This window comes from Pedobacter quisquiliarum (genome assembly GCF_014642175.1).
GTDB classification, from domain to species: domain Bacteria; phylum Bacteroidota; class Bacteroidia; order Sphingobacteriales; family Sphingobacteriaceae; genus Pedobacter; species Pedobacter quisquiliarum.
Map to the genome: position 1 here is coordinate 173,014 of NZ_BMIL01000004.1, position 181,576 is coordinate 354,589.

General features: G+C 44.7%; 182 protein-coding genes and 2 tRNA genes (1 of these 184 cut by a window edge). 132 read left to right on the forward strand and 52 right to left on the reverse strand.

Annotated elements, in window-relative coordinates; all coding sequences use genetic code 11:
* Positions 1-345 carry the 5' portion of a hypothetical protein gene (locus tag IEW69_RS07315; protein WP_188626188.1) on the reverse strand. Its footprint begins 276 nt before the window's first position, so 345 of the gene's 621 nt are visible here — the first part of the coding sequence; the start codon lies at positions 343-345; its stop codon lies beyond the left edge, outside the window.
* 75 nt (positions 346-420) lie between these two features.
* On the opposite strand from IEW69_RS07315, the gene IEW69_RS07320 reads away from it, so the two are divergent.
* From IEW69_RS07320 to dnaK, 33 genes are all read left to right on the forward strand, one after another.
* Positions 421-1,251: a sulfite exporter TauE/SafE family protein gene (locus IEW69_RS07320; RefSeq protein WP_188626189.1), complete on the forward strand. Its 831-nt coding sequence runs from the start codon at positions 421-423 to the stop codon at positions 1,249-1,251.
* A 2-nt stretch (positions 1,252-1,253) separates the two neighbouring features.
* Positions 1,254-1,649 (forward strand): DUF1634 domain-containing protein, encoded by a 396-nt coding sequence (locus tag IEW69_RS07325; RefSeq protein ID WP_229663550.1) that lies wholly within the window; start codon positions 1,254-1,256, stop codon positions 1,647-1,649.
* A gap of 203 nt (positions 1,650-1,852) precedes the next feature.
* Positions 1,853-2,470, forward strand: coding sequence for a 50S ribosomal protein L3 (rplC, locus tag IEW69_RS07330; protein WP_188626190.1), 618 nt, complete (start codon positions 1,853-1,855; stop codon positions 2,468-2,470).
* 4 nt (positions 2,471-2,474) lie between these two features.
* Positions 2,475-3,104, forward strand: coding sequence for a 50S ribosomal protein L4 (rplD, locus tag IEW69_RS07335; protein WP_188626191.1), 630 nt, complete (start codon positions 2,475-2,477; stop codon positions 3,102-3,104).
* 1 nt (position 3,105) lies between these two features.
* The gene (gene rplW, locus IEW69_RS07340; RefSeq protein ID WP_188626192.1) at positions 3,106-3,396 is read left to right on the forward strand and encodes a 50S ribosomal protein L23; all 291 of its coding nucleotides are present in this window, start codon (positions 3,106-3,108) and stop codon (positions 3,394-3,396) included.
* 23 nt (positions 3,397-3,419) lie between these two features.
* Entirely contained in the window at positions 3,420-4,244 is an 825-nt protein-coding gene (gene rplB, locus IEW69_RS07345; protein ID WP_188626193.1) for a 50S ribosomal protein L2, read from the forward strand.
* Entirely contained in the window at positions 4,244-4,510 is a 267-nt protein-coding gene (rpsS, locus tag IEW69_RS07350; protein ID WP_188626194.1) for a 30S ribosomal protein S19, read from the forward strand. Before rplB ends, rpsS begins: the two co-directional genes overlap by 1 nt.
* Positions 4,511-4,517: 7 nt before the next feature.
* Positions 4,518-4,880, forward strand: coding sequence for a 50S ribosomal protein L22 (rplV, locus tag IEW69_RS07355; protein WP_188626195.1), 363 nt, complete (start codon positions 4,518-4,520; stop codon positions 4,878-4,880).
* 5 nt (positions 4,881-4,885) lie between these two features.
* Positions 4,886-5,746 (forward strand): 30S ribosomal protein S3, encoded by an 861-nt coding sequence (gene rpsC / locus IEW69_RS07360; protein WP_188626196.1) that lies wholly within the window; start codon positions 4,886-4,888, stop codon positions 5,744-5,746.
* 38 nt (positions 5,747-5,784) lie between these two features.
* Positions 5,785-6,207: a 50S ribosomal protein L16 gene (gene rplP, locus IEW69_RS07365; protein ID WP_048907441.1), complete on the forward strand. Its 423-nt coding sequence runs from the start codon at positions 5,785-5,787 to the stop codon at positions 6,205-6,207.
* Between the two features lie 73 nt (positions 6,208-6,280).
* Positions 6,281-6,490 (forward strand): 50S ribosomal protein L29, encoded by a 210-nt coding sequence (rpmC, locus tag IEW69_RS07370; RefSeq protein ID WP_188626197.1) that lies wholly within the window; start codon positions 6,281-6,283, stop codon positions 6,488-6,490.
* 13 nt (positions 6,491-6,503) lie between these two features.
* Positions 6,504-6,758, forward strand: coding sequence for a 30S ribosomal protein S17 (gene rpsQ / locus IEW69_RS07375; RefSeq protein WP_037442595.1), 255 nt, complete (start codon positions 6,504-6,506; stop codon positions 6,756-6,758).
* A 1-nt stretch (position 6,759) separates the two neighbouring features.
* A complete protein-coding gene (gene rplN / locus IEW69_RS07380; RefSeq protein WP_008244575.1) occupies positions 6,760-7,128 on the forward strand; it encodes a 50S ribosomal protein L14 in 369 nt (122 codons plus the stop codon).
* A 1-nt stretch (position 7,129) separates the two neighbouring features.
* The gene (gene rplX, locus IEW69_RS07385; protein WP_229663551.1) at positions 7,130-7,468 is read left to right on the forward strand and encodes a 50S ribosomal protein L24; all 339 of its coding nucleotides are present in this window, start codon (positions 7,130-7,132) and stop codon (positions 7,466-7,468) included.
* Positions 7,468-8,037 carry a 50S ribosomal protein L5 gene (gene rplE, locus IEW69_RS07390; RefSeq protein ID WP_188626198.1) on the forward strand — a complete coding sequence of 190 codons (570 nt, stop codon included), beginning with the start codon at positions 7,468-7,470 and terminating at the stop codon, positions 8,035-8,037. Before rplX ends, rplE begins: the two co-directional genes overlap by 1 nt.
* Complete coding sequence (gene rpsN / locus IEW69_RS07395; RefSeq protein ID WP_188626199.1) at positions 8,037-8,306, forward strand: 30S ribosomal protein S14; 270 nt, start codon at positions 8,037-8,039, stop codon at positions 8,304-8,306. Before rplE ends, rpsN begins: the two co-directional genes overlap by 1 nt.
* Positions 8,307-8,439: 133 nt before the next feature.
* Positions 8,440-8,838 (forward strand): 30S ribosomal protein S8, encoded by a 399-nt coding sequence (gene rpsH / locus IEW69_RS07400; protein ID WP_188626200.1) that lies wholly within the window; start codon positions 8,440-8,442, stop codon positions 8,836-8,838.
* An 18-nt stretch (positions 8,839-8,856) separates the two neighbouring features.
* Complete coding sequence (gene rplF, locus IEW69_RS07405) at positions 8,857-9,414, forward strand: 50S ribosomal protein L6 (RefSeq protein ID WP_188626201.1); 558 nt, start codon at positions 8,857-8,859, stop codon at positions 9,412-9,414.
* Between the two features lie 5 nt (positions 9,415-9,419).
* Positions 9,420-9,773, forward strand: a complete 354-nt coding sequence (gene rplR, locus IEW69_RS07410) for a 50S ribosomal protein L18 (RefSeq protein WP_188626202.1) — start codon at positions 9,420-9,422, stop codon at positions 9,771-9,773.
* 18 nt (positions 9,774-9,791) lie between these two features.
* Entirely contained in the window at positions 9,792-10,310 is a 519-nt protein-coding gene (gene rpsE, locus IEW69_RS07415; RefSeq protein WP_008244566.1) for a 30S ribosomal protein S5, read from the forward strand.
* A 4-nt stretch (positions 10,311-10,314) separates the two neighbouring features.
* The gene (gene rpmD / locus IEW69_RS07420) at positions 10,315-10,494 is read left to right on the forward strand and encodes a 50S ribosomal protein L30 (protein WP_188626203.1); all 180 of its coding nucleotides are present in this window, start codon (positions 10,315-10,317) and stop codon (positions 10,492-10,494) included.
* A gap of 113 nt (positions 10,495-10,607) precedes the next feature.
* Positions 10,608-11,054, forward strand: a complete 447-nt coding sequence (gene rplO / locus IEW69_RS07425) for a 50S ribosomal protein L15 (RefSeq protein ID WP_188626204.1) — start codon at positions 10,608-10,610, stop codon at positions 11,052-11,054.
* A 3-nt stretch (positions 11,055-11,057) separates the two neighbouring features.
* Positions 11,058-12,392 (forward strand): preprotein translocase subunit SecY, encoded by a 1,335-nt coding sequence (gene secY, locus IEW69_RS07430; RefSeq protein ID WP_188626205.1) that lies wholly within the window; start codon positions 11,058-11,060, stop codon positions 12,390-12,392.
* A 3-nt stretch (positions 12,393-12,395) separates the two neighbouring features.
* Positions 12,396-13,184, forward strand: coding sequence for a type I methionyl aminopeptidase (map, locus tag IEW69_RS07435; protein WP_188626206.1), 789 nt, complete (start codon positions 12,396-12,398; stop codon positions 13,182-13,184).
* 67 nt (positions 13,185-13,251) lie between these two features.
* Entirely contained in the window at positions 13,252-13,470 is a 219-nt protein-coding gene (gene infA / locus IEW69_RS07440; RefSeq protein ID WP_008244555.1) for a translation initiation factor IF-1, read from the forward strand.
* A gap of 1 nt (position 13,471) precedes the next feature.
* Positions 13,472-13,588: a type B 50S ribosomal protein L36 gene (gene ykgO / locus IEW69_RS07445; RefSeq protein WP_082434884.1), complete on the forward strand. Its 117-nt coding sequence runs from the start codon at positions 13,472-13,474 to the stop codon at positions 13,586-13,588.
* Between the two features lie 83 nt (positions 13,589-13,671).
* Entirely contained in the window at positions 13,672-14,049 is a 378-nt protein-coding gene (rpsM, locus tag IEW69_RS07450) for a 30S ribosomal protein S13 (RefSeq protein ID WP_068403475.1), read from the forward strand.
* Positions 14,050-14,070: 21 nt separating this feature from the next.
* On the forward strand, positions 14,071-14,460 hold the full coding sequence (rpsK, locus tag IEW69_RS07455) for a 30S ribosomal protein S11 (protein ID WP_188626207.1): 390 nt from the start codon (positions 14,071-14,073) through the stop codon (positions 14,458-14,460).
* Between the two features lie 64 nt (positions 14,461-14,524).
* Entirely contained in the window at positions 14,525-15,133 is a 609-nt protein-coding gene (gene rpsD / locus IEW69_RS07460; RefSeq protein WP_188626208.1) for a 30S ribosomal protein S4, read from the forward strand.
* A gap of 87 nt (positions 15,134-15,220) precedes the next feature.
* Complete coding sequence (locus IEW69_RS07465; protein ID WP_188626209.1) at positions 15,221-16,213, forward strand: DNA-directed RNA polymerase subunit alpha; 993 nt, start codon at positions 15,221-15,223, stop codon at positions 16,211-16,213.
* 73 nt (positions 16,214-16,286) lie between these two features.
* Positions 16,287-16,826: a 50S ribosomal protein L17 gene (gene rplQ, locus IEW69_RS07470; RefSeq protein ID WP_188626210.1), complete on the forward strand. Its 540-nt coding sequence runs from the start codon at positions 16,287-16,289 to the stop codon at positions 16,824-16,826.
* 79 nt (positions 16,827-16,905) lie between these two features.
* Entirely contained in the window at positions 16,906-18,093 is a 1,188-nt protein-coding gene (locus tag IEW69_RS07475; RefSeq protein ID WP_188626211.1) for a class I SAM-dependent methyltransferase, read from the forward strand.
* A 151-nt stretch (positions 18,094-18,244) separates the two neighbouring features.
* Positions 18,245-20,152, forward strand: coding sequence for a molecular chaperone DnaK (gene dnaK, locus IEW69_RS07480; RefSeq protein ID WP_188626212.1), 1,908 nt, complete (start codon positions 18,245-18,247; stop codon positions 20,150-20,152).
* A gap of 206 nt (positions 20,153-20,358) precedes the next feature.
* Here dnaK and IEW69_RS07485 read toward each other — a convergent pair whose 3' ends face one another.
* The 4 genes from IEW69_RS07485 to IEW69_RS07500 form a co-directional block, all read right to left on the reverse strand.
* Positions 20,359-21,258 (reverse strand): sugar phosphate nucleotidyltransferase, encoded by a 900-nt coding sequence (locus IEW69_RS07485; protein ID WP_188626213.1) that lies wholly within the window; start codon positions 21,256-21,258, stop codon positions 20,359-20,361.
* Between the two features lie 83 nt (positions 21,259-21,341).
* Positions 21,342-22,463 carry a M42 family metallopeptidase gene (locus IEW69_RS07490; RefSeq protein WP_188626214.1) on the reverse strand — a complete coding sequence of 374 codons (1,122 nt, stop codon included), beginning with the start codon at positions 22,461-22,463 and terminating at the stop codon, positions 21,342-21,344.
* Between the two features lie 243 nt (positions 22,464-22,706).
* Positions 22,707-23,879: an MFS transporter gene (locus IEW69_RS07495; RefSeq protein ID WP_229663552.1), complete on the reverse strand. Its 1,173-nt coding sequence runs from the start codon at positions 23,877-23,879 to the stop codon at positions 22,707-22,709.
* Positions 23,880-25,421 carry an acyl-CoA carboxylase subunit beta gene (locus IEW69_RS07500; RefSeq protein ID WP_188626215.1) on the reverse strand — a complete coding sequence of 514 codons (1,542 nt, stop codon included), beginning with the start codon at positions 25,419-25,421 and terminating at the stop codon, positions 23,880-23,882.
* Positions 25,422-25,612: 191 nt separating this feature from the next.
* Between IEW69_RS07500 and IEW69_RS07505 the strand changes: the two genes are divergently transcribed.
* From IEW69_RS07505 to IEW69_RS07515, 3 genes are all read left to right on the forward strand, one after another.
* Complete coding sequence (locus IEW69_RS07505) at positions 25,613-25,948, forward strand: hypothetical protein (RefSeq protein WP_188626216.1); 336 nt, start codon at positions 25,613-25,615, stop codon at positions 25,946-25,948.
* A gap of 111 nt (positions 25,949-26,059) precedes the next feature.
* Positions 26,060-27,664, forward strand: coding sequence for a SulP family inorganic anion transporter (locus IEW69_RS07510; protein WP_188626217.1), 1,605 nt, complete (start codon positions 26,060-26,062; stop codon positions 27,662-27,664).
* Between the two features lie 26 nt (positions 27,665-27,690).
* Positions 27,691-28,362 (forward strand): carbonic anhydrase, encoded by a 672-nt coding sequence (locus IEW69_RS07515; protein WP_188626218.1) that lies wholly within the window; start codon positions 27,691-27,693, stop codon positions 28,360-28,362.
* A 119-nt stretch (positions 28,363-28,481) separates the two neighbouring features.
* On the opposite strand, the gene pruA is transcribed toward IEW69_RS07515, so the two are convergent.
* Entirely contained in the window at positions 28,482-30,119 is a 1,638-nt protein-coding gene (gene pruA / locus IEW69_RS07520) for an L-glutamate gamma-semialdehyde dehydrogenase (RefSeq protein ID WP_188626219.1), read from the reverse strand.
* Positions 30,120-30,237: 118 nt separating this feature from the next.
* Between pruA and lpxK the strand changes: the two genes are divergently transcribed.
* The 5 genes from lpxK to IEW69_RS07545 all read left to right on the forward strand — a co-directional run bounded on the left by lpxK (position 30,238) and on the right by IEW69_RS07545 (position 35,216).
* Positions 30,238-31,311 (forward strand): tetraacyldisaccharide 4'-kinase, encoded by a 1,074-nt coding sequence (lpxK, locus tag IEW69_RS07525; protein WP_188626220.1) that lies wholly within the window; start codon positions 30,238-30,240, stop codon positions 31,309-31,311.
* The gene (locus IEW69_RS07530) at positions 31,274-32,089 is read left to right on the forward strand and encodes a purine-nucleoside phosphorylase (RefSeq protein ID WP_188626221.1); all 816 of its coding nucleotides are present in this window, start codon (positions 31,274-31,276) and stop codon (positions 32,087-32,089) included. The genes lpxK and IEW69_RS07530 overlap by 38 nt, the downstream gene beginning before the upstream one ends.
* Complete coding sequence (locus IEW69_RS07535; RefSeq protein ID WP_188626222.1) at positions 32,089-34,092, forward strand: putative porin; 2,004 nt, start codon at positions 32,089-32,091, stop codon at positions 34,090-34,092. Before IEW69_RS07530 ends, IEW69_RS07535 begins: the two co-directional genes overlap by 1 nt.
* Before the next feature lie 94 nt (positions 34,093-34,186).
* Positions 34,187-34,648 carry a peptidylprolyl isomerase gene (locus IEW69_RS07540; protein WP_188626223.1) on the forward strand — a complete coding sequence of 154 codons (462 nt, stop codon included), beginning with the start codon at positions 34,187-34,189 and terminating at the stop codon, positions 34,646-34,648.
* Positions 34,649-34,673: 25 nt separating this feature from the next.
* On the forward strand, positions 34,674-35,216 hold the full coding sequence (locus IEW69_RS07545) for a DUF5606 family protein (protein WP_188626224.1): 543 nt from the start codon (positions 34,674-34,676) through the stop codon (positions 35,214-35,216).
* 237 nt (positions 35,217-35,453) lie between these two features.
* On the opposite strand, the gene rlmH is transcribed toward IEW69_RS07545, so the two are convergent.
* On the reverse strand, positions 35,454-35,927 hold the full coding sequence (gene rlmH / locus IEW69_RS07550) for a 23S rRNA (pseudouridine(1915)-N(3))-methyltransferase RlmH (RefSeq protein WP_188626225.1): 474 nt from the start codon (positions 35,925-35,927) through the stop codon (positions 35,454-35,456).
* A gap of 83 nt (positions 35,928-36,010) precedes the next feature.
* Here rlmH and IEW69_RS07555 point away from each other — a divergent pair, with 83 nt between their 5' ends.
* Positions 36,011-37,822: a MutS-related protein gene (locus IEW69_RS07555; RefSeq protein ID WP_188626226.1), complete on the forward strand. Its 1,812-nt coding sequence runs from the start codon at positions 36,011-36,013 to the stop codon at positions 37,820-37,822.
* A gap of 136 nt (positions 37,823-37,958) precedes the next feature.
* Here the strand turns inward: IEW69_RS07555 and IEW69_RS07560 are convergent, their stop codons facing one another.
* Both IEW69_RS07560 and IEW69_RS07565 read right to left on the reverse strand, forming a co-directional pair.
* Positions 37,959-40,226, reverse strand: a complete 2,268-nt coding sequence (locus IEW69_RS07560; RefSeq protein ID WP_188626227.1) for an aconitate hydratase — start codon at positions 40,224-40,226, stop codon at positions 37,959-37,961.
* A gap of 294 nt (positions 40,227-40,520) precedes the next feature.
* Complete coding sequence (locus IEW69_RS07565; protein WP_188626228.1) at positions 40,521-41,138, reverse strand: polysaccharide deacetylase family protein; 618 nt, start codon at positions 41,136-41,138, stop codon at positions 40,521-40,523.
* A gap of 82 nt (positions 41,139-41,220) precedes the next feature.
* Here IEW69_RS07565 and IEW69_RS07570 point away from each other — a divergent pair, with 82 nt between their 5' ends.
* The 4 genes from IEW69_RS07570 to IEW69_RS07585 all read left to right on the forward strand — a co-directional run bounded on the left by IEW69_RS07570 (position 41,221) and on the right by IEW69_RS07585 (position 48,014).
* Positions 41,221-42,603, forward strand: a complete 1,383-nt coding sequence (locus tag IEW69_RS07570) for a TolC family protein (protein ID WP_188626229.1) — start codon at positions 41,221-41,223, stop codon at positions 42,601-42,603.
* 51 nt (positions 42,604-42,654) lie between these two features.
* Positions 42,655-44,022 carry an efflux RND transporter periplasmic adaptor subunit gene (locus tag IEW69_RS07575; RefSeq protein ID WP_188626230.1) on the forward strand — a complete coding sequence of 456 codons (1,368 nt, stop codon included), beginning with the start codon at positions 42,655-42,657 and terminating at the stop codon, positions 44,020-44,022.
* A gap of 72 nt (positions 44,023-44,094) precedes the next feature.
* Positions 44,095-45,093 carry an NAD(P)H-dependent glycerol-3-phosphate dehydrogenase gene (locus tag IEW69_RS07580; protein ID WP_188626231.1) on the forward strand — a complete coding sequence of 333 codons (999 nt, stop codon included), beginning with the start codon at positions 44,095-44,097 and terminating at the stop codon, positions 45,091-45,093.
* A gap of 143 nt (positions 45,094-45,236) precedes the next feature.
* Positions 45,237-48,014 carry a TonB-dependent receptor gene (locus tag IEW69_RS07585; RefSeq protein WP_188626232.1) on the forward strand — a complete coding sequence of 926 codons (2,778 nt, stop codon included), beginning with the start codon at positions 45,237-45,239 and terminating at the stop codon, positions 48,012-48,014.
* Between the two features lie 89 nt (positions 48,015-48,103).
* Here the strand turns inward: IEW69_RS07585 and IEW69_RS07590 are convergent, their stop codons facing one another.
* Positions 48,104-49,966, reverse strand: a complete 1,863-nt coding sequence (locus IEW69_RS07590; protein ID WP_188626233.1) for a DEAD/DEAH box helicase — start codon at positions 49,964-49,966, stop codon at positions 48,104-48,106.
* Positions 49,967-50,103: 137 nt separating this feature from the next.
* Positions 50,104-50,562: a DUF4293 domain-containing protein gene (locus tag IEW69_RS07595; RefSeq protein WP_188626234.1), complete on the reverse strand. Its 459-nt coding sequence runs from the start codon at positions 50,560-50,562 to the stop codon at positions 50,104-50,106.
* A 248-nt stretch (positions 50,563-50,810) separates the two neighbouring features.
* Between IEW69_RS07595 and truA the strand changes: the two genes are divergently transcribed.
* The 13 genes from truA (at position 50,811) to IEW69_RS07660 (ending at position 66,430) form a co-directional block, all read left to right on the forward strand.
* Entirely contained in the window at positions 50,811-51,563 is a 753-nt protein-coding gene (gene truA / locus IEW69_RS07600; RefSeq protein WP_188626235.1) for a tRNA pseudouridine(38-40) synthase TruA, read from the forward strand.
* Position 51,564: 1 nt separating this feature from the next.
* On the forward strand, positions 51,565-53,334 hold the full coding sequence (locus IEW69_RS07605; protein WP_188626236.1) for an ABC transporter ATP-binding protein: 1,770 nt from the start codon (positions 51,565-51,567) through the stop codon (positions 53,332-53,334).
* 29 nt (positions 53,335-53,363) lie between these two features.
* Positions 53,364-54,638, forward strand: coding sequence for a dicarboxylate/amino acid:cation symporter (locus IEW69_RS07610; protein ID WP_188626237.1), 1,275 nt, complete (start codon positions 53,364-53,366; stop codon positions 54,636-54,638).
* A 9-nt stretch (positions 54,639-54,647) separates the two neighbouring features.
* Positions 54,648-56,585 (forward strand): alpha-L-fucosidase, encoded by a 1,938-nt coding sequence (locus IEW69_RS07615; RefSeq protein WP_229663553.1) that lies wholly within the window; start codon positions 54,648-54,650, stop codon positions 56,583-56,585.
* Between the two features lie 53 nt (positions 56,586-56,638).
* Positions 56,639-59,134: a glycoside hydrolase family 3 N-terminal domain-containing protein gene (locus IEW69_RS07620; RefSeq protein WP_188626238.1), complete on the forward strand. Its 2,496-nt coding sequence runs from the start codon at positions 56,639-56,641 to the stop codon at positions 59,132-59,134.
* 49 nt (positions 59,135-59,183) lie between these two features.
* Positions 59,184-59,537: a hypothetical protein gene (locus IEW69_RS07625; protein WP_188626239.1), complete on the forward strand. Its 354-nt coding sequence runs from the start codon at positions 59,184-59,186 to the stop codon at positions 59,535-59,537.
* An 84-nt stretch (positions 59,538-59,621) separates the two neighbouring features.
* Entirely contained in the window at positions 59,622-60,845 is a 1,224-nt protein-coding gene (gene fucP, locus IEW69_RS07630) for an L-fucose:H+ symporter permease (RefSeq protein ID WP_188626240.1), read from the forward strand.
* A 17-nt stretch (positions 60,846-60,862) separates the two neighbouring features.
* The gene (locus IEW69_RS07635; RefSeq protein WP_188626241.1) at positions 60,863-61,201 is read left to right on the forward strand and encodes an L-rhamnose mutarotase; all 339 of its coding nucleotides are present in this window, start codon (positions 60,863-60,865) and stop codon (positions 61,199-61,201) included.
* 2 nt (positions 61,202-61,203) lie between these two features.
* Positions 61,204-62,862, forward strand: coding sequence for a UxaA family hydrolase (locus tag IEW69_RS07640; RefSeq protein ID WP_188626242.1), 1,659 nt, complete (start codon positions 61,204-61,206; stop codon positions 62,860-62,862).
* A 61-nt stretch (positions 62,863-62,923) separates the two neighbouring features.
* Positions 62,924-63,694 carry an SDR family NAD(P)-dependent oxidoreductase gene (locus IEW69_RS07645; RefSeq protein ID WP_188626243.1) on the forward strand — a complete coding sequence of 257 codons (771 nt, stop codon included), beginning with the start codon at positions 62,924-62,926 and terminating at the stop codon, positions 63,692-63,694.
* 97 nt (positions 63,695-63,791) lie between these two features.
* Positions 63,792-64,649, forward strand: coding sequence for a fumarylacetoacetate hydrolase family protein (locus IEW69_RS07650; protein ID WP_188626244.1), 858 nt, complete (start codon positions 63,792-63,794; stop codon positions 64,647-64,649).
* 6 nt (positions 64,650-64,655) lie between these two features.
* Positions 64,656-65,495 (forward strand): amidohydrolase family protein, encoded by an 840-nt coding sequence (locus tag IEW69_RS07655; RefSeq protein WP_188626245.1) that lies wholly within the window; start codon positions 64,656-64,658, stop codon positions 65,493-65,495.
* A 146-nt stretch (positions 65,496-65,641) separates the two neighbouring features.
* A complete protein-coding gene (locus tag IEW69_RS07660; RefSeq protein WP_188626246.1) occupies positions 65,642-66,430 on the forward strand; it encodes an L-fucose dehydrogenase in 789 nt (262 codons plus the stop codon).
* 9 nt (positions 66,431-66,439) lie between these two features.
* Here IEW69_RS07660 and IEW69_RS07665 read toward each other — a convergent pair whose 3' ends face one another.
* Complete coding sequence (locus IEW69_RS07665) at positions 66,440-66,817, reverse strand: hypothetical protein (RefSeq protein WP_188626247.1); 378 nt, start codon at positions 66,815-66,817, stop codon at positions 66,440-66,442.
* A 124-nt stretch (positions 66,818-66,941) separates the two neighbouring features.
* On the opposite strand from IEW69_RS07665, the gene IEW69_RS07670 reads away from it, so the two are divergent.
* Entirely contained in the window at positions 66,942-67,805 is an 864-nt protein-coding gene (locus IEW69_RS07670; RefSeq protein WP_188626248.1) for an alpha/beta hydrolase, read from the forward strand.
* A gap of 73 nt (positions 67,806-67,878) precedes the next feature.
* Here IEW69_RS07670 and IEW69_RS07675 read toward each other — a convergent pair whose 3' ends face one another.
* Positions 67,879-68,901 (reverse strand): serine hydrolase domain-containing protein, encoded by a 1,023-nt coding sequence (locus tag IEW69_RS07675; protein ID WP_188626249.1) that lies wholly within the window; start codon positions 68,899-68,901, stop codon positions 67,879-67,881.
* Positions 68,902-68,986: 85 nt separating this feature from the next.
* Positions 68,987-69,508, reverse strand: coding sequence for a GNAT family N-acetyltransferase (locus IEW69_RS07680; protein ID WP_188626250.1), 522 nt, complete (start codon positions 69,506-69,508; stop codon positions 68,987-68,989).
* Positions 69,509-69,871: 363 nt separating this feature from the next.
* On the opposite strand from IEW69_RS07680, the gene IEW69_RS07685 reads away from it, so the two are divergent.
* The 5 genes from IEW69_RS07685 (at position 69,872) to IEW69_RS07705 (ending at position 73,345) form a co-directional block, all read left to right on the forward strand.
* Positions 69,872-70,708, forward strand: a complete 837-nt coding sequence (locus tag IEW69_RS07685; protein WP_188626251.1) for a hypothetical protein — start codon at positions 69,872-69,874, stop codon at positions 70,706-70,708.
* 188 nt (positions 70,709-70,896) lie between these two features.
* Complete coding sequence (locus tag IEW69_RS07690) at positions 70,897-71,301, forward strand: hypothetical protein (protein WP_188626252.1); 405 nt, start codon at positions 70,897-70,899, stop codon at positions 71,299-71,301.
* A gap of 269 nt (positions 71,302-71,570) precedes the next feature.
* Positions 71,571-72,443 (forward strand): succinate--CoA ligase subunit alpha, encoded by an 873-nt coding sequence (gene sucD / locus IEW69_RS07695; protein WP_188626253.1) that lies wholly within the window; start codon positions 71,571-71,573, stop codon positions 72,441-72,443.
* 131 nt (positions 72,444-72,574) lie between these two features.
* Positions 72,575-73,072 (forward strand): methionine-R-sulfoxide reductase, encoded by a 498-nt coding sequence (locus tag IEW69_RS07700; protein ID WP_188626254.1) that lies wholly within the window; start codon positions 72,575-72,577, stop codon positions 73,070-73,072.
* A gap of 188 nt (positions 73,073-73,260) precedes the next feature.
* Positions 73,261-73,345 (forward strand) — tRNA-Ser (locus IEW69_RS07705).
* Positions 73,346-73,436: 91 nt separating this feature from the next.
* On the opposite strand, the gene IEW69_RS07710 is transcribed toward IEW69_RS07705, so the two are convergent.
* Positions 73,437-74,084 (reverse strand): DUF1349 domain-containing protein, encoded by a 648-nt coding sequence (locus IEW69_RS07710; RefSeq protein WP_188626255.1) that lies wholly within the window; start codon positions 74,082-74,084, stop codon positions 73,437-73,439.
* A gap of 104 nt (positions 74,085-74,188) precedes the next feature.
* On the opposite strand from IEW69_RS07710, the gene IEW69_RS07715 reads away from it, so the two are divergent.
* Positions 74,189-74,950 carry a response regulator transcription factor gene (locus IEW69_RS07715; RefSeq protein WP_188626256.1) on the forward strand — a complete coding sequence of 254 codons (762 nt, stop codon included), beginning with the start codon at positions 74,189-74,191 and terminating at the stop codon, positions 74,948-74,950.
* A 58-nt stretch (positions 74,951-75,008) separates the two neighbouring features.
* On the opposite strand, the gene IEW69_RS07720 is transcribed toward IEW69_RS07715, so the two are convergent.
* Complete coding sequence (locus IEW69_RS07720) at positions 75,009-75,791, reverse strand: helix-turn-helix domain-containing protein (protein ID WP_229663554.1); 783 nt, start codon at positions 75,789-75,791, stop codon at positions 75,009-75,011.
* 282 nt (positions 75,792-76,073) lie between these two features.
* Here IEW69_RS07720 and IEW69_RS07725 point away from each other — a divergent pair, with 282 nt between their 5' ends.
* Complete coding sequence (locus tag IEW69_RS07725) at positions 76,074-76,913, forward strand: MBL fold metallo-hydrolase (protein WP_188626257.1); 840 nt, start codon at positions 76,074-76,076, stop codon at positions 76,911-76,913.
* Positions 76,914-76,979: 66 nt separating this feature from the next.
* Here IEW69_RS07725 and IEW69_RS07730 read toward each other — a convergent pair whose 3' ends face one another.
* The 3 genes from IEW69_RS07730 to IEW69_RS16910 all read right to left on the reverse strand — a co-directional run bounded on the left by IEW69_RS07730 (position 76,980) and on the right by IEW69_RS16910 (position 79,731).
* A complete protein-coding gene (locus IEW69_RS07730; protein ID WP_188626258.1) occupies positions 76,980-77,474 on the reverse strand; it encodes an SRPBCC family protein in 495 nt (164 codons plus the stop codon).
* Positions 77,475-77,555: 81 nt separating this feature from the next.
* The gene (locus IEW69_RS07735) at positions 77,556-78,992 is read right to left on the reverse strand and encodes a S41 family peptidase (protein ID WP_188626259.1); all 1,437 of its coding nucleotides are present in this window, start codon (positions 78,990-78,992) and stop codon (positions 77,556-77,558) included.
* Between the two features lie 250 nt (positions 78,993-79,242).
* Positions 79,243-79,731, reverse strand: a complete 489-nt coding sequence (locus tag IEW69_RS16910) for a helix-turn-helix domain-containing protein (RefSeq protein WP_229663555.1) — start codon at positions 79,729-79,731, stop codon at positions 79,243-79,245.
* A gap of 87 nt (positions 79,732-79,818) precedes the next feature.
* Here IEW69_RS16910 and IEW69_RS16915 point away from each other — a divergent pair, with 87 nt between their 5' ends.
* Positions 79,819-80,064, forward strand: a complete 246-nt coding sequence (locus tag IEW69_RS16915) for a hypothetical protein (RefSeq protein ID WP_229663556.1) — start codon at positions 79,819-79,821, stop codon at positions 80,062-80,064.
* A gap of 17 nt (positions 80,065-80,081) precedes the next feature.
* On the opposite strand, the gene IEW69_RS07745 is transcribed toward IEW69_RS16915, so the two are convergent.
* From IEW69_RS07745 to IEW69_RS07770, 6 genes are all read right to left on the reverse strand, one after another.
* The gene (locus IEW69_RS07745; protein WP_188626260.1) at positions 80,082-80,861 is read right to left on the reverse strand and encodes an SDR family NAD(P)-dependent oxidoreductase; all 780 of its coding nucleotides are present in this window, start codon (positions 80,859-80,861) and stop codon (positions 80,082-80,084) included.
* Positions 80,862-80,985: 124 nt separating this feature from the next.
* Positions 80,986-81,375: a RidA family protein gene (locus IEW69_RS07750; protein ID WP_188626261.1), complete on the reverse strand. Its 390-nt coding sequence runs from the start codon at positions 81,373-81,375 to the stop codon at positions 80,986-80,988.
* Positions 81,376-81,490: 115 nt separating this feature from the next.
* Positions 81,491-82,054 carry a Crp/Fnr family transcriptional regulator gene (locus IEW69_RS07755; protein WP_188626262.1) on the reverse strand — a complete coding sequence of 188 codons (564 nt, stop codon included), beginning with the start codon at positions 82,052-82,054 and terminating at the stop codon, positions 81,491-81,493.
* 129 nt (positions 82,055-82,183) lie between these two features.
* Entirely contained in the window at positions 82,184-82,351 is a 168-nt protein-coding gene (locus tag IEW69_RS07760; protein WP_188626263.1) for a hypothetical protein, read from the reverse strand.
* A 104-nt stretch (positions 82,352-82,455) separates the two neighbouring features.
* Positions 82,456-82,908, reverse strand: a complete 453-nt coding sequence (locus tag IEW69_RS07765; RefSeq protein WP_188626264.1) for an SRPBCC family protein — start codon at positions 82,906-82,908, stop codon at positions 82,456-82,458.
* Between the two features lie 90 nt (positions 82,909-82,998).
* On the reverse strand, positions 82,999-83,388 hold the full coding sequence (locus tag IEW69_RS07770; protein ID WP_188626265.1) for a DoxX family protein: 390 nt from the start codon (positions 83,386-83,388) through the stop codon (positions 82,999-83,001).
* A gap of 146 nt (positions 83,389-83,534) precedes the next feature.
* Here IEW69_RS07770 and IEW69_RS07775 point away from each other — a divergent pair, with 146 nt between their 5' ends.
* A complete protein-coding gene (locus IEW69_RS07775) occupies positions 83,535-84,509 on the forward strand; it encodes a GlxA family transcriptional regulator (RefSeq protein WP_188626266.1) in 975 nt (324 codons plus the stop codon).
* Between the two features lie 48 nt (positions 84,510-84,557).
* On the opposite strand, the gene IEW69_RS07780 is transcribed toward IEW69_RS07775, so the two are convergent.
* Complete coding sequence (locus IEW69_RS07780) at positions 84,558-85,457, reverse strand: EamA family transporter (protein WP_188626267.1); 900 nt, start codon at positions 85,455-85,457, stop codon at positions 84,558-84,560.
* A 131-nt stretch (positions 85,458-85,588) separates the two neighbouring features.
* Here IEW69_RS07780 and IEW69_RS07785 point away from each other — a divergent pair, with 131 nt between their 5' ends.
* The 4 genes from IEW69_RS07785 to IEW69_RS17035 all read left to right on the forward strand — a co-directional run bounded on the left by IEW69_RS07785 (position 85,589) and on the right by IEW69_RS17035 (position 92,150).
* Entirely contained in the window at positions 85,589-86,656 is a 1,068-nt protein-coding gene (locus IEW69_RS07785) for an AI-2E family transporter (RefSeq protein ID WP_188626268.1), read from the forward strand.
* Positions 86,657-86,809: 153 nt separating this feature from the next.
* Positions 86,810-88,009 (forward strand): sodium/glutamate symporter, encoded by a 1,200-nt coding sequence (gltS, locus tag IEW69_RS07790; protein ID WP_188626269.1) that lies wholly within the window; start codon positions 86,810-86,812, stop codon positions 88,007-88,009.
* 466 nt (positions 88,010-88,475) lie between these two features.
* Positions 88,476-90,137 carry an ice-binding family protein gene (locus IEW69_RS07795; RefSeq protein WP_188626270.1) on the forward strand — a complete coding sequence of 554 codons (1,662 nt, stop codon included), beginning with the start codon at positions 88,476-88,478 and terminating at the stop codon, positions 90,135-90,137.
* Between the two features lie 78 nt (positions 90,138-90,215).
* Positions 90,216-92,150 carry an OmpA family protein gene (locus tag IEW69_RS17035; RefSeq protein WP_308420571.1) on the forward strand — a complete coding sequence of 645 codons (1,935 nt, stop codon included), beginning with the start codon at positions 90,216-90,218 and terminating at the stop codon, positions 92,148-92,150.
* A 72-nt stretch (positions 92,151-92,222) separates the two neighbouring features.
* Here the strand turns inward: IEW69_RS17035 and IEW69_RS07805 are convergent, their stop codons facing one another.
* From IEW69_RS07805 to IEW69_RS07820, 4 genes are all read right to left on the reverse strand, one after another.
* On the reverse strand, positions 92,223-92,573 hold the full coding sequence (locus tag IEW69_RS07805; protein WP_188626271.1) for a nuclear transport factor 2 family protein: 351 nt from the start codon (positions 92,571-92,573) through the stop codon (positions 92,223-92,225).
* Positions 92,574-92,650: 77 nt separating this feature from the next.
* On the reverse strand, positions 92,651-93,208 hold the full coding sequence (locus IEW69_RS07810) for a pyridoxamine 5'-phosphate oxidase family protein (protein WP_188626272.1): 558 nt from the start codon (positions 93,206-93,208) through the stop codon (positions 92,651-92,653).
* 68 nt (positions 93,209-93,276) lie between these two features.
* Positions 93,277-94,452 (reverse strand): PepSY-associated TM helix domain-containing protein, encoded by a 1,176-nt coding sequence (locus IEW69_RS07815; RefSeq protein WP_188626273.1) that lies wholly within the window; start codon positions 94,450-94,452, stop codon positions 93,277-93,279.
* Positions 94,453-96,870 (reverse strand): TonB-dependent siderophore receptor, encoded by a 2,418-nt coding sequence (locus tag IEW69_RS07820; RefSeq protein ID WP_188626274.1) that lies wholly within the window; start codon positions 96,868-96,870, stop codon positions 94,453-94,455. It lies immediately after the preceding gene.
* Positions 96,871-97,037: 167 nt separating this feature from the next.
* Between IEW69_RS07820 and IEW69_RS07825 the strand changes: the two genes are divergently transcribed.
* From IEW69_RS07825 to IEW69_RS07840, 4 genes are all read left to right on the forward strand, one after another.
* A complete protein-coding gene (locus tag IEW69_RS07825; RefSeq protein WP_188626275.1) occupies positions 97,038-97,415 on the forward strand; it encodes a hypothetical protein in 378 nt (125 codons plus the stop codon).
* 101 nt (positions 97,416-97,516) lie between these two features.
* The gene (locus IEW69_RS07830; protein WP_188626276.1) at positions 97,517-101,875 is read left to right on the forward strand and encodes a CusA/CzcA family heavy metal efflux RND transporter; all 4,359 of its coding nucleotides are present in this window, start codon (positions 97,517-97,519) and stop codon (positions 101,873-101,875) included.
* A gap of 9 nt (positions 101,876-101,884) precedes the next feature.
* Positions 101,885-103,027, forward strand: coding sequence for an efflux RND transporter periplasmic adaptor subunit (locus IEW69_RS07835; protein WP_188626277.1), 1,143 nt, complete (start codon positions 101,885-101,887; stop codon positions 103,025-103,027).
* A gap of 197 nt (positions 103,028-103,224) precedes the next feature.
* Entirely contained in the window at positions 103,225-103,860 is a 636-nt protein-coding gene (locus IEW69_RS07840) for a TetR/AcrR family transcriptional regulator (RefSeq protein WP_188626278.1), read from the forward strand.
* A 70-nt stretch (positions 103,861-103,930) separates the two neighbouring features.
* On the opposite strand, the gene hmpA is transcribed toward IEW69_RS07840, so the two are convergent.
* A complete protein-coding gene (hmpA, locus tag IEW69_RS07845) occupies positions 103,931-105,136 on the reverse strand; it encodes an NO-inducible flavohemoprotein (protein ID WP_188626279.1) in 1,206 nt (401 codons plus the stop codon).
* 109 nt (positions 105,137-105,245) lie between these two features.
* Here hmpA and IEW69_RS07850 point away from each other — a divergent pair, with 109 nt between their 5' ends.
* Both IEW69_RS07850 and IEW69_RS07855 read left to right on the forward strand, forming a co-directional pair.
* The gene (locus IEW69_RS07850; protein ID WP_188626280.1) at positions 105,246-105,683 is read left to right on the forward strand and encodes an RrF2 family transcriptional regulator; all 438 of its coding nucleotides are present in this window, start codon (positions 105,246-105,248) and stop codon (positions 105,681-105,683) included.
* A 136-nt stretch (positions 105,684-105,819) separates the two neighbouring features.
* A complete protein-coding gene (locus IEW69_RS07855) occupies positions 105,820-106,896 on the forward strand; it encodes a fatty acid desaturase family protein (protein ID WP_188626281.1) in 1,077 nt (358 codons plus the stop codon).
* On the opposite strand, the gene IEW69_RS07860 is transcribed toward IEW69_RS07855, so the two are convergent.
* Together IEW69_RS07860 and IEW69_RS07865 are read right to left on the reverse strand one after the other, a co-directional pair.
* Positions 106,893-107,411 carry a GNAT family N-acetyltransferase gene (locus IEW69_RS07860; RefSeq protein WP_188626282.1) on the reverse strand — a complete coding sequence of 173 codons (519 nt, stop codon included), beginning with the start codon at positions 107,409-107,411 and terminating at the stop codon, positions 106,893-106,895. The two genes, IEW69_RS07855 and IEW69_RS07860, sit on opposite strands and share 4 nt — an antisense overlap.
* A 24-nt stretch (positions 107,412-107,435) precedes the next feature.
* The gene (locus IEW69_RS07865) at positions 107,436-107,951 is read right to left on the reverse strand and encodes a GNAT family N-acetyltransferase (protein ID WP_188626283.1); all 516 of its coding nucleotides are present in this window, start codon (positions 107,949-107,951) and stop codon (positions 107,436-107,438) included.
* Between the two features lie 171 nt (positions 107,952-108,122).
* On the opposite strand from IEW69_RS07865, the gene IEW69_RS07870 reads away from it, so the two are divergent.
* Positions 108,123-108,749, forward strand: a complete 627-nt coding sequence (locus IEW69_RS07870; protein WP_188626284.1) for a cupin domain-containing protein — start codon at positions 108,123-108,125, stop codon at positions 108,747-108,749.
* A gap of 31 nt (positions 108,750-108,780) precedes the next feature.
* Here IEW69_RS07870 and IEW69_RS07875 read toward each other — a convergent pair whose 3' ends face one another.
* From IEW69_RS07875 to IEW69_RS07885, 3 genes are all read right to left on the reverse strand, one after another.
* Positions 108,781-109,686, reverse strand: a complete 906-nt coding sequence (locus tag IEW69_RS07875; protein ID WP_188626285.1) for a helix-turn-helix domain-containing protein — start codon at positions 109,684-109,686, stop codon at positions 108,781-108,783.
* 17 nt (positions 109,687-109,703) lie between these two features.
* Positions 109,704-110,708 carry an aldo/keto reductase gene (locus IEW69_RS07880; protein ID WP_188626286.1) on the reverse strand — a complete coding sequence of 335 codons (1,005 nt, stop codon included), beginning with the start codon at positions 110,706-110,708 and terminating at the stop codon, positions 109,704-109,706.
* A gap of 114 nt (positions 110,709-110,822) precedes the next feature.
* Positions 110,823-112,964 carry an outer membrane beta-barrel family protein gene (locus IEW69_RS07885; RefSeq protein ID WP_188626287.1) on the reverse strand — a complete coding sequence of 714 codons (2,142 nt, stop codon included), beginning with the start codon at positions 112,962-112,964 and terminating at the stop codon, positions 110,823-110,825.
* Between the two features lie 212 nt (positions 112,965-113,176).
* Between IEW69_RS07885 and IEW69_RS07890 the strand changes: the two genes are divergently transcribed.
* The 11 genes from IEW69_RS07890 to IEW69_RS07940 all read left to right on the forward strand — a co-directional run bounded on the left by IEW69_RS07890 (position 113,177) and on the right by IEW69_RS07940 (position 125,247).
* A complete protein-coding gene (locus IEW69_RS07890; protein WP_188626288.1) occupies positions 113,177-114,181 on the forward strand; it encodes a sensor histidine kinase in 1,005 nt (334 codons plus the stop codon).
* Positions 114,178-114,888: a LytR/AlgR family response regulator transcription factor gene (locus tag IEW69_RS07895; protein WP_188626289.1), complete on the forward strand. Its 711-nt coding sequence runs from the start codon at positions 114,178-114,180 to the stop codon at positions 114,886-114,888. Before IEW69_RS07890 ends, IEW69_RS07895 begins: the two co-directional genes overlap by 4 nt.
* 169 nt (positions 114,889-115,057) lie before the next feature.
* Positions 115,058-116,902 (forward strand): glycoside hydrolase family 2 protein, encoded by a 1,845-nt coding sequence (locus IEW69_RS07900; protein WP_188626290.1) that lies wholly within the window; start codon positions 115,058-115,060, stop codon positions 116,900-116,902.
* A 246-nt stretch (positions 116,903-117,148) separates the two neighbouring features.
* Positions 117,149-117,502, forward strand: coding sequence for a septal ring lytic transglycosylase RlpA family protein (locus IEW69_RS07905; protein ID WP_229663557.1), 354 nt, complete (start codon positions 117,149-117,151; stop codon positions 117,500-117,502).
* Between the two features lie 507 nt (positions 117,503-118,009).
* Entirely contained in the window at positions 118,010-118,984 is a 975-nt protein-coding gene (locus IEW69_RS07910; protein ID WP_188626292.1) for a ribonucleoside-diphosphate reductase small subunit, read from the forward strand.
* Between the two features lie 29 nt (positions 118,985-119,013).
* Complete coding sequence (locus IEW69_RS07915) at positions 119,014-121,392, forward strand: ribonucleoside-diphosphate reductase subunit alpha (protein ID WP_188626293.1); 2,379 nt, start codon at positions 119,014-119,016, stop codon at positions 121,390-121,392.
* Between the two features lie 127 nt (positions 121,393-121,519).
* Positions 121,520-121,732, forward strand: a complete 213-nt coding sequence (locus IEW69_RS07920; protein WP_188626294.1) for a cysteine-rich CWC family protein — start codon at positions 121,520-121,522, stop codon at positions 121,730-121,732.
* Between the two features lie 73 nt (positions 121,733-121,805).
* On the forward strand, positions 121,806-122,681 hold the full coding sequence (locus IEW69_RS07925) for a carbon-nitrogen hydrolase (RefSeq protein WP_188626295.1): 876 nt from the start codon (positions 121,806-121,808) through the stop codon (positions 122,679-122,681).
* On the forward strand, positions 122,665-123,738 hold the full coding sequence (locus tag IEW69_RS07930) for an agmatine deiminase family protein (RefSeq protein ID WP_188626296.1): 1,074 nt from the start codon (positions 122,665-122,667) through the stop codon (positions 123,736-123,738). Before IEW69_RS07925 ends, IEW69_RS07930 begins: the two co-directional genes overlap by 17 nt.
* Before the next feature lie 26 nt (positions 123,739-123,764).
* Complete coding sequence (gene fabG, locus IEW69_RS07935) at positions 123,765-124,508, forward strand: 3-oxoacyl-[acyl-carrier-protein] reductase (RefSeq protein WP_188626297.1); 744 nt, start codon at positions 123,765-123,767, stop codon at positions 124,506-124,508.
* Positions 124,509-124,635: 127 nt separating this feature from the next.
* The gene (locus IEW69_RS07940) at positions 124,636-125,247 is read left to right on the forward strand and encodes a trimeric intracellular cation channel family protein (RefSeq protein WP_188626298.1); all 612 of its coding nucleotides are present in this window, start codon (positions 124,636-124,638) and stop codon (positions 125,245-125,247) included.
* On the opposite strand, the gene IEW69_RS07945 is transcribed toward IEW69_RS07940, so the two are convergent.
* The 5 genes from IEW69_RS07945 to carA all read right to left on the reverse strand — a co-directional run bounded on the left by IEW69_RS07945 (position 125,244) and on the right by carA (position 130,116).
* Positions 125,244-125,543, reverse strand: a complete 300-nt coding sequence (locus IEW69_RS07945) for an FtsB family cell division protein (RefSeq protein WP_188626299.1) — start codon at positions 125,541-125,543, stop codon at positions 125,244-125,246. The genes IEW69_RS07940 and IEW69_RS07945 overlap by 4 nt on opposite strands.
* 196 nt (positions 125,544-125,739) lie before the next feature.
* Positions 125,740-127,032, reverse strand: a complete 1,293-nt coding sequence (gene eno, locus IEW69_RS07950; protein ID WP_188626300.1) for a phosphopyruvate hydratase — start codon at positions 127,030-127,032, stop codon at positions 125,740-125,742.
* A gap of 107 nt (positions 127,033-127,139) precedes the next feature.
* A complete protein-coding gene (locus IEW69_RS07955) occupies positions 127,140-128,231 on the reverse strand; it encodes an ABC transporter permease (protein WP_188626301.1) in 1,092 nt (363 codons plus the stop codon).
* A 2-nt stretch (positions 128,232-128,233) separates the two neighbouring features.
* Positions 128,234-129,001 carry an ABC transporter ATP-binding protein gene (locus IEW69_RS07960; protein ID WP_188626302.1) on the reverse strand — a complete coding sequence of 256 codons (768 nt, stop codon included), beginning with the start codon at positions 128,999-129,001 and terminating at the stop codon, positions 128,234-128,236.
* A 2-nt stretch (positions 129,002-129,003) separates the two neighbouring features.
* Entirely contained in the window at positions 129,004-130,116 is a 1,113-nt protein-coding gene (gene carA, locus IEW69_RS07965; RefSeq protein ID WP_188626303.1) for a glutamine-hydrolyzing carbamoyl-phosphate synthase small subunit, read from the reverse strand.
* Positions 130,117-130,283: 167 nt separating this feature from the next.
* On the opposite strand from carA, the gene panB reads away from it, so the two are divergent.
* Positions 130,284-131,099, forward strand: coding sequence for a 3-methyl-2-oxobutanoate hydroxymethyltransferase (gene panB / locus IEW69_RS07970; protein WP_188626304.1), 816 nt, complete (start codon positions 130,284-130,286; stop codon positions 131,097-131,099).
* A 9-nt stretch (positions 131,100-131,108) separates the two neighbouring features.
* On the forward strand, positions 131,109-131,795 hold the full coding sequence (locus tag IEW69_RS07975; protein WP_188626305.1) for an RluA family pseudouridine synthase: 687 nt from the start codon (positions 131,109-131,111) through the stop codon (positions 131,793-131,795).
* 84 nt (positions 131,796-131,879) lie between these two features.
* On the opposite strand, the gene IEW69_RS07980 is transcribed toward IEW69_RS07975, so the two are convergent.
* The gene (locus tag IEW69_RS07980) at positions 131,880-132,353 is read right to left on the reverse strand and encodes a hypothetical protein (protein WP_188626306.1); all 474 of its coding nucleotides are present in this window, start codon (positions 132,351-132,353) and stop codon (positions 131,880-131,882) included.
* Positions 132,354-132,476: 123 nt separating this feature from the next.
* Here IEW69_RS07980 and IEW69_RS16985 point away from each other — a divergent pair, with 123 nt between their 5' ends.
* The 8 genes from IEW69_RS16985 (at position 132,477) to IEW69_RS08010 (ending at position 139,088) form a co-directional block, all read left to right on the forward strand.
* Entirely contained in the window at positions 132,477-132,605 is a 129-nt protein-coding gene (locus IEW69_RS16985) for a hypothetical protein (protein ID WP_262890748.1), read from the forward strand.
* Positions 132,606-132,727: 122 nt separating this feature from the next.
* Complete coding sequence (locus IEW69_RS07985; protein WP_188626307.1) at positions 132,728-133,141, forward strand: c-type cytochrome; 414 nt, start codon at positions 132,728-132,730, stop codon at positions 133,139-133,141.
* 113 nt (positions 133,142-133,254) lie between these two features.
* Positions 133,255-133,578, forward strand: coding sequence for a YtxH domain-containing protein (locus IEW69_RS07990; protein ID WP_188626308.1), 324 nt, complete (start codon positions 133,255-133,257; stop codon positions 133,576-133,578).
* Positions 133,579-133,595: 17 nt separating this feature from the next.
* On the forward strand, positions 133,596-133,718 hold the full coding sequence (locus IEW69_RS16990) for a hypothetical protein (RefSeq protein WP_262890749.1): 123 nt from the start codon (positions 133,596-133,598) through the stop codon (positions 133,716-133,718).
* 110 nt (positions 133,719-133,828) lie between these two features.
* The gene (locus tag IEW69_RS07995; RefSeq protein ID WP_188626309.1) at positions 133,829-136,216 is read left to right on the forward strand and encodes a glutaminase family protein; all 2,388 of its coding nucleotides are present in this window, start codon (positions 133,829-133,831) and stop codon (positions 136,214-136,216) included.
* A gap of 47 nt (positions 136,217-136,263) precedes the next feature.
* Complete coding sequence (locus tag IEW69_RS08000; protein WP_188626310.1) at positions 136,264-136,599, forward strand: hypothetical protein; 336 nt, start codon at positions 136,264-136,266, stop codon at positions 136,597-136,599.
* A gap of 132 nt (positions 136,600-136,731) precedes the next feature.
* Positions 136,732-138,615 carry a TonB-dependent receptor plug domain-containing protein gene (locus tag IEW69_RS08005; RefSeq protein WP_188626311.1) on the forward strand — a complete coding sequence of 628 codons (1,884 nt, stop codon included), beginning with the start codon at positions 136,732-136,734 and terminating at the stop codon, positions 138,613-138,615.
* A 143-nt stretch (positions 138,616-138,758) separates the two neighbouring features.
* Positions 138,759-139,088 (forward strand): single-stranded DNA-binding protein, encoded by a 330-nt coding sequence (locus tag IEW69_RS08010; protein ID WP_188626312.1) that lies wholly within the window; start codon positions 138,759-138,761, stop codon positions 139,086-139,088.
* A 69-nt stretch (positions 139,089-139,157) separates the two neighbouring features.
* Here IEW69_RS08010 and IEW69_RS08015 read toward each other — a convergent pair whose 3' ends face one another.
* The 3 genes from IEW69_RS08015 to IEW69_RS08025 all read right to left on the reverse strand — a co-directional run bounded on the left by IEW69_RS08015 (position 139,158) and on the right by IEW69_RS08025 (position 143,903).
* Positions 139,158-141,218 (reverse strand): TonB-dependent receptor, encoded by a 2,061-nt coding sequence (locus IEW69_RS08015; protein ID WP_188626313.1) that lies wholly within the window; start codon positions 141,216-141,218, stop codon positions 139,158-139,160.
* Positions 141,218-142,531, reverse strand: coding sequence for a PQQ-dependent sugar dehydrogenase (locus IEW69_RS08020; protein WP_188626314.1), 1,314 nt, complete (start codon positions 142,529-142,531; stop codon positions 141,218-141,220). The genes IEW69_RS08015 and IEW69_RS08020 overlap by 1 nt, the downstream gene beginning before the upstream one ends.
* 136 nt (positions 142,532-142,667) lie before the next feature.
* Complete coding sequence (locus IEW69_RS08025; RefSeq protein WP_188626315.1) at positions 142,668-143,903, reverse strand: NADP-dependent isocitrate dehydrogenase; 1,236 nt, start codon at positions 143,901-143,903, stop codon at positions 142,668-142,670.
* A gap of 96 nt (positions 143,904-143,999) precedes the next feature.
* On the opposite strand from IEW69_RS08025, the gene IEW69_RS08030 reads away from it, so the two are divergent.
* Positions 144,000-144,428: a hypothetical protein gene (locus IEW69_RS08030; RefSeq protein ID WP_188626316.1), complete on the forward strand. Its 429-nt coding sequence runs from the start codon at positions 144,000-144,002 to the stop codon at positions 144,426-144,428.
* A gap of 3 nt (positions 144,429-144,431) precedes the next feature.
* On the opposite strand, the gene IEW69_RS08035 is transcribed toward IEW69_RS08030, so the two are convergent.
* Positions 144,432-146,372: a DNA polymerase III subunit gamma/tau gene (locus IEW69_RS08035; protein ID WP_188626317.1), complete on the reverse strand. Its 1,941-nt coding sequence runs from the start codon at positions 146,370-146,372 to the stop codon at positions 144,432-144,434.
* 287 nt (positions 146,373-146,659) lie between these two features.
* On the opposite strand from IEW69_RS08035, the gene IEW69_RS08040 reads away from it, so the two are divergent.
* The 7 genes from IEW69_RS08040 to IEW69_RS08070 all read left to right on the forward strand — a co-directional run bounded on the left by IEW69_RS08040 (position 146,660) and on the right by IEW69_RS08070 (position 151,501).
* The gene (locus tag IEW69_RS08040) at positions 146,660-147,259 is read left to right on the forward strand and encodes an HPP family protein (RefSeq protein ID WP_188626318.1); all 600 of its coding nucleotides are present in this window, start codon (positions 146,660-146,662) and stop codon (positions 147,257-147,259) included.
* A 43-nt stretch (positions 147,260-147,302) separates the two neighbouring features.
* Positions 147,303-147,722: a hypothetical protein gene (locus tag IEW69_RS08045; protein ID WP_188626319.1), complete on the forward strand. Its 420-nt coding sequence runs from the start codon at positions 147,303-147,305 to the stop codon at positions 147,720-147,722.
* Between the two features lie 319 nt (positions 147,723-148,041).
* Positions 148,042-148,728 carry a DUF4397 domain-containing protein gene (locus tag IEW69_RS08050; protein ID WP_188626320.1) on the forward strand — a complete coding sequence of 229 codons (687 nt, stop codon included), beginning with the start codon at positions 148,042-148,044 and terminating at the stop codon, positions 148,726-148,728.
* A gap of 90 nt (positions 148,729-148,818) precedes the next feature.
* On the forward strand, positions 148,819-149,469 hold the full coding sequence (locus tag IEW69_RS08055) for a hypothetical protein (protein WP_188626321.1): 651 nt from the start codon (positions 148,819-148,821) through the stop codon (positions 149,467-149,469).
* Between the two features lie 83 nt (positions 149,470-149,552).
* Complete coding sequence (locus tag IEW69_RS08060; protein ID WP_188626322.1) at positions 149,553-149,936, forward strand: hypothetical protein; 384 nt, start codon at positions 149,553-149,555, stop codon at positions 149,934-149,936.
* Positions 149,920-150,174, forward strand: a complete 255-nt coding sequence (locus tag IEW69_RS08065; protein ID WP_188626323.1) for a hypothetical protein — start codon at positions 149,920-149,922, stop codon at positions 150,172-150,174. The genes IEW69_RS08060 and IEW69_RS08065 overlap by 17 nt, the downstream gene beginning before the upstream one ends.
* Positions 150,175-150,301: 127 nt before the next feature.
* Entirely contained in the window at positions 150,302-151,501 is a 1,200-nt protein-coding gene (locus IEW69_RS08070; RefSeq protein WP_188626324.1) for an acyltransferase family protein, read from the forward strand.
* A 26-nt stretch (positions 151,502-151,527) separates the two neighbouring features.
* Here IEW69_RS08070 and IEW69_RS08075 read toward each other — a convergent pair whose 3' ends face one another.
* Positions 151,528-152,823, reverse strand: coding sequence for a chloride channel protein (locus tag IEW69_RS08075; protein ID WP_188626325.1), 1,296 nt, complete (start codon positions 152,821-152,823; stop codon positions 151,528-151,530).
* 172 nt (positions 152,824-152,995) lie between these two features.
* Between IEW69_RS08075 and rpsF the strand changes: the two genes are divergently transcribed.
* From rpsF to IEW69_RS08120, 9 genes are all read left to right on the forward strand, one after another.
* Positions 152,996-153,355: a 30S ribosomal protein S6 gene (gene rpsF, locus IEW69_RS08080; protein WP_188626326.1), complete on the forward strand. Its 360-nt coding sequence runs from the start codon at positions 152,996-152,998 to the stop codon at positions 153,353-153,355.
* Positions 153,355-153,621: a 30S ribosomal protein S18 gene (rpsR, locus tag IEW69_RS08085; protein WP_188626327.1), complete on the forward strand. Its 267-nt coding sequence runs from the start codon at positions 153,355-153,357 to the stop codon at positions 153,619-153,621. The genes rpsF and rpsR overlap by 1 nt, the downstream gene beginning before the upstream one ends.
* Before the next feature lie 9 nt (positions 153,622-153,630).
* Complete coding sequence (gene rplI / locus IEW69_RS08090) at positions 153,631-154,074, forward strand: 50S ribosomal protein L9 (protein ID WP_188626328.1); 444 nt, start codon at positions 153,631-153,633, stop codon at positions 154,072-154,074.
* A gap of 156 nt (positions 154,075-154,230) precedes the next feature.
* Entirely contained in the window at positions 154,231-154,935 is a 705-nt protein-coding gene (locus IEW69_RS08095; protein ID WP_188626329.1) for an NUDIX hydrolase, read from the forward strand.
* Between the two features lie 71 nt (positions 154,936-155,006).
* Complete coding sequence (locus IEW69_RS08100; RefSeq protein ID WP_188626330.1) at positions 155,007-156,689, forward strand: ribulokinase; 1,683 nt, start codon at positions 155,007-155,009, stop codon at positions 156,687-156,689.
* Positions 156,682-157,380, forward strand: a complete 699-nt coding sequence (locus tag IEW69_RS08105) for an L-ribulose-5-phosphate 4-epimerase (protein WP_188626331.1) — start codon at positions 156,682-156,684, stop codon at positions 157,378-157,380. The genes IEW69_RS08100 and IEW69_RS08105 overlap by 8 nt, the downstream gene beginning before the upstream one ends.
* Before the next feature lie 2 nt (positions 157,381-157,382).
* Positions 157,383-158,897, forward strand: a complete 1,515-nt coding sequence (gene araA, locus IEW69_RS08110; protein WP_308420572.1) for an L-arabinose isomerase — start codon at positions 157,383-157,385, stop codon at positions 158,895-158,897.
* A 25-nt stretch (positions 158,898-158,922) separates the two neighbouring features.
* A complete protein-coding gene (locus IEW69_RS08115) occupies positions 158,923-160,473 on the forward strand; it encodes an alpha-N-arabinofuranosidase (protein WP_188626332.1) in 1,551 nt (516 codons plus the stop codon).
* A 14-nt stretch (positions 160,474-160,487) separates the two neighbouring features.
* A complete protein-coding gene (locus IEW69_RS08120) occupies positions 160,488-162,458 on the forward strand; it encodes an alpha-L-arabinofuranosidase family protein (RefSeq protein WP_188626333.1) in 1,971 nt (656 codons plus the stop codon).
* Positions 162,459-162,464: 6 nt separating this feature from the next.
* Here the strand turns inward: IEW69_RS08120 and IEW69_RS08125 are convergent, their stop codons facing one another.
* Positions 162,465-162,755: a PH domain-containing protein gene (locus tag IEW69_RS08125; protein ID WP_188626334.1), complete on the reverse strand. Its 291-nt coding sequence runs from the start codon at positions 162,753-162,755 to the stop codon at positions 162,465-162,467.
* Between the two features lie 81 nt (positions 162,756-162,836).
* Here IEW69_RS08125 and mtgA point away from each other — a divergent pair, with 81 nt between their 5' ends.
* Both mtgA and IEW69_RS08135 read left to right on the forward strand, forming a co-directional pair.
* On the forward strand, positions 162,837-163,568 hold the full coding sequence (mtgA, locus tag IEW69_RS08130) for a monofunctional biosynthetic peptidoglycan transglycosylase (RefSeq protein ID WP_188626335.1): 732 nt from the start codon (positions 162,837-162,839) through the stop codon (positions 163,566-163,568).
* 19 nt (positions 163,569-163,587) lie between these two features.
* Positions 163,588-164,613, forward strand: a complete 1,026-nt coding sequence (locus IEW69_RS08135; protein ID WP_188626336.1) for an isoaspartyl peptidase/L-asparaginase family protein — start codon at positions 163,588-163,590, stop codon at positions 164,611-164,613.
* A gap of 4 nt (positions 164,614-164,617) precedes the next feature.
* On the opposite strand, the gene IEW69_RS08140 is transcribed toward IEW69_RS08135, so the two are convergent.
* The 4 genes from IEW69_RS08140 to IEW69_RS08155 all read right to left on the reverse strand — a co-directional run bounded on the left by IEW69_RS08140 (position 164,618) and on the right by IEW69_RS08155 (position 168,509).
* Positions 164,618-165,097 (reverse strand): ABC transporter ATPase, encoded by a 480-nt coding sequence (locus tag IEW69_RS08140; RefSeq protein ID WP_188626337.1) that lies wholly within the window; start codon positions 165,095-165,097, stop codon positions 164,618-164,620.
* 447 nt (positions 165,098-165,544) lie between these two features.
* The gene (locus IEW69_RS08145; RefSeq protein ID WP_188626338.1) at positions 165,545-166,393 is read right to left on the reverse strand and encodes an MBL fold metallo-hydrolase; all 849 of its coding nucleotides are present in this window, start codon (positions 166,391-166,393) and stop codon (positions 165,545-165,547) included.
* Complete coding sequence (locus IEW69_RS08150) at positions 166,383-167,183, reverse strand: (Fe-S)-binding protein (RefSeq protein WP_188626339.1); 801 nt, start codon at positions 167,181-167,183, stop codon at positions 166,383-166,385. The genes IEW69_RS08145 and IEW69_RS08150 overlap by 11 nt, the downstream gene beginning before the upstream one ends.
* A 30-nt stretch (positions 167,184-167,213) precedes the next feature.
* Entirely contained in the window at positions 167,214-168,509 is a 1,296-nt protein-coding gene (locus IEW69_RS08155; RefSeq protein ID WP_188626340.1) for a 4Fe-4S dicluster domain-containing protein, read from the reverse strand.
* Between the two features lie 253 nt (positions 168,510-168,762).
* On the opposite strand from IEW69_RS08155, the gene IEW69_RS08160 reads away from it, so the two are divergent.
* The 12 genes from IEW69_RS08160 to IEW69_RS08215 all read left to right on the forward strand — a co-directional run bounded on the left by IEW69_RS08160 (position 168,763) and on the right by IEW69_RS08215 (position 181,544).
* Positions 168,763-168,835: transfer RNA gene (locus IEW69_RS08160), tRNA-Phe, on the forward strand.
* A gap of 416 nt (positions 168,836-169,251) precedes the next feature.
* Positions 169,252-170,046: a hypothetical protein gene (locus IEW69_RS08165; RefSeq protein WP_188626341.1), complete on the forward strand. Its 795-nt coding sequence runs from the start codon at positions 169,252-169,254 to the stop codon at positions 170,044-170,046.
* Between the two features lie 125 nt (positions 170,047-170,171).
* The gene (locus tag IEW69_RS08170) at positions 170,172-170,636 is read left to right on the forward strand and encodes a hypothetical protein (protein ID WP_188626342.1); all 465 of its coding nucleotides are present in this window, start codon (positions 170,172-170,174) and stop codon (positions 170,634-170,636) included.
* Between the two features lies 1 nt (position 170,637).
* A complete protein-coding gene (locus IEW69_RS08175; RefSeq protein WP_188626343.1) occupies positions 170,638-172,461 on the forward strand; it encodes a hypothetical protein in 1,824 nt (607 codons plus the stop codon).
* Between the two features lie 48 nt (positions 172,462-172,509).
* Positions 172,510-173,205, forward strand: coding sequence for a hypothetical protein (locus IEW69_RS08180; RefSeq protein WP_188626344.1), 696 nt, complete (start codon positions 172,510-172,512; stop codon positions 173,203-173,205).
* 318 nt (positions 173,206-173,523) lie between these two features.
* Complete coding sequence (locus IEW69_RS08185) at positions 173,524-174,027, forward strand: hypothetical protein (protein ID WP_188626345.1); 504 nt, start codon at positions 173,524-173,526, stop codon at positions 174,025-174,027.
* A gap of 20 nt (positions 174,028-174,047) precedes the next feature.
* Entirely contained in the window at positions 174,048-174,488 is a 441-nt protein-coding gene (locus tag IEW69_RS08190; RefSeq protein WP_188626346.1) for a hypothetical protein, read from the forward strand.
* Positions 174,489-175,217: 729 nt separating this feature from the next.
* Positions 175,218-177,335, forward strand: a complete 2,118-nt coding sequence (locus IEW69_RS08195) for a hypothetical protein (RefSeq protein WP_188626347.1) — start codon at positions 175,218-175,220, stop codon at positions 177,333-177,335.
* Between the two features lie 212 nt (positions 177,336-177,547).
* The gene (locus IEW69_RS08200; protein WP_188626348.1) at positions 177,548-178,369 is read left to right on the forward strand and encodes an HNH endonuclease; all 822 of its coding nucleotides are present in this window, start codon (positions 177,548-177,550) and stop codon (positions 178,367-178,369) included.
* Between the two features lie 249 nt (positions 178,370-178,618).
* On the forward strand, positions 178,619-179,077 hold the full coding sequence (locus IEW69_RS08205; protein ID WP_188626349.1) for a JAB domain-containing protein: 459 nt from the start codon (positions 178,619-178,621) through the stop codon (positions 179,075-179,077).
* A 242-nt stretch (positions 179,078-179,319) separates the two neighbouring features.
* The gene (locus tag IEW69_RS08210; protein WP_188626350.1) at positions 179,320-180,732 is read left to right on the forward strand and encodes a tetratricopeptide repeat protein; all 1,413 of its coding nucleotides are present in this window, start codon (positions 179,320-179,322) and stop codon (positions 180,730-180,732) included.
* Between the two features lie 311 nt (positions 180,733-181,043).
* On the forward strand, positions 181,044-181,544 hold the full coding sequence (locus IEW69_RS08215; protein WP_188626351.1) for a hypothetical protein: 501 nt from the start codon (positions 181,044-181,046) through the stop codon (positions 181,542-181,544).
* Positions 181,545-181,576 lie beyond the last annotated feature (32 nt).

Here is a 181,576-nt window from a genome sequence, read left to right on the forward strand (position 1 = left end):
CAGTCTTTGATTGCTGCTGTTTAAGGCACTTTCTTTTCCGCTAAGCTGCGCTTTCAGATCTGCAATGCTTTTCTGTTCTTCAGCGATTTGCTTTCTCAAGGCCGGTAACTGCCGGCGCTCCGTACGAAGCGTATCGTTTACATTTTTCCAGAAGGTGTTGAGGCGGGCAGGATTGACCACCTTAAATCCGTTCAGGTTCTTGCTTTTCGACAGGATGCTTTGATACTGGCCGCGTAGGCTGGGGTCGGTATTCACGCTATCTTTTGCGGTCTGCTGTGCAGCGACAGGGTTTGTGTTTAATGCAAAAAATAAAACGGCGATAAAGAGGGGTATAAATTTTCTCATAGGTCTGGTTCTTCTAATTTAACATTAATATTTTAATTTTATTGTGTTTGGGGCATAGATGTTATCTTTGCGCCAATGTCGATTCTCTTATTTACCCTGGTAATACTGCTTGGTGCTTTCATGGCCGGCCTGGTTGGCTCGCTGACAGGCCTGGGTGGCGGGGTGATCATCATTCCATTGCTAACCCTTGTTCTTGGGGTAGATATACACTATGCAATCGGCGCTTCTATCGTATCCGTTATCGCCACCTCTTCAGGTTCGGCGGCAGCCTATGTTAAAGAAGGGATCACCAATATCCGTATCGGTATGTTTCTGGAAATTGCCACCACGATCAGTGCGATTTTTGGTGCCGTGGTTGCAGTCTACATCAATCCCAATTACATATCGGTCATCTTTGGTGGTATCCTCTTGTTTTCCGCTGCGATGATGTTGCGTAAGAAAGTAGACCATTCAGATACCGATACATCCGGAAAGCTTGCGAACTACTTCAAGCTGAACGGAAGTTATCCCACCGCAACTGGTGAGCAGCCTTATGCAGTGCACAATGTTGCGGGCGGCTTTTTGATGATGGCCGTGGCCGGTGTTGCCTCGGGTTTATTGGGGATTGGTTCGGGTGCATTGAAGGTGCTTGCGATGGATAACATCATGCGTATACCATTTAAGGTGTCGACCACCACCAGTAATTTCATGATGGGGGTAACGGCAGCGGCAAGTGCTGTGGTGTACCTGCACCGGGGGCAGATTGACCCGGGGATTGCCATGCCGGTTTGTTTAGGCGTATTGATTGGTGCGAGAGCGGGATCGAAGATCCTGATCAAGTCGAAACCAGAGAAGCTGAAGATGCTGTTCGCAGGTGTCGTAACTTTCCTGGCATTACAAATGATTTATAACGGGATAAAAGGATAAAGGTGGAGTTACAGCAGAAACATAGGGCGAAGGATAGAGACATGCAGCTCATCATGGGCAACTTGCTCCGGATTGGGGTGCTGTTATCCATGACGGTCGTTTTTGTTGGCGGGGTTATCTATCTGATTGGCTTTGGTCAGCAAAAAGCGGATTACAGCGAGTTCATTATGGACGATGCGGGCTTCTTTTCCCTGGCCAGCATCTGGGCTGGCATCCTTGATTTAAATGGCAAAGCCATTATTCAACTGGGCATTTTACTGCTCATTTTCACACCCATCTCCAGGGTGATTTTAGCGGTAATCAGCTTTTTTATAGAGCGCGATTACCTGTATGTGTTGATTGGATTGATGATTTTAAGCATCATTTTGTTCAGCTTAAGCAACAAGCTGGCGGGTTAAAGGGGTGTAAGTGCTTCAATCGCAAGTTACTTCAGTTCTACACGCAACTTCCTGAAAATAATGGTACTTATTTGAAAAATAAATAAGCTAACTGTTTGAATATTAATAATACTTTCGTATTTTTGCCCTCCCTTAAACGGGGATTGTATCCACCTTGAACGAAGCCCTACTGCTTCGATGGGTGTTAAAATTTAAAAAAGAAAATGTCAGGTATTATTGGAAAAAAAGTAGGAATGACCAGCATTTTCGATGCCGAAGGAAGAAACATTCCTTGTACGGTAATCGAAGCTGGGCCTTGTGTAGTAACACAGGTAAAGACCGTGGAGAACGACGGTTACGTTTCAGTTCAGTTAGGTTTCGACGAAGCCAAAGCTAAAAACACTACCCAGCCTTTGAAAGGCCACTTTGCAAAAGCAAACACCACCCCAAAACGTAAATTAGTAGAATTTGATCCATTTGAAGAGAGCGTAGCTCTTGGAGATACGGTTGATGTTACGATTTTCAACGAGGGTGATTTTGTTGATGTTGTTGGTACTTCAAAAGGTAAAGGTTTCCAGGGTGTTGTAAAACGTCATGGTTTCGGTGGTGTTGGTGGTCAGACTCACGGTCAGCACAACAGAATGCGTGCACCGGGTTCATTGGGTGCTGCGTCTTATCCAGCTCGTGTATTTAAAGGTATGCGTATGGCGGGAAGAATGGGTGGCGACAGAGTAAAGGTTCAGAACTTACAGGTTTTGAAAGTTTATGCTGATCAAAATCTTGTTGTAGTTAGTGGTTCCGTACCAGGAGCTAAGGGTTCTTACGTAATCTTAGATAAGTAAGCAGATGGAAGTTAAAGTATTAAACATTTCAGGACAAGAAACAGGTGCCACAGTGCAACTTCCTGAGTCGGTTTTTGGCATATCACCTGTTGATCATGCTATTTATTTAGATGTAAAGCAATACCTGGCAAATCAGCGCCAAGGCACGCACAAGTCTAAACAACGTAATGAGATTGCAGGTTCTACCCGTAAGCTATACAAACAAAAAGGTACTGGTGGCGCTCGTGCTGGTAGTATTAAATCACCTTTGTTTAATGGTGGTGGTCGTGTGTTTGGTCCTCAACCACGTGATTACAGTTTTAAATTGAACAAGAAATTAAAATCTCTTGCACGTAAGTCAGCATTGTCTTACAAAGCACAAGACAACAATGTTGTTGTATTGGAAGATTTCACTTTCGACACAATCAAAACTAAAAACTACATCAACTTGGTTAACGCGTTAAGCTTGACTAACGAGAAAACATTGCTGGTTTTACCTTCACAGAACAACAATATCTATTTATCAAGCAGAAACATTCAGAAAGTGAAAGTTACTACTGCAGATCAGTTGAACACTTATGATGTGTTAAACTGTGGCAAGCTTTTGTTAACTGCGGATTCTGTTAAAACATTGGAGGAGGCATTTGCCAAATAATATGGAATTTTTAAAGAAACCAATATTAACCGAAAAAGCTTCTGCGTTGACAGAAAAGTCTAACCGCTTTACTTTCAAGGTAGAACACAAAGCAAACAAATTGCAGATTAAAGCAGCTGTAGAGAAGATGTACGGTGTTAACGTTGTAGCCATTAATACAATGGTTGTTAACGGAAAACTAAAGTCCAGAAACACTAAAGGTGGTTTAGTTTCGGGTCGTAGCCCAAAATACAAGAAAGCAGTTGTAACGTTGAAAGACGGAGAGACAATTGATTATTACTCGAATATTTAATCAGAATTGAATAATTTATAACTATGGGCTTAAGAAAATTTAAACCAGTTACTCCGGGTACCCGCTTTAGAGTAGGTGCAAGCTTTTCGGAGATTACAGCAACCAAGCCCGAAAAATCATTGGTTGTATCTTCTAAGAAATCGGGAGGACGTAATAACACAGGAAAGATGACGATGCGCTATTTAGGCGGTGGTCACAAGAAATCTTACCGTTTGATTGACTTCAAACGTGATAAGTTTGATATTCCTGCAACAGTAGCTACTGTTGAATACGATCCAAACCGTACCGCACGTATTGCATTATTACATTATGTGGATGGTGAGAAGCGTTACATTATTGCACCTGAGGGATTGCAAGTAGGACAAACAGTAGTTTCGGGAGAAACAGCTACTCCAGAGGTAGGGAACACATTGAAGTTGGGCAGTATTCCATTGGGATCTATTGTACACAACGTAGAGATTCACCCAGGCCGTGGAGCACAGTTAGCACGTAGTGCAGGTGCTTATGCACAATTAGCTGCACGTGATGGTAAATATGCAACTTTGAAAATGCCTTCAGGGGAGACCAGATTAATCTTGGTTACTTGCTTGGCAACGATTGGCGCAGTTTCCAACTCTGATCATGCAAATGAAGTATTAGGTAAGGCAGGTCGTAAACGTTGGTTAGGTATTCGTCCTAGAACACGTCCGGTAGCCATGAACCCTGTCGATCACCCAATGGGTGGTGGTGAAGGTCGTTCATCAGGTGGTCAGCCGAGGTCAAGAAATGGTATGTATGCCAAAGGCTTCAAGACCCGTACACTTAAAAAATACTCAAATCGTTTCATCATAGAGAAAAGGAAAAAATAATGGCTCGTTCAATTAAAAAAGGACCTTATATTGACCATAACGTAGAGCGTAAAGTAGTCTCTATGAATGATTCAGGCAAAAGGTCTGTAATCAAAACTTGGTCACGCAGATCAATGATCTCACCAGATTTCGTGGGTCATACATTTGCAGTGCATAACGGTAATAAATTTATACCGGTATACGTAACAGAAAACATGGTTGGTCACAAACTGGGAGAGTTTGCTCCGACCAGAACATTTAGGGGTCACTCTGAAAAAAGAAAATAATTAAGAGATGGAAGCAGTAGCGAAATTAAACAATTGTCCAACCTCACCGCGTAAAATGCGTTTGGTTGTAGATCTTATCAGAGGCGAGCGTGTAGAGAAAGCATTACATATTTTGAAATTTACCAATAAAGAAGCAGCACAAAAAGTTGAGAAACTTTTGTTATCCGCTATCAAGAACTGGGAAACTAAAAATGAAGGTTCTCGTCCTGAAGAAAACCAACTATATGTTAAGACCATCATGGTTGGTGGTGGCCGTCAGCTTAAACGCTTAAGACCGGCACCTCAAGGCCGCGGTTTCAGAATTCGCAAGCGTTCGAACCACGTAACTTTGGTAGTAGATAGTAAAATCGTTGAAACTCAAACTAATTAACAGAAATGGGACAAAAAGCACATCCAATAGGTAACAGGTTAGGAATCATCAAAGGTTGGGATTCTAACTGGTTCGGTGGCAACAACTATGCTGATAAATTAGTTGAGGACGAGAAAATAAGAAAATACCTTTCTGCTCGTATCGCTAAAGGCGGCGTGGCGAAAGTTGTTATCGAGCGTACATTAAAGCGCATCACGGTTACCATTCACACTGCCCGTCCGGGTATCGTTATTGGTAAAGCAGGACAAGAAGTTGACAAGATTAAAGAAGAGCTGAAACAACTTACTAAAAAGGAGATTCAGATCAACATTTTCGAAATCAAACGTCCTGAGCTAGATGCACAATTAGTGGCAGAAGGCGTTGCTAAACAATTAGAGGCAAGGATCTCTTTCCGTAGAGCAATGAAATCTACCATCGCATCAACGATGCGTATGGGCGCTGAAGGTATCAAAATCATGACTTCAGGTCGTTTAGGTGGTGCAGAGATGGCACGTAGCGAGCAGTATAAAGAAGGAAGAATTCCTTTGCATACTTTCCGCGCAGACATCGACTATGCATTGGCTGAAGCGTTAACTACTTATGGTAAAATAGGTGTTAAGGTTTGGATCTGCAAAGGCGAGGTTTACGGTAAGCGTGACCTTTCTCCGAACATTGGTGCAACAAGCAATGCTCCTGGTAAAGGTGGCAGACCTGAAGGTGCATTCGGTGGCGGCAGAGACAGAGACAACAGAGGCGGCGGCGAAAGACGTAACGATAACCGCGGTGGCGCGAATCGTGGCGGCGGCAGAGGCCCTGGTCAAGGTGGTCCTGGAGCAGGAAGAGATAACAGAGGCGGAAATACTCCTAACAGAGGTCCTCGTAAATAATTAGTTAACAAATCGTTTTACGATAATATTAAGATAAAATGTTACAGCCAAAAAGAACGAAGTTCAGAAAGATGCAAAAAGGCAGAATGAAAGGTTTAGCGACACGTGGAGCTGAACTATCATTCGGGTCTTTCGGGATCAAATCTTTAGAGTCGACCTGGATTACCAGTCGTCAGATAGAGGCAGCCCGTATCGCGGTAACTCGTTTCATGAAACGTGAAGGCCAGGTGTGGATTAGAATTTTCCCGGACAAACCGGTAACTAAGAAACCAGCTGAAGTACGTATGGGTAAAGGTAAAGGTGCTCCTGAATACTGGGTAGCTGTTGTTAGACCCGGACGTATTATTTTTGAAGCAGAAGGTGTACCTTTGGAAGTTGCCAAAGAAGCCATGAGATTAGCCGCTCAAAAATTACCAATCCAGACAAAATTTGTAGTACGTAGAGATTACGTAGAAGCATAAAAAAGTATTGGGTTGCATGTTGTAAGTAACTTGTTATTATAACCTCTAGACCCAACACATTAAAATTAATAAAATGAAGAACTCAGAAATCACAGGGCTTTCACAGGAAGAACTAGTAGCCAGGATTGCAGAAGAAAAAGAAAACTTAGTTAAGTTAAAGTTTGCGCATACTATTTCGGCTATCGAAAATCCTTCCCGCATCACAAAGGTAAGAAGGAATATTGCCCAATTAAATACTGAACTGACTAAGCGTAAGGCTGTGTCTGCTAGTGAAACTAAATAACTTTAGAGTCGAAATGGAAAGACAATTAAGAAAAACAAGAACCGGGTTAGTGGTAAGCAACAAGATGGATAAATCTGTTGTGGTAGCAGTAGAGCGTAAAGTGAAACACCCGATCTATGGTAAGTTCGTAAAGAAAACTACCAAATTTATGGCTCATGACGAGAAAAACGATTGCGGTATTGGAGATACAGTACTGATCATGGAGACTCGTCCGCTGAGTAAGAACAAGAACTGGAGATTAGTGGAAATTTTAGAAAGGGCTAAATAACATGGTACAACAGGAATCAAGATTAAACGTAGCCGATAATAGCGGCGCAAAAGAAGTATTGGTTATCCGTGTACTTGGTGGTACTGGAAAGCGATATGCTTCTATTGGTGACAAGATCGTTGTTACCGTGAAAAGCGCGTTACCTTCTGGAAACATTAAGAAAGGAACAGTTTCTAAAGCAGTTGTTGTAAGAACAAAGAAAGAGATTAGACGTAAAGATGGTTCTTACATCCGTTTCGACGACAATGCAGCAGTATTATTGAATGCACAAGATGAGCCGCGCGGTACTCGTATTTTCGGCCCGGTAGCAAGAGAACTGCGTGAAAAACAATTCATGAAAATTGTATCATTAGCACCGGAGGTATTATAATATGAAAAATAAAGTAACGACACCAAAAATAAAGATCCGTAAAGGAGATTTAGTAAAGGTTATAGCCGGCGATTCAAAAGGCCAGCAAGGTAACGTACTAGCGGTACAAACTGATAAAAACAGAGTATTGGTAGAAGGCATTAACCTTGTTTCAAAACATACAAAACCAAATGCTGCTACTCCAAATGGTGGTATCATTAAAAAAGAAGCTGCTCTTCACATTTCTAACGTGATGTTAGTTGATCCAAAATCTGGTGAAACTACCCGCGTTGGCAGAAAGCTAAACGCTGATGGGAAATTAGTTAGGGTTGCTAAAAAATCAGGAGAGGAGATCAAATAATGGCTTACGTACCAAGATTAAAAAGTAAATATAAAGAGGAGATTGTAAATAACCTTAAAGATAAGTTTAATTACAAGAGCGTAATGCAGGTTCCTAAATTAGAGAAAATCGCTATCAACCAGGGTGTTGGCCGTTTTTCTGTAACTGACAAGAAGATTATGGACAGTTCTATTTTAGAGATGTCAACCATTTCTGGTCAGCAGGCTGTAGGTGCGAAATCTAAAAAAGATATCTCAAACTTTAAATTACGTAAAGGTATGCCGGTAGGTGTACGTGTAACTTTACGTGATAACAACATGTATGAGTTTTTAGATCGTTTAATTTCCGTAGCTTTGCCGCGTATCCGTGACTTTAAAGGTATCAATGACAAAGGTTTTGATGGTAAAGGCAATTACACTTTAGGTGTAACTGAGCAAATCATCTTCCCGGAGATCAATATCGATAAGATCAGCAAGATTTTAGGTATGGATATTACATTTGTAACAACCGCTACCAACGATGTTGAAGCATTGGAACTTTTAAAACAATTTGGATTACCATTTAAAAATCAAACCCCAACAAATCAGTAATGGCAAGAGAAGGTGTAAAAGCACGCGAAGTTAAGCGCCAAAGATTGGTGGCTAAGTACGCAGATAAACGTGCAGAATTAAAAGCTGCAGGTGACTTCGAAGGACTTGATAAGTTACCTAAAAATTCATCTCCTGTTCGTTTACACAACCGTTGTAAATTAACCGGCCGCCCACGTGGTTACATGCGTACCTTTGGAATTTCCAGGGTTACGTTCCGCGAAATGGCTTTAGCTGGTAAGATTCCGGGAGTAAGAAAAGCGAGCTGGTAAGAATATCCAGTGATACATTAGAAGATCTGCCAGGCGCAGGACTTCTAATGTATTTGCGTTAAAAAGAATATTAACCGATGGAAGGTCGTCCCGAATGGATCGGGAAGGAAACCGCTGTCACAATCATATCAAAATGAATACAGATCCAATAGCAGATTATCTTACAAGAGTAAGAAATGCCATCAAGGCAAATCACAGAATTGTTGAGATTCCTGCATCGAACCTTAAAAAGGAAATGACAAAAGTACTTTTTGACAAAGGTTACATTGCCAACTACAAATTCGAGGACACTACTGCACAAGGCACCATCAAAATTGCTTTGAAGTACAACCCGATTACTAAAGTTCCTGCAATCCGCACTTTGATGCGTATTAGCAAACCAGGTTTAAGGCAATATGCTGGCGTAGGAAATATGCCAAGAGTATTAAACGGTTTAGGTATCGCAATCTTGTCTACTTCAAAAGGAGTTATGACAGATAAAGAAGCAGCTAAACTTAACATTGGTGGCGAAGTTTTGTGTCACGTTTATTAATTAAAGGAGGATAACAAAATGTCAAGAATAGGAAAAGCCCCAATTAATGTTCCTGCTGGAGTAACCATTACCGTATCTAAGGATAACGTTGTAACAGTTGCAGGTCCAAAAGGACAGTTAACTCAAGCAGTTGATTCAGATATCACTGTTAATTTAGAAGATGGCGTACTTACAGTACAACGTCCTACTGAACAAAAAAGACACAAAGCATTGCACGGCTTATACCGTTCATTGTTAAACAATATGGTTATTGGTGTTACTGAAGGTTACAAGCTACAACAAGAATTGGTTGGTGTGGGTTACCGCGCAACCAATACAGGAAATACTCTGGATCTTGTTTTAGGATTCTCTCACCACTATGTGTTCCAGTTACCGGAAGAAATTAAAGTAACAACATCTTCGGAGAAAGGACAGACTCCTAAAATCATTTTAGAGAGTATCGACAAACAACTTATTGGTCAGGTAGCAGCAAAAATCCGCTCATTACGTGCACCAGAGCCTTATAAAGGTAAAGGTATCAAGTTTGTAGGCGAAGTGTTAAGAAGAAAAGCAGGTAAATCAGCTTCTAAAAAATAATCATCATGGCAGGGAAAAAATTATCTCGTAGAGATCGTATAAAAAAAGGAATCAGAAAAAGACTTACAGGTTCTGACAACCGTCCACGTTTATCAGTTTACAGAAGCAATAAAGGGATTTATGCTCAAATCATTAACGACGTAACCGGAACTACATTAGTTTCAGCATCTTCTTTATCTAAAGATTTTACTGGTACCGGAAACAAGTCAGAGCAATCTGTAGCTGTAGGTAAATTAATCGCAGAGAAAGCTATCGCAGCTGGCGTAAAACAAGTTGTTTTCGATAGAAATGGCTATTTATACCACGGTCGTGTTAAATCATTGGCTGAAGGTGCACGTGAAGCTGGTCTAGAATTTTAATCTGATAAATAGAGAAGAATGTCAACTATCAATATAAAAAGAGTTAAGACTAGCGAGATCGAGTTAAAAGATCGTTTAGTTAGTATACAACGTGTTGCCAAAGTAACCAAAGGTGGTCGTACTTTCAGCTTTTCCGCTATCGTAGTGGTAGGTGATGAAAACGGTATCGTAGGTTACGGTCTTGGTAAAGCGAAAGAGGTTACTGAAGCTATCGCTAAAGGTATCGATGACGCTAAGAAGAACCTGGTTAAAGTTCCATTGTTGAACGGAACCGTTCCTCATGAGCAAATCGGTAAGTTTTCTGGTGGTTTCGTATTAATCAAACCAGCTGCAGTTGGTACCGGTGTAATTGCTGGTGGTGCAATGCGTGCAGTATTGGAAAGTGCTGGTGTACATAACGTACTTGCAAAATCAAAAGGTTCATCTAATCCACACAACGTGGTAAAAGCAACAGTAGATGCTTTGACTAAAATGCGTGATGCTTATACCGTCGCTCAACAACGTGGTGTTGATTTAAACAAAGTTTTTAACGGATAACATTATGGCTAGGATTAAAATAACCCAGATTAAAAGCGTTATCGATAGAAGCGAACGCCAGAAAAGAACCATGCAGGCTTTAGGTTTAACTAAAATGAACAAGTCTGTGGAAGTTGAAGCGAACAATGCCATCATTGGTATGATTCGTAAAGTAAACCACCTGGTTGCTATCGAGCAAATCTAATTTAATGGCGGTTGTAAATGCGGAATATAATTCTACATTTGCAACCTCTGTCTATTTTTTAACCGTTGTCCCTGATTAGTGAAAGCGAAGGGCAACACAATGAGTTTCTCAAAATGAACTTAAGTAATTTAAAACCTGCATCAGGTTCAATCAAAAACAGCAAAAGAATTGGTCGTGGTACTGGTTCAGGTCGTGGTGGAACATCTACCCGTGGTCATAAAGGTGCTGGTTCCCGTTCAGGTCACAAAAACAAAATCGGATTTGAAGGTGGTCAAATGCCTTTGCAACGTCGTGTGCCTAAAGTTGGTTTCAAGCCAATTAACCGCGTAGAATACGTTGGCGTTAACTTAGACGTGATCCAAGAACTTGCTGAAAAATTCAATTTAACAACCGTTACATTTGCTGACTTCCAGGAACATGGTTTAGCATCTAAAAATGATCTAGTGAAAGTATTAGGTCGTGGTGAGGTTAAATCGAAAATCGAAGTTAAAGCACATGCTTTTTCTGCTTCAGCGCAAAAAGCTATTGAAGCTGTTGGTGGCTCAATTGAAAAACTGTAATTAATGAAGAAGCTGTTTACTACTTTAAGTAATATCTGGAAAATAGAAGAATTGAGAGAGCGTATCGTTTTTACGCTCATCATTCTTTTGGTCTATAGATTTGTATCACATGTGGTTCTTCCGGGTGTCGATCCAACTGCGTTAGACACGAATGAACAATCTGGCCTGTTAGGTTTGATAGACATGTTTGCTGGAGGATCTTTCTCCCGCGTATCTGTTTTAGCCCTTGGTGTAATGCCATATATTTCAGCGTCTATTGTAGTTCAGTTACTCGGTATTGCTGTTCCTTCTTTCCAGAAAATGCAGAAAGAAGGCGAGAGCGGCAGAAATAAGCTTAACCAAATTACCAGATATCTGACTGTTGCAATCACTGCTGTTCAGGCTATCGGTTACATCAAAACACAGGTTCCTGTGGAGGCGATCATGATCGACCGTACGTTATTTTACGTATTGTCTACGTTCGTGCTTGCTGCAGGTACTTTGTTCGTGATGTGGCTTGGTGAAAAAATCACGGATAAAGGTATCGGAAACGGTGTATCACTGATCATTATGGTTGGTATCATCGCACGTTTGCCTATCGCTTTACAACAAGAGATTAGCTCTAGATTTGTAGGTGAAGGCGGACTGATCGGTCTGGTACTTGAAATCGTTGCTTTATTTGCAGTGGTTATGTTCACCATCCTGATTGTTCAGGGTGTGCGCAAAGTGCCTGTTCAATACGCAAAACGTATTGTTGGTAACAGACAGTTTGGTGGTGTAAGACAGTACATTCCTTTAAAGGTTAATGCAGCTGGTGTTATGCCAATCATCTTCGCGCAAGCGTTGATGTTTATTCCGATGACGCTCACATCATTTTTTCCTTCATTGCAAAACACCTGGTTAATCCAGTTCAGTGACTATACTTCACTTACGTACTGCTTAACATTTGCTTTCTTAATTATTGCCTTTACTTTCTTCTACACTGCAATTACCGTAAACCCTACGCAAATGGCAGATGACATGAAGAAGAACGGTGGTTTTATACCAAGCGTTAAACCAGGACTTGCAACTTCATCTTTTATTGATGATGTTATTTCTAAGATCACTTTCCCAGGATCAATCTTCCTGGCGATCATTGCGATCCTACCTGCGATTGCTGTTAAATTCGGTATCAAATCTGAGTTTGCACATTTCTACGGTGGTACCTCGCTTTTGATTCTTGTTGGTGTTGTACTAGATACGCTTCAGCAAATTGAAAGTTATTTATTGATGCGTCATTACGATGGATTGATGAAAACCGGCAGGGTGACTGGTCGTACAGGGATTCCTGCTGCTACCGGTAGTAATGCCGTGATATAAGTCATGTCAAAAATTTATTATAAATCAGCAGAAGAAGTTGAGTTGATTCGGGAGAGTTCCATGTTGGTGTCTAAGACACTTGCAGAAGTGGCCAAAGTTATCGGCCCGGGAATTACGACCATGAGCTTAAACAAACTTGCTGAGACTTTTATTAAAGATCAGGGTGCCGTTCCGGCATTCCTGAACTATAATGGCTTCCCATACGCTTTATGTATTTCGCCGAATGAACAAGTTGTTCATGGCTTCCCGAGTGATTACGTTATTCAGGAAGGCGATTTAATCTCGGTAGACTGCGGTGTAATCAAGAACAACTATTTCGGTGATTCTGCTTATACGTTCTCCATTGGAGAAATTGATGCAGAGCGCCAGAAGTTGGTTGACGTTACCAAGGCCTGCCTGGTTGCAGGGATAGAGAAAGCAGTTTCCGGTTCCCGGATTGGAGATGTGGGTTATGCCATTCAAAAGATTGCTGAAGACAACGGCTTTGGAGTAGTAAGAGAACTGGTTGGACATGGTGTTGGCGTTAAGCTGCATGAAAAACCGGAAGTACCGAACTACGGACAAAGGGGCCGCGGTATCAAGTTAGAAGAGGGGATGGTGCTAGCGATAGAGCCCATGATTAACGCCGGCACTGCGGGTGTTAAATTTTGGTCTGATGGCTGGACGGTTACCAGTAAGGATAATAAACCATCTGCACACTTTGAACATACGATAGCGGTTAAAAAGGGGAAAGCAGATGTTTTATCCACCTTTTCATTGATTGAAGAAGTTTTGGAGAAAAAGCATAAATAATTAAATTATTTTAATTAATTTTGCAACCCTGTTTAATAGCAGCTAATTAAGTAAAAATCAATAATATATGGCTAAACAAGCCTCAATTGAACAAGACGGAGTAATAAGGGAAGCACTATCGAACGCCATGTTCCGGGTAGAACTGGAAAACGGACATGAGATCATTGCTCACATTTCTGGTAAGATGCGGATGCACTACATCAAGATATTACCAGGGGATAAAGTTAAATTAGAGATGTCGCCTTACGACTTATCGAAGGGCAGGATTACTTATAGATATAAATAAAATGAAAGTTAGGTCATCAATTAAAAAGCGTAGCGCTGATTGCAAAATTATACGTCGTAAGGGTAAACTTTACGTAATCAACAAAAAGAACCCTAAGTTCAAGCAGCGTCAAGGTTAAGAAATTATTTAAGTGTGATTGGATTGGATGAACAGGTTATTCAATCTGTCATTTAATCAAATAATCAAACATTTAGTACAAATATGGCAAGGATATCAGGTATTGATTTACCAAGAAACAAGAGAGGCGAAATCGGTCTAACATACATCTTCGGTGTAGGCAGATCTACTGCTCAACGTATTTTAACGGAAGCAGGCATCGATTTTAGCAAAAAAGTACAAGATTGGTCTGATGAAGAATTATCAGCGATTCGTACAATCATCAACGACGGAATTAAAGTTGAAGGTGCTTTACGTTCAGAGGTTCAGTTGAACATTAAACGTTTAATGGATATCGGTTGCTACCGTGGCTTGCGTCACAGAAAAGGTTTGCCGGTTCGTGGACAACGTACTAAGAACAACTCCAGAACTCGTAAGGGCAAGAGAAAAACAGTTGCTAACAAGAAAAAAGCTACTAAATAAAATTAGTATCAAACAATAATTATGGCTAAGAGTAAAAAAGTAACTAAAAAGCGTATTGTTGTAATTGAGCCTGTTGGTCAGGCACACATCAATGCGACTTTTAACAATATCATTGTTACCCTAACAAACAACAACGGTCAGACCATCTCATGGTCTTCTGCAGGTAAAATGGGCTTCAAGGGTTCTAAAAAGAACACTCCATATGCAGCAGGTCAGGCAGCATCAGACTGTGGTAAGGTAGCATATGATTTAGGTTTACGTAAGGTTGAAGTATTTGTAAAAGGTCCTGGATCTGGTCGTGAATCAGCAATCAGAACATTACAAATTGCAGGTATCGAAGTGACTTCGATTAAGGATATCACCCCGCTTCCACACAATGGATGTCGTCCACCTAAGAAAAGAAGAGTTTAATTTATAATTTTTAAAGCTAAGAGTCTGCAGCTACAGGTTGCACGATACTTTAAAACAAAGAAAAATGGCAAGATATACAGGACCCAAGTCCAAAATCGCGCGTAAATTCAGAGAGCCTATTTTTGGCCCTGATAAAGTTTTAGACAGAAAAAACTATCCTCCTGGCCAACATGGCGTTTCTAAAAGAAGAGGAAAACAATCTGAATATGCTGTTCAGTTAATGGAAAAACAGAAAGTGAAATATACTTACGGTGTATTGGAGCGTCAGTTCCGTAACTTGTTTACCAAAGCATCTTCACGTCAGGGTATTACCGGTGACAACTTATTACAATTATTAGAAGCTCGTTTAGATAATACCGTATATAGATTAGGTATTGCAACTACCCGCTCAGCTGCACGCCAGTTAGTTAGCCATAAACACGTAACAGTGAACGGTGAAGTGGTAAACATTCCTTCTTATCAATTGAAAGCCGGTGATGTAATTGCTGTTCGTGAGAAATCAAAGACATTAGAAGCCATCACGAACTCCGTTGCTGGAAGAGTAATCAATAAATTCAATTGGTTAGACTGGAACGCAAGTGAATTGTCTGGAAAGTTTTTAGCTTATCCAAATCGTGATGAGATCCCAGAAAACATCAAAGAAAACCTTATAGTAGAGTTGTACTCTAAGTAATGAATTGAATCTAACTGCCCTTTAACCAAAGGGCGGTTAGTTTTTTTTGCGTTACAATTTTTAATAAACGATCTAAAAACATTATAAATGGCAATTTTAGCATTTCAGAAACCCGATAAGGTAATCATGCAGAAATCTACTGATTTCGATGGCATATTTGAATTTCGTCCTTTAGAGCCCGGTTTCGGTGTAACAATTGGTAATGCCCTAAGAAGAATTTTACTTTCTTCATTAGAGGGATTCGCAATTACAAGTATCCGTTTTTCTGGTGTTTCTCACGAATTTTCTACCATGAAAGGTGTTGTAGAAGACTTGACTGAAATCATCCTGAATTTAAAGCAAGTTCGTTTTAAAAAAGTTGGTGACACTGGTGATGCTGAAAAGGTATTCATCATTGTAAATGGTCAAGATCAGTTTCTTGCAGGAGACATTACTAAATTCTCAAACAACTTTGAGGTTTTAAACCCGGATTTTGTGATTTGCAATATGGAAAAAACAGTGACTTTAGAGGTGGAATTGACCATCAATAAAGGCCGCGGTTATGTTCCTGCTGAAGAAAATAAAGTTAGTGATGCTGTTGTTGGCGTAATCGCGATCGATTCGATCTTTACCCCAATGAAAAATGTAAAATACACGATTGAAAACTACCGTGTTGAACAAAAAACAGATTACGAAAAATTAATCCTTGAGATTTCTACCGATGGATCTATCCACCCGGAAGAAGCTTTGAAAGAGTCTGCTAAAATCCTTATCCAGCACTTTATGTTGTTCTCTGATGAGAACCTGGTATTGGAGTCGCAGGCGAAAGAAGAAACGAAGGAAGTTGATGAGGAAATCCTACACATGCGTAAGATCCTTAAAACTGAACTTGTTGATCTTGATCTTTCTGTACGTGCATTAAACTGCTTGAAAGCAGCGGATATCCGTACCTTAGCTGACCTAGTGTCTTACGATGTTGCTGACATGTTAAAATTCAGAAACTTCGGTAAAAAATCACTAACTGAAATCCAGGAGCTGGTTAAATCTAAGAGCTTGTCTTTCGGAATGAACCTGTCTAAATTCAAGTTAGACGAAGAATAATAACAAATATAACTATTGTTAATCGTGCATAATTCCCTCGTAAAGAGACGGTATGCACTGAATAAAATCAAAAATGAGACACGGTAAAAAAATTAACCACTTAGGAAGAACAGATTCCCATCGTAAGGCGATGTTAGCCAACATGGCTTCATCATTGATCAAGCACAAAAGAATTACCACTACTTTAGCAAAAGCTAAAGCATTGCGTATGTATGTTGAGCCAATGATCACCAAATCAAAAACAGATACTACACACTCTCGTCGTATCGTTTTTAGTTACTTACAAGATAAAGAAACTGTAACTGAATTATTCCGTGACGTAGCTGCTAAGGTTGCTAACCGTCCGGGTGGTTACACCAGAATTATCAAACTTAACAATCGTTTGGGTGATAATGCTGAGATGGCATTAATCGAATTGGTTGATTACAACGAAGTGTACGGTAAAGATACTGACGCTGCAGAAAAGAAAACCACTCGTCGTGGTAGAAGCAGAACTAAAAAAGCTGATGCACCTGCTGCTGAAACAACCGCTACTTCTGAAGAAGCAACCACTGAAGCGCCAGCTGAAGAAGCTGCTGCACCTGCAGAAGGTGAAGAAGCTAAAGAAGCATAAGCTTTCAGAAACTTTAATTAAGAGCCCTGTTGATTTGATCAGCAGGGCTTTTTTCATTACCCCTTTTAAGATTTAGCATATGACGGAGCTTTCACAGCCTGGCGTTTTCCTGGCTAAAGTTGATGCCGCGCTTGACACAGGCACTTTCAAGAAAATTACTTTCTCTAACTACATCGGTGCGGAGCCGGAACTCAAGAACATATATGTCCGCCTGGTGGAGATCAAACGCACAGCTATGCTGTCGTTCACCTACCGGTACAAAACCCGTGACATTGTGAAGAACTTCCCTGTAGTGGAAGGACGCGCAATGCTGCGTACCCATGTAGCGGAAGATTTTAAAGCCGCGACTATGTTCAGCGCTGAAGCAGATTACGTGTTGCAAGGGCGCGGTCAAGGCTGGACCTTGAAGTCGTTGCCAGCTTCAATGGCTGGCGTATCCATTGCCGCGCACGACAAGCAGAAGGCGCGTAAGATTGATGCTAACGGAAAGCAGTACCTGGTTGATCTAAAACTTACAGATTCCGAAGGTCAGGTGTTTAAAAATGCACAGGATAAGTTTAAACAAATCAATCAATACATAGAGATCTTAAGTCCGATGATTACCGCACTACCAAATGGTAGCATTAAGCGCGTAGCGGATATGGGATCTGGTAAGGGCTATCTGACCTTTGCCTTGTATGATTATTTGTCTAATACCTTACAGCAGTCGGTACAAGTTACTGGCGTGGAGTACCGGGAAGACCTGGTTACTTTATGTAATCAGATCGCTGCTAGCGCAGGCTTCAGCGGTTTGGATTTCGTGCAGGGCAGTATTGAGGGTTATGACACAGCCGGGCTGGACATGTTAATCGCACTGCATGCCTGTGATACGGCTACAGATGATGCTATTTACAAAGGCATTCAGGCTGGTGCGCAATTGATTGTAACTGCACCATGTTGCCATAAGCAAATCCGCCGCGAGATGACCAAAGGGAAGAAAGTTAACGAACTGGACTTAATTACAAGGCATGGCATTTTCCTGGAGCGTCAAGCCGAGATGGTCACAGATGGCATTCGTGCGTTGATTATGGAATACTTTGGCTACCAAACGAAGGTGATGCAGTTTATTTCAGATCAGCATACGCCAAAAAACGTGCTGATTGTTGGTTCAAAAGGCACGGTGGGGGAGCGGGAGCAAGCTGAAATCCTGCAGAAAATTCGCGCAACGAAGGAATTCTTTGGGATTGGATATCACCACCTGGAAAAACTTACCGGCTTGGATCGGTAATATGTCAATTTGGCATTTGTGGTAGCGGTGCTAGCCTTCATTTTCGGCCGCTATGTGCCTCAGTTTTTGCCAATAACTGCCAAATGACGATTGGCACAACCCTTGTTTAAAGGGAAATATCGAATTAGTAAAACATTAAAATAATAATAAAATGGGAAAAATTATTGGTATAGACTTAGGAACAACAAATTCTTGCGTAGCCGTAATGGAGGGTAACGAGCCTGTAGTTATAGCCAACAGTGAGGGTAAGCGTACAACACCATCAATCGTTGCATTTGCAGAGAATGGTGAGCGCAAAGTTGGTGAGCCGGCAAAACGTCAGGCAATCACTAACCCTACAAAAACGATCTCTTCAATCAAACGTTTCATGGGTAGCAGCTTTGCTGAAGTGAGCAAGGAAGCTGGTCGTGTACCTTATAGCGTTGTAAAAGGTGAAAACAACACGCCACGCGTGGAAATTGATGACCGTAAATACACGCCGCAAGAGCTTTCTGCAATGGTATTGCAGAAAATGAAAAAAACAGCAGAAGACTTTTTAGGTCACGAAGTTACAGAAGCAGTTATTACTGTTCCTGCATATTTTAACGATGCACAACGTCAGGCTACGAAAGAAGCTGGCGAGATTGCTGGTTTAACTGTTAAACGTATCATCAACGAGCCAACCGCTGCAGCTTTAGCTTACGGATTGGATAAAGCACACAAAGACATGAAAATTGTTGTGTTTGACTGTGGAGGTGGTACACATGACGTTTCCGTATTGGAATTGGGTGATGGCGTATTTGAAGTAAAATCTACTGACGGTGATACACACTTAGGTGGTGATGACTTTGACCACATTATTATCGAATGGTTAGCTGGTGAATTCAAAAACGAATATGGCATGGACCTTCACCAGGATCCAATGGCTCTTCAACGTTTGAAAGAAGCTGCTGAGAAAGCTAAAATTGAGCTTTCAAGCACAACTTCAACTGAAATCAACTTGCCTTACATCACTGCTGATGCAACCGGCCCGAAACACTTAGTTAGAACTTTAAGCCGTGCTAAATTTGAGCAATTGGCAAGTGATCTGATTAACCGTACCATTGAGCCTTGTAAATCTGCATTGAGAAATGCTGGTCTTAAGACTTCTGATATCGACGAAATTATCCTTGTAGGTGGTTCAACCCGTATCCCTGCAATTCAGGATGCTGTTAAAGCTTTCTTTGGTAAAGAGCCTTCTAAAGGTGTAAACCCTGATGAGGTTGTAGCAATCGGTGCTGCTATCCAAGGTGGTGTATTAACTGGTGAAGTTAAAGATGTACTATTATTAGATGTTACCCCACTTTCATTAGGTATCGAAACTATGGGTGGTGTAATGACGAAATTAATTGAGGCCAACACAACCATCCCTTCTAAAAAAGCGGAGACTTTCTCTACTGCTGCTGATAACCAACCATCTGTAGAGATCCACATTTTACAAGGTGAGCGTCCAATGGCTGCTCAAAACCGTACAATTGGTCGTTTTATCTTAGACGGTATTCCACCAGCACCTCGTGGTGTGCCTCAAGTTGAAGTTGCTTTCGACATCGACGCGAATGGTATCTTACACGTAAGTGCGAAAGATAAAGCTACTGGTAAAGAGCAAAAAATTCGTATTGAAGCATCTTCTGGCTTAACTGACGAAGAGATCAAACGAATGAAAGAAGAAGCAGAAGCAAATGCTGATGCAGATAAAGCTGCTAAAGAAGAAGCAGAGAAAATCAATGCTGCTGATGCACTAATCTTCTCTACAGAGAAACAACTGAAAGAATTCGGTGAGAAGATCTCTGCTGAAAAGAAAGCACCTATCGAAGAAGGTTTGACAAAATTGAAGGAAGCACACGCTTCTAGAAACTTTGCAGACATCGATACTGCTCAAGCTGCGCTTCAAGCTGCATGGAACGAGGCATCTGAAGAGATGTACAAAGCAGGTGCTGATGGATCACAGCCACAAGGCGGTCCTCAGGCTGGCGAACAAGCTCCAGGTGGCGATAACGTTACTGATGTAGACTTCGAAGAAGTTAAAGACGACAAGAAATAAGCTTGTTCTAATATAAAGGAGAAGGCTGCCCAAAAGGCAGCCTTCTCCTGTTTTAGGCTGTTCTGAAAGTTAACGAGCATTTATACGCCGCAACCTAGTTGCTTAAGTCAAGACACTATCTTTCAGTGCGCTGGTTGTAAAAAGAAAAGCCTTTCAGCATACACTGAAAGGCTTTTACATGGCAAATTTATTTTACGTAATTGATCTTAGTTCCAAAGATTGTCCGGGTAGGTACCATCTTTGATCAATTGATCAATGCTTTCTTGAACGATCGGTTTATCTTCTTTGTAAGTAACACCGAACCATTGGCTGCTTGTTGGAATAACTTTTACGTCTGCTTTTTTAGCTCTGATCAAGTGATCACCTACCAATGGAATGAAGAATTCAGCTTTAGGGCTGTCTTTGTGCGCATGCGCAAATTCTTTGAACAACTCCTGACTGATGTTGAAGATGTCTGGTGTAAAGCCCCAGAAGTTCATAGATACACGGGTATCAAACTCTAGCGGATGTTTGTGATCATTCTCTTCGTAAACGATTACATCAAACTCTTTGTAAACATTTGTACGTTCCACAATTTCTTCAAGGTTTCCTGAAGCATCTACCTTACATACGCCACGAGAAACAGATCCGTGCTCAGAAAGGGTTTTACCAATTTCATAACCGATCATGGAATATGTAGTACCGTTAGCTTCCGTGGTAAGAAAAGTGTACATCTTCTGGAAAGCATCTAATCCGTAGAAATCATCAGCGTTGATTACCGCAAATGGTTCTTTAACAACGTTTCTTGCAGCAAGTACAGCGTGAGCAGTACCCCATGGCTTAGCTCTTTCAATTTCAATATCTACGCCGTACTGTTTGATGTCGAAGTTTTGAAACACGTAATCCGTTTCAATTTTGCCGTTCAATTTAGGCTCAAAAATAGATTTGAAGTTGTCAACAAACTCTTCTTTGATGATGAAAACAACTTTGCCAAATCCGGCTTTAATTGCATCATAAATTGAATAGTCAATGATGGTTTCGCCATTAGGCCCGAATCCGTCAATTTGTTTCATGCTTCCATAGCGGCTTGCCATCCCGGCAGCTAAAATCAGTAAAGTAGGTTTCATAATAATTTATATAAACTTTTGGTATAATTATCTTGTTGAATCAGGATCTAATTTCCCTTGTCAACAATAATGTAAAATGCGGCTTAATTGTTTGCCTGATTTGAATATTTAAAGTCGTGATTGTTCTTGATGTTCAATAGCGCGTTATAGATCAGGCTGATTACGTTATCAACATCCTCCTTGTGGATCATCTCCACCGTTGTGTGCATGTAGCGTAGAGGCAAGGAGATCAGCGCTGAAGGCACGCCGCCGTTCGAGTATGCAAATGCATCCGTATCCGTTCCTGTAGAGCGTGAAGAGGCCTGGCGTTGGAATGGAATGTTGTGCTGCTGTGCAGTTTCAATCAGCAATTTGTTCAGGTTGGTTTGTACCGCTGGCGCGTAAGATACCACAGGTCCTTTACCACAGGCCAGATCGCCTTGGGTGATTTTGTTGATCATTGGGGTAGAGGTGTCATGGGTTACATCCGTGATGATCGCCACATTTGGCTTAATGCGGTGAGCAATCATTTCCGCACCACGCAGGCCGATTTCCTCTTGTACGGAATTCACGATGTACAGTCCAAAAGGCAGTTCTTTTTTGTTCTCATGAAGTAAACGGGTAACTTCTGCGATCATGAAACCACCTGCACGGTTATCCAACGCACGACCAACATAGTAGCGGTCATTAAGCACCATGAACTCGTCTTCATACGTGATTACACAGCCTACATGGATGCCTAAAGCTTCTACCTCTTCTTTAGTTGTACAGCCACAATCCAGGAAGATGTTTTTCAATGCTGGAGCTTCCTCTTTCTCACCATTACGGGTGTGAATTGCAGGCCAGCCGAAAACTGCTTTAACCAATCCTTTGTCGGTATGAATATTAACGCGTTTAGAAGGGGCAATCTGATGATCTGAACCACCATTACGGATTACGTAAATAAGGCCGTCTGAAGTGATGTAATTCACAAACCAGGAGATTTCATCGGCATGCGCCTCAATAACAACCTTGAATGCTGCATCCGGGTTAATTACGCCAACTGCAGTTCCGTAGTTGTCGATAAAGCTTTCATGGATGTAAGGCTTTAGATAATCCAGCCATAACTTTTGTCCAGGGTATTCGAATCCGGTCGGAGAGGGATTGTTGATATATGTTTCAAAGAAACGTACAGATTGTTCCGTAACTACAGGAACATGTTTTTTTTCTTCTTCTTGTTCTGACATGATTATTCTAATTTTTGTTTTTATATATCTTGAAGCGTAATCATTTGCTTCAATAGTTGTACTCTAAGTAAAAACGCTGAAGTGTATTCATACTTCAGTGTTTTTGTTTTTATATGTCTTGAAGCTTAATTCTTTGCTTCAATGGTTGTATTTCTAATGAGAACGTTTGTAATCTAAACGCGCTTTCTGCTTTACTTATATACCACGCTAATCCACAAGTTTATATCTACAACTAAACTCGGATTAAGCCAGCTCCGGCTGCTTCCTTTGCTTATAAAAATAATAAAGCAAGATATTCGTGCTGATAACCAAGCCCGAGCCAAGACAAAACAACGGCCACTGCCCTTTATCCCAAAGCCATAATCCGGCGGCAGAACCTACAGACGCACCTACAAAACTCACGGACATAAAAACTGTGTTCAATCGATTCCGGGCTTCCGGAATCAAAGCATAAATGCGGGTCTGATTGGTCACGTGAATGGCCTGCTGGCCAATGTCCAGCAGTATAATACCTGCAACGAACAAAAAGATATGGTGCTTGGTAAAGTAGAACGCAACAATACTGATTAACTGCAACAATAAGCCGATCAAGAGATTCCGTCGTGGATCTTTACCGTCGCTCAGTTTACCCACCAATGGCGCCGCAAGTGCACCAGCAGCACCGGCGATGCCGAACAAGCCAATTTGCAGGGATTGATAATTGAAGGGCGGACTCGCCAGATAAAGCACCATGGTTGTCCAGAATGCACTCAGCGTCGCAAATGCCAGAAAGTTAATCAGGGAAGTTTCCCGGAGCACCGGCTGTGTCTTAATGTACCCGAACATCGAGCCCATCAATTGTTTGTAATTGCCCTTGAAACTTGGTAGACTTGAAGGAAAACGCCTCGCCATTAGCAGCACCAGCAGTAGACAAATGCCGGCGGCAATCAGGAACATGGAGCGCCAACCCCACAGATAACCAATGGTCCCACTCACAGACCGGGAACCAAGAATACCAATGAGTAAACCGCTCATGATGATGCCTACGGTTTGACCGCGGTTCTCGTCCGAAGACAAGTTAGCCGCCATGGGTAAAATCAACTGGGGTACAATGGAACTGGCGCCGATCAGCACACAGGCGATCTGCAGAACCAGGAAGGATTGGGAGAACCCGGCAATCAGCAAGGATAATATGGCCAATCCGGTAATGACCAGGATCTGCTTCTTGCGCTCAAACATATCGCCTAGTGGTACAAGCAGCAATAAACCTATTGCATAACCTGCCTGCGTCAGGTAAGTGGCGCGGCCGGCAACACTTTCAGTGATGTTGAACTCCCTTGCGATCAAGATGATCAGCGGCTGGCAATAGTAAATATTTGCGACAATCAGACCTGTGCAAAAGGCCATCAGCAGTACATCTGCACGACTCAACTTCATCTATAGGGGTATATTTCCGTGTTTCTTTTTAGGGTTATTAACCACTTTGTTCTCCAACATTTTGAAGGCTTTGATCAGTTTGCTGCGCGTTTGCGAAGGCTCAATCACTTCATCAACGAAGCCGCGTTCTGCAGCCCGGTAAGGGTTAGCAAAAATCTCGGCGTACAGCTGCTCCTTTTCCTGCAATTTCTGTTCCGGGTTTTCCGCGGTACTGATCTCCTTCTTGAATATGATTTCTGCAGCACCTTTAGCACCCATAACCGCGATCTCAGCACTTGGCCAGGCATAGTTCATGTCGGCACCGATATGTTTGGAGTTCATCACATCATATGCACCACCGTAGGCTTTTCTTGTGATTACCGTAATACGTGGCACGGTCGCTTCACTGAATGCATACAACAGCTTCGCGCCATTGCTAATGATGCCATTCCATTCCTGATCCGTACCCGGCAAAAAGCCCGGAACATCTTCTAAAACCAGGAGCGGGATGTTGAAACAGTCGCAGAACCGCACAAAGCGAGCTGCCTTAACCGACGCATTGTTGTCGAGCACACCGGCCAGGTAAGCTGGCTGATTGCCCACGATGCCGATACTTCTTCCTGCAAGTCGCGCAAAGCCAACCACGATGTTCTCTGCAAAATCCTTATGAACCTCCAGAAAGCTATCCGAATCCGCGATAGCGGCAATCACTTCGCGCATGTCGTAAGGTTGACTGGAGCTTTCCGGCAGGAGGGTGTTAAGCGAAGGACGCGCTTCCTCAGCTGCCGTAAAGGGTAGGTGTGCTGGTATTTCTTCGCAGTTCTGCGGCATATAGCTCAACAGCTTTTTGATGTGGCTGATGGCGTCAAGTTCATTTACACAAGAGAAGTGCGTAACACCAGACTTAGTGGCATGCGTAGAAGCACCACCAAGTTCCTCAGAGGTTACCTGCTCATGTGTTACCGTCTTAACCACGTTAGGACCGGTAACGAACATATAAGATGTGTTTTCAACCATCAACACGAAATCTGTAATGGCTGGGGAGTATACTGCGCCACCGGCACATGGGCCCATGATTGCAGATAACTGCGGCACCACGCCAGATGCCTGTACATTCTTGTAGAAGATGTCTGCGTAGCCACCAAGGGATACTACACCCTCCTGAATCCTGGCACCACCACTGTCATTCAAACCGATAAGGGGTGCACCATTCTTCATGGCCATGTCCATAACCTTGCAGATTTTCTCTGCATGTGTCTCCGATAAGGAGCCGCCGAAAACGGTGAAATCTTGCGAGAATACATATACTAACCTGCCGGAAATGGTACCGTAGCCGGTTACCACGCCATCACCATAATACTTTTCCTTCTCCATTCCGAAATCTGTGCTCCGGTGTGTTACCAGCATTCCGATCTCTTCAAAGGAGTTTTCATCCAATAGGAAGTGAAGTCTTTCACGTGCAGTAAGTTTTCCTTTTTTATGCTGACTGGCGATACGGGCTTCACCGCCTGCCGCCATGGCTTGTTGTGCTTTATCTTTTAAGAGCTGTAGTTTGTTTTCCATTCCGAAATTACTATTCAGGCTAAAATACATTTTAACCTTTATTTAATAAGATACTCCAAGTGTTTTTGGGCACTATTTTGTGAAATTCACAAGTTCAATAAAGGTTAATTACAAATTTTTTACATGATCCATGCTGAGATTTATCATCGGGGTACTATTTTTGACCCAGGAAAAGAAATATTTAACCTTAAATGTCCAGAAAGAAATATCAGTTTTTTGCAGCCATCATTTTTCTTAGCGTTTTTTGCGCTAAGATGTTGATTTCCGCTGCACCTGTATTTCTTGAAAAATTGGATAAAGAATTGATGAACTCTGTCATCATGCAGGTTGAATTGGAACATGGGTCGGATAATGAGTCGGGGAAAACCATTAAGTATGTAGATTTTAAAATCATCAACCATACTTACAGTTCCTACATACCGGTTGTTTATGATTTCATGCTCACCAACACCTTCCAGAAACACTCCAAGCGATATGTAAATCCATATCACCCTTCGGTACCAACCCCGCCACCGAACTTTTCATAAACATTAAATTATCCACTGCGCAGCAGTGTGAACATCCAATTTAATTTTCATTAAAGATTTTGATCATGCCTGTAAAATCGGGCCCCTTGACTTCTTTAAATAATAATGTTTATGAAAAATGAAAAATCAACTCTATCAGGGTTGGGTCTTAAGAAGTATTTTCTTAAAAAGAATTTGAAACAAGATTTGCCGGCGAGTATCGTTGTTTTCTTAGTAGCCTTACCACTATGTTTAGGTATTGCTATGGCGTCAGGTGCGCCACTTTTCGCCGGTTTAATCACAGGTATTGTTGGTGGTATTGTTGTCGGCGCCCTAAGTGGTTCCCAGCTTAGCGTTAGTGGACCAGCAGCCGGTTTAACCGTGATTGTCCTTGGTGCAATTGCCTCTCTGGGCAGTTACCAAACCTTTATTCTTGCTGTAATGCTTGCTGGTGTTATGCAATTCGCCCTTGGCCTTGCCAAAGCAGGTACCATCGGGAACTACTTTCCCTCCAGCGTAATCCAGGGGATGCTCGCCGCAATTGGTGTTATCCTGATCTTGAAACAACTACCACATGCCTTGGGTGTCGATTCTGACTTCCCAGGAGATGAGGCATTTGTACAAAGTGACCAGCAAAATACCTTCTCTGCACTCGAAAATGCAATGAACCAATTTAGCGTTGCAGCAATCGTTATCAGTTCCCTATCCATTGCCGTGCTGTTAATCTGGCCGAAATTCAAGAAACTTGCACTGGTACCAGCACCACTTGTGGTTGTATTTATCGGTATCGGTTTAACACTGGTTTTCAGTAGTACAGGTTTTGCACTACGCCCAGACCAAATGGTATCCATCCCGGTTGTGAATGGCTGGAATGAATTTACAGGCTTGTTTATCATGCCCGACTTTTCACAGATTGCTAACAAGGATGTGTGGATCGTTGCAGGTACAATCGCTATTGTAGCGAGTCTTGAAACATTGTTAAGTATCGAAGCAATTGATAAAATCGACCCGATTAAACGTGTTTCACCAACCAACCGCGAGCTTATGGCGCAAGGTGCAGGTAACATGGTAAGTGGATTTTTAGGTGGTTTACCGATGACTTCAGTAATTGTAAGAAGCTCGGCAAACGTTGGCGCAGGTGGACGAACCAAAATGTCCGCTATTTTCCACGGTACCTGGTTATTACTTTCCCTACTCTTTATCCCATTTGTGATTAACCTCATTCCACTTGCCTGTCTTGCAGCGGTGCTGATTGTAACTGGTTACAAGTTAGCGAAGGTGGACTTGTTTAAAAACATGTACAAAAAAGGATGGGATCAGTTTATACCTTTCGTAGTAACGGTACTTGCAGTAATCTTCACCGACTTGTTAAAAGGTGTGGCCCTGGGTATGGTGGTATCCATTTTCTACCTCCTTCGTACAAACATGCGAAACTCGTACTTCTACAGAATCACGCAGGATGACCAGAAGAAAAACATCAGAATCAAGCTTGCCGAAGAAGTATCTTTCCTAAACAAAGCTGCAATTCAGGTGATGCTGACGAAAATTCCGCAAGAAACCAATGTGATCATTGATGGTACCAATGCCAGATATATTGATCCGGATGTCCTGGAGATCATCAACAACTTCAAGCACAATGCCTACACAAAAGGTATTATTGTGCAGCTTGAGAACATCAAGACCACGTATACGGTGCCTAAAATAGACATCAAAACAATGGAAGAAATCAACAATTAAGAACCATAAATTAAAATATAAAAGCTATGTGCGCAGTACAAGAATCAAACAACACACACATTACATACGAAAGTTTATTAGCAGGTAACAAAGAGTGGGTAGCAAAAACCCTGGACGAAAATCCTGACTTCTTCAACAAGCTTGCTAAAGGGCAGAAACCACCGGTATTATGGATCGGCTGTTCAGATAGCCGTGTACCTGCAAACCAGATCACGAACACCAATCCAGGTGATATCTTCGTATTAAGAAACATCGCGAACGTTGTTGTACACACAGATATGAGCATGCTAAGCGTGCTCGATTATGCCGTAAACGTATTGGGCGTAGAACATGTAATTGTTTGCGGTCACTATGGTTGTGGAGGTGTTGAAGCCGCATTAGGTAACAAACAGTTCGGTATTATCGACAACTGGTTGCGTGCCATTAAAGATACCTACAGGCTACACCAGGATGAAATGGACGGTATTACCGACCACAAAGAGCGTTGTGCCCGCCTGGTGGAGCTTAACGTTATGGAAAGCGTATTTAACCTGACCAAAACTTCCATCATCCAGAACAAATGGGCTAATGGAAGTAAGTTAAGTGTTCATGGTTGGGTGTATAGCATTGAAACTGGCTTAATCACAGATCTTGAGTTAAGCTCTTCAGGTGCGGATAACTTGTCATCCGTGTTCCGTGTAATTGACGAGCCAAAATAGGACAACTTCCTTTTGGTAAAAGGCCGTTTTTAGTTTAGTAAAAGAAAAAGCTCCCAGAATTTGGGAGCTTTTCTTGTATGTAATAACCTCAGTAAGGAGCCGTAAGGCGACTCAAAGACTTAGTTTTCTTCCGCTAAGAATGGGTAACGGTAATCTCTTGCAGGTGCGAAAGTTTCTTTGATTGCACGTGGAGATACCCAACGCAATAAGTTGATCATAGAACCCGCTTTATCGTTTGTACCAGAACCTCTGGCACCGCCAAATGGCTGCTGACCTACAACTGCACCAGTACATTTATCATTGATGTAGAAGTTACCTGCTGCATTGCGAAGTCCAACAGAAGCCTTCTCAATCGCATAGCGATCTTGTGCAATCACGGCACCTGTTAATGCATAGATAGAAGTAGTATCTATAATTTCAATTACCTGATCAAAGTCAGCATCCTCGTATACATAAAGTGTTAATACCGGGCCAAATAGCTCTTCACACATCGTTACATATTTTGGATCTTTTACAACAATCACAGTTGGCTCAATGAAGTAGCCTTTAGATTTGTCGTAACCGCCACCAGCGATAATCTCTACTGCAGGATCTGCTTTCGCAGCGTCGATGTATTTGGCAAGTTTGTCGAATGAATTCTCGTCAATTACCGCATTGATGAAGTTGCTGAAATCTTCTGTTCCGCCCATTTTAAAGGTTGCCATATCACGAACCATAAGATCTTTAATCTGCGGCCAGATGCTTTGTGCAACATAAACCCTTGAAGCAGCAGAACATTTCTGTCCCTGATACTCAAAAGCACCTCTCACGATTGCAGTTGCTGATGCTTCCACATCTGCAGATCCGTGAACCAGGATAAAGTCTTTACCGCCAGTCTCACCTACAATGCGCGGGTAGGTTTTGTATTTGTGAATGTTGGTACCAATTGTTTTCCAGATGTCCTGGAATACGCCTGTAGAACCAGTGAAGTGAATACCTGCGAAATCAGCATGGTTAAAGATCACCTCACCCGCAACCGGACCAGATACATAGATCAGGTTGATTACGCCGTCAGGCAGACCAGCTTCCTTGAAAATCTCCATCAGCAGGTTAGCGGCATAAATTTGCGTATTCGCAGGTTTCCAGACCACAACGTTACCCATCATGGCAACAGAAGTTGGTAGGTTACCAGCAATTGCAGTAAAGTTGAAAGGTGTTAATGCGAACACAAAACCTTCTAAGGGGCGTTGCTCAAGTCTGTTCCAGGTACCTTTGCTGGAAACCGGAGGTTGTTGTTTATAGATATCAGACATGTAACTTACGTTGAAACGTAAGAAGTCGATCAGCTCACACGCTGAATCAATCTCCGCCTGATAAGCGTTTTTAGATTGCCCCAACATCGTTGCAGCATTCAGTTTATAACGATAAGGACCAGCAATTAGATCAGCCGCTTTCAGGAAGATTGCCGCGCGGTGTTCCCAGGCCAGGTTTTCCCAGTCTGCTTTCGCCGCTAATGCTGCATCAATTGCTTGCTGAACGTGACTGCTGTCACCTTTACTATATTTACCTAAAATGTGTTGATGATCGTGTGGAGGGGTGATGTTTCCTTTTTGATCCGTATGTACAGCCTTTCCAGCAATGTGCATTGGAATTTCCAGTTGCTTTGAACGTGCTTCTGCGATCGCTTCTTTTAAAAGCTGACGTTCTTTGCTGCCCGGTGCATAGTCTAAGATTGGCTCATTGACAGGTGTAGGTACGTTAAAAAATCCTTTAAGCATAGTTTAATGTTAATGTTTATACAAATATACAGATTTTTAAACGGCCAAACCCTCCTGAGCACCCCTATGCGTCATGCGCTGGTAAACCATTTAATATTTGTTATTTTTGAAGGCAGGCATGATAAAATACTTACGAGCAATCCTCTTTCCTTTCGCAATCTTATACGGCATTGTCGTCTTTGTACGAAATAAGCTTTACGACTGGGGTATTTTTAAAAGTCGCCAATTTGACATACCCGTGATCTGTGTAGGGAATCTCGCCGTCGGCGGAAGCGGTAAGACGCCTGTAACCGAATACCTTGTACGGCTGCTGAGTACGTACAAAGTTGCAATTCTTAGTCGTGGTTATGGCCGCGAAACCAAAGGGTTTGTCTTAGCTGATGACACGGCCACGGCCAAGAGCATTGGCGATGAACCCTTGCAGTACTACCAGAAATATCCAGAAGTAACCGTCGCAGTATGCGAGGATCGTATCACCGGCATTGAGCGCCTGAAGGAAGCACATGACCTGATCATCCTTGATGATGCCTTTCAGCACAGGAAAGTTAAACCCGGGTATTCCATCCTGCTTTTTGAATTTGAAAAGATGCGCCGTGCACAATGGCTGCTGCCCTCCGGTAACCTGCGCGAACCTTTTAGCGGCTACAAGCGTGCGCAGCAAATCCTCATTACAAAGAGCCCTGAAACCGTTAGCCTGCGCGATAAGGAAAGGATCAACGCGAGGTTCAGTCGTTTCCCTGCGAAAGATATCGCCTATGCAAGCATAGAATACCACGCTTTGCAACCCGTATATCGAACTGGAAAAGCCATAAACATGCCCAGCAAAAGTGCGGAGACAACGGTATTCCTTTTAACCGGCATCGCCAACACAAAACCACTCCTGCAATACCTGGAAGGTCAATACAAACAGGTTGTACAGCACCGCTATCCGGATCACCACAAGTTCAGTCTGGGTGAACTTTCAGCATTGCGGAAAGCCTTTGAAGCGCACCAGGATACAGAAAAACTGATCCTGACAACAGAAAAGGATGCCCAGCGTTTATTAGATGCAAGTATCAAAGATTTACTACTAAATTTGCCTGTATTTTTTCTGCCAATAAAGGTGGATATTCATGCCGGTGACCAACATCATTTTAATCAAGAAATTCTAGACTATGTATCAAGACATACAAGAAACCGTTCAATACATTAAACAAAGAACAACGAACTTCGAACCAGAGATCGGCATTGTGCTCGGCACAGGTCTCGGTGGTTTGGTAACCGATATCGAAGTGGAGTTCGGTTTAATGTACTCCAACATACCCAACTTCCCGATCTCCACACTTGAATTCCACTCTGGAAAGCTGATTTTCGGTACCCTTAATGGAAAGAAAGTTATCGCTATGCAGGGCCGCCTGCACTATTATGAAGGGTACTCCATGCAGCAGATTACTTTTCCGATCCGCGTTATGAAAGCCCTGGGCATCCAGTGGCTATTCGTTTCTAATGCGGCAGGCTCCTTAAACCCAGCATTCAAAAAAGGAGACCTGATGGTCATCAATGACCACATCAACCTGCAGCCGGAAAGCCCGCTTCGCGGCCGCAATGATGCCAATATGGGTCCACGCTTCCCAGATATGAGTGCGCCCTACAACAAGCGCCTTATCGAGAAAGCACTTGAAGTTGCAAAAGCAAATGACATTACCTGTCACCAGGGGGTATACGTTTCCGTAACCGGACCAAACCTGGAAACCAAAGCAGAATACAAGTACCTGCGGATCATTGGTGGCGATGCAGTAGGCATGAGCACCGTGCCTGAAGTCATCGTTGCTAACCACATGTCGATCCCTGTATTCGCCATTTCTGTTTTAACAGACGAGGGTTTCCCGGAAGATCTGCAGCCAACCAGCCTTGAAGAAATTATTGAAACGGCTAAAAACGCCGAACCAAAAATGACCCATATACTAAGTCAGTTAATCTCTGCAATATAATGTTCAGAACCCCATTACTTCTGGTTTTACTCTTAGGTTTTTGTGTTTTCGGTGCTTCCGCGCAGGATCTTAAAACAACTGTCACCGATAATAAGGAGCTGGATTCATTACGGAACAAACTGGAGAATGCGGGAGATTCGGTGGTGTTCACTTCGAAGTACGTAAGGTACACCACCTTGCGGTTAACCAGAGACAGCATCCAGACTTTACCGCTGGATACAAGTTTAAGAGGATTCCAGAACTATAGCCTGTTGAACCAGCCACGCAGGCCTACAATAAACCTGGGCAATCTGGGGCTGGCGGCAAAGGACATGCTGTTCGAGCCCACAAAGACCATTGGCTTTGATCCCGGCTTCCACGCGCTGGATCTTTACGCAATGACCCAGGACGATGTCATCTATTACCAGGCACGTTCACCCTTCAGCAATGTATATTATGTAAGTGGGGGTGGGGCAGAGCAAATCTTCAAAGCAACACACTCGCAGAACATCAAGCCGAATTGGAACTTCGGTGCCAATTACAACCGTATCGGCGCCAACGGCCTCTATGCCCGTCAGCGTGGTGATGATCTGAATGGCGCCTTTTTTACCTGGTACCAGTCGCCAAGCAAGCGGTACAACCTCTGGGCAAATGCCGTATTCAACACCCTCAAAGCACAGGAGAATGGTTCCGTAGAGAATGAAAACCTGTTCACCGGCGAGGGTAATGCCTTTTCCAGCGAAGCAGAAAACATCCGCTTAACCTCTGCCAAACAGTTATGGCGCCAGAAGTCGTACCTCCTTAAGCAGAATTACTTCGTCGGCCGCATTGACACCCTGCAGCAGGAAATTACGGCTAAGGTGCTGCCAACAAACAAGATTTCCCATACTTTATTATACGAAACCAGGTCGTTCAACTTCAGTAAAAATGAAGCAGACGACAATACCGTCTTACCTGCAGCCTTGTACGATGAAAGCTATACAAACGACTCCACCATCATGTCGCGCCTGCAGAATGAATTTATTTACACATTTTTCTTACGGGGAAAGGGCAGTGCCGTTATCAAAAATGAGCTGAAGATCAATGCCGGTATTCGCCATGAATTCTTCACGTATCAGCAATACCGTGCAAAGTCGATCATAGACACCACGTCAAGAATACAGAATTCCAAATTCCAGAATACAACCTTATTGGGTAGCCTGGGTTACCGCTTTAGCAACCGGATCGACCTTAACGTTGATGTACAACAAATCTTTCAGGGGCCACAGGCAGGCGATTTCCTGTATGAAGCGAAAAGTAATGTGCTGCTAAGCAATAACATTGGGCGCATAGTCTTGGGTGCATACATTCAGAACAAATCGCCGGAGCAGATCTACAACCAGTATGTAGGTAACCACGATGAGTGGCGCAACCAGAGCTTCGATCGTACCAAGGTCCTGAACTTCTCCTTCAATTACCTGAACGATCGCTTGAAACTGGAAGCCGGCGCACAGTACTACATGGTCAACAACTACCTGTACTTTGCCCAAAAAAGCAGCGAGCAGCCCCAGGCGATAATGCCAATGCAGAATGGAGATGCGATCAGCTTGCTTAAGCTTACCCTTGGCAAGAAGTTTAAGTTTGGTAAGTTCAACTTTGAAACCTACGTGGTTTACCAGAAAACCGATCAGCAGGACATACTCAGAACACCAGAGGTCTATACTTTTAACACTTTCTTCTTTGACCAGACATTCTTCAAGGTTTTACGCACCAACCTCGGCTTCGACGTACGGTACAACACGCCGTTCCAATCGTATTCCTACTCACCATCTACTACCCAGTTTTATCTGGGCAATGGGGGCAGGCTGAACACAGAACCGGTGGTGGATGTATGGTTGCGCGCAAGTCTGCGTAAGGCGAACATCTTTGTGAAATACGACTACGCCAACCAAGGATTAATCTCCCGTGGCTTCTATACAACCAGCCGTTACCCGATGCCAGACAGCATGCTGAAGTTCGGTGTAAGCTGGAACTTCTACGACTAAACACCATAGCCTCAGTGCACAACTAAGGCTCTTTTAATTCCATTTACATGGGAATCAATTCATTTTACTAAATTTGACGTTTAAACATACAAATATGAGCAGAGCAATAATAAAGACAGCAAAAGGCGACATGACTGTTGAATTCTATGATAACGACGCGCCAAACACCGTAGCAAACTTTAAAAAATTAGCAAACGAAGGTTTTTATGATGGTGTTACTTTTCACCGTGTAATCCCTGATTTCGTAGTTCAAGGTGGTTGCCCGAACTCTAAAGATCCAGCTAAAGCACACTTAGCAGGTACAGGTGGTCCAGGTTACAAAATCGACTGTGAACTTACTGGCGAAAACCAATATCATGATCGTGGTGTACTTTCTATGGCACACGCTGGAAGAAACACTGGTGGTTCTCAATTCTTCATCTGCCACAGCAGAAACAACACTGCACACTTAGACAGAAACCATACGTGTTTTGGTAAAGTGGTAGAAAATGTTGATGTTGTTGATGATATCAAGGCTGGTGACAAGATTTTAACTATTGAGGTTATTGAAGGTTAGTCCTTCAGCTATAAAAATATATAATATGAATTTAAGAGGAATTGTTGCGGTTTCAGGGAGACCGGGGTTATTTAAGCTTGTTGGACAGAATAAGGCAGGATATGTTTTAGAAAGCCTTGATGCTCAAAAAGTGAAGATTGTTGCGAACATTTCGAATACGAAATTAGCTTCATTGGAAGACATCACTGTTTACGGTGAAGATGATGATATTAAACTGAGCGATGTACTTGCAAATATTGCAGCACAAGGCGACAAAGTACCGGATACTAAAGCCGATGCAACACAGTTGAAATCATTCTTCCAGGAAGTTGCTCCAAATCACGATCAGGACAAGGTATATGTATCTGATATGAAAAAGATCATCAGCTGGTACAGCATCCTTAAAGATCAGCCTTTGTTCACAGAAGAGACGCCGGAATTGGATCCACAACAGGAAGCCGTGAAAGCAGATCTTGAAAAGAAATCTAAAGCAGCTGCAGCAGCAGTAAAGCCTTCTAACGCGAAAGCGCCAAGTAAGACTAGCCAGCCTGCTAAAAAGGTGAACATGACCTCTAAGAAAGGCGTATAACCAACACGAATATATTAGAAAAGCCGGGTCATTGATCCGGCTTTTTTGTTATACCGTTTTTACATAAAGTACCAGATTATAATAAAGGCAACCACAGAAATAATAATTGCCAGCCAATAGCTGCCCCTTGCACTAGTGTCACTCTTATATCTGTATTTTCTCTTGAATTCTCCAAACGCCATATTTACTCCTTTCTCTTATGATGTACAAATCCTGCATTTTCCATATGCAGCATGATTATTCGTGGTGGTAAGGCTCGCCCTTAAGGATACTGAACGCCCGGTACAACTGCTCAATGAAAAACAAGCGTACCATCTGATGCGAGAACGTCATGTCCGACAGTGAAAGACTTGAGTTTGCACGTTTGTACACTGACCTATCAAAACCATAAGGCCCACCGATCACAAATACCAGATGCTGAACACTCCCAATCATCTGTTTGTTCAGATAATTTGAAAATGATACCGAGGTATGTTTTTTCCCTTTTTCGTCCAGCAATACCACAACATCCAGGTTGCTCAGCTGCTTCAGAATGGTCTCTGCTTCCTTGCTCTTCTGCTGTGCTTCGGTCAGGTTCTTCGTGTTTTTCAACTCGGGGATTACGATCATATTAAAACTGATGTAATGTTTCAACCTGTTCAGGTATTTTTCCATGCCCTCAATCAAATACTTATCCTCAGTTTTACCCACCACCAGTAACGTAATCTTCATCCTTTTTCCTCATTTCGTATGCATCCTTGTCAGGAGATCATCGGATTGCATATATTTATAATTTTCTGCTTTAATCCAAAGATATGGTAAAAACAAAAGATAGTATTTTATCCAGCTATCAAAATGCTGCAGCCGCGCAATCAACAAACTTGAAATCCATCAAGGAGAACCTAAACAAGGTGTCCTTGTCCCGGCTTGGCCTGTTCCTCGTTGAAATCATCCTCGTCGCCCTGATCATAAACTTCGGCTTCAATATCTTCTTTGGCCTCCTCGTGTTGGCACCTGTCTTCCTCTTTGTGGTGCTGGTGAAAAGACAAGCGCGCTTACAGCGTGAACTCGCTTATGCCAGTCAGCTGCTTTGGGTATACGAAAACGAAATTCAGATCATTGATGCGCGCAAGAACGGCTATCAGGATGGTGCCACCTATGAAGATGAAAATCACCCCTACGTTTCCGATCTTGATATCTTCGGCCCGGCATCCCTTTACGCACTGAGCAACCGTTGCAGCAGTCGCGAAGGTATGGACCAACTCGCAGCACAGCTGAATACTGCCGGTACCCGGGAGATGATTATCGCGCGCCAACAGGCGATCCAGGAAGTTCAAAGCCATATGGAGGCGACCTACCACTTCCGTGCAGAACTAAAAAGCCACGCACCGGAGCAGCTGGCGATGATCAAAGATAAACTGTCTACGCAGTTACCTGAGGAACTTAAATTCACGCACAAGCCATTCCTGCGCATGTATACGCAAGCGGCACCTTTCCTAAGTATTGCTGCGCTCTTATTAGGCAGCTTCGTTGGGGGCTGGACCTGGGATGTCCTCGCCGCAGTGGCCATCTTTAACTTTGCATTCAATTACTTCCACATCAAACACATCAGCGCCGTTTATGAAGGTTTCAGCGGCAGCGCCGAAGTGCTGGGCTCCTTCGCCAACGTCATCAAGTGGTCTGAAGAGATTTCCTGGAAAAGTCCTTATATACTTGCTTTATTCAAGCAGGATCATCCTGACACAAAGGGTAGCGAACAAATTAAAAAACTGGCAGGCATCATTCAAGCCTTCGATGCGCGGCTGAACATGATTGTGGGTGCTGTGCTGAACATCCTCTTTGTATGGGATCTGCGCTGTGCGGTGCGCCTGGACAAATGGCATCAGGCGGCCTCCAATGATCTTGTTCATTCCCTACAGCGCATCAGCGACTTCGAAGAACTGATCTCCTTTGCGACGCTGACACATAATCATCCGGATTGGGTGTTCCCGGAAATCCTGCCGGAATTTGGTCTGCAAACGACAAACATGGGCCACCCTTTGATTCCTGCGGATAAACGTGTACCGAACGACTACGACCTGGCCAATGGCCCTACGGTAGATATTGTGACGGGCTCAAACATGGCTGGTAAAAGTACCTTCCTGCGAACGGTAGGCATCAACATGGTGCTTGCATTTGCCGGGGCACCAGTTTGTGCACAAACCTTCAAGAGCTCCATCTTTTCACTGGTGACTTACATGCGTATCAAAGATTCGCTGAACGATCAGACCTCAACTTTCAAGGCAGAGCTGAACAGGCTAAAAATGATCCTGGAAATGGTATCGAAAGTGCCAGATTCGTTGGTGCTGATTGACGAGATGTTGCGGGGTACAAACAGTAAAGACAAATACCAGGGCTCTAAAGCCTTCATCGAGCGGCTCATTGAACAGCGCATTTCCGCGTTGTTCGCTACACACGATCTGCAACTTTCTGAGATGCTTGAAGACTACCCGCAACAGCTCCGCAATTACCACTTCGACATCCAGCTTACCGAAGGGGAGATGAACTTCGATTACAAACTTAAACACGGCGCATGCCGTACGTTCAACGCGGCAATTCTGCTAAAACAAATTGGCTTAAGAATGTAGAAGATGAAACTAACGCTTTCTGACTAAAGCTGCAGGAACAATAATTAATCTACAACAAGTACTAGCGGTTTACTTAGCCATAAAAAAACCTCCTGTTGATTAAACAGGAGGTTTTTGTTATTTAAAATTAATACGCTTACGCACCAACTTGTCTTCTGATGATGTTTAATGCACCACCAGCTTTGAACCATTCAATTTGTTGAGCATTGTAGCTATGGTTAACAGCGATCTCATCTTTAGAACCATCTGCGTGGTTTAACACAACAGTTAAAGGTACTTCAGGTGTGAATGAAGTTAAGCCTACAATGTCGATTACATCGTCTTCGTGGATCTTATCGTAATCTTCTTTGTTTACGAAAGTTAAAGCCAACATACCTTGTTTTTTCAGGTTGGTTTCGTGAATCCTTGCGAAAGATTTTACAAGAACTGCTCTAACACCTAAGTGACGAGGCTCCATTGCTGCGTGCTCGCGGCTTGATCCTTCACCGTAGTTTTCATCACCAACAACTACTGAACCGATACCTTGTGCTTTGTAAGCACGTGCAGTAGCAGGAACAGGACCGTACTCGCCAGTTAACTGGTTCTTAACGGTGTCTGTTTTATCGTTGAAGTTATTCACTGCACCGATTAGCATGTTGTTTGAAATGTTGTCTAAGTGACCACGGAACTTCAACCATGGACCAGCCATAGAAATATGGTCAGTTGTACATTTACCTTTAGCTTTGATTAACAGTTTCAAGCCAGTCAGGTTGGTGCCTTCCCATGCTGCAAATGGATCCAACAGTTGTAAACGGTGTGAAGTAGGGGATACCGCAACCTGCACGTGACTTCCGTCAGCAGCTGGTTCCTGGTAACCTGCATCTTCAACCGCAAAACCACGAATTGGCAATTCAAATCCAGAAGGTGCGTCAAGCATTACCTGCTCACCTTTATCATTTGTTAAAGTATCTGTCAATGGATTGAAACCAAGATCTCCCGCAATAGCCATTGCTGTTACCAGTTCCGGAGAACCAACAAAAGCAAAAGTGTTCGGGTTACCATCAGCACGTTTCGCGAAGTTTCTGTTGAAAGAGTGCACGATGGTGTTTTTCTCTTGTTTCTCAGAACCTACACGATCCCACATACCGATACATGGTCCACATGCATTGGTAAAGATTTTCGCACCGATATTTTTGAAAGTATCCAAGAAACCATCACGCTCTACAGTGTAACGGATTTGCTCAGAACCTGGGTTAATGCAATACTGAGCAGCAGTAACCAAGCCTTTTTCTTCAACTTGTTTCGCAACACTCACTGCACGTGAAATATCTTCATAAGAAGAGTTGGTACAAGAACCGATCAAACCTACGTCGATTTTCATTGGCCAGCCGTTTTCAGCAGCTACTTCTTTCATTTTAGAAATTGGCGTAGCCAAATCCGGGGTAAAAGGACCGTTCAGGTATGGCTCAAGCTCAGATAGGTTGATTTCGATCAACTGATCAAAATACTGCTCTGGATTAGCGTAAACCTCAGGGTCACCAGTAAGGTGTTCTTTGATAGCATTGGCTGCATCTGCGATGTCTGCACGGTTGGTTGCACGTAAGTAACGCTCCATGCTCTCATCGTAACCGAAAGTAGAAGTGGTTGCACCAACTTCAGCACCCATGTTACAGATGGTACCTTTACCAGTACAGCTTAAGTTCTCTGCACCTTCACCAAAATATTCGATAATTGCACCAGTACCACCTTTTACAGTAAGGATACCAGCAACTTTAAGAATTACGTCTTTAGGTGCAGTCCAGCCGCTTAATTTACCTGTTAATTTAACACCAACAAGTTTCGGGAATTTTAGCTCCCAAGGCAAGCCAGCCATAACATCACAGGCATCAGCACCACCAACACCAATCGCGATCATACCTAAACCACCCGCGTTAACGGTGTGCGAATCGGTACCAATCATTAAACCACCAGGGAAAGCATAGTTTTCCAACACCACCTGGTGAATAATACCAGCACCTGGTTTCCAGAAACCGATACCATATTTATTAGAAACAGAAGCAAGGAAATCAAAAACCTCTTTACTTTCTGTATTTGCAGCGGGTAAGTCGAACTCAGCACCATCTTTCGCGGTAATCAAGTGATCACAGTGAACGGTAGAAGGCACCGCAACCTTAGGTCTTCCAGCCTGCATAAATTGCAATAATGCCATCTGTGCAGTAGCATCCTGCATCGCAACGCGATCCGGTGCAAAATCCACATAATCAGCACCTCTTACGAAAGCCTTATCTGTATTCTGTTCCCATAAGTGGGTGTATAAAATTTTCTCTGAGAGCGTCAAAGGTCTGCCGACAACTTTACGAGCCGCTTCAATACGCGGACCAAAGTTAGCATACACCTTTTTTATCATTTCTATGTCGAATGCCATTGAACTATTGGTTAAAAGGTAATAAGTCTAAATAATTGAGCGAATTTACAAAAAAAAGAAAGCTGCTGCGATCATCTTTAGATCATTATATTATTTATAAATGTTCTAAACTGATGGGTGTATAACAACTGGTGGCTAAATAAGTTCACGCTTTATACGTCAATGCCGCTATCACTACTAGATTGCGACAACTTGTCCCTTTACAGGGTGCCGACAGGGTCCCAACAGGGCCTTCACAGGGGGTTAACAGGGCCCTTAGCCTAGTCAACACCTTGTAGCGTCCCTGCCGACCGCTTATAAAGTGGCAAATTGATATCCTTGTGCTTTCAGATTGGATATAACTCTTGGCAGGGCATACTGCATACGCTCAAAAGCTTTTAAGCTATCATGAAAAACGATGATGGAGCCGTTCTCCACATACTTATCAACATTGTGGTAACAACTTTCCGGGGATAGGTTCAGGTCGAAGTCGCCGCTAAGTACATCCCACATGATGATCTTCATCTCCGGGTAATGGGACCTGATGTCCTTGATCTGCGATTTCCGGATCCGCCCGTAGGGTGGGCGGAAGAGGTTCGTGCCCGTTAAGGCCTGGCATTGCTCAAAGTTCTCCAGGTAAGTCGAATCATCGGTTTTCCAGCCTTTCAGATGATTATAGGTGTGGTTTCCCACCTGGTGACCTTCATCCAGCAAGCGCTGAAAGATCGATGGGTGTTTGCGTATGTTGTCGCCAATGCAGAAGAAGGTGGCTTTAACTTGCTGATCCTGTAAAGTTTTTAGAACAAAATCTGTAACATCGGGTATAGGTCCGTCGTCAAAGGTTAAATAAATTACTTTTTCAGTGCGGGATTTGTTCCAGGTAAGTGAGGGATAATACCATTTTAGCAGCAGGGGGGATTTTACCAGATACATGCCCAAAAGTACTAAAAACTGTTTGCAGGAGTCCGCATTAACAAGGTAATTTGGCGTTTAACGAAATCGAAATATAATAAGTATGAAAATCTTTACCAATCATGGTTTGTTCTCCCGCTTAGGCTGTCTTGTGGCAGCAGGGTGTATCAGCATGTGCTTAAGTGCTACCGCCCAGGCACAGGAAGTGATCACCATCAAACAGGCCGTCGATCGGATGCTTCAGAATAACCTGAACATTAAGCAGAGCGCCCTGAACGTGGCAACGGCAGAAACCTACGTCCAGCAATCCAAAGCGGAGCTTTATCCAAGTTTAAATGGTGGACTGAACAACGATTTTAACTTTGGTAGAAGTTTGAACCCTGCAACCAACCAGTTGATTACCCGGAACTTCTTCTCCGGAACCGCCAACCTTGCTACTTCTGTAGACCTTTTTAACGGTTTTGCCAAGATCAATCAGATCAAACAAAACCGCATCACGCTGGAGGCGAATTATAGTGCATTAGAAAAGACGAAGAACGACCTGGTTTTGCAGGTGGTTACCACGTATTTCCAGGTGGTATTTAACGAAGACCTGCTTAGAGCTTCAAGGGAGCAGCTTCAGGTGGCACAACAAACGCTGACGAGAGAGAGCGCTTTGTTCGATGCCGGAAACAAGACCACAGCAGACATTGCGCAGGCAAAAGCGCAGGTGGCTACAGCAGAGCTGAACGTTACCAACGCGCAGAATCAGCTGACCATCTCTTACCTTACGCTTTCGCAATTGATGGAGATGGGCTCAGATGCATCTTACAAGGTGGTTGCACCAACTATCGAAGATATCACCTCGGCACAACAAAGCTATCCGGAGCAGGAGATTAGCGAGGCTGCGTTAGCCACTTTCCCAGATCTAAAGTTAGCAAGATTGAACCGCGAAGCTGCGGCCAAAGGGGTGGATGTTGCTAAAGGATTCCTGTTCCCGACCATTTCACTGGGTGGTGGATTAGGAACCCGTTACTCGTATGACCTTGCCAGCCAACCTGGACAAATCGGTGCTGGAGATGCCCGCCTTTTCGACCAGATCAATAACAACTTTTATCAGTCTGTGGGTATGTCTATCCGGATTCCAATCTTCAACGGACTAGCCTCACGTTCTAATCTGAAGCGCGCTAAAATTTCTTATGAAGGTTACCAGATTCAGGAGCAGTTGACAAAGAATAACCTGAATAAAGTCGTTGCCCAGGCTGTAGCAGATCTACGTGCAGCAAGCAGTCGTTACCAATCTACTTTAAACACCTTTAATGCGCAGGCAGAAGCCTTCAGGGTAAATGAGGAACGTTTTAACGTAGGGCTTGTAAACTCACTGGACTTTAACACTTCGCAAACCAACAGAAACAGAGCAGAAATTGATTTTATCCAGGCAAAATATGATCTCCTGTTCCGTTCTAAAGTCATAGATTTTTATCTTGGCAAGGAAATTACCTTTTAATCCACATTCAGTATATAACAGCCATTTTTAAACAGCAAACAAACGAACAAAATGAAATTAAAACACATACTTATTGCAGTTGGAGGATTGATAGTCTTACTGCTTATACTGAAAGTTACCGGTGTTATCGGTGGAGAAAAGATTGAACAGATTACCGTTGACAAGGCTTCTGACCGCACGGTTGTGGAAACCGTAACCGCAAGTGGTAAAATTCAGCCGGAAACGGAAGTGAAGTTAAGCTCGGAAGTTTCCGGTGAGGTGACGGAGCTTCTGGTTAAAGAAGGTGACATCGTTAAAAAGGGACAGCTGTTATGTAAGGTTCGTCCGGATGTATTGAAGTCTGGTTACGATCGTGCCCGCGCTTCTTACAGCTCACAAAAAGCGGCAGTAGCATCATCAGCACAGCAGCTTAAACAAACCGAAGCGAACTTCATCAACGCGGAAGCGACTTATAAACGTAACGTGGAGCTTTACAAAAAGAAAGTGATCTCGCAGGCGGAGTTTGATTCTGCGAAAGCAGCATTCTTAACCGCACAAGCGAATCTTGAAGCGGCTAAGCAAAACCTGGTCGGTGCTAAATTCGGATTGGAGCAATCTGGCGCAAACGTACAGGAAGCAAGTGCGAACCTGGCAAAAGCAACGATCTATGCACCAGTTGATGGAGTGATCTCGAAACTATCTGTAGAGCTGGGTGACCGTATCCTTGGTACCGCACAATTTGCGGGTACAGAGATCATGCGTATCTCCAACCTGACTTCAATGGAAGTAAACGTAGATGTAAATGAAAATGACATTAACCGTGTGAATGTGGGCGACAGCGCAATGATTGAAGTTGATGCATTTGCAGATAAGAAATTTAAAGGTATCGTAACGGAGATTGCAAGCTCTTCAAAAGATGTGGGTGCTGCACAAACGTCTGTAGATCAGGTAACCAACTTCGTTGTGAAGATCAGAATCCTGGCAGATTCGTACACCGATGTTAAAGGTGGTGCAAAAGACCTGCCTTCGCCATTCCGTCCGGGCTTGTCGGCAACCGTAGACATCATGAGTGAATCAGTTAAAGGCATCTCTGTCCCAATTCAGGCTGTGTACACCGGCGATAAGAGCAAGGGTGGTTCAACTGCAGAAGCAAAGGATACACCGCCGGCAACAGAGGGTGGTGATGACAAACAGAAGTCTAAACTTGCAGACAAAACCATCAAACAATATGTGTTCGCATTTGAAAATGGAACGGTTAAGCAGGTAGAAGTGACCACAGGCATTCAGAACGACCAGTTTATCATTGTGAAGTCTGGACTTAAACCAGGCACAGAAGTAGTAAGCGGTCCATATTCTGCAATTCAGAACCGATTGAAGGATGGTATGAAGGTAGAAAAGACCACTAAGGATCAGCTGTTTGCCAACCCTGGTAAAAAGTAAGATCAGTCCAGTCATAATATTTAAGTAAATTGTCCCGGTTTTAAACAGACCGGGACTTTTTATATATAGACTATGCTGGCAAAAGTTGCTATGATTGGTGGGGGTAGCTGGGCTACGGCTATCATTAAAATGCTTTCTAATAATATTAAAGAGAAAGAGATTTTCTGGTGGATGCGCAACACAGATGCCATTGAACACATCAAGAAGTATCACCACAATCCAAATTACCTGAGTGCTGCGGAAGTGAAAATTCCGGAGACCAATATTTCAGATAACATCAGCGAGATTATCTCCGCTGCGAATTATATCATTCTGAACGTACCTGCAGCATTCTTGAAAGAGACGCTAAAGGATGTTGAACCGGAGGACTTTAAGGGTAAGAAGATTGTCTCAGCCATTAAAGGCATCGTGCCGGATGAGAACCAGATTATTGGTGAGTTCCTTAATGAGAAGTTTCAGGTACCCTTTGAAGATATCCTGGTGATCAGCGGACCCTGCCATGCGGAAGAGGTTGCATTAGAAAAACTATCTTATTTAACCATTGCTTCTATCGATGTGGAAGCGGCAACCTACTTCGCTTCACTACTCAGCACACGCTACATCAAAACCAATGTTTCCGACGATATCTTCGGGACAGAATACGCAGCCGTACTAAAGAACATCTATGCTGTTGCCAGCGGCATTTGCCATGGTGTAGGGTATGGTGATAACTTCCAGGCGGTGTTAATATCCAATGCCATCCGGGAAATCAATCGATTTGTAAATGCCGTGCATCCCATTAGTCGCGACATCAAGGAGTCCGCATACCTGGGCGATTTGCTGGTTACGGCCTATTCGCAGTTTAGCCGCAACCGGACCTTTGGAAACATGATCGGGAAGGGCTATACCGTGAAATCAGCGCAGCTGGAGATGAACATGATTGCCGAGGGTTATTATGCGGCAAGCTGCATGCACGTGATCAATAAGAAGTATAAAGTAGACATGCCAATCAGTCGCGCCGTATATGCGGTGCTCTATGAAAAACACGCACCACAGATAGAAATGGCGCTACTTACGGAGCAACTTAGCTAAACACCACACTGAAGTTCAGGTGTTTGTCGCAAGTTGTTCCAGTATAAAATAGACTACACGTTTAGTAGGGTAAAATTGCAAATGGGTATATTTGCAACCTTTCTGGTGGATACCAGGAAGCCGTTTTACTTAGCTTATTTTATATGAAAATTAAACTTTACCTGTTTATTCTACTATGCTGCGGCATTGGGTTTTCGGCCCAGGCGCAGGTGATTCGCGGGGAAGTCCGTGACAGCAGTCAAACCATCACGGGTGCTACCGTGGCTGTCGTAGGGCAGCAGCTCCGCATCGGCACCGATGCCAACGGCAGATACGAACTTAAACTTCCTGCTCCGGGAACTTACCAGGTGACGGTAAGTTACATCGGCTACCAGACCTTACAGAAAAGCGTTACCGTTGCTGTGGATGAAGTGAAGCAGCTTGACTTCGACCTGATCAATGCTGGAGGCAATAATCTGGAGAACGTTGTTGTGTTGGGTTCACGTAGTGCCCCACGTTCACGTATGGACACACCGGTTCCGGTAGATGTTGTAGACATTCAAAAACTCACTGCCAACGTGGCGCAGGTTTCCGTCAACCAGATCCTGAACTTCGTAGCACCTTCCTTTACGTCTAACGTGATGAGCTTAACCGATGCCACGGATCACATTGACCCGGCATCTTTACGTGGATTAGGTCCGGATCAGGTATTGGTCCTGATCAACGGTAAACGTAGACACACCACTTCCGTGATCAACATCAACGGGAGTTTAGGTAAAGGTTCCGTAGGAACGGATTTAAATGCCATCCCAACTTCCGCGATTAAGCGGATTGAGATCCTTCGTGATGGTGCATCGGCACAATACGGCTCGGATGCGATTGCAGGTGTTATCAACATCATCCTGAATTCAGATGTGAATAAACTTAGCGCCAGCGTATCTGGTGGCGGCTTTGCTGGTAAACATTCAGATGGCTTAGATGGCGAAACGGTACAGGCCAATGTGAACTATGGTGTCGCATTGAACGATAAAGGTGGTTTTTTGAACCTTGCAGGTTCGTTCGACTTTCGTGATTTTGCTTCCAGAACAACCCCTTACCGTGGGGTAATCTTTACTGACTACAACAACCCGACGCTTTATCCTACGCCAACTGGTGTTGACATTACGGATGAAGAGCTTCTAAGAAGAGGCCTTGATCGTGGCGATTTCGTGCCCAACATTGGGCAGTCTCAAAACCGCGGTGGATCCTTGTTCTTCAACAGTGTTATCCCCGTTGCTGAAGAAGCAGAGATTTACGCGTTTGGTGGTCTGAACTATCGTAATGGTACCTCTACAGCTTTTTACCGTACACCGAGACAGCTTACCCAAAACAATGCGACCATATACCCGAATGGTTTCCTTCCGGAGATTAACACAAGCAACGTGGATCAATCCTTTGCCGTTGGTATCCGTGGGAATTTAGGCGAGTGGAAAACAGATTTTAGTAACAACTTTGGTCGTAATGCCGTAGAATTTGCGACCCGCAATACCTTGAACGCTTCCATGTTGAACGCTTCGCCGACTTCATTTGAGTCTGGCGGTTACGACTTCACCCAGAATACAACCAACTTAGATTTTACCAGATTCTTCGAAGGCCCGATGAGCGGTATCAACGTGGCTTTTGGTTTCGAGAATCGCTTTGAAAAGTACAAGATCAATCCGGGAGAGGAAGCATCCTATGTAAACTATGGTAATGCCATCAATGCAGGTACTGCAGCGAACCCGGTTTACATTCCATCCCCAACAGGAAACATCCCAACGCGCTTTGCAGCAAATGGTGCAGCCTTAGCGGGCGGTGCACAAGGTTTCCCTGGTATCAGTGCAGACAACCTGACCAATGAAACGCGTACCTCGATTGCAGGTTATGCGGATGTGGAGCTGAATGTCACCGAAAAGTTCCTTGTAGATGGAGCGGTAAGGTTTGAGAACTATTCTGATTTCGGTTCTACCTTGAACGGTAAGATCGCTGCGAGATACAAATTCTCCGATGCCTTCTTATTACGTGGTGCAGTGAACACAGGCTTTAGAGCACCATCCTTACACCAGCGTTATTTTAACTCTACATCTACCGTGTTTATTGACGGTGCATTTGTGGAGTCGGGAACCTTTGCGAACGACAGCCGTGTCGCACAGCTATTGGGTATTCCGAAGCTAAAAGAAGAAACTTCCGACAGTTATAGCCTTGGTTTCACCAGCAACTTAGGCAAGTTCAAAATCACGGTGGACGGCTACCTGGTAAACATCAACGACCGCGTAATCTATACTGGCCAGTTTAGCGGTAGCAATGCTGCTACGGCTACGCCACAGGATCGTGAGCTGTACGACTTATTGCGATTGGCGAATGCGACGACAGCAAGGTTCTTTGCGAACGCGGTAGACACTAGGACAATGGGTATTGATGCGGTATTTAGCTACAGCACGCCATTGGGTAATGGTGTATTTAGGGCAGATCTTGCAAATACTTTCACCAAGACCGAGATTAAAGGGGATGTACATGCTTCGCCACTGCTTGTGGGTAAAGAAAACATCTACCTGGATCAGGCGAGCAGAATCCTGATTGAGCGTGTAACGCCAAGGATTAAAACCAACCTGAGTCTGGATTATTCATGGAACAAGTGGAATGCCTTTGTGAGAAACGTGTACTTCGGTGAAGTGCAACAGCCAACCAACGTAGAGGCTAACCGTCAGACCTTACCTGGTCGCGTGATTACGGATGTAGGTGCAGGTTATAACCTGACCAAGAACCTTAAGCTTACCGTAGGGGCGAACAACCTGTTCGACGTTTATCCTGCGCAGTTGTTGTTGAGCAGTCAGGGTACTTCCGGTATTCTGTATCCTAACCAGGCGCCGCAGTTTGGCTTCCTGGGAAGATATGTATTCACCAGACTGGCTTTAAACTTTTAGACACTTACGAACATACTGTTGAAAAGTATGTGCATAAAAAAAGAGCGGATCAAATGATCCGCTCTTTTTTTATTTATGATGTTTAGATATTAAGATCTACGTCTTCTATCTCCGCTACCACCTTCGCGTCTTCCGCTTCCAGCTTTGTCGTCACGGCTACGGCCAGAGAAGTCTCTGAAACCACCACCGCTGTTACCGCCTTCACGTCTGCCGCCGCCGCCATAGCTTCTGCGCTCACCGCTTCCACCATCACGACGACCGCCGCCTCCGCCGTAGCCACCGCCACCGCTTCTGCGTTCGCCTCTTTCGCTGCTTACTGGTGCATCACCAGATTTTTCAATCCTTACACCACGGTTGTTGAATTCAATACCTTTGAAGTTGTTGAATAGTGAATCCACTGCTTCATTTTCAACTTCGAAGAAAGAATAAACACCTTTAAGGTCGATCTTACCAACGTTTTTACCGCTGATCTTACCATTGTTACATACGAAAGATAATAGGTCACCACGAGTGAAATCATCTACTGAACCAAGGTTAATGAACAGACGGGTATAACCTTCGCTGCTTCTTGAACCACGCTCGCCTCTTTCGCCACGTACACCACGCTCTCCACGATCATCTGCCGAAGCATTAAGATCTGGTGCGTTTTTGTAGTATTCCAAGAATCTGTTAAATTCTAAAGATGCAAAACGTTTGATGATGTCTTCTTTACTTAAGTCGCCGAATTCATCCATGATACGCGGAATGTACTGCTCAATCTGAGACTCGTTCACTTCAACGTTATTCACTTTATGGATTAAAGAGAACAGTTGTTTTTCACAAACATCAAAGCCGGTAGGTAGTTCTGCTTTGGTGAATTGTTTACCAATGATTCTTTCAATCTGACGGATTTTGCCAACTTCTTTAGAGTTGATGATACAGATAGAGATACCTGTTTTACCAGCTCTACCAGTACGACCGCTACGGTGTGTGTAGCTTTCAATCTCGTCAGGTAAAGAATAGTTGATTACGTGTGTTACGTTATTTACGTCGATACCACGTGCTGCAACATCAGTAGCAATTAACAACTGCATGTTACGATCACGGAAACGTTGCATAACCTTGTCACGTTGTTGTTGAGACAAGTCACCGTGTAAAGCATCAGCATTGTAGCCATCTTTAATTAAGTGCTCTGCAACATCCTGGGTATCCAGTTTAGTTTTACAGAAAACAACGGCAAAGATTTCAGGGTTGAAATCCACAATACGTTTTAAGGCAGCATATTTATCTCTAGCACGTACCATATAGTACTCATGCTCGATATTTACGTTACCCGTGTTTTTGGTACCCATGGTTAATTCCGTAGGGTTGTCCATGTAGTTTTTCGCTATTCTTCTAACCTCAGGAGGCATAGTAGCAGAAAACAACCATGTTTTTTTATCGTCAGGTGTTGTAGACAAAATTTCGTTAATGTCTTCCTGGAAACCCATGTTTAACATTTCATCGGCTTCGTCTAATACAACATACTTCACGCTTGAGAAGTCAATTGCTTTACGTCCAATGATGTCTAACATACGGCCCGGTGTAGCCACAACAATTTGTACACCGTTTCTGATCTCACGCAATTGCTGCATAATGTTAGCGCCACCGTAAACGGCAACCACGCTAGCACCAGAGATGTTTTTTGAGTAATTCTTGATGTCGCTCGCAATCTGCAAACAAAGCTCTCTTGTAGGGCATAAAATCAATGCCTGAGGCTTGTTGAGCTTAAAGTCGATAAGCTCAATCAGCGGCAATCCAAATGCGGCTGTCTTTCCTGTTCCTGTTTGGGCCAAACCAACAAAGTCGTTACTGCCCTCTAACAATACAGGAATAGCTTGCTCCTGAATAGGTGTTGGATTTTCGAAACCTAAATCCGTTACAGCATTAACAACGTCATCACTTATCCCCAATAATTTGAATGGGTTATTCATTTTAACTTTTTTAATTAAGCCGCAAAGGTAAGGTTAATAATCCGTATTTCATTGATAACGAAGTAAATAAAAACAGCCAATCGATGATTGGCTTTGCTATTCTAGTGGATTAAAAATCAGGTATTTAGACGGCTTGCTTAGCGGAGCCTATCGGCAGATTTGATCAGTCGCTCGTCATTATTGACGCCTCGAACGCCTAAACCGATGAAGATGATGGAAATTAATGGTAGAAATGCGCCGAGTTTATATTGAACACCTTCCAATCCGCCGGGAAATTTACCTAGGTAGTTATAAGTTAAAATTGACAATACAACGATTAAAATAATGCTCGCAAGGGCGCCTCGTTTCTGTTGCGTCCTATTTTTAAAGCTAAAAATAGTAAGGATCAGCATTGCAACCGCTGCAACAGTTAGGATGGTCAATGGTAAATAAGCTTCAATTTTTACCGCTGCTCCATTTGTTTGCTGAAAGATACCAAGGGCATTTACCCAGTACTCACTTTCATTAATAACTTTGCTCACAAATGGAATCATAAGTAATAAAGCAATGGCTAAAGCAGCCAGGAAAAACCATATGGTTTGTATTCTTTGTATCATCAGGTTCTGTTTTTTTGATCAAAAATACATTTTTATCTGAAATGCGAATAGCTGGGGCTGGTGTTTGTGTAATTGCTTTCTGAATCGAACATACCGAGATGGTCATAGCCCTGGGCCCGCGCGGAGATCTTTTAAGCGGTATTGGCTGGCGATGAAAATAGGCGTTTTACTAAATAATTTACAAAGCTTAAAGAATACCCCTGCAAAAAACACCACACTTGAAGGTGTAAAAAAGTACTTTTGCAACAGTGACTTCAAATCGTTTTTTCATAGAACTGGCTTATAACGGTACGGCGTACCATGGCTGGCAGATACAGCCAAATGCATTGAGCGTGCAAGAATGCCTGGACAAGGCGCTAACGACCTATTTCCGGCAGCCGGTAAGCTCGCTGGGTTGTGGGCGTACCGATACCGGTGTGCACGCTACAGAGTTTTTTGCACATGTGGACCTGCAGGATGTTGCTGCCGACAAAGTGCGCAATGCAGTTGGTAGCATTAATTCCTTGTTGCCATACGATATTGCTGTAAAGCAGATCTTTCCTGTAGAAGCAGATGCGCATGCACGTTTTCATGCCACTTCCCGGGCTTATAAGTACTTCCTGCACTTCCACAAAGATCCTTTTAAGCTTAACCGTTCTTGGTTGTTCAAAGGCGACCTTGATGTTGAAGCGATGAACCAGGCTGCGGAAATTCTTCAACAATATACCGACTTCTCGTGTTTTAGTAAGTCGAACACGCAAACCTTCACCAACAACTGTAAGATTATGCAGGCGGGTTTTGCCTGGGAGGGAGATAGCCTGGTGTTCAGCATTCAGGCAGATCGTTTTCTGCGGAATATGGTGCGGGCGATCGTTGGAACGCTAATCCGTGTTGGTAAAAAAGAAATCGCTGTTGCGGACATTCATGAAATTATTAATAGTAAAAACCGGAGTAATGCAGGACAATCGGTGCCAGCCTGTGGCTTGTACCTGGTCCGTGTAACATATCCTTTTATAAAGTAGCATGTCGAAAATCACGGGTGACGTCATTAATATAAACTTGTTAAAGCGGGTCTTTCAATACGTAAAGCCTTACAAGAACATATTCATTTATTCCGTTGTCCTGACCATCCTCCTGGCTGTCGTTGCACCGGTTCGCCCGTTTTTAATCAAGTACACCTTAGATGAACACATCCTTAAAGGCGATTACCAGGGCTTGCTGAACATGACGATCATCATGATTGTGCTGCTGGTTTTGCAGAGCATCATTCAGTACAGCCATACATTATTAACGAATACCCTGGGGCAGTCGGCGATCAAAGACCTCCGCATCGCGGTGTTTAACCACATCACCAAGCTGCGCTTGAAGTTCTTCGACCGCACGCCCATTGGACAGCTCATCACCCGTACCGTCTCCGATCTGGAAACCATTGCCGACATCTTCTCCGAAGGCTTGATCGTGATCATCGGAGATGTGCTTATGGTGATTGTGATCATTGCCGTGATGCTGTATCGCGACGTGGCCTTGACGATTATCGTACTGCTGCCTTTACCGCTGCTGATTGTAGCCACGACTATCTTTCAGAAAGCCATTAAGTCTGCTTTCCAGGAAATCCGGACGGAGGTTTCAAACTTAAATACCTACCTGCAGGAGCACATTACCGGTATTTCCATTATCCAATACTTCGCGCGGGAAGAGCAGGAATACCGCAAGTTCAAGAAGATTAACTCCCGGTACCGCGATGCGAACATCCGCTCCAACTGGTATTACTCCATTTTCTTCCCCGTGGTCGAGATTATCTCTGCCATGTCCATGGGACTATTGGTATGGTACGGCGCAAAGAGTATTCTGGAGAAACCCATGGATGTAACGCCCGGCACCATCACCGAATTTCTGTTATACATCAGTATGCTGTTCCGCCCGATTCGCGAGCTTGCGGATAAGTTCAATACGCTGCAGATGGGTATGGTGGGTGCAGAGCGCGTGTTTAAAGTACTGGATACGGACGAGCTAACGCCAAACACGGGCACTTACAAGCCTGTAACCATGAACGGCGAAATCTCCTTTAAGAATGTATGGTTTGCGTATAACGATGAACAATATGTGCTGAAAGACCTGAGCTTTGAAGTGAAAGCCGGACAGACGGTAGCCTTGGTTGGTGCCACCGGAGCTGGTAAATCTTCGACCATCAACATCCTGAACCGCTTTTATGAGATCCAAAAAGGGGAAGTGCTGGTTGATGGTGTAAACATTCATAAGTACGACTTGAACTTCCTTCGGCAAAACATTGCTACCGTACTACAGGATGTGTTCTTGTTTTCGGATACCATCTTCAATAACATCACGCTGAATAATCCCACGATTACGATGGAAGAGGTGGTGGATGCGGCAAAGAAGGTGGGTGCACATGAATTTATCGAGCGCCTGCCGGGCGGGTACCAGTACAATGTGATGGAGCGCGGCTCGACCTTGTCTGCCGGGCAGGCACAGCTGATCTCTTTCATCCGTGCACTGGTTTACAATCCTTCCATTCTGGTGCTAGATGAGGCGACTTCTTCCGTAGATACTGAAACAGAGTTGCTGATTCAACACGCAATTGACAACCTGATGTACGGCCGAACGGCCATTGTTATTGCCCACCGGTTATCTACCATCCAAAAAGCAGACCTGATCATTGTGCTGGACAAAGGGGAGATCAAAGAGAAGGGTACGCACCAGGAATTGCTGAAAATCGATGGCTATTACAAGCGATTGTACGATCTGCAGTTTTATTCTGGCGGTATCGCCACCTAGAAATGCCCCAAAATTCGTAATATCGAAAGATGAAGAAAATCGGTGCGAATTTAACCTTTCAGGTCCTCCTGGCAATTACCCTCGGAATCCTTGTCGGTACCTTCGTTCCCGGCTTCGCGCCGCAAGCCAAACTCATCAGTCAGGGTTTCATCAACCTGATCACCATGCTGATTGCACCCATCGTATTCCTGACCATCGTGCTGGGCATCGCCCACATGGGTGATATGAAGAAGGTGGGCCGTGTAGGCGGAAAAGCACTGTTATACTTCGAGATTGTCTCTACCCTCGCCATCGCCATCGGACTGGTGGTTGCCAATGTGCTTAAACCGGGTGTAGGTGTGCCTGCGGCAGATGGCGATGTTGCCAAGATCCAGTCGTACACCCAGCAGGGCGAAAGCATCGACTGGACGGAGTTTTTCTTTCACATCATTCCCAAGAACATCTTTGAATCTTTCACCAAAGGTGATATCCTGCAGATTCTCTTTTTTGCCATATTGTTCGGCTATGGGCTGAATAAAATGGGTGCTGAAGGTGCTTCAGTATTGCGGGGTATGGATAAGGTGTCTAAAGTATTCTTCAACATCATGAAGATTGTAATGCGGTTGGCGCCTGTGGGCGCCTTCGGCGGAATGGCTTACAGTGTGGGTACCTACGGCCTGCATACTTTGCTGCCCATGGCCAAGCTGATGGGTTCGGTGTACTTGACCTGCTTCCTGTTTATTTTTGTAGTGCTAAACGGCATCTGCCGATATTATAAATTCTCCCTTTGGAGTTATCTGAAGTTCATCCGCCAGGAGATCCTGATTGTACTGGGCACCTCTTCTTCAGAGTCTGTGCTGCCAAGTATGATGCAGAAAATGGAAGCGATCGGCTGTAAGAAGTCGGTGGTTGGCCTGGTCATTCCAACAGGGTACTCCTTCAACCTCGATGGCACGGCCATCTACCTGTCTATGGCGGTAATCTTTCTCGCACAGGTCTTCCATGTGCCGCTGGATCTTGGTCAGCAGCTCACCATCCTTGCCGTGCTTATGGTTACCTCCAAAGGTGCTGCCGGCGTTACTGGCAGTGGTTTTATTGTACTCGCTTCCACGCTTACGGCACTGAAAATCATGCCAGTGGAGCATATCGCCATCCTGCTTGGCGTAGACCGTTTTATGTCTGAAGCCCGGGCAATCACCAACATGATCGGCAACGGTATCGCTACCATTGTGGTTGCAAAAAGCGAAGATGAATTTGACGAAAGTAAATACCAGCTTGCCATACAACCTGCCAGAATTGAACAAGCTGAGGAAGATATCATTTAAAGCCTAATTATGATCAGAACCACCCTTTCCAAAACCCTTTGCGTATCCGGAATGATATGCCTCTCGAGCTTTATGGGATTTAGCCAGTCGGCACCCAAACCTTATGGCGCCTTGCCAACCGCTGCCCAGCTGGAATGGCACGAGATGGAGATGTATGCTTTGATTCACTTCGGTGTGGACACCTACACGGATAAGGAATGGGGCTTTGGTGATGAAGATCCGAAGATACTGAACCCCGTAAAGTTTGATGCCCGGCAGATCGTTGCTGCGGCTAAAGCAGCAGGATTTAAGGGCGTGGTTGTCGTTGCGAAACACCACGACGGCCTGTGCATCTGGCCCACGAAAACGACGGAACACAACATCAGCAATACACCATGGAAAGATGGAAAAGGCGACATGCTCCAGGAGTACCGCGAAGCCTGTGACGCACTGGGCATGAAGCTCGGCGTGTATGTTTCCCCATGGGACCGCAACAGTCCGCATTACGGCACGCCGAAATACCTGGAAATTTATCGGGAACAGCTACGCGAAGTGTACAGCAACTACGGCAAACTGTTCATCTCCTGGCATGATGGTGCGAATGGTGGCGATGGCTACTATGGCGGTGCAAATGAAACCCGGAAGATCGACCGTACCACGTACTACGACTGGCCAAACACCTGGGCGATCACCCGGAAGATGCAACCAGGTGCAGTCATCTTCGGCGATGTAGGCCCGGATGTACGCTGGGTGGGAAATGAAGAGGGGCATGCAGGTGAAACCAGCTGGGCAACCTACACGCCAATGGCACCAGACGCGGGCCAGACCCCTGCGAATGGCTATGTACTGCATCTTCGGGGCATCGAAGGCACCAGGAATGGCAAGTACTGGATGCCCGCAGAGGCGGATGTATCTTTAAGGCCGGGATGGTTCTACCATGCCAGTCAGAACCAACAGGTGAAATCGCCATCTACTTTAATGGACTTGTATTATAAGAGTGTGGGTCGCGGCGCAAACCTCGATCTTGGCCTATCACCAAACCGCGACGGACTGCTGGATAGTACCGATGTGAATGCACTGAAAGGCTTTGGTGCGCTGCTGCAGGAAACGTTCAGGACCAACCTTGCGAAAGGCGCTACGCTGAAGGCTTCAAATGTCCGGGGTGGCAGTGCGGGGAAGTTCGGGCCCGCAAATCTGCTGGATGCCGACCGTTACTCCTACTGGAGCACCGACGATGCCGTGCATACCCCAACGCTGACGATCACCCTGCCAGAGGAACGCACCTTTAATGTGGTGCGTTTGCGGGAGAACATTAAGCTGGGTCAGCGTATCGAAGCAGTAGAAATAGAAGTGCTGGGCAATGGACAGTGGCAAAAGCTCGCAGGGGCAACAAGCATCGGTGCAAATCGCCTCATCCGTTTAGCGGAGCCGGTGACCGCAAAACAGCTGCGGTTAATGATCAGCAAATCTCCGGTGAGCATTGCGCTGAGCGACTTCGGGCTGTACCTTGAGCCTAAGCGTCAGCAGGCAGCGCCTATTGCGGCGCAAAAGGATGCATCGCTAAGCAAAGGTGGCTGGAAGGTCATCAATAGCAGTGCTGCGGATGCACAACATGCCATCGACGGCAATCCGGCGACCATTTGGAGCAGCGCAAGTACAGACGTGTTTAAGCCTGTGAATCTCGACGTGGACCTCGGCTTTCCCCTGGAGTTCTCCGCTTTCAGCTATTTGCCGCGACAAGACAAACAAGTAACAGGTATCGCAGACCAATACAGCTTCCAGATCAGTACCGATGGTAAAACCTTCCTTGAAGTTGCTACAGGAGAGTTTTCCAACATCAGGGCAAACCCGATTGAGCAAGTGATAAAGCTGAAAGAAAAGGTGCAAGCCAGGTACATCCGCTTCGTTGGAAAGCGAAGCCTGGATGGAAAGGGCATTAGCATCGCAGAACTCGGCTTGCGCAAATAACGCAATGCTTGAGGCATGCACCTCAATTACATACCATTAAACTTTAGTTCCACATGCGAATAAGCACCTATGCAATCGTACTCTTAGCACTCTCCACTTGCACAACCATCCAGGCGCAAACCAATAAACCATCGGCTAAACAGCAGAAGTCCAGCAACAAAGGCACTGAATCACCCCGCTATAAAAACGCAAAGGCGCCAATTGATGCAAGAGTGAACGACCTGCTTGCACGAATGACAGTGCAGGAAAAGCTGGGGCAACTTAGAACCCAGCTGGGCTGGGAGATGTATGATAAGCAGGGTACTAAAATCAGTGTGTCGGAGAAGTTCAGGAAGGCGGTCTCTGAAGACCATGTTGGCAACCTTTGGGCCACTTTGCGTGCAGATCCATGGACGCAGAAGACCCTTGCTACAGGCTTGGACCCTTACACCGCGGCGAAAGCCACAAACATGCTGCAGCAGTACAACCTCGAACATTCCAGGCTTGGCATCCCTGTTTTCCTGGCGGAAGAATGCCCGCACGGACACATGGCCATTGGCACAACGGTGTTCCCGACGGCTATCGGCCAGGGCAGTACCTGGAATCCGGCACTTATCGGCCGTATGGCCGAAACGATATCCCGTGAAGCGCGGTTACAAGGCGGGCACATCGGCTATGGCCCCGTGCTCGACCTCGCCAGAGAACCAAGATGGTCGCGCGTGGAAGAAACTTACGGCGAAGATCCCTTTCTGAACAGCATGATGGGGCGTGCCATGGTGAAAGGCTTTCAGGGGGAAAACATCGGCAGCGGCGTGAATGTCATCTCTACCCTGAAGCACTTTACCGCGTACGGTGTACCTGAAGGGGGGCACAACGGCGGCCCAGTGCAGGTCGGCCTGCGCGAACTTTACCAAAGCTACCTGCCGCCATTCAAGGCCGCAGTAGAAGCAGGGGCACTATCGGTTATGACGGCCTATAACGCCATAGATGGCGTGCCCTGCACAGCAAACCCTTTCCTGCTGAAAGACATACTTAGGGATGAATGGGGTTTCCAGGGCTTTGTGGTTTCCGATCTCGGCAGTGTAAACGGACTTGCAGGTAACCACGGCCTTGCCGGTTCACTGGCAGAAGCCGCCGAACTCGCGCTTAATGCCGGCGTAGATAATGATCTTGGCGGAACCGCCTTCGCAAAACTGGAGCAATCCATCGCAACAAACGCCTTGACGAAGTCCAGACTGGACGAAGCCGTAAAAAGAATCCTCAGGCTGAAGTTTGAAATGGGGCTCTTTGAAAACCCCTATGTAGACCCTGCAAAAGCCAAGAACACGGTTCGCAACACGTCTGCCGTAGCAGTAGCCCGGCAGGTCGCACAGGAATCCATGATCCTGCTGAAAAACGAAAAACAAACCCTTCCCCTGAACAAGCAGATCAAGTCCATCGCCGTTATTGGCCCAAATGCCAACAACACCTACAACCAGCTGGGCGACTATACCGCGCCGCAGGCGGAAGACAATATCATCACGCCGCTTGAAGGCATAAGAGCCAAGCTCCCGGCGAATATTAAAGTTAACTATGTTAAAGGATGCGACATCCGTGATACCAGCAATGTGGATATTGCCGGCGCAGTAAATGCTGCTGCCGCTTCAGATGTAGCTGTTGTAGTGCTGGGTGGCTCCAGCGCGCGCGACTTCAAGACGGAATACATCAGTACAGGTGCGGCAACCGTTGGCACTGCCAAATCAGAACAGCTGAGCGATATGGAAAGCGGAGAGGGCTTCGACCGGCAATCGCTCGACCTGATGGGCAAGCAGCTCGAACTACTCAAAGCAGTCGTTGCAACAGGAAAGCCAGTCGTGCTGGTGTTTATTGGCGGTCGCCCGCTGAACCTGAACTGGCCTGCGGAAAATGTGAACGCGATCCTTTGCGCCTGGTACCCCGGACAAGAAGGCGGTAATGCCATAGCAGATGTATTGTTCGGCGACTATAACCCGGCGGGCCGACTGCCAATCTCCATCCCACGCAATGTGGGCCAACTGCCAGTCTACTACAATGACCGCAACCAGCAGAAACACGACTACGTTGAAGGTCCAGCAAGCCCTTTATACACCTTTGGGCATGGCTTAAGTTACAGCAGCTTTACTTATCAGGATTTACAGATCCAGGTAGCAGAACAATCCGCCGCCAAACAAGCTGATAACGTGCAATCCGGCAACATGCAAAGAGGCAACAACTCCGCTATGGCGCCAAAATCAAGTATGATCGCTCAAGTATCCCTGTCCGTCACAAACAGCGGCACCCGCGATGGCGATGAAGTGGTGCAGTTATACCTACATGATGAAAAAGCCTCCACGGTGGTTCCCCTGAAACAACTGAAAGCATTCAAGCGGCTCCACCTGAAAGCAGGAGAAACCAAAACCATAAGCTTCGACCTGAGCAAAGACGACCTGATGATCTATGATGCTTCCATGCAGCCAGTGGTAGAAAAAGGCAGCTTTAAGGTAATGGTTGGCGCAGGCTCAAAAGACATCCGGCTAAACGGTAAATTTGAGCTGAAAGAAGACCTGCGCTAAGCGTTAAAATACTACCATCAAAGAAATTCTTGACATATACTGCTCCCTTATGGAGAAGAAATTATGCCTGAACTGCAACCTGCCCGTGACAGGGCGTACGGATAAGAAATTCTGTGATGACGCCTGCAGGAGCAGTCACCATGCAAAGCTCGGTACTGCAGATCCAGATTACGTCAGACAAATCAACTTGCGCCTAAAGCGCAACCGTAAGATTCTGCTGAGCCTAAACCCGGACGGTAAAGCGAAGGTAAACCGGAAAGAACTGCTTGCCAGGGGCTTCGATTTCCAATGTTTCACGGGCATCTACAAAACGGAAAAAAATGCCTGTTACTACTTCTGCTACGAGATGGGTTATTTGCTCCTGGAACATGACTATGTGCTACTTGTGAAAAAAAAGCACTGATACCGTAACAACTTATTTGCCTTTGGGGAAGGTTTGGAGTTTTTAATTAACTTGTGATGAGTTGATTTAGCCAAATATAAACCAATGCGCAAAAACAAGTATCTGTTACCCCTGGTAATGATTACCTCTCTGTTCTTTCTGTGGGGCTTTGCATACGGACTACTGGACGTCCTGAATAAACATTTCCAGGAAACCTTAAACATCACGAAGAGCCGGTCCACCTTACTACAGGCTGCGTATTTCGGTGCATACTTCATCGTTGCGCTACCTGCAGGGCTCTTCATGAACCGCTACGGCTACAAGCGCGGCATCATCATGGGGCTCCTGCTATACGCTGCCGGCGCCTTTGTATTTTACCCCGCTGCTGAGGCTTCCAGTTTCAACCTGTTCCTGCTTGCGTTATTTATCCTGGCTTCCGGGCTGGCTTGTCTGGAAACCGCAGCAAACCCCTATGTAACCGTACTGGGCGATCCGGAGACTGCAACCACAAGGCTCAACCTTTCCCAGTGTTTTAATGGTGTAGGCTCTTTCCTGGGGCCAATAATTGCCTCTTATCTTTTCTTCAGTGACGGTGAGGGTGCCAGTACAGGCAGCGGAAACCTGGATTCCGTGCAGCTGATTTACGTGCTCATCGGAATACTGGTGCTCATCGTTGCTGGCATATTTGTGCGCACACCTTTACCGGAAATCAAAGAAAGTGAAACTGTAAGCGCTGCCGTATTGAATACGAGACCACTCTTCAACCATAGCAACTTTACTTTCGGCCTGGTCGCGCAGTTTTTCTATGTGGCCGCGCAGGTTGGTATTGCAGCACTGTTCATCAACTATTGCACAGAAAGCGGCGTGAACATCGACAATGCTTCCGCAGCTAAGTATCTCTCCGTTGCGCTTATACTCTTCACCATTGGCAGGTTTGTCGGCACCAGTCTGATGCGGGTAATTCCTGCGAGCACCCTGCTGGCCATTTATGCAGGCATCAACGTTGTCCTGAGCGCTCTCGTGATCAGTCAACAGCAATGGCTTTCCATCTACGCTTTGCTTGGTCTATTCTTTTTCATGTCCATCATGTTTCCAACCATCTTTGCTTTAAGCATCAAAGACCTGGGGCAACATACCAAGCGTGCCTCCTCCTTCCTGATCATGTCCATCGTAGGGGGCGCAATTGTGCCAGTAGTTATGGGCTTACTTGCCGACCAGTATTCCACAGCCTTTGCTTACGTTATTCCACTATGCTGTTTTCTAATCGTGTTCATCTATGGATGGAAGGGCTATAAAGTCCACACCACCATCGCATATGAACAAGTATAAACACAATTCAAAAAGCCATGCCTGATATAAATAGATATTGTTTTGCACTGGATCTGAAGAATGATCCGGCACTGATAAAAGCATACGAAGCCTACCATCAACAGGTCTGGCCTGAAATCATCGCCAGCATTAAGGATGCAGGCATCACCAGGCTGGAGATCTTTCGATATGCCAACAGGTTGATGATGCTGATGGAAGTGGATGAAAGTTATAATCCTGAAAGGAAGGCCGCCATGGATGCAGAAAATGAAAAAGTGCAGGAATGGGAAACACTCATGTGGAAATACCAGCAAGCACTACCAGGCACAAAGCCAGGAGAGAAATGGGTATCAATGGATAGAATTTTTGAATTGTAGCTATGAATTACATCAAAATAGATCCACGCGATAATGTAATCGTCGCTTTAACGGATCTGCCGGAAGGTACGGTCCTTGAACTTGAAGCGCCCTCGCAAACGGATGATAGGCTGCTGGTGGTACAGGAAGACGTCCCTGCAAAACACAAGATCTTCATGCAGGATATGCTGCCTGGCGATGAAGTGCTCATGTATGGCGTACTCGTGGGGAAAGCCATCTGCTTCATTCCCAAAGGTGGATTGATGAGCATTGAGAATACCAGACATGCTTCGCAGGATTATGCCTATGGGGCGGTCGACTACCAGTGGCAGGTTCCGGATGTTTCCGCTTATCAGCATAGAACCTTTAACGGCTACCACCGCAAGGACGGCCGGGTAGGCACAGCCAATTACTGGCTGTTTATTCCCACGGTCTTCTGTGAAAACCGCAACCTGGACGTGATTAAGGAAGCCCTGCACCACACTTTAGGTTATACCGTAACGGACAAATACCGCGCATTTACGGCGCAGCTGCTGGAGGCCTATGAGCGGGGAGAAGCGCTGGACGGCCATATGCTCGATCTCCCCACAACGCCAGATATACATAAAAACCGCGTCTTCAAAAATGTGGATGGTATTAAATTCCTGAACCATCAGGGTGGATGCGGGGGCACACGGCAAGATGCAGCTTTGCTCAGCAAGCTGTTGGCGGCCTATGCCGATCACCCGAATGTAGCTGGCGTAACAGTGTTGAGCCTCGGCTGTCAACACCTGCAAACCGCCAACCTCCTCGACGATTTGAAGTCGCGTAACTCAACCTTCGACAAACCAGTACTCCTCTTCGAACAGCAGCAAAGCAAAGGTGAAGAACAGCTCATCAAGGAAGCTATCCTGCATACCTTCCGTGGATTACAGGAGATCAACCAGCAAGTGCGGCAACCTGCTCCGCTTAGTGCCTTGTGTGTAGGGGTGAAATGTGGCGGCAGTGATGGCTTTAGTGGCATTTCGGCGAACCCGGCCGTCGGTTATGCCTCAGATTTGCTGGTCGCAATGGGCGCCAAAGTACTCCTGGCGGAATTCCCGGAACTCTGTGGTGCAGAGCAGAACCTCATCGACCGCTGCGTAGATGAAGCAACAGCAAACAAGTTCATCCGCCTGATGCGTGAATACGATGCGCAGGCCCATGCTGTAGGCTCCGGATTTTACATGAACCCTTCACCGGGAAACATTAAAGACGGACTGATTACCGATGCCATCAAGAGCACTGGTGCAGCGAAAAAGGGTGGAACATCACCCGTCGTGGATGTGTTGGATTATACGGAGCCTGCGACACTTGCCGGACTGAGCCTGGTCTGCACACCCGGAAATGATGTGGAAGCCACAACTGGCAAAGCGGCCAGTGGTGCCACGTTAATCCTGTTTACCACCGGACTGGGTACGCCAACCGGAAATCCCGTGTGCCCGGTTATTAAAGTCGCCACAAACACCGCACTTGCAGATAGAATGCGCGACATCATCGACATTGATACCGGTGCTGTGATTCGCGCGGAAAAGACCATTGAACAGATGGGAAAGGAAATATTGGAGTACTGCATCCGTGCAGCCAGTGGGGATGTAATCCCAAAGGCGATGCTCCTGAACCAAGACGACTTTATCCCATGGAAAAGGGGCGTCTCACTTTAGAATTCATGAGATCAAACCATTTAATTATTCAAGATCCGACCATTAAGATATTAGAAAGCACATGTACAGTTTAGAAGGAAAATCAGCAGTAATTACCGGCGGCGGGAGCGGAATAGGCAAGGCGATTGCAACCTTGTTCGCAACACAAGGCGCCACTGTTCACATCCTGGAGATGAATGCGGAAGCTGCCACAGCGACCATAACAGCGCTCAACGGGAGCAGCGCCGTGCTGCGCGCGCATGCACACAGCTGCGATGTGAGCAACCAGGAACAGGTGAAAAGCGTATTTCAGGAAATCGGGCAGGTGGACATCCTTGTGAATAATGCAGGCATTGCACATGTGGGTACCGTGGAAACGACCACCGAAGAAGATTTTACGAGGGTGTTCGACGTGAATGTTCGCGGCGCATACAACTGTCTCCATGCCGCAATCCCGTTAATGAAGGCGCAGGGCAAGGGTGTGATCCTGAACATTGCCTCCATTGCTGCACTGGTGGGCATCACGGATCGCTTTGCATACAGCATGAGTAAAGGCGCAATATATGCCATGACACTCTCTGTGGCACGAGATTACCTAGCCCACAACATTCGCTGCAACAGCATTTCACCGGCAAGGGTACATACCCCCTTTGTCGACGGCTTTATTGCGAAAAACTATCCTGGTAAAGAAAGTGAAATTTTTGAGAAGCTCTCTAAGAGCCAGCCAATAGGGCGCATGGGCGAACCTGCAGAAGTAGCGAATCTGGCTCTATTTCTATGTGCCGATGAAGCAAGCTTCATCACCGGGAATGACTACCCGCTGGATGGTGGCTTTGTGAAGCTGAACAATTAAATCACTCAATTCAATACAACAGTATAAATTAATCAAAACAAGACAGTAGCGGTGACAAAGTCCATTAATTAGCTTACCCTACTAAAACAGATACAGTATGAAATTAATAAGATGGGGCGCTGAAGGCAGCGAAAAAACAGGCGTGATAATCGCTGATTATTGGTATGACACCTCCGCTATGGGCACAGACTACAATGAGGCGTTCTTTGCAAATGATGGACTGGAAAAGCTGGATCAGTTCCTAAAAGACAATGAAGGCAAGCTGCCGGAAATCGACAAGTCCGAGCGCTTAGCTTCGCCAATTGCCAGGCCTTCCAAGATCGTCTGTATCGGACTGAACTATGTGGACCATGCAAGGGAAACCCATGCGACAATTCCGGCGGAGCCGATCATCTTCATGAAATCGACCACGGCGATGGTTGGTCCAAACGATGACATCATCATTCCAAAGCATTCCGAAAAAACAGACTGGGAAGTAGAACTCGCCGTCATCATTGGTAAAAAAGCATCCTATGTGGAAGCATCAGAAGCCCTGGACTATGTAGCCGGGTATGCGCTGCACAATGACGTGTCCGAGCGGGAATTTCAAATCGAAAGGGGTGGAACCTGGGACAAGGGAAAAGGCTGCGATACTTTCGCGCCAATCGGACCTTTTCTGGCAACAAAAGACGAGTTAGAAGATGTAAACAACCTCCGCTTGTGGCTGAACGTAAACGGCAAATCCATGCAGGATGGAAACACCAAAGACTTCATCTTCGACGTGCCAAGTGTCGTATCCTATGTGAGCCAGTTCATGACCCTGCTTCCGGGGGATGTCATCTCTACAGGTACACCCGCAGGCGTGGGTCTCGGTTTTAAACCGCCAATTTACCTTAAGCCTGGCGACGTTGTGGAACTTGGAATCGACGGTCTGGGCGTATCCAGACAACAGGTAAAAGCATATCAAAAAGCTTAATATCGCATGTTAAAGATTGATGCGCATCAGCATTTCTGGCTGTATAGCCCAGTGCGGGACCAGTGGATCAATAATGATATGGCCATTCTGCAGGGAGATTTCATGCCGGAGCATCTCCAGCCCATTCTGGAGCATTACGATTTCCAGGGTACGGTTGTGGTGCAGTCGGACCAGAGTCCTGCAGAAAACCTTTTCCAGCTGGAGAATGCAGAAAAGCATCCCTTCATTAAGGCTGTGGTCGGCTGGGTGGACATGCAGGCGCCAGATCTGGAAGCGCAGCTTCAAGCCTATCAGCAGTACCCAAAGTTAAAAGGCTTCAGGTCCATGCTGCAGAGCGATCCTGATCGGTCGCTGATGCTGCGGCCACACTACCAGTCCGGCATCGCTAAACTGCAGACCTATGGATACACCTTTGACATTCTGGTGCTGCCGGACCAGTTGAAATATGCGGAAGCACTGGTAGCAGCCTTCCCGGAACAGCGTTTCGTGCTGAATCACCTGGGTAAGCCGAACATCAGGTTGCGCCAGTTTGAAGATTGGGTGGCGGATATCAAAGCGCTTGCAGTACATGAGAACGTGTACTGCAAGGTGTCTGGCATGGTTACAGAAGCCGATCTCACACGCTGGAAATTCGAGGACTTCAAGCCGTACATCGATACCATCTTTGAATGTTTCGGTATGGAGCGGGTAATGTATGGATCAGACTGGCCTGTTTGCCGACTTGCCGCGACCTTCGGAGAAGTCATGGAGATACTGGAAAACTATACCGCAAACTTTACCAATGCGGAACGGGCGCTTTTCTGGGCGAAAAATGCAATTCGCTTCTATAACATCAACATGGACTAAAGCGCTGCAGAGTGTGCGCTAAAGCGGTAAAGGTGATAACGCTTATAAATGGACGATGCCAGCAAACAAATATGTAACTAAGCGTAAAACCTCAACTATAGCGAACTAAGGAGACCCTTATAAATGAACAATAACAGCAAACAGATATGGAACTGAACCTGAAAGATAAAGTGGTAATTGTAACTGGCGGTGCAAAGGGCATCGGCGCCGGTATCGTTAAAGCACTTGCTGCCGAAGCAGCCATCCCGGTGATTGTGGGGCGAAACGAGCAAGACAATATGCTGCTGCTGGATGAACTACAAAATGCCGGACACATCGCTATGCAGGTCATAGCGGAGCTCAGTGATCCTGCGCAATGCGTAAACGCCGTGGCACAAGTTATGGCGCGCTTTGGAAGCATTGATGGTTTGGTAAACAATGCTGGCGCAAATGATGGCGTGGGACTGGAGCATGGCAGCTACCAGGGTTTTATGGACAGTTTGCACAAGAATGTGATCCACTACTACCTGATGGCGCAGGAGGCATTGCCGGCTTTGAAAGCTTCAAAAGGTGCTATTCTGAACATCAGTTCGAAGGTTGCTGATACCGGTCAGGGCGGAACTTCGGCCTATGCCGCAGCAAATGGCGCCCGTAATGCACTCACCCGGGAATGGGCCGTAGAACTTTTGCCTTATGGTATACGGGTCAATGCGGTTATCGTGGCGGAATGTTTCACACCGCTTTACCAAACCTGGATCAATACACTTCCAAATCCAGAAGCGCAACTGAAGTCCATCACTCAAAAGATCCCTTTAGGGCAGCGCATGACAACTGCAGAAGAAATTGCAAATACTGCGATATTCCTGCTGTCGGAGAAGTCGAGCCATACCACAGGGCAGCTGCTGTACGTAGACGGCGGCTACGTGCATCTCGACCGAGCAATCAGGGGTACTTAGCAAGAGCGGTTAAGTACTGACTTTTTTAAATCTTATAATGAAGTCCTGCCCATCCTCTTTGACGGCGATCTCCATTTCCTCCTTGCTAAATTTGTGGATATTGATGGTCTCTAAAGGCTTGCCCGTTATCAGTTCCAGCGTTTGAATGCTGTAGCCTTGATCATCTTTGCCGATTTTGTACCGTTGAATCCGCTTTGCTTTTGCAAAATCTATATTGATGGTTCCATCAGCATAAAATGTAAGGCTTTTTAGTTTTACTTCCGGCTTGCCCTGCTGCACTTCCCAGGTTCCGATAAACAATTTGTCGGTGTCCGTAACGCTGGTGCTTTGTGCATTTACAACAAATCCTGTGAAGAGGAGGAATGCAAGAATTAATGTATTTTTCATAGTTGACAGGTATGATGTGGTTGATATCTAAATCATTAGAAAGATAACAAAAGGAATCGACATATAATGTGACAACAGTTTACGATCACTAATTACCTTTGCTGGCAGACCCTATTAAAACCTTATGAAACTGCTATCAACGATAATACTCTTGTTCTTCACAACCCATGTCTACAGCCAAACCACAGCTGCGAACGCTGGTAGCAGCAAATTCATCCTTGGTACGGTGGAAACGCTACATTCCGATATACTGTCAGAAGATAGAACCCTCAACATATATCTGCCCCAGGATTACGACAGCACGGCCCGGTATCCCATCATCTATCTTTTGGACGGCTCCGCAGATGAAGATTTCATTCATGTTGCAGGCATAGTGCAATTCAACACCTTTCCCTGGGTAGATAGGATTCCGAAGTCCATCGTAGTCGGCATTGCCAACACCAATCGTAAACTGAACTTTACTTCTGCAAGCAATAGAGATCGCGATAATAAACTTGTTCCCAGCAATGGTGGCTCCGGTAAGTTCATCGCGTTTCTGGAAAAAGAACTTCAGCCCTATATCGAACAGCGGTACGGGAACAAATTAGGCAATACGCTCATCGGACAATCCTTAGGTGGCCTGCTTGCAACCGAGATCTTGTTTACTAAACCCGAGCTCTTTAGCAAGTACATCATCATCAGTCCGAGTTTATGGTGGCGAGACGGCTACTTGTTAAAAGCACAATCAGGCATCCTGGATCCCAAGTATAGCACCCAAACGGACATCTATATCGGCGTAGGTAAAGAAGGATCGATCGACGGTTCGAAAAATCACATCATGGAACATGATGCTAAGTTGCTGGCGGAAAAACTTAAACGTGCAGGATCTAAAAATATCAAAGTTCATTTCGACTACCTGCCTGCAGAAGATCATGCAACCGTTACGCACCAGGCCGTGTTTAATGCTTTCAGAATGTTATATCCCAAAAGGGTCACCGCAAATAAATAGGCTTCCAGTCAGCTGCGCTAAATCGCTCATAATTGAAGCCGCGAACAGATAAATAGCCGGAAAATCCTATCGTTTACTGCTCCATAATCCTTAGGATTGCTTCGCTCAGGCTACCCAGATTATTTTGCTTATTGTTGGTTTGTAAAATGATGGTGAGTCCTTTTTCCTGTTCACTGATCAACAAGGCCTGATAATTTGCTGCTGTACCGTCGTGAATATGGCTCAGCATTTTAATTCCTTTCATGGTGCCCTTGCCAAGCCCGGTCTGGTTGCCATCTGAAAAAGGCACAAGCAATTCTGCCGTTGAAGCCGGACTGATGAGTTTGAAGGTGTTCAGCGCTTCAGACCAACGGTAAAAGTCGTCTAAATTCAGGTTGGTCCATCCGGAAATGGGGGGTGTCATATCATCCACGATACCTTCGTTGTTGTATGCTTGCGCAATCATTTGATCAGCGGGCGTTGGGTCCATAATCCCATGCTTGATGCCCAATGGCTTTAACATCTTCTTCATCACGAAGTCGTTGAATGACATCCCGGTGATCCTGGCAACAATCAGCCGCTGCATGAAAACATCATTGTTATTGTAGGTGTATTTTGTGCCGGGCTCGTAATTCAGTTCCGTTACTTTTTTCAGGTTATTCAGATTATCCTCGTCGCCCTTGGTTTCTTTCCACTTGCTGTTTGGGATGCCGCTGGTATATTGTAAAAGGTGACAGATTTTTATCTTGTCTGCCCAGGCGGGAAGGTCAGTAACATGCTTGGAGAGCGCGTCATCGAGGCTAAGTTTATGCTGTTCCTTCAGCATCATGATGGCGACAGCATTAAATTCCTTCGCAATGGAGCCAATGTTGAAACGATATTCACGGGTAAGCTGGACTTTGCTATTTGCTTCTACTGGTCCAAACGATCCCTGATACATCTCCTTGCCGCCCTGCATAACGAGTACATTTCCATTGAATGTACCACGTTGGTGTGCTGCACGCATCAAGCGGTTGATCGGGTCCTTTTTATCCTGACTAAAACTTTGCAACTGGAACATGCAAAGTAGCACGATAAGCATAGGTCTTGTAAGCAAGTTTGTTTGATAAAGTTTCATGTTCAGTAGATCAACGGAGCCCGGGAATGTTACAGCTAAGGGTTCTAATTTATGCTGCTAATTGCATGTTTGTTTTGCACAGCTACTAGGGCCGCTGCAGGGTATACCAGCCATGTGGATCCCCGTCATATTCGAAACTGTTGACAAAAGAAAATCCACATTTCTCCAGCACGTTCCGTGAAGCTTTATGCTCAAGATCCGCTATGGCATAAATGACCGGGAGGTCCATTTTTTCAAAAGCATATTTAATGACGGCCCGGCTCGATTCCTGTGCGTAACCTTTTCCCCAGTATCGTTTGATGAAGCGGTAGCCCAGATCATGGAAGTTCTGAAAGCCGTTCATGCTTTCTGTGATAAACTTCAACCCGCCCCAACCGACAAAGTTGCCTGTAGCCCGCTCAACAATTGCCAGTCTTGCAACTCCATAATCTACATATTGCTGTCTGATGTTTTCAATGTCGGCAACGGATTCTGATAAAGTTTTTACCGGCGTTCGCCCGAGAAAGCGATGCACATCTGGATCGCTATCCATTTCAAACATTGCCGCTGCATCTTCAGGCAAGATTTTACGAAGATATAAGCGGTCGGTTTCTATGATTGATCTCATGTTGCTCACAGCATTATTTACTTCAAAAAAAGTAGCTTTTCAGCACGGTAGGCATTCAATGCCATTTACTTCTTCAAGATAGGCAATTTGTTAAATTACAGGAAAAACAAGAGACAAATTACCGGGCAGGTGGGTATCAGCTTCGCTATCAAAGCGGCATCAACCCGGCCTCCAAACGGGGTCTATACGGCGTTAATACGGCTAAACACCGCATCGACCCCCTTTCAACCCCGGATCGACTCCCAAAAGACCATCTTCTTTATCGCTAATTTTCTGAGCTAACCCATTGTTATAACATCTTTTAACATATTTTCCGGTCAACACAATAAACTAAAAGTTTATATTCGCATAAAAAAATAGCGCATGACCAGCCATAAAGTCGCATTACTTGTTCACAGCTGCGACAGATACGAACTGCTGTTTAAGGGATTTGACTACTTTTTCCGGTCGAACTGGGATTTCAACATTCCGCTGCACTATTATTTCGCAACAGAAGAGTTGCATACAGACTTCCCTGGTTTTACAAACATCCGCTCCGGAAAAGGGGAGTGGAGCGACCGCCTCCGGATTTTACTGGAACAGATTGAAGAGGAGTACGTGCTCTATTTTCAGGAGGACATGTGGCTGAATAAACCTGTGGACCCCGAATTTATCAATGCGCTAATCTGTAAGGCCACCTCCAATAAGTGGATGCAGGTGAAACTCAATTCCTCCGAAGTCTTCCGGACGCTTCCAAGTGGTTTGTCCATCAACGGTTTTGAGGTGAGCAAGATCGATAATCAAAACAGTGGCTATCTGATGTCGCACCAGGTGACGCTCTGGAACAAGCAGTTTTTAATGGATCAGCTTAAGCCCGGTGAACATCCCTGGCGCAATGAACGTAAAGGGACGAAGCGGCTGCGGAAACTTGACAAAGAAATTTACCACCTGGATTATTTCTCCGAGAATGGCCAGGCGGAAATCAACAACAATGCTGCGGGGGTAGTGCGGAGCGAGTACCAAAGCATTTCCATGAATGCCTGCCTGAACCACAATGCAGTCCCTTTCATAGAAAAGCTGGAGCAGGATCCTGCGTATGCGGATTATGGCGCAAAACTACGATTCAACTACGAACATGGCATCACTCATGATGGGAAACCCAAGCCTTTGAAGAAAGACATCTTTAAACGTGTAAAAGAGTGGATTAAAGCGGTTGGCTAACGCCATAGCAGAAGTACTGGCTGCAAGTCAGTTTGTTGAATAAAAATATCTTTTGCAATTCCGAATTATTACGTAGTTTGGATGTACATAAACCAAACTTTATTTGAGCGAAAATCATCTTGATCTTCAAATCCTGCAATCAGATTAAAAGGTCGTGATGCTTTCATCAGAAAACTAAATCAAAAAACATGAAAAAAATTACAACGCTTATTGTTGGGGTATTTGCCCTGATGATCATTACAGTGAGTGCAAAAGCACAGGCTAAGGCAGACTTCTTTGTTGGGAAATGGGACATCCTGGTTAAGGGAACACCACAAGGGGATGTGAACATGAAAGTAAACTTCGAGATGAAGGACGGCAAGCTGGTGGGTACCATGGTGAACCCGGAAACACAGAAAGAAGAGCCTTTTACTAAACTGGAGACAACTGAAAAAGGTGTGGTTGTTTACTTTTCCGCGCAGGGTTATGATGTGGACATGAGCCTGGAGAAGCAGGATGACGACCATGTTATTGGTATGGTGATGAGCATGCTTGAGGTAACCGGTGTGCGGGTTAAGAAAGAAGTGACAACGTTTAGTGCTGTTAATCAATAGTTTATCTTCATAACCTAAAATATTTGAAATTTATTCTCGAAAACATTTGCAGGTAGAGAACTTTTTTCTACTTTTGTATCGAGAGCGTTAATTTAACGGGGGCAGATTTTAGGATTTGTCCCCGTTTCTTTTTTAAAAGCCATTCTTCAGGCCTTCGCGGCCGATAATCTCATCTCAAAACAATATTCGCGGCATTTCAATTATTGTAAGGATTGCATTTGACATTCCATCTCAATTAACTTAGATTTGCCAATAAAAAAAATAGATACATGAGTGTTTTAGTAAATAAGGATTCAAAAGTTATAGTTCAGGGTTTTACCGGAAATGAAGGTACTTATCATGCTTCTCAGATGATAGAATACGGAACTGACGTTGTTGGCGGGGTAACACCTGGTAAAGGCGGACAAACTCACTTAGACAGGCCAGTTTTTAACACGGTTAAAGATGCTGTTGATCAGGCTGGTGCTAATGTATCAATCATTTTTGTACCTCCTGCATTTGCGGCTGATGCAATTATGGAAGCTGCAGAAGCTGGTATTAAAGTTATCGTTTGTATTACTGAAGGTATCCCTACAAAGGATATGATTCAGGTGAAAGAATATATTTCTGGCAAGGATTGCCGTTTAATCGGTCCGAACTGTCCAGGTATCATTACCGCTGATGAGGCTAAAATTGGTATTATGCCAGGTTTTATCTTCAAAAGAGGTACAGTAGGTGTGGTTTCAAAATCAGGAACTTTAACTTACGAAGCGGTTGATCAGGTTGTTAAAGCTGGATTAGGTATTACTACTGCTATCGGTATTGGTGGTGACCCGATCATCGGAACAACAACTAAAGAAGCTGTTGAATTGTTAATGAACGACCCTGAAACTGAAGGTATCATCATGATTGGTGAGATCGGGGGTGGTATGGAAGCTGAAGCAGCGCGTTGGATCAAAGAAAACGGTACGAAGCCGGTTGTTGGTTTCATCGCTGGTCAGACTGCTCCTGCAGGTCGTAGAATGGGTCACGCAGGTGCTATTGTTGGTGGTGCAGAAGATACTGCTGCTGCTAAAATGGCGATCATGGCAGAATGTGGTATCCGCGTAGTGGAAAGCCCTGCTGAGATCGGTGCTGCAATGGCTGAATTATTGAAAAAATAGAAAGATCTTCTTGCATAGTATGAACGAGATTTGCTTATGCAGGTCTCGTTTCTTGTTTTAAGGGGTTTTATATTGACATTCTGATTACGAGGCACTAATCCATGGCACGTTTTTGCTTCGTATATTTATATATGAAATCTACCTTGAAAAAATTATTGTTTACACTAGCAGGTTTTCTAATGCTGAGCAGCATTACCGCCTGCGCGCAGAAGCAGCCGAAGGCGGCAACTGTACCAACAACCACAACTAAAAAAGATATGAGTAACTGGAATAAATTAACCAAAGAAGAAGAGGCTGTAATTGTGCATAAAGGCACGGAGTATCCGGGTACCGGAGATTTGTTGAACAACAAGGACAAGGGTACGTATACTTGTAAAAGGTGTAATGCGCCTTTGTATCGTTCTGAAACGAAGTTTGAGTCATACTGTGGCTGGCCAAGTTTTGATGACGAGATTGCTGGTGCGGTGAAGCGCATTCCGGATGCAGATGGATCAAGAACGGAGATCGTTTGTGCTGCCTGTGGCGGTCACCTGGGTCACGTGTTTCTTGGAGAAGGTTTTACCGCTAAGGATACCAGACACTGTGTGAATTCGGTATCGATGAACTTCGTTCCGGACGCTAAAGGATAATTTAGAGTCGCTGTTAAGGCTGTATAAAGCATAAATGGATGGGAGAAATAAGATTCTCCAGTCTGTTTATGCTTTTTTTGTTTTTAGAAGTGGCTGGTTTTCTTGATGATGTGTTTCGAAGGAAATTTTTTTGCAAGGATTGGCAGGAGAGGGTTTGCAGTTTCGGCGCCGATTTGTATTTTTGCGGCGGAGAGTTGGCAGAGTGGTCGATTGCGGCAGTCTTGAAAACTGTTGAGTGTAATAGCTCCGGGGGTTCGAATCCCTCACTCTCCGCATAGTAGATATAGAAAAACCGCTTAAGTGATATGCTTAAGCGGTTTTTTTGTAGTTGATTTCCGCGTTAGCCGGTTAAGTATTCTATCTCTTATTGATGGCTCTTAAGCCATTCCAGTCGACGCTGATCTGGTAGATGCTTAACCGAAAAGCTTTCGAATTTCGCCTGAAAGCCATCCCCATCGGGGCAGGCTGCCATTAAGCCAACCATTACCGGCGCATTATCCTGCAATGGTGCGTTACGTGTCATGATGTAGGTTTTATCATCTAAAGAGTAGAACACTTCTAAAGCATCCAACCTGCGTACAATTTTAATCCAAATGAAAGGTGGTGTCTTTTCCAGGGGCGTGACACTCCAATCGCTCTTCTTGTGGGTTACAACCGTGCTCACATTGAATTTGCCATCTACAAATTCAACTCCAGCTTTGATGTAGTTCTCGTGGTCGGTTCGAACCATAAGGCCCATCTGGTCAAAACGAGCTTTATAGTCGCCAATCAACTTAACTTTCGCTTCAAACTCACCACCATAGGTCGCGTAATAGAAAGGCGCATCATCAACAGTAAAGCCGTAGTGGGAAATTCTCCAGTAGTCGCTTTTTGGTGTTACCTGCATAATCAAGCTGTTGTTGGTTGTCTTCCATTGCGCCGGTTCATTGTACCATTGCATTTTCTCCAGACTTTGAGCAAACATGGTATTTGCCGTTAACAGTATGCTTGATATTAAAAGTAGTTTTTTCATGGTCTTTATTATTGTTTTCAATGGTTGAAATCCATTCAACTTTGTAAGTTCGCAAAGTTATGATCTGTTGGAACGGAATCAATGGCCAAAAATAACCACTAGTAATGAACAAGAACCGCGATTTGCTTAACAGCAGTTTACTGACGCAGTCCTTTGATGCGGACTTATCTAGGGAGGATCAGTTGGAAGATGCTAAGCGCATTGCCCGGCAATATTCAAGATTGGAAAATAGCATAAGTATCCTTAGCGATATGAACGCCGGAAGAAGTTACATCTACTATAGCAAGTTCGCTCAGGAGTTTGGTTTCAGCGCTGAGGAAGCGGTTATAGATTCCATCTGGGAAGATGAACTATTGCGCATGATACATCCAGAAGATCTTCAAAGAAAGTACAGGATTGAACTGCAGTTTTTTTCTTTACTGAAAACAATTCCCAAAGAGGAGCGGATGAATTACGAGGTGATTACGAAGCTCAGCGCTCAGCCGCCAAATGGAGAGACAATCCAATTGCAGCACCGGTTATTATATATCAACAGCACAGTGCAATCCTGTGTCTGGCTGGCGCTTTGTCTTTATAAAAAGATCCACAGCCACCCGATATTTAATACCCCTGAAGCTGTAATTATTAACAAAAGCACGGGGGAGGTTATTGATTGTAACCAGCTCTGGTTTAAAGATTTATTATCATCCCGCGAGAAAGAGATTTTGAACTTAATGAAGCATGGTTATAGAAGTAAGGAGATATCAGGGAAGCTCTCACTTAGTGTACATACTGTGAATCGTCATCGTCAGAATATTTTTCACAAGCTAAATGTGAACAACGTAATGGAAGCGTGTAGAATCGCCAGTGGAGCAGGCCTGCTCTAGTGAGAAAAGCATAATTATTTGTGAATTGCTTGTCCCAAAGACTGTCAGACAAAGCGCTTTACTGCTTTAACTCACTCAGGAATGCTGAAGTTGTCTGTCCTGTTTGCGCCTTGAAGAAACGCATGAGGTGGTTGGGCTCTGGGAAATGAAGTTCATAAGCGATTTCATTGATCGTTTTATTGGAATACAAAAGCATGTTCTGTATCTCGAAAACCAGCCTTTGCTTTAGTAGTTGGCTGGCTGTGGTATTAAATTGAGCCTTCACTGCTTTATTAAGCGAAATCCTGCTGATGCCCAACAGCTCGGCATAGTCTGCAATTCGCTGTTTATCCTTGATGTGGATCTCCATCAGGTTTTTAAATTGGAAGCCAAAGTTGTGCTGCGTGTTCCTGATTGAAAGCGCGTGCGCATCGGAATACCCTCTATTGAGTGTTTGGAGCAAGTAGTACAACAGCGAACGGATGATGTGTACACTGTCGGATTTACTATTTACCAGTTCTGATTTGATTTCCCTTAGCAAGCTGCAATATTTGTCCATCTCGACTTCATCAATATTCATCTTCAAAGGATGCTGCAATTGGTAGAAGTACAACAGGCGGTAGGTGAATAGCTTGTCGGCGAAGAATTCGTTTAAAAATGCCTCTTGAAAGATGAGGCTTGTGACCTGAAGGTGGTCTGCTGCTAAGTTCAACTTCCGATTTTGATATGGGGAGATAAAGACTACCGCACCATCATCTATGTTAATGTGCTGATGATTTAGGCTAAGGGTACCCCGACCTTTCTTGAAAAACAGAATCTCAAAGTAGTCTGCATTGAAGGTGCCGCCCTCTAGGTAGTCCAACTCTTTTTCTGTCAGTACATTCAACAGAAAATCGACACCGCATTCGGTCTTATGGAATTTGATTGTGTTCAGTTTAGTAGGTTTTAGTTGCGCAATTTACTGAAGATTATTGATTTAAGGGGTAGCGCCAATTGTGTCCATAATCTGCAGTTATCAAAATGGTAGTATTGCGTTTACTTTTGATAGGCTAAGCGTGGGTGAGTCTTAGGACCTTTGTATTCAACATCACCGCAGTAAAACAGCACATGGAGTTCGGTGATGAAATTCGAAACAAGTAAATTTATGAGAAAATTAATTTTATTCCTGGCATTGCTAGTACCTGCCACGATAACCTTTGCACAGCGTAACATGTCCAATAAGCCAAGCATTCAACTAATTAGAAATGCAACATTAGTCATTGAATACAATGGAAAGAAGATTCTAGTAGATCCAATGTTGTCTCCTAAAGGGGCAATTGAATCCTGGGCTGGTATTGAGACAAATCCTACAGTGGAGTTGAAAATGCCGGTTAAGGACATTGTTGATAATTTGGACCTGGTCATTGTGACACATACACATGATGACCACTTCGACAAGGCCGCTAGTAAAATGCTGGACAAGTCTATAGCGTTACTTCATCAACCAGCAGACGTTGAATTCTTCAAAAAGGAAGCCTTTACAAATGCGGAAGCCTTGCAGGATCATAAAGTCTGGAATGGCATTGATATCCACAGGATTGATGCTGAGCATGGGAGTGGTGAAGTACTGAAGATGATGGGTAAGACCTCTGGCTTTGTGTTACAGGCTAAAAATCAGCCAACTGTTTACATAGTTGGGGATGCCATCTGGACGGAAGCAATAAAAGCGAACATCAAGAAATTTAAACCAGATTACATCATTGTGAATTCTGGGGGTGCTTTGATCAAAGGTTTTGAAAACTCGCCAATTATTATGGACGAAGCGCAGACCATGGAGCTTATTGCCGAAAGTGGCAAGGCTAAGGTGATTGCGGTGCACATGGATGCTTTAGATCACTGCAGAACGACCAGAAAATCTTTAAGCGAGAAGGCTGCTGAATTAAACATCGGAAAAGATAAGCTCATCATCCCGCAGGATGGAGAAGTTGTAAATCTGATCCGCTAAGGGGGTACGGCAACAAGTAAATAGGACATGCTGGTACACTGTTAAATGGTGTACCAGCATGTTCTTTTAATGAGAGTGGGTGCTCAGCAAGTTGTCCAGGTTATCAATGCTCATTTTGAAGCCTTGCTCAAACCCCATTTCAATCATCTTTTCTAAGCGTTCAAGTGATTCATTGTAAATCGTGATCGTCACTTTAGTAATGCCGTTTTCTTCACTGAAACTATAGTCCCACTCAGAACCTGGTCGCTCAGCGTTTCCGTTCTCGTCGGCAAACGAATTGTACATCTTAAAGTTGGTCTTCGGCGAAATGGATAAATATTCCTGCACGGACCATCGCTCTTGGCCCTCGGGGCTGACCATCGCATAGAATCTTCTACCACCGACTTTAAAGTCCATATACTTTGTCTTGGCGGACCAGGGTTTAGGTGCAACCCATTGATCCAGGAGTTCCGCCTTCGTGAATGCGTCCCAAACCAGTGCGCGTGCGGCATCAAATTCGCGGGTGATTACTGCCGTTTTCGTTGCTTTGTCAACGGTGAAAGTAAAGTTCAGATTGTTCATGTTCTAGTATTTTTAGTTTTGATAACACGGTGTCGTTTGGTGGAAACATGCTCAGATGTGTATCAGGTAATTGGGTGCTTGTCAGAAATCCTTCTTGATATGTTCAATCCACATGGCACGTGGTAAATCCCTCAAGTCATTTTCCGGTATAAAGCCGGTAATATTGGTTGGGTTGCTGTCGGTCCAGGTTGCTTTACGGTCCGGGATCTGCAAATAGAAGTCTTTGAAGGGTAGGGTAGTCTCTTGTGACACACCCATGTAATCCATCATACCCAAGGTGCGTTCACCATACCGTTTCACTTTGCTGCTTTGCTGAGAGATGTAAAAGAAATACTCGGTTGAACTTCCGCCAAGGTCGTCGAAGATCAAGGCGATCTTTTCAGGCGTGCTTAATACCGCATCCGAATACAAGGTAAGTGATGGAAGTGCATAGAATGTGTTCCTGGACTTGGGAATTTCTTCATACGCTTTTCTGTACGCTGCAAGGATTTCCGAAGTATAGGATTGTTTCCACCTGGGGTCTTCGGTGGGCTTCTCGTACATGGCCTTGATCGCGGGCAGGCTGGATTTAACATTCTCCGCCGATAAGCGGATGTGAGAATGGCCCTGCTTGATGGGTTGCGTATAGAAGTATGGAAGGAGGTAGCTCCAACCGGAGTTGCCACCGCCGTTCCCTCTTAAATCTACGATGAGGTTTTTTGTAGCCCTGATCAGGGAGTCATTCTTTTGAATGAGCGCTTTGATCTTATCATCGCGGTTGAACGACCCTATGGTCAACAGGACATTATTCTGATCCAGCTTTCGCAGGTCTAGTCCAAAATTGTAGTTCTTCCATGTGGATAGGGTATAACGATCTTCCGCGGTCATTTTCGAAGGATATATCTTGCCCCAGAGTTCGAAGTTCCAAATGTAAAGCAAGCCGTCGCGTACCCGGACGGGGAAATCAGGCGTTAGCCAATCATATCGATCGAAGATAAATCCGTTCTTACCTTTCGTAAAGGTGTAGTAGATCAGTCCGGGTTTGAGCTTTGTGTCCTTACTTTCGAGGATGACCGCTTGGTATTTCAGGGGATCAACTTTATAGACGGCAAGCTTCATCGAGGAATCCGGATTGATCCAGATGCCTTCAATGGAATCTCTTTGTTTACCAGCAAAGCTGGAACGAAAGGCCTGTTCCGTTAACGGATGATACTTGAAAGTGGTTGTGTCATTATTTGAATATTCAATGTCAAAATGTTTGTCATTGAAGAAGATCACATATTCTTTAAGCACCTGAAAGCACTTTTGTGGATCGTCAGACTTTGCAGCGTTATTCCTTAAGCGCTTCACCATTCTTTGATATTCGGGAAGTCGCTTTTTAGTAATCATGTCTGGATATCCAGCGTAGTTGAGTTCAGTTTTCTTGATGGTGGTATCCAGATTAGCGATGCAATTACATTGCACCTGCGCCACGAGCCTGTGGGAGAACAATGAAAGACAAAGCACCAGGCCCAGTCTTAATACAGCTAATTTTATCATTCAGATTTGAATTGAATCCTGTTTAATGAATTTAGTAAAATTTTGATGTACTCACCTGGGATTTCAAAACAATAATTGTTAACTCCTTTTATTAAATAGGCTGATCTTCAAGAGCTAATGAGATTTCATGGTGTGAGGGCTGCGGTAACAACTAGAAGAATGACATGGATGTTCGCTATTGAAAATTCTGTACAGGTGGTCTTAATTTATCAAGACTTTTCACCTCTATCTACGATCGTTCGCTACAGCGCTAATTAAAAGCCTGTCTGAATGCAACGGGTGTAAGGCTAGTTTTGGTTTTGAATAACCTGCTGAAAGATTGAGGATGTTCGAAGCCCAGTTGATAAGCCACCTCGCTGACTGTCATGCTCGTGGTTGATAAGAGTTCTTTGGATTTGTCGATAAGCTTTTTATGGATATGCTGCTGCGCACTAAGTCCAGTTAGCGTGCGCAGCATATCGCTCAAATAGTTTGGTGAAAAGTTGAGCTGCTCGGCGAGGAAATGTACGGAGGGCATACCCATGCTGGCGAGCTTATCTTCTTCAAAATAGGTGTTCAGCAGTTCTTCGATCTGTTGAAGCAGGTTATTGCTGACCACCTGCCTGGTGAGGAACTGGCGCTTATAAAATCGCTTGGCATAACTCAGCAGCAATTCAATCTGTGCAATCACCACTTCATGGCTGAATTCGTCTATCCGGCTATTCAGCTCCTGACCAATGATGTTATAAATGGAAAGCATGGTTGATTTTTCTTCCTCAGAAAGATGGAGAGATTCACTGATGGCGTAGGAAAAGAAGCCATAGGTGTTTATTCTTTTAGCTAAAGCATGACCCTGAAGGAAATCGGGATGGATGATGAGCGCAAAGCCCTTATGATCTTTGTACGCCTGCGAATTGCCGATGAGCTGGTTTGGTGCGGTGAATACCAGGCTACCTTCATCAAAATCGTAGTAATCCTGACCATATTTGAACTGCCCGGACTTTACTGTCGCGAAGGAGATCTTGTAAAAACCGGATACGTAGCTTACAGGAAGCTGGTTCAGGTTAACAGTGTCCTTAGTCGAGTCCAGTAAACTACGAACTTAATTGTTTACCATTGAAGCTGTCCCTCTGGGCCTGTGAAAGTCAAACTTGGTCCGTCGATGTCCAGCGCAACACGTACCGGCTCGCGGGAGCCGACCTCAAGGCTGTCCGTACCCTGAAAGTTGTTCAGCGCTGTAGCTGTGAATCCGGGGCTAACGGCGTTGACTTTGATATTGTCTTTCTCCAGTTCCAGCGCAAAAGCCATGGTCACGGCGTTCATTGCGGTTTTAGATGCGCCATAAACGATGTCGAAGTGTTCGCGTGCCCAGGTGTTTGGATCGGCGATCCAGGATAGTGAGGCCAATCCGCTGGATACGTTTACAATCCTTGCCGCCGGGGCTTTTCTGAGTAGCGGGATCATGGCTTGCGTAACGGCCACGACGCCGAATACATTGGTTTCCCAGACCGTTCGGATTTCGTCTAGTGATGCGACGCTGGCGCGATTTGCTTGCATGGCATCTTCGAGCGATCTACCCACAGTCACCTTGCCGCTGTGTGAAATGCCGGCGTTGTTCACGAGCAGGCCTAAACGGCCATGTTCTTGTTCAATGTGCGCTGCAGTGGCAGTAATGGTAGCTTGGTCTGTAACATCAAGTTGAATTGCATGGGCATTGTTGCCAATTTCCGCTGCGGCTTTTTCTCCGTTGCTGAGGTTCCTGGAGCCAACGTACACCGTATAGCCGTTTTCTCCAAGTGCTTTTGCGATTTGAAAGCCTACACCCTGATTTGCGCCGGTTACCAGTGCAATCAGTTGCTTGTTTGCTGATGATTGATTTGTGTTTTCCATAATGTGCTTTGATTTGATATTCAAATTTGCGCATTCATTAGGCTCGGCGATTAACCGGATCAAGGAGATTTGTAACCGAATCGCATGCAGTCGTTTGTTGACGCGATTCGGTTGTTTTAAGATCCTATTTCACAACTGTAGCTTCTAGTTCTACCTTAAGGGTTTCGAACAGGGTCTTTACTTCCATGAAAGTTGCTGCTGACTGGATGTCATTTTTCTCGATCCAGTCGCCGAATTCGTTGAAGCAGGGCATGAATTCTTCGTGTGATGTGGTGTAAATCGTTAAGCGTACGATGTTCTTCGTTTCGTATCCAGCTTCGTGGATGACCTGCTCCAGGTTTTTGATCGCGAGTTGTAACTGCGTAGACATATCCGCTGCACTTGATGTTCCGTCTTCATGCACGGCCGCCTGGCCAGCGCAGTAGAGCGTGCTCTGAATTGCTTTTACTTCCACGGCTTGAACGTAGTGACGTTCGTCTTGCCAGGTCCAGGGATTGATGATTCGTTTTTCCATATGCTTTGTGGTTTAATCAGGTCATGTGAAATACATTGACCATTGGTCCAAAGGTCTGGAAACGGTGCATGGGATGCCTGTGACTAAAGGCACGATTTTGCTGTGACCTAAGTCACTACCGTGCAAGCCGGCTCAGTGTTTCCCGGGATACGCCAAGATATGCGGCCAGCTGTGTTTTCGGTACGCGCTGCAGCAAGGCTGGGTACTGTTTAGCGAGATGCTCATAGCGCGCTTTAGCGCTTGTGGTGAGTAGGGAAAGGATTCGGCGCTGTGCTGCAAGAAAACCATACGTATACTTCTCGAGAAGGAAATGGTCTATTTTGGGGAATGCGGAACGGAGTGCATGGTGGTTTTCGAGGGAAAGGCACAGCACTTCCGTGTTTTCGAGACATTCTAAAGAAAGGGTCGCATCAGTCTGGGTATAGTAAGCATGAAAATCCGTGTCCCACCAGTCTTCCATTGCGAAAGCCAGGATGTGCTGCTTCATGTTGTCATCGGTGTACACCAGCTTCAGTAATCCGGAAATGACATAGTAGTTATAGCGTACCTTTTCGCCTGGCTGCACAAGAAACTGGTGTTTTTTGAATGTTTTGACAGTGAAGTATTGGCTTATGGATTCGAATTCATCGTCGGTTAAGGTTATTACTTTTTCGAGGTGTTTCCTGAAGTTTGGGTGCATTTAGGTGGACTTGAAAAATTATTATATGTAATAACGATTCAACACAAAGCGAGTTTAGCCATATTTAGTCTCCAACTTATGCTGTTTGGTTTCGTGATGATACGAAGATCGTCATTGTAAATGCTGTTGCTATTTCTTCCTTTGACCCGGTGCGAATGGCTTGGCTGATTTGGCTCCGACTCTTTTCTTTGCTTGTCCGGGAGGTACTTTACCGCTATTCCCCGCTGTTCTGGTTGTATAGCATGAGCTGGTCACCATAAGTGTTGCTAGTGCAAATATTAGGTATATCTTTTTCATTTCTTGCAATGGTTTATTGCTAAAGATACGGTTAAAAAGGTTTACCGTGTTAAAGGTCCTTTCTGACCTATGGAAAGAGCTCCTCCAAATTGAATAACCGTGCTTTATGGAGCATCGGGTATTTCTGGTTCAACAAGCCGCTTTAGTTTATCCAGGCATTCCTGCCAGCCGATATAGCACATTTCTGGAGGGATGACCTCTGGAATACCTGACTGTTCGATTTTGAGGTCTGTTCCGGCTGATACCGCATGAATGGAGATTGTCGTTGTCATCTCCCCCGGTAGGTTGGGGTCATCAAACTTATCCGAGTACCTGATGAATTCGTCAGTTCTAATCTCCTGAAATGTGCCGCCAAAGGATTGTGCTGTGCCCGTTGTGAAATTTACAAATGACATCTTGAACTGTCCACCTTCCCTGAAATCCATTTCATGGACCTGGCACAAAAAGCCATAGGGCGGATTCCAGCTGGCCATTGCCAAAGGATCAGAAAATGCACGAAATACTTTCTTAGGACTTGTCTGAAGGACACGATGTAGCTTTACGGTGTTCGTTTTCATAATGTTGTAATTTATGGATAGGGTTAATTGCGTTTGTATGCGTTTCCCAGCCTGTTTAAAGGCTCGAAATAATCGAAATGCCTTATTGAATTACACGAAGGCTACCGTGCGTGAACCTTGAATCTTGCGGCTATAGATGTACGATACGGACAGGATCGCCAGAAAGACCAGCGGCATGATCATAAAGCCAACATTCTGATCTACGCAGGCATGACTGATAAAAGCAAAGATGAGGTTGAAGGTTACGCCGGCATAAGCCCATTCTTTTAGCACTGCCGGCGTATGCGGGAAAGCGATCGCGAACACGCCCATGATCTTACAAATCATCAGCGCATAGGCGAAATAATCAGGATAGCCTAGCGCCTTTGTACCTACGTTGAAGTACTCAGGTGCAAATAGGAGTGTGCCAAGCGGCATCAGGCCTTCCCATAAAACCAGTATGAGTGTCGCTGTCCAAAAAATCATCTTATTCTTCTTCATGTTCCATGTTGTTTGGTTTACATACCAAAGTTGCTTCGATTTGAAAGATTTGGTCTGTTGTGAAAACGACAAATCGGGGGTGGATTACGACAATACAATTGCGTAACTTGATGTAAATTATTCAGGTTGCAAAAAGTATTTAATTTATGCGGATTTCAGTCTTTGTTCCAAGACATGGTGTCATAGAAGCGATCACACCGCCATTCAGAACCTTTAATACAGCTAATGATTTTCTGGCTGCATCTGGCAAGAAGCCTGTTTTTCAGGTTGAGTATGTCGGCTTAACGGAAGCGGTATCTGCCGGCAACGGCGAATACCTGATTAAAACAGACCGGCTGCTGCAGGACGTAGAAGAGACAGACCTGCTGATTATACCACCGACCTTTGGTAATCCCTTGACAGGCATCCAGGAAAATGCAGAAGCAATCCGCTATTTCAAGGCACTCCATAGCAGTGGAAGCAGTCTTGCCAGTCTTTGCGCAGGTGCCTTTTTGCTTGCGGAAACGGGGTTGCTGGATGGGAGGAAGTGTTCTACGCACTGGGCGCATTTCGCAGCCTTTCGGGCGAGATACCCGCAGGTAGAAGTGGAAGACGGCGCCGTCATCACGGAGCATGGCAACATCTACAGTAGCGGGGGCGCCAACAGCTTATGGAATTTACTGCTGTATTTGGTGGAGAAATTCTCCGACCGGGATACCGCTATTATGCTATCGAAGTACTTCGCAATAGATATTGGGAGGGATAGTCAATCCGCATTCGCGATATTTAAAGGGCAGAAGAACCATACGGATCCGGACATCAAGAAAGTTCAGGATTACATAGAAGCAAAATACGATTCCAAACTTGCCGTTGAAGATCTCGCAAATCTGGTGCTTGTGGGCCGACGGACCTTCGAGCGGCGATTTAAGGAAGCTACGAACAACACGCCCCTGGAGTATATACAACGGGTTAGGATAGAGGCGGCAAAGAAATTCTTTGAAGGTTCTCGTAAGAATGTCTCGGATGTGATGTATGATGTGGGATACACGGACAGCAAGGCCTTCCGCGACATCTTCAAGAAGGTTACCGGCCTGACGCCCATAGCGTATCGGAACAAATTTGCCAGGCCAGTATACGCCTAATTTTCGTGCAGCAATCCAGCAAATAACATCCCATTACTAAACAGGTGTCTACTGCTTGCTTCCCTGAAGACTTTTGATGTTCATCAGCACAATTGCAGCTATAATTAGAATTATACCCGCCCACTGCGTTAGGTTTACAGGTTCATTTAAGAGCATATACGCAAACATTACCGATATCGGAAGTTCTACGGAAGCGATGATGGTTCCTAGGCCGATACCCGTATGTGGCATGCCGCTGGTGAAAAGCAGGGGTGGAAGAATGGTGCCGAAAAGCGCAAGGAACACGCCCCAAGGCCAGTATATGCCGAAATTGAAGTTCTCGTATGAGGATGTAGCACCAAAGATCAGAAGAATGATGATTAGTCCGCCTACAAGTAACCACATGCTTCGTTTGATGAAGTGAAGGTTGGTCGCGATGCTGTTGGAAGAATATAGGGAAATGGTGTAAGATAAACCTGCCGCAAAGCCCCACGCAATCCCTTCCCAGTTTAGATCATGCGCTGATGAAAGGATGTTTGTAGCCAGTGCGGTACCAACCAGTACGATGACGGTTGCTACGATCTTACGGGTGGAAGGGAACTTCTTGTCCAGCACCGCCTCCAGTAAAATGCCCATCCAGACGGATTGCATGAGTAGTACAATGCCGACCGACACCGGGATGTATTTTACGGAAAAATAATAGAAGATACTGGTTAGCCCAAGGGATGTACCGCCAATCATCAATTTTAAAATGGAGTTCTTCTGCGTAACTTCCTGTGGTTTTGCGGAGGATTTAAACAGCAACTGCAGGAACAACATCACGGCAAGTCCGATGGAGAACTGAGCGGTTGACACCTGCGCTGTTGTAAATCCTTTAGCGTATGCCAACTTAACCACTGTAGCCAGCGCACCATAGCTTGATGCACCCAGTCCGACTAGCAATGCGCCTTTTAATACATTCTTCTCCATTATAATTCTTGAATTTTGCTGCAAAGAAACTGATTCTAATCTTGGCATCTATCAGCCGGGTGTATAATTCTGCAGCAAACAATCCGGCAACTACCGTCGTTGTAACTGCTGAACCATAATCATCCCTACCCATGATAAAAGATCCGAATTCAAGTCCGGAAGGCCGTACTACAGCATCTTTCAGCAATAAAGTGTGGATCGTAACGGGCATACTTACCTTAACGGTAATCGTAATCTTTGTGCTGAAGGCGGCATTTAGTGTGCTGCTAATTGTGCTTGCCTCTTGCCTGATCGCCGTTTTCTTCCATGGCCTTGGTGATATGATTGAACGGTGGACAAAATTGAAGCATGGGTACTGTGTGCTGATCGGTGCTTTAGTGACCCTGGCGTTTATATCCGGACTGTTCTGGTTTATGGGCAGTACAATACAGGCGCAGATTGCTGAGCTGAACAGCGATTTCCCGGAGATGATCGACAAGGCGAAAGCTTCTTTGAGTCATTCTTTTTTGGGTAACAAAGTTTTAGAGAGTATCTCCGGCCTCGATGATAAGCGGATCATGTCTACCGCACAAGGATTTTTCAACACCAGCTTTGGTGTGATTGGGGATCTTTATATCATCATCTTCCTGGGTATCTTTTTCACGATTGATCCAACAATTTACAAGAACGGCATTATCAAGCTAACGCCGGTATCGGGAAAGCGGGATGCACAGATTGTGATTGATCGCATCAGCGTGGTACTGAAAGGCTGGTTGAAAGGCATGATGCTGGCAATGTTCCTCATCAGTATACTAACGGTCATCGCGCTGACTTTCTTTAAGATTCCCCTTGCACTAACGCTGGCCATTCTTGCTGGTCTGTTGAACTTCATACCGAACTTCGGTCCGCTGATGGCGATGGTCCCGGCGGTGCTAATTGGTTTTACGATTAGCGTGAACATGGCGATCATCATTGCAATCACTTACCTGGTGATACAAACCATCGAGAGTAATGTAGTGACTCCAATGATTCAGAAGAAGATGATCAATCTTCCGCCGGCGCTGACGATTATGAGTCAGGTTTTAATGGGAACCGTGTCCGGCTTCCTGGGTATCTTGCTTGCCACGCCGCTTTTGGCCATCATCATCGTCTTGGTAGACGAGCTTTATATTAAAAAACAGCAGACCCTGGCGCTAAGCAAGGAAGCGGATAACATTTAGGCTACAGATTGCAGCCTTGGGTATTTTAAATTAAATTGGCAAAAATGCATCAAAAGCCAGAAGTGTACGCCTTCATGGTCATTGCTGTGTTCATCGTGAATTCCTATGGCTAGCACTAATTTGCGCCTAATTTAAAACCTGTTACGAAACTCTATGACGTTTGGATTATTTGAAACCTTAGCCTTTGCTTGCCTGGTCTTACTTATTGGATTCTTTATTGTTAAGAAAGTTAGTTTTTTTAGAAATTACAACATTCCTGAGCCTGTGGTGGGTGGCTTTTTCATAGCCGTTATCCTTTACTTCTTAAACTATACCACAGGTGTTACCCTGGCCTTTCAAGCTACGCTTCAATCTTCAATGATGCTTGTCTTCTTTGCTTCAATTGGTCTGAGTGCCGATTTTCATAAGCTGAAGAAAGGTGGTAAACCGCTGTTGGTGTTCATTATCCTTACTGGTTCATTTATCATGCTCCAGAATGTTTTCGGGGTTTCCATGGCGGCATTGGTAGGTTTAAATCCCGCCTATGGACTCATTGCAGGATCCATAACACTCACAGGCGGGCATGGAACCGGCGCAGCATGGGCTGAAAACCTTACGGAAACCTTTCAAATCAGCGGCGCTATGGAGCTGGCCATGGCTTGCGCCACTTACGGCCTGGTGATGGGTGGGGTAATCGGAGGTCCTGTTGCTAAATTTCTGCTGAAGCGGAAACATATTCAGCCCTCCAGTGCAAGAGCGGCACATGCACAGCCCGTAGAGCTGTTTGAAAACCCCACCTCCAACAGAAGAATCAATGTGCGAAACATGATTGAAACGTTGACCATGCTGGCCATTTGCCTGGCAGGCGGACAACTTCTTTATGAAGCTTTGCAGGACTCCTGGATAGAACTTCCAAATTTCGTATGGTGCTTATTTATAGGTGTAGTGATACGCAATTTGATCACCCGGGTGTCTACCTATATCGTAAACGATCATGCTGTAGACGTACTTGGAAATACCGGTTTATACTTGTTTTTAACGGTGGCGTTGATGTCTTTACAACTCTGGCAATTACAAGGATTAGCCTCCCAGGTTCTAATCGTGCTGGTACTCCAGACCATATTGATGATTCTGTTTGCAATATTCATCACCTTTAAGGTGATGGGTAGCGACTATGATGCGATCGTGTTAAGTGCGGGACATTGTGGCTTTGGCCTTGGCGCAACGCCTACTGCTGTAGCGAATATGCAAGCCATTACGGATAAATATGGACCATCACACAAGGCGTTCTTAATTGTTCCCATGGTAGGGGCTTTTTTCGTCGATATTTTAAATAATGTATGCATCAAGTTATTTGTGAGCTATTTCGCATAAAACTTGCTTGTAGTGTCATCTTATAAAGGCGTTGGGTGTAAAAAGGATTAGTCCTCAGGCTACACTATTGCTCAGATTTACTCAAATAACTACACATTTATTTACATTTAATAAGTCCTGTGCACCCTTTTTATCCCTGAACAACATTATTTATTTCACATGCTTTGTTATTTACTTCGTAAAAAACAGCACTGATTGGCTGGAGCCATCATATTGTACCATTTGAATTCCAGGGCAACCGAAAAGTAGTATACTCATTCAAAATTCTACACGATACCGGGCACTTGTTTTGCCTTCCTGACCTTGAAAATAAATATTAGTCCTGTAAGAACCTGCCAAGGTTGAAATCGCAGAACGCTTAAGCATGTCGCCTGAGTACACCCTCTGAGAAATCCTTTTCTAAAATCTAATGTCACCCAGAGTAACCTCTGGCAGTAGGTCTGTACTGTCCACATTAAACCCACAAATGAGAAAAACCTCTACATTATCAAAGATTAACCCCGAAGTCCGTGTTAAGAAGACTTCCTATTTGATCGCAAAAACCTTTTTTGCCAGTTTGTTCATCGCGGCAATTGTATTTGCCGGCTGCAAGAAAGATGATTTCGAAGGCGAAATTGTTGGTGTTTGTCCGGTCGTAACCACAGACCCTGCAGATAAGGCAGTAAACGTAGTGATCAACAAGGTCATCACCGCTACCTTCAACACGAACATGGATCCAGAAACGATCAACGCTTCGTCATTCATTATTAAACAAGGTACCCAAGAGATTGAAGGTACCGTAGCACCAACTGCTGACGCGGCTGTGTACACGTTTACACCGAAAGTTGCATTATCACCATTCACCACTTATACTGGTACGATTACCAAAGCGTCCCGCGATGTATTACATACCGCAATGGTTGAAGACTACGTTTGGACATTTACCACCATTCCACTGATTTCCCTAAGTGCATCTCCGGTTGCTGGTGGAACAACAGCAGGCGAAGGCTTTATTGCACAGGATTCTGTCGCAGCCATCACCGCAACACCAAACACAGGTTATACCTTCACCAGCTGGACCGAAAATGGAACGGTTGTCTCTACAAGTCCAAGTCTTACCTTCGCTATGGACGGTAACAAGTCATTGGTTGCTAACTTTACACCGGTTGTAATTGGCAGGTTTGCTGTCGTATTAAGCTCCAATCCAGCTATTGGTGGTTCAACACTTGGATCTGGTTCTTATGAGACGGGTTCAGTGGTAACGATTGCTGCAGTGGCTAACTTCGGATATAGCTTCGTTAACTGGACAGGCGACGAGCGCGGAACGACGAGTTCACTTAGCTTTACAATCGGTTCTAACAAGAATATTGTAGCCAACTTCAAACTTGATCCAACGAATACGACGCCGGTTCCGCCGATTACCACTAATCCACCAACAACACCAACTCAACCGCCGGTTGGTACAGCACCAAAAGGTCCGGCAAACATTAACCTTGGTTCAGCAGGCGACTTCACGATTCTGACTAAAGCGGGTATATCTACTACTGGAGTAACATCGGTAGGTGGTGATATCGGTGTGAGTCCGGCTGCAGCAACTTCCATCACCGGTTTCGGATTGATCATGGATAGCAATAACCAGTCTTCACATACACCTGCGGTAACTGGAAAAGTGTATGCAGCCGATTATGCTGCACCAACACCAGCAAAAATGACAACTGCAGTTAAAGACATGGAAACTGCCTTTACTACAGCAAATGGTTTAACAACCCCAGCACCTATTGTTGGATTGTATTCAGGAAACATTAGTGGTCGTGTATTGGCTCCGGGTCTTTATAAATGGGCTTCTGGCGTATTGATCACCAATGCAGGTGTGACGTTGGCAGGTGGTCCTAATGATACCTGGGTATTCCAGATTTCACAAGATCTAACCGTAAACAGCAGTGCAATTGTGACCCTGATTGGTGGTGCACAGGCTAAAAATATTACTTGGGTGGTTTCAGGCCAGGCAACCTTGGGAACGAATGCGAACTTCAGCGGAACGATCTTAAGTAAAACCTTGATCTCTTTAAATACTGGTGCAGTAGTTAAAGGAAGATTACTAGCGCAAACCGCAGTAACCTTAAACGCAAGTACAGTTACAAAACCATAATCATCCAGTCCTTAAACACAAAGCAGCCTGCGCAGCAGATGCTTTGTGTTTATCACCTCATTCATAAAATAAAACTTAATGTTATTCAACATAAAAAAAGCGCAAAAAGCATCCCTGGCTTTGACAATGGTCATTTTTGCTTGTTCTACTGCCCAGGCACAAACCACACAACCTACCTGGTGGTTCGGCGTATCTGGCGCAGCAAACGTTATTTCATATACCGGAACTACACAAACACTCAACAGTTCTTTAATTGCACCTGCCGCATTCCACAAGGGTAATGGTGTTCGTCCTTTCGGATCGATTTTGATGGAATACCGCCCCTCTACGGTTTTTGGTGGTATGCTAAACGTGGGCTACGATGGTCGTGGTGGTAAATTCGATAATGTTATAGCGCCATGTAATTGTGAAGCAACGTTATCAACCAATACCAGCTATTTTACTGTTGAGCCAAGTTTAAGAGTGAATCTGATTTCTAATCTCTTTGTTTTTGCAGGTCCACGTATTGCCTTTAACCTACAGAAAGATTTCTCCTATACCCATGAGTTACAACCCAACACAGATGGTGAAATTTCTGAAATGCGTAACACCATTCTTTCCGGTCAGGCTGGTATTGGCTACGATTTCCCGATCTCCTCTGCAAACAGTACCACTAAAGTATTACTTTCTCCATTCGTTTCTTACCATCCATATTTTGGTCAGGACCCGAGAAATATCGAAAGCTGGTCGGTTTCTACAGTTAGGGCTGGTTTAGCGGTGAAGTTTGGTAAAGCAGGAAAGGCTGCTGCCGAAACACCTGCAGTTGTTGTACCTACTGGTGAAGTAGAATTTACCATTGTGGAGCCTAAATCAATCCAGGTAAAGCGTGTGGTAAGCGAGACCTTGCCTTTGCGTAATTCGGTGTTCTTTGATAAAGGATCAAATGCAATACCTGCGCGTTATGCGTTGCTGTCCAATACTGCAGCAGAAAGCTTCAAAGAAGCACAACTTCAGCAGGAAGCTACAGTAAGCGGATCTGGCCGTTCAGAACGTCAGTTAAATGTGTATCATAACATCCTTAATATCTTGGGTGATCGTCTGCGGGCTAATCCTTCAGCACGTGTATCCCTGGCTGGCGCATCAAACAACGGCAAGGTAGAAGGTAGAGTGCTTGCAGATAATGTTAAGCAGTACCTGGTATCTACATACGGCATTAACGCTGGAAGAATTGCAACAGAGGGTAGGGTTAAGCCTGTTAATCCTTCAGAGCAACCCGGCGCGACTAAAGAGCTGGAGTTGCTTCGTGAAGGTGATCGTCGTGTAGACATCGTAAGTACTTCTCCTGAATTGTTATTGCAGGTAGGTGGCGACATGATGATGAAGCCTGTTCAGATTACAAATACACAGCAGAATGAAATGGATGGTCTGGTGCTATTCAATGTTAAAGGTGCAGAAAAGCAGCTAAAATCATGGTCACTTGATCTTACGGATGAGCAGGGTGTTGTGCAGCATTACGGTCCTTTTTACAAAGATCAGGGTACCGTAGCTGGTAAAACAATCTTGAACAATCGTGCTGAAGGGACTTATCAGGTTGTTATGACAGGTGAATCTAAATCGGGCTTACCATTAACAAAGCAAGGTGCTGTGCATTTGGTACGCCAGGCTGAAGCAGTTGAAAAAGGTATGCGTTACAGCATCCTGTTTGATTTTGATAAATCGAACGCAGCAAGTACATATTCCAAATTCCTGAATGATGTTGTAGCACCGCTGATCACAGATGGCGCAACGGTAATTGTTCATGGACACACGGATGTGATCGGTGATGAAGGTTACAACCAGAAACTATCTGAAAGCAGAGCGCAGGAAACACAAAAAATCCTGGAGAAAGCTTTGGCAAGTGCAGGCCGCTCAAATGTTAAGTTTCAGACCACTGGTTACGGCGAAAATGTTGCTGAAGCACCATTTCATAACACTTTACCAGAAGAGCGTTTTTATAACAGAACCGTAATTATTGACATCAATCCGGTTCAATAATTGAAAACTGAGCTTATAAGCAAAGCGTGCCCCTTAGCAATTAAGGGGCACGCTTTTTTATTTTAAAGAGGCTTATCCAGCCTCAATAACAAAGGCCTTTAATGCGGCCATTTTACCCTCACGGAAGGTCCAAACATCGCAGTAATCGTATTCCACAGCTTTACCGGCCTGATCTTTCAAGGTGATCCTGCCAATTACCGTCAGAAAATCCCCTTCAGAAATGGACTGTTCTATGTTGAAGGTTGGAGGCGCTACATACGCTTTTGCCATATATGCCCTTATCGCTTCTTTGCCCCGCAAAGTCTGTTCTCCAACGAATGTCCAGGTCGTATCTTCTGTGCAGTAATCCAGAAATGTTGCATACTCCCCTTTGCTGATAAAAGCGTTTGCTTCATCCAATATTGCTTTGTTCGTAGCATTCATATTTGTAAAATTGACATGTTTATGCTGCACGGTGTTACCACAGGTGGCGAGGCCGTGTGACTTAGAAGTACATTTATCTAATGCGCAGCGATCTCCATCGCGGTTGGCAAGCCATCCAGGCTGATGCGGTTTTTCTCTGCCTTGTATTCCGCTAAACCTTCAGTACCTTTCTTTTCTGCCCATTTGAATGCATGATCACGCTCGCCACTATAGTCGTACAAGGGTACGCTGAATCCGCAGGACGTCTGAACCATATGGATGTCTGCCACGATGATCTGTCGTGCCGCAATAGGCAGGTCAAATGCCTCTATGCGTTCATCCCATTCTGGGTCCCCAGGCAACACCGTACGACCTTTACCATAGAGGCGCAAGATCAGGGGCGGCCCGTCAAATGCACAGAACATGAAAGTAATGCGGCCGTTCTCCAGCATGTGCGCCGAACTCTCGTTGCCGCTTCCGTTGATGTCGAGGTACATAACGCTCGTGTCACTCAGCACCCGGAAGCTGTCCAGCCCCTTCGGGGAGAGGTTGATGTGACCTTCCGCGCTTAACGGCGCAGTCGCGGTGAAGAACATTTTCTGTTTCTCAATGAAGTCTTTATGCTGACTTTCAATCCTGGTGAATAGCTTGCCCATGGTGTTTTATAAATTACCTAAAGTTAAGCTACTTAAGCATTTTAACAAATAGGAGATTTACTTTGGGCTTATACTGCTGCTGCTGCGAGCTGAAGCTTAGCCTTTGCTTTCTTTCTTCTGCCCCGCCAGATTAAAAATCCGGTGATTGGCAAGCTGGCCGCAACCAGGCTTCCGCAGAATGCGAGGATCTTTCCAGGCAAGCCAAGTACTGCACCTACATGCAGGTCGAAATTCATGCGGGCGATCTTATCCGCCGTACTGGCTTCATCAAACTTGCCGAACATGTGATCTACCTTCATCTCTTCGAGGGTATAACGATCGTAAAACAGGTAATCTGCTTTCCAGAAGGTGCCTGGATCAGGATTAATGGCAAGTTCAATAGCTGCATCTTTCGCATGCGGCGGATGTACATCCATGTTGCCTTTGAAGCCGGGCCTTTCGGCTCTCGCTTTTGCCCAAAGCATATCCTGAGCTGGTGCTTTCCCTTCGGCCATTGCCACCAGGGTAGGATTGGAGGCGCTTTTTGAAACACTTTCGGTAAAAGGAATCATTGCTTTACCGCCAGAAGCCATCCAGTAGGTCGTTTTAGCGAACCATTGGAAGCCCATGACCATGCCCGTAAGTGCCAGGAAGATCATAACCCATGTTAAATAAAAACCCACCACGTTGTGCAGGTCGTAGTTTACCCTGCGCCACTTCGCATTCCATTTTACGGTGAAACGCTTCTTGCTTGCAGCCCGGTTTTTTGGCCACCAGAGCACCAATCCTGAAATCAGCAGGAACGCAAACATCATCGTTGCCGTGGTTAGGATAGGCTGCCCGATATCCTCTGGCAGCCAAAGGTAGTAGTGCCCGTTAATCACCTGCCGGAAGAAGTCTTGCGACATGTCTTTTACCTTCAGCACTTCACCTGTATATGGATCTACAAATACGGTCCAGAAGTAGGTGTCCGTTAAGGAATAGTAAGTCACAATGGAAGACTTTCCATCCTGGTAGCCCACGCTGTGTGCTTCCTTATTCGGGAGGATCTTGTCGGTGATCTTTTGGATCTCTGAAGGCGGAAGCAAGGGCTTCTGCTGCACTTCTACAAAACGGTAGGGCTGTGTTGCGTTTTCAATCTCAACTTGAAAGGCAAGAATACAGCCGGTAATACCCAGGAAACAAACAACCAGGCCGGACGAGAGTCCGAGCCATAAGTGTATTTGTCCGATCCAGTGTCTCAGGTTTTTTTTCTTCTTTACCATTTAGAATTTATAAGCGATGCTAACTCTGTAATTTCTTGGCGCTTCTGCCTGCCATGAATATGCGGGCTGGTTGTATGTCGGCGCATTCCAGTAATTGCTGTAGTACCCACCAGAATACAGGTACTTGTCCAATACGTTGAACACATTCCCGGTAATTCTCAAGCCATGACCCTCCCAGAACAGACCTGCGTCTAGTTTAAAATAGTCGGGTAAGTTCTGCTCAGTCTGCGTCGTATTATAAGTGTTGGTTGCACGTCCTGCAAGGTGTGTGAAGCCAGAAGAAACACCGAAACCTTTAAGTGCACCGCTTTGTGCAGTGTAGCTTAACCATGCATTTGAAGTATGTTTTGCAAAGCCTGGTACCACCTGGCCCACAAACGTGCTGGTTACGCCCTCCGCAACTTCAGTCACCTTACCGTCGGTATAAGCATAGTTCGCAATCAGGCTCAGACCTCTTGTAAGTTCACCTTTTAAGTCAAACTCAATACCCTGGGCTCTTTTCTCACCCACAACAATACTGAAGTTCTCACCGGCTTTATTGCCCGGATCTCCGGTAAGTTCATTTTGCTTACGGATCCTGTAAACAGATACTGTCGTATTCCATTTGCCATTCATCCAGTCTTTTTTGATGCCCAGCTCGTAGTTACTTCCTGTAATTGGATCTATCTTATCTCCGCTGCGCAGGAAACCCGTTTGCGGGATAAAAGCCTGGTCGTATACCGCATACACGGATGCGTTTCTATCCAACGAAACACTTAATCCAAGACGTGGCGTAAAACGCGATGCCTCATCTGGCGCAGCGCCATAAGTGGATTGTTTTACATAAGAGTACCGACCGGCAAGTGTAAGTCGTGCTTTATTGTCAAAGAATGCAAGTTCGTCCTGAAGGTAAACGCTGCTGTACTTCTGGTCAATAACACCACCAGCGGCTATCGCACGATCTTTCACGCTAAGACTTCTGTCGAAGTTCGGATACCCGTTTCCTGGAAATCCGTAGTTTGGATTGTTCACATCAAACGGTGCAGAAGGTAGATCTAAGTCATGTGACTGGTAGAAATCTGCATAGTAGTTTTTCTTGCCACCATCAAAACCAGTTAAAATGTTGTGCGTAATACCGCCAGTTTTGATTTTACCATTAACGAAGAACTGTGCAAGTTTCATGGTTGCGTCAGCATCCCAGAGGCCAACGTTCCTGATTAATGTACCATCAGCGAATATACTTGAGGGCCAACTGCTTTGACCGGTTTGCAAGTATTTGGAATAAGCCACCTGTGCAGTTGCTTTCCAGGTGTCACTAAAATTCTGTTGTAAATTAACGAATGCACTGTGGTCATTTATTCTGGTCGGATCAACGCCAAGTTGCGTCAAGGTAAAATCCCTTGGAAGCGTAGCGTAGCCATCCGGAGAAAAAATGTAGTAAGATCCTACCTCAGTCATTTTAGCATTCTGATAGGCGTATTCTGCAGTGATCTTTGTGGTATTTGTAATCTGGTAGCTAAGGGAAGGTGCAATAGTATACCGGTCATTGTGTTCAAAAGGTCTGAATGAACCCTTGTTCTGCACAGCCGCATTGAAACGGAATAACAACTTGCCATCATCAGTTAACTTTCTGTCCAGATCGAAAGCCGTTCTATACAAGTCATAGCTCCCTGAAGTAAAGGAAACCTCACCACGGTTGCTGCCAGTAGGCTTTTTGGTTACCACATTGTACATCCCGCTAGGATCACCATTGCCAAGCATAAATCCTGCAGGACCTTTAACGAACTCCACATGGTCTACAAAACTCATGTCTTCGGTCAGTGGACCCCAAAAGGAAGTCACGAAGTTGAAACCGTTACGCATTGCCTGGATTTGCGATCCACGCATAGTGATGTTGGTGTACATATCACCCCAGTGCTCCACCCGTGTTGCACCACTAACGTTTCTTACCAATGCATCACTCATGCTGATCACTTGCTGATCCGCAAGCGTCTGCCCACTTACAATCTGAATATTCTGCGGAATCTCCAATAAAGGTGCATTCAGTCGGAGCGACGTGGAAGGTACATCGACCTTATATCTTTTCACTTTACCACCAATAACAACTTCTTTTAGCTGATCAGACTTTTCTGATAATCTGAAATCTACATTCTGATTATCATTATTGCCAAGTGTAATCGAGCGCTCACCAGTCTGTAGGCCTAATGCAGATACGACAACCAGATAGGTTCCAGGCTTCAGCTTCGTAAATTGATAAAGACCATCTACATTACTTTGTGTGGAGATGGCCTCTCCCTTTAAGGTTACGGAAACGGCTACTGCGGGATATCCATCCGCTGTTACAACCTTTCCTTTGATGCTGCTATTTCTTTGTGCTTGCGCTTGAACGGAGAAACCTATAAACAGAAAGACTGTCAAGATTCTGGTAAAGTGATTCATTTGTCTTATTTGGATTAATTCTTAATTGGCCCAAAGAAAGAGACTTTTTCCTGACAATGCAAGTTATTTAGAATAAATCTTAATTAAGGAGCTAAAATATTTGCTACAATGCAGTTGTATGCTAATTCAGCGCAGCAAACCACCTTTATTTTTATAGCTTTGTGTTAATGAACCGCGTTTGGATATTCACGATCGTATTAGCCTTGCTTAGTCAAACTACGGAGTTACACGAGTTTGTGAAGCTGCCAATACTATTTGAGCATTATGCTGAGCATCAGCAACGCGATTCAAAACTCAGGTTCATGGAGTTCCTTTCCATGCATTACTGGGGTGACGACATGGATGACGATGATAACAGTCGCGACATGGAGCTGCCTTTCAAAAAGCTTGAAGTAAGCCATGTGCCTGTACACTTCTTGCCACCAAGAATAGGCATCAAACTGAAGTCTGCGGTGTTCCAGATCCGCCTTGATCATCCCGAATACCTACCCTTATACACGCCAAATCCTGCGCTTTCAGCGCTTTTCAGGCCGCCTTGCGCTTAAGCTGAACATCAATTTTCTAATGAATTATTAGTGGTACGTTATGCCATTACAGGTTTTCTGTATTGCATGCGACCAATTTGTTGCATTCTTAAAGCAAAATAATGCTTGATAAAATCATCCGGTTTTCCGTCCACAATAAGCTTGTGGTCGGGATCTTCATCGCCATGTGGATCGTATATGGGATCTTTGAAGTTACCCGATTACCCATAGATGCCGTACCTGACATCACAAACGATCAGGTACAAATTATCACTTCAGCACCCTCACTGGGTGCACAGGACGTAGAACGTCTGATTACCTTCCCCATTGAGCAGGCGCTCAGCAACATTCCAAAACTGAAGGAAAGCAGAAGCATGTCGCGCTTCGGACTCTCCCTGATCACGGTTGTCTTTGAAGATGGGGTAGACGTCTATTGGGCGCGCCAGCAAGTGACCGAAAGGCTACAGCAGGTGGAAATGAACGAAAACGCCAGCACCCCTGAACTTGCACCGGCATCTACCGGCCTCGGCGAGATTTATCAGTATGTACTCCGCCCGGACCCCGGCTGTGAAGATAAATTCAGCCTTGCGGAGCTCCGCAGTATCCAGGACTGGACGGTTCGAAGAAACCTGCTCGGCACCAAGGGTGTTGCCGACGTCTCTACCTTCGGGGGAGAGTTAAAACAGTATGAAGTCGCCGTTAACCCGAATCAGCTTAAATCACTAGGACTATCCATATCCGATGTTTTTACCGCACTGGAAACCAACAACCAGAATACTGGCGGCGCCTACATTGAAAAGGGACCCACTGTAATGTACATCCGCAGTGAAGGACTTGCAGGTTCCATCTCCGACATCGAGAACATCGTGGTCAAAACTGCTGCCAATGGCGCGCCGGTGCTGGTACGCAACATCGGGACCGTGCAACTGGGCTCCGCAATGAGGTACGGTGCGCTAAACTATGATCCAAACGGCGAAGTTGCCGGAGGCATCGTCATGATGCTTAAAGGTGAAAACTCCTCAGATGTCATCAAGAACGTCAAAGAACGGGTTGCCAGCATCCAGAAAATGTTGCCAGAAGGATTAAAGATTGAACCTTTCCTCGACCGCACCAAGATGGTGGATAACGCCATCGGCACGGTGGAAAAGAACCTGCTGGAAGGTGCGCTGATCGTGATCTTCGTTCTGGTGCTCTTCCTTGGTAACCTGCGGGCAGGCCTCATTGTGGCCTCCGTCATCCCTTTGTCCATGCTTTTTGCCATCATCATGATGAACCTCTTCGGGGTAAGCGGCAACCTGATGAGCCTGGGTGCACTGGATTTCGGCCTGATCGTAGATGGCGCCGTGATCATCGTAGAGGCCATCCTCCACCACATGCATTTTTCAAAGAAATACAGCACCGTAAATCAGATTTCTCAAAATGAATTGAACGAAGAAGTGGCAAGTTCTGCATCCAGAATGATGAATGCTGCCGTCTTTGGCCAGATCATCATCCTGATTGTTTACCTGCCAATTCTTTCACTGACCGGCATCGAAGGCAAGATGTTCAAGCCCATGGCGCAAACCGTCGCCTTTGCCATTCTAGGTGCTTTCATTCTATCTTTAACCTATGTGCCGATGATCAGCTCGCTGTTCCTCAGCAAGAAAATCTCGCACAAACCCAATCTTTCCGACCGGGTGATGGAGCGCCTGGAGAACTGGTACATGCGTGCCCTGAACCGCGCCTTGCGCATCAAGAGGATCATGGTGGGTATCGCCTTCGGCTTATTCGCCATCGCAGTACTGCTGTTCGCGCGTATGGGAGGTGAGTTTATCCCGCAACTGGAGGAAGGTGATTTCGCGGTGGAAACCAGACTGCTCGTAGGCACAAACCTCAGCACCACCATCAAATCATTCCAGCAGATCAGTGGCGTGCTTCAAAAGAACTTCCCCGAAGTCGAGAAGATCGTATCCCGGATTGGTAGTGCAGAAATTCCAACGGATCCCATGCCAATAGAGGGCGGTGATATGATCATCGTGCTCAAACCCAAAAGCGAATGGACCAGCGCCACCAGCTTCACCGAGCTTGCAAGTAAGATGTCCGCCGTTGTGCAGGAAGCCGCGCCTGGGGTAACCCAAAGTTACCAGTACCCGGTGCAGATGCGCTTCAATGAGCTTATGACGGGCTCCAAGCAGGATGTCGTGTGTAAGATCTTTGGTGAAGATCTAAATACCCTTTCCCGCTACGCGGAACAAATTGGCGCCATCAGCAAGACTGTGGACGGTACTGCAGACTGGTACGTGGAGAAGGTAACAGGTATGCCGCAGGTCGTCATCAAGTACAACCGCGCAGAAATCGCGAAGTATGGCTTAAACATCAACGACATCAACAGAACGGTAAATGCCGGTTTCGCGGGTGCCGCTGCTGGAAAAGTTTACGAAGGTGAAAAGCGCTTTGACCTGGTGGTTCGGATTGGAACCGAAAACCGCAGGAACCTCGAAGATGTGCGCAACCTCATGATCGTCACGCCAACAGGTAACCAAGTTCCGTTGTATCAGCTTGCTGATGTCGACGAAGTCGAAGGCCCGAACCAGATCCAACGCGAAGATGCCAAAAGAAGGATCACCGTGGGCTTCAACGTACGTGGCCGCGATGTGCAGTCGGTCGTTGAGGACCTGCAGGCCAAGATCGGACAGAAGGTTAAACTAGAGCCAGGTTACAACATTGTCTACGGGGGCTCTTTCGAAAACCTTCAGCAAGCGAAACAACGGCTCACCATCGCCGTTCCAGTGGCACTGCTGTTGATCTTCGGTATGCTCTACTTCGCCTTCAGTTCGCTTAAAGAAGCGGCACTGATCTACACAGCCATCCCACTTTCCGCCATCGGCGGGGTCTTTGCACTTTCCCTACGTGATATGCCTTTCAGCATCTCCGCAGGCGTGGGCTTTATTGCACTCTTTGGTGTGGCGGTGCTGAACGGCATCGTGCTGATCTCAGAATTCAACCGCATTAAAAAAGAGGGTAAGATTACAGACCCGGTAGCCATGATCAAAGCGGGCACCAGAAACCGCCTGCGTCCGGTGCTTATGACGGCTGCGGTTGCATCACTAGGCTTTCTGCCCATGGCACTTAGCAACGGTGCAGGCGCTGAAGTACAAAGGCCGCTCGCAACCGTGGTCATTGGCGGCTTAATTACCGCCACGTTCTTAACCTTGTTCGTGCTGCCAGCACTATATCTCTTATTTGAAAGCAAAATCAGAATGAAACCCAATGCCACCATCATAACATTATGCCTGCTGGTGCTAAGCTTCGGACAAGTGCATGCACAGCAGGGTCCTGCAATTCCATTGCAAGCTGCGATAGACACTGCGCTGAAGTACAACCTGCAGACACAAAGTGCCCGACTAAACGCCCAGGCAGAGAAAATCCGGCAGCAAACCGGATGGGACATCCCCAAAACAGAACTAAGTGGCGAATACGGCCAGATCAACAGCGCCACCAAGGATATGCGCCTCGGTGTAACGCAGTCCTTCAGTTTTCCAACAGTATACACGAACCAGAAACGCAGCCTGCAGGAAAATTACCAGGTAGCTGAGTTGCGGAGCCAACTTACCGCGCTCGACATCAAAACAAATGTCCGCAGTTTATTCTACCAACTGGTGTACCTTCAGGAAAAGCGTAAACTGCTGCTGTATGCCGACAGCATCTACCAGCTGTTTGAAAATAAAACAAACCTGCGCTTCAAAGTCGGGGAGACCGACATCCTGGAGAAAACGACGGCATCATCGCATCGGCAGCAAATCGCTAACCAACTGCGCATGCTGGCAGGGGATCAGGAAATTGCCGTTACGAGGTTTAACATGTGGCTAGGCAGTGGCGTAAGATATGTTCCGGCTGTACCAAGCAATGAAATTCGTCTGATGATGCCTGCTGAACTCGCTTACTCAGAAACCTTGTTGAATATCCAAATGCTGCAGCACGATGCTGAAGCCGCGAAATGGCGCTGGCGTACGGAGCGGTCGAAGTTGCTGCCCGACTTTTTCATCGGATACAACAATCAGAGTATCGCAGGTGACCAGGTCATCAACGGACAGGAAACCTATGTGCCAACCAGCAAAAGGTTCAGCTACCTGAACGCCGGCATCGCTGTACCCTTGTTCTTTGGTGCGCAGTCGGCAAGATCTGCAGCGGCAAAGATCGACTGGCAGATCGCGCAGCAGCAAAAGGACCTTGCATTGCAACAAACCAAAGCAGCACAAGAAGCCGCGCTTCTGAAAGTTAAAAACTATGCAAGCAGCCTCGACTACTACCAACAAACAGGCCTTGAAAATGCCAAAGTAATCATCAATACTGCGGATAAACAGTTCGTCGGCGGGGAGATCAACTACCTGCAATGGGTCATTCTGGTTGACCAGGCCATCGGCATCCGAAATGAATATCTCGACATGCTGAACAACTACAATCAATCCATCATTCAAGCGCAGAAAATCAACAACCTCTAGTTCCCAAACATGAAAAAATATCTGTTATACCTATATATTCCCCTTTTCTTGTCTGCCTGCGGCGACGCGAATAAAGCGGCTAATGAAGAAACCGCCGAAGCAGCAGTTGCGGATACAACCCTTGTTGCCATTACCGCTCAGCAGATGAAAACTGCAGGTATCGAAGTAGGCAGCCCGGAAGAAAGCGCCATTAGTGGCAGTATCCGCCTGCAGGGTACCATAGATGTCCCCCCACAAAGCACCGTTAGCGTAAGCTTTCCATTAGGTGGCTATCTGAAATCTACGGATTTGCTACCAGGCATGCATGTGCGAAAAGGGCAGGTGCTTGGCGTATTGCAAGACATGCAGTTCATCAAGCTCCAGCAAGATTACCTGACCGCGAAGGAGCGGTTTAACCTCGCTACAAATGAATACAACCGCTATCAGGAGCTGAATGTAAACAAAGCAGCAAGTGATAAAGTGTTCCAGCAAAGCCGTGCGGAAATGGAAACCCAGCGCATCAATATGCAGGCTTTAGCCGAGAAGCTTCAGCTCATCGGCATAAATGCCCGCCGCCTAACAGCTTCAAACATCTCCAAAAGTGTCAATATTCTTTCCCCAATAGATGGCTTTGTCGCGAAAGTTGACGTAAATATCGGCAAGTACACCGCGCCTACAGACGTCCTGTTTGAACTGGTGAACCCCAAAGATATCCACCTCGCTCTAAACGTATTTGAAAAGGATGTAAACAACCTTTCTATCGGGCAGCGTGTAATCGCTTACAAGAATGATGCACCAGATAAGCGCTATGAAGCGGAGATCATTCTGATCAGTAAGAACCTGGATGCAGACCGTATGGCCACGGTACACTGCCATTTTGAAAACCTAGAACCTTCCTTACTGCCGGGCATGTTTATGAATGCAGAAGTAGAAGTGAAAAACGGAAAAGCGCTCACTTTAAATGAAGATGCAATTGTGCGCTGGCAAAACAACCATTATGTTTTTGTGGATGCCGGTAACAACAATTTCAAGATGACGAAAGTAGCGCTTGGCAACCAATCGCAGGGCAAACAGCAGATTGATGCGGCAGGGATTAACAATACAACAAAGCTGGTTACAAAAAACGCGTATACCTTATTGATGAAACTTAAAAACAGCGGAGAGGAGGAGTAAAGCAGCAATCAGTCAAGATTGCTGCCTAGGAGTTGAGCGTATATATGTCTTGTGGAGTATCCTTCTAAGGATCAAATATATATAACTTTTCCCATCTGCGGGAAATTTTAAGAAAATAATTGCAAGGTATTGGTGTGCGACTTGAATCGCTGCTGTTGGGGTTTTTACCTATCTTAGGAATGTTAGGTAAACACACAATGAACAGAAAACCATATCAAGGTCCAGTAAATGATAAGGAGAAGTCGAAGCGCAGGTTAATTGAAGCTGTCGGTGCGGTCATCAGGGATAAAGGGTATACCGGATTGACGGCGACCAACATTTCTAAAGCTGCAGGGCTAGACCGCCGACTGATTACGCTTTACTTCGGAACCATAGAAACCTTAATTGAAACGTACGTACGTGGAAATGACTTTTGGATCCAGGCCGCAGACACTGCCGCACTGACGCTCAATGCAGAACCTAGGGAACCTATTCAGGACCTTATCAATTCAGTACTCCAGAACCAATTAGACTATTTCCTGCATGATGAAGAAATGCAGAAGATTGTGCTTTGGCAGATCAGTCAGTCGACGAAAATCATGTCTGAGGTCTGTGAAGCCCGGGAGCAGGTTGGCCATCCCTTTTTCGCACTTGCAGATCAGGAACTCAAAGGCCATGATGTCGACCATCGTGCAGTCACAGCACTGCTCGTCGCCGGGATCTACCATCTCGTACTTTATTCCAAATCAACCGCTTGTACCATGTGCGAGATTGACCTGAATACCCCGGAGGGTATGGGGCGTATAAAAAAAGCGATCAGCGTAGTGTTAAACTGCGCTTTTACTTCTAAATAGATATGCTAAAACTGCTGCGTTGACATGATTAGCTCGTGTAAGCGCAGCAGTTTTATATTTTAAACTTGTACTATTCCACAACCAGAATAGCGGGTCCAAATTCTTCAAAGTGAATGGATTCTGCTTGTATGCCTTGAGCCCTGAGATAGTCGAAATGTTTCTTGATGAACACACCCGGGCCGCAGATGTAATATTCGGCGCCAGGAACAATCGCGTCCTTAACTTTCTCCAGGTCCACAAAACCTTCAAAGTAGTTTTCACCTGTTTGCGCATCCAGCTTATCATAGAAATTGTGAATGTTCATCGCACCATGCTGACTACCCAACTCAATCACCCGGTCTCTAAAAGCATGTACCTCGTACCCACGACTGCCGTGAATCCAGGTAACTGGACGGTCTTTTCTCGACTGTGTCATATACTCTAGCATGCTCATAAAAGGCGTTAGACCCACACCACCACTAATGAAAACAGCAGGCGCATCCGAGTTTAGGTCCAGTGTAAAATCACCTGCTGGTGCTGCAACTTCCAGGACATCGCCAACTTGGATCTGGTTGTGCAGCATATTACTGATGTACCCTGCAGGTCGGTCTTCGGTACCATGCTCCCGCTTTACAGATATGCGGTAATACTGACCATTTGGTGCGCAGGAAATGCTGTACTGGCGTGGTTGAAGAACCTGAAGCTCCGGAACAAATAGCCTTACCGTAATGAATTGCCCTGGAAGGAAATCCGCCACCTTTCCGCCATCGGATGGATAGAGGTAGAATGAAGTGATTTCTGCCGATTCTTTAACTTTCTCTTTAACGATGAATGGCCTCCAACTGCTCCATCCACCTTCCTTGTTCGCTGATGCGCTATATAACTCCGCTTCAACACCAGTCATAATTGCTGCAAGCTGTCCGTAAGCCGCTGCCCAGGCATCGATCAGTTCCGGGCTTGCCGCCTCACCTAAAACTTCACTGATGGAGGCGAGCAGATGCTTGCCCACAATGGCATACTGTTCCGGACGAATGTCCAGACTCACATGCTTATGGCCAATTCTGTTCACAGCCTGCATGAGTACCTCCGGGTTTTCAATGTGCTCCGCGTAAGCTAAAACCGACATCGCCAAGGCTGTAGGTTGTGCGCCATTATGCTGGTTGGCACTGTTAAACACATGCTTTAACTCTGGGTTATGCGTTAGCATTCGATTATAAAAGTAAGTTGTCAATGCTACACCATGCGCTCTTAGAACGGGTACGGTGCCGCTTGCTAATGCTTTTTGCTCGTTTGTCATAGGAAATAATATTAAAATACCTTTTTGTCCTTTATTATGCAAACATAAGCACTCTGAACAAAAGATAAAAATGTCTTTTAATAATTCTATATCTTTACAACATAGAATTATGGCTATTTTTTCAAAAACTTGTGAGTATGCGATCCGTGCGGTACTCTACATTGCGCACAAATCGACGTTAGGAATTAAGGTTGGAATTAAGGATATCGCTGCAGGTATCGATTCTCCGGAACTATACCTAGCCAAAATTCTTCAGGATCTAAGTCGCAAAGGACTCATCAACTCCGTTAAAGGCCCAAATGGGGGTTTTTACATTAGCGATACTTCACTTGCGCGGCCACTGAGTGATATTGTAGAAGCGGTGGACGGAAACGCTTTATTTACGGGCTGTGCCCTGGGGCTCAAACAATGCTCTGCCGTTAATCCTTGTCCGCTTCATAATCAATTCAAAGCCATAAGAGATCAGATTTATCAGGTCTTAAACGTAAATACGATTGGAACATTCAATGAAGAGCTGGTAAATGGCATCCTTTCATTGAAAAAGTAGAAATAAGCAGAACAGTCACTGAAGGTCAAGAACATAATAGCCTTTCTTGCGTTAATGTATAAAACGCCACAATAGGCATCCTCACCACTTGATGAACTCGGAGTATCGCCCTTGTACATGGGTTAAACTCGAGCACATGAAAGTTGCAACAAAATTCCCAGGCGCCAAGGGGCGAAACTTCTATGGAGAAGTAAAAAAACGCGTCCAGCAGGACTTTAAAGACCGGAACCTGGACATGAACGCCAATGGACTGATGTGGCTTAAAGCAGCGATATTCATGTCCCTTTACATTGCCTTATACTTTACAATTTTACTCGCAAATCTAAGCGGATCAGTGCTTGCGCTACTAACCATTGTACTGGGTGCCGTGTGCGCCTTCATCGGATTTAACATTTGTCATGATGCCATACATGGTGCCTTTTCCGCAAATAAGAAGACGAATAAAGCATTAAGCTTAATCTTTCACCTGGTTGGTGCAAACCCCTACGTCTGGAACATCACCCATAATATTGTCCATCATACCTACACCAATATCCCCGGCCATGATGAAGACATCGAGATTGCACCCGGATTGATCCGCATTGCTGAAGACGAGGAACACCGGCCACATCAACGCTTCCAGCATTGGTATGCTTTCCCACTGTACGGATTGGCGTCCTTATCCTGGGTGTTAAGAAAGGACTACAAGAAGTTTTTCCAGAAGCGGGTGGGTGCAAGGGAAAATGTGCATCCGGGCATAGAATATTTCAATCTGTTTTTCTACAAAGCTTTATACTATACGCTCTTTATCGTACTGCCCTTAATCTTTATTCAATTAGCCTGGTGGCAAATTCTCCTGGGCTTTGTGTTGCTGCATTTAGCACAAGGCGTAACGATGGGACTGGTTTTTCAGCTTGCACACGTGGTTGAAGGTACCGCCTTTCCGGTGCCCAATGAAAATGGAAATATGGAAGAGGCCTGGGCAGAACACCAGATGCACACGACTGTAAACTTTGCTACGCATTCTCCTGCTGCAGCTTTCTTCCTTGGCGGCTTAAATCGACAGATTGAACACCACCTGTTCCCAAAGATCTGCCATGTTCACTATGGTAAGGTGTCAATCATCGTAAAGCAAACGGCACTGGAATTCGGCATTCCGTACCATGAAAACAGCACCTTCACTGCGGCACTGGGTTCACATTACCGCATGCTTAAAAAGATGGGTAACGGCTAGAGCACCTTCTTCATCATAAGGTCGGTTTGTTCTTCATCGCCCAGCTTGAAAAAGTGTTTGTCAAACGCTACAAACCCGTTCTTGCTGTAGAACTGTATGGCTCTTAAATTGTTTTCCCATACGCCCAGCCACACATATTTCATGTTCATTTCACGCGCTACTGTTATGGCTTTCTCATATAGCGCTTGTCCTACTTTCTTGCCCAGGAACGCCTGCAGTACATATATGCGTTCTATCTCAAGACCTTCCGCTTCCTTAAGCTCTGTTTGCGCCTGACCGGTATTCAACTTAAGGTAACCCAAGATGTTCCCATTCATTTTTGCGAAGTAAAACTGTGATTCCTTGTTGTTGAGTTCCGAGCTTAACCTCTCCCTGGAAAATCCTTCTTCAAGGTATTTAGCTAAGCTTTCTTCCGCATTCTCTGCCGAGAAGGCCTCTTTAAATGTTGTACGTCCAATCTCTTGCAAGTCTTCCAGGTGATCAATACCAACAGGTACAATTTCCAGTGATTCCATTTAGTCTATATTAATCTTTAAGCATTATCCATTTTCACGAAGCACCTTCTCATACGCCTTCCGCGGACTACCTCTGAAATAAACTTCCCCGCAGTACGCATAGCCGTTCTTCTCAAACAACGCCAGCATTGCGGCATTGTCAAAATTAGTGTCTGCACGTATGCTGAAGACCTGATGCTCCATAGCAACCGCCTCAATAGCCTTAAGTATATATTTAGTTAAGCCTTTCCCGAGATAATCTTGCGCAACGGCTACACGGTGCAGCACCAGAAATTCACCATCGCTGAGCCAGGCGCCTTCAATATCTGCGTAGGCAGGCTCATTATTGAAGATCAAAGCACAGTAAGCCACAACGCGTTCGTCGGAGGTGACAACATAACCTAGACCATTTTCAATATCCGACTGCACCACATTTATGTTAGGATAGCCATCCTGCCATTGGTTGCTTCCATCTGCTTTTCTCCGCAAAATCGCATCGCTGAGAATCTTCCAGATCTCATCAACCTGATCCATTCTTGCCTTTTCAAACTTGTATGTCATGAGTTAAACTTTATTGCTGTTATAACGTGCCTGATGCAACAATGTTAGGTGTTTTCATCCAAAACAGCTGCTCAGCAGACCCTATTTTTTCTGGACTGAATTTAACGTTTTATATGGGTTTGATTTTCAGTATATTTAAATACACTGAGAAAAGATCGTAAGTAAATTAACATGAAAGCGCTTCAAACAAATTCAGAAAATAGAAGACGGCTACTGAGGCTGCTCACCGTTTATATGGCTGCGCCCATGTATCTTTCAGAAGCGCTATTCACATCAGAAGCCATTGCGCAACCCAATGTTTCGCAAACCGGCAGCGCAATTCATATACCTGCCAGCTCAGGCAAACACGGAAAGATTGGCGCGGGAAACATCGCTTTTAAGTTGAACAAACAGCAGACCGAGGGCCATGTGGGAATTACCGAATCTGAACTTCCTGTAGGTTTCCTTGGCGCACCACCGCATTACCATAAAACATTCGACGAGATCTGCCGGGTAACCCAAGGGGAATTGACGATTCTGGTGGGTAAAGAATTGTACCAGGTTAAAGCGGGCGACTGGCACTTACGTCCCCGGGGCATTGTGCATAGCTTTTGGAACACCGGAACAGAACCAGCAAAGTTCATTGAATTGTATGCCCCAGGTGGGCACGAAGCCTACATGAACGCGCTTGCCGATCTATTTAAAGATAATCAGCGGCCACAGGAAGGTGCGCTGGATAAATTGGCCCAAGTCTATGATATCCATTTCGACTGGTCCAGACTGAAGGAGATCATGGATACACATAAGGTAAGGCTGTGACCGAATTCCACAGTTCCTGATCTAACCTGACTTAATTGAATGCCTGCCGGAAGGCGAGGGGAGACATATTCGTCTTTTTTCTAAATAACGTGCTAAAGGACTGTGGATGTTCAAAGCCAAGTGTATACGCAATCTCACTTACTGAAAGGTCGGTCGTTGACAACTGCTCCTTTGCTTTTCGAATTAGTTTTTCGTGAATATGCTGTTGCGTATTCTGTCCCGTATGCACACGCAGCAAGTCGCTGAGATAGTTCGGCGAAAGATTCATGTGTTCCGCAATATGTTGTACGGTCAGCAACCCGGATTTCGCGCTTTGGTTATCCTGATAGTATTGCTCCAGCAATAGCTCGAACTTCACCAGCAACTGGTGGTTGTTGTTTTTTCGGGTAATGAACTGCCGCTCATAAAAGCGGTTGGAATAGTTCAGTAGCAGATCAATCTGGGAAAGGATGATCTCCTGCGTATGGCGATCAATGTGCGCACATTCCTTATCAATCTTCCGCAGGATGCTGGTCAGATCTGCCTCCTCTTCAGCGGATAGGTGCAGGGCCTCATTCACCGAATACGAGAAAAACCCATACTTCTTAATTTCATTAGACAAGGGATGACCAAGCAGGAAATCCGCATGAAAAACAAGCAGGTATCCCGAATGATCTGCGGCACATCCCGTTTCTTCCAGATCGAGGTGGTGCACCTGATTTGGTGCGGTAAAGCTGAGCACACCTTTGTTGTAATCATAATGCTGCTGGCCATAGCGGACCTTGTGTGTAGCCTCAGGTTTCAAAGCAACACAATAGAACCGGTTTACAAAGCCGTTCCAGATGTCGTCTTCCACAAACATGGACTTGGAAAGGTCTATGACGCTGACCATGGGATGCCGCGGTTCCGGCAAGGACAACAAGCGGTGAAATTGTGAAACCGATGCTATAGTGTTCATAATTGCTAATTTAATGATTAATCCAGTTTGTTCATACTCATCTCATCATATGGATCTCCGGTATCCGTGCCGAGTGGAACAATGCCTTCCAGCCTGTTGAGGTCCGCTTCGCTAAGTTCAACCTGCGCAGCAGCAAGATTGTGGTCCAGATACTTACGGCGCTTCGTTCCCGGGATGGGTACAAAACCTTTGCGGATGATCCAGGCTAGCGCGAGCTGAATGATGCTGATGCCTTTATCTTTTGCCATTTCGGCGATGGCATCCACCAGTTCCATATTCTTATGGAAATAAGCTTCCTGAAAGCGGGGGATGGAACGGCGGAAATCATCCTCAGGTAAGTCGGCCATGCTGCGGATTGCCCCCGAAAGGAAGCCCCGTCCAAGTGGTGAATAGGCGACAAAGCCAATCCCCAATTGTTCCATAGTTTGCAGGATACCACGTTCTTCTACGGTTCGTTCGAACAACGAATACTCGCTCTGCACCGCTGTTATTGGATGTACGGCATGTGCGCGTTTAATGGTTTCAGAAGATACTTCAGACAACCCGATGTAACTGACCTTGCCTTCCTTCACCAGCTCAGCCATGGCGCCAACCGTTTCTTCGATCGGCGTCGCCTTGTCCAGACGGTGCATGTAGTATAAGTCGATATGATCCGTGCCCAGGTTTTTCAACGAGCGTTCAACAGCTTTCTTCACATAGTCCTTTTTGCCATTGATGCCCCAGGTTACCTGATTGTTGTCGTCAATTTCCCATCCAAACTTTGTCGCGAAAATGTACTTGTCGCGATTCCCTTTCGTTGCTTTTGCAACCAGTTGTTCGTTGATAAATGGTCCGTATAAGTCTGCCGTATCCAGGAAATTCCCGCCAAGCTCAAGAGCGCGGTGGATGGTTGCGATGGCTTCCTGTTCATCTGCAGGGCCATAAATGTCGGTATCACCGAAAGCGGTCATCCCCATACAACCCAGTCCCAGTGCCGGGACCACTAAACCCTTACTTCCTAATTTGATTTTCTTTAGTTCCATGACGTTGATTTTGTTCCTTCAAAGTTGGGGCAAATCGGTGTCTACCATGTATGTAAAACCCTGAATGTTGTTTGCAAACAGCGGTTTGCTAAGATCATGTCGCTACCTCAGGCCTTAGTTAGACAAATCGTCGTTATTGATGCTGCGTTTACTCTTTTTAATACCCTCTTTCAACCTCCCAAAACGGTAGTTTAAGCTCACATTAAAATTCCTGAAATAATCTTGTGTAGATGCTGTTTGCAGGAAATTAGAACCAATGGTTTCCACAAAATTCGTTCTGTATTTGGTGAAGGCGTTATTTACGCTTGCTGAAAGGGATAATTTGGAGTTCAGCATGTCTCTGCTCACTCCAAAGGATGAAGCTACATATCCGTTTGATGTGCCTTGCAGATTTACCATGTTGCGGCTCCTGACGTCCAGTCCTGCTGTAAGCCGCCAGCCCGCAACCAGGTTGTAACCTGTGCTGAAAGAGATGTTATAGAAGAACCAGTTGTTTTTTATGGGAACCCCGTCATTCAAAGCTTCAAGTAACATATACGTACCGTGTAAGTTTACACTGGTATTCCATACTTTGTTTATTGCATATCGTAGATTTAGGTCGGCATCAACGGCCTGGGCCTTGCCGGTATTTTCGTACGTCGTTCGCGTAATATGTGTTTCGGTGTTCAACGCACTCGCTTGTACGAAAAGGCTTTTCACCCAGGAATAGTTAAGACCCATATTTACCGATAGCCTGGAATTCATACCATAACCAACCATGATATTGTTTATCAAAGCAGGCTTTAAGTCAGGGTTGCCGGTTATCTCAAAAGCGGGATTAGAACGATCTACAAATGGATTTATCTTGTTGATCCCGGGCCGCTTTATTCTTTGCGCAACACCTATATTGACGTTGCCAGTTTTACCGATCTTCCGTCCGGCAGCAAGGTTAGGTATTAAATTCAGGTAACGTTGCCTAACCTGGTCAGTCTTAAAATTATAGCTTGCATCAACTGCTGTAGCTTCCAGCCGCATGCCCATTTTAAAGGCCCAGCCCATAAATTTAAGCTGATAACTGTTGTACAGCGCCCAAACCTGCTGATCATTGAAATAATTGCTAAAGTTATTGCTGACAGCCCCGTCGGATGCAAGTGAGCTGAAGTCGCTTTCATTGTTTCTGTTGATCCACTTAACTCCAGCTTCCATAGACACTCGCTTTAACTGCTGCACATAGTCGGCTTGTAGCGTGTGCTCATTCAGATAGCCATCATTTTCCTGTAAGTAGTCCGGCGTTTCAAACGCCAACCGTTCTGAGAACCGAACATTATTGTTTAGTTCGTTGCCGTATTTCAGATATCGGTAAGAGAAGGTGAGCAACCTGTCTTTGCTCCTGCGAAAACCAATCTGGTAATTCATGCTGGCATCCCATCCTTTGCTGATGGTCTTGTTTGTATTGGCGGTTCTGTAGCGTTGTGCTAAGGTGTTGTCCTCGACTAAGGTAGACAGCTGATGTCTGTATTCATTCGTATGACTTCCATTAACATTCAGCTGCGCGGATAGCAGATGAAGTGTGTCAATTTCAAAGCTGAGTTCTGCGCCCAGGTAGCCCCCTGGATTACGGGTCTCCAGGTTATTGTCTTGCATCAACGAGGTGCTGCCATTCAGGCCCGAGATCCTTTTCGTATGGCTATATGTAGTGGGGCGATTGAACTGACTTGCACCGGCATACACAGAGAGTCCAATCCGGTCCTGCTTATAGTTGAAAGAAGAACCAAGGGTATGTCCTCCAACAGGCAATCGCTCACTTAAATTTACTTTTCCATTGTAGCCTTGGAAACCCGCTTTGACGGTGACGATATTGATGATGCCAGCCAATCCCTCTGCATCATACTTGGATGAAGGGTTGGTAATCACTTCAATCTTTTGGATTGTTGAGGCCGGCATGCTACGCAGTATCTCCTTCAGATTTCTGTCCATCATACTGGATGGCTTTCCATTGATGAATACCCGGAAATCTGATTGTCCACGGAAGAGCAGATTTTCATTCATGTCTACTGATAAGAAAGGGATTTTGCGCATGATCTCAATGAGGTTGCTGCTTTTGTGATCAGGGTCGGCTTGAAGATCATAGACAATACGATCTGCCTCCTGCTTAATGACAGGCTTAGATCCAGTGATCACCACAGTATTTAAGTCTTTCGGCTCCTGTGCATGAGCAGCCAAATGGGTCAGGTGTAAGACAAGTAACAGGTAAATTGGAAGGTATAGTACTTTCATATTTCTGAATTGATTTTCAGTAAAAGTGTGAGGAACCTGCATTGACCAGAAGAAAAACGGACGGACAGCACGAAATCAAGGACGAAAATGCGGCTGAAGGTTGCCGGCCTTTTATCATGGCTGCACGTCAATTCATCATAACTTTGATTATGTTCGTCCACATCTCATGGAATTAACTGCGGACTTGCAGATATTGCAGCCAAATCTTAAGCATGGAATTTAGTCGAAAACAACACGTGGCCTTCTGTCTGCTCTCCACATTTCCGGTTTTCTGGATGGCGTTGTCGTACATAGAAATGGTAACAACCGGAGGTACCGGAGAACTTGCCAGCATCTCCACCATTTGTTTCTTCTGTTGCCTTTACCTCGGCCGGTACATTGCGCAGGTGTGGAGTACGCGTGCAGGCCAAATCGACAATAGCAAATTGCTGGCATTAGGGGGGCTAATCTTATTCCTGCTGATCTGGATGTTTGTACATGCCGATTATCCTTTACTCTCCATGCCGGCCTTAAATCTGCTGTTATATTGGTTGCCTTTTGTTGTTATGGTGGTTGCATTAGGCACCTTCATCAAACTCATGCGCATCGGTCAGCAACAGTTAGGTCATGCTAAAGCGGATCAGGCACAAACCCAAAGCGAACTCCGGTTATTACAATCTCAACTGAGTCCGCATTTCCTATTCAACACACTGAATAACCTTTATGGGTTATCCATTACTAGACACCAGGAAATGCCCGGCTTGTTGTTGAAACTGTCCGAACTGCTACGGTATTCAGTTTATGAAGCTAAAGAGCAGTTTGTTCCTTTACAGGACGAGATCGCTTACCTAAATAACTATCTCACCTTTGAAAAGATCCGCATTGGGGAAAGACTTCATCTTACAGTGGACTTTCCGACAAGTGTAGAAAACATTCTTATCGCCCCAATGCTCTTGATTGTATTTGTTGAAAACGCATTTAAACATGCTAAAAACACAACAGACCATCGCATCTACATTGATATGCGACTGAAAGTATGGTCCAACTTCATCCAGTTTGAAATCAGAAATTCACACCAGATACAAGAGCAAGGCGCCTTTAATAAATTTAGCGGTGTCGGACTTGAGAATGTGAAGAAACGCCTGGATTTGCTTTACGGCAATCAATATGATTTTAGCATTAATGATAGTGCCGGGTTTTATACCGTAATGTTGCAACTGAATAAAAAAATAAAATGAATCAATGGAACTGCCTGATTGTGGATGATGAGCCGATAGCGTTAGAGATCGTAGAAAACTATTGTAAGCAACTATCAAACTTGAATGTCGTAGGGCTCTGTAAAAATGCTTTGGAGGCGAGGGAGGCTTTGCAACTTCACCATGTGGATATACTGTTTATAGACATCAACATGCCGGTATTAAGTGGGCTGGCTTTCATTAAAACGCTGAAGAAAATGCCTCAGGTAATTTTCACAACGGCTTATAAGGAATATGCTGTTGATGCCTTTGATTTGGCGGCTTGTGACTACCTCCTGAAACCATTTTCATTGGAAAGGTTCATAGTTGCAGTAGATAAAGCTGTTGAAAAGCTTCTGCCCACTCAGGCTTTAGCGTCCACGACCAGGGAAGATAAAAATGAAGATTTTACTTTTTTGAAGGCTGAAGGCAAACTTTACAAAGTCTTTTTCAATGAGGTTCTATATGTCGAGGCGAGTGGTAACTACACCAGGATCGTTACTGCGCAACAAACCTTTTTACCGGCAATTACGCTCTCCGCAACCGCAGAGATGCTGCCCAATCACCTTTTCTTACAGGCGCATCGATCTTTCCTGATTAACAAATCCAAGATTACGCACCTGGAAGGCAATCGTGTTTTTATTGGCGCTATTGAACTTCCAATCGGCAGCAACTACAAGGAACGGTTTCTAGAAGATCTCGGCTTATAGCGCATGTGGCGTTCCGGTAACCAGAGCTGTCCGTAACGACATTGTTTCTGCGAAATTGAAATTATTTCTCCGCCGAATCGATTAGAAACTTACTTTAGATTATATTAGGTTAAACGTTTTACCAATGCGTTTAAACAACCAAATATATCTTACATTAAAAACAATCTGAATGAAAAGAGGAATCTCACTTCTACTGCTGGTTTTAGGACAATTTGCAGTACAGGCTCAGGAAAAACCCTGGAGCCTTGTCCGGGAAAGAATCGTAACACCGTGGGCAGAACAGGTAGATGTAAACGCACCCTTGCCGGAGTATCCGCGACCACAGTTGGTTCGAAACAACAACTGGAAAAATCTAAACGGCTTATGGAACTATGCCATCGTTCCGAAGGGACAGAAAGCTGCCCCAAAATACGAAGGCAAAATTCTGGTGCCTTTCGCTGTCGAGTCTGCATTGTCAGGCGTCGGCCGAAGGGTAGGGAAGGACAGCGTCCTGCTGTACCAGCATAACATCTCCGTGCCTTCTAGCATGCGCGGGAAGAAGGTGTTGCTGCACTTCGGTGCGGTGGACTGGCAAACGGAAGTTTTCGTAAACGGTAAAAGCGCCGGAAAACATGAAGGTGGATTTGATCCATTCAGTTTCGACATCACCAAGCTACTTAGCAAAAGTGCCAAACAGGAGATTAGAGTGCGTGTCTGGGATCCAACGGACGACGGCCCTCAGCCAAGAGGTAAACAGATCAATAAGCCCGACGGCATCTGGTACACCCCGGTAACCGGTATCTGGCAAACCGTATGGCTGGAAGCCGTACCGGAAACTTATATCGAAAGCACCAAACATACTCCAGACATTGATGCCAAAACCATCACCGTAAGTGCCACCGTCGCCGCTGCAAAAGCCGGCGATCAGATCCGAGTACAAGCGCTGTCGAAAGGAAAGGTCGTTGCCGAAAAGGTCGTGGATGCAAATGCAGCTGCGGTGCTGAATATTGCGGATCAACGACTTTGGTCGCCTTCCGATCCATTCCTGTACGACCTAAAGGTTTCACTGGTTCGTGGTTCAAAGCCGATGGATCAGGTGGATAGCTATTTCGCCATGCGTAAAATATCCATGGCTCCCGACGCAAATGGCATCCAGCGGATGTTGCTGAACAACAAGTTCGTATTTCAGTATGGTCCATTGGATCAGGGCTGGTGGCCGGATGGGTTGTACACCCCACCAACAGAAGCGGCAATGGTGTTTGATGTGGATCGCCTGAAAGACATGGGTTTTAACATGATCCGTAAACACATCAAGGTAGAACCTGCACGTTATTACTATTACTGTGATAAAAATGGGATGCTGCTATGGCAGGATATGCCAAGCGGCGATCTTGGAAATGGCTGGGAGAATCACCCTGGGGTGATTGACCGCGCGACCGACCAGAAGCGGACGCCTGAATCGGAAGGTTATTACCGCAAGGAGTGGGATAAGATCATGACGAGCCTGTACAACTTTCCTTCCATCGTGGTGTGGGTGCCTTTCAACGAAGCATGGGGCCAGTTCAAAACCAAAGAGATTACCGATTGGACGATACAGAAAGATCCGACACGTCTGGTAAACAGCGCCAGCGGCGGTAATTTCACGCAAGACGGGCATATGGTGGATCTGCATAACTATCCAAGACCTGCAATGCCGGATCCGGAATTGTTCGGTGCAAAGCGAGCGCTTGTTTTGGGTGAGTTTGGTGGATTGGGTCTGCCCCTTACCGGCCACCTGTGGCAGGAACGTGACAACTGGGGATACCAGAACTTCAAATCTGCCGACAGCTTGTTCACCCGCTACGCAACCTTTATGGACCGTATGGCCGAGCTCATCCCAATGGGACTTTCTGCCGCCGTGTACACCCAGACCACAGATGTGGAAGGGGAGGTGAATGGCTTTATTACCTACGACAGAAAAGTCATCAAAGTGGAGCCCAAGAAGTTGAAAAAAGAGACCGAAAAGCTTTACAATGTGAAGGTTGAACTAAAATAATGCTATAAAATCCAAAGAAAATTCAAATTCTTTCTTTCAAATCACTGCTGAATTAAAAGTTTGCGCAATCCTGCAAACTTCCCAGCGTTTCAGCGATTTAAGTTTAATAAGCCTTCTGGTTTGTCCGTCCAACACTCTTGTTGACCAGGTAACCAGAAGGCTTAAATTTTTATAAACGCTTCGTTTTCTTATATTTGGCGGTTCACCAAAGAAAGAAATATGAGATATTGTTTGCTTTTACTGTGTATGATCTTCTTTCTCCAGGCCGGTGCAAGTAGTCCGCTGGAAGACAAAAATCCCAATATTAAAACCAAAACAGGACTCGCTACTTACTACGCTTCGAAGTTTGAAGGCCGTAGAACCTACAGTGGAAAGAAATACCGAGCACATAAGCTTACTGCTGCACATCGCAGCCTTCCAATGGGTACAATCGTTACCGTCACCAACCTTAAAAACGGCAAATCTGTAGACGTTGAAGTAAACGACAGAGGGCCATTCACCAAGCGCTACATCATCGATGTTTCTGCGCAAGCCGCCAAAGAACTCGGTATCTATAGAAAAGGCGACGCAAAAGTCGAAATTACCTACGTAAAGAAGTAGTACCTGCCGGGTACCAGACAGGTACCAGCTTCGGTATTGATACGGCCTCTATCCGGCTTCGATCCGGGGTCTATACGGGGTCCACCCGGCTATAGCCGTAGTAACGGCTTAATGACACCCTATTTACGGCGCTTCATCTGGCCAGCAATCTCCGTACAGCTGTGCGGCTGTGATTGAATCTTTCCTCAGCATATCGGGATCGAAATTAACAAATAAATATCCGTAATAAATGTGTCACGTTTGAGGGACACTGTGGATAACAATTGCACAGTTGTTAACAACTAAAAGAATTTACAGGAGCGAAGCTTGAGCGTGGCTGTTTATCTTTGTTATCAGCGATAACAAAATTGGAGCTGATCGAGTTCTTAAAGCAAACATCTGAGTGCGAGTTATTTATGTTTGGCCGATAAAAATGTGCCCGGCACTGGTGTGCCTCAGGCCCAAATTCAACCGCGGCGCATGAGCAGTTAAAAACGAATTATTATTTCACATAAAATATTTGAACATATGCAGCAAGAAGAAGTATTACTGAAGGAAAATAAAGACCGCTTTGTTCTATTGCCAATTAAGTATCCAGAAATCTGGGAGATGTACAAAAAGACGGAAGCAAGCTTCTGGACGGCCGAAGAAATTGACCTTTCTGATGATCAAAAACATTGGGACGGCCTTAATGATGGCGAAAGACATTTTATCTCTCACGTTTTGGCTTTCTTCGCAGCGAGTGACGGTATTGTTAACGAAAACCTTGCAGTAAATTTCATGCGTGAGGTGCAGCTGCCTGAGGCACGTTGCTTCTACGGTTTCCAGATCATGATGGAAAATATCCATTCTGAAACGTATGCTTTGTTAATTGATACTTACATCAAGGATCCGGTTGAAAAAGACCGTTTGTTTAACGCCATTGAAACTGTCCCTTGTGTGAAGCGCAAGGCAGAATGGGCTTTACGCTGGATTGATGGTGGTAATTTCGCGGAACGCCTGGTAGCATTTGCCGCAGTGGAAGGTATCTTCTTCAGCGGAAGTTTCTGCTCCATTTTCTGGTTGAAAAAACGTGGCTTGATGCCAGGTTTAACCTTCAGTAATGAGCTGATTTCCAGAGATGAGGGTATGCACTGTGAATTTGCCTGCTTGTTATACCGCATGCTGGAGAACAAACTGAGCGAAGAAGCTGTACAAGGCATCATCCGCGATGCAGTTGAGATCGAGAAAGAGTTTGTTACCGATGCCTTACCAGTTGCTTTGATCGGCATGAATGCCAAACTGATGTCGCAATACATCGAGTTTGTGGCCGACAGGTGGTTGGTGGAACTTGGTTACTCCAAAATATACAACACGACCAATCCATTCGATTTCATGGAGATGATCTCGCTTCAAGGTAAGACCAACTTCTTCGAGAAACGTGTGGGTGATTACCAGAAGAGTGGTGTGTTGACTTCTACAGAAGATAAAGCTTCAGCGTTTTCACTTGATGATGATTTCTAAATCAGCATCGCTTAAAAAATTTTTATAATATGTTTGTACAAAAAAGAGACGGCCGCAAGGAAGTGGTGAAATTTGATAAAATCACTGCCAGAATTGAAAAGCTATGTTATGGCTTCAACCCGGAACTGGTTGATCCAATTGACGTTGCGAAGAAAGTTATTGAAGGCCTTTATGATGGCGTAACTACTTCAGAGCTGGATAACCTGGCTGCAGAAACTGCTGCATCGTTAACCACCAAACATCCGGATTATGCTTTGTTGGCATCCCGCATCGCGGTATCCAACCTGCATAAAAATACCACAAAGTCTTTCTCTAAAACCATGGAGATGCTTTACAACTATGTGGATCCGAAAAATGGTAAAGCTGCTTCGCTGATCGCGGAAGATGTGTGGCAGGTGATTCTGGAAAATGCAGATATCCTGGATAGCACCATCATTTATGACCGTGATTTTGGTTTCGACTACTTCGGTTTCAAAACGCTGGAGAAGTCTTACTTGCTGAAAGTAGATGGCCAGATCGTTGAACGTCCACAGCACTTGTTTATGCGTGTTTCTGTAGGTATCCACAAGTCGGACATCGATAGCGCAATTAAAACATACAACCTGATGAGTGAGCGCTGGTTTACGCATGCAACGCCAACGCTATTTAATGCAGGTACCCCGAAACCACAAATGTCTTCTTGTTTCTTGCTAACCATGCAGGATGACAGTATTGAAGGCATCTATGATACTTTAAAACAAACCGCTAAGATTTCACAAAGTGCAGGTGGTATTGGATTGAGCATCCACAACATCCGCGCAACAGGATCTTATATTGGTGGTACAAACGGCACCAGCAATGGCATTGTGCCAATGCTTAAGGTGTTTAACGACACCGCACGTTATGTAGATCAGGGTGGCGGTAAGCGTAAAGGTGCATTTGCTATTTACCTGGAGCCTTGGCATGCGGATATTTTCTCTTTCCTTGATCTTCGTAAGAACCACGGTAAAGAAGAACTGCGTGCACGTGATTTATTCTATGCCCTTTGGATCAGTGATTTGTTCATGAAGCGTGTGGAAGAAGATGGCCAATGGAGCTTGTTCTGTCCGCATGAAGCACCAGGACTGGCAGATTGCTTTGGCGCTGAATTCGAAGCGTTGTTCACAAAGTATGAGCAGGAAGGTCGCGCGAGAAAAACCATCAAAGCGCAAGAGCTTTGGTTTGCCATTCTGGATGCACAAATTGAAACTGGTAACCCATTCCTGTTGTACAAAGACGCGGCGAACAGCAAGTCTAACCAGCAGAACCTTGGTACCATCAAAAGTTCCAACCTATGTACCGAGATCATCGAGTACACTTCTAAAGATGAAGTAGCGGTATGTAACCTTGCTTCTTTAGCTTTACCTAGATACGTGATCAACGGTGAATTCGATCACCAGAAATTATATGATGTGACTTATCAGGCGACTTTAAACCTGAACAAGATCATCGATCATAACTACTACCCTGTAGATGAAGCCAGAAACTCTAACCTTCGTCACCGTCCAATTGGATTGGGTGTACAGGGCTTGGCGGATGCGTTCATCCTGATGCGTTATCCTTTTGAAAGTGAAGAGGCGAAGATCCTGAACAAGGAGATCTTTGAAACGATTTACTTCGCTGCAATGACGGCTTCAAACGACCTGGCTACTAAAGACGGTGCATATGAAACTTTTGAAGGTTCGCCATTGTCACAAGGCAAGTTCCAGTTTGATCTATGGAATGTTTCTCCAGAAAGCGGTCGCTGGGATTGGGAAACTTTACGTGAGAAGGTCATTAAGCATGGCGCACGCAACAGTTTATTGGTTGCGCCAATGCCAACAGCATCAACTTCACAAATCCTTGGTAACAACGAGTGTTTCGAGCCTTATACTTCAAACATCTACACCAGAAGGGTATTAAGTGGCGAGTTCATCGTGGTAAACAAACACTTACTTAAAGATCTTGTGTCTTTAGGCCTTTGGAATACCGCCATGAAGGACAGGATTATTCTGGCAAACGGTTCTATTCAGGACATTGCTGAAATTCCGCAGTACATTAAAGACCTTTACAAAACCGTTTGGGAGATTAAGATGCGTAGCATCATTGATATGGCTGCCGACCGTGGCGCTTACATCTGCCAGTCGCAATCCCTAAACTTGTTCATCAATGCACCGAACACTTCAAAACTGACTTCAATGCATTTCTACGCATGGAAGAAAGGACTGAAAACAGGTATGTATTACCTGCGTACGCAGGCTGCATCGCAAGCGGTGAAGTTTACTGTGGAGAACCAATCGGGTAAAAACCTGGAGCCGGTTATTCCAGCGGTAATTGAGCAAAGTGCAGAGGAGATCGTCGAAGGACCAGTTTGTACAATGGAAGAGGGCTGCATCAGCTGCTCTGGTTAAGATAAAATAATGGTTAATTCACCTGGGAGTAGATTTTCATCTGCTCCCTTTTTTTTGTAATAACATTACCTGCTGGGTGAGGGCATGAGTTGGAATTGAGCTTTATCAAATTAATGAACGTTATTAAATGTCTAAACACGAGATAATTCCTTGCGAGCGCTGTAGCGCCAGAATTGAATGTAAGGCAAACTCATACACCAAGTGCCAGTGTTCGGGTATACAGCTAACGCTAAACGAAGTACAATATATAGCTGAACTTTATGATGGCTGCTTGTGTATTGTATGTCTTCATGAGTTACAAAAAGAATACCGGCTAAGCATGTGTAATCATTCAGTATAATTACAACAGGGAATTAACTATACGGCAGTCCCAAAAATATTTTCTATAACTTTGCATTTCAAAAATTTATTGAATGGCTAAAGTACAAGTTGGATTGGTGCAGATGAGCTGTACCAGTAATAAACAGGAAAATTTAGATAAAGCGATCGTAAAGATCCGCGAGGTTGCTGCGCAAGGTGCCCAGGTGGTATGTTTGCAGGAGTTATTTACCTCACTGTATTTTTGTGATGAGGAGAATTACGACAATTTTCAGTTGGCAGAGGCCATTCCGGGTCCTTCTACCGATGCTTTATCTGTTGTTGCCGCAGAATTGAATGTGGTAATTGTAGCTTCTTTATTTGAGAAAAGAGCCGAAGGGCTTTACCATAATACCACCGCAGTGCTTGATGCTGATGGTGCTTATCTGGGTAAATATCGTAAAATGCACATCCCTGATGATCCAGGTTTTTATGAGAAATTCTATTTCACGCCAGGTGATCTGGGCTATAAAGTGTTTAAAACGAAGTATGCTAAAATTGGCGTGCTGATCTGCTGGGATCAATGGTATCCGGAAGCTGCACGTTTGACGGCATTGATGGGCGCCGACTTCCTGTTTTATCCAACGGCTATTGGCTGGGCGGCGACACAGGATGAAGGTACCAACACAGAGCAGTACAATGCATGGCAGACCATTCAGCGTTCGCATGCGATTGCAAACGGTGTTCCCGTAGTGAGCGTAAACCGCGTGGGTGAAGAAGCTGGCGTGAAGTTCTGGGGTGGATCTTTTGTGTCCAATCCTTTTGGAACCCTATTATACAAAGCTTCGCATGATGTTGAAGAGCTGAAAGTTGTTGAACTTGATCTATCCAGATCGGATAGCTACAGGACACACTGGCCTTTCCTTCGCGATCGCAGAATTGACAGTTATTCACAAATTACAAAAAGGTACATAGATGACGAGTCTATTTAAGGATACACCGAAGCAGGTTGGCTACAAATTCCCAGCAGAATGGGAACTGCATGAAGCAACATGGTTAAGCTGGCCACATAAGGAAGCATCCTGGCCAGGTAAGATTGAGACCATTTATGGTCCATACTGTGAATTTATTAAGGTGGTTGCCGAAGGCGAAAAAGTGCGGATCAACATCAATGATGAGGATACCAAAGCTTTCGCAATAGCGGAACTGGAGAAAGTTGGTGCAGACCTGAATAACATTGAGTTTTTCATGCATCCGACCAACGACGCCTGGTGCCGGGATCATGGTCCCGCATTCCTGCTGAATGAAGATCGCACTAAAAAAGCAGTGATCGACTGGGGTTACAATGCCTGGGGGGGGAAATATCCGCCATTTGATTTAGATGATGTGATTCCAACAACCATTGCACAGCACTACAAGTTGCCATTATATACCCCAGACATCGTGATGGAAGGGGGCTCGGTGGAGTTTAATGGTGCAGGAACGATATTGACAACAACGGCTTGTTTGTTAAATGAAAACCGAAATCCGCACCTTAATAAATTCCAGATTGAGCAATACCTGATGGAATATTATGGCGCAGAGCAGATCCTTTGGTTAGGCGATGGCATTGTTGGTGATGATACAGATGGGCACATTGATGATATTACCCGTTTTGTGAATGAAGATACCGTGTTGACGGTAATTGAGGAGAACGAGGAAGACGAAAACCATCACTTGCTACAGGAGAACCTGGAGGCTTTAAAGCAGATGAAGCTCCTTAGCGGCAAGCCGCTGAAGGTGGTTACTTTGCCGATGCCTTCACCGGTGATCCATGAAGATACCCGTTTGCCAGCTTCTTACGCGAACTTCTACATTGCGAACAAAGCAGTAGTGGTACCAACCTTTAGAGATGCGAACGATCAACGCGCGTTGGATATCATCCAAAGTGTATTCCCGGACCGTAAGGTTGTGGGTATTGATTCTACGGACATCATCTGGGGCCTTGGTAGTTTCCACTGCCTGAGTCAGCAGGAGCCTGCGCTATTCAAGCAAACACCAGCAATTTAATTTGATATACTATTAACCAAGCATAAATGAAATTATTAGAAGGAAAAACCGCACTGATTACTGGTGCTTCTAAAGGGATCGGACGTAAAATCGCAGAGAAATTTGCAGAACAAGGTGCAAAAGTTGCTTTCACTTACTTATCATCAGTAGAAAAAGGTGAAGCATTGGAGCAGGAACTGCAAAGCTTTGGTACCCAGGTTAAGGGTTACCGTTCTGACGCATCAAAGTTTGATGAAGCAGAGAAACTGATCAGCGACGTTATCGCTGATTTCGGCGCATTAGATATCGTGGTAAACAATGCAGGTATCACCAAAGATGGTCTGTTGATGCGCATGAGTGAAGAGAACTTTGATGATGTGATTAACGTGAACCTGAAATCGGTATTCAACATTACCAAGGCGGCTTCTAAGATTATGATGAAAGCCCGTAAAGGTGTGTTCATCAACATGAGCTCAGTTGTTGGTGTGCAGGGTAATGCCGGTCAGGCGAACTATGCGGCTTCTAAAGCGGGTATCATTGGCTTCTCAAAATCTGTAGCAAAAGAGCTTGGCTCCAGGAACATTCGCAGCAACGTTGTTGCACCAGGTTTTATTCGTACGGAGATGACCGACGTGTTAGATCCTAAGGTGGTAAAAGGCTGGGAAGAGGGTATTCCTTTGAAACGTGCGGGTGAAGTGGAAGATGTGGCAAACGTATGTGTTTTCCTTGCATCAGACATGAGTGCGTATGTAACCGGACAGGTTATCGCTGTAGACGGCGGTATGTTGTAATTTAAAATACTTCTTACAGGCTGTGTTAAACAGCTTTGTTAAAAATACCTGAACCCCGCAAATGCTGCGGGGTTCTTTTTTTACCAGAAAATTCTGGATATATTGTTGCACATAGCAAATCTGTTCAATGACGATAACGACCGCCGAAGCCATAGAAATCCTGGGTACCATTGCATTTGCCATCTCGGGTTCTTTTGCGGCCATGCAGAAGCGGCTGGATCCTTTCGGCGTGCTGATCATTGCGTTTGTGACTTCCATTGGTGGCGGTACCGTGCGGGACCTGCTGCTGGGGGATACCCCTGTCGCCTGGATGCGGGATGTAAACTACTGCCTGCTGATCCTGGTGACATCCCTGCTGACGATCTTCTTCAAGAAAAACATCAAGCGTTTTAAGGTGACGCTGTTCATCTTTGACTCGCTGGGTTTGGGCTTGTTCACCATGCTGGGTTTGCAGAAAGGCATCAACTTCGGACTTGATCCCGGGATGTGTGTGGCGCTGGGCACCATCACTGGCTGCTTTGGTGGTATCATCAGAGATACGCTCTTAAATGCAATCCCTTTGATCTTTAGACAGGAAATTTACGCTACAGCGTGTATTCTGGGTGGGGTGTTGTACTTTGGACTGCTGGAAATGAATATGAAGCCCGACTTCGCGAAGGTTTCGGTGATTGGCTTTATCTTTCTGCTGCGGATTGTTGTGGTGCGCTATAAGCTCGCGCTGCCGAAGTTTGGCTATTAGTCTTTAGGCGTTTCTTCAACAATAACAAAGACATCTTCATTGTCTTTCTTCATAAAGTATTTTTCGCGCGCAAATTTCTCTGCCATTTTTAGGTTGGAGGTCAGTTCTTTCAGGTCCTTTTTTACCTGATTGGTTTCCTGCTCGTAAAAGGCTTTTTCATCTTTAAGCTTGGAAACTTCTGAGCTGTACTCATATTGAGATAGCATATCGTTTCTGTCGAAAAACAGCATCCATACCACGAATGCGAAAGCGCAGAGGAAGTACTTGTTACGGAAGAGTTCGATTAACCTTTTCATTGATACAAATATAAAAGAAAAGCAAGGCGAAGGGGATTTATTTTGAAACCGTTGTAAGGCTTTATGGAAGGGCATAAAAAAACGGTCGCTACATTGCTGTAACGACCGTTCTAAGGATTTGTCCTGGCTCAGGGAATAACCTGATTAGGGCCCTTAAGCATTGCGGCGATAGATGCTACTGCCGCAGGTGCTCGTCTTATTTTTTAAGGAATTTGAAGTCTTTTCCTAAGAAACGTGCTGCAGAACCAAGTTCTTCTTCAATACGAAGTAATTGGTTGTATTTAGCGATCCTGTCAGAACGTGATGCTGAACCTGTTTTAATCTGTCCGCAGTTTAAAGCTACTGCTAAGTCAGCAATGGTTACATCTTCAGTTTCACCGCTTCTATGGCTCATTACAGAGGTATAACCGCTGTTTTGTGCAAGGCTTACTGCATTGATGGTTTCTGTTAATGAACCAATCTGGTTTACTTTTACAAGAATTGAGTTTGCGATGTTCTTCTCGATACCTTGTTGAAGACGCTTAACGTTGGTTACGAATAAATCGTCACCTACAAGCTGTACTTTATCACCGATTGCGCGGGTTAAAGCTTCCCAAGCTGCCCAGTCATCCTCATCAAGACCATCTTCGATAGAAATGATTGGATATTTGCTAGCCCAATCTACCCAGTAGTTCACCATCTCGTCTGAAGTTAACTTCTCGCCAGATGATTTATGGAAGTTGTAAGTTTTAGAGCTTGAATCGTACATTTCAGAAGCCGCAGCATCCATAGCGATCCAGATGTCTTTACCTGGTGTGTAACCAGAAGCTTCGATAGCGGTTAATACCGTTTCGATTGCTTCAACGTTTGAACCGATGTTTGGTGCAAAACCACCTTCATCACCAACGTTGGTAGAATAGCCTTTTTTCTTAAGTACGGTTTTAAGGTTGTGGAACACCTGGGTACCCATTTGCAATGCTTCCGAGAAGCTACTTGCACCTAAAGGCATGATCATGAACTCCTGGAAGTCGATCTTATTATCCGCGTGCGCACCGCCGTTAAGGATGTTCATCATTGGAACAGGCAGGGTGTTTGCATTTACACCACCGATGTAGCGGTATAAAGGTTGTCTGCTTTCTTGTGCTGCAGCTTTTGCAACTGCCAGAGAAACACCAAGGATTGCATTTGCACCTAAATTGCCTTTGTTCTCAGAACCATCAAGGTCGATCATCGCTTTGTCGATCATGTTTTGTTCAAACACATCAACACCGCGAAGGGCCTCAGCAATTTTAGTATTTACATTGTCAACGGCTTTTAATACACCTTTGCCCATGTAGGCATTGTTGTCACCATCCCTTAGCTCAACAGCCTCATGTTTACCTGTACTTGCGCCAGATGGCACAGCAGCACGGCCCATGTTACCATTCTCTGTAATTACTTCAACTTCTACTGTAGGATTTCCCCTTGAGTCAAGGATCTGCCTTGCATGAACATCGATTATTAAACTCATTTTTATATTGTTTTATGTTTTGATTTCGCTTAGTGTAAAGTTTACAATTACCAAGCAGTATTCAAAGTTAAACAAATAATAAAATAATAGGTTTTGATGCGGGTTTTTTATTCCCACTTAAAGACTTTAACCGCAACGGCGTAGATCAGAATTCCCCAGATCAGGAGGATCATCATTTCGAATTTCACCTCCCAGAGGTTATAACCTTCAAAGGCGACCTTACGCATGGCGTCGTTGAGGTAGGTGAGGGGCAGTGCGCGACTGATGGGCTGCAGCCATTCCGGAAAGTTGTCGATCGGGAAAAAGGTACCGGAGAGTAGGAACTGCGGTAAGGTGACGATGTTGGATATCGGCGGGATGGTGCTTTCGCTTTTGGCAATGCCGGACACTACGAACCCGAAGCCCATGAACACCACGAGTCCGAGCACGGCGAGTATCAGCATGTTCAGCACCGTAATGACCCCGTTGATGAGGGTGAAATGGAAGAAGAAGTGACCCACCAGAATGATGAATACCGCGCCTAAAAGGGCAAATCCAATCCTGGCCAGACCTTCACCAAACACGATGCTGGAGCGTCTTACCGGCGTGGCGAAAAAGCGTTTGATCACCAGGGTTTGTCGTAAGCTGAAGAACACGAAGGCCGTACCGAAGACCCCTGTGCTCAGCAGCGAGAAGCCCAGCTGGCCTGGTAGGATAAAATCAATAACCCGGTAGGTTCTGCCATGCACCGTACTTTCTTTGAGCACTGCAACACTGGGTTTCAGGTTCTTGGTGTTCAGTTCGTAAAGTGCATTGGTTAGTAAGGATTTAAGGATGCTGCCTTTGTCTCTGGAAGCGGAAGTATATTGTATATTCGCCGTATAGGCAGGGCTGTCTGCAGGGTTTTTCTGCACGTTGATGACGCCGTCGATGTTGCCTTTCTCCAAGCTTGTTGCAAGCTCCTGCGCGTTTTTGTCGCGCACCAGTTTAACGACCTGGATTTGCTCCAGCGCAGCCATCACTGGGTTCTGAAGGTCGGAGCCGGGCGCAACGCCAAGACTTACCTTCGGGGTGCTGCCGCTTAAAAAGCCAAAGATCAGGATGAAGATCAGGGGGAAGGCGAGCGTAAATACGACTGCCGAAGGACTGCGCGTAATGGAGCGGAAACTGGCTTTCGCCAGGGCCAGCGTTGCCTTGGTATGGTTATATGATTTTTGCATTATTATCCTTCGCGCCATGCTTTTCCGGTAAGCGTGATGAACACATCTTCCAGATTCGCTTTTTTAACTTCTTTTTTACGTTCAAAACCACTGTTCACCAGGTTGTCGATCAGCTGATCGGGGGTGTCCAGGGCGATGATCTCTCCGCGTTCCACAAAGGCCACGCGGTCGCAGAGTTGCTCTGCTTCGTCCATGTAGTGGGTGGTAAGCACCACGGTAGTGCCTTGGTTTCTGATGTCGATGATTAAGTCCCACAGATTACGACGGGCCTGGGGGTCCAGTCCTGTCGTAGGTTCATCGAGGAAAACTATTTTCGGCGCATTGATCAGCGTTGTTGCAATGGAGAAGCGCTGCTTTTGTCCGCCGGAAAGTTCCTTGTATTTAGCCTTGGCTTTGTCCTGCAGGTTTACCTTGGCAAGCATGTCCATAGGTTTGGTATCTACGCCGTATAATCCGGCAAAGAGCTCGATAAGTTCTACAAGATTGAGGTTGGGGTAGTAACCGGCAGCTTGCAGCTGCACACCGATGATCTGTTTGATTGCACCGGCGTTTTTTTCTACGTCATGGCCATTTACCAGCACTTCACCGGAGGTCTTGTCGCGCAGGGTTTCAATGATCTCCAGGGTAGTGGTCTTCCCGGCCCCATTGGGGCCGAGTAAGCCAAATATCTCGTTTTCTAAAACGTCAAATGTAATGCCCTTCAGGGCAGTGAAATCGCCGTACTTCTTAACCAGGTTTTTAACGCTGATTATCGCCTTAGCGCCGTCCATGATTACCAGCTAACCTCGCCAGTAATTAATCCTACGAAATCGTCAAACAGGTAACGTGAGTCGTGTGGACCTGGAGAAGATTCCGGGTGGTACTGCACGGAGAAAGCTTTCTTGCCTTTCACGCGGATACCTTCGATGGATTGGTCGTTCAGGTTAATGTGGGTAATTTCTACTTTATCAGAGCTCCTTACGTCGTCAGGTACAACCCCAAAGCCGTGGTTCTGTGAAGTGATCTCACATCTTTCAGTGATGATGTTTTTAACCGGGTGATTTAATCCACGGTGTCCGGTGAACATCTTCATGGTATTGATGCCGTTTGCCTGTGCCAGTAACTGGTGACCTAAGCAGATCCCGAATAAAGGTTTGTCAGCAGCAAGGATATCCTTCACCATTTCAATGGCGTAAGGCATTGCCGATGGATCACCAGGGCCGTTAGAGATGAAGTAAGCATCAGCACCCCATGCTTCCATTTCTGCGAAAGATGTTTTAGCAGGATAAACCTGAACATAAAGATCTCTGTCGTCGAAGTTGCGAAGGGTGTTTTTCTTAATACCAAAATCTACCGCAGCAACTTTATATTTTGCATCCGGCGAACCGTAGAAGTAAGGTTTCTCTGTAGATACCTGTGAAGAAAGTTCCAGGCCGTCCATTGCTGGTACTGCGTTTAATCTTTCTTTCAGTTGGTCAACATCAAGGATCTCTGAGGAGATGATTGCATTCATTACACCTCTGTCTCGGATGTGTTTCACCAAAGCGCGGGTGTCGATATCGGAGATACCTACGATGTTTTCATTCTGGAAATAATCCTGGATGGACTCGGAAGCTTCTTTACGGCTGTAGCCAATGTTGAAGTTCTTACAAACAAGTCCGGCAATCTTAATGGAATCAGATTCAATTTCCTCTTTGTGAATACCATAGTTACCAATGTGTGCATTGGTGGTCACCATAATCTGTCCGAAATAGGAAGGATCTGTAAAAATCTCCTGGTAACCGGTCATCCCGGTGTTGAAGCAGATTTCACCTGTTGTGGTTCCTATCTTTCCTGCTGCTTTTCCGTGATATACAGTGCCATCGGCTAAAAGCAAAATTGCAGGTAACTTGGTGTAGTTAGTCATAATTTATGATCAGAAGTTATGTGGAAAAAAAAGAAAAACGTGGGATTTGCGACAGGATTGGCGCTTAGTTGGTTTAGAAATATGCAGTGATTTAACCCCTTCATTTTCGACTGCAAAGATAGGTTTTATGGCTAATTAAACCTAATTTTGTTGTAAAAACAACACATATGTCTCAGCATAAAGAAGTAAAACGGATAACCACACACATCCTTCAGGAAATGAAAGCACGTGGTGAGAAAATCTCCATGTTAACAGCCTACGATTATTCTATGGCAACCATTCTTGATGATGCCGGACTGGACGTTTTACTGGTGGGTGATTCTGCTTCGAATGTAATGGCGGGTCATGAGACCACGCTTCCGATTACTTTGGATCAGATGATCTACCACGCACAGAGCGTGGTAAGGGGCGCTAACCGCGCTTTCGTGGTTGTGGACTTACCTTTTGGTAGTTACCAGGGGAATTCTAAAGAGGCCTTGAACTCGGCCATTCGCATCATGAAGGAGTCTGGTGCACATGGCGTAAAGCTTGAGGGCGGTGCCGAAGTGGTGGAATCCATTCAGCGCATTATCACTGCTGGTATCCCCGTGATGGGCCATCTGGGTCTAACGCCGCAGTCTATCTATAAATTCGGGACTTACACCGTGCGTGCAAAGGATGAAGCAGAGGCAGACAAGTTGAAAACCGATGCTTTGCTTTTGCAGGAAGCCGGATGTTTTGGCGTGGTGCTGGAAAAAATTCCAGCGAAGCTGGCGAAAGAAGTTTCTGAAAGCGTACACATCCCGGTGATCGGTATTGGTGCTGGTCCGCATTGCGACGGACAGGTGCTGGTTGTGAACGACATGATTGGATTGACCAAAGGCTTCCGCCCGCGATTCCTACGCCAGTATCTGAACCTGTACGACGGCATTCTGAATGCTGCACAGGAATACATCAGAGATGTAAAATCAAATGATTTCCCCAACGATAAAGAACAGTACTAAGAATTAAGCATGCCGGTTACAGATAAAGATGTGCTCTATGAAGACAATCACCTCATCGCAATCAACAAGCGCGCGGGTGACATTGTCCAGGTAGACGAAACAGGAGATCAGCCCCTGGACGAGAAAGTTAAAGTTTACCTGGCGCATAAATACAATAAGCCTAACAGTGCGTTCCTCGGTGTAGTGCACCGCCTGGATCGTCCAGTGAGTGGGGTGATCCTCTTCGCCAAGACCAGCAAAGCACTGGAGCGCGTGAATGCCATGTTCAAAAACCGCGAAGTGAAGAAAACCTACTGGGCGGTGGTGAGGAACAAGCCTGTCAAGCCGTCCGGCACGTTGATCAATTGGCTGGTTAAGAATACACAGAAGAATGTTGTAACTGCACACCCGAATGAAGTTGTTGGCAGTCAACGCGCCGAACTCAGCTACAGGCTCCTTGCGGAGCTTGGCGGTTATTACCTGCTGGAGGTGGACCCTTTGACTGGCCGTTCGCACCAGATCCGCGTGCAGCTGGCGACAATGGGCTGTCCTATTGTGGGTGATAACAAGTACGGCTATCCTCGTGGCAGCCGTAAAGGGAGCATTTGCCTGCATGCCCGCCGATTGCAGTTCCTGCACCCCGTGAAAAAAGAACCCGTGAACATCTTTGCAAAGCTTCCGGTAGACGGGTTCTGGGAGCGCTTCGAGCAGCACTAAAATTGGTAAAGTCTTGAAGAATTGCGTCGTGCTTATAAGCTCTTACTACATCGGGCACTAAACCTATACTTTAGTATAGCTGGTTTACTTGCAATTCGACTGTTCAAGCACTACCTGATCATCAAACTTCAGATCACTTAAAGACTTAAAGCTGGTTTTGCCGTTTTGCTCCTGCACCTCGGCAAAGCCTTCATGGAGCTTGCCATCTTTCTGCAGGTACGCAACCTGCCGCACGGACTGCAGGCCTTCTGATTGGAAGGTGTAGTCGAGGAGAATGGTGTCACCTTTCATGATCCCGCTCACCGTCCCCGTATTCCGGTCTTTTTCGTACAGGCTGATGTTTAAAGTCCCACTTACCTGCTCCCCTTTGGTGTGTAAATCCAGGTAGATGCTGTCGCGATTCTTATAGTGTACATAGCAGGTTCTGGATTCTGCCGCAGCGACAACAGCGGTTTCAGCTGTTATGGTGCTGTCTGCCGCGCTTTCAGAACCAGAATTGCTGGTGCAAGCAGCAAATGCAGCGGTGGCAAAAGCCATTAAAGGAAAATACTTTTTCATCTTTCTGTCGTTTAGGCGCTCAATGAGGATGAGCAATTTAGTAATCGAAAGTAATTTAAGGTAATTTCCATGTTCAAACACTACATCGGACATCATAATTATTGCCATAGTAAAGCAGGGTAAGTGAAATTAGGATGGCCTCAGGTCCACAAATCCAATCAAAACCAAACCATCCGCTACGATGATATCCTGAAGGTTTACCTTGCTACTAAAGCAAAAACCAAAGATCTGCAGGTCGTATCATCAAGTTAGCGCTGCAATTGTTAAACAAAACACGCCTTGAATTTGTCCATATATAGTACAGCAGGTACCCATCTGATGTTAGCAGCAGCCTGCGCTTCAACATTATAAATTAAACCCATAATTCCAGTATTATGAAAAGTAGAACCATATTCACCTTAACTATCTTACTGTCCCTTGTTGTTTTCATGAGTGCATTTATGCCCATAAAGCAAGAAAGAATCTACAAGAACCTTAAAGTACTGCCTAAAGACATCAGCAAAGAAGACCTTGGAACAGTGATGGACGGCTTTAAAACCTCATTGGGCGTGAAGTGCAACTATTGCCATGCACCGAGTGAAACAGAAAAAGGCAAACTGGATTTTGCCAGTGACGCTAAACCTGAAAAAGGAACCGCCAGAATGATGATGCTCATGACTGCCAAAATCAACAAGAAATACTTCCACATTAAGGATGTCAAAAACCCAAATGCTATTCTTCCGGTGAGTTGTATCACCTGTCACAACGGAAATGAACGTCCAAAAACACTGGACCCAGCTACACTGTAAGTTTCAAAATAAATCTTTTCACCGCTAACCGAATATAACCGCGAGACATCCGCAGGAACAATTTCTAAAACACTTTCTCATTGGGGGTTGTTCCTAATAAAAAACAAGCGACCATGAAACTAATCAGAGAAAATACCAACTTAAAGACAATAGGACTTATCACCGGACTTGCAGCAGGCGCAGTTGTAGCTGCCCTTTTTGCCACTAAAAGTGGATCAGAGTACCGCGAACTAATTGCTAAACGCATCAAAGGATTACTTGGCGAGATCGAACCTCAAAAAGCAGTGGAGATCAAAGATCACGTTGTTGAAGATGTAAGATCTCAGGTAATGGAAGCCGCCAATAAACTTACCGGCGACGCGGAAAATGTAGACCTCACCAAAACAACCCTTAAGCACACAGAGCCTAAATCAAGACAGCTGCCAATAGAATCCTAAGCTAATTTGCTTCTGCAATGCCGAAGGTAATTCTCACCATCCGAAGTCTGCAGCAAACAACATTGCTGCAGAAGGATCCAAAACCTTTACACCTGCAACAGTATGCTACGATGTACCGACTAGAACATACGACACATTAAAAAAAGTAACAGCCACACCAGCTGTTACTTTTTTTTTGGTTGTATTGGCGCCAATATTTGCTAGATTTAACTTAGTAAAACGTTTAACCAAGTATAAAACCAACCAAATCGTGAAAAAAACCGCCTTGTTGCTATTATGCTTCTTTGTGCTTTTTAAATCGCAAGCACAGCAGGAAGCCCCCGCTTATCCACTGCTCACCAACAACACTTACTTCAGCGTCTGGTCCTTCACCGACAAGCTTAATGGCTCGCCAACCCGGCACTGGACCGGAAAAACCCAAGCCCTACAAGGGACCATTAGTGTAGATGGAAAGCTTTTCCGCTTCATGGGACAGGATGTAAAACCTTACCTGCCACTGGTATCAAGCATTGAAGGTGAAGTGCCGAAATTCCGCTATACGCTTACCGCACCATCTGGAAACTGGATGGATGCCAATTACGATGACTCCAGCTGGAAAGAAGACGCGGCGCCTTTCGGCGATGATCAAAGCTTCGCGAAAACAGAGTGGCGGAGTGATGAAATCTTCCTGCGGAAGACTTTCGATGTGATCGCGTTACCCGCACAGAAAGCCTATCTTAAGATCAACCACGATGATAACATCGTTGTACTGCTCAATGGCAAGGAAATCCTGCGCAAAGAAGGCTGGGTTCACGAGTATATCTATGTACCCATTCCGGCAGGTGTGCTCAAAAAAGGCAAAAACCAACTCGCCATTCACGTAAAAAATACCGCCGGTGGCCGCCACATCGATGCCGATTTAGTAACCGAGCCGGTGCAAGATGAAAGCATCGCCTATGCGGAACAAACAAACGTACAGGTAGAAGCCACGCGCACCATATATGACTTCCGTGCCGGCAATGTGAACCTGAACGTAACCTTCCTTTCGCCATTGCTGCTAAACGATATCCAACTTACAGAGAGGCCAATCAGCTACATCAACTACACCGTGAAAGCCAACGATGGCAAGGCACACCAGGTGCGCATAAACTTCACCGCCTCTTCAGACCTTGCCGTAAATACCCCGGGACAAACTGTTACCGCCTGGAAGCAGAACGAAAAAGGACTTTCCTACCTGAAAGCCGGAACGGTAGAGCAGCCTGTGCTAAAGAAGAAAGGTGATGACATCCGCATCGACTGGGGCTACCTCTATGTGGCCGTGCCACAGGATTATAAAGCCACGCAGCTGCTGATCAAATCTGGACCCTCGCTAAACCTGAGCACGGAGTTTGAGTTCGCCAGCGTCAACAATACTGCGCAAAGCAAATACCTCATGGTCGGTTATGATGATTCTAACCCAATCCAATACTTCAACCAGGACCTGAAGCCAATTTGGAAAACCAGTGACAAGGTGACTTTCGTGGATCAGCTTGCACTGGCTGCCGCACAATTTCCAGACATCATGAAGCGCAGCATCGCATTCGATAAAGACCTCGCAGCGAAAACGCTGAAAGCCGGTGGCATGGAGTACGCCGAGCTTTGTAAACTCGCTTACCGCCAGAGTATTGCGGCACATAAAATCGTGAAATCACCGGAAGGCGAGCTGCTGTTCATGTCCAAAGAGAACTTCAGCAACGGCTCCATCAACACGGTAGACATCACTTACCCTTCAGCACCGCAATACCTCATCTATAATCCGGAACTGCTCAAGGGCATGCTCAACGGCATCTTTTACTACAGTGAAAGTGGGAAATGGAAAAAACCTTTCCCAGCGCATGACCTCGGAACCTACCCACTGGCAAACGGCCAGACTTACGGCGAAGACATGCCGGTCGAAGAAGCAGGAAACATGCTGATCCTCACCGCGGCAGTGGTCAAAGCCGATGGCGACCTTACTTACGCACGCAAGCACTGGGAAACGCTAACCACCTGGGGCAACTACCTGTTGAATGAAGGCTTCGACCCCGCAGAGCAGTTGTGCACGGACGATTTCGCCGGGCATCTGGCACATAATACCAACCTTTCCGTGAAAGCCATTGTAGCCTTAGGCGCTTATGCGCAACTGGCGGAAAAGCTGGGCATGAAAGACGTTTCCGCGAAATACAGAGCTGCAGCGCTGGAGATGGCCGACAAATGGGAGAAGCTGGCCAACAGTGGTGACCATTACGCTTTAGTATTCGACAACAAAAACACCTGGAGCCAGAAGTACAACCTGGTTTGGGACAAGCTCCTGAAATTAAACCTGTTCCCGAAGGAAGTGTATACCAAGGAAATCGCGTATTACCTAACCCAGCAGAAGACATACGGACTGCCGCTGGATAGCCGTAAAACCTACACGAAATCCGACTGGATCCTGTGGACCGCTACGCTGACAGACAACCGCGCCGACTTTCTGAAGTTCGTAAAACCAGTTTACAAGTACGCGAAAGAGACACCAAGCCGAGTACCGATGAGCGACTGGTACGAAACCACCGATGGCAAACAGGTGGGTTTCCAGGCCAGAAGTGTGGTTGGTGGCTACTTCATTAAGCTCCTGGCAGATCAGTGGAACAATAAATAATGTATATTTCTTTTTTTACAACTACTTTTGTCGCTTAATAAAAGAATATGTCTGCAAATACTACAAAACCTGTTTACCAGGATTTTATAACATTCTATGAGGAGGCCGTGATGCCATTTAAAACCGCTAATCACGCTGCCATTCGCTTAGATAACAAACTAAAAGGAAGCACCAAGAGCCACTTCGCGTACTTTATGTATCAGGAGAAAAAATGGAAAGTCGCTTCCGATACGAACATCAGCAAGTTGGATATGGCTTATGAAGCCTTTAAAAGCGGAAATGATCCTTTTGTAATTAAACCAACCAGAGATCATAAAGGGGAGACGCTGAACATCAAAGGACAGCCCATCCGCGACACCAGATTCTACGTGTACTCGGCTTAATCGCCAGGGTTACCAAATCAAAATAAAGGATCTACCAGTCGAAAGCATTGACTTTCAGGCGGTAGGTCCTTTTTTATTTCATGGTGCTGAAGTGCTAAAAGAAACTATATTTGCGCCCTCAATCGCAAATTGATGTACTTAAAGAAACCTATCCTCGCCGCATTAATCCTCACGGGCACTACCATGCTCGCCAATGCGCAGCACACTTCAAAAGACAGTGTGAACAACCTCAATGAAGTCGTCGTTAATGAAAACCGACTAAAACTTCCCTTCTCCAGTCAGAACCGGAACATCTGGATCATCGATAAAGAAAAGATCAAAAGTCTGCCGGTACGTTCCGTAGCGGAGCTCCTGAGCTTCGTCTCGGGTGTAGATGTCCGTCAGCGCGGCCCCGCGGGTACGCAGGCTGATATCAGCATGGACGGTGGAACCTTCGACGAAACGCTGGTACTACTGAACGGCGTAAAGGTGTCCGACCCGCAGACGGGTCACAACATGATGAACCTCCCCATTAACATGGACGACATCGATCATATTGAAGTCCTGCGTGGCTCTGCATCACGCATCTACGGCATCAATGCCATAACCGGCGCCATCAACATCATCACCCGTTCGCCCGAAAAAACCGGCGCAGCAGTGAACGTCTTTACCGGCAGCAGCTTCAAAAAAGACGAATCCAATGGAGAGACTTTCGCGAATTACGGGTTAAGACTTAGCGGTGACCTGGTGCTTGATAAATCCAGCCACATGCTATCTGCAAGCCAGGAAGCCAGCAATGGATACCGCTACAATACGGCGTTTAACAACCAGAAGTTGTACTATCAGGGGCGCTTAAATCTATCTGAATCAGATCAGCTGGATGTAAATGCCGGATACATCCATAATAACTTTGGGGCAAATGCTTTCTATTCCGCCCCGGGCGATAAAGAAGCAGAGGAAACGGTTAAAACGGCATTGGCCGCTGTAGCCTATACCCGCAACATCAATCCGAATTGGACCATCGCACCGCGGATCAGCTACCGCTACAACATCGATGACTACCTGTACATCAAACAAACGCCCGATAAGTTCCACAACCACCATGAAACAGGGGTGCTCGACCTCGAGCTGAACAACACCATAGAAACCTCAATCGGTACTTTCGGTTTAGGCCTTGAATACCGTACGGAGAATATTACGAGCACAAACCTGGGTAAACGCGATCGAAGCAACAGCGGCATTTTCGCAGAGTATAAGTTTGAACCGCTGAAAGGTTTGCTGGTAAATGCCGGAACCTATGTAAACTATAATTCTGATTATGGATGGCAGGCTTTCCCCGGCCTTGATGCAGGTTACAACTTCTATGGCAACTGGAAGGTGTTCATGAACCTGGGTACCGGCCAGCGCCTCCCAACTTATACCGACCTTTATTATAAAGGGCCTACCAACATCGGAAATGCAGATTTGGTATCAGAGAAATCCAGGTACGCGGAAGGTGGACTAAAATATCAGGATTCCAGAATCACGTTCAATGCAAGTTACTTCAACCGGAAGATCACGAACTTTATTGACTGGGTAAAAGCGGTGCAAACGGATCCATGGCAGCCGCGTAACTTCAGCGATGTAACCACTAAAGGATTTACCATCAGCGGTGATTATTTTCTGCGCTTTGGCGAGAACACAACCGTTAATAGTCTGCGCCTTGGCGCCTCGTATACCAACCTGGATCCAAGCTATAAAACCACGCTTGCCGATGCGGCATTTTCAAGGTATGCACTGGAAAGTTTAAGAAATCAACTAAGCCTGAGCGCCAATGCGGAAGCTTTCAACCTGCTTTCCTTAACGCTAACCTCGAGATATAATGAGCGCATTAGCTACAAAAGCTATCAGGTGCTGGATGCAAGATTGGCAGCAAGGCTGAAGCGATCGCAGATCTATCTGGATGCCGCCAACCTATTGGATGTACAGTATATCGAGTCTGGCGCGGTGCCAATGCCCGGAACCTGGCTTACCCTTGGTTTCAGAACCAGGATCTAACCATCCTTAAAAAATCATGATAATTCTAAATAGCCGTTGTTAAACGGCTATTTACGTATATATCCGTTTGTTTTACGACTAAACCTCCAGCCCCTGTTCACCTTTGTCCTGTCGGTATCAATCACCGCTTAAAAAAATAATTTATGGACAACGCAAAAAACAGTGTACGCCTGGCAGGTTTCACAGGTACAGATCCGGTAATCGTGAATTATGCAGGCAGTAAGAAAATGGGCAGGATCAGTCTTGCGGTAAATGAAGCTTACAAGAACACCAGTGGTGAATTTGTAAACAAAACGCAATGGTTCAACCTGGTATTCTGGAACAAGAAAGTCGAACTTATAGAAGAGGCTGTAAAGAAGGGTACAGAGATCTGTATTGAAGGGAAGCTGAACAACCAGAGTTACACAGACAAAAAAGGTGAGCAGCGGTTCAGTACGGAGATCGTTGTCAATGCCATGGAGATCATCAGATAAAAGAAGACCTCCATACGCCAGGCGTGGGAGGTCTTCTTTTCAGCATCAAAACCGCTGCTGCTAATTTGTTTATTTATTGAAGCGATAAGCCACACCGCCATAGAAGTTGCGGGTTGCTGCGGCATTGAAGTATCTGTTGCCAGCAGCATTCAGGTCATTGCCCAGGCTATACTTTTCGTCAAACAGGTTATCTACACCAGCATAAATCTCCAGGGATGCCTTGTTGAACTTCAACGTTCTCCAGCCAATTCTGCTTTGCACGATATTGTATTTATCCGCAAAAACGGAATTGGCATCATTCAATGGAATTCTGGAAGTGAAATTATGCTGCAAGAAGAAGTAAAAGCCTTTCGGGAACTGCATGTCTACACTGCTCGTGATGCTGCCTTTAGGCACACCAGTAAGGCGGTTCCCGGAGTAATCTGCGGCACGGTCCTGGTATTCCCGGAAAGAGAACTTGTTCAGCGTGTAAGCGCTGCGCAGCTGTACTGCGCGTACAAAGCGACTTTCTGCATACGGCAGCAGTGCTGCTTGTACTGCAGTCTCCAGTCCGTATTGGTTGGTGCCGCCCGCATTCAGGAAGAACTCGGTGTCATCATCGTTCAAGCGGCGCACAATGGCATTGTCCAAACGGTAGTAGAAGCCTGTCACGTCAGCGCTAAGTCTGTGATCTTTGCTATGGATGGTAAAACCCGTCTCATAGTTCCAGCCCGATTCTGGCTGCAGGTCTACATTGATCACCTGATCTGAAGCGCGGATCTCCGCGATGGTTGGTGGTGAATAGCCTTTGCTTACCGAAGCTCTCCAGGCAAGCTCGTCGTTGATCAGGTAGGAGAGTGCTACGCGTGGCATAAACTGTACGTCCAGCTCATTGCTGCGTTCCGCGATGGCCACAGGCGCAAGACTTTTGTAGTCGTACTTGTAGAGGTTCGCACTGGCAGACAGCTCCAGCAACCACTTCTCTTTGAAATCGAAGTTGGCATGCAGGAAAGCGAAGTTTGAAGCCGCACGCAGTTTATCTCTCGACTGCACCGCTGCCGGTACACCGAAGTTGTTGTCGTAGTTGTTGATGTCAGACGAGGTACCCGTGCTTTCCAGCCCCAGATTGAAGCTGTATTTCAGGTCCTGCACTTCCTGCTTGTACTCTACAAATGTGCGCAAGCCCAAAGTAGACTCAAACCGCTGCTCGTAGTTGGTGATGAAAGGGTTCTTGAAATCGATATAGGCGCCATATACCGCGGCCACATGGCGGAAGCCAGGTGCAAAGTTCCACTCGTTGGAAATACCGCCGAACAGCATCTTGCTGTAAATGCCCGCCTGCTGTTCCGCCGCAGACCGGATGGCACCAGCAGCTGGTCTGGATGCCCGTGGGTTAGCTGCAAACTGCGTCGCATTCAAGCCGCCTGGCGTTTGGTAGCTGAGGTCGGAGTAGAAGAACAGTGACTTCAGGCTAGCACTTTCGGCATAGCGGAGCTGCTGGTTCAGCTGCAGGTAATTCCGCTTCATAGCACTGTGATCGCGATAGCCATCACTGCGCTGGTAACCCTGACTGATCCCCAGGTCGTAGTTCTTCCAGCTGTTGCTGACCGAAGCGTTCTCGTGGAACATGCCGAATGAACCGCCTTCAACCTTTAGGTTAGCTGAAGGACCTGAAGTTAATGCCTCCGGACTGATCAGGACCACACCGCCGGAGTTTGCACCATAAACGCTGCTCTGTGGACCCTTAAGGATTTGTAACTGCCCCACGGCATTCACATCCAAAGCATTCAGGTAGCTGTTGCCACCCGCGTCCGTTAAAGGGAAATCGTCGAAGTACAACTTCACGTTGCGAATCCCGAAAGGAGAGCGCAATAAGCTTCCCCGGATGGACAAGCGATAACTGCCTGGCGAACGTTCTTCCATGCGCACCCCTGAAGTGGTATTCACAGCAGGGATCAACGAATTCGCTGGCTGACGCGCAATGATGTGCGGATCTACCAGTCCTACAGAACCTGTCGCACGCAACAGCGGTTGGGTGGAGAAATACGGACGAATGACAACTTCCTGCAGTGTTCTGGAACTATCCGGATTAACCTGCGCAAAAGCGCCTAATGAAAGTAATGTTAAAATGGAGGTCGTAATTCGCTTCATTATTTCGCGGCCACCCTCCAAATTACATTACTTACATCATCTGCTACGAGAATGGAACCATCCTTCATTTCGGCAATACCTACAGGTCTGCCATACACTTCTGCCTTCTCCACATCTGCAATAAAGCCAGTCAGGAAGTCTTCCATCTGACCTGTTTGCTTACCATTTTTAAAAGGAATAAAGGTTACTTTATAACCTGATAGTTCAGACCTGTTCCAGGAGCCATGTTGACCAATGAACATTCCGCTTTGATACTTAGCCGGGAACTTCTTGCCGTTGTAAAATGCCAGACCCAAAGAAGCGGTATGTGCACCTACAGCAATATCCGGAATCAGCGTTGCTTTCACAAGATCTGGTCTTTTGCCGGCCATTCTTGGATCTTCATTCTGACCGAAGTAAGCGTAAGGCCAGCCATAAAAACCACCTTTTTTAACGCTCGTTACATAATCCGGAACCAGATCATCACCCAATTTATCACGCTCGTTAACAGCGGTCCAAAGTGTTTTCGTTCCTGGTGCCCAAGCCACACCCACAGGATTTCTCAAACCTGCAGCATAGATGATCTCGCCACTGCCATCCGGATTGATCTCCAGGATGTTCGCTCTTTTCACCTCGTTTTCCATACCGTTTTCACCAACGTTACTGCCAGATCCTACGGTGATGTAAATCTTTGAATTGTCCGCATTGGCAATCAGGTTACGTGTCCAGTGGTTGTTGTAACCGCCCGCAGGCAAGTCCAGGATTTTCTTTCCTTCACCAGTGATCTTTGTTGCACCGGTTTTATATGGATACGTCATCACCCCATCGGTATTCGCCACATAAAGCGTATTGCCAATTACCAGCACGCCATAAGGCTGATTTAAACCTGACAGGAACAAGCTTTGCAGTTCCGGTTTGCCGTCCTGGTTTTTATCACGGTAAAGGATAATTGCATTTGCACTTTCACCACCTTGTTCTGACTTTGCCTTACCTGAAAGTTGGTTGGCGATTTTCTCTTTTGTAGAACGCTCGGAGTTAGATAATACCGCCAGTACATCGCCATTTGGCAGTACATAGATGTTCCGTGGACTCTTAATGTTACCTGCAAATTTTGTTACGGTAAATCCTGCAGGTGCAACGGGTGTTTTGCCTTCAGGCCAGCCAATAACTTTACTGAAACGGTTTTTAGATCCCTCGGGATTTGGCGCTGGAAGGTTGATTTTCTGGGTAGAGGATGCTTTCGGATTTTCTGTCTGTGCGACAGCAATATTGTTCCCTAGAATGCCCACCAGGCTCAGTGGCAGTAGGGCTAAAGGTGTAAATATCTTTTTCATTTATGTTCGTTTGTGGTAAAACAAGCTTTATATCAAGATGTTTGATACCACCATTAAATTAGAAGCACAAGCACGCTGTAAAAAATAAAAGCCGCTCCTAACTAAAGGAGCGGCTTTTATGTATGCTTAGAAAGGACTAGCCTAATCTTGCTTGTAAGTTTTCGTCAATAGCAGCTAAGAACTCCTCTGTATATAAGTAGTCTTTACCATGCTCAACTTTATTGCCATGGATACAAACCGCTAAATCTTTGGTCATTTTACCACTTTCTACAGTTTCGATACAAACCTGCTCTAAAGTATGGCAGAAGTTAATCAACTCCTGGTTGCCATCAAGCTGACCACGGAATTCTAAACCTCTTGTCCATGCAAAGATAGACGCAATCGGGTTGGTAGAAGTTGGTTTTCCAGCTTGGTGATCACGGTAGTGACGGGTTACCGTACCGTGTGCTGCTTCTGCTTCCATGGTTTTGCCATCTGGTGTAACCAAAGTAGAAGTCATTAAACCTAATGAACCAAAACCTTGCGCAACAGTATCAGATTGAACGTCGCCATCATAGTTTTTACAAGCCCAAACAAAGTTACCGTTCCACTTCAATGCAGATGCAACCATATCATCGATCAAGCGGTGCTCATAAGTGATACCTGCTTCATCAAATTTTTGCTTGTAATCGTTTTGATAGATCTCTTCAAAGATATCTTTGAAGCGACCATCGTATTTTTTAAGGATTGTATTTTTTGTAGAAAGGTATAAAGGCCATTTCTTCATCAATGCCTGGTTGAAACAAGCATGTGCGAAACCGCGGATACTTTCATCTGTATTGTACATTGCTAAAGCAACACCGTCACCTTTAAAGTTGTAAACGTCGAACGACTGCACCTCACCACCATCTTCTGGTGTGAACGTCAGCGTTAATTTACCTTTACCTTTAGTTACCAAATCCGTTGCACGGTATTGATCACCAAAAGCGTGACGACCGATGCAAATTGGCGCAGTCCAGTTTGGAACCAAACGTGGTACATTGCTCATTACAATCGGCTCACGGAATACAGTACCATCAAGGATGTTACGGATGGTTCCGTTAGGTGATTTCCACATTTGCTTCAAGCCAAATTCTTCAACACGTTGCTCATCAGGCGTGATGGTTGCACACTTAATACCTACACCGTATTTCTTAATCGCCTCAGCTGCGTCAACAGTTACCTGATCATCAGTTTCATCACGGTACTCAATACCTAAATCATAGTACTTAATATCAAGTTCTAAGTAAGGTAAGATCAATTTATCTTTAATAAATTTCCAGATGATGCGGGTCATTTCGTCACCATCAAGCTCTACAACCGGCTGGCTTACTTTAATTTTTTGTACAGACATATTATGAGTTCAATTTTAGTTCGATAGATTTTACAAAGATATAAATCTAAAAACAATTAAAGATTTGAGCGGGTTATTATGATAAAAACCTGAGATATGAACACAAATGAAGAAAATATTCCCGGAAGTGATTTAAGCTCTAAAGATAAATTACACCTTTCAGATCTGGGTGAAGTTAAAGATTTTGAAAACCTGGCATACAATAAAGATTCAAACAGTTTTGAGCTGGACGTAAAGGGTGAGGATGCAGATTACGACCACCCGCTACCTTATGATACCAGTGCACCTACCGGCGAAGATTTCAATTCTACATACGATGAAGCCAATCCACATATTGGTGACGAATATACCGCTAAAGACGATCGTTTAGAAGGCGCCCTTGATGATATGGGCATGCGCATCGATGATGGTGATATCGTGGAGTTGGATCCAGAAGATGAGTTCCTGGCTAAAACGCCTGAAGACGACCGCACGGATCTGGATGAAGAAGGCTATCCGATCAACGACGCCCCACCGATGCCTTAATAATTAAGGATTTATATCCAGGTTAAAGCGCCTGCGCATTTCTTCCAGCTTCGGATTTTTACCAACAAGATATTGGTATTTCTCCGTGCTGGTGTATAAGCGGTTCTGAATCTTACGTTCTACCTTTTCGGTTACGATGGTCAGATCAAAGTTCTTTAACCTGGATCTTAAATAATTCAAAAACTCTACCATTTCACTCTGCAGGATACTTTCCTGAGCACTGTTCTCAATGCCAATCTTGATCTGCGTAGGTGTCTCCAACACTGGCGGATTACTCTTCAGGATGGTATAGAAATTAATCTTATGTGCTTCGAAAGCTTTTTTCGTGAATGCTTCCCATAAAGCAAGCAGCTGTTCGTAGCTAAAAGCTTCCTTATCATCACCAACAATATACTTAGGCTCCTTATCATCTACACCGCCGGCCATATCAGTCAGGGCAGTTAATGATGGGATTAATGTGCCCGCAGCTGCCGTATTTCCGTTAAGCTTAATAGACAAACTACCCTGTGGCGCCTTTGGTTTAGCTGTTGGCTCTGGGATTGCAGCCGAAGCTAGCTCGGTAAGGCTTGGAATAGCAGCACTTATGCTGGAACCTACCGGGACTTCCGGTTTGCTTAGGGGTATAGAAACTGAAGGTATACTTGCTACAGGTTGCGAAGGTGCTGCTGTAGGCTGCGGCTTCTGTTCAGGCTCTTTAAAGCTTTGGGTATCTTGTTGTTGTGTGTTGTTGTAAGCCTTGTCGGAAGCAGTGATTTCACTCGCCGCAGCACTTACACTAGTTTTTTTTTTAAGCTGATCTGTGTCAGTGAGCGCTTCCGTAGCTTGCTTTGGCATTTGCGCCAGTTGTATGACAGACGGAATATGACACATCTTGATTAAGGCCAGTTCAACCTGTAATCGTTGGTTTTTGCTGTTCTTATAACTTAAGTCACATTGATTGGCCAGGTTTAAGCTCGTCAGAATAAAGGACACCTGTATCTGCTGGCTCTGACTTAAATACTTCTGCTTGATGTTTTCACTAACTTCCAGAAGCTTCACCGTCATCGGATCTTTCGCCACAAGCAGGTTTCTAAGGTGCGTCGCCAATCCATTGATGAAGTTGTTCCCGTCAAAACCGTTATTCAGGATGTCGTCAAATAGGACAAGCGCCTGGCTAACGTCTGCGTTAATCAGGTAATCCGTTAAGCGGAAATAGTAATCATAATCCAGGATGTTGAGGTTATCAATAACCGACTTGTAGGTCAGGTTCTTGTTGGTATAACTAACAATCTGGTCGAACATGGAAAGTGCATCCCGCAAGCCGCCGTCGGCTTTTTGCGCAATGATGTGGAGGCCATCTGCTTCAACATTGATCTGTTCGCGTACGGCAATCTTGTTCAGTAAGCCGGAAATATCATCTACCTGAATCCTGTTGAAATCGAAGATCTGACAACGCGATAAAATCGTTGGCAGGATCTTGTGTTTTTCTGTTGTTGCCAGAATGAAGATCGCGTAAGAAGGTGGTTCTTCCAGCGTTTTCAGAAATGCATTAAATGCATTTGCAGAAAGCATGTGCACCTCATCAATGATGTAGATTTTATATTTTCCAGCCTGTGGGGGGATACGCACCTGCTCGATCAAACTTCTGATGTCATCCACGGAATTGTTAGATGCCGCATCAAGTTCATGGAAGTTGAAAGAATGACCGGTTTGAAAAGAAACACAGGAGTCACAAACACCGCAAGCCTCTATCTCAGGCGTAAGGTTGGTGCAGTTGATGGTTTTTGCAAGGATCCTTGCGCAGGTGGTTTTTCCGACACCGCGTGGACCGCAGAAAAGGAAAGCCTGGGCAAGCTGGTTATTTTTGATGGCATTTTTCAGGGTACCCGTAATGTGGTGCTGTCCAACAACAGTCTCAAAGGTGGCTGGGCGATATTTACGGGCAGAAACAATGAAATTTTCCATCGCCACGAAATTAGCTAAATTTTGGCAGGCTTAGGGAATATGTTGAAAATAATGCGGACTGCTTGCGGGTTAAAGCACCGTCTTCAGGGGGTCTAAGCGGCGTCTACCCGGCCGGATACGGCCTAGAGCCGTATAGACGCCGCATAGACCCCGGGTTGAGGGCGCATTGATCCCGAAGCTGGTACGAACCTGGTACGAAGCTGGTACCAAGCTGGCAGGTAAAAGTTATGAACACTCGCGAACAGCGGAAATATTGCGACATTTGCGCGCAACACCACAATAAAGGCATGAAACAAAGATTCCGTCGTCGTTACCGCACCGCAAAATACATATTCTACAAAGAAACCCTGATTGATCTCCGGGAACATTTCTGGACCTTCCTGGGTTCCTTTGTTGGTATTGCGCTGATCAGCTTATTACATAGTGAATACCTGAGCGTTCATGATAATCTCTTTATTATTGGCTCCTTTGGAGCGAGCTCAGTACTCATTTACGGCGTTATTAATAGTCCACTTGCGCAGCCGCGTAACTTGATCGGCGGGCATGTCATATGTGCGCTGGTGGGGGTAACCGTCTTCAAGCTCATCCCGAATGAGTTGTGGCTGAGTTCCGCGTTATCTGTCTCGCTGTCCATTGTCGCGATGCAGATCACGAAGACCTTACATCCGCCAGGTGGCGCAACAGCCTTAATTGCGAACATTGGTTCTGAGAAGATACATGCACTTGGGTATATGTATGTTTTCAGTCCGGTATTAACGGGCGTGTTGATTCTGCTGTTGGTGGCCATCGTATTTAACAATGCTACGCCGCACAGGAAGTACCCACACAATAAGCACTGGTACAAGTTATGGAAGCGCAATTATGGCAGCAAAGCGCTGCGGAAATAGCTTGATTTTATTGCTATATTGCATTCAAATAGCGCGCTTTACAATGAAAAAACAGCTCCTTCTTTTCCTGTTTGTATTTGCTGCCTGTGCGACAAAAGCACAGATGCCTAAGAGTTACTCGGTCAACCAGCAGGATCTCGTTAAGTTCGCAGAATCCATCGATTCTTATGAGACCTTCCAGGGAGATCAACTATGGTTCAAGGTCTTTAAGATCAATAATGGATCGGGTAGTGCAGGTTTGGAGTCTTGTGAGGTTAATTATAGCATAGTCTTCTGTCTTGCGGAATACGACGAAAATCCGGAAAGTAAATTATACAAGATTGGACCTTTTAAAAAGCCCGAGCTCATCAAGAAAGTTGATTCGGGGCGCTTCGTTACTTTTCACGTGCGGGATGGTTATGAAAATGACCTGACGACCTACAAAATGGTGGTTAGTGAAACGGGCGCAAAGATCGAAAAATAGATCATGTAGCGGCGCCAATCGTATGTGTTCAGGGAGCAGGGTGTTCGTAAGCGATCCTTGTTTCCAGTTGGCACAACAATTCTAAAAATTTCCCGGTTTTGTGCCCTATAGCATACAGATTTGTCTAAAAATGGGAACAGTATTTCACAGCTGACATTGCTTCAACAGATATTCTTTAAACAACGAAAAAACTTCCTGTAGACTGATTTAATGGTGATTATCCTGTGCAGATCACCTCGCTGCGGCCAAACTTTGGTTTGCTTCTTGTAAAATCATAAGCGAAACATCTACTAATTTTTGGACTTTAAAAATTAAAACTATGAAGAGAAAATCGATCTTTAAAAGTGTATTAGCGGGAACGTCATTGTTGTTATTTGCCACTCTAATTACATCTTGTTCGAAAGATGATGATATCGATCCAACAGGATCAGCGAATGTTATGGCGATAAATGCTTCCGCCGGTTCTGCCGCGCAGACCTTCCAGATTTCTGGTAATACTTTAAAATCAGGTCTAGCCTTTGGTCAGGCTTCAGATTACATTGGAACGAATTCAGGTCAAAACCTTCGTGCAGAGTTTAGAAATGATGGTTCGGCTTCTGCATTAGCATCGGAAGAGTTGGATTTCATTAACGGCAGACATTATTCTGTGTTTTTAGCAGGTGAGGGGCAAGCGGCTCGAATCAGAGCCTTTGAAGACAACATGGATGCACCAGCAAGTGGCCAGGCTAAAGTAAGGTTTGTGCATTTAAGTGATGCCGCACCGCGTAATGTGGACATCCGCAGAGGTAATGGTGAGAACTTAATTGCAAATTTAGAGCATGACAAAGCGAGTGACTACGTAACCGTAGCACCAGGCGTGCTTCAAGTGCAGGTTTTTGCAACTGGTCAGAATACCAGCCTTGGAAACTTTGATTTAAGTGCTTTTGCACCGGATAAAATTTACACGGTGTATGTAGCCGGTTCGAATGCGGATAACATTAGCATTCAACAGGTAAGGCATAACTAGGGATTTTTTCCTGAAGAACAAAGCCGCTTAGCATTCGTTAAGCGGCTTTGTTGGTTTATGGAATTTCTACAATTTTACCATCCGTAGTATATGAAAGCATTAGCGCTCCCCCTTATTTACTTCTTGATGTTACTGTTAGGTACTGCCGAAGTTACGGCCCAGACCCAAACACATCCTTTTAGCCCTTTACGCCAATTTCTGCAGCAGGATTCAGATACCACGATTGTATTTCAATATACCACGAACTGGATTGGTCCTTCTGCTTTCTACGCATACTTTTTAAGTAAAAAGGGCGATCGGTTACAGCTGCACGCATACCGCGATTTCGTACGGAGTGGCTCGCCAGATAGCGTTTCAAATAAGCAGCAACTGGGGCCACGGAATGAGATCATCCTCGTTCCTGAAAGCCGCAATAGGTATTTTAATCCGCTTCGGGTATCGCCAGCGCAGCTTGAGCTACTTTGGTTGAATCTGATGGCCCAGAAACCCTGGCAGATCCGTGACGATAAGGTTGATGGCGAGGGCTGTCCGGAGAAGTTGCGCATTACAAAGAATAGCATCGAAGATCTCAATATCTATGATGGCGGCGGGATACAGTGTATGCTAATTACCAAGGATCAGATTAAAGCACTGGACTTCTATGCACCCGATTTCTATGAAAAGCAATGTCCCGGCAGGGCAGGGCGCATTGCCATATTGAAGATCTCAGCTTTGTTTGATCCAATCATCCAGGCGTACTAAAAATATTACGGCAGCGGTGGGGATCCTTGTCGGGATCTTCCTGGATATTCGTATCTTAAGGCATTCAATTAAAAGCTTAAACCATGAAAAAGACACGGTTTCTCCTCAGTGTTTGCACGATTGCGCTCTTCAGCACGGTATCCTTCGCTGCAGCGGATGCTGACTCCTCGCCTAAGACATTAAACAGCGTCATAAGCGATGAGCTACCGGTAGTGAAATCCTATGCAAGGGATTCCACGAAGTATTCTGTGGACCGAAAGGTGGTTTCCTTGTTCGGCGATGCAAAGGTAGAGACGAAAGATGTTTTGGTTATTGCGGATGAGATCATTTATGATGCGACTTCGCATACGTTGAAAGTTAAGAATTTGCAATCGCTGAAGTTGAAGAATAAGGAGGAGAAAGGAAAGCTAGCAAATACTTCGCTTACGTTAAAGCTTGTGGAAAAGGGCTATGAAGTCGTTAATTAAGGCGCGCTCCATATTCCAGGGACTGCTTATATTATTGCTTTTTGCAGGCACTGCTGCTGCTCAAGAAAAAGCAGCTCAACCAAATCAGCAACGCGGTTCCAAATTGAACGTTGCCTTAGCGAAAACACTTGATTCCATCTATGATGAAGATCAGCGATACAGAAGGCAGATGAGTAGTGTCGCCAAGCAGCACGGCTGGGAATCAAAGGAACCAATAAATATCAACTTTCTGCATTAGAAGATCCCGATCACGTGAATGCGCGTCGGGCTAAGATGGGACTTGGGTCTATTGAGGACTATCTAAAACAATGGGACATTGTGTGGGATGTAGAAGCTTTTAAAAAAAACGATGACCAAATAAATCTATGAATCAAACCGCACTACGCTCTGATGTTGCGAATCGACCTACTGCCTTAAACGATAAATCCATACAGGTTGAAGATCATAAAGTCGAATACCTTTCTTCCTTAACCGCCTTGCGGGGTGTGGCTGCGATATTGGTCGCCGTATTTCACTTTGAAATGGCTGCAGCGCGTTTCGTTCCGGCTTCACAATCCATGTTTTTCGAAAAGTGTTACATCATGGTGGATCTGTTTTTTATCATGAGCGGATTTATCATGTTGCATGTTTATAGCAAAGACTTCCAGCAGCGCCTTCAAGGGGAGACTTTGAAGAAGTTTTTCGTTGCGCGATTTGCAAGGGTGTACCCGCTGCACCTGTTTTCGCTGTTGCTGCTGGTGGTTATTGTGCGTTGGCTTACGGACTGGGGAAATCCGCCCATTCTATTGGAGCAACCCTCCGACATCCTGCCCAATATTCTGCTGTTGCATTCTTTCGGTGTAACCAACATCTACTCCTGGAACATTCCTTCCTGGAGCATCAGTGCGGAGTTCGCGGCTTATCTGCTGTTTCCTTTCATCGCCTTATTCATCAATAAAAAACGGGCACTGTCCATTGTTCTGTTGCTCTTGTTGGTTGTTGTAGCTTATTATTCCATCATGTATGTCCTGCCACGCAAGAATCCGATCAATCCGGCGATTCCTGTGCCACATAACCTGAATACCACTTTCGATTATGGATATATCCGCGGTATTGCAGGCTTTATCACCGGCTTACTTGTTTATCTGGCTTATGGTTTACAATCCGTTAAGAAAGCATTTTCCGGAGATGCAATCTCCTTTGTGATCCTACTGGCCATCGGTGCTTCCTTGCATTTTGCGCTGAACGACGGACTTACTGTCTTCCTGTTTGCGATGCTGGTACTGAGCGTTGCTGCAAACAAGGGGATGATTTCTGGCTTCTGTAATACCAAGGTGATGCAGTTTCTGGGGGATATATCCTATTCAATTTACCTGATGCAAATCTTTTTGCAGGAACCTTTTTCTCATGGCTATCTCCTGCCTGGAACCGTAGGCGTGGGTAGGGGTAAACAGAACATTGAGCTGTTCAGCGGAGTGGGTTATTGTTTAATTTACCTGGTTCTACTGGTCTTGATATCTTACATCACCTACCGTTGGGTAGAGCGGCCGGCCCGCAAGTTCATCAATCATGCCTGGGCTAAATAGCCGATGTCGTTTTCCGCTCCAATCTGTTAAACAACTTCCTTAACCGGCGTAGCCTTAGCTTCTCCAAACTGCGAATTGATCAGTGGTGTTTTCGGTGCAAGGAAAAATCCAGTCAGGCTTGCGAACATGATCGGTACGAAATAGTGAAAGCCCGTCATGGTGGCGAGTAAAACGATCACACTGATGGGTGTACGGGTTACGCAGGCGTTAATTGCGGCGATGCAGCACACCATCATTAAGGCAATGTTCTGATCGGGAAAGAACCTGTGCAGGATTAAACCCAATGTGGTGCCGACAAAGAACAGCGGTATGATAAATCCGCCGCGCCAGCCCGAGGTCATGGTAATGGAAATGGCAAGCAGTTTACCTAGGAAAATAGCGAATAGCATGGTCAGGCTGAGGTCTGAGACCAGTAGTTCAGAAATTTCATCATGCCCGAAATAGCGGGTAATTGGCAGTTGGTAGCCGATGATGCCCAGGATCAATCCCCCGATGGCAAGCTTGATATAGATGGGTACAGGGAAACTTTTGAATACGGCTTTGAACTGCTTAACCATGTAGATGAAGAGCCAGCCTGCGGCAGTAGCGATCATCGCATAACCAACTGCGTACATCAGGTCGGACAGGTTGGTTTCCACATAGGGTGGGAAGTTCCAGGTTGGGCCGATGTGGGTGCCGGTAATCAGCAGGAAAACCACGAAGCTGGCACAGCTGGCCACGATCGCTGGAATCATTGCCTGGTAGTATTGACTCACATGTTTATGATGCAGAATTTCGATGGCGAATAAACTTCCGCCAAGTGGCGAGCCGAAAAGTGCCGTAAAAGCAGCTGCCATCCCCGCGATGGTTAGCGAACGCATGTCTTCACCTTTCATCTTGAATTTTCGGGCTACCCAGGTACCTATAGATCCGTTGACTTGCACCAACGGTGCTTCCGGGCCAAGGCTACCTCCACTGGAAATGCACAGTAGGGAAGACATGATCATAGAGGGATTATTTTTGGCGTCAAGCTGGCCACCTTTGAAGCGGATGTTGTCGACAATCAGGTCAATTTCACCGGGGTCGCCCAGCTTTTTGATTACAATACCGGCAAGTAAGCCGGCGATGGTCATCAGGGGGATGATCCAGAGTCCTTTCACCATGGAAAGCACATGAATCATCTCCTCGAGCACGAGCCAGTAAAGCCCCGCCGTTACACCACCCAATGCGCCCAGTAAGATCCAGAGCCAGAACATCCTGCTGAAAACGAAAGGATTAAAGCTGAGCGTATGTGCCGCTTTTTGTTTCAATGCGACGATCTTTCTTCTGTTGTTGAATTCCATAAGCCTGATTGTGCTGCAAAACTACGGTTAAATGTTCCGAAGCGCCAAGTGTTATAGCAACAAGGTGATAATCATGTACATAAATGCATTGTATCTGTTTGATTTAATGAAATTTATTCCTAAGTTTGCATCCCCGTAGTCGATGCGGGATTAACTAAATAATTAAATAACAATGAATCAGTACGAAACTGTTATCGTTCTAACCCCGTTGTTGTCAGAAGAAGTAGCTAAAGAAGCAATTGCGAAATTTAGCAAAATCATCGCTGACAGCGGAGCCGAAATTATCCAAGAGGATAGTTGGGGTTTGAGAAAATTAGCGTATCCGATTGCTAAAAAAGCAAGTGGACATTTCCACCTAACCGAGTACAAAGCGTCAGGTGAATTAATTAACAAATTGGAATTAGAACTAAAGCGCGATGAGCGTGTTCTACGTTTCTTAACCGTTAGATTGGACCGTCACGCGGCTGCATACAACGAGAAGAAACGCAGTGGTGCTTTTAACAAGAAACCTAAACAGGAGGCTGCAGTATAATGGCGAAAGATCAGAAAATACAGTATGTTACCGCTCCTAAAGTGGACGATAACAGAAAGAAATATTGCCGTTTCAAAAAGAATGGTATTAAATATATCGATTATAAAGACGCAAACTTTTTGTTGAAATTCATCAATGACCAAGGTAAAATTTTACCTCGCCGTTTAACTGGTACTTCATTGAAATTCCAACGTAAAGTGGCTCAGGCGGTAAAACGTTCACGTCACATTGGTTTGTTACCTTTCGTTGCTGACCAACTAAAATAAGCGCTGAACATGGAAATTATTTTAAAACAAGATATCAAGTCCCTAGGGGAAAAAGATGATATCGTGAATGTAAAGCCAGGTTTTGGTCGTAACTACTTAATTCCTCAAGGATTTGCTCAATTGGCAACACCTTCTGCGAAAAAAGTATTGGCTGAAAACTTGAAACAAGCGGCTTTCAAACAAGATAAAATTAAGAAAGATGCTGAAGAAATCGCTGGCCGTTTAACTGATGTTAAATTGTCTATCGGTGCTAAAGCTGGTGAGTCTGGTAAAATCTTTGGTGCAGTTAACACCATTATGATTGCTGACGCATTGAAACAACAAGGTTTTGATGTTGACCGTCGCCGTATTACTTTCGAAACTGAACCTAAGTTTGTTGGTGACTATGTTGCTAACTTAAACTTACACAAAGAAGTGAAAGTTAAAGTTCCTTTCGCAGTAGTAGCTGAGTAATCTTTTATTACAACGTATAAAAAAAGCGTTCCGGTTTCCGGGACGCTTTTTTTGTTTAATGCCAGCGTACATCGTTCATTCCCTGCTTAAGTTTCCAGTATATTTATGTTAATTGCCATCTGCAATTATTGAGTTTATTAAACCAAGTACCCCTTAATGACTGAACACAGAGAAAAGACCAGAATGCTGGTTGCGGTCGACTGCATTATTTTTGGTTTCGATGGCGAGCACATAAAGATCCTGCTCATTAAACGGGGCTTTGAACCGGAAGAAGGGAAGTGGAGCCTCATGGGCGGATTCATTGAAGCACATGAAAGCCTGGATGAAGCAGCCAACAAGATCCTCTTTCAGTTAACCGGCTTGAAAGGTGTATACCTGGAACAGCTGCATGCCTTTGGTCATCCGGACAGGGATCCGGAACGTACCATCTCCATTGCTTATTTCGCGCTCATAGATATCCTGAAATACGAAACCAAGCTTCACGAAAACTACCATGCAGAGTGGTTTGTGACGACTGAGATGCCTGAGCTGATCTTTGATCACAACGAAATGGTTGAGATTGCCAAGCAGAAAATCAGGTATAAGGCGGCACATCATCCGATCCTGTTTGAATTGCTGCCAAAGAAGTTTACCATTCCTCAACTACAAAGCCTGTATGAAGGCGTGTACAACACGCGGATTGACAACCGGAACTTCGTACGCAAGCTCAGTTCCACGGGGCTGTTGATTAAGCTCGAGGAGAAGGATAAATCCAGCTCCAGAAAAGGGGCGTTTTACTTTAAGCTGGACAAGAAAAAGTATAAATCAAAATTCCAGGCTTTCCTCAATCTTGTTCCAAATGCGGAAGACCTGATCGATTAGTATTCAGCTGGATAAATGTTAAATAATTTCATTTAACAAGAAAATAAACGTTAATTAGACATTTATCCTTTATGAAAACAGATCAGTACGTTATTGGGGTAGATTACGGAACAGACTCCGTCCGCTCCGTCCTTGTTGATGCTTCGAACGGCGCAGCAGTTGCCTCCTCCGTGTTTAACTATCCGAGGTGGCAACAAGGTCTATATTGCAACGCCAACACAAACCAGTTCAGGCAACATCCACTCGACTATATTGAAGGTTTAGAACATACCATCAAAGATTGTTTAAAGCAGGCTGCCGGCGTTGTTGATCCTGCGGCAGTAAAAGCAATATCCATTGATACAACTGGCTCTACACCGGTTGCGGTAAATCAAAGCGGTGTACCGCTAGCCTTACTTCCTGAGTTTGCCGATAATCCACACGCCATGTTTGTGCTGTGGAAAGATCATACCGCGATCGCCGAAGCTGCGCAGATTAATGATCATGCCCTGAAATTTGATGTCAATTACCTCAACTATTGTGGCGGCATTTATTCTTCTGAATGGTTTTGGGCAAAACTGCTCAGAACCCTTCGCGTGGATGAGCAAGTCAGAGCGGCGTGTTATTCCTGGGTAGAACATTGCGACTGGATTCCGTTTTTGCTTACTGGCGGTACCGATGTGCAGGCCATGAAAAGAAGTCGTTGCGCAGCAGGGCATAAAGCTTTATGGGCGGAAGCATTCAACGGACTACCACCGAATGACTTCTTTGCTTCATTAGATCCGCTGCTCGATGATTTCGCCTCGGGCATGTTCAAAGAAACCTACACGTCTGATGTGGCTGCCGGCTCGTTGAGTCCGGAATGGGCCGAAAGATTAGGCTTGAGCACTGCTGTTGTCGTGGGTGTCGGTGCATTTGATGCACACATGGGTGCTGTAGGTGGGCAAATTGAGCCGTATCACCTAAGCAAGGTCATGGGTACATCCACATGTGACATTCTGGTTGCACCAGCAAGTGATATGGACTACAAGCTCATTAAAGGCATCTGCGGACAGGTTAATGGTTCTGTGATACCCGGGATGGTTGGTCTTGAAGCGGGGCAATCTGCTTTTGGCGATACCTACGCCTGGTTCAAAAATATGCTGGGTTGGCCTTTAAAGAATCTCCTGCAAAGCTCTGCGGTGATTGACGCAGAGACGGCTAAGGCACTTGAAGCGGAAATGCTGGATGCCATCATCCCTGAATTAAGCAGGCAGGCAGACTTATTACCAAAAGCCGCGGATGATGAAGTAGCGCTTGATTGGTTTAATGGGAGAAGAACGCCAGATGCCAATCAGGCCTTGAAAGCTGCCATATACAATCTGAATCTTGGTACAGACGCCCCTAGACTGTTCCGCTCATTAGCGGAAGCAACCTGTTTCGGTGCGAAGAATATTGTTGATCGTTTTATCGCTGAAGGCATTCCCGTTGAAGGGATCATCGGCATTGGCGGCGTGGCGAAGAAGTCGCCATACATTATGCAAATGATGGCAGACGTGTTAAACATGCCCATCCGAATACATCAGTTCAGCCACACCTGTGCTTTGGGTGCCGCGATGTTTGCTGCAGTCGCTGCAGAAATCTATCCTAACGTTGAGACGGCCATGCAGCAGATGGGGGGTGGCTTCGACGCCACTTACGACCCTATTGAAGCGAATGTCAACTATTATGCAGCCCGTTATCCGAAATATAAGGCCCTGGGCAATTTTATAGAGCAAAACACAAAGCATGAGTAAATATCAGAACATCAGAGAAGAGGCCTACAAAGCCAATATGCTGCTCCCGAAACTGGGCCTGGTACTCTTTACGTTTGGCAATGCAAGTGCTGCAGACCAAGAAGATCAGGTCTTTGCCATTAAACCAAGTGGGGTACCCTATGAAGAACTATCACCGGGAAACATGGTGATCGTAGATTTCGAGGGTAAGACCGTAGAAGGCGATTTAAGACCCTCATCCGATACCCAGACCCATGCGGTATTGTACAAACATTGGTCGGAAATCGGCGGCATTGTGCATACCCATTCCACCTATGGTACCGCCTGGGCGCAATCGCTAAAACCCATACCCATTTATGGAACCACGCATGCAGATCATACGACGGCTGCCATCCCTTGTGCACCGCCGATGAGTGATGATAAAATTGCGGGCAATTACGAATACGAAACAGGCTTTCAGATTATGGATCACCTGAAAGCATGCGGTCTGAGCTATATGGAAGTTGAAATGATCCTTGTTGGCAATCATGCGCCCTTTACCTGGGGTAAGGATGCCGCGAAAGCGGTTTACAACAGTGCCGTTGTGGAGGAGATCGCCAAAATGGCTTTACTCACCCAACAGCTTAAACCACAAGTGCAACCGATGAAAGATGCGCTTATCAAAAAACATTTCGACAGGAAGCACGGTGTTGATTCCTATTATGGACAATAAACATGAAAACGATGATAAACAGTTTAAACCATTATGAAGTCTGGTTCATCACCGGCAGTCAGCATCTATACGGGGAAGAAACCTTGAACGCGGTTGCCGAACATTCCCGGCAAATTGCAGGGGCGCTGAATGATGCGCCTCAGATTGCTGTCCGTGTAATCTTTAAACCTACCGTAAAGACGCAAGAGGAGATTTACGCCATTTGCCAGCAGGCAAATCAGGCGGAGCACTGCATCGGGATTATCGCCTGGATGCACACCTTTTCTCCGGCGAAGATGTGGATCGCGGGACTGAAAATACTACAGAAGCCTTTACTGCATCTACATACACAGTTTAACCGGGATATACCATGGCGCACGATGGACATGGATTTCATGAACCTGAACCAGAGTGCACACGGAGATCGCGAGTTCGGCTTTATCATGTCCAGAATGCGCATCAACCGGAAGGTGATAGCTGGACACTGGCAGGATCCCCAGGTACTTGAAAGTATAGACACCTGGGTGCGTGCCGCTGCGGGATGGTTCGATATGCAAGGGGCGAAGTTTGCGCGTTTTGGAGACAACATGCGTAATGTCGCGGTAACAGAAGGTGATAAGGTAGAGGCGGAGATCAAGTTCGGTTTCACTTGCAATACATACGGGATTGGCGACCTGGTTGCGGTAATCAATCAGGCCGCTGATGCAGAGATAACCAGATTAACGCAGGAGTATGCAGACAGCTATGTACTGGCGGAAACACTGAAAAAAGGAGGGACTCAGCATGATGCTTTAAGAGAAGCGGCCAAGATTGAAATCGGCCTGCGGAACTTTCTGGAGCAGGGTAACTTCAAGGGCTTCTCCGACACGTTTGAAGATTTGCATGGTATGGCGCAACTTCCGGGCATTGCCGTTCAGCGGCTGATGAACGATGGTTACGGTTTTGCCGGAGAAGGCGATTGGAAAACGGCGGCTTTGGTCAGAGCCATGAAAGTAATGGGCAGCGGCCTTGAAGGTACGAATGCCTTTATGGAAGATTATACTTACAACTTTACGCCTGAGCAATCCTTTGTTTTGGGATCGCACATGCTGGAGGTAGATGCCGGTCTTGCGAAAGGGCCTGTACGTTGCGAGATCCATCCATTGGGCATTGGCGGCAAAGCAGATCCCGTGAGGTTGATATTTGATGCTGCAAACGGACCGGCCTTAAATGCTTCCATTGTGGATATGGGGAACAGATTCCGGATGCTGGTGAATGTGGTAGATGGCGTGGATGTTCATGAAGAACTACCCAAACTGCCGGTTGCACGTGTGTTATGGAAACCACAACCGGATATGAAGACTGGATGTGCAGCATGGATTTATGCCGGTGGTGCGCACCATACCTGCTACAGTCAGAATTTAACGTCAGAACACCTCGCCAATTTCGCAGATATGGCGGGTATTGAATATGTCGGCATTGATCAGCATACAGACCTTAATCAGTTCCGGAACGAACTAAGATGGAACGAGGTGTACTACCAGATAAACAAACACTAAATCATTAGCAACCTAAACCTATTACATGAAAAAAGTTACCCTATTATCACTGGTCTTCTGTCTCTCCGCCAGTCTCGGATTAAAAGCACAGCAGCAGGTTTCAATTGATCTGAATACGAATGACGCAAAGCACGTGATCAGTAAACACATCTATGGTCACTTTGCAGAGCATTTGGGCAGATGTATTTATGATGGATTCTGGGTTGATCCTGCTTTGAATGTACCCAAAAAAGATCGTATCCGTCTGGATATTGTGGATGCCTTGAAGAAAATCAATATTCCGAATTTAAGGTGGCCGGGCGGCTGTTTCGCAGATGAGTATCATTGGAGAGATGGCATCGGTCCGCGTGCACAACGCCCAAAAATGGTGAACACCAACTGGGGTGGCGTTGTAGAAGACAACAGCTTCGGCACACACGAGTTCCTGGAGTTATGTGGTTTACTGGGTGCAGAGCCTTATATCGCTGGTAATGTGGGTAGTGGTACTGTTGAAGAAATGGCGAAGTGGGTGGAGTACCTGAATTTTGATGGGGTGAGCCCTTTAGCAAATCTCCGTAAAGAAAATGGGAAGGCTGAACCCTGGAAAGTAAGCTTCTGGGGTGTTGGAAATGAAAACTGGGGCTGTGGCGGCAACATGACGGCGGAGTTCTATGCAGATCAGTACAGACGTTATGCGACCTATGCCCGCAACTACCCTGGTGCACCATTGAAGAAAATCGCCGGTGGTGCGAATTCCTGGGACACCAACTGGACCGATGTGTTGATGAAGAAAATACCGCTTAATGAAATGTGGGGCATTTCACTTCATTATTATACCATCCCAACAGGAAATTGGACGACTAAAGGCTCTTCAACAGACTTTGGTGAAGCACAATATTTCAGTACCCTTAAGAATGGACTTGCGATGGATAGTTTGGTAAGGGCACATTCGGCGATTATGGATAAGTATGATCCAACAAAGAAAGTAGCACTGGTTGTTGATGAGTGGGGTATCTGGACGGATGTTATTCCTGGTACAAATCCAGGGTTCTTATATCAGCAAAACAGCATGCGCGATGCGGTGATCGCGGGTTCTACCCTCAACATCTTTAATAATCATAGTGACCGTGTGAAGGTCGCTTCCTTAGCGCAGACCGTTAACGTGTTGCAGGCACTGATCCTGACTGAAAAGGAGAAGATGTTACTTACACCGACTTATCATGTTTTTGATTTGTTTAAGGTGCACATGGAGGCAAAGCAAATTCCCCTGAAGTTTTCAAGTCCGGGTTACAAGGTGGGGAATGAGACGGTGCCAGCCATCAATGCATCTGCTTCCATAGATGCTAAAGGTGCGGTTCATATCACCCTGGTGAATGTGGATGCAAAGCAAAAGATTTCCATTAATACAGCTTTGAATGGCTTAAAATGGTCGAAAGTAACCGGACGTATTGTTACTTCCGCGAAGTTTACGGACCATAATTCTTTTGATAACCCGAATAAGATTACGGCAAGAACATTTACAGGTGCGAAGAAGAGCGGCAACCAGCTGGTTGCAGAACTTCCACCCTTGTCGGTCGTTGAATTGGAATTGAAATAAGCATGCTGTTGAAAATGAATAGGCAAATATTGGCTGTCGCGACCTTACTACTTTTTTCGTCGACGCAACTCGCATGTGCGCAGGACCCAAAGGTTTTCGTGATTAAAACAAATGAGGTAAAAGCAAAGGTGTCCCCATCCATGTGGGGGCTCTTCTTTGAAGATATTAATCTTGGTGCAGATGGAGGGCTGTATGCGGAGCTTGTATTGAACCGTTCCTTTGAGCTGGATCTGCCGATGATGGGCTGGAAGGAGCAAAAGGATGAGGCGGCAGCTGGTCATTACCTGATGCTAAACCGCGGGACTACAAATCAGGCAAACAGGCGCTACATCAGCTTAACGTCGACCAAAGGACGCTACGGGCTTTCCAATGTTGGCTTCCGCGGCATGGGCATCAAGAAGGGCATGCAATACAATTTTTCTCTCTTGGCGCGTCAGCCTAAAGGGGGTAGTGCAAGTTTGGTCATTGAGATGATCGGCGAAAAAGGTGCTGTCATTGGATCCGGATCTATAAAGCCGGAAGGTGAGGAATGGAAAAAGTACAAGCTGAGTTTTACGGCTGCAGCGACGGTAGAGAAAGCGCGGCTCGACGTGTTGCTGAAAGATGCGGGTACGCTTGATCTGGATATGATATCGCTGTTTCCGCAGGATACCTGGAAGAACCGGGAGAACGGCCTTCGCAGTGACATGGTTAAGCTCCTGGCGGATATGAACCCTGGGTTCCTTCGATTTCCTGGCGGTTGTATCGTAGAAGGTCGTACACTGGATGAGCGCTTTCAATGGAAGAAAACCATCGGACCGATTGAGAACCGGCAAATGCTGATCAACCGCTGGAACACAGAATTTAAACACCGGCCCACGCCGGATTATTTCCAGTCCTTTGGATTGGGCTTTTACGAATATTTCCAACTGTGTGAAGACATTGGTGCAGCACCTTTACCAATATTAAATGCGGGTATGGCCTGTCAATTCAATACGGCAGAGGTTGTTCCACTTGAACTGTTGGGCCCCTATATACAGGATGCACTGGATCTTATCGAATTCGCCAATGGGCCGGCCAATTCTGAATGGGGTAAAAAGCGTGCGGAGATGGGGCACCCTGAGCCTTTCAACATGACCATGATCGGCATTGGAAATGAAAACTGGGGCGTCCAATACCTGGAGCGCCTGGCGCTGTTTACAAAAGCGATTAAAGAAAAGTACCCGGAGATACGGATTGTAAACAGCTCGGGAACTGATCCTGTAGGTGAGCGGTTTGATTTGTTAGACAAGCATCTGCGCTCAGCAAAGGCAGATATTATTGATGAACATTACTATCAAAATCCGAAGTGGTTTTTGGAGAATGCCGCCCGCTATGATAATTATGACCGTAAGGGACCTAAAATCTTTGCAGGGGAGTATGCTGCACAAAGTGTAAAAACAGCAAGTCCGGAGAACAAGAACAATTGGCTTTGTGCGATGGCGGAGGCTGCATTTATGACCGGGCTGGAACGCAATGCTGATGTTGTGGAGATGGCTTCTTATGCGCCATTATTCGCCCATGCGGAAGGCTGGCAATGGACACCGGATTTGATCTGGGTAGATAATCTTCGTTCTTATGGTACCGCGAACTACCATGTTCAGAAACTGTTTTCTACCAATCGGGGGACAGACGTTGTTCCGGTATTGGCAGGTGATAAAGCGGTGAGTGGTCAACAGGAACTTTATGCTTCTGCTACGATCGACAGGGAGACCAATGAGCTTATTTTGAAGGTGGTAAATTCATCTCCTAAAAAGCAGCATGGTACTTTTGAGCTGGAGGGATTGTCGAAGATCAACGGTAAAGGAACGCTGACGGTGCTTAGTAGTGACGACCTGGATCTGGTAAACTCCTTCGAGCGTCCGGATGCAATTGCGCCGGTTATCAGCCAGGTGGCCATCAGGAACAAAACCATTGATCTTCCTATGAATCCATACTCGGTAAACGTGATGCGGGTTAGGCTGTAAGTGCTTCTACCTCCGCAAGGCGCTTCTTTTCTCGTCAATGATTCTGCGAATCTCTTTGACGTCACTTTTGCTGAAGCCTTTCACCTCAACCTTGTTTCCGTTCAGGAACAATCTTAGTGTGCAAAAGCCGATCATCGGGCTATCTACCTCGATGGAAGTGATGTCCTGGTAGTTCAGGTATTTGGAGTCTCCACGGAATAGCCCAGGAATTTTAATCTCGATGTTGTTTTCCTCTAAGTTGATCTCTGCAGGGAACACCTTGTTGCCTTCTGAGAGTCTGGATGCTTTGAATTTCATTTGAGCGAATTATGTGTGTAATTTTCAGTCGATAAAAGTAAACAATTTTGGCGGGAAAAGTTTTTATCTACCTTTGAACAGATGGCAAAGAAACGAATGGCTAAAGGTAAAACGGGGAATAATCTGCTACATAAAATAACAGGCATCATATCCAGAATCTTAATCTGGTTCTTACTGGCTTCGTTCTTCTGGGTACTTGCCTATCGTTTCATAAATCCTCCGATTACGTTGTTGATGATTACCCGCAACATTGAGCGGAAAGCGGAAGGCAAAACCTTTAAGCTGGAGAAGGACTGGGTCGATTTTGAGGACATCTCTAAGAACATGAAACTTGCTGCGGTGTGTGCGGAGGATCAGAAATTCCTAAAGCACATGGGTTTTGATGTTAAGGCGATCAGCAATGCATTGAAACACAATGAGCATGGTAAAAACATTAAAGGTGGCAGCACCATTACGCAGCAAACCGCTAAAAACGTTTTCCTGTGGCCGGGCCGCTCCTGGCTAAGAAAGGGCTTTGAAGCATATTTCACCCTATTGATCGAAATCCTTTGGAGTAAAGAAAGGATTCTGGAAGTCTATTTAAATGTAATTGAAATGGGCGATGGAATCTATGGCGCAGAAGCAGCTGCACAGGCGTACTACCATAAATCCAGCACTAAACTGACCCGTTCGCAAGCAGCCATGATTGCGGCTTGTTTCCCGAACCCACGGCGCTGGACACCATCTAAACCAACAAGATACATCAGGCATAAACAACAGTTAATATTGCGGAATATGCGTAGCTTACCTTTGGAATACAAGCAGATCCAATAAATTACCATCATCCATTATTATGAACCTAAAGAAATTAAGTTTGATCCTGCTGTTGTCTGTTGCAGGATCTGCGTTTGCGCAGGATAAAAACACCAAATACGTGCTGGTAATGCATGGCGGTGCAGGTACCATTCTGAAGAAGAATATGACTGCAGAGAAGGAAGTGGCTTATCGGGCTGCAATGACTAAGGCACTACAAACGGGCTATGATGCGCTAAAGAGCGGTAAATCAAGCCTTGACGCGGTAGAAGTTGCAATTCACGTGTTGGAAGACTCACCTTTGTTCAATGCCGGCAAAGGGGCTGTATTTACCCATGAAGGCAAGAACGAAATGGATGCCGCCATTATGGATGGCAAGACGCTGAAAGCCGGAGCCATTGCTGGGGTAACGGTGATTCGTAATCCAATTTCCGCGGCAAGGGCGGTTATGGATAAGTCGGAACATGTGATGATGGCCGGTAAAGGTGCAGAGGATTTTGCCAAACAGGCGGGGCTGACGATCGTTGATCCGTCTTACTTTTACACGGAGGATCGTTGGAAAGGCTTGCAGCAGGCGCTGAAACAGGATTCCATGAAGACGGTGCTGGACCATGATAAGAAAGCTTTAAAACTTGGAACCATAAACCGTGACTTTAAATTTGGAACAGTTGGTGCTGTGGCGCTGGATAATGCTGGGAACCTGGCTGCCGGGACCTCCACTGGCGGTATGACGAACAAGCGGTACGGAAGGATTGGAGATGCACCCATTATTGGCGCAGGCACTTATGCGAACAATGCTACGGCTGGGGTTTCTGGTACGGGCTGGGGTGAGTATTACATCCGCACGGTACTGGCGTATGATCTCTCTGCCATGATGGAGTACCAGAAGTTATCCGTTGAGCAGGCTTCTAAGCAGGTCATTGCGAAAATGGGTAAGCTGGGCGGTGATGGCGGCTTGATTGCATTGGACAAAAACGGGCACGTTGCCATGGAGTTTAACACTGCAGGCATGTACAGGGGAACGGTAACGGCTGATGGTAAAATCAGCGTTGAGATCTACAAGTAGTGCTTTAGAACAGGTGTGAAAACACGGTGTTGTGCCAGCTTTGTGCAAAAGGTACCTGCCACTTGGTTTCAAATTCTTCAAGTGTTTGCACCATATTGTTAAATACAATGGTGTCAGGCGTGATTTTCTTGATGCTCACCAGCGTTTCAAAGTCTTCCTTGTTTAATGAAAATACTTTATTGTCTACCATGTAAGCCATGTTAAACCTGTTGAACAGATCGAGGTTGTACTGTGTCTCAATTTCCTTTAGCACACGGACAGATGCATCAATAGAACATCCAGTAACGTTGGAAGCTGTTTCATCTACGGTAATCACAATAAAGAAATTATGAATGATTTCCGCTTTAGCTTTCAACTGATGTCCGTGGGCCTGCCACTGTGCGGTAAATGCGTTCAGCTTTTCCTGGATCTCTGTGACTTCCGAAGCACTGAATTCCCGGTTACTTTGATAAACCCAAACTCTAGATTGTGGAGAAAAACTCATAACGCAAATTTAGTATTTTATTTAAATTACAATGATTAATAAGCATTATGATGAAAAAGTTTACACCAATTAGGAAAATGTGGTGCTTTTTTAATGTAGCCACTTTATTTTTCATCCTTTCTGCATTTTTTGTTGCTGATCCGCTTGAAGAAGATTCCATTTTTTTAGAAAATCAACTAGTTGCACATTATGATGGAAGTTTCGCCGCGGGACAAGTTAACCGTTACGAGCTAAGTGTCACCACTTTCGGCTTTTGCAGGTACAAACGATACTTTAAGAACGGCAAAATTGAATATTTCGCGTTTAACTTTCTGAAATATAAAGATGCTGATTTCTTCGGGCGTCCGGAACGGGGACTGCTTTACCTGCGTACGAAAGCGGATGATGTGATTGTGCAGACTTATAAGGACCGAGGAGGGGACGTGGATAGTATGGCGAGCTTTATGATTATACCCCTAAAGCAAGTTGAAGCTGAGGACCTGAATAACCTCGCGGAGCGTTTTGCGTCACTGCGGTCGACTTTGCAGAAACAACAAACACGGCTGTCTCTTCGTGGCGTGAAGCCACAATAACTTCTGTACCGCGGGCATGACCATCAAACATAGCTTTAACCAGCTGCGGGTCGTTGTTGTCCTTGCTGAGGTGCGACAGCAGCAGGTGACTTAAATGCGGTGCCCGGTGGGTGTTGAACAGTTCCAGCGCTTGTCTGTTGGAAAGGTGACCGCGACCACCACAGATGCGTTGTTTGAGGAAGTATGGGTAAGCGCCACTATTCAGCATTTGCTCATCGTAGTTGGCTTCCAGGAAAGCGGCGTGGCAAAGCTTGAAGTATTTGGTGAGTTCTCCACATACCGCACCCAGATCGGTGAATACGCCGACGTGTGTGTTTCCGCAGGAAACCATAAAGCTATGCGGCTCGATGGCGTCGTGTATTTTCGGGAAAGCCGTTACCAGGAGTCTGCCGACTTGCGTTTTACTGTGGCTGCTGAGGTTTCTAATCAGCGCCGGATCAAGATCGAACTTGCAGTTGCGCAAGGTCCCGGAAGTGATGTAAACCGGCAACTGGTACTTCTTGGCCAGGCTACAAACCCCTTTGATATGATCGGAATGCTCATGGGAAATGAAAAGCGCCTTAACCTTCTTCATGGAGAGGTTAAGGCGCAGCATGCGTTTCTCTATTTCACGACATGAAATTCCAGCATCTATGAGCACGGCTTCTTCGCTGTTGCCCACGTAGTAACAATTGCCGTTACTACCGGAATTCAGGGAGGTGATGTATAGATCGTTACAATCCATTCGCTCTTACGGTGATTTCTGCGATGTCAAGGACATCTACATTTTCGTTCTGGTCTTTGAATTTAACACCATCGTTAAGCATGGTCATACAGAATGGGCATGAGGTCGCAACGATCTGCGGGTTTAATGCAAGGGCTTCTTCTACACGTTCTACGTTGATGTCTTTTTTACCTGGTTCAGGCTCTTTAAACATCTGTGCACCACCGGCGCCACAGCAAAGTCCATTTACCTTACAGCGTTTCATTTCCACCAACTGTGCATCAAGCATCTCTAATGCTGCGCGAGGGGCTTCATAGATGCCATTACCGCGACCTAAATAGCAAGGGTCGTGGAAGGTAATCTTTTTGCCTTTGAAGCTTTCGCCACCTTCAGCTCTGAGTTTACCTTCATCGATAAGCTGCTGAATAAGCTGCGAATGGTGGATCACTTCGTAGTTGCCGCCTAATCCAGGATATTCATTTTTGATGGTGTTGAAGCAATGCGGACATCCGGTAACAATCTTTTTGATGTTGTAACCATTGAGCACTTCAATGTTGGTCATGGCCTGCATCTGGAACAGGAATTCATTGCCTGCGCGTTTTGCAGGGTCTCCAGTGCAGCTTTCTTCCGTACCCAGTACGGCATATTTTATACCTACATGGTGCAGGATCTTACAGATATCGCGGGTTGTTCTTTGGGCACGTTCATCGTAGCTGCCGAAACAGCCTACCCAGAACAGGATTTCTGGCTCTTCACCACGGGCGATAAGATCAGCCATTGTAGGCACTTCAAAATTCAATTGCTCAGTCATCTTTGACGCAAATATAGGTTAGTAATTTTGTTAGTTTTTGTTCGCCCAGTTAAAGCGGTCGGCAGGAGAGTATTTCCATGGTGCCCCATTATTTTCAAGGTTACCCATCATGGTGTTCAAACTTCCAGGCGCCTGGGATTCTTCCATCACGATGTATCTTCTCATTTCAACGATAATACCCAGTGGGTCGATGTTAACAGGGCAGGCTTGGGTACAGGCATTACAACTGGTACAAGCCCAGATTTCTTCACGACTTACGTAATCATCCAGTAGGGATTTGCCATCATCGTAGTCAGCACCATGTTTGTCGATGTTTTTACCAACTTCGGTTAGCCTGTCGCGGGTATCCATCATGATCTTTCTTGGAGATAGTAGTTTGCCGGTGATGTTTGCAGGGCAGGCATCGGTGCATCTTCCGCACTCCGTGCAGGTATATGCATTCAGCAGGTTTGCCCAGTGCAAGTCTTTTACATCTTTAGCACCGAACCTGCTTGCTTCTGCTTCAGGCGGGGTGAAGGAAGGATCTAACATGGCTTTCACCTCATTGGTTACAGTCTGCATGTTGGTGAATTCGCCCTTTGGCTTCAGATAAGAGAAATAGGTATTCGGGAAAGCCAGCATGATGTGGAAGTGTTTCGAGTAGGGCAGGTAGTTCAGGAATGCGAAGATTCCGATGATGTGGAACCACCAGCAGCCACGTTCAATGGCGATAAGGCTGGATTCTGATTCCGGCAACATGCCTTGCAGGAACTGGCTGATGGGGAAGGCGCCACCAACGGTATAGTGACCTGCTCCCATGGCTTGCAGTTTTGCATCTGCGGCATTCATGATTAAGAACGCAGACATCAATAGGATTTCTGTGATGAGGATATAGTTGGCATCCGACTTTGGCCATTCGGTCATTTCGACGCCACGGAAGCGTTTTATTTTTAGCACATGTCTGCGGATGAGGAAGATCACGCAGGATGCGAGTACAGTAAAGGCAAGGATTTCGAAGGAACCGATCAGGAAGTTGTAGAAACCACCCAATCCGGAGAATACCCGGTGTGTACCGAAGATCCCGTCGATCATGATTTCCAGTACTTCGATGTTGATGATGATGAAACCAGCATAAACGAAAAAGTGCAGGATGGCGGGAATTGGACGGGCAACCATCTTGGTTTGTCCGAAAGCAACTTTAAGCATGACTTTGAGGCGTTCGCCTGGGCGGTCGAAACGATCTACGGGGCGGCCAAGGCGGATGTTGCGGATAACTTTCTTGAAGTTGAAGCTAAATAAGGCTATTGCAGCGATGACGAATGCAATAAAGAGGATTTGTAAGACCATTACGCTAGATTTCTATTTAGTTGTGCTAAGGTAAATAAATTGTGTGGAGAATATTCCTATGCATGCATAATAGTTTTTAAATTAATTCTGTTTGGGAAAAAAGATGTTTTCTGGGATTAAATTTTTCTTGCAGGAAATCAGGTATTTAGGGGTGTGTGTTGAAATAGTTTATAAAAAGATTTGGTGAGTAAAAAAAAGAAGCTACATTTGCAATCCCCAACCGAGGGAACGTTTAGTAAGATAGACGGTAAAAGGTGCGATAGCTCAGTCGGTAGAGCAAAGGACTGAAAATCCTTGTGTCGCTGGTTCGATCCCAGCTCGCACCACGAAAAAGCTTCAGAGAAATCTGGAGCTTTTTTGCGTTATACGGGTTTTTAGCGTTTTGAAGCACTATTTTTATAGTAATTGAGTTATACAACCAATTGGATAAACAATTTGTTATTTCCATAAAGATACTGAATCCTTCTTTTACTCAGTAATTCAAACTGCAATTTGGCGCATCTGTTGGCGCAGATACTGAAGCTTTGCCCCTCATAAAAAAAGAGGTTTTTACGGTCGAAGTTACTCCACCTCCAAACATACTTCAATCAGCTTTACTTCATAATTCAATATCCAGGAATTATACAGGGCCCTTAAATAGAGAGAATAATGCATTTTTTGGATATGCCTCAAAATAACCACATACACATTCCAACTATTCTGATCAGAAGAATATCTTTATCGGAGGATAAACTGATCCGCCTTGACTTTAAAAGAACTGAAACTCGACTTAAACTTCGATAGACTTAAAACATATTTCCCGAACATCACCGAAGAGCAGAAAGCAGCCATTAAGCAAAAAGGTGGTTATTGGTTCAATTTCGAATGGGAATATGAGGATAGTAGATATATTAGGATCTACAACCAACTCTTCACCATATTAGATGGGTACGACCTTCAAGAACATATAAACGAGTTGTACTTCATTTTAATCACTTTGGATGATGAGTTTATGGCAATAAAGGATTTGTTAGATCAGGATTATATAGATACTCAAACGTCCAAAGAAGTAGCGCAGTTCCTACTTGCTTTCAAATCAGCCAAGCCTAATCAGGCATTCAGTCTCGTTGCAAAATCTATAACAAGCACCGCATCCATTAAAGACGAAGGAATAGCTAAATGGATGTGTCAACTCATTTACGAAGCTATTGAAGCACAAAAATTTCCGTTTGATATTTTCGGAGAGAAGATACAGCTGCATCTTTTTGGTCAGGATTTCCATAATAAACCCCTTACACTTGAAAATCTAGAAACCGCATCAAAGCTGAATCTAAGAAAGCCAACATACAAGAAATACTTAGCTAAAATCTGCATCCACTTAAGGGCCTACTTAAATGAACACACAAACCTCACTACTCCAGATGGGGTACTCCTTGCTAACACACATGCTACTTTGTTCTTTGACATGTTTGAACTATTTGGATATGTGGATCGAATGAAAATAACATCTGAACCGAAGGATTATATACATGCTCTACTTAGAAATTATCTAAAATAAGACCCTCATAATCAAGGCAATAAAAGGTCTTCAAACCTACCATCTTATATTGCCCCGGACGCCTCTGCGCCTTTGCACATTTGTAACACATCAGGCAATAAAGCCTGATTCTAAACTAAAAATAGATGTTACAAAACAAAGATGTTTTAGCTCAATATGAAGCTAACCAAACACCAGGAAGAGGTCAGTTTGACCCACGCAAAGGGATTTACAAAATTATCTCAACCTATCAAGGGACCTGCTACGGTAAGCCCGCTCAGATGGCTACTGCAAATTGGAGGGATTCACTTAACGATAGTTACTCAGACGAGGTTTTCACAATCCAATTGGAGTCCTTCAAAGTTGGATGTGATCCTTTAGATACCACCAACATCATTGGTAGAGAAATAAATGTTTCGTCAACAACATGGTTTCCTGAGTTTCCTCTTTTTATCATTAAGTACGACGTCATTATTAGCACTTCTGAAAAGTTAAAAATAATGAATACCATGTTCGTAGAAAGTGGTTACAAGCTGAACGTGGCTGCCTTATTAGAAGAGCCTTCGGAAGATGACTTAAATGAGGACTTAAACGATTTAGGAGATTATTAAGATGGAAAGGATAAATCTCCCACTACTGGCAAATCAAAAATTAAGTGAAACGCCAATGTTTAAAGAAGGAACACCTTCTAATACTATTATCTTTAAGAAGCTGTGTGGCATAGGGGCCACACACGGTGAGGCTAAAATCTATAAACGCCATTCAATCATTATCGTACCGAATACTCCTGTGCTTAAGGGTAAACAGGAAGCTCGAGATGAAAATGGCCTTAGAAAGTATCCTAATATATTAACGGTTTATGAGGGCGTGACTAAAGAAGACATTTCCGCTTACCTCGCTGGGGATATAAAATACAAGAAGATTCTTTGTACACCTGAAGCTTATATGGCAAAAGTAAAACCTGCATTTGTTGAGCAGGACCATTTTGACCTATTTACGGACTTCTTCATGCTACTTGACGAATGTGATAAAATCATTACCGAATCTGATTACAGACGGGCATTGCTAAAGCCGATAGATGATTTCTTTCTTTTTAAGAACAAGGCGATGATCTCAGCAACTGCAATCGTACCTTCAGACAAAAGATTTCAAGAACAAGGCTTTAAAAGAATTTATATTAAACCCAAGTTCAGGTTTAAACAACAAGTAGTATTGGTTGAAACAAACAATATAGTTGCAGCCGTACAGGATGAAATTGAAAAGCATTCAACAGACTGCTTCTTCATCTTTGTAAACAGTGCAGATTTAATCCATGCGATTATTACTCTACTCCAGATAGAACAAGATAGCAAGGTGTTTTGCGCAGAGACCAGTAAAACGAAACTAAAAGACTCAGGATTAGATAACGTTTACACGAATTTGGGAGCATATGCAAAATACAATTTTTTGACGTCGAGGTTTTATAATGCGGTAGATATAGACTTAAGTGTGCAACCGGTTCTTCTATTTGCAACTGACGTCCTAAGAAACTCCTATACAATGCTAGATCCTTATTCTGACTCTGTTCAAATCGCAGGAAGATTTAGATGTGGTGTAAAAAGCATTCATCATATTTCGAATTTTAACAGCACTCTAACGTGGCACAAAGAAAAAGAGGCTTTGAGCTTTTTGAAGAATGGATTAAAGGTTTACAATGGCTGGATAGACCAGTACCAAGCTGCAACCGAGGAAGGTGAGAAAGCTATGTTATTACCAGCAATTAAGTCTTCATTTATCCATCCACTTATTAAGGATGGCAGTAATAGTTTAAACACCTATCTAGTAGACGGCTTTATATTAGATGAACAGGTCAAAAGCTACTATCATGATTCAAAAAGGTTTCATCATGCTTACAAACTTAGTAACTATTTTAGGCCAAGTTTGGAGTCAAAATTTTACACTGTTTGTGATCGTCAATTGATATCATTAAGTTTAAAAGCTACTAGTTCTGCTCTTATAAAGAATATATCCGAAATATTAGATGCCAACAACATCCCTCGGAATCCAGAAACTTTACAATTCAATCTTGGTAGATCTAATGACAGTATTAAAAAGTTGTACCCTGCTATCACTGACTATTATGAGACTTTAGGATTTTCTAAATTACAAGAGCTCGAATTCAACAAATCCAAAATTGACACGGAATGTAAAAGGAAGAAAAGTTTAGAGAGTCGGTTTAATCCTGCCTTGGTGATTGATATTCAAGCACTATATAAGGTAGGAGAAAAGCCTCTTGAATCACGAATCAAGCTAGACTTGAATATTTTTTACATCAAGCACAACTTAAAACGGTCAGCTAAAGTGAGCGACATAAAACTTTACTATGCGACATCGCGTTCATCAAATGCAAGCGGAGAGAAGATTATGAAAATTATCAAAATACTTCAAATACCCTGATATCCAAATTAAGGATGATATTCTCTTTTTAAAGGCTTCAAAATAATCTTGGATATTAAAAGCACCAGTAAATTGGTGCTTTTTTCATTTGTTGCCCCTCGTAAAAATAGAGGCAAGCTCAGAGGCATCGATAAAAAAATTTGTGTTTTTTTTACGCAAGGGTACTTAAGAAAACACCCCCCTCCTCTCATTCGAAGTGAAAAACTTTCCCTCATCCTTAAGAGGGCAGATTTCCAATCAAGTTTACTTAACCAAATCAAAAACATGAAAACTTTGAAACAGGAGAATTCCGCACAAACATTAAATCCGTCAGATGCTGACGAATTAGTCGAACGCACATATGAGCTTATCGTCGCTAAAGCTATTAACCTTCTAAAAGACCAATCAACAACAGAGTTCAAAAGCTATTGTACAATGGACCATTCCAAAAACGAACTTAACTCAAATTTGATTAAGGAGTTTCTTTGTTACTTTTGGAACATCACACTTTCCAAGGACATCAATAATGGAAGTTACTGCATCGACCTTGACTTTGGTAAAGAACCACTGATAAAATTCGGTAATTGCCTTGCAAATTCATTGGTTCAGGAAATCTTCCGTGTTCTTCACGCGAAAGAGCAGTCCGCACAACCCGAATTCCCACTATTTATAAACTTTGTACCCATTGAGCATCTAACTTATTGGTATAGGACTATAGCCCAGGGAGAAACTGAATACGTGTCAATCTTCACAAGTGAAGGCTAAGGAGGAACAAATATGGCCTTCAATCGTACGCATATAAACTAAACTTTTCTATTTTTGATGAAGTAAAAGTGAAAAGAGATGTAAATAGGCTTAAAAAATTATAAATATATAAGCGTTAACTAAAGTTCTTGTTTAAGAAACCTGAGAAATTTCAATGTACAACAAGGGCAGTTAGAGTGACGTCTTGCGCGATAAGCGTGGGGCGTAACCTATCTGTTGTACGGGCTTCTCAGGGCCTCTTAGGCGGATTAAGGTTACAGTCCTGCGCTTATTGTGTTTACTGACTTTACCAACAAGGGCTATTGGTATTCTAAATCAATGGCAAAATTCAACACAGCAGCATTATTCATTTCAATTCTCTTAGCAATCGGCTGTACCCAAGGCAAAAAGCCTGAAAATCAGGCTGAGCTCGCAAGAGCCACCAATCAGCAGTCCTCAATTAAAGAGCATGCGGAAGAACCTTTGAGAGAAAAGTTAGTGATTTATTCCGGTAACTGCATCCAATATAGAAGAGAACTAGTTGAAGGAAATAAAATTCAATACTCCGAAGTAAGTAGGGCATTCAGTAAAATTGTCATTAATCCAAAAACCAGAAAGTTCACGTTTTTCTATAACGACCAAATGGTGTTTACCAATGATGATTATATGAGCTATATCGACGATATGCAAGGAGGTGAGGGATTTACATTCATTGCAGGACTTTCAGCTTTCAATCAAATTCCTGAAAAAACATTTAGAATATTTGACGATGCCGGAACTTACGGTTCCAATGAACCTTTCATTGGATATGAATACATCCTTACTAACTACACAATCAATTAATATTAATTCAGACAATTAAAATGGCTAAAAAAATGCGCTTATTTTCCGTCCTTTTCTTTATACTCTCATGTAGCAGCCTGATTAAAGCACAGGAAGCACTAAAATTTAAGCTTTATGATAAAGAAATTACATTTGATGAAAGTTACTTAGACAAGAGATTTGCTCCACATGTAAATAACAACAAAGTTCTATCGAAATATGGGGAGACATCATATAAAGAATATACATTCTTTAAAAACCAAATCAAGAAAGGCAATGCCGCTGGGCAGTACCTTGTTGTGGACAATCTTAGGCGTTTTCACTTATACCCGTTTGAGAATAACTACTATTTCACGTTAAAATCTGATACCTATAAACTGTACATAAAATGGGTAGATGATAAACCGGATTTTAAAAGAAAAATGGAAATAAGAAATGAGCTGTTAGGGTGGATTATTGACATTATTCTAGAATATCAATAACCTCAGATCTTAAAGAGAAAGCCCAAATTATCAATCCTAAAAACTCCCCTCTCTCTTTTTGGTGCTTACAAGGAGAAAGGGGAGTTTTAGTCTTTATCCCTGCCAGCAGGAAGTGTGTGCTCTTTATAAGAGGGCAATGCTTCCAATTCGTTCTATCATCAGACCTGTGGGTGTTGAACAAAGCAAGTCGCCGGAAATAAGGTATTCCGCATTCGTAAGCGGTGCATTAAGAATGCCAGATGTGTTCATTTCAGCTAGGCTTGTTCAGCCTGGCCTCAATCACAAAGTTACATCTGTCATACATGAATGCTTTCCGCAAACTTCATTGCTCCATGATAGCTTGTCTCTCCTTCAAAATTTCATTTACTGCGTTCAATCCTTTTAAATGAGTCAGCTATCTGATTTTATGTGCTCACCTGCGGTCGCTGGAGGCCACGAAACTGTCATGCCCTTTGAACGGTCCATCACACTGTCCAAAGTCAAAGGCCACGCCAGTCTCTTGTGTGGACATTCTTTGCAGTCACGCTACGCATTCCCTCTGCAAAGACCTACAGCTCCATTCGCAAGCGGTGAGCTTTAAAAGACAGATATGATATGAACAGCTAAAAGCATTTTAATATATTAGGTAAATAAAATGCATTATTGCAAATCCATGTTTAACACCGTCAAAACTAAAGGGGATAAGCGATAATTTCTATATTAGCTACATAAAACTAATGACCTCAAACAATGGCGGATTATACCTGGAAAAAGAAGGATTTGCATGGCTTTCAAGAAGCTGTGCAATCACTTAAACTTTATCGACGAGCTGAGTTGATGAATATAGAAGACGGCAAGCTTTTGATTGATTCACTATATGTAGACCCCCAACCTCAGGAACAAGTTTTTGAAACTTTGAAGCGGGCACATACGACTTTTTTAATTGGGAGAAAAGGAACCGGCAAATCCACCTTGTTCCAAAGGCTTCAAAGTGAATTACGTCGTTCGAAGCACCAAACTTCTGCTTACATAGACATAAAGACAGTCTATGAGTCCTCTCAGGCAGATTCCGAACTATTATCCCGATTACATAACTCGGGGTTGAGTTTATCAAAAGAGTCAATGGAGAAATTGCTTCTTTACAAACAATTTTTACAGGCTGTTATTGAAGAAGTGAAAATCGAGTTAAAAGAAAGAATCAAAAGTTCCATTTGGGTCAGAACAAAAGAATTTGTTTCTGGAGACATCGAGAATGCATTAACAATGCTTGACGACATTTATATAGCTTCAACAAATGAGCAATTTATCAGTGTGCTGGGGATTAAAAAGGTAGACATCGATAAAAAACGACAAACCAATCAAGAAGAAACAAATAAACGAGGGTTTGGTGCTGAACTATCGAATGCGCCTAAGATAAACCTTGGTTACGAAAAAACAAATCAAAAATCAGATAGTCTGGAAACGCAAACGGAATTCTCTGATATACTAATAAGATCGTTCGATTTAATTGGGTTCATTAGTAAGCTTAAAAATGTCCTTGTTGCTCTCAAAATTAGGCATATACATATTTTAATTGATGACTTTTCAGAGTTGCCGGAAGATACAATGAAGATTGTAGTCGATGTGTTACTCGCACCTTTAAACAATTGGTCAAACGAATTTATTAAATTTAAAGTTGCAGCATATCCAGGAAGGATTTACTATGGCCAAATAGATAAGACTAAAATTGACGAATTGTACTTAGATCTTTATAAGCTTTATGGATCGGGCGACGTAAGCAGAATGGAAGATAGTGCTATTGATTTCACAAAAAGACTGGTAGAAAATAGACTTCGACACTTTTGCAATAGGCCGGCATCTGATTTTTTTGAAGAAGATTCTGAAGTTTGGAGAAGCTTATTCTTTGCAACGATGGCTAACCCACGCACATTAGGTTACATTCTGCATTTCACTCAGGACTCCCACCTAATAAGAGGAAAAAAAATTGGTATTGTTGCTATACAAGAAGCATCTGAACGGTTTTATACTGAAAAAATTGAACCATATTTTTCTATTGGTAAGTTTTTGCATGATTCGTTCAACGAAAGATCCTCAATATACAGTTTAAAAGAACTTCTTGAGGCAATTGTTACAAAGGCGCGAGATTTAAGAGGGCATGAATCTAAGGTTATGAGCAAAATTGGAGGAAGACCTCCAACAAGCCACTTTCATATACCTGTTGAACTTGAAAATGTATTTTCAACTCTTGAATTAAATTTCTTTTTGACTAAGTATTTTGAGATGAGTGACCGGTCTGGTAAAAAGGTTGTTGTGCTAGCACTTAATCATGGGCTATGTTCAAAGTATCAAATCACATTCGGGAGACCTAAAGGCGAAAGAGAGTTTAGGCTATATTTTGTAGAACGCTTTTTTGATTACTCTAGAATTATCGAATTTTATTTAGAAAAAAATCAAGAAATAATTTGCAATTCGTGTAAACAGCGTTATAGCTACGAGCAACTTGACGCTTTGAGGTTTTATGGTATGCTATGTAAAGAATGCAAAGAGGGCACAGTTGAGGTTACTAACTTGTCTAAAAAATATGCTAATGAACTGTCAAATGTGAAAACAGAATTACTTCTTCCACCAACAGAACTTGCAATTTTACAATCGTTACACTTTGGAAAGGCACCGTTAAGACCTGGCCATATTGCTGGAGAATTGGATTGCTCTTACCAGCTCATTGGAAAAAGAGGTGTGCTTCTCTCAGACATGGGATTGATTAAACGTTACAAGGATGATCAGAATAGTAGACTTTTTGAAATCGATCCTACAGCAGAGGAAAGATATTTTAATGATGAGGGTACAGACGAGCTAAATTTGGATTAATACTCAATATGGTTCCAGCTGAAGTTATTAAGGGTAATATAAGTACCATCAATAATGCGCAATGAATTATCATTAGATACTCCAATTTGAATAAAGGATAATGTTAGTTTTTGGAAACATATGTAGAAGAATTTGTAACTAATATTGCCTTTCGTAAATAGTCATGTTAATTATCTAATTTTCTTTTTATAGACATATTTTCTTTTGAGAATATGTCTATCATTTTTTTTTCTGTCATTTCAATAGCTTTTTGTTTGGCGATCTTCGTAAACCCAAGTAGTAAGGCAATCATAAATACGGACAAATTACTAATTAACGAATTGACTGTCAACAATGAAAAGCTATCAGAAATAAGAGACGTTCATCATCTGAAGCAGTCTGATACACTTTCGGTAGAAGAAGAAAGCTGGATATTTCATGAAATTAAAAACCTCGATCGTCGACAAAGTTTGAGTGATTTGTTAATAGCTAAAGAAATCGAAGATATCTTTTATGGAGATTTACTGAACTGTTTTGAATGGAGAATTGTTCGATTAAAGGTTTTACTTAGACATCAATTTCAATGTCAAAGATGCAATAATTACAGCGAGAGCAACCATATACATCACACCTATTACGTCCAAGATCATTTACCTTGGGATATTGCTGAAAACTCATTGCAAACACTTTGCCCCTCTTGCCATAGAATGGTTCACGAAACGACAAAAATTCCTATAAAAGCGAAAGCACCAGATGGAAGCCTATATGAATCCACGTCAGTCAGTCTGGTGTGTTATAGATGTGGTGGACATGGATATTTGCCTCAATTTTCACATGTCCAAGCAGGAATCTGTTTTAAATGCTATGGACATAAGACAAGAAATCAAACTTTTAAGTCCATATTAAATACTCACCTTGAACAATTAAGTTTTTATAATGATGTTCAACGCAGATTAGAATACAAAAATTTCCTCATTGGACTAAAGCCTGAAATGCTTAAATGCTTGAAAATAGTTAAGAAACCGGAGGGTGACGATGATGATCTACCATTTTAAGACGTCATTCTGTAAAAGATAGGGATTTCACCTCATACGACTAAAATCGGGTTCTAACAATCATTTTAAGGTAAATTTAAAAGTATGTAAATATCAATGACTGTACAAATTTAAGCTTGTCCATTCGACACGCCTAAAGAAGTTCCGGCATAAACCCACCAAAATCCACACATAGTCCATTTATTCCGTTGCCTCTTTGCTTAGTCTTTTGCAAAGCTTGATCCAGTACCATAATTAATATAAAACGTTATGGTACAATACAAATCTTTCGAAGTGGCTGAAGTAAACCTTACTTACTCGCCTAGTTACAAAATTGCTGATAGACCTAAAATCAGCACCTCCAAAGAAGCCTATGATTTAGTTCTAGCTCAGTGGGACTTGAATAAAATTAACCTCTTAGAAGAGTTCAAAGTGCTACTCTTAAATAGAGGAAATCGAGTGCTAGGATTTATAAACATCTCGCAAGGTGGAATAACCGGAACTGTCGCTGATCCTAAATTGATCTTTGTTGCAGCACTAAAAGCAGCAGCAAGCTACATCATACTAGCACACAATCATCCAAGCGAAAACTTGAAGGCGAGTGCTGAGGATCTCCGATTAACAAAGAAGCTTGTTGAAGCCGGTAAGTTGCTAGATATTTTGGTAATGGATCACTTAATTATCACTAAAGAAGGTTACTCAAGCTTCTGCGATGAAGGGTTGATATAGCCATTGACTTTAAAGCTTGGCTCTAATCTAAGCTTTAAACACTGCAAACCCTCTATTGTTGAATAGTATTTTGGATAATTGGTATGTTAAATATTTATTTAAATAAGCTGACAACAGCTCAGGATTAACAAACAAGAAAACTTTGTCAAAGTATCTAAGACCTTTAGGTTAATCATACTTGCTTAATTTGTAACTTTAAGCTACTATAAGCTAATCGAAACACAATCAACTTAGGGCGCCTCATGTCACGAAAAATATTCTTACTCCTCTTATTACTTTTTTATAATTATGGAATTAGCATCGCGCAAATTTTACCTGCAAAGACAAGTAGTGATTTACCACCGAAAGAAGCACAAGTTGCAAAATTAGCGGTTCAAGAAAAAGAAATCGAAATTTTGAGGTCAGATTTGAAGAATTTAGAGGTCCGGCTAAATGAAAAGGTTGAATCGATCGAAGATGATCTTAAAGATAGATTAAATTTATATCTTTTCTTTATAGGTGTACTCCTGACAATAATTGGGTGGGCAGTCAATTTCTTCGGTAAACGCGCAGTCCAAGAACGTGTCGAAGAACTAATTAAAGATACATCAGAAATATTCGCGAAGAAAGAAATTGAGCGTCTACTTAAAGAAGCGATGGAGAGCGGTTATATATCTAAGATAGTCAGAGAAAAAGGTGATGTTGAGGTCCAAAAACTTCTAACTGAATTGGAATCAAAAGGAAAGAACTTGATTGAGGAAATAAGGGATAAGAGTGACAAAATTATTAATTCGATGTTAGCTGCACCACCATCTATTATTAAGCCCCTACCGCCCAACATAGAAGTGCCAGAAGTAGAAACTATTACTGTTGAAGAGTTGTTTAATATGGCTTTTAGCTCCAAAAAAGCGAATGTTAAGATAAACATTTATCAGCAGGTTTTGGAGAGACAACCAAATAATATAAATGCATTAAATAATTTAGCAGTTGCATACAATGATGTCTACCGATATGATGATGCCCTTATTTATCTAAATAGAGCTCTGGAACTTCGTCCAGAGTCTTTTTTAGCTCTTTCAAATCGAGCAAATTCATACAGCCAATTAGGAAAGTTAGATCTTGCATTAGCTGATTCTGAAAAAGCAATCGAACTAAATCCCACTTATGAGTGGCCATACTCAATCAAGGGAAATGTACTTACCAAGAAGAAAGCCTTTATGGAAGCTGAAAGAGCTCTAACAAAGGCGATTGAATTGAACCCAATGTCTGCTATTGCCTACTATAATAGAGCTTATTTTATGGAAGAAACTAAAAGGTACGCTGAATCGCAAGCAGATTACAATGAGGCCTTACGTTTGGGTTTCAGCAATGTGCCAATGTTATATAACAATATGGCGGTGCTTCTAAGAAGAATGCGGAATTTTGATGGTGCAATTGAATACATCAATAAAGCCAAAGCAATAGATGCCAATTATCCAAATTTAGATGGAACGTTAGCTTTGATATATGCAGATAGAGGTGAAACTGAGGATTTCTATCGTCACCTACAAATTGCCTTGGAAAACGGGTGTCACGTTTGGAAATATTTAGACGATTACGGCTTTGATAGTTACCGAGAACAAGAAAAACTTAAGTTGTTAATAGAGCCATACAAGTCAAGTTTTGCAGTAACCTGATTAGATGATAATGTCTCGAGAAGATTAAAAGTGTCTTTTCCTTGTAGCTAATGAAAGACAACACTAATCATCAACGATAGAAGTTAACTTTTGCTTTCTCTAAACAAGGTGTTAGCAACAACAAGTCACTTCTTACCTTTAACAAACTCAAACTATCATCTTGGAACTTTCATTATAACCTATCTTACCAGTAAACTATGACAACTTTTATTATCATTACTTCTTTGGTACTAGTTTTTATAACGTGCCTATGTCTTTATCTATTTTATCACCATATGAACCAGCGAAGTGATCGAACTTCCAATAACGACTTGGATTGGAAGATATATTGTCTCTTACTTGCGGCTGTTATGCTAATCTTGTTAAGTTTACTTGCTCCTTTCTTGCTTACAAGAAGCGCTGCCAGTGATGGTTTTGACTTCTCTAAAACAGGGCCAATTGGAGATACTATTAGCGGACTTATGAATCCATTTATAGCCATGTCTGGAGTGATTGTAACTGGCTTAGCATTTTATATTCAGTACAAAGCTAATAAACAACAAAGAGAGTTTTTTGAAAAAGAGCAGAAATCTAATAAGATCTTGCTACAAGATCAAATCTATAACCAAAATAGGCAAAATCAAATACAACAGTTCGAGTCGCAATTTTATGAAATGTTGAAACTTCATCGAGAAAATATTACGGAAATGAAAATTAATGGATATGACTTTGAAGAAGTTGATAATGGTCTAAAAAGACGAGAAAAAGATACCGAGGGTAGAAAACTGTTCGTAGTTATGGAGGGTGTTTCACAAACTGTGTCAATAGTGTAACTTTAAACTATCGACATGAATATGGCAACACA

What these genes read in the sequence shown, in the direction of transcription:
- IEW69_RS07320 (WP_188626189.1), top strand. Translation starts at nt 421, where the DNA reads ATGTCGATTCTCTTATTTACCCTGGTAATACTGCTTGGTGCTTTCATG.
- rplC (WP_188626190.1), top strand. Translation starts at nt 1,853, where the DNA reads ATGTCAGGTATTATTGGAAAAAAAGTAGGAATGACCAGCATTTTCGAT.
- rplD (WP_188626191.1), top strand. Translation starts at nt 2,475, where the DNA reads ATGGAAGTTAAAGTATTAAACATTTCAGGACAAGAAACAGGTGCCACA.
- rplW (WP_188626192.1), top strand. Translation starts at nt 3,106, where the DNA reads ATGGAATTTTTAAAGAAACCAATATTAACCGAAAAAGCTTCTGCGTTG.
- rplB (WP_188626193.1), top strand. Translation starts at nt 3,420, where the DNA reads ATGGGCTTAAGAAAATTTAAACCAGTTACTCCGGGTACCCGCTTTAGA.
- rpsS (WP_188626194.1), top strand. Translation starts at nt 4,244, where the DNA reads ATGGCTCGTTCAATTAAAAAAGGACCTTATATTGACCATAACGTAGAG.
- rplV (WP_188626195.1), top strand. Translation starts at nt 4,518, where the DNA reads ATGGAAGCAGTAGCGAAATTAAACAATTGTCCAACCTCACCGCGTAAA.
- rpsC (WP_188626196.1), top strand. Translation starts at nt 4,886, where the DNA reads ATGGGACAAAAAGCACATCCAATAGGTAACAGGTTAGGAATCATCAAA.
- rplP (WP_048907441.1), top strand. Translation starts at nt 5,785, where the DNA reads ATGTTACAGCCAAAAAGAACGAAGTTCAGAAAGATGCAAAAAGGCAGA.
- rpmC (WP_188626197.1), top strand. Translation starts at nt 6,281, where the DNA reads ATGAAGAACTCAGAAATCACAGGGCTTTCACAGGAAGAACTAGTAGCC.
- rpsQ (WP_037442595.1), top strand. Translation starts at nt 6,504, where the DNA reads ATGGAAAGACAATTAAGAAAAACAAGAACCGGGTTAGTGGTAAGCAAC.
- rplN (WP_008244575.1), top strand. Translation starts at nt 6,760, where the DNA reads ATGGTACAACAGGAATCAAGATTAAACGTAGCCGATAATAGCGGCGCA.
- rplX (WP_229663551.1), top strand. Translation starts at nt 7,130, where the DNA reads ATGAAAAATAAAGTAACGACACCAAAAATAAAGATCCGTAAAGGAGAT.
- rplE (WP_188626198.1), top strand. Translation starts at nt 7,468, where the DNA reads ATGGCTTACGTACCAAGATTAAAAAGTAAATATAAAGAGGAGATTGTA.
- rpsN (WP_188626199.1), top strand. Translation starts at nt 8,037, where the DNA reads ATGGCAAGAGAAGGTGTAAAAGCACGCGAAGTTAAGCGCCAAAGATTG.
- rpsH (WP_188626200.1), top strand. Translation starts at nt 8,440, where the DNA reads ATGAATACAGATCCAATAGCAGATTATCTTACAAGAGTAAGAAATGCC.
- rplF (WP_188626201.1), top strand. Translation starts at nt 8,857, where the DNA reads ATGTCAAGAATAGGAAAAGCCCCAATTAATGTTCCTGCTGGAGTAACC.
- rplR (WP_188626202.1), top strand. Translation starts at nt 9,420, where the DNA reads ATGGCAGGGAAAAAATTATCTCGTAGAGATCGTATAAAAAAAGGAATC.
- rpsE (WP_008244566.1), top strand. Translation starts at nt 9,792, where the DNA reads ATGTCAACTATCAATATAAAAAGAGTTAAGACTAGCGAGATCGAGTTA.
- rpmD (WP_188626203.1), top strand. Translation starts at nt 10,315, where the DNA reads ATGGCTAGGATTAAAATAACCCAGATTAAAAGCGTTATCGATAGAAGC.
- rplO (WP_188626204.1), top strand. Translation starts at nt 10,608, where the DNA reads ATGAACTTAAGTAATTTAAAACCTGCATCAGGTTCAATCAAAAACAGC.
- secY (WP_188626205.1), top strand. Translation starts at nt 11,058, where the DNA reads ATGAAGAAGCTGTTTACTACTTTAAGTAATATCTGGAAAATAGAAGAA.
- map (WP_188626206.1), top strand. Translation starts at nt 12,396, where the DNA reads ATGTCAAAAATTTATTATAAATCAGCAGAAGAAGTTGAGTTGATTCGG.
- infA (WP_008244555.1), top strand. Translation starts at nt 13,252, where the DNA reads ATGGCTAAACAAGCCTCAATTGAACAAGACGGAGTAATAAGGGAAGCA.
- ykgO (WP_082434884.1), top strand. Translation starts at nt 13,472, where the DNA reads ATGAAAGTTAGGTCATCAATTAAAAAGCGTAGCGCTGATTGCAAAATT.
- rpsM (WP_068403475.1), top strand. Translation starts at nt 13,672, where the DNA reads ATGGCAAGGATATCAGGTATTGATTTACCAAGAAACAAGAGAGGCGAA.
- rpsK (WP_188626207.1), top strand. Translation starts at nt 14,071, where the DNA reads ATGGCTAAGAGTAAAAAAGTAACTAAAAAGCGTATTGTTGTAATTGAG.
- rpsD (WP_188626208.1), top strand. Translation starts at nt 14,525, where the DNA reads ATGGCAAGATATACAGGACCCAAGTCCAAAATCGCGCGTAAATTCAGA.
- IEW69_RS07465 (WP_188626209.1), top strand. Translation starts at nt 15,221, where the DNA reads ATGGCAATTTTAGCATTTCAGAAACCCGATAAGGTAATCATGCAGAAA.
- rplQ (WP_188626210.1), top strand. Translation starts at nt 16,287, where the DNA reads ATGAGACACGGTAAAAAAATTAACCACTTAGGAAGAACAGATTCCCAT.
- IEW69_RS07475 (WP_188626211.1), top strand. Translation starts at nt 16,906, where the DNA reads ATGACGGAGCTTTCACAGCCTGGCGTTTTCCTGGCTAAAGTTGATGCC.
- dnaK (WP_188626212.1), top strand. Translation starts at nt 18,245, where the DNA reads ATGGGAAAAATTATTGGTATAGACTTAGGAACAACAAATTCTTGCGTA.
- IEW69_RS07485 (WP_188626213.1), bottom strand. Translation starts at nt 21,258, where the DNA reads ATGAAACCTACTTTACTGATTTTAGCTGCCGGGATGGCAAGCCGCTAT.
- IEW69_RS07490 (WP_188626214.1), bottom strand. Translation starts at nt 22,463, where the DNA reads ATGTCAGAACAAGAAGAAGAAAAAAAACATGTTCCTGTAGTTACGGAA.
- IEW69_RS07495 (WP_229663552.1), bottom strand. Translation starts at nt 23,879, where the DNA reads ATGAAGTTGAGTCGTGCAGATGTACTGCTGATGGCCTTTTGCACAGGT.
- IEW69_RS07500 (WP_188626215.1), bottom strand. Translation starts at nt 25,421, where the DNA reads ATGGAAAACAAACTACAGCTCTTAAAAGATAAAGCACAACAAGCCATG.
- IEW69_RS07505 (WP_188626216.1), top strand. Translation starts at nt 25,613, where the DNA reads ATGTCCAGAAAGAAATATCAGTTTTTTGCAGCCATCATTTTTCTTAGC.
- IEW69_RS07510 (WP_188626217.1), top strand. Translation starts at nt 26,060, where the DNA reads ATGAAAAATGAAAAATCAACTCTATCAGGGTTGGGTCTTAAGAAGTAT.
- IEW69_RS07515 (WP_188626218.1), top strand. Translation starts at nt 27,691, where the DNA reads ATGTGCGCAGTACAAGAATCAAACAACACACACATTACATACGAAAGT.
- pruA (WP_188626219.1), bottom strand. Translation starts at nt 30,119, where the DNA reads ATGCTTAAAGGATTTTTTAACGTACCTACACCTGTCAATGAGCCAATC.
- lpxK (WP_188626220.1), top strand. Translation starts at nt 30,238, where the DNA reads ATGATAAAATACTTACGAGCAATCCTCTTTCCTTTCGCAATCTTATAC.
- IEW69_RS07530 (WP_188626221.1), top strand. Translation starts at nt 31,274, where the DNA reads ATGTATCAAGACATACAAGAAACCGTTCAATACATTAAACAAAGAACA.
- IEW69_RS07535 (WP_188626222.1), top strand. Translation starts at nt 32,089, where the DNA reads ATGTTCAGAACCCCATTACTTCTGGTTTTACTCTTAGGTTTTTGTGTT.
- IEW69_RS07540 (WP_188626223.1), top strand. Translation starts at nt 34,187, where the DNA reads ATGAGCAGAGCAATAATAAAGACAGCAAAAGGCGACATGACTGTTGAA.
- IEW69_RS07545 (WP_188626224.1), top strand. Translation starts at nt 34,674, where the DNA reads ATGAATTTAAGAGGAATTGTTGCGGTTTCAGGGAGACCGGGGTTATTT.
- rlmH (WP_188626225.1), bottom strand. Translation starts at nt 35,927, where the DNA reads ATGAAGATTACGTTACTGGTGGTGGGTAAAACTGAGGATAAGTATTTG.
- IEW69_RS07555 (WP_188626226.1), top strand. Translation starts at nt 36,011, where the DNA reads ATGGTAAAAACAAAAGATAGTATTTTATCCAGCTATCAAAATGCTGCA.
- IEW69_RS07560 (WP_188626227.1), bottom strand. Translation starts at nt 40,226, where the DNA reads ATGGCATTCGACATAGAAATGATAAAAAAGGTGTATGCTAACTTTGGT.
- IEW69_RS07565 (WP_188626228.1), bottom strand. Translation starts at nt 41,138, where the DNA reads ATGTATCTGGTAAAATCCCCCCTGCTGCTAAAATGGTATTATCCCTCA.
- IEW69_RS07570 (WP_188626229.1), top strand. Translation starts at nt 41,221, where the DNA reads ATGAAAATCTTTACCAATCATGGTTTGTTCTCCCGCTTAGGCTGTCTT.
- IEW69_RS07575 (WP_188626230.1), top strand. Translation starts at nt 42,655, where the DNA reads ATGAAATTAAAACACATACTTATTGCAGTTGGAGGATTGATAGTCTTA.
- IEW69_RS07580 (WP_188626231.1), top strand. Translation starts at nt 44,095, where the DNA reads ATGCTGGCAAAAGTTGCTATGATTGGTGGGGGTAGCTGGGCTACGGCT.
- IEW69_RS07585 (WP_188626232.1), top strand. Translation starts at nt 45,237, where the DNA reads ATGAAAATTAAACTTTACCTGTTTATTCTACTATGCTGCGGCATTGGG.
- IEW69_RS07590 (WP_188626233.1), bottom strand. Translation starts at nt 49,966, where the DNA reads ATGAATAACCCATTCAAATTATTGGGGATAAGTGATGACGTTGTTAAT.
- IEW69_RS07595 (WP_188626234.1), bottom strand. Translation starts at nt 50,562, where the DNA reads ATGATACAAAGAATACAAACCATATGGTTTTTCCTGGCTGCTTTAGCC.
- IEW69_RS07605 (WP_188626236.1), top strand. Translation starts at nt 51,565, where the DNA reads ATGTCGAAAATCACGGGTGACGTCATTAATATAAACTTGTTAAAGCGG.
- IEW69_RS07610 (WP_188626237.1), top strand. Translation starts at nt 53,364, where the DNA reads ATGAAGAAAATCGGTGCGAATTTAACCTTTCAGGTCCTCCTGGCAATT.
- IEW69_RS07615 (WP_229663553.1), top strand. Translation starts at nt 54,648, where the DNA reads ATGATCAGAACCACCCTTTCCAAAACCCTTTGCGTATCCGGAATGATA.
- IEW69_RS07620 (WP_188626238.1), top strand. Translation starts at nt 56,639, where the DNA reads ATGCGAATAAGCACCTATGCAATCGTACTCTTAGCACTCTCCACTTGC.
- IEW69_RS07625 (WP_188626239.1), top strand. Translation starts at nt 59,184, where the DNA reads ATGGAGAAGAAATTATGCCTGAACTGCAACCTGCCCGTGACAGGGCGT.
- fucP (WP_188626240.1), top strand. Translation starts at nt 59,622, where the DNA reads ATGCGCAAAAACAAGTATCTGTTACCCCTGGTAATGATTACCTCTCTG.
- IEW69_RS07635 (WP_188626241.1), top strand. Translation starts at nt 60,863, where the DNA reads ATGCCTGATATAAATAGATATTGTTTTGCACTGGATCTGAAGAATGAT.
- IEW69_RS07640 (WP_188626242.1), top strand. Translation starts at nt 61,204, where the DNA reads ATGAATTACATCAAAATAGATCCACGCGATAATGTAATCGTCGCTTTA.
- IEW69_RS07645 (WP_188626243.1), top strand. Translation starts at nt 62,924, where the DNA reads ATGTACAGTTTAGAAGGAAAATCAGCAGTAATTACCGGCGGCGGGAGC.
- IEW69_RS07650 (WP_188626244.1), top strand. Translation starts at nt 63,792, where the DNA reads ATGAAATTAATAAGATGGGGCGCTGAAGGCAGCGAAAAAACAGGCGTG.
- IEW69_RS07655 (WP_188626245.1), top strand. Translation starts at nt 64,656, where the DNA reads ATGTTAAAGATTGATGCGCATCAGCATTTCTGGCTGTATAGCCCAGTG.
- IEW69_RS07660 (WP_188626246.1), top strand. Translation starts at nt 65,642, where the DNA reads ATGGAACTGAACCTGAAAGATAAAGTGGTAATTGTAACTGGCGGTGCA.
- IEW69_RS07665 (WP_188626247.1), bottom strand. Translation starts at nt 66,817, where the DNA reads ATGAAAAATACATTAATTCTTGCATTCCTCCTCTTCACAGGATTTGTT.
- IEW69_RS07670 (WP_188626248.1), top strand. Translation starts at nt 66,942, where the DNA reads ATGAAACTGCTATCAACGATAATACTCTTGTTCTTCACAACCCATGTC.
- IEW69_RS07675 (WP_188626249.1), bottom strand. Translation starts at nt 68,901, where the DNA reads ATGAAACTTTATCAAACAAACTTGCTTACAAGACCTATGCTTATCGTG.
- IEW69_RS07680 (WP_188626250.1), bottom strand. Translation starts at nt 69,508, where the DNA reads ATGAGATCAATCATAGAAACCGACCGCTTATATCTTCGTAAAATCTTG.
- IEW69_RS07685 (WP_188626251.1), top strand. Translation starts at nt 69,872, where the DNA reads ATGACCAGCCATAAAGTCGCATTACTTGTTCACAGCTGCGACAGATAC.
- IEW69_RS07690 (WP_188626252.1), top strand. Translation starts at nt 70,897, where the DNA reads ATGAAAAAAATTACAACGCTTATTGTTGGGGTATTTGCCCTGATGATC.
- sucD (WP_188626253.1), top strand. Translation starts at nt 71,571, where the DNA reads ATGAGTGTTTTAGTAAATAAGGATTCAAAAGTTATAGTTCAGGGTTTT.
- IEW69_RS07700 (WP_188626254.1), top strand. Translation starts at nt 72,575, where the DNA reads ATGAAATCTACCTTGAAAAAATTATTGTTTACACTAGCAGGTTTTCTA.
- IEW69_RS07710 (WP_188626255.1), bottom strand. Translation starts at nt 74,084, where the DNA reads ATGAAAAAACTACTTTTAATATCAAGCATACTGTTAACGGCAAATACC.
- IEW69_RS07715 (WP_188626256.1), top strand. Translation starts at nt 74,189, where the DNA reads ATGAACAAGAACCGCGATTTGCTTAACAGCAGTTTACTGACGCAGTCC.
- IEW69_RS07725 (WP_188626257.1), top strand. Translation starts at nt 76,074, where the DNA reads ATGAGAAAATTAATTTTATTCCTGGCATTGCTAGTACCTGCCACGATA.
- IEW69_RS07730 (WP_188626258.1), bottom strand. Translation starts at nt 77,474, where the DNA reads ATGAACAATCTGAACTTTACTTTCACCGTTGACAAAGCAACGAAAACG.
- IEW69_RS07735 (WP_188626259.1), bottom strand. Translation starts at nt 78,992, where the DNA reads ATGATAAAATTAGCTGTATTAAGACTGGGCCTGGTGCTTTGTCTTTCA.
- IEW69_RS16910 (WP_229663555.1), bottom strand. Translation starts at nt 79,731, where the DNA reads ATGCTTTCCATTTATAACATCATTGGTCAGGAGCTGAATAGCCGGATA.
- IEW69_RS16915 (WP_229663556.1), top strand. Translation starts at nt 79,819, where the DNA reads ATGACCCTGAAGGAAATCGGGATGGATGATGAGCGCAAAGCCCTTATG.
- IEW69_RS07745 (WP_188626260.1), bottom strand. Translation starts at nt 80,861, where the DNA reads ATGGAAAACACAAATCAATCATCAGCAAACAAGCAACTGATTGCACTG.
- IEW69_RS07750 (WP_188626261.1), bottom strand. Translation starts at nt 81,375, where the DNA reads ATGGAAAAACGAATCATCAATCCCTGGACCTGGCAAGACGAACGTCAC.
- IEW69_RS07755 (WP_188626262.1), bottom strand. Translation starts at nt 82,054, where the DNA reads ATGCACCCAAACTTCAGGAAACACCTCGAAAAAGTAATAACCTTAACC.
- IEW69_RS07760 (WP_188626263.1), bottom strand. Translation starts at nt 82,351, where the DNA reads ATGAAAAAGATATACCTAATATTTGCACTAGCAACACTTATGGTGACC.
- IEW69_RS07765 (WP_188626264.1), bottom strand. Translation starts at nt 82,908, where the DNA reads ATGAAAACGAACACCGTAAAGCTACATCGTGTCCTTCAGACAAGTCCT.
- IEW69_RS07770 (WP_188626265.1), bottom strand. Translation starts at nt 83,388, where the DNA reads ATGAAGAAGAATAAGATGATTTTTTGGACAGCGACACTCATACTGGTT.
- IEW69_RS07775 (WP_188626266.1), top strand. Translation starts at nt 83,535, where the DNA reads ATGCGGATTTCAGTCTTTGTTCCAAGACATGGTGTCATAGAAGCGATC.
- IEW69_RS07780 (WP_188626267.1), bottom strand. Translation starts at nt 85,457, where the DNA reads ATGGAGAAGAATGTATTAAAAGGCGCATTGCTAGTCGGACTGGGTGCA.
- IEW69_RS07785 (WP_188626268.1), top strand. Translation starts at nt 85,589, where the DNA reads ATGATAAAAGATCCGAATTCAAGTCCGGAAGGCCGTACTACAGCATCT.
- gltS (WP_188626269.1), top strand. Translation starts at nt 86,810, where the DNA reads ATGACGTTTGGATTATTTGAAACCTTAGCCTTTGCTTGCCTGGTCTTA.
- IEW69_RS07795 (WP_188626270.1), top strand. Translation starts at nt 88,476, where the DNA reads ATGAGAAAAACCTCTACATTATCAAAGATTAACCCCGAAGTCCGTGTT.
- IEW69_RS17035 (WP_308420571.1), top strand. Translation starts at nt 90,216, where the DNA reads ATGTTATTCAACATAAAAAAAGCGCAAAAAGCATCCCTGGCTTTGACA.
- IEW69_RS07805 (WP_188626271.1), bottom strand. Translation starts at nt 92,573, where the DNA reads ATGAATGCTACGAACAAAGCAATATTGGATGAAGCAAACGCTTTTATC.
- IEW69_RS07810 (WP_188626272.1), bottom strand. Translation starts at nt 93,208, where the DNA reads ATGGGCAAGCTATTCACCAGGATTGAAAGTCAGCATAAAGACTTCATT.
- IEW69_RS07815 (WP_188626273.1), bottom strand. Translation starts at nt 94,452, where the DNA reads ATGGTAAAGAAGAAAAAAAACCTGAGACACTGGATCGGACAAATACAC.
- IEW69_RS07820 (WP_188626274.1), bottom strand. Translation starts at nt 96,870, where the DNA reads ATGAATCACTTTACCAGAATCTTGACAGTCTTTCTGTTTATAGGTTTC.
- IEW69_RS07825 (WP_188626275.1), top strand. Translation starts at nt 97,038, where the DNA reads ATGAACCGCGTTTGGATATTCACGATCGTATTAGCCTTGCTTAGTCAA.
- IEW69_RS07830 (WP_188626276.1), top strand. Translation starts at nt 97,517, where the DNA reads ATGCTTGATAAAATCATCCGGTTTTCCGTCCACAATAAGCTTGTGGTC.
- IEW69_RS07835 (WP_188626277.1), top strand. Translation starts at nt 101,885, where the DNA reads ATGAAAAAATATCTGTTATACCTATATATTCCCCTTTTCTTGTCTGCC.
- IEW69_RS07840 (WP_188626278.1), top strand. Translation starts at nt 103,225, where the DNA reads ATGAACAGAAAACCATATCAAGGTCCAGTAAATGATAAGGAGAAGTCG.
- hmpA (WP_188626279.1), bottom strand. Translation starts at nt 105,136, where the DNA reads ATGACAAACGAGCAAAAAGCATTAGCAAGCGGCACCGTACCCGTTCTA.
- IEW69_RS07850 (WP_188626280.1), top strand. Translation starts at nt 105,246, where the DNA reads ATGGCTATTTTTTCAAAAACTTGTGAGTATGCGATCCGTGCGGTACTC.
- IEW69_RS07855 (WP_188626281.1), top strand. Translation starts at nt 105,820, where the DNA reads ATGAAAGTTGCAACAAAATTCCCAGGCGCCAAGGGGCGAAACTTCTAT.
- IEW69_RS07860 (WP_188626282.1), bottom strand. Translation starts at nt 107,411, where the DNA reads ATGGAATCACTGGAAATTGTACCTGTTGGTATTGATCACCTGGAAGAC.
- IEW69_RS07865 (WP_188626283.1), bottom strand. Translation starts at nt 107,951, where the DNA reads ATGACATACAAGTTTGAAAAGGCAAGAATGGATCAGGTTGATGAGATC.
- IEW69_RS07870 (WP_188626284.1), top strand. Translation starts at nt 108,123, where the DNA reads ATGAAAGCGCTTCAAACAAATTCAGAAAATAGAAGACGGCTACTGAGG.
- IEW69_RS07875 (WP_188626285.1), bottom strand. Translation starts at nt 109,686, where the DNA reads ATGAACACTATAGCATCGGTTTCACAATTTCACCGCTTGTTGTCCTTG.
- IEW69_RS07880 (WP_188626286.1), bottom strand. Translation starts at nt 110,708, where the DNA reads ATGGAACTAAAGAAAATCAAATTAGGAAGTAAGGGTTTAGTGGTCCCG.
- IEW69_RS07885 (WP_188626287.1), bottom strand. Translation starts at nt 112,964, where the DNA reads ATGAAAGTACTATACCTTCCAATTTACCTGTTACTTGTCTTACACCTG.
- IEW69_RS07890 (WP_188626288.1), top strand. Translation starts at nt 113,177, where the DNA reads ATGGAATTTAGTCGAAAACAACACGTGGCCTTCTGTCTGCTCTCCACA.
- IEW69_RS07895 (WP_188626289.1), top strand. Translation starts at nt 114,178, where the DNA reads ATGAATCAATGGAACTGCCTGATTGTGGATGATGAGCCGATAGCGTTA.
- IEW69_RS07900 (WP_188626290.1), top strand. Translation starts at nt 115,058, where the DNA reads ATGAAAAGAGGAATCTCACTTCTACTGCTGGTTTTAGGACAATTTGCA.
- IEW69_RS07905 (WP_229663557.1), top strand. Translation starts at nt 117,149, where the DNA reads ATGATCTTCTTTCTCCAGGCCGGTGCAAGTAGTCCGCTGGAAGACAAA.
- IEW69_RS07910 (WP_188626292.1), top strand. Translation starts at nt 118,010, where the DNA reads ATGCAGCAAGAAGAAGTATTACTGAAGGAAAATAAAGACCGCTTTGTT.
- IEW69_RS07915 (WP_188626293.1), top strand. Translation starts at nt 119,014, where the DNA reads ATGTTTGTACAAAAAAGAGACGGCCGCAAGGAAGTGGTGAAATTTGAT.
- IEW69_RS07920 (WP_188626294.1), top strand. Translation starts at nt 121,520, where the DNA reads ATGTCTAAACACGAGATAATTCCTTGCGAGCGCTGTAGCGCCAGAATT.
- IEW69_RS07925 (WP_188626295.1), top strand. Translation starts at nt 121,806, where the DNA reads ATGGCTAAAGTACAAGTTGGATTGGTGCAGATGAGCTGTACCAGTAAT.
- IEW69_RS07930 (WP_188626296.1), top strand. Translation starts at nt 122,665, where the DNA reads ATGACGAGTCTATTTAAGGATACACCGAAGCAGGTTGGCTACAAATTC.
- fabG (WP_188626297.1), top strand. Translation starts at nt 123,765, where the DNA reads ATGAAATTATTAGAAGGAAAAACCGCACTGATTACTGGTGCTTCTAAA.
- IEW69_RS07940 (WP_188626298.1), top strand. Translation starts at nt 124,636, where the DNA reads ATGACGATAACGACCGCCGAAGCCATAGAAATCCTGGGTACCATTGCA.
- IEW69_RS07945 (WP_188626299.1), bottom strand. Translation starts at nt 125,543, where the DNA reads ATGAAAAGGTTAATCGAACTCTTCCGTAACAAGTACTTCCTCTGCGCT.
- eno (WP_188626300.1), bottom strand. Translation starts at nt 127,032, where the DNA reads ATGAGTTTAATAATCGATGTTCATGCAAGGCAGATCCTTGACTCAAGG.
- IEW69_RS07955 (WP_188626301.1), bottom strand. Translation starts at nt 128,231, where the DNA reads ATGCAAAAATCATATAACCATACCAAGGCAACGCTGGCCCTGGCGAAA.
- IEW69_RS07960 (WP_188626302.1), bottom strand. Translation starts at nt 129,001, where the DNA reads ATGGACGGCGCTAAGGCGATAATCAGCGTTAAAAACCTGGTTAAGAAG.
- carA (WP_188626303.1), bottom strand. Translation starts at nt 130,116, where the DNA reads ATGACTAACTACACCAAGTTACCTGCAATTTTGCTTTTAGCCGATGGC.
- panB (WP_188626304.1), top strand. Translation starts at nt 130,284, where the DNA reads ATGTCTCAGCATAAAGAAGTAAAACGGATAACCACACACATCCTTCAG.
- IEW69_RS07975 (WP_188626305.1), top strand. Translation starts at nt 131,109, where the DNA reads ATGCCGGTTACAGATAAAGATGTGCTCTATGAAGACAATCACCTCATC.
- IEW69_RS07980 (WP_188626306.1), bottom strand. Translation starts at nt 132,353, where the DNA reads ATGAAAAAGTATTTTCCTTTAATGGCTTTTGCCACCGCTGCATTTGCT.
- IEW69_RS07985 (WP_188626307.1), top strand. Translation starts at nt 132,728, where the DNA reads ATGAAAAGTAGAACCATATTCACCTTAACTATCTTACTGTCCCTTGTT.
- IEW69_RS07990 (WP_188626308.1), top strand. Translation starts at nt 133,255, where the DNA reads ATGAAACTAATCAGAGAAAATACCAACTTAAAGACAATAGGACTTATC.
- IEW69_RS16990 (WP_262890749.1), top strand. Translation starts at nt 133,596, where the DNA reads ATGCCGAAGGTAATTCTCACCATCCGAAGTCTGCAGCAAACAACATTG.
- IEW69_RS08000 (WP_188626310.1), top strand. Translation starts at nt 136,264, where the DNA reads ATGTCTGCAAATACTACAAAACCTGTTTACCAGGATTTTATAACATTC.
- IEW69_RS08005 (WP_188626311.1), top strand. Translation starts at nt 136,732, where the DNA reads ATGTACTTAAAGAAACCTATCCTCGCCGCATTAATCCTCACGGGCACT.
- IEW69_RS08010 (WP_188626312.1), top strand. Translation starts at nt 138,759, where the DNA reads ATGGACAACGCAAAAAACAGTGTACGCCTGGCAGGTTTCACAGGTACA.
- IEW69_RS08015 (WP_188626313.1), bottom strand. Translation starts at nt 141,218, where the DNA reads ATGAAGCGAATTACGACCTCCATTTTAACATTACTTTCATTAGGCGCT.
- IEW69_RS08020 (WP_188626314.1), bottom strand. Translation starts at nt 142,531, where the DNA reads ATGAAAAAGATATTTACACCTTTAGCCCTACTGCCACTGAGCCTGGTG.
- IEW69_RS08025 (WP_188626315.1), bottom strand. Translation starts at nt 143,903, where the DNA reads ATGTCTGTACAAAAAATTAAAGTAAGCCAGCCGGTTGTAGAGCTTGAT.
- IEW69_RS08030 (WP_188626316.1), top strand. Translation starts at nt 144,000, where the DNA reads ATGAACACAAATGAAGAAAATATTCCCGGAAGTGATTTAAGCTCTAAA.
- IEW69_RS08035 (WP_188626317.1), bottom strand. Translation starts at nt 146,372, where the DNA reads ATGGAAAATTTCATTGTTTCTGCCCGTAAATATCGCCCAGCCACCTTT.
- IEW69_RS08040 (WP_188626318.1), top strand. Translation starts at nt 146,660, where the DNA reads ATGAAACAAAGATTCCGTCGTCGTTACCGCACCGCAAAATACATATTC.
- IEW69_RS08045 (WP_188626319.1), top strand. Translation starts at nt 147,303, where the DNA reads ATGAAAAAACAGCTCCTTCTTTTCCTGTTTGTATTTGCTGCCTGTGCG.
- IEW69_RS08050 (WP_188626320.1), top strand. Translation starts at nt 148,042, where the DNA reads ATGAAGAGAAAATCGATCTTTAAAAGTGTATTAGCGGGAACGTCATTG.
- IEW69_RS08055 (WP_188626321.1), top strand. Translation starts at nt 148,819, where the DNA reads ATGAAAGCATTAGCGCTCCCCCTTATTTACTTCTTGATGTTACTGTTA.
- IEW69_RS08060 (WP_188626322.1), top strand. Translation starts at nt 149,553, where the DNA reads ATGAAAAAGACACGGTTTCTCCTCAGTGTTTGCACGATTGCGCTCTTC.
- IEW69_RS08065 (WP_188626323.1), top strand. Translation starts at nt 149,920, where the DNA reads ATGAAGTCGTTAATTAAGGCGCGCTCCATATTCCAGGGACTGCTTATA.
- IEW69_RS08070 (WP_188626324.1), top strand. Translation starts at nt 150,302, where the DNA reads ATGAATCAAACCGCACTACGCTCTGATGTTGCGAATCGACCTACTGCC.
- IEW69_RS08075 (WP_188626325.1), bottom strand. Translation starts at nt 152,823, where the DNA reads ATGGAATTCAACAACAGAAGAAAGATCGTCGCATTGAAACAAAAAGCG.
- rpsF (WP_188626326.1), top strand. Translation starts at nt 152,996, where the DNA reads ATGAATCAGTACGAAACTGTTATCGTTCTAACCCCGTTGTTGTCAGAA.
- rpsR (WP_188626327.1), top strand. Translation starts at nt 153,355, where the DNA reads ATGGCGAAAGATCAGAAAATACAGTATGTTACCGCTCCTAAAGTGGAC.
- rplI (WP_188626328.1), top strand. Translation starts at nt 153,631, where the DNA reads ATGGAAATTATTTTAAAACAAGATATCAAGTCCCTAGGGGAAAAAGAT.
- IEW69_RS08095 (WP_188626329.1), top strand. Translation starts at nt 154,231, where the DNA reads ATGACTGAACACAGAGAAAAGACCAGAATGCTGGTTGCGGTCGACTGC.
- IEW69_RS08100 (WP_188626330.1), top strand. Translation starts at nt 155,007, where the DNA reads ATGAAAACAGATCAGTACGTTATTGGGGTAGATTACGGAACAGACTCC.
- IEW69_RS08105 (WP_188626331.1), top strand. Translation starts at nt 156,682, where the DNA reads ATGAGTAAATATCAGAACATCAGAGAAGAGGCCTACAAAGCCAATATG.
- araA (WP_308420572.1), top strand. Translation starts at nt 157,383, where the DNA reads ATGAAAACGATGATAAACAGTTTAAACCATTATGAAGTCTGGTTCATC.
- IEW69_RS08115 (WP_188626332.1), top strand. Translation starts at nt 158,923, where the DNA reads ATGAAAAAAGTTACCCTATTATCACTGGTCTTCTGTCTCTCCGCCAGT.
- IEW69_RS08120 (WP_188626333.1), top strand. Translation starts at nt 160,488, where the DNA reads ATGAATAGGCAAATATTGGCTGTCGCGACCTTACTACTTTTTTCGTCG.
- IEW69_RS08125 (WP_188626334.1), bottom strand. Translation starts at nt 162,755, where the DNA reads ATGAAATTCAAAGCATCCAGACTCTCAGAAGGCAACAAGGTGTTCCCT.
- mtgA (WP_188626335.1), top strand. Translation starts at nt 162,837, where the DNA reads ATGGCAAAGAAACGAATGGCTAAAGGTAAAACGGGGAATAATCTGCTA.
- IEW69_RS08135 (WP_188626336.1), top strand. Translation starts at nt 163,588, where the DNA reads ATGAACCTAAAGAAATTAAGTTTGATCCTGCTGTTGTCTGTTGCAGGA.
- IEW69_RS08140 (WP_188626337.1), bottom strand. Translation starts at nt 165,097, where the DNA reads ATGAGTTTTTCTCCACAATCTAGAGTTTGGGTTTATCAAAGTAACCGG.
- IEW69_RS08145 (WP_188626338.1), bottom strand. Translation starts at nt 166,393, where the DNA reads ATGGATTGTAACGATCTATACATCACCTCCCTGAATTCCGGTAGTAAC.
- IEW69_RS08150 (WP_188626339.1), bottom strand. Translation starts at nt 167,183, where the DNA reads ATGACTGAGCAATTGAATTTTGAAGTGCCTACAATGGCTGATCTTATC.
- IEW69_RS08155 (WP_188626340.1), bottom strand. Translation starts at nt 168,509, where the DNA reads ATGGTCTTACAAATCCTCTTTATTGCATTCGTCATCGCTGCAATAGCC.
- IEW69_RS08170 (WP_188626342.1), top strand. Translation starts at nt 170,172, where the DNA reads ATGTTACAAAACAAAGATGTTTTAGCTCAATATGAAGCTAACCAAACA.
- IEW69_RS08175 (WP_188626343.1), top strand. Translation starts at nt 170,638, where the DNA reads ATGGAAAGGATAAATCTCCCACTACTGGCAAATCAAAAATTAAGTGAA.
- IEW69_RS08185 (WP_188626345.1), top strand. Translation starts at nt 173,524, where the DNA reads ATGGCAAAATTCAACACAGCAGCATTATTCATTTCAATTCTCTTAGCA.
- IEW69_RS08190 (WP_188626346.1), top strand. Translation starts at nt 174,048, where the DNA reads ATGGCTAAAAAAATGCGCTTATTTTCCGTCCTTTTCTTTATACTCTCA.
- IEW69_RS08195 (WP_188626347.1), top strand. Translation starts at nt 175,218, where the DNA reads ATGGCGGATTATACCTGGAAAAAGAAGGATTTGCATGGCTTTCAAGAA.
- IEW69_RS08200 (WP_188626348.1), top strand. Translation starts at nt 177,548, where the DNA reads ATGTCTATCATTTTTTTTTCTGTCATTTCAATAGCTTTTTGTTTGGCG.
- IEW69_RS08205 (WP_188626349.1), top strand. Translation starts at nt 178,619, where the DNA reads ATGGTACAATACAAATCTTTCGAAGTGGCTGAAGTAAACCTTACTTAC.
- IEW69_RS08210 (WP_188626350.1), top strand. Translation starts at nt 179,320, where the DNA reads ATGTCACGAAAAATATTCTTACTCCTCTTATTACTTTTTTATAATTAT.